Source organism: Chryseobacterium carnipullorum, assembly GCF_003815695.1.
Classification (GTDB): Bacteria; Bacteroidota; Bacteroidia; order Flavobacteriales; family Weeksellaceae; genus Chryseobacterium; species Chryseobacterium carnipullorum.
In genome coordinates this window covers 4,000,299-4,230,984 of sequence record NZ_CP033920.1, presented here as the reverse complement: position 1 = coordinate 4,230,984, position 230,686 = coordinate 4,000,299, and the positions used below count along the sequence as shown (strand labels likewise).

The 230,686-nt window shown below is 37.7% G+C and carries 221 protein-coding genes, 1 other RNA gene and 1 pseudogene (1 of these 223 running past the window's edge); 122 read left to right on the top strand and 101 right to left on the bottom strand.

Features of this window, described 5'->3' with window-relative positions:
- Positions 1-877, bottom strand: partial view of a threonine--tRNA ligase gene (gene thrS / locus EG346_RS19345; RefSeq protein ID WP_123880887.1) — the 5' end (the start) only. 1,043 nt of this gene lie to the left of the window's left edge; the window shows 877 of its 1,920 coding nt (coding positions 1-877); the start codon lies at positions 875-877; its stop codon lies off the left edge, out of view.
- 265 nt (positions 878-1,142) lie between these two features.
- Here thrS and EG346_RS19340 point away from each other — a divergent pair, with 265 nt between their 5' ends.
- On the top strand, positions 1,143-2,111 hold the full coding sequence (locus EG346_RS19340) for a dipeptidase (protein WP_123880885.1): 969 nt from the start codon (positions 1,143-1,145) through the stop codon (positions 2,109-2,111).
- Positions 2,112-2,146: 35 nt separating this feature from the next.
- Here EG346_RS19340 and EG346_RS19335 read toward each other — a convergent pair whose 3' ends face one another.
- Positions 2,147-3,691 carry a hypothetical protein gene (locus tag EG346_RS19335; protein WP_123880883.1) on the bottom strand — a complete coding sequence of 515 codons (1,545 nt, stop codon included), beginning with the start codon at positions 3,689-3,691 and terminating at the stop codon, positions 2,147-2,149.
- 146 nt (positions 3,692-3,837) lie between these two features.
- Between EG346_RS19335 and EG346_RS19330 the strand changes: the two genes are divergently transcribed.
- Genes EG346_RS19330 through leuB form a run of 4 tightly spaced genes read left to right on the top strand, consistent with a single transcriptional unit; the run spans position 3,838 to position 8,150 of the window.
- Positions 3,838-5,001: a 2-isopropylmalate synthase gene (locus EG346_RS19330; RefSeq protein WP_073330882.1), complete on the top strand. Its 1,164-nt coding sequence runs from the start codon at positions 3,838-3,840 to the stop codon at positions 4,999-5,001.
- Between the two features lie 31 nt (positions 5,002-5,032).
- Positions 5,033-6,421 carry a 3-isopropylmalate dehydratase large subunit gene (gene leuC, locus EG346_RS19325; RefSeq protein ID WP_123880881.1) on the top strand — a complete coding sequence of 463 codons (1,389 nt, stop codon included), beginning with the start codon at positions 5,033-5,035 and terminating at the stop codon, positions 6,419-6,421.
- Positions 6,422-6,439: 18 nt separating this feature from the next.
- Positions 6,440-7,045 carry a 3-isopropylmalate dehydratase small subunit gene (leuD, locus tag EG346_RS19320; RefSeq protein ID WP_123880879.1) on the top strand — a complete coding sequence of 202 codons (606 nt, stop codon included), beginning with the start codon at positions 6,440-6,442 and terminating at the stop codon, positions 7,043-7,045.
- The gene (gene leuB, locus EG346_RS19315) at positions 7,026-8,150 is read left to right on the top strand and encodes a 3-isopropylmalate dehydrogenase (RefSeq protein ID WP_123880877.1); all 1,125 of its coding nucleotides are present in this window, start codon (positions 7,026-7,028) and stop codon (positions 8,148-8,150) included. The genes leuD and leuB overlap by 20 nt, the downstream gene beginning before the upstream one ends.
- A 361-nt stretch (positions 8,151-8,511) precedes the next feature.
- On the opposite strand, the gene EG346_RS19310 is transcribed toward leuB, so the two are convergent.
- The 9 genes from EG346_RS19310 to EG346_RS19270 all read right to left on the bottom strand — a co-directional run bounded on the left by EG346_RS19310 (position 8,512) and on the right by EG346_RS19270 (position 19,074).
- Positions 8,512-8,694 carry a hypothetical protein gene (locus EG346_RS19310; RefSeq protein WP_073330873.1) on the bottom strand — a complete coding sequence of 61 codons (183 nt, stop codon included), beginning with the start codon at positions 8,692-8,694 and terminating at the stop codon, positions 8,512-8,514.
- Positions 8,695-8,706: 12 nt separating this feature from the next.
- A complete protein-coding gene (locus EG346_RS19305) occupies positions 8,707-9,312 on the bottom strand; it encodes a DUF4230 domain-containing protein (protein WP_073330871.1) in 606 nt (201 codons plus the stop codon).
- A 2-nt stretch (positions 9,313-9,314) separates the two neighbouring features.
- Positions 9,315-9,881, bottom strand: coding sequence for a TlpA family protein disulfide reductase (locus EG346_RS19300; RefSeq protein ID WP_073330868.1), 567 nt, complete (start codon positions 9,879-9,881; stop codon positions 9,315-9,317).
- A 1-nt stretch (position 9,882) separates the two neighbouring features.
- Positions 9,883-10,350, bottom strand: a complete 468-nt coding sequence (locus EG346_RS19295; protein ID WP_123880875.1) for a pyrophosphohydrolase domain-containing protein — start codon at positions 10,348-10,350, stop codon at positions 9,883-9,885.
- 210 nt (positions 10,351-10,560) lie between these two features.
- Complete coding sequence (locus tag EG346_RS19290) at positions 10,561-10,971, bottom strand: hypothetical protein (RefSeq protein ID WP_123880873.1); 411 nt, start codon at positions 10,969-10,971, stop codon at positions 10,561-10,563.
- Between the two features lie 10 nt (positions 10,972-10,981).
- The gene (locus EG346_RS19285) at positions 10,982-11,698 is read right to left on the bottom strand and encodes a glycohydrolase toxin TNT-related protein (protein WP_073330862.1); all 717 of its coding nucleotides are present in this window, start codon (positions 11,696-11,698) and stop codon (positions 10,982-10,984) included.
- A 598-nt stretch (positions 11,699-12,296) separates the two neighbouring features.
- Positions 12,297-14,534, bottom strand: coding sequence for a reprolysin-like metallopeptidase (locus tag EG346_RS19280; protein WP_123880871.1), 2,238 nt, complete (start codon positions 14,532-14,534; stop codon positions 12,297-12,299).
- 230 nt (positions 14,535-14,764) lie between these two features.
- Positions 14,765-17,695 (bottom strand): reprolysin-like metallopeptidase, encoded by a 2,931-nt coding sequence (locus tag EG346_RS19275; RefSeq protein ID WP_073330859.1) that lies wholly within the window; start codon positions 17,693-17,695, stop codon positions 14,765-14,767.
- Between the two features lie 239 nt (positions 17,696-17,934).
- Positions 17,935-19,074 (bottom strand): acyl-CoA dehydrogenase family protein, encoded by a 1,140-nt coding sequence (locus tag EG346_RS19270; RefSeq protein WP_073330856.1) that lies wholly within the window; start codon positions 19,072-19,074, stop codon positions 17,935-17,937.
- Positions 19,075-19,266: 192 nt separating this feature from the next.
- Between EG346_RS19270 and EG346_RS19265 the strand changes: the two genes are divergently transcribed.
- The 7 genes from EG346_RS19265 (at position 19,267) to EG346_RS19235 (ending at position 26,435) form a co-directional block, all read left to right on the top strand.
- Positions 19,267-21,165 (top strand): endonuclease, encoded by a 1,899-nt coding sequence (locus EG346_RS19265; RefSeq protein WP_123880869.1) that lies wholly within the window; start codon positions 19,267-19,269, stop codon positions 21,163-21,165.
- A gap of 161 nt (positions 21,166-21,326) precedes the next feature.
- Entirely contained in the window at positions 21,327-21,932 is a 606-nt protein-coding gene (locus tag EG346_RS19260; protein WP_073330850.1) for a SatD family protein, read from the top strand.
- Positions 21,933-21,934: 2 nt separating this feature from the next.
- Positions 21,935-22,630: a DUF3307 domain-containing protein gene (locus EG346_RS19255; RefSeq protein ID WP_123880867.1), complete on the top strand. Its 696-nt coding sequence runs from the start codon at positions 21,935-21,937 to the stop codon at positions 22,628-22,630.
- Between the two features lie 33 nt (positions 22,631-22,663).
- On the top strand, positions 22,664-23,383 hold the full coding sequence (gene purC / locus EG346_RS19250; protein WP_073330844.1) for a phosphoribosylaminoimidazolesuccinocarboxamide synthase: 720 nt from the start codon (positions 22,664-22,666) through the stop codon (positions 23,381-23,383).
- Between the two features lie 36 nt (positions 23,384-23,419).
- Positions 23,420-23,779, top strand: coding sequence for a four helix bundle protein (locus EG346_RS19245; RefSeq protein ID WP_123880865.1), 360 nt, complete (start codon positions 23,420-23,422; stop codon positions 23,777-23,779).
- A gap of 64 nt (positions 23,780-23,843) precedes the next feature.
- The gene (gene purF, locus EG346_RS19240; protein WP_073330841.1) at positions 23,844-25,343 is read left to right on the top strand and encodes an amidophosphoribosyltransferase; all 1,500 of its coding nucleotides are present in this window, start codon (positions 23,844-23,846) and stop codon (positions 25,341-25,343) included.
- 144 nt (positions 25,344-25,487) lie between these two features.
- The gene (locus EG346_RS19235) at positions 25,488-26,435 is read left to right on the top strand and encodes a glycerophosphodiester phosphodiesterase family protein (RefSeq protein ID WP_123880864.1); all 948 of its coding nucleotides are present in this window, start codon (positions 25,488-25,490) and stop codon (positions 26,433-26,435) included.
- 296 nt (positions 26,436-26,731) lie between these two features.
- Here EG346_RS19235 and EG346_RS19230 read toward each other — a convergent pair whose 3' ends face one another.
- The 3 genes from EG346_RS19230 to EG346_RS19220 form a co-directional block, all read right to left on the bottom strand.
- Positions 26,732-27,439: a porin family protein gene (locus tag EG346_RS19230; RefSeq protein ID WP_123880862.1), complete on the bottom strand. Its 708-nt coding sequence runs from the start codon at positions 27,437-27,439 to the stop codon at positions 26,732-26,734.
- Positions 27,440-28,319: 880 nt separating this feature from the next.
- Positions 28,320-29,012: a porin family protein gene (locus EG346_RS19225; RefSeq protein ID WP_073334625.1), complete on the bottom strand. Its 693-nt coding sequence runs from the start codon at positions 29,010-29,012 to the stop codon at positions 28,320-28,322.
- A 321-nt stretch (positions 29,013-29,333) separates the two neighbouring features.
- Entirely contained in the window at positions 29,334-29,963 is a 630-nt protein-coding gene (locus tag EG346_RS19220; RefSeq protein WP_073334624.1) for a porin family protein, read from the bottom strand.
- 594 nt (positions 29,964-30,557) lie between these two features.
- On the opposite strand from EG346_RS19220, the gene EG346_RS19215 reads away from it, so the two are divergent.
- A complete protein-coding gene (locus EG346_RS19215; protein WP_123880860.1) occupies positions 30,558-30,752 on the top strand; it encodes a hypothetical protein in 195 nt (64 codons plus the stop codon).
- A 93-nt stretch (positions 30,753-30,845) separates the two neighbouring features.
- On the opposite strand, the gene aroB is transcribed toward EG346_RS19215, so the two are convergent.
- Positions 30,846-31,889, bottom strand: a complete 1,044-nt coding sequence (aroB, locus tag EG346_RS19210) for a 3-dehydroquinate synthase (RefSeq protein WP_123880858.1) — start codon at positions 31,887-31,889, stop codon at positions 30,846-30,848.
- Between the two features lie 101 nt (positions 31,890-31,990).
- Here aroB and EG346_RS19205 point away from each other — a divergent pair, with 101 nt between their 5' ends.
- A complete protein-coding gene (locus EG346_RS19205) occupies positions 31,991-33,175 on the top strand; it encodes a pseudouridine synthase (protein WP_228426139.1) in 1,185 nt (394 codons plus the stop codon).
- 304 nt (positions 33,176-33,479) lie between these two features.
- Here the strand turns inward: EG346_RS19205 and pncA are convergent, their stop codons facing one another.
- On the bottom strand, positions 33,480-34,085 hold the full coding sequence (pncA, locus tag EG346_RS19200) for a bifunctional nicotinamidase/pyrazinamidase (RefSeq protein WP_123880856.1): 606 nt from the start codon (positions 34,083-34,085) through the stop codon (positions 33,480-33,482).
- 130 nt (positions 34,086-34,215) lie between these two features.
- On the opposite strand from pncA, the gene EG346_RS19195 reads away from it, so the two are divergent.
- The 5 genes from EG346_RS19195 to EG346_RS19175 all read left to right on the top strand — a co-directional run bounded on the left by EG346_RS19195 (position 34,216) and on the right by EG346_RS19175 (position 37,552).
- Entirely contained in the window at positions 34,216-35,358 is a 1,143-nt protein-coding gene (locus tag EG346_RS19195) for a DEAD/DEAH box helicase (RefSeq protein ID WP_073334621.1), read from the top strand.
- Positions 35,359-35,593: 235 nt separating this feature from the next.
- The gene (locus EG346_RS19190; RefSeq protein ID WP_073334620.1) at positions 35,594-36,130 is read left to right on the top strand and encodes a YfiT family bacillithiol transferase; all 537 of its coding nucleotides are present in this window, start codon (positions 35,594-35,596) and stop codon (positions 36,128-36,130) included.
- Entirely contained in the window at positions 36,124-36,585 is a 462-nt protein-coding gene (locus tag EG346_RS19185) for a DUF1569 domain-containing protein (protein WP_228426137.1), read from the top strand. Before EG346_RS19190 ends, EG346_RS19185 begins: the two co-directional genes overlap by 7 nt.
- Entirely contained in the window at positions 36,582-36,959 is a 378-nt protein-coding gene (ytxJ, locus tag EG346_RS19180; RefSeq protein ID WP_073334618.1) for a bacillithiol system redox-active protein YtxJ, read from the top strand. Before EG346_RS19185 ends, ytxJ begins: the two co-directional genes overlap by 4 nt.
- Complete coding sequence (locus tag EG346_RS19175) at positions 36,959-37,552, top strand: Crp/Fnr family transcriptional regulator (RefSeq protein WP_034730236.1); 594 nt, start codon at positions 36,959-36,961, stop codon at positions 37,550-37,552. Before ytxJ ends, EG346_RS19175 begins: the two co-directional genes overlap by 1 nt.
- 2 nt (positions 37,553-37,554) lie before the next feature.
- On the opposite strand, the gene EG346_RS19170 is transcribed toward EG346_RS19175, so the two are convergent.
- Complete coding sequence (locus EG346_RS19170) at positions 37,555-38,967, bottom strand: aminotransferase-like domain-containing protein (protein ID WP_073334617.1); 1,413 nt, start codon at positions 38,965-38,967, stop codon at positions 37,555-37,557.
- A 92-nt stretch (positions 38,968-39,059) separates the two neighbouring features.
- On the opposite strand from EG346_RS19170, the gene EG346_RS19165 reads away from it, so the two are divergent.
- From EG346_RS19165 to EG346_RS25430, 8 genes are all read left to right on the top strand, one after another.
- A complete protein-coding gene (locus EG346_RS19165; protein WP_073334616.1) occupies positions 39,060-39,944 on the top strand; it encodes a DMT family transporter in 885 nt (294 codons plus the stop codon).
- A gap of 86 nt (positions 39,945-40,030) precedes the next feature.
- On the top strand, positions 40,031-40,243 hold the full coding sequence (locus EG346_RS19160; protein ID WP_123880852.1) for a hypothetical protein: 213 nt from the start codon (positions 40,031-40,033) through the stop codon (positions 40,241-40,243).
- A 462-nt stretch (positions 40,244-40,705) separates the two neighbouring features.
- Positions 40,706-41,320, top strand: coding sequence for a Crp/Fnr family transcriptional regulator (locus EG346_RS19155; protein ID WP_228426135.1), 615 nt, complete (start codon positions 40,706-40,708; stop codon positions 41,318-41,320).
- Between the two features lie 346 nt (positions 41,321-41,666).
- The gene (locus EG346_RS19150) at positions 41,667-41,951 is read left to right on the top strand and encodes a hypothetical protein (RefSeq protein ID WP_128124856.1); all 285 of its coding nucleotides are present in this window, start codon (positions 41,667-41,669) and stop codon (positions 41,949-41,951) included.
- A gap of 14 nt (positions 41,952-41,965) precedes the next feature.
- Positions 41,966-42,352: a hypothetical protein gene (locus EG346_RS19145; RefSeq protein WP_073334613.1), complete on the top strand. Its 387-nt coding sequence runs from the start codon at positions 41,966-41,968 to the stop codon at positions 42,350-42,352.
- A gap of 58 nt (positions 42,353-42,410) precedes the next feature.
- On the top strand, positions 42,411-44,546 hold the full coding sequence (locus EG346_RS19140; protein ID WP_164466231.1) for a catalase: 2,136 nt from the start codon (positions 42,411-42,413) through the stop codon (positions 44,544-44,546).
- Positions 44,547-44,589: 43 nt separating this feature from the next.
- Positions 44,590-45,090 carry a CinA family protein gene (locus EG346_RS19135; RefSeq protein WP_073334611.1) on the top strand — a complete coding sequence of 167 codons (501 nt, stop codon included), beginning with the start codon at positions 44,590-44,592 and terminating at the stop codon, positions 45,088-45,090.
- A 63-nt stretch (positions 45,091-45,153) separates the two neighbouring features.
- A complete protein-coding gene (locus EG346_RS25430; RefSeq protein ID WP_317048632.1) occupies positions 45,154-45,327 on the top strand; it encodes a DUF6766 family protein in 174 nt (57 codons plus the stop codon).
- On the opposite strand, the gene EG346_RS19130 is transcribed toward EG346_RS25430, so the two are convergent.
- Positions 45,324-46,130, bottom strand: coding sequence for an AraC family transcriptional regulator (locus tag EG346_RS19130; protein ID WP_123880850.1), 807 nt, complete (start codon positions 46,128-46,130; stop codon positions 45,324-45,326). The two genes, EG346_RS25430 and EG346_RS19130, sit on opposite strands and share 4 nt — an antisense overlap.
- Before the next feature lie 69 nt (positions 46,131-46,199).
- Between EG346_RS19130 and EG346_RS19125 the strand changes: the two genes are divergently transcribed.
- A complete protein-coding gene (locus tag EG346_RS19125; protein WP_123880848.1) occupies positions 46,200-47,345 on the top strand; it encodes an Atu1372/SO_1960 family protein in 1,146 nt (381 codons plus the stop codon).
- Between the two features lie 199 nt (positions 47,346-47,544).
- Here EG346_RS19125 and pdxR read toward each other — a convergent pair whose 3' ends face one another.
- The gene (pdxR, locus tag EG346_RS19120) at positions 47,545-48,990 is read right to left on the bottom strand and encodes a MocR-like pyridoxine biosynthesis transcription factor PdxR (protein WP_123882796.1); all 1,446 of its coding nucleotides are present in this window, start codon (positions 48,988-48,990) and stop codon (positions 47,545-47,547) included.
- A 103-nt stretch (positions 48,991-49,093) separates the two neighbouring features.
- Between pdxR and EG346_RS19115 the strand changes: the two genes are divergently transcribed.
- The 3 genes from EG346_RS19115 to EG346_RS19105 all read left to right on the top strand — a co-directional run bounded on the left by EG346_RS19115 (position 49,094) and on the right by EG346_RS19105 (position 50,831).
- Positions 49,094-49,549, top strand: coding sequence for a cupin domain-containing protein (locus EG346_RS19115; RefSeq protein WP_123880846.1), 456 nt, complete (start codon positions 49,094-49,096; stop codon positions 49,547-49,549).
- 153 nt (positions 49,550-49,702) lie between these two features.
- Positions 49,703-50,587, top strand: coding sequence for a dihydrodipicolinate synthase family protein (locus EG346_RS19110; RefSeq protein ID WP_073334607.1), 885 nt, complete (start codon positions 49,703-49,705; stop codon positions 50,585-50,587).
- 10 nt (positions 50,588-50,597) lie between these two features.
- Positions 50,598-50,831, top strand: a complete 234-nt coding sequence (locus tag EG346_RS19105; protein WP_123880844.1) for a thioredoxin family protein — start codon at positions 50,598-50,600, stop codon at positions 50,829-50,831.
- A 103-nt stretch (positions 50,832-50,934) separates the two neighbouring features.
- Here EG346_RS19105 and EG346_RS19100 read toward each other — a convergent pair whose 3' ends face one another.
- Positions 50,935-51,441 (bottom strand): pyridoxamine 5'-phosphate oxidase family protein, encoded by a 507-nt coding sequence (locus EG346_RS19100; protein WP_073334605.1) that lies wholly within the window; start codon positions 51,439-51,441, stop codon positions 50,935-50,937.
- A gap of 202 nt (positions 51,442-51,643) precedes the next feature.
- On the opposite strand from EG346_RS19100, the gene EG346_RS19095 reads away from it, so the two are divergent.
- Complete coding sequence (locus tag EG346_RS19095) at positions 51,644-52,438, top strand: helix-turn-helix domain-containing protein (RefSeq protein WP_123880842.1); 795 nt, start codon at positions 51,644-51,646, stop codon at positions 52,436-52,438.
- 65 nt (positions 52,439-52,503) lie between these two features.
- Positions 52,504-53,460: a nitrilase family protein gene (locus EG346_RS19090; protein WP_123880840.1), complete on the top strand. Its 957-nt coding sequence runs from the start codon at positions 52,504-52,506 to the stop codon at positions 53,458-53,460.
- An 85-nt stretch (positions 53,461-53,545) separates the two neighbouring features.
- Here EG346_RS19090 and EG346_RS19085 read toward each other — a convergent pair whose 3' ends face one another.
- From EG346_RS19085 to EG346_RS19030, 12 genes are all read right to left on the bottom strand, one after another.
- Entirely contained in the window at positions 53,546-53,923 is a 378-nt protein-coding gene (locus EG346_RS19085; protein WP_123880838.1) for a rhodanese-like domain-containing protein, read from the bottom strand.
- Complete coding sequence (locus tag EG346_RS19080; protein WP_073334602.1) at positions 53,920-54,222, bottom strand: DUF3817 domain-containing protein; 303 nt, start codon at positions 54,220-54,222, stop codon at positions 53,920-53,922. Before EG346_RS19080 ends, EG346_RS19085 begins: the two co-directional genes overlap by 4 nt.
- Before the next feature lie 2 nt (positions 54,223-54,224).
- Positions 54,225-54,683 (bottom strand): hypothetical protein, encoded by a 459-nt coding sequence (locus tag EG346_RS19075; RefSeq protein ID WP_123880836.1) that lies wholly within the window; start codon positions 54,681-54,683, stop codon positions 54,225-54,227.
- A gap of 70 nt (positions 54,684-54,753) precedes the next feature.
- Complete coding sequence (locus EG346_RS19070) at positions 54,754-55,344, bottom strand: TetR/AcrR family transcriptional regulator (RefSeq protein WP_123880834.1); 591 nt, start codon at positions 55,342-55,344, stop codon at positions 54,754-54,756.
- A 273-nt stretch (positions 55,345-55,617) separates the two neighbouring features.
- A complete protein-coding gene (gene pdeM, locus EG346_RS19065) occupies positions 55,618-56,262 on the bottom strand; it encodes a ligase-associated DNA damage response endonuclease PdeM (RefSeq protein WP_123880832.1) in 645 nt (214 codons plus the stop codon).
- A 252-nt stretch (positions 56,263-56,514) separates the two neighbouring features.
- Positions 56,515-58,965, bottom strand: coding sequence for a ligase-associated DNA damage response DEXH box helicase (locus EG346_RS19060; RefSeq protein WP_123880830.1), 2,451 nt, complete (start codon positions 58,963-58,965; stop codon positions 56,515-56,517).
- Position 58,966: 1 nt separating this feature from the next.
- On the bottom strand, positions 58,967-60,547 hold the full coding sequence (locus EG346_RS19055) for an ATP-dependent DNA ligase (protein ID WP_123880828.1): 1,581 nt from the start codon (positions 60,545-60,547) through the stop codon (positions 58,967-58,969).
- The gene (locus EG346_RS19050) at positions 60,544-61,566 is read right to left on the bottom strand and encodes a ligase-associated DNA damage response exonuclease (RefSeq protein WP_123880826.1); all 1,023 of its coding nucleotides are present in this window, start codon (positions 61,564-61,566) and stop codon (positions 60,544-60,546) included. The genes EG346_RS19055 and EG346_RS19050 overlap by 4 nt, the downstream gene beginning before the upstream one ends.
- Positions 61,567-61,813: 247 nt before the next feature.
- Positions 61,814-62,890 carry an SDR family oxidoreductase gene (locus EG346_RS19045; protein WP_123880824.1) on the bottom strand — a complete coding sequence of 359 codons (1,077 nt, stop codon included), beginning with the start codon at positions 62,888-62,890 and terminating at the stop codon, positions 61,814-61,816.
- Between the two features lie 90 nt (positions 62,891-62,980).
- The gene (locus tag EG346_RS19040; protein WP_228426131.1) at positions 62,981-63,559 is read right to left on the bottom strand and encodes a Crp/Fnr family transcriptional regulator; all 579 of its coding nucleotides are present in this window, start codon (positions 63,557-63,559) and stop codon (positions 62,981-62,983) included.
- Positions 63,560-63,604: 45 nt separating this feature from the next.
- On the bottom strand, positions 63,605-64,063 hold the full coding sequence (locus EG346_RS19035; protein WP_228426129.1) for a PPC domain-containing DNA-binding protein: 459 nt from the start codon (positions 64,061-64,063) through the stop codon (positions 63,605-63,607).
- Positions 64,064-64,106: 43 nt separating this feature from the next.
- The gene (locus tag EG346_RS19030; protein ID WP_123880822.1) at positions 64,107-64,952 is read right to left on the bottom strand and encodes an NAD(P)-dependent oxidoreductase; all 846 of its coding nucleotides are present in this window, start codon (positions 64,950-64,952) and stop codon (positions 64,107-64,109) included.
- A gap of 251 nt (positions 64,953-65,203) precedes the next feature.
- Between EG346_RS19030 and EG346_RS19025 the strand changes: the two genes are divergently transcribed.
- The 5 genes from EG346_RS19025 (at position 65,204) to EG346_RS19005 (ending at position 72,042) form a co-directional block, all read left to right on the top strand.
- Positions 65,204-65,839, top strand: a complete 636-nt coding sequence (locus tag EG346_RS19025) for a chloramphenicol acetyltransferase (protein ID WP_123880820.1) — start codon at positions 65,204-65,206, stop codon at positions 65,837-65,839.
- 389 nt (positions 65,840-66,228) lie between these two features.
- Positions 66,229-67,119 (top strand): BRCT domain-containing protein, encoded by an 891-nt coding sequence (locus EG346_RS19020; protein ID WP_123880818.1) that lies wholly within the window; start codon positions 66,229-66,231, stop codon positions 67,117-67,119.
- Between the two features lie 33 nt (positions 67,120-67,152).
- The gene (locus tag EG346_RS19015) at positions 67,153-68,595 is read left to right on the top strand and encodes a tellurite resistance TerB C-terminal domain-containing protein (protein ID WP_123880816.1); all 1,443 of its coding nucleotides are present in this window, start codon (positions 67,153-67,155) and stop codon (positions 68,593-68,595) included.
- Entirely contained in the window at positions 68,588-69,904 is a 1,317-nt protein-coding gene (locus tag EG346_RS19010; RefSeq protein WP_123880814.1) for an ATP-binding protein, read from the top strand. Before EG346_RS19015 ends, EG346_RS19010 begins: the two co-directional genes overlap by 8 nt.
- Complete coding sequence (locus EG346_RS19005) at positions 69,901-72,042, top strand: DEAD/DEAH box helicase (protein ID WP_123880812.1); 2,142 nt, start codon at positions 69,901-69,903, stop codon at positions 72,040-72,042. Before EG346_RS19010 ends, EG346_RS19005 begins: the two co-directional genes overlap by 4 nt.
- A gap of 146 nt (positions 72,043-72,188) precedes the next feature.
- On the opposite strand, the gene EG346_RS19000 is transcribed toward EG346_RS19005, so the two are convergent.
- Entirely contained in the window at positions 72,189-72,782 is a 594-nt protein-coding gene (locus EG346_RS19000) for a Crp/Fnr family transcriptional regulator (RefSeq protein WP_123880810.1), read from the bottom strand.
- 644 nt (positions 72,783-73,426) lie between these two features.
- Here EG346_RS19000 and EG346_RS18995 point away from each other — a divergent pair.
- On the top strand, positions 73,427-73,768 hold the full coding sequence (locus tag EG346_RS18995) for a helix-turn-helix transcriptional regulator (RefSeq protein WP_073334586.1): 342 nt from the start codon (positions 73,427-73,429) through the stop codon (positions 73,766-73,768).
- A 17-nt stretch (positions 73,769-73,785) separates the two neighbouring features.
- Here the strand turns inward: EG346_RS18995 and EG346_RS18990 are convergent, their stop codons facing one another.
- Positions 73,786-74,517: an MBL fold metallo-hydrolase gene (locus EG346_RS18990; RefSeq protein ID WP_123880808.1), complete on the bottom strand. Its 732-nt coding sequence runs from the start codon at positions 74,515-74,517 to the stop codon at positions 73,786-73,788.
- Positions 74,518-74,594: 77 nt separating this feature from the next.
- Positions 74,595-75,347, bottom strand: a complete 753-nt coding sequence (locus tag EG346_RS18985; RefSeq protein WP_123880806.1) for an NUDIX hydrolase — start codon at positions 75,345-75,347, stop codon at positions 74,595-74,597.
- 531 nt (positions 75,348-75,878) lie between these two features.
- Between EG346_RS18985 and EG346_RS18980 the strand changes: the two genes are divergently transcribed.
- Complete coding sequence (locus tag EG346_RS18980) at positions 75,879-77,075, top strand: MFS transporter (protein WP_073334582.1); 1,197 nt, start codon at positions 75,879-75,881, stop codon at positions 77,073-77,075.
- 12 nt (positions 77,076-77,087) lie between these two features.
- Here EG346_RS18980 and EG346_RS18975 read toward each other — a convergent pair whose 3' ends face one another.
- The gene (locus EG346_RS18975) at positions 77,088-77,480 is read right to left on the bottom strand and encodes a winged helix-turn-helix transcriptional regulator (protein ID WP_123880804.1); all 393 of its coding nucleotides are present in this window, start codon (positions 77,478-77,480) and stop codon (positions 77,088-77,090) included.
- A gap of 159 nt (positions 77,481-77,639) precedes the next feature.
- Between EG346_RS18975 and EG346_RS18970 the strand changes: the two genes are divergently transcribed.
- From EG346_RS18970 to EG346_RS18940, 7 genes are all read left to right on the top strand, one after another.
- The gene (locus EG346_RS18970) at positions 77,640-78,575 is read left to right on the top strand and encodes an alpha/beta hydrolase (protein WP_123880802.1); all 936 of its coding nucleotides are present in this window, start codon (positions 77,640-77,642) and stop codon (positions 78,573-78,575) included.
- 2 nt (positions 78,576-78,577) lie between these two features.
- Positions 78,578-79,750, top strand: a complete 1,173-nt coding sequence (locus EG346_RS18965; RefSeq protein WP_123880800.1) for an MFS transporter — start codon at positions 78,578-78,580, stop codon at positions 79,748-79,750.
- Between the two features lie 85 nt (positions 79,751-79,835).
- Entirely contained in the window at positions 79,836-80,531 is a 696-nt protein-coding gene (locus EG346_RS18960) for a DsbA family oxidoreductase (protein WP_073334578.1), read from the top strand.
- Between the two features lie 358 nt (positions 80,532-80,889).
- Positions 80,890-81,468, top strand: a complete 579-nt coding sequence (locus EG346_RS18955; RefSeq protein ID WP_073334577.1) for a 5'-methylthioadenosine/S-adenosylhomocysteine nucleosidase family protein — start codon at positions 80,890-80,892, stop codon at positions 81,466-81,468.
- 11 nt (positions 81,469-81,479) lie between these two features.
- Complete coding sequence (locus EG346_RS18950; protein WP_123880798.1) at positions 81,480-82,001, top strand: GNAT family N-acetyltransferase; 522 nt, start codon at positions 81,480-81,482, stop codon at positions 81,999-82,001.
- Between the two features lie 10 nt (positions 82,002-82,011).
- Complete coding sequence (locus EG346_RS18945) at positions 82,012-82,581, top strand: Crp/Fnr family transcriptional regulator (protein WP_123880796.1); 570 nt, start codon at positions 82,012-82,014, stop codon at positions 82,579-82,581.
- A gap of 133 nt (positions 82,582-82,714) precedes the next feature.
- Positions 82,715-83,527 (top strand): alpha/beta hydrolase, encoded by an 813-nt coding sequence (locus EG346_RS18940; RefSeq protein ID WP_123880795.1) that lies wholly within the window; start codon positions 82,715-82,717, stop codon positions 83,525-83,527.
- A 304-nt stretch (positions 83,528-83,831) separates the two neighbouring features.
- Here the strand turns inward: EG346_RS18940 and EG346_RS18935 are convergent, their stop codons facing one another.
- On the bottom strand, positions 83,832-84,929 hold the full coding sequence (locus EG346_RS18935) for a Fe(II)-2OG oxygenase family protein (protein WP_123880793.1): 1,098 nt from the start codon (positions 84,927-84,929) through the stop codon (positions 83,832-83,834).
- Between the two features lie 217 nt (positions 84,930-85,146).
- Between EG346_RS18935 and EG346_RS18930 the strand changes: the two genes are divergently transcribed.
- The 9 genes from EG346_RS18930 to EG346_RS18890 are packed head-to-tail and all read left to right on the top strand — an operon-like array spanning position 85,147 to position 98,853.
- Complete coding sequence (locus EG346_RS18930; RefSeq protein WP_123880791.1) at positions 85,147-86,673, top strand: pyridoxal phosphate-dependent decarboxylase family protein; 1,527 nt, start codon at positions 85,147-85,149, stop codon at positions 86,671-86,673.
- Positions 86,645-89,071 carry a GNAT family N-acetyltransferase gene (locus tag EG346_RS18925; protein WP_123880789.1) on the top strand — a complete coding sequence of 809 codons (2,427 nt, stop codon included), beginning with the start codon at positions 86,645-86,647 and terminating at the stop codon, positions 89,069-89,071. The genes EG346_RS18930 and EG346_RS18925 overlap by 29 nt, the downstream gene beginning before the upstream one ends.
- Positions 89,064-90,380, top strand: coding sequence for a lysine N(6)-hydroxylase/L-ornithine N(5)-oxygenase family protein (locus EG346_RS18920; RefSeq protein ID WP_123880787.1), 1,317 nt, complete (start codon positions 89,064-89,066; stop codon positions 90,378-90,380). The genes EG346_RS18925 and EG346_RS18920 overlap by 8 nt, the downstream gene beginning before the upstream one ends.
- A gap of 7 nt (positions 90,381-90,387) precedes the next feature.
- The gene (locus EG346_RS18915) at positions 90,388-92,202 is read left to right on the top strand and encodes an IucA/IucC family protein (protein WP_123880785.1); all 1,815 of its coding nucleotides are present in this window, start codon (positions 90,388-90,390) and stop codon (positions 92,200-92,202) included.
- Positions 92,199-93,602 (top strand): MATE family efflux transporter, encoded by a 1,404-nt coding sequence (locus EG346_RS18910; protein WP_123880783.1) that lies wholly within the window; start codon positions 92,199-92,201, stop codon positions 93,600-93,602. Before EG346_RS18915 ends, EG346_RS18910 begins: the two co-directional genes overlap by 4 nt.
- 1 nt (position 93,603) lies before the next feature.
- Positions 93,604-93,849, top strand: coding sequence for an acyl carrier protein (locus EG346_RS18905; RefSeq protein ID WP_034730354.1), 246 nt, complete (start codon positions 93,604-93,606; stop codon positions 93,847-93,849).
- Between the two features lie 4 nt (positions 93,850-93,853).
- The gene (locus EG346_RS18900) at positions 93,854-95,242 is read left to right on the top strand and encodes an AMP-binding protein (protein ID WP_123880781.1); all 1,389 of its coding nucleotides are present in this window, start codon (positions 93,854-93,856) and stop codon (positions 95,240-95,242) included.
- Positions 95,229-97,667 carry a TonB-dependent receptor gene (locus tag EG346_RS18895; protein WP_123880779.1) on the top strand — a complete coding sequence of 813 codons (2,439 nt, stop codon included), beginning with the start codon at positions 95,229-95,231 and terminating at the stop codon, positions 97,665-97,667. The genes EG346_RS18900 and EG346_RS18895 overlap by 14 nt, the downstream gene beginning before the upstream one ends.
- Before the next feature lies 1 nt (position 97,668).
- Complete coding sequence (locus tag EG346_RS18890) at positions 97,669-98,853, top strand: PepSY-associated TM helix domain-containing protein (protein WP_123880777.1); 1,185 nt, start codon at positions 97,669-97,671, stop codon at positions 98,851-98,853.
- Positions 98,854-100,332: 1,479 nt separating this feature from the next.
- Here the strand turns inward: EG346_RS18890 and EG346_RS18885 are convergent.
- A complete protein-coding gene (locus tag EG346_RS18885; RefSeq protein ID WP_123880775.1) occupies positions 100,333-101,820 on the bottom strand; it encodes an aminotransferase-like domain-containing protein in 1,488 nt (495 codons plus the stop codon).
- 65 nt (positions 101,821-101,885) lie between these two features.
- Between EG346_RS18885 and EG346_RS18880 the strand changes: the two genes are divergently transcribed.
- From EG346_RS18880 to bioA, 5 genes are all read left to right on the top strand, one after another.
- Entirely contained in the window at positions 101,886-102,509 is a 624-nt protein-coding gene (locus tag EG346_RS18880) for a hypothetical protein (protein ID WP_073334565.1), read from the top strand.
- Positions 102,502-103,602 carry an aminotransferase class I/II-fold pyridoxal phosphate-dependent enzyme gene (locus tag EG346_RS18875; RefSeq protein WP_123880773.1) on the top strand — a complete coding sequence of 367 codons (1,101 nt, stop codon included), beginning with the start codon at positions 102,502-102,504 and terminating at the stop codon, positions 103,600-103,602. Before EG346_RS18880 ends, EG346_RS18875 begins: the two co-directional genes overlap by 8 nt.
- A gap of 49 nt (positions 103,603-103,651) precedes the next feature.
- Entirely contained in the window at positions 103,652-104,266 is a 615-nt protein-coding gene (bioD, locus tag EG346_RS18870; RefSeq protein ID WP_123880771.1) for a dethiobiotin synthase, read from the top strand.
- A gap of 2 nt (positions 104,267-104,268) precedes the next feature.
- The gene (gene bioB / locus EG346_RS18865; RefSeq protein WP_123880769.1) at positions 104,269-105,255 is read left to right on the top strand and encodes a biotin synthase BioB; all 987 of its coding nucleotides are present in this window, start codon (positions 104,269-104,271) and stop codon (positions 105,253-105,255) included.
- 86 nt (positions 105,256-105,341) lie between these two features.
- Positions 105,342-106,667 carry an adenosylmethionine--8-amino-7-oxononanoate transaminase gene (gene bioA / locus EG346_RS18860; RefSeq protein ID WP_123880767.1) on the top strand — a complete coding sequence of 442 codons (1,326 nt, stop codon included), beginning with the start codon at positions 105,342-105,344 and terminating at the stop codon, positions 106,665-106,667.
- Here the strand turns inward: bioA and EG346_RS18855 are convergent.
- Positions 106,621-106,938, bottom strand: coding sequence for a winged helix-turn-helix transcriptional regulator (locus tag EG346_RS18855; protein ID WP_073334560.1), 318 nt, complete (start codon positions 106,936-106,938; stop codon positions 106,621-106,623). The genes bioA and EG346_RS18855 overlap by 47 nt on opposite strands.
- A gap of 89 nt (positions 106,939-107,027) precedes the next feature.
- On the opposite strand from EG346_RS18855, the gene EG346_RS18850 reads away from it, so the two are divergent.
- The 3 genes from EG346_RS18850 (at position 107,028) to EG346_RS18840 (ending at position 109,524) form a co-directional block, all read left to right on the top strand.
- Positions 107,028-107,792: an MBL fold metallo-hydrolase gene (locus tag EG346_RS18850; RefSeq protein ID WP_073334559.1), complete on the top strand. Its 765-nt coding sequence runs from the start codon at positions 107,028-107,030 to the stop codon at positions 107,790-107,792.
- Positions 107,793-107,914: 122 nt separating this feature from the next.
- A complete protein-coding gene (locus tag EG346_RS18845) occupies positions 107,915-108,622 on the top strand; it encodes a DUF421 domain-containing protein (RefSeq protein WP_123880765.1) in 708 nt (235 codons plus the stop codon).
- 80 nt (positions 108,623-108,702) lie between these two features.
- Positions 108,703-109,524, top strand: coding sequence for a helix-turn-helix domain-containing protein (locus EG346_RS18840; RefSeq protein WP_123880763.1), 822 nt, complete (start codon positions 108,703-108,705; stop codon positions 109,522-109,524).
- 11 nt (positions 109,525-109,535) lie between these two features.
- Here EG346_RS18840 and EG346_RS18835 read toward each other — a convergent pair.
- A pseudogene (locus EG346_RS18835) lies at positions 109,536-109,768 on the bottom strand (winged helix-turn-helix transcriptional regulator).
- Between the two features lie 37 nt (positions 109,769-109,805).
- On the opposite strand from EG346_RS18835, the gene EG346_RS18830 reads away from it, so the two are divergent.
- The 3 genes from EG346_RS18830 to EG346_RS18820 all read left to right on the top strand — a co-directional run bounded on the left by EG346_RS18830 (position 109,806) and on the right by EG346_RS18820 (position 111,917).
- Entirely contained in the window at positions 109,806-110,111 is a 306-nt protein-coding gene (locus EG346_RS18830; RefSeq protein WP_123880761.1) for a nuclear transport factor 2 family protein, read from the top strand.
- 163 nt (positions 110,112-110,274) lie between these two features.
- Positions 110,275-110,841, top strand: a complete 567-nt coding sequence (locus EG346_RS18825) for a DapH/DapD/GlmU-related protein (protein WP_123880759.1) — start codon at positions 110,275-110,277, stop codon at positions 110,839-110,841.
- Positions 110,841-111,917 carry an alpha/beta hydrolase gene (locus EG346_RS18820; RefSeq protein ID WP_228426113.1) on the top strand — a complete coding sequence of 359 codons (1,077 nt, stop codon included), beginning with the start codon at positions 110,841-110,843 and terminating at the stop codon, positions 111,915-111,917. Before EG346_RS18825 ends, EG346_RS18820 begins: the two co-directional genes overlap by 1 nt.
- Positions 111,918-112,100: 183 nt before the next feature.
- Here EG346_RS18820 and EG346_RS18815 read toward each other — a convergent pair whose 3' ends face one another.
- Positions 112,101-112,442: a winged helix-turn-helix transcriptional regulator gene (locus EG346_RS18815; RefSeq protein WP_123880757.1), complete on the bottom strand. Its 342-nt coding sequence runs from the start codon at positions 112,440-112,442 to the stop codon at positions 112,101-112,103.
- A gap of 121 nt (positions 112,443-112,563) precedes the next feature.
- Here EG346_RS18815 and EG346_RS18810 point away from each other — a divergent pair, with 121 nt between their 5' ends.
- Positions 112,564-113,151: an isochorismatase family protein gene (locus tag EG346_RS18810; protein WP_123880755.1), complete on the top strand. Its 588-nt coding sequence runs from the start codon at positions 112,564-112,566 to the stop codon at positions 113,149-113,151.
- Positions 113,152-113,450: 299 nt separating this feature from the next.
- On the opposite strand, the gene EG346_RS18805 is transcribed toward EG346_RS18810, so the two are convergent.
- Positions 113,451-114,656, bottom strand: coding sequence for a CynX/NimT family MFS transporter (locus EG346_RS18805; protein ID WP_073334554.1), 1,206 nt, complete (start codon positions 114,654-114,656; stop codon positions 113,451-113,453).
- 72 nt (positions 114,657-114,728) lie between these two features.
- Here EG346_RS18805 and EG346_RS18800 point away from each other — a divergent pair, with 72 nt between their 5' ends.
- Positions 114,729-115,511, top strand: coding sequence for a helix-turn-helix domain-containing protein (locus EG346_RS18800; protein ID WP_123880753.1), 783 nt, complete (start codon positions 114,729-114,731; stop codon positions 115,509-115,511).
- Positions 115,512-116,077: 566 nt separating this feature from the next.
- Here EG346_RS18800 and EG346_RS18795 read toward each other — a convergent pair.
- Complete coding sequence (locus EG346_RS18795) at positions 116,078-116,689, bottom strand: Crp/Fnr family transcriptional regulator (protein WP_123880751.1); 612 nt, start codon at positions 116,687-116,689, stop codon at positions 116,078-116,080.
- Between the two features lie 409 nt (positions 116,690-117,098).
- Between EG346_RS18795 and EG346_RS18790 the strand changes: the two genes are divergently transcribed.
- The 6 genes from EG346_RS18790 to EG346_RS18765 all read left to right on the top strand — a co-directional run bounded on the left by EG346_RS18790 (position 117,099) and on the right by EG346_RS18765 (position 127,256).
- Entirely contained in the window at positions 117,099-117,707 is a 609-nt protein-coding gene (locus EG346_RS18790) for a hypothetical protein (protein ID WP_123880749.1), read from the top strand.
- Positions 117,708-118,005: 298 nt separating this feature from the next.
- The gene (locus tag EG346_RS18785) at positions 118,006-118,368 is read left to right on the top strand and encodes a hypothetical protein (protein WP_073334551.1); all 363 of its coding nucleotides are present in this window, start codon (positions 118,006-118,008) and stop codon (positions 118,366-118,368) included.
- A gap of 84 nt (positions 118,369-118,452) precedes the next feature.
- Positions 118,453-122,790 (top strand): CusA/CzcA family heavy metal efflux RND transporter, encoded by a 4,338-nt coding sequence (locus EG346_RS18780; RefSeq protein WP_123880747.1) that lies wholly within the window; start codon positions 118,453-118,455, stop codon positions 122,788-122,790.
- Between the two features lie 7 nt (positions 122,791-122,797).
- A complete protein-coding gene (locus EG346_RS18775) occupies positions 122,798-123,949 on the top strand; it encodes an efflux RND transporter periplasmic adaptor subunit (protein ID WP_123880745.1) in 1,152 nt (383 codons plus the stop codon).
- A gap of 322 nt (positions 123,950-124,271) precedes the next feature.
- Positions 124,272-126,077: an SHOCT domain-containing protein gene (locus tag EG346_RS18770; RefSeq protein WP_123880743.1), complete on the top strand. Its 1,806-nt coding sequence runs from the start codon at positions 124,272-124,274 to the stop codon at positions 126,075-126,077.
- Positions 126,078-126,311: 234 nt separating this feature from the next.
- Positions 126,312-127,256 (top strand): aldo/keto reductase, encoded by a 945-nt coding sequence (locus EG346_RS18765; protein WP_123880741.1) that lies wholly within the window; start codon positions 126,312-126,314, stop codon positions 127,254-127,256.
- 193 nt (positions 127,257-127,449) lie between these two features.
- Here EG346_RS18765 and EG346_RS18760 read toward each other — a convergent pair whose 3' ends face one another.
- Positions 127,450-129,294 carry a chloride channel protein gene (locus EG346_RS18760; protein WP_073334546.1) on the bottom strand — a complete coding sequence of 615 codons (1,845 nt, stop codon included), beginning with the start codon at positions 129,292-129,294 and terminating at the stop codon, positions 127,450-127,452.
- Between the two features lie 281 nt (positions 129,295-129,575).
- On the opposite strand from EG346_RS18760, the gene EG346_RS18755 reads away from it, so the two are divergent.
- Both EG346_RS18755 and EG346_RS18750 read left to right on the top strand, forming a co-directional pair.
- Complete coding sequence (locus tag EG346_RS18755) at positions 129,576-130,568, top strand: aldo/keto reductase (RefSeq protein ID WP_123880739.1); 993 nt, start codon at positions 129,576-129,578, stop codon at positions 130,566-130,568.
- A gap of 173 nt (positions 130,569-130,741) precedes the next feature.
- Entirely contained in the window at positions 130,742-131,095 is a 354-nt protein-coding gene (locus EG346_RS18750) for a hypothetical protein (RefSeq protein WP_123880737.1), read from the top strand.
- Between the two features lie 201 nt (positions 131,096-131,296).
- Here EG346_RS18750 and EG346_RS18745 read toward each other — a convergent pair whose 3' ends face one another.
- Positions 131,297-132,100: an SDR family oxidoreductase gene (locus EG346_RS18745; protein ID WP_123880735.1), complete on the bottom strand. Its 804-nt coding sequence runs from the start codon at positions 132,098-132,100 to the stop codon at positions 131,297-131,299.
- Positions 132,101-132,171: 71 nt separating this feature from the next.
- Positions 132,172-133,854, bottom strand: a complete 1,683-nt coding sequence (locus EG346_RS18740; RefSeq protein ID WP_123880733.1) for an FAD-binding dehydrogenase — start codon at positions 133,852-133,854, stop codon at positions 132,172-132,174.
- A gap of 149 nt (positions 133,855-134,003) precedes the next feature.
- Between EG346_RS18740 and EG346_RS18735 the strand changes: the two genes are divergently transcribed.
- Both EG346_RS18735 and EG346_RS18730 read left to right on the top strand, forming a co-directional pair.
- Positions 134,004-134,438 carry a rhodanese-like domain-containing protein gene (locus tag EG346_RS18735; RefSeq protein WP_073334542.1) on the top strand — a complete coding sequence of 145 codons (435 nt, stop codon included), beginning with the start codon at positions 134,004-134,006 and terminating at the stop codon, positions 134,436-134,438.
- Between the two features lies 1 nt (position 134,439).
- On the top strand, positions 134,440-134,946 hold the full coding sequence (locus EG346_RS18730; RefSeq protein ID WP_123880731.1) for a TlpA family protein disulfide reductase: 507 nt from the start codon (positions 134,440-134,442) through the stop codon (positions 134,944-134,946).
- Positions 134,947-135,029: 83 nt separating this feature from the next.
- Here EG346_RS18730 and EG346_RS18725 read toward each other — a convergent pair whose 3' ends face one another.
- From EG346_RS18725 to EG346_RS18715, 3 genes are all read right to left on the bottom strand, one after another.
- Entirely contained in the window at positions 135,030-135,197 is a 168-nt protein-coding gene (locus EG346_RS18725; RefSeq protein ID WP_123880729.1) for a lmo0937 family membrane protein, read from the bottom strand.
- 220 nt (positions 135,198-135,417) lie between these two features.
- Positions 135,418-135,807 (bottom strand): DoxX family protein, encoded by a 390-nt coding sequence (locus EG346_RS18720; protein WP_123880727.1) that lies wholly within the window; start codon positions 135,805-135,807, stop codon positions 135,418-135,420.
- Positions 135,808-135,876: 69 nt separating this feature from the next.
- Entirely contained in the window at positions 135,877-136,854 is a 978-nt protein-coding gene (locus EG346_RS18715; RefSeq protein WP_123880725.1) for a polysaccharide deacetylase family protein, read from the bottom strand.
- Between the two features lie 90 nt (positions 136,855-136,944).
- On the opposite strand from EG346_RS18715, the gene EG346_RS18710 reads away from it, so the two are divergent.
- Positions 136,945-137,787 carry an AraC family transcriptional regulator gene (locus EG346_RS18710; protein ID WP_123880723.1) on the top strand — a complete coding sequence of 281 codons (843 nt, stop codon included), beginning with the start codon at positions 136,945-136,947 and terminating at the stop codon, positions 137,785-137,787.
- A gap of 47 nt (positions 137,788-137,834) precedes the next feature.
- Positions 137,835-138,299: an NUDIX hydrolase gene (locus EG346_RS18705; protein ID WP_123880721.1), complete on the top strand. Its 465-nt coding sequence runs from the start codon at positions 137,835-137,837 to the stop codon at positions 138,297-138,299.
- 5 nt (positions 138,300-138,304) lie between these two features.
- Here EG346_RS18705 and EG346_RS18700 read toward each other — a convergent pair whose 3' ends face one another.
- Positions 138,305-138,832, bottom strand: coding sequence for a hypothetical protein (locus EG346_RS18700; RefSeq protein WP_128124850.1), 528 nt, complete (start codon positions 138,830-138,832; stop codon positions 138,305-138,307).
- A 158-nt stretch (positions 138,833-138,990) separates the two neighbouring features.
- Between EG346_RS18700 and EG346_RS18695 the strand changes: the two genes are divergently transcribed.
- Both EG346_RS18695 and EG346_RS18690 read left to right on the top strand, forming a co-directional pair.
- The gene (locus EG346_RS18695; protein WP_123880717.1) at positions 138,991-139,329 is read left to right on the top strand and encodes a MerC domain-containing protein; all 339 of its coding nucleotides are present in this window, start codon (positions 138,991-138,993) and stop codon (positions 139,327-139,329) included.
- 122 nt (positions 139,330-139,451) lie between these two features.
- Positions 139,452-140,849: an alkaline phosphatase gene (locus EG346_RS18690; protein ID WP_123880715.1), complete on the top strand. Its 1,398-nt coding sequence runs from the start codon at positions 139,452-139,454 to the stop codon at positions 140,847-140,849.
- A 30-nt stretch (positions 140,850-140,879) separates the two neighbouring features.
- On the opposite strand, the gene EG346_RS18685 is transcribed toward EG346_RS18690, so the two are convergent.
- From EG346_RS18685 to EG346_RS18675, 3 genes are all read right to left on the bottom strand, one after another.
- Entirely contained in the window at positions 140,880-141,548 is a 669-nt protein-coding gene (locus EG346_RS18685) for a hypothetical protein (RefSeq protein ID WP_123880713.1), read from the bottom strand.
- 11 nt (positions 141,549-141,559) lie between these two features.
- Positions 141,560-143,713 carry a patatin-like phospholipase family protein gene (locus tag EG346_RS18680; protein WP_123880711.1) on the bottom strand — a complete coding sequence of 718 codons (2,154 nt, stop codon included), beginning with the start codon at positions 143,711-143,713 and terminating at the stop codon, positions 141,560-141,562.
- 210 nt (positions 143,714-143,923) lie between these two features.
- Positions 143,924-144,526, bottom strand: coding sequence for a DNA-3-methyladenine glycosylase (locus tag EG346_RS18675; protein WP_123880709.1), 603 nt, complete (start codon positions 144,524-144,526; stop codon positions 143,924-143,926).
- Positions 144,527-144,729: 203 nt separating this feature from the next.
- Between EG346_RS18675 and EG346_RS18670 the strand changes: the two genes are divergently transcribed.
- Positions 144,730-145,074: a hypothetical protein gene (locus EG346_RS18670; protein WP_073334531.1), complete on the top strand. Its 345-nt coding sequence runs from the start codon at positions 144,730-144,732 to the stop codon at positions 145,072-145,074.
- A 28-nt stretch (positions 145,075-145,102) separates the two neighbouring features.
- The gene (locus EG346_RS18665; RefSeq protein ID WP_123880707.1) at positions 145,103-145,540 is read left to right on the top strand and encodes a hypothetical protein; all 438 of its coding nucleotides are present in this window, start codon (positions 145,103-145,105) and stop codon (positions 145,538-145,540) included.
- Between the two features lie 130 nt (positions 145,541-145,670).
- Here EG346_RS18665 and EG346_RS18660 read toward each other — a convergent pair whose 3' ends face one another.
- The 3 genes from EG346_RS18660 to EG346_RS18650 all read right to left on the bottom strand — a co-directional run bounded on the left by EG346_RS18660 (position 145,671) and on the right by EG346_RS18650 (position 146,891).
- Positions 145,671-146,237 carry a YciE/YciF ferroxidase family protein gene (locus EG346_RS18660; protein WP_073334529.1) on the bottom strand — a complete coding sequence of 189 codons (567 nt, stop codon included), beginning with the start codon at positions 146,235-146,237 and terminating at the stop codon, positions 145,671-145,673.
- Positions 146,238-146,418: 181 nt separating this feature from the next.
- Positions 146,419-146,652 (bottom strand): hypothetical protein, encoded by a 234-nt coding sequence (locus tag EG346_RS18655; RefSeq protein WP_123880705.1) that lies wholly within the window; start codon positions 146,650-146,652, stop codon positions 146,419-146,421.
- Between the two features lie 11 nt (positions 146,653-146,663).
- Positions 146,664-146,891 carry a glutathione synthase gene (locus tag EG346_RS18650; protein ID WP_073334527.1) on the bottom strand — a complete coding sequence of 76 codons (228 nt, stop codon included), beginning with the start codon at positions 146,889-146,891 and terminating at the stop codon, positions 146,664-146,666.
- Between the two features lie 208 nt (positions 146,892-147,099).
- On the opposite strand from EG346_RS18650, the gene xth reads away from it, so the two are divergent.
- The gene (gene xth, locus EG346_RS18645; protein ID WP_123880703.1) at positions 147,100-147,873 is read left to right on the top strand and encodes an exodeoxyribonuclease III; all 774 of its coding nucleotides are present in this window, start codon (positions 147,100-147,102) and stop codon (positions 147,871-147,873) included.
- A gap of 11 nt (positions 147,874-147,884) precedes the next feature.
- On the opposite strand, the gene EG346_RS18640 is transcribed toward xth, so the two are convergent.
- The gene (locus tag EG346_RS18640; RefSeq protein ID WP_123880701.1) at positions 147,885-148,496 is read right to left on the bottom strand and encodes an alpha-ketoglutarate-dependent dioxygenase AlkB family protein; all 612 of its coding nucleotides are present in this window, start codon (positions 148,494-148,496) and stop codon (positions 147,885-147,887) included.
- Between the two features lie 22 nt (positions 148,497-148,518).
- Entirely contained in the window at positions 148,519-149,301 is a 783-nt protein-coding gene (locus EG346_RS18635) for an XRE family transcriptional regulator (protein ID WP_073334524.1), read from the bottom strand.
- A 430-nt stretch (positions 149,302-149,731) separates the two neighbouring features.
- On the opposite strand from EG346_RS18635, the gene dinB reads away from it, so the two are divergent.
- Positions 149,732-150,877 (top strand): DNA polymerase IV, encoded by a 1,146-nt coding sequence (dinB, locus tag EG346_RS18630; RefSeq protein ID WP_123880699.1) that lies wholly within the window; start codon positions 149,732-149,734, stop codon positions 150,875-150,877.
- Positions 150,878-150,899: 22 nt separating this feature from the next.
- On the top strand, positions 150,900-153,953 hold the full coding sequence (locus EG346_RS18625) for a DNA polymerase III subunit alpha (protein WP_123880697.1): 3,054 nt from the start codon (positions 150,900-150,902) through the stop codon (positions 153,951-153,953).
- Between the two features lie 214 nt (positions 153,954-154,167).
- Here the strand turns inward: EG346_RS18625 and map are convergent, their stop codons facing one another.
- Complete coding sequence (map, locus tag EG346_RS18620) at positions 154,168-154,932, bottom strand: type I methionyl aminopeptidase (RefSeq protein ID WP_123880695.1); 765 nt, start codon at positions 154,930-154,932, stop codon at positions 154,168-154,170.
- A gap of 168 nt (positions 154,933-155,100) precedes the next feature.
- On the opposite strand from map, the gene EG346_RS18615 reads away from it, so the two are divergent.
- From EG346_RS18615 to EG346_RS18580, 8 genes are all read left to right on the top strand, one after another.
- Positions 155,101-155,427 (top strand): ArsR/SmtB family transcription factor, encoded by a 327-nt coding sequence (locus EG346_RS18615; RefSeq protein ID WP_073334521.1) that lies wholly within the window; start codon positions 155,101-155,103, stop codon positions 155,425-155,427.
- Positions 155,428-155,485: 58 nt separating this feature from the next.
- On the top strand, positions 155,486-155,947 hold the full coding sequence (locus EG346_RS18610) for a DUF6428 family protein (protein ID WP_123880693.1): 462 nt from the start codon (positions 155,486-155,488) through the stop codon (positions 155,945-155,947).
- Between the two features lie 24 nt (positions 155,948-155,971).
- Entirely contained in the window at positions 155,972-156,589 is a 618-nt protein-coding gene (locus EG346_RS18605) for a low molecular weight phosphatase family protein (RefSeq protein WP_123880691.1), read from the top strand.
- 15 nt (positions 156,590-156,604) lie between these two features.
- Positions 156,605-157,636 (top strand): ACR3 family arsenite efflux transporter, encoded by a 1,032-nt coding sequence (arsB, locus tag EG346_RS18600; RefSeq protein ID WP_123880689.1) that lies wholly within the window; start codon positions 156,605-156,607, stop codon positions 157,634-157,636.
- Between the two features lie 322 nt (positions 157,637-157,958).
- The gene (locus EG346_RS24905; RefSeq protein ID WP_073334517.1) at positions 157,959-158,243 is read left to right on the top strand and encodes a bacteriocin-like protein; all 285 of its coding nucleotides are present in this window, start codon (positions 157,959-157,961) and stop codon (positions 158,241-158,243) included.
- A 268-nt stretch (positions 158,244-158,511) separates the two neighbouring features.
- Positions 158,512-159,186, top strand: a complete 675-nt coding sequence (locus tag EG346_RS18590; RefSeq protein ID WP_073334516.1) for a phosphatase PAP2 family protein — start codon at positions 158,512-158,514, stop codon at positions 159,184-159,186.
- 283 nt (positions 159,187-159,469) lie between these two features.
- Positions 159,470-160,963, top strand: coding sequence for a BspA family leucine-rich repeat surface protein (locus tag EG346_RS18585; protein ID WP_123880687.1), 1,494 nt, complete (start codon positions 159,470-159,472; stop codon positions 160,961-160,963).
- A 248-nt stretch (positions 160,964-161,211) separates the two neighbouring features.
- The gene (locus tag EG346_RS18580; protein ID WP_123880685.1) at positions 161,212-162,753 is read left to right on the top strand and encodes a delta-60 repeat-containing protein; all 1,542 of its coding nucleotides are present in this window, start codon (positions 161,212-161,214) and stop codon (positions 162,751-162,753) included.
- A 286-nt stretch (positions 162,754-163,039) separates the two neighbouring features.
- Here EG346_RS18580 and EG346_RS18575 read toward each other — a convergent pair whose 3' ends face one another.
- Positions 163,040-163,633 carry a hypothetical protein gene (locus EG346_RS18575; RefSeq protein WP_123880683.1) on the bottom strand — a complete coding sequence of 198 codons (594 nt, stop codon included), beginning with the start codon at positions 163,631-163,633 and terminating at the stop codon, positions 163,040-163,042.
- Between the two features lie 38 nt (positions 163,634-163,671).
- Positions 163,672-164,190 carry a hypothetical protein gene (locus tag EG346_RS18570; protein ID WP_123880681.1) on the bottom strand — a complete coding sequence of 173 codons (519 nt, stop codon included), beginning with the start codon at positions 164,188-164,190 and terminating at the stop codon, positions 163,672-163,674.
- Positions 164,191-164,456: 266 nt separating this feature from the next.
- On the opposite strand from EG346_RS18570, the gene EG346_RS18565 reads away from it, so the two are divergent.
- Positions 164,457-165,326 (top strand): DMT family transporter, encoded by an 870-nt coding sequence (locus EG346_RS18565; protein ID WP_123880679.1) that lies wholly within the window; start codon positions 164,457-164,459, stop codon positions 165,324-165,326.
- Between the two features lie 312 nt (positions 165,327-165,638).
- Here EG346_RS18565 and EG346_RS18560 read toward each other — a convergent pair whose 3' ends face one another.
- Positions 165,639-165,863: a SymE family type I addiction module toxin gene (locus tag EG346_RS18560; protein WP_123880677.1), complete on the bottom strand. Its 225-nt coding sequence runs from the start codon at positions 165,861-165,863 to the stop codon at positions 165,639-165,641.
- A gap of 150 nt (positions 165,864-166,013) precedes the next feature.
- Between EG346_RS18560 and EG346_RS18555 the strand changes: the two genes are divergently transcribed.
- The 9 genes from EG346_RS18555 to EG346_RS18510 all read left to right on the top strand — a co-directional run bounded on the left by EG346_RS18555 (position 166,014) and on the right by EG346_RS18510 (position 173,216).
- A complete protein-coding gene (locus EG346_RS18555; protein ID WP_123880675.1) occupies positions 166,014-166,418 on the top strand; it encodes a helix-turn-helix domain-containing protein in 405 nt (134 codons plus the stop codon).
- Positions 166,419-166,530: 112 nt separating this feature from the next.
- Positions 166,531-168,393 carry an AAA family ATPase gene (locus tag EG346_RS18550; protein WP_123880673.1) on the top strand — a complete coding sequence of 621 codons (1,863 nt, stop codon included), beginning with the start codon at positions 166,531-166,533 and terminating at the stop codon, positions 168,391-168,393.
- A complete protein-coding gene (locus EG346_RS18545; protein ID WP_123880671.1) occupies positions 168,386-169,537 on the top strand; it encodes a hypothetical protein in 1,152 nt (383 codons plus the stop codon). Before EG346_RS18550 ends, EG346_RS18545 begins: the two co-directional genes overlap by 8 nt.
- Positions 169,538-169,654: 117 nt before the next feature.
- Positions 169,655-169,978, top strand: coding sequence for an ArsR/SmtB family transcription factor (locus tag EG346_RS18540; RefSeq protein WP_073334510.1), 324 nt, complete (start codon positions 169,655-169,657; stop codon positions 169,976-169,978).
- Positions 169,979-170,091: 113 nt separating this feature from the next.
- Positions 170,092-170,556 (top strand): SRPBCC domain-containing protein, encoded by a 465-nt coding sequence (locus EG346_RS18530; protein WP_123880669.1) that lies wholly within the window; start codon positions 170,092-170,094, stop codon positions 170,554-170,556.
- 200 nt (positions 170,557-170,756) lie between these two features.
- A complete protein-coding gene (locus EG346_RS18525; RefSeq protein WP_123880667.1) occupies positions 170,757-171,335 on the top strand; it encodes a YdeI/OmpD-associated family protein in 579 nt (192 codons plus the stop codon).
- A gap of 53 nt (positions 171,336-171,388) precedes the next feature.
- Positions 171,389-171,946 carry a DUF4256 domain-containing protein gene (locus tag EG346_RS18520; RefSeq protein ID WP_123880665.1) on the top strand — a complete coding sequence of 186 codons (558 nt, stop codon included), beginning with the start codon at positions 171,389-171,391 and terminating at the stop codon, positions 171,944-171,946.
- Between the two features lie 350 nt (positions 171,947-172,296).
- Positions 172,297-172,797, top strand: a complete 501-nt coding sequence (locus tag EG346_RS18515) for a hypothetical protein (protein ID WP_123880663.1) — start codon at positions 172,297-172,299, stop codon at positions 172,795-172,797.
- Between the two features lie 98 nt (positions 172,798-172,895).
- Positions 172,896-173,216: a hypothetical protein gene (locus EG346_RS18510; protein WP_123880661.1), complete on the top strand. Its 321-nt coding sequence runs from the start codon at positions 172,896-172,898 to the stop codon at positions 173,214-173,216.
- Positions 173,217-173,284: 68 nt separating this feature from the next.
- Here EG346_RS18510 and EG346_RS18505 read toward each other — a convergent pair whose 3' ends face one another.
- On the bottom strand, positions 173,285-174,319 hold the full coding sequence (locus tag EG346_RS18505; protein WP_123880659.1) for a threonine aldolase family protein: 1,035 nt from the start codon (positions 174,317-174,319) through the stop codon (positions 173,285-173,287).
- A gap of 85 nt (positions 174,320-174,404) precedes the next feature.
- Between EG346_RS18505 and EG346_RS18500 the strand changes: the two genes are divergently transcribed.
- Positions 174,405-175,058, top strand: a complete 654-nt coding sequence (locus EG346_RS18500; RefSeq protein ID WP_073334503.1) for a metal-dependent transcriptional regulator — start codon at positions 174,405-174,407, stop codon at positions 175,056-175,058.
- 77 nt (positions 175,059-175,135) lie between these two features.
- Here the strand turns inward: EG346_RS18500 and EG346_RS18495 are convergent, their stop codons facing one another.
- The 4 genes from EG346_RS18495 to EG346_RS18480 form a co-directional block, all read right to left on the bottom strand.
- On the bottom strand, positions 175,136-176,302 hold the full coding sequence (locus EG346_RS18495; protein WP_123880657.1) for an aminotransferase class V-fold PLP-dependent enzyme: 1,167 nt from the start codon (positions 176,300-176,302) through the stop codon (positions 175,136-175,138).
- A gap of 89 nt (positions 176,303-176,391) precedes the next feature.
- The gene (locus tag EG346_RS18490; protein WP_073334501.1) at positions 176,392-177,531 is read right to left on the bottom strand and encodes a hypothetical protein; all 1,140 of its coding nucleotides are present in this window, start codon (positions 177,529-177,531) and stop codon (positions 176,392-176,394) included.
- A 26-nt stretch (positions 177,532-177,557) separates the two neighbouring features.
- Positions 177,558-178,460, bottom strand: a complete 903-nt coding sequence (locus tag EG346_RS18485; protein WP_073334500.1) for a TssN family type VI secretion system protein — start codon at positions 178,458-178,460, stop codon at positions 177,558-177,560.
- 54 nt (positions 178,461-178,514) lie between these two features.
- Complete coding sequence (locus EG346_RS18480; RefSeq protein ID WP_228429348.1) at positions 178,515-179,432, bottom strand: type VI secretion system baseplate subunit TssG; 918 nt, start codon at positions 179,430-179,432, stop codon at positions 178,515-178,517.
- A gap of 400 nt (positions 179,433-179,832) precedes the next feature.
- On the opposite strand from EG346_RS18480, the gene EG346_RS18475 reads away from it, so the two are divergent.
- The 5 genes from EG346_RS18475 to EG346_RS18455 all read left to right on the top strand — a co-directional run bounded on the left by EG346_RS18475 (position 179,833) and on the right by EG346_RS18455 (position 184,566).
- Positions 179,833-180,624: a S1/P1 nuclease gene (locus EG346_RS18475; RefSeq protein WP_073334498.1), complete on the top strand. Its 792-nt coding sequence runs from the start codon at positions 179,833-179,835 to the stop codon at positions 180,622-180,624.
- A 288-nt stretch (positions 180,625-180,912) separates the two neighbouring features.
- Positions 180,913-181,779, top strand: coding sequence for a sigma-70 family RNA polymerase sigma factor (locus tag EG346_RS18470; protein ID WP_055859010.1), 867 nt, complete (start codon positions 180,913-180,915; stop codon positions 181,777-181,779).
- A 555-nt stretch (positions 181,780-182,334) separates the two neighbouring features.
- Positions 182,335-182,925: a hypothetical protein gene (locus EG346_RS18465; RefSeq protein WP_123880653.1), complete on the top strand. Its 591-nt coding sequence runs from the start codon at positions 182,335-182,337 to the stop codon at positions 182,923-182,925.
- Positions 182,926-182,930: 5 nt separating this feature from the next.
- Positions 182,931-183,428, top strand: a complete 498-nt coding sequence (locus EG346_RS18460) for a GNAT family N-acetyltransferase (RefSeq protein WP_123880651.1) — start codon at positions 182,931-182,933, stop codon at positions 183,426-183,428.
- A gap of 19 nt (positions 183,429-183,447) precedes the next feature.
- Positions 183,448-184,566: an FAD-dependent monooxygenase gene (locus tag EG346_RS18455; protein ID WP_123880649.1), complete on the top strand. Its 1,119-nt coding sequence runs from the start codon at positions 183,448-183,450 to the stop codon at positions 184,564-184,566.
- Between the two features lie 83 nt (positions 184,567-184,649).
- On the opposite strand, the gene EG346_RS18450 is transcribed toward EG346_RS18455, so the two are convergent.
- The 8 genes from EG346_RS18450 to EG346_RS18415 all read right to left on the bottom strand — a co-directional run bounded on the left by EG346_RS18450 (position 184,650) and on the right by EG346_RS18415 (position 197,745).
- The gene (locus EG346_RS18450) at positions 184,650-187,427 is read right to left on the bottom strand and encodes a multicopper oxidase domain-containing protein (protein ID WP_228426093.1); all 2,778 of its coding nucleotides are present in this window, start codon (positions 187,425-187,427) and stop codon (positions 184,650-184,652) included.
- A gap of 88 nt (positions 187,428-187,515) precedes the next feature.
- Positions 187,516-187,989: a DUF3347 domain-containing protein gene (locus tag EG346_RS18445; RefSeq protein ID WP_123880647.1), complete on the bottom strand. Its 474-nt coding sequence runs from the start codon at positions 187,987-187,989 to the stop codon at positions 187,516-187,518.
- A 113-nt stretch (positions 187,990-188,102) separates the two neighbouring features.
- Positions 188,103-188,483: an HYC_CC_PP family protein gene (locus tag EG346_RS18440; RefSeq protein WP_228426091.1), complete on the bottom strand. Its 381-nt coding sequence runs from the start codon at positions 188,481-188,483 to the stop codon at positions 188,103-188,105.
- Between the two features lie 201 nt (positions 188,484-188,684).
- Positions 188,685-190,889: a TonB-dependent receptor plug domain-containing protein gene (locus EG346_RS18435; protein ID WP_123880645.1), complete on the bottom strand. Its 2,205-nt coding sequence runs from the start codon at positions 190,887-190,889 to the stop codon at positions 188,685-188,687.
- A 44-nt stretch (positions 190,890-190,933) separates the two neighbouring features.
- Positions 190,934-191,743, bottom strand: a complete 810-nt coding sequence (gene kdsA / locus EG346_RS18430; RefSeq protein WP_073334491.1) for a 3-deoxy-8-phosphooctulonate synthase — start codon at positions 191,741-191,743, stop codon at positions 190,934-190,936.
- A gap of 289 nt (positions 191,744-192,032) precedes the next feature.
- Positions 192,033-192,566: a DUF1697 domain-containing protein gene (locus EG346_RS18425; RefSeq protein ID WP_123880643.1), complete on the bottom strand. Its 534-nt coding sequence runs from the start codon at positions 192,564-192,566 to the stop codon at positions 192,033-192,035.
- Between the two features lie 112 nt (positions 192,567-192,678).
- On the bottom strand, positions 192,679-194,169 hold the full coding sequence (locus EG346_RS18420) for a DUF8728 domain-containing protein (protein WP_228426087.1): 1,491 nt from the start codon (positions 194,167-194,169) through the stop codon (positions 192,679-192,681).
- 90 nt (positions 194,170-194,259) lie between these two features.
- Positions 194,260-197,745 (bottom strand): glycosyltransferase family 117 protein, encoded by a 3,486-nt coding sequence (locus EG346_RS18415; protein WP_123880641.1) that lies wholly within the window; start codon positions 197,743-197,745, stop codon positions 194,260-194,262.
- Positions 197,746-197,967: 222 nt separating this feature from the next.
- Between EG346_RS18415 and EG346_RS18410 the strand changes: the two genes are divergently transcribed.
- The 4 genes from EG346_RS18410 (at position 197,968) to EG346_RS18395 (ending at position 203,754) form a co-directional block, all read left to right on the top strand.
- On the top strand, positions 197,968-199,005 hold the full coding sequence (locus tag EG346_RS18410; RefSeq protein ID WP_073334487.1) for a PLP-dependent cysteine synthase family protein: 1,038 nt from the start codon (positions 197,968-197,970) through the stop codon (positions 199,003-199,005).
- A gap of 77 nt (positions 199,006-199,082) precedes the next feature.
- Complete coding sequence (locus EG346_RS18405) at positions 199,083-200,345, top strand: aminotransferase class I/II-fold pyridoxal phosphate-dependent enzyme (RefSeq protein ID WP_073334486.1); 1,263 nt, start codon at positions 199,083-199,085, stop codon at positions 200,343-200,345.
- Between the two features lie 71 nt (positions 200,346-200,416).
- On the top strand, positions 200,417-201,319 hold the full coding sequence (locus EG346_RS18400) for a DMT family transporter (protein ID WP_123880639.1): 903 nt from the start codon (positions 200,417-200,419) through the stop codon (positions 201,317-201,319).
- Positions 201,320-201,561: 242 nt separating this feature from the next.
- On the top strand, positions 201,562-203,754 hold the full coding sequence (locus EG346_RS18395) for a B12-binding domain-containing radical SAM protein (RefSeq protein ID WP_123882772.1): 2,193 nt from the start codon (positions 201,562-201,564) through the stop codon (positions 203,752-203,754).
- Positions 203,755-203,832: 78 nt separating this feature from the next.
- Here EG346_RS18395 and EG346_RS18390 read toward each other — a convergent pair whose 3' ends face one another.
- From EG346_RS18390 to atpD, 3 genes are all read right to left on the bottom strand, one after another.
- Complete coding sequence (locus tag EG346_RS18390) at positions 203,833-204,654, bottom strand: hypothetical protein (protein ID WP_123880637.1); 822 nt, start codon at positions 204,652-204,654, stop codon at positions 203,833-203,835.
- Between the two features lie 79 nt (positions 204,655-204,733).
- A complete protein-coding gene (locus EG346_RS18385; protein WP_073334482.1) occupies positions 204,734-205,015 on the bottom strand; it encodes a FoF1 ATP synthase subunit delta/epsilon in 282 nt (93 codons plus the stop codon).
- Positions 205,016-205,111: 96 nt separating this feature from the next.
- On the bottom strand, positions 205,112-206,620 hold the full coding sequence (gene atpD, locus EG346_RS18380) for a F0F1 ATP synthase subunit beta (protein WP_034745036.1): 1,509 nt from the start codon (positions 206,618-206,620) through the stop codon (positions 205,112-205,114).
- Between the two features lie 215 nt (positions 206,621-206,835).
- Here atpD and EG346_RS18375 point away from each other — a divergent pair, with 215 nt between their 5' ends.
- Positions 206,836-207,756, top strand: coding sequence for a bifunctional riboflavin kinase/FAD synthetase (locus EG346_RS18375; protein WP_073334481.1), 921 nt, complete (start codon positions 206,836-206,838; stop codon positions 207,754-207,756).
- Here EG346_RS18375 and EG346_RS18370 read toward each other — a convergent pair.
- Positions 207,753-208,106, bottom strand: coding sequence for an MmcQ/YjbR family DNA-binding protein (locus EG346_RS18370; RefSeq protein ID WP_073334480.1), 354 nt, complete (start codon positions 208,104-208,106; stop codon positions 207,753-207,755). The genes EG346_RS18375 and EG346_RS18370 overlap by 4 nt on opposite strands.
- Before the next feature lie 99 nt (positions 208,107-208,205).
- On the opposite strand from EG346_RS18370, the gene EG346_RS18365 reads away from it, so the two are divergent.
- Positions 208,206-208,862 (top strand): NAD(P)H-binding protein, encoded by a 657-nt coding sequence (locus EG346_RS18365; protein WP_123880636.1) that lies wholly within the window; start codon positions 208,206-208,208, stop codon positions 208,860-208,862.
- A gap of 201 nt (positions 208,863-209,063) precedes the next feature.
- Here the strand turns inward: EG346_RS18365 and EG346_RS18360 are convergent, their stop codons facing one another.
- The 12 genes from EG346_RS18360 to EG346_RS18305 form a co-directional block, all read right to left on the bottom strand.
- Positions 209,064-209,639: a glutathione peroxidase gene (locus EG346_RS18360; protein ID WP_073334478.1), complete on the bottom strand. Its 576-nt coding sequence runs from the start codon at positions 209,637-209,639 to the stop codon at positions 209,064-209,066.
- An 87-nt stretch (positions 209,640-209,726) separates the two neighbouring features.
- A complete protein-coding gene (locus EG346_RS18355) occupies positions 209,727-210,389 on the bottom strand; it encodes a histidine kinase (protein ID WP_073334477.1) in 663 nt (220 codons plus the stop codon).
- Positions 210,390-210,485: 96 nt separating this feature from the next.
- Positions 210,486-211,208, bottom strand: coding sequence for a 3-deoxy-manno-octulosonate cytidylyltransferase (gene kdsB / locus EG346_RS18350; protein ID WP_123880634.1), 723 nt, complete (start codon positions 211,206-211,208; stop codon positions 210,486-210,488).
- Positions 211,209-211,241: 33 nt separating this feature from the next.
- Positions 211,242-211,841, bottom strand: coding sequence for a hypothetical protein (locus EG346_RS18345; protein WP_123880632.1), 600 nt, complete (start codon positions 211,839-211,841; stop codon positions 211,242-211,244).
- A gap of 120 nt (positions 211,842-211,961) precedes the next feature.
- Positions 211,962-213,215, bottom strand: a complete 1,254-nt coding sequence (locus tag EG346_RS18340; protein WP_123880630.1) for a pyridoxal phosphate-dependent aminotransferase — start codon at positions 213,213-213,215, stop codon at positions 211,962-211,964.
- A 26-nt stretch (positions 213,216-213,241) separates the two neighbouring features.
- Entirely contained in the window at positions 213,242-213,607 is a 366-nt protein-coding gene (locus EG346_RS18335) for a hypothetical protein (protein WP_123880628.1), read from the bottom strand.
- Between the two features lie 15 nt (positions 213,608-213,622).
- Positions 213,623-214,144 (bottom strand): hypothetical protein, encoded by a 522-nt coding sequence (locus EG346_RS18330; RefSeq protein ID WP_123880626.1) that lies wholly within the window; start codon positions 214,142-214,144, stop codon positions 213,623-213,625.
- Between the two features lie 17 nt (positions 214,145-214,161).
- Positions 214,162-215,877, bottom strand: a complete 1,716-nt coding sequence (locus EG346_RS18325) for a phospho-sugar mutase (protein WP_123880624.1) — start codon at positions 215,875-215,877, stop codon at positions 214,162-214,164.
- Between the two features lie 262 nt (positions 215,878-216,139).
- On the bottom strand, positions 216,140-216,841 hold the full coding sequence (locus tag EG346_RS18320; RefSeq protein WP_123880622.1) for a GIN domain-containing protein: 702 nt from the start codon (positions 216,839-216,841) through the stop codon (positions 216,140-216,142).
- Between the two features lie 848 nt (positions 216,842-217,689).
- Positions 217,690-218,082 (bottom strand): hypothetical protein, encoded by a 393-nt coding sequence (locus tag EG346_RS18315; RefSeq protein WP_123880621.1) that lies wholly within the window; start codon positions 218,080-218,082, stop codon positions 217,690-217,692.
- Positions 218,083-218,084: 2 nt separating this feature from the next.
- Positions 218,085-219,035, bottom strand: coding sequence for a glycosyltransferase family 2 protein (locus EG346_RS18310; protein WP_123880619.1), 951 nt, complete (start codon positions 219,033-219,035; stop codon positions 218,085-218,087).
- 16 nt (positions 219,036-219,051) lie between these two features.
- Positions 219,052-219,651: a DUF4199 domain-containing protein gene (locus EG346_RS18305; RefSeq protein ID WP_123880617.1), complete on the bottom strand. Its 600-nt coding sequence runs from the start codon at positions 219,649-219,651 to the stop codon at positions 219,052-219,054.
- 130 nt (positions 219,652-219,781) lie between these two features.
- On the opposite strand from EG346_RS18305, the gene ffs reads away from it, so the two are divergent.
- Positions 219,782-219,879, top strand: an RNA gene (gene ffs / locus EG346_RS18300) — signal recognition particle sRNA small type.
- A 105-nt stretch (positions 219,880-219,984) separates the two neighbouring features.
- Here ffs and EG346_RS18295 read toward each other — a convergent pair.
- The 6 genes from EG346_RS18295 to gyrA all read right to left on the bottom strand — a co-directional run bounded on the left by EG346_RS18295 (position 219,985) and on the right by gyrA (position 227,104).
- The gene (locus tag EG346_RS18295; protein WP_073334466.1) at positions 219,985-220,671 is read right to left on the bottom strand and encodes a metal-dependent hydrolase; all 687 of its coding nucleotides are present in this window, start codon (positions 220,669-220,671) and stop codon (positions 219,985-219,987) included.
- Between the two features lie 317 nt (positions 220,672-220,988).
- On the bottom strand, positions 220,989-221,435 hold the full coding sequence (locus tag EG346_RS18290; RefSeq protein WP_123880615.1) for an SRPBCC family protein: 447 nt from the start codon (positions 221,433-221,435) through the stop codon (positions 220,989-220,991).
- Between the two features lie 11 nt (positions 221,436-221,446).
- Entirely contained in the window at positions 221,447-222,376 is a 930-nt protein-coding gene (gene menA, locus EG346_RS18285; RefSeq protein ID WP_123880613.1) for a 1,4-dihydroxy-2-naphthoate octaprenyltransferase, read from the bottom strand.
- A gap of 87 nt (positions 222,377-222,463) precedes the next feature.
- Positions 222,464-223,300, bottom strand: coding sequence for a 1,4-dihydroxy-2-naphthoyl-CoA synthase (locus EG346_RS18280; protein WP_123880612.1), 837 nt, complete (start codon positions 223,298-223,300; stop codon positions 222,464-222,466).
- A gap of 161 nt (positions 223,301-223,461) precedes the next feature.
- A complete protein-coding gene (locus tag EG346_RS18275) occupies positions 223,462-224,487 on the bottom strand; it encodes a tetratricopeptide repeat protein (protein WP_073334463.1) in 1,026 nt (341 codons plus the stop codon).
- Between the two features lie 28 nt (positions 224,488-224,515).
- Positions 224,516-227,104, bottom strand: a complete 2,589-nt coding sequence (gene gyrA / locus EG346_RS18270; protein ID WP_073334462.1) for a DNA gyrase subunit A — start codon at positions 227,102-227,104, stop codon at positions 224,516-224,518.
- 148 nt (positions 227,105-227,252) lie between these two features.
- On the opposite strand from gyrA, the gene EG346_RS18265 reads away from it, so the two are divergent.
- The gene (locus EG346_RS18265; protein WP_073334461.1) at positions 227,253-227,567 is read left to right on the top strand and encodes a DUF4286 family protein; all 315 of its coding nucleotides are present in this window, start codon (positions 227,253-227,255) and stop codon (positions 227,565-227,567) included.
- Between the two features lie 43 nt (positions 227,568-227,610).
- Here the strand turns inward: EG346_RS18265 and EG346_RS18260 are convergent, their stop codons facing one another.
- From EG346_RS18260 to EG346_RS18250, 3 genes are all read right to left on the bottom strand, one after another.
- On the bottom strand, positions 227,611-227,847 hold the full coding sequence (locus tag EG346_RS18260) for a hypothetical protein (protein WP_073336602.1): 237 nt from the start codon (positions 227,845-227,847) through the stop codon (positions 227,611-227,613).
- 148 nt (positions 227,848-227,995) lie between these two features.
- Positions 227,996-228,490, bottom strand: a complete 495-nt coding sequence (locus EG346_RS18255; RefSeq protein WP_123880610.1) for a GNAT family N-acetyltransferase — start codon at positions 228,488-228,490, stop codon at positions 227,996-227,998.
- Positions 228,491-228,495: 5 nt separating this feature from the next.
- Positions 228,496-229,008 carry a DUF421 domain-containing protein gene (locus EG346_RS18250; RefSeq protein WP_083564168.1) on the bottom strand — a complete coding sequence of 171 codons (513 nt, stop codon included), beginning with the start codon at positions 229,006-229,008 and terminating at the stop codon, positions 228,496-228,498.
- A gap of 138 nt (positions 229,009-229,146) precedes the next feature.
- Between EG346_RS18250 and EG346_RS18245 the strand changes: the two genes are divergently transcribed.
- A complete protein-coding gene (locus EG346_RS18245; RefSeq protein WP_123880608.1) occupies positions 229,147-229,698 on the top strand; it encodes a DUF3828 domain-containing protein in 552 nt (183 codons plus the stop codon).
- Positions 229,699-229,748: 50 nt separating this feature from the next.
- Here the strand turns inward: EG346_RS18245 and EG346_RS18240 are convergent, their stop codons facing one another.
- Positions 229,749-229,883, bottom strand: coding sequence for a bacteriocin-like protein (locus tag EG346_RS18240; protein ID WP_073336610.1), 135 nt, complete (start codon positions 229,881-229,883; stop codon positions 229,749-229,751).
- Between the two features lie 203 nt (positions 229,884-230,086).
- On the opposite strand from EG346_RS18240, the gene EG346_RS18235 reads away from it, so the two are divergent.
- Entirely contained in the window at positions 230,087-230,572 is a 486-nt protein-coding gene (locus EG346_RS18235; RefSeq protein WP_123880606.1) for a hypothetical protein, read from the top strand.
- Positions 230,573-230,686 lie beyond the last annotated feature (114 nt).

Here is a 230,686-nt window from a genome sequence, read left to right as displayed (position 1 = left end):
ACATGACAAATTCATACCCTCCTTTTTTCTGAGCATCAGAAAGAAAATTTTCCAGTTTTCTTCTCAAAGCAGTACCTTTTGGCAACCATAAAGGAAGACCTGCACCCACTTTTTCAGAGAAAGCGAAAATACCTAATTCTTTACCAAGTTTTCTGTGATCTCTTCTTTTGGCTTCTTCCAGTCTTTCAAGATATTCAGTAAGCTCTTTCTGTTTAGGGAAAGAAATACCGTACACTCTTGTCAACTGAGGATTTTTTTCATTTCCTCTCCAATAGGCTCCTGCTGCATTTAATATCTTAACAGCTTTTACAATATTGGTGTTTGGAATGTGTCCTCCACGGCATAAGTCTGTAAAATCATCATGCGTTACAAAAGTAATTTCGCCATCATTAAGATTGGTGATCAATTCAACTTTGTAAGGATTATCTGCATAGGCTTTTAATGCCTCTTCTTTAGAAACAGGGTACAATGAGAAGGTTGAACCTTTTTTAGCATTTTCCAATACTTTCTTTTCGATTTTCTCAAAATCCTTTTCAGATAAACTTTCGTCTCCAAAATCTACATCATAATAGAATCCGCTTTCTATCGCAGGACCGATGGTCAACTTAGCATTGGGATAAAATTCAAGGATCGCCTGCGCCAACAAGTGGGCAGAAGAATGCCAGAACGCTTTCTTTCCAAGATCATCATTCCAGGTTAACAATTGTACCTTTGAATCCGTGGTTATAGGTGTGGTCGTTTCTACTTGTTTGCCGTTTACAACTGCGGAAATGGTATTTCTAGCCAATCCCTCGCTTATAGATTTTGCCACATCTAAAGGAGTAACTTCTCCCTCAAATTCTTTGACACTATTGTCTGGAAGTGTAATTTTTATCATTGTTTACTAAGAAATTTTAAGATGCAAAAATACGCATTTTTTAGTTAATATGCTATATTTAAAGTATATTTGAAATAAGAATTACGATTGAATCTTCAAAATTGGTTTTGTGATTTAGAATGTATTCATTATTACCCTATTTTTTTCATGGAGAAATACCTTTATACTTTAGTGTCTTCCAGTAAGAAAGCTCTGAAACAGGGAAAGTTCTGCCTTCTAAAATCTGATACTGCCTCAAAAAAGAAATGATAATATGTATAATGATATGAGAAACTTTAATATCGATCTGCACTGTGATTTGTTATGCCATCTGTTAAGCCCCGGTTCAACCATTGATGATAAAGAGCTGGGGTGCTCCCTTCCTTACTTAAAAGAAGGAAATGTAAAACTCCAGGTAATGGCCATATACTCAGCGACTGGCGCTAATAGTACCGTGGATGCAGCAAAACAGAGTGAACTGTTTTCAGAGATGCTGAACAATGAAAATTTCTTTTTATTTGAAGGGGATAATTACAAAGCCTCTGAAAATGAAAACAAAGTAGGCGTCATTGCTTCCATTGAAAATGCGTCTGGTTTTTGTGGGGAAGATGAGTCTTTAGAATCAGGATTTAAAAACCTGGAAGCCATCATTGAAAAGACAAAGAAAGTTCTTTATCTTGGAATGACTCACCATACCGAAAACCGTTTTGGGGGTGGAAACAATTCTGAAGCCGGATTGAAAGACGATGGAAAAGTCCTGATTGACTATATTTCAGACAAAAGAATCCCTGTTGACCTGGCGCATACAAGCGATAAGTTGGCTTATGGTATCCTAAACTATATTGATCAGAAAAATTACAATATTCCTATTCTGGCAAGCCATTCTAATTACAGGTCCATTCATGACAAAAACAGAAATCTTCCTGATGAACTTGCTAAAGAAATTATCAGAAGGAAAGGATTGATCGGGCTTAACTTCATCCGAAACTGTGTAGATGAGACGAATCCTGAAAAACTTTATGAACACATTCAATACGGACTTGATCTGGGAGGTGAAGAGGCTATTGCCTATGGTGCCGATTTTTTCTATTGTAAAAACCATCCTGACAAATCACGTTATCCTTTTTTCTTTGCCGGATATGATGATGCAACTGCAATGAATACCATTAACAAAAGGATTGAAAGGGATTTCTCTCCTGAAATTATGGAAAAGATCAGCTATAAAAATGCTTTGAAATTTATAGAAAGTATTTAACCGTATGGTGGCTGAGGGTCCCGAAGCCACCAATTTTATTTTTTCCTTTTATACCGTACTTTCTGTTTGATGATTTCAATCACATCCACATTTCTTACTTTAGATTGTACCCATCCGTGGATATCAATATACAGCAGTGATCTCCTGTAGTATTCATTTTTAGAAAAGCCATCAAGAACTTTATCAAAAACTTCAAATGATTCCTGCTGATTGCTTAAAACCAGACTGTTAATATTTTTAAAAAACTGGATACTTTCAAAGTGGAACGCCTCAGGTTTTTTCATTTTTTTTGCAAATTTCAGCGTTGAATTGATGAATTCATCATAGTCTTCATCGTTTCCGGATTCATACTTCGCCATCAGAATCAGAATTCTGGTATGAAAAAGAAGGTCTTCCTGCACATTTCCTTTGCACTCAACCACCTTCATGGCATATTCAATGGATTTGTCAAAGTTTTTACTTCCGAAAAGCATGGCCGACATTTTCAGATAAAGAATCATAAAGTGGTGCTCGTCAATTCTTTCCCGAAGTCTGTCCATTTTAAGTTCAATCTCGGGAATAAGTTTTGTGCCGGTAAAAAATTCACCTTTTACAAAATGAATATTCATCAATGTATTGTAATGGGTAAGGAAAATTAAAGCCTGCAGATTTTCATTCTGCGCAAAATTCTCAGCGTTGACGGTGGTGTTGAAATTCTCGAAATGCTCTTCCAGAATATCGATATTTCCGTACAGAAAAAGAATCTTAAGAAGATAAGTATTCCCTTTGATATACCACACCGGATGACTAAAGATCATTTCAGGCTTTTTATGGAAAAGATCTACCCATTGATGAGCATATTTTAATGTATACTTGTAATCCTGAAGCAACTGATTCTTCCAGACGTGGGCTTTGAAATACCAGAGTTTTTCTGTGAAATTAAGTTTTTCCAGCTTTATTTTTTGGATCTGATCATTGAAAAGCTCCAATACTTTTTCCCGGTCCGCATCATTTTTTACATACCCATGCGTAAGCATTTCACTGTATAGTTTAAGCGAAAGATTGGAAAGTTCCGTGGCATAATGATTCTGTCGGCTGATTTCGGTAGACTGCTCAATAAGTTCATCAGCCCGTCCTTTTATACTTCGGGTAATAAACTGTGATTCAATTACTTTTTCAAGATCAATAATTTCGGAAGCAATACTTTTTTCATCCAGTTCTAATGCCGATTGTTTAGTCTTATCCAATATTTTTAAAGCCTGTTTATAAAGTCCTTTCTGATACAAAATATTGGCAAAATCCAGTTGTTCCCGAAGCTGTATCCTGTAGTTCTGATGACTTGGATTCATTCTAAGGCTCACCAGAATCTGTTTGTACAAATGGGCTTTCAGGTTGGAAAGCTGTTGTTTCGTAGAAATTTTTTTCTCGATGATGGGGTGTTCATCATATTCTTTCATCTTATCCAGTTCCGAGAATAGGAGCAGAAATTTAGCATCAACATTAATTCCGAGACGGTTCACGTACAACTTGAACTGACGTTTTTCAGAAGTAGTTAATGATTTAATCAGGACAAACAAAAAATCTTTCTGCAATTCTGCCATTGTAAATTTGTAAAATGTAAATTATTGATTATTAATTAAATGTGGTTATTTTATTGGCTATTGAATATTGTAATTTTCAGAAAAATTGAAAACGTAAAAATATTGTAAGCAGTAGTTTTGATCAAAATTAAGTAAAAAACTTCATTATGAATTCCGAAAAAATCGAAATTTTTGATACTACGCTGAGGGATGGGGAACAGGTTCCCGGATGTAAACTGAATACGAAACAAAAACTGATGATCGCAGAAAGACTCGATAAGCTAGGGATTGACGTAATAGAGGCTGGTTTTCCTATTTCAAGTCCCGGAGATTTTGAATCTGTTTCAGAAATTTCAAAACTGGTAAAAAATGCAAAAGTTTGCGGACTCACAAGAGCCAATAAAAAAGATATAGACGTCGCTGCTGAATCACTAAAATTGGCAAAAAGGCCACGTATTCATACCGGGATCGGAACTTCTGACTCTCATATTCAATATAAATTCAACTCAACAAGGGAAAATATTCTTGAACGTGCTGTAGAAGCCGTAAAATATGCGAAAAGTTACGTGGAAGATGTAGAATTTTATGCAGAAGATGCAGGAAGAACGGATAATGCTTATTTGGCAAAGGTTTGCGAAGAAGTCATCAAAGCAGGCGCTACAGTGCTAAATATCCCTGATACTACAGGTTACTGCCTTCCCGAAGAATATGGACAGAAAATAAAATATCTGAAGGAAAATGTAAAAGGAATTGAAAAAGCGGTTTTGTCTTGTCACTGTCATAATGATTTAGGCTTGGCGACAGCAAATTCAATTGCAGGAGCCATTAACGGAGCGCGGCAGATTGAATGTACGATCAACGGATTAGGAGAAAGAGCCGGAAATACCGCTCTGGAAGAAGTAGTTATGATTCTTAAACAGCATAAAGACTTAAACCTTTACACGAACATCGATTCCAAAATGCTGAACGAAATGAGTCTGATGGTCTCTGATCTTATGGGAATGCCGGTACAGCCTAATAAAGCCATTGTCGGAGCCAATGCTTTTGCCCATAGCTCAGGAATTCACCAGGACGGTGTCATTAAAAACAGAGAAACTTATGAAATCATAGATCCTGCAGAAGTGGGAGTTAATGCTTCATCTATCATTCTTACAGCCAGAAGTGGACGCTCTGCATTAGCGTACCGATTTAAACATATTGGTTATGATATTACCAAAGATGAACTGGATTATCTGTATCAGGAGTTTTTAAAAATCGCTGACATGAAAAAAGAGGTGAAAAATGATGATCTGTACATGATGATGGAAACCTCCAGCAGAAAAATAGGATAATAATTGATTTTAAAATCAAGGAAAATTGAATATGGATACTAATAGAAAGACACTTTTTGACAAAGTCTGGGATGCTCACGTTGTAGAAACTATTCCCGACGGACCTCAAATTATTTATATAGATAAACATCTGATTCATGAGGTGACAAGTCCTCAGGCTTTTGCAGAGCTCGAAGCAAGAAATCTCGAAGTTTTCAGACCCAAACAAATTATCGCTACAGCAGATCACAATGTCCCCACTCTCCATCAGGAACAGCCGATCAGGGATGAGTTATCAAGAAATCAGGTAGAGCAGCTTACAGAGAACTGCAAAAAAAATATGGTTGAACTGTTTGGATTAGGGCATCAATACCAGGGAATTGTTCATATCATCGCTCCTGAATTGGGAATTACGCAGCCGGGAATGAGTATTGTATGCGGAGACAGCCATACTTCTACACACGGTGCCTTCGGAGCTATAGCGTTCGGTATTGGGACCAGTCAGGTTGCTCAGGTTTTTGCCAGTCAGTGCCTGTTGTTGAATAAGCCTCAATCTATGCGGATTACAGTTAAGGGTGAACTCAATGAAAATGTTCAGGCGAAAGATGTCATTCTTTATATTATTTCCAAAATCGGAACCGATGGCGGAACGGGTTATTTCTGTGAATATGCAGGAAATGTTTTTGAAGAAATGTCGATGGAAGGGAGAATGACCGTTTGTAATATGAGCATTGAAATGGGAGCTAGAGGCGGAATGATTGCACCGGATGCTACGACATTTGATTATGTAAAAGGAAAAACATTCGCCCCGAAAGGAGAGGAGTGGAAAGAGAAATTAGCCTATTGGAAAACCCTTAAGACGGATGAAGGAGCTTCTTTTGATAAAGAATTGACTTTTGATGCTTCAGAAATATTTCCAATGATCACGTATGGAACTAATCCGGGAATGGGAATTTCAGTTCATGAAGCGATCCCAGTTCCTCAGAATGAATCTGAAGAAAAAGCGCTTCAGTATATGGGCTTAAAAGCAGGTCAGAAAGTTTCGGGAATCAAAGTACATTATGTCTTTATCGGAAGTTGCACCAATGCGAGGATAGAAGATTTCCGTTCCGCAGCACAATATATTAAAGGGAAAAATAAATCTGAAAGCGTAAAGGCTCTGATTGTTCCGGGGTCGCAGCAGGTCGTAAAACAAATTTATGAAGAAGGTCTGGATAAGATTTTCAATGATGCAGGATTTCAGATTCGTCAGCCCGGATGTTCAGCCTGTCTCGCGATGAATGATGACAAAATCCCTGAAGGAAAATATTGCGTATCAACCTCGAACAGGAATTTTGAAGGAAGACAGGGACAGGGAGCCAGAACGATTCTTGCCAGTCCGCTCACAGCAGCGAAAGCCGCTATAGAAGGAAGAATTTCAGCTTTTGAAAGCTTAAACTAAACAGATCAAACAGACAAAATGCAAAAATTAACTTATATACAATCCTGTGCAGTACCGTTACCTGCAGAAAATATAGATACGGATCAGATTATTCCTGCCAGATTCCTGAAAAGCATTGACCGAAAAGGTTTTGGAGAGAACCTGTTCAGAGACTGGAGGTTTACGATTCAGACAGGAGAACCTAATCCCGATTTTGTATTGAACAATCCTAAGTATACCGGAGAAATTCTGGTTGCCGGAAATAATTTCGGGTGTGGAAGCAGCAGAGAGCACGCAGCATGGTCTTTGACAGATTATGGATTTAAAGTCATCATATCAAGCTATTTTGCTGATATTTTTAAAGGAAATGCATTAAATAACGGACTTCTTCCGGTAAAAGTTTCTGAAGAGTTTTTGAAAGAAATTTTAAAGACTATTACTGAAAATCCTGAGGCTGAAATTGCGGTGGATGTAGAAAAGCAAACCATCAGTTTTAATGGTAAAACAGAAACTTTTGAACTTGATTCTTACAAAAAAATATGCCTCATCAATGGCTATGACGATATTGATTTTCTAATCAGCAAAAAACAGGCGATCAAAGAATTTGAACTAAAAACACAAAAGTATGAGCAACAGTTATTTTAAAATAGCGGTTCTTCCGGGAGATGGGATAGGACCTGAAGTGGTCACTGAAAGCATTAAAATACTGGATGCTGTGGCCGAAGTATTCCAATGCGCCTTTCAGTATTCTTATGGATTAATGGGCGCTGAAGCCATTTTTAAAACGGGAGATCCGCTTCCTGACGAAACATTGAAAATCTGTAAAGATTCAGATGCGGTATTGTTCGGGGCCATCGGTGATCCGGTTTTCGACAATAATCCTGAGGCAAAGGTAAGGCCTGAGCAAGGCCTTCTGAAGCTGCGTAAAGAATTAGGTTTATATGCCAACATCAGACCTTTGAAAACGTATGTTTCACTGATCGATAAAAGTCCTTTAAAAAGGGAGATTATTGAAGGAACGGATATTCAGATTTTCAGAGAATTGGTAAGTGGTATTTATTTCGGTGAAAAATTTACAGATCCTGATGGTAAATATGCCTATGACGTCTGTAAATACAGCACTGAAGAAATTATCCCAATCGCTCATATGGCTTTTAAAGAAGCAGAGAAAAGGAAAAAGAAACTTACGCTGGTTGATAAGGCTAATGTTTTGGATACTTCAAGGCTTTGGAGAAAAACCTGTCAGAAAATTGCTTCTCAGTATCCCGATGTACAGCTTGATTATCTATTTGTAGATAATGCGGCTATGCAGCTGATTCTGAATCCTAAACAGTTTGATGTTATTTTAACTGAAAATATGTTCGGGGATATCATTTCAGATGAAGCCAGTGTTATCGGAGGTTCTATCGGACTTCTTCCATCAGCGTCAATAGGTGAGGAAAATGCGCTTTTTGAACCCATCCACGGTTCTTATCCGCAAGCCAAAGGAAAGGGTATTGCCAATCCTGTAGCATCGATTTTAAGTACAGCCATGATGCTTGATTATCTTGAACTTCCAGAAGCGGCAGATAAATTAAGAAGAGCGGTGGAACATTCTATAGAAAACGGATACGTTACGGTTGATCTCAATACTGAACAGCATTATTCTACCGGTGAAGTAGGAAGTTTTATTGCAGATTATATTAAATATTCAGAAAAATCCTATTATAATTTCGAAAATATCAAGATCGGAAAGTCTACGATCGTTTAATTTCTAAAGTAGTCCATATAATAATAGATAGGAAGAAAGGTTCTGTTCATTCATTTGAGCGGAATCTTTCTGTTTCTGCCTGCTTACTATTTTACTTTTTTTAACCCACACAGATTTTCGTTTTACGCTGGTGAGTCTTAGTGATTCAAAAAATACGTGTTCTTTTTGACCACCCCGTCAAAAATTCTTTGAATTTTTGCCACCCCTCCGGAGGAGGGGAATGATGAGTCATTTTTATTAAAATGGTTTAACAGATTTACTATTACAAGAAAGAAAATCGTATATTTTCATCTTTTGCGACTTTTGGAGGTAAAAATTTTCAATAAAAAAGGTTCTACTCAATTGAGCAGAACCTTTTGGTTTATTTTTTAGTATTATCCGTTTTTCCCGATTTATTTTTAGAAGGCTTCTGAACGTCTTCTTTATCAATATCAGGCGGATTACTTTTTTCTGATGAAGCAGGAATGTTTTGAAAATCCTCATTCTGCTTTTTGGTTTCTGCATTATTCGCAGATTCTTTCTTTTTGTTATCTTCTGAATCCATAGCTTTATATTTTTAGAGTCCTAAAACGCCGAGCTTGCCGGTTTCGTCTTCTATAGTATAATTCAAAGCTTTTGCCAAAACGAAAATATTATTAAGATTTTCCATTAATTGTTTGTGTCCTTCAGTTCTCAGCTGGTTCTGATTAACAGAATTAACCGCTGTTTCTTTTGCTTTTTGAGTCACATTTTTAATGTCTTTTTCAGAGATTCTGTTGAAGAAAGAATCATCCAGCGACTGAATTTCTACGCTTGGGGTGATTCTTATATCTGCATCAGGAAGCTCGGTAATAATCAGTTTTTTATTAATGGAGTCTACTTCCATTTTCATTTTGTTCAGATCATAAGACACCTGTGCATTGGTTTTGGTATACGTGATAATGCTGTTGTTGGATACTTCTTTTCCAAACACCTCGTAGCCCATTTTTGTTTTCTGCATGCTGGAGATATCCTGTTCCATAACCACCATTTTATTCATCTTGGATATCTGGTTCGTCAGAATATAATAATCGGACTTTTCCGTCTTTCCTCCAAGATTTAAAAATGATTTTAGTCCGAAGAACAGAATCAGCATAGCGAGAATTCCCGCTGCAAATGATAGGATTACTTTATAATTTCTCAACACTATTTGTTAAAAATTTCTTTGATTACAGAACTGTCATCTTTTTTCAGAATTTGAACCAGATCTCTTTCTATATATCCGGTCGTGGGCATTTCTATGATCCTTCCGATTTCTTTTCCATATTTTTCTACAATGATAGTAGGAACCTTCTGAATATTATAACGTACCTCGTCTCCGGTAGGAGATTCTTTCTTACGATTCACCGCAATGATGGTCATTTTGTTATCAGGATACTTTAATTCTTCCAAAATTTTCATCAGTCTAGGAAAATCCCTGTGGCTGTCTTCGCACCAGGTTCCCATAAAAACGACAATAGAGTAGGTATTAAATTTGGCTTTTCTCAGTTCCCCGATAGCTTTCTGGTCAATAGCATATTCGTCATGCTCTTTCACATACCAGTCTGCATAGGGGGCTTTTAAAAACTGCTCTTTAAATTGGTTTCCCAAGAGCATTTTGCCGTCGTTCTGGGTTTCTACCTCACGGTTCATTACCACTTTTTGGGCGCTGAATTGTTGAGATGCCAGGACAAGACTTGAAACGGCAACAATATTGGTAATAAATTTTTTCATATTATTTTTCGATAATTGTTTTTAAATCAGCAGGAGAGTAGTACTTGTTTTTAAGAACTTTATGGTCTGCTTTTCTGTAGACGTTAAATTTCTCTCCGGATTTTTCATAAAAAGATTCTACTTCTTTTTCTTTATAAAATGCGACCGTTTCTTCTGCCTGTTCTTCATTATCGCACGCTTTAGACATATTGGAACGCTGTACTTCGTTGAATAGCTCTACAAATTTACTGCCAAGTCCGAATTCAAGGACTGCTCCGCTTAAAACATATTGAAGATCACATAGGGCATCAGCAATTTCTACGATATTATTATCAGCAATAGCTTGTTTTAATTCATTTAATTCTTCCTGCAAAAGCTCAACTCTAAGGTTGCATCTTTCCTGAGAAGGGATTTGTGGGGTATCTAAAATAGGGGCTTTAAAAGTGGTGTGGAATTCTGCAACTTGGTTCAGACTGTCAATTTTATCCATGAATTTTATTATTTACGCAAAGATAGAAAACGATTTTGGAAAATTTGTACTACTCAGGACAGATTGTAAAACATAAAATCATTAAAAAAATCAATGAAGTCAAATGGTTTGACTTGTATATAAAAATGAGATTTCATTTACAGTAAAGTCATGAAAAAACCACAATCTTTAGACTGTGGTTTTATGAAATTCAAAAATAAATGATTCCTGTTAATCATATTTCCAGATACCAGAAATATTCAACACCGTTAACCCCGGTTGTTTTTCGCCATAACTGAACACACAGAAGTAGGTTGAATGGCATGATGAGCAGTCGGTTCCAAAATACAGAGTCGGTAAATCATTGACCGTTAATTCTCCAAAATGCAACATCCTGTCTGAAGTTTTGGAGACCACTTTGTTTTGCAGCAATTCATTTGCGGATAATACCTGATCTTCATTGTAGATCTGAAAAATAGGGAATCCGGATTGGTAAGGCACTATTTCAATGGTGTTATGATGACCACAGTCACAACAGGTGAATTCTGTTGCTGCCGAGCGCGAAATTTCATCATTGCTGAAAAAATCCTTTGCCACATGTGCCTGTTTAAGAATATTTATTTTTTTTGATATTGAATACATGAGCGTCTTTTTATTGCTGAATAACTGTACCTGCTAAGTTATTATATTTTCCGCTAGGACTTTTTTTGATGGTGATTCTTACGTATCCTTCCTGAGCCAGTTTATTCCAGGTCTTCTGATAGCCAGTGGCAACATCAATCGGAATCTTCCACATTGTCTGTTTGCCGCCACCCTCTTGATTAAACCATGGAATAACATCGCCTACCTGAGATTTGAAAGGAAGTAAATTATTCAGAACATCTATCTCATAATAAAAATCATACTTAACTTCAGGTTGATTCAACGCTCTTTGTGAAAAAGTATAAACATATCCATTGATGATCGGGCTTGTGAAACTTCCTCCCAAAGTAGGAATTCCTGTTCCGTCATAGCTGCCGACCGCACCGCTGTATCGGTCAAATTTTTGTCCGGCCTGAAATGAAACATCGTCATAGATATTGTAACCACCGTTGGCAGGTGGCCAGCCTCCATTAAGATTATTAGTTTTAAACAGCGTTTCAAGTTCAGCCCATTTACCCAGTTTATATAAATCAAATGCCTGATTTCTGATGGTTTGGTTTACGGTTCCGCCAGTGTCATAGGTTAATGCAAATTCGTCAGCATTTTTATAGAATACATGTGTAACGACTCCTGTTGAATTGTCAATTTCATCTTCTCTGTCTGAGCTACACGCTATTGAGAAAGAAGCCATTGTAAAAAATAGAAAGTACTTAAATAAATGTTTCATGATAAATAGTTTTAATGGTTATTATTTTTTTTTTGAAGCAATTTGCTGATCATCTCTTTCTGAAAAATAATTTAGGCTGGAGGCACTTATGGATAATGGGTTGATTATCTAAAAAATACCATACAGTTATCATTAGATTTACCTGCGTTTTCATCAATGCAAAATACTGGTTGAATACATTGACAAATTCGTATCTAAGAATAAGATGAAAATAAAAGAATGTATCACCATCTACAAGAAAATTCAGTTTCAGATATCTCTTTAAATGCGCTGGTTCAGCGGTACAATACAAGCCTTATTTTGTGCGCTAAAATTAAATCAAAAAACTCAAATAATGGTGAATTTTATGAAATAAAATAATATGCATATTTAAAATATGTTAATTGATTGTTTTTCAATGATAAATAGTTGTCTTTTATTCATTATTTCACAGTAAAAATAAACAATAGTGTTGAGGGCTACTTTAGTTTTATTTTCTTTTTTCTTCTGATGATTTATCATTTACCATTAATCCCATGTTTTTATCATTTGAATAAGGAATACTCATAAAAAAGACCGCTCAAGTATTGAACGGCCTTTCAGATTATAAGTAAGTGGGTTAATTTTTTATAAATCTCTTCGTAGTCTCTCCAATTTGAATAACATAGGCTCCTTTGATAAGGCTGCTTACATTGACGCTGCCTCTTTCAAGTTTCCCTGAATTGATTAGTTTTCCAGCCATATCGAAAATCTTATAATTTTCAGACGTTGTGTTCGAAATGTTCAGAATATCTCTTACAGGATTAGGATATACTTTAATGTCTGTAATGACCTCTTTTGGGTCCTGAATTGCTTTTCCTGCGCTTGCATTTACCTTAATGTTGGCATTATTGATGTCAAAGAAGATATGATTGGAGCCTTTAACCATTATTCTCCCTGTAGTCGTCGTTACATTAGGAATTGTTACAGCCTGTGATCCGTCATTAGGGGTTCCGGCAAGAAGAGTAGTCCATGTAGTTCCGTTGTTGGCAGACCAAAGAATATCTACGTTAGCTGCATTAATACCATTGGAGGTAGTGCCTGCTACATTCCAGTTCACCGTTTGAGAACTTCCACCGGTATAAGAAACTGCTGTATTTTGGGTTGTAATATTAAAAGGTCCGGCTGTACCGCTAACTGTTATTTTAGTGTCATCCGAATTATTTCCAGCTCCACCAACTTTGTTATCCCTTACTGTGAATCTGAAATTTAATGTTCTTGCAACCGAAGATAAAGCTTCGACATTTATTTCAGTACCCGCTGTAGTGGTAGCTCCCGTCAGGATCGAAGCCATTCTGGGAAAATATCTCACCGGAGAAGTAGTAGGCGTCCATGATCTGAAGGTCGGGCCTGCTGTTTTTGTTGCGGTTGCTGCAGAATTAGCTCCTGTTTGGGAGGAAGTTCCTTTGTCCATCTGCTCCCAGATATAAGTAAGTGGATCTCCGTTTGTATCAGTTCCTGATCCGGTCAGCATAAACGGCGTGCTTTTAGGAATGGTATAATCAAGTCCTGCATTAGCTGTTGGGATGGAGTTCCCTGTACCTGTATTGGCAGAGCAGGTTTTTGATTTGATATTATTGGTGATTTGCTCAATACTTAGCGCATGAAAGAAAGCATCGGAATTGGGCTGGACATCATAACCGGTAATTCCCGCATATCCCATGATCGTAGATCCTGAACCGGGTTCAATAGGCTGAAGTCCACTTTGGGTAGTGTAAGACCATGTATGGTTTCCTCCAAACTGATGTCCCATCTCATGGGCTACATAATCAATATCAAAAGTATCTCCGGAAGGAACTCCATTCCCAGGAGAGGTATATCCACTTCCTTTATAGTTGTTAGGATATTTCACTCCGCTCTGTGTTGTATAAGATGTGTCATTGCTGCATAAACAACCAATACAGCCTGCATTACCGCCGCCGCCGTCTCTGCCGAATACGTGGCCTATATCAAAATTTGCATTCCCTATTGTTGAGTTCAAAGTCTGCATCAGTTCATAGCTCCAGTTCTCTTTTTGTGAAGATGCCGAGTAAGGATCGGTAGACGCATTGGTGTAAATGACAGCGTCATTATTGGAAATAAGTACCATTCTTGATGCAAAATCATTTTCGAAAACACCGTTTACACGGGTCATTGTATTGTTCATCGCTGCTAAGGCCTGTGCTTTTGTTCCTCCGAAATAGGAAGTATATTCTCCCGTACAGGAAAGTGCCAGCCTGAAAGTTCGCAACGTAGAATCATTGGCATTTTTAGCGGCAATAGCTGTGGAAGTTCCTTTTTGTGCCACATCAAGGACTGTACATTCAAATTTGTTTAAGTTTTCTTTTCTGTCTGACTTTTTATAAACAACATAAGTGGACAGATCTTTGGTGTAAGGTTCGATGAAAACAGCGGATTTATCTCCATAAATCTCCATGGATGAAAGGCCTAGTGGGGAAACACTGAAATATATTGTTGAGCCTGAATCCTCTAATCCTTGTCCCATGTAAGATTTAATATCAGGGTATTTTGCGGCCAGCTCGGGTTCAAAATTAGGATTTTCCGTTACTTTAAAATTTTCCATTTTTCCTTCAGAATTAGGAAAAGAAATAATGATTTCCGATTTTTGTCCTGCAATCAATCTTTTGGGAGCTGCTGAAAGTGCGTTCTTTAATCCGGTGAGGTCGAGGCTGAAAATTTTGGGATTGTTAAGGTCTGTTTTGTTGTCTTGTACTTCATCAGTTTTTCTTTGTGAAGCATGAGACCATAAGCGGTCGGTCTGTGCGAAAGTGATGCCTGTGATCATAAGCATCCCGATCATCAATAGTTGTTTTTTCATGTGAATATTTTGTTTGTCAATTCTAAATTTAGTGATTAAATTACTACGGAAACCGCTCGTTAGTAATATTTTAAGCAAGCGTAAATCAAATTTGTTTATTATATGTTAAATAATAATGTGATTTTTATTTTATCGAAAAAAATAAATGTAATAAGGCGTAAAAGGTTAAAAAAATTCAAAAAAAATACTGCCTCAAAAGAAGCAGTATTGAATAAATAGGTCTGAGGTTATTAGTTTTTAATGAATCTCTTGCCAGCTTCTCCAATTTGGATCATATAAGCTCCTTTGATAAGTCCGCTTACATTAACGCTGCCTCTGTCTAGTTTTCCTGAATTAATTAGTTTTCCACCCATATCGAAGATTTTGTACTCTTCAGATGTCGTATTTGAAATGTATAATACATCTCTTACAGGATTTGGATAGACTCTGAGATCGGTGATTAAATCTTTGATATCAGATCCTGATGCTCCTCTTCCTGAGGAAACGATATTCAATGTATAGTCCTCAACCTGACCGTACGTGTACGCTTCACAGGAAGAAGTAGGGATAGAGCTGTACTTCATCATTACTCTCATTCTTGTAGAGCCCACTGTTGCTGTTGCAGGAATGGTAATGCTTCCCGTTACAGGAGTTGTTGTAGAGCCTGCTTTGGACCATGCCAATTCTCCACTGTCTGTAAAATCGCCATCGCCGTTATAGTCAATATAGACTGCGTACGCTTCACTGTAGACTGTTGAAGTCCATGATGGAGTTACTGAGATCGTGTAAGCACTTCCTCTTGTTACATTGGTAGAAACAGATGTGAAGTTTTCGTATCCTGCAGTTCCTGTCGAAGTATTGTTAATGGTTCCGAATTTTACATTTCCGATTCTTTCATCAGCTGTATTGCTAGCTGAGGATGAACAGTAGGTCACTGTACCTCCGGAAAGGGTGGTAACACTCACCGTGTTGCTTGAAGGTGATGTATTTCCTGCTGCATCTTTAGACTTCACTGTGAAGCTGTAGGTTGTTGCAGGGGTTAAGCTTGTTACGGTATAGGTAGCAGATGCTGTATTGCCGATCAGAGATCCGTTCATATATACCTCATAGCCTGTAACGCCTACATTGTCAGTGGCTCCGCTCCAGGAAAGGTTGGTTGTGGTCGCTGTAGTTCCGGAAGCGGCAAGGGTAGGAGCTGTAGGAGCTACCGTATCTGTTCCTGAGCCTGCATTAACCGTGATGTTAGCATTATTAACATCAAAGAAGATGTGATTGGAACCTTTGACCATAATTCTTCCTGTTGTAGTGGATGAATTAGGAATGGTCACTGCTTGAGTTCCATCGTTTGGTGTTCCGGCAAGAAGGGTGGTCCATGTATTTCCGCTGTCTGTTGACCAAAGGATATCTACATTGGCAGCATTGACCCCATTGGCAGTAGTCCCTGCTACGTTCCATGTAACCGTTTGCGAGCTTCCTCCTGCGTAAGATATAGCAGAGTTCTGTGAAGACACGCTGAATGGTCCTGCGGTTCCGTTCACAGTGATCAGAGCGTCGTCAGAATTATTTCCTGAACCTCCAGCTCTGTTGTCACGAACTGTAAATCTGAAATTTAATGATCTGGCAACATTTGACAAAGCTTCTACAGTAATTTCTGAACCTGCAGTTGTAGTCGCTCCTGTTAATATAGAAGCCATTCTTGGGAAATATCTCGTTGGAGAAGTTACAGGGGTCCATGATCTGAATGTTGGGCCTGTTGCTTTTGTAGCACTTGCTGCAGAGCTGGCTCCTGTTTGAGATGATGAAGCGTTGTCCATCTGCTCCCAGATATACGTTAATGAATCTCCGTTAGCATCAGTTCCGGTTCCTGTCAGCATGAATGGAGTGCCTTTTGGAATCGTGTAATCAAGACCGGCATTGGCTGTAGGAATTGCATTTCCTGTAGAAGTGCTTACCGGACATGTTTTAGCTTTGATGTTATTGGTAATTTGCTGGATGCTTATTGCGTGGAAAAAAGCGTCAGAATGCGGTTGTATATCCTGAGCAGTAATCCCTGCATAACCCATAATAGTTGATCCTGATCCGGGTTCCATATTGGCGCCGGTTCCTTCATTACTGTGAGAGAAAGTGTGATTTCCTCCAAACTGATGTCCCATTTCGTGAGCTACATAATCGATGTCGAAGTTATCACCCGAAGGAATGGCATCTGCCGGAGAAGTATAGCCGCTGCCTTTTGAGCCATTGGTACATATACATCCTATGCACCCTGCGTTTCCGCCACCTCCTGAAGCTCCGAATAAGTGTCCGATGTCATAATTGGCTTCCCCGATTACTGAAGTAAGGGTACTTTGAAGCTGGGAATTCCAGCTGCTCATTCCCGAAGCTGCAGAATAGGGATCTGTGGAAGCATTCGTGTAAATAACTGCGTCATTATTGGCGATAAGAACCATTCTGGCTGCAAAATCTTTTTCAAAAACACCATTCACACGGGTCATAGTATTGTTGATTGCGGCCAGTGCGTTGGCTTTAGTTCCTCCAAAATAGACGGTGTATTCTCCTGTTGTTGACAATGCCAGTCTGAATGTTCTCAGTTTTGCATCATCAGCATTCGGTCTTGCGGAGATATTGGAATTGGATACTCCTTTTTGAGCGACATCAATAACGGTACATTCAAATTTGTTGAGGTTGTCTTTTTTATCAGACTTTTTATAGACCACGTAAGAAGAAAGATCTTTAGCGTAAGGTTCAATGAAAACGGCAGATTTATCACCGTAGATTTCCATAGAAGACAGTCCAAGTGAAGAAATGCTGAAATAGACTGTTGAATTGGGGTCGTTGAGGCCTTCCCCTACGTAAGATTTGATATCCGGATATTTCGCGGCAAGCTGAGGATCAAAGTTTGAATTTTCTCTTACTTTAAAATTTTCCATCTTTCCTTCAGAATTAGGAAAAGAAATAATGGTTTCTGATTTTTCTCCCGGGGCAAGTCTCTTGGGAGCTTTGGCAAGGGCATTTTTTAATCCGGTGAAATCTAAGCTGTAGATTTTCGGATTATTGATCTGAGTTTTGTTTTCAAAAATGTCTGAAGGTGCTTTTTTTGAACCTTCGCTCCAGAGACGGTCAGTCTGCGCGAAAGAAATGCCCGTTATGAGAAGCATTCCAATCATGGATAATTGTTTTTTCATATTAATTATTTGTTTTGATTGTGGAATATCAAAGCTAATAAAAATTATATTACGAAAAACAAAATTAATTAAGAAAAATTTGGAGTATGTGTTTAATATATTATGCAATACATTAAATATAGTTGAATGATGCATTGTCTCAAAAAAAGAAAATAGCATACGCAAAATACGTATGCTATTCATTTATTAATAGAATAATTCTCTATTGGATTTTATGATCAGAATTAAAAAATGATCAATTATTTTGTAATATCTCTTCCGATCACCATTCTCTGGATCTCTGAAGTTCCTTCACCGATTGTACATAATTTAGAATCTCTGTAGAATTTTTCAGCAGGGAAGTCCTTTGTGTATCCGTAACCTCCGAAGATCTGAACCGCATTATTAGAAATTCTTACACATGCTTCAGAAGCATACAATTTTGCCATTGCTCCTTCTTTGGTCATTTTTTGCTTGGCATTTTTCAATGTTGAAGCTCTTTGGATTAAAAGCTCAGCTGCATCAATTTCTGTCGCCATATCAGCCAACATAAAATTGATCGCCTGGAATTCAGCGATTGCTTTTCCAAACTGATGTCTTTCTTTGGCATATTTTAAAGCAGCTTTATAAGCGCCTCTTGCTGTCCCTAAACTTAAAGCAGCAATAGAAATTCTTCCGCCATCCAAAATTTTCATCGCTTGTTTGAATCCTTCTCCTACTTCTCCCAAACGGTGCGAATCCGGTACACGAACGCTGTCAAAAATAAGCTCAGCCGTTTCAGAAGCACGCATTCCCAGTTTGTTTTCTTTTTTCCCTGAAGTGAAACCAGGCATTCCTTTTTCCAGAACAAAAGCAGTAGAGTTGTTTTTAGCCCCTATTTCTCCTGTTCTTGTCATTACGACAGCAATATCTCCTGAAATCGCGTGAGTAATAAAGTTTTTAGCTCCGTTGATAATCCATTCATCACCATCTTTTACAGCAGTGGTAGACATTCCTCCTGAATCAGAACCTGTATTGTGCTCTGTAAGTCCCCATGCGCCGATTACCTTTCCTGAAGCTAGTTGTGGAAGCCATTTGTTTCTCTGCTCTTCATTTCCGAACTCATAGATATGATTGGTACAAAGTGAATTGTGTGCTGCCACAGAAAGACCAATAGACGGGTCTACCTGAGAGATCTCATCCAGAATGGTAACATATTCATGATAGCCAAGCCCAGAACCTCCGTACTGCTCAGGAACTACAATTCCCATAAATCCCATTTCTCCTAACTGGTGAAATAAGTCTTTTGGAAACGTCTGGCTCTCGTCCCACTCCATAATATTAGGTCTGATATTTTTCTCAGCAAATTCTCTTGCTGTTTCCGCTATCATTTTAATGTTGTCAATAGTCTCTGTATTCATATAGATAAAATAGTTAGTTCCCAAAGATAATTAAATTGACGGAAAGCCAAAAATAATTATTTAGCTCATAATATCTTATACGAATTTTTAAAATCAACATTTTTTATATTTTGTTGATTAATGATTTTTTAATAAATTTTTCAGAACTTTAAGTGTTTTAATTTACTATTTTAGCCTCCCAATTTTTAAGGAATGAAAAAACTTCTACTACCTATTATTTTAATCACGTCATTGATGTCTGCCCAGGCTCCCGCAGGATATTATGACGGAACAGCCGGGCTTACAGGTTATACGCTGAAGTCTAAATTGCATGATATTATTGCTGCGAAGAACGTAAACTGGCATTATGGTGATTTGCAGGAATATTATAAACAAACAGATTTGGATGTTTATTATGATCATAATAGCACCAATAATCCTTCCGGTGGAAATTATATATTATTGGATATTTATTCAGAAATTCCGAATGGAGCAGATGTTTATGAATATAATTCCACGCAATTGCAGGGGTCAGGTTCTATTACAGGAGAAGGACAAGCCTGGAACCGGGAGCATATGATTCCACAAAGTACATTCAGTACAGGAAGCATTAGTAATTATCCTATGTACTCTGATCTGTTTTACGTTGTACCTGTTGATGGTTGGATCAATCAAAGAAGATCCAATTACCCGTATGGTGTAGCAGGATCAACAATTTATTATAATTTTACTAATGGTTCAAAAGTTGCAAACGATGCTACTCCAGGTTTAGCTTATACAGGACGTGTTTATGAACCAATCAATGAATTTAAGGGAGATGTTGCCAGAGCATTGCTGTATTTTGCGGTAAGATATGAAGGAAAGCTGAACGGATTCAATCATAATGCAGGAACAACTCCGGCCAATGACGAATCCCAGTTCGATGGAACCGAAGAACGTGCCTTTGAACCGGCTTATATTACGATGTTAAAACAATGGAATGCTTTGGACCCTGTTTCACAAAGGGAAATCGACAGAAATAATATTGTATACAGTATTCAGAAAAATAGAAACCCATTTATTGATAACCCAGGTTGGGTTGATTTAATTTGGTCTGAAACTCCTGATACAACGGCGCCTACTGCCCCAACAAACCTTTCAGTAGTTCAGCAAAATGCCAATTTTGTTAATTTAAGCTGGACTCCGAGTACAGATACCGATATTTTAGGATACAAAATTTATATGAATGGTGCTGCAACGCCTATTGCGACTACCAAAAGCACCAGTATTTCAATTGATCGGCTGACTCCATCAACAACTTATACTTTTACTGTAAAATCATATGATAAAGGGTATCTTGAATCTCCAATCAGTAACAGTGCCACTGCAACGACCATTGCTTCAGATGGTTTTGCAAAGGATTTAATGATTACCAAATATATTGAAGGAAGTTCAAACAATAAAGCCATAGAAATCACCAATAAAACGGGACACGAAGTTAATCTGAATAATTACAATTTAAACATTCAGTTTTACAGTGGAACCAATTATTATTTCTCAGATAGTTTTCAGCTTGAAGGCAAAGTTGCCAATAACGAGACCGTTGTAATTTTGAACCCCAACGCTGCCTTTACTTGTTATGCTAATTCACAAGCAAAGTTTGTGACTGCTTCCACTCCCATGACTTATACAGGAAGTCAATATGTGGAATTGGCCTATAAAGGTTTTGGAACTGTGGATGGAGTTGGGTTGAAAGGGACAACGAATACAAACAGCAATATTTCGTTATATCGAAAAGCAAATGTAAATCAGCCTGCAGCAGCCTTTACTATTTCAGAATGGGAATCCTATCCTATCAACTACTGTCAGAATCTTGGAGTATTATCTGCCACTGATCTTATGACTTCAAGCAAAGAATTCAAAATATATCCCAATCCTGCTGATGATTATATTTCTGTAAGCGGAGAAATGCAGGATGTTAAAATGGCACAGATCATCGATCTTTCAGGAAAAATAATTTATTCTGAAAAAGATCCGTTTAAAACTAAGAAAAATATTTCTGTGCAGAATCTTTCTGCCGGGTTATATTTCTTAAAACTTGACGATAAAGTGCATCAGTTTATCAAGAAATAATAAAATACAGCGAGCTTTTATCGTCGGCTTAACGAAAAATATGGTTTAAAAACCTTTTCAACAAGACATCATTGATATAAGCAGATTCACTAATAATCAATATCTATAAGTGTTTCTGCTTATATTTTTTATTTATAAGTAATTATGCTTATATTTGCATAATGATAGCGGTCATAACCGGTGATATTATAAATTCACAGCATGCAGACACAGAAGTTTGGATCACCAGACTCAAGAATCTCCTGGAAAACTGGGGAAGTTCACCGCTCGCATGGGAAATCTACAGGGGAGATGAGTTTCAGTTCAAATGTAGTATAGATGAAGTATTCTGGCGTTTTCTAGCCATTAAGTCCCTTATAAGAAGTCAGGAAAATTTAGACGTAAGAATTGCCATAGGCATTGGCGAAGAGAATTTTTCCTCCGAAAAGATCACCGAGTCCAACGGAACTGCGTATGTGAATTCCGGACGATTGCTGAACGACCTTAAAAGCGACGGCCACACCGTTTCCATAAAAACCTCAAGCGAATCTGTAGACAGGGATTTAAACATTCTCCTGAAATGGTCTTCAAAAGATTTTGACAGCTGGACGGTAGCGACGGCAGAAATCATTCACGAAATGATCATGAACCAGGATATCACCCAGGAAGATCTCGCCAAGAAATTTGCTATTTCACAGTCCTCAGTAAGTCAGAGGCTGAAACGCGCCAACTACGAACTGATCGTAGAAACGAATCAATATTTTAGAAAGAAAATCTCAGAACTGTAAGCATGATCTTTACTAAACTCATATTGGCACATCTACTCGGAGATTTTGTTCTTCAGCCAAACTCTTGGGTTGCAGATAAAGAACGCCGTAAGCTGAAAAGCCCATATTTGTATCTTCATGTTCTGATTCATACTGTTTTAAGTTTTGTTTTTCTCTGGAACACGGATCTGTGGTGGGTTTCACTTGTTATCGGGGCTACTCATTTTATTATTGATGCTTCAAAACTTATTTTTCAAAACGTGAAAAATAAAAAAGCATGGTTTTTCATTGACCAGTTGCTGCATATTCTGGTCATCCTGGGAATCTCATTCTATTTCAAGGAATTCAATTTCGATTTTTTGAGCAATAAAGATTTCTTAAAGATACTGATGGCAGCATTGTTTCTGACGACACCTGCTTCGATTTTTATAAAAATACTATTGTCTTCATGGACGCCGGTTCCGGAAACACAAAGCAGCTTACAGACAGAATCTCTATCGAGTGCAGGAAAATATATAGGTATTTTAGAACGCCTTCTGGTGTTTACCTTTATTATGGTGAATCATTGGGAAGGAGTAGGATTTATGGTCGCTGCCAAATCTGTTTTCAGATTCAGTGATCTTGCACAGGCCAAACAGAGAAAGCTTACAGAATACGTACTGATTGGTACATTGCTGAGCTTCGGATTGGCTGTTTTAACAGGAATTTTAATTAAGTAATATAAAATAAATCTAACTAATAAGAATTTAGAAATGGAAAAGAAAGAAATGTTGTACGAAGGTAAAGCAAAACAGGTATTTGCTACCGATAATCCTAACGAAGTAGTGGTACGTTTTAAAGACGACGCTACAGCATTTAATGCTCAAAAAAGAGGGTCAGTTGATTTGAAAGGTGAAATGAACAACGCGATCACGACTCTGATTTTTGAATATTTAAATGAAAAAGGGGTTAAAACTCATTTCATTAAACAATTGAACGAAAGAGAGCAGTTGGTAAAAAAAGTATCCATCATTCCATTGGAAATGGTGGTAAGAAACTACTCCGCAGGAAGTATGGCTCAAAGATTAGGAGTGGAGGAAGGAATTAAATCTCCGGTGACCATCTTCGATATCTGCTACAAAAAAGACGAATTGGGAGATCCGCTTATCAACGATCACCATGCTGTTTTCTTAGGAGCGGCAACGTATGAGGAGCTTGCTGAAATGTATAAACTTACTGAAGGTATCAACGAAATTCTGATCGACCTTTTTGATAAAATGAACATCATCCTTGTTGATTTTAAAATTGAATTAGGAAAAACGGCAGACGGTGAGATCATCCTTGCAGACGAAATTTCTCCTGATACATGCAGACTTTGGGATAAAGATACGATGAAGAAACTGGATAAAGACAGATTCAGAAGAGATCTTGGAGAAGTTACCGAAGCTTACGTTGAGATCTACAATAGATTGAAAAATTTACTTGGTAAGTAAATTTGAGAAGTTAGAAGTTAGATATTAGAAATTAGTATGAAATCGCACCGGATAGAAGATTTAAAGTTTGGGAAAAAATCGATGACTTTGGTAAAAGAAGTTTATTTGGTTTCTGCCGGGCTGCCAAATGAGGAAAAATTTGGTTTATTATCTCAAATAAGAAGATGTGCAGTTTCAATACCTTCTAATATTGCTGAAGGAGCGGGAAGAAATAATAAAAACGAGTTCTATCAATTTCTTGGAATTGCATTTGGTTCTACCTATGAGCTGCATACCCAGTTAAAGTTATTAATAGATCTTAATTTTATTTCTGAAGTTAAAATAGTACCTTTAAAAGAACTTTTAGCTGAAATTCAGAAAATGATATACTCATTAAAAGAAAGTTTAAAATTATAATTGAAGTTAACTTAGACTAGATTCTAACATCTAATATCTAACTTCTAATTTAGAAAAAATAGAAATGAAAAGTTTAGACATTCATAAAAGTGAATATTTAAAACAGTTTGACACTCAAACCTACGGAAGAAATCTTTTCAGAACGCAGGAAGAAGAAAGACTGGACGCCCCGAATGAGGAGTGCGGTATCTTCGGAATGTATTCGGATAATGATCTTGATACGTTTTCACTTTCGCAGTTCGGGCTTTTTGCATTGCAGCACAGAGGCCAGGAAGCTTGTGGTATTTCTGTTCTTAAGGATGGAAAAATCACCAACATGAAAGATGAAGGTTTGGTTTTGGATGTTTATAAAGAGATCCAGGATCCCGAAGCTTTTATGGGAAATTCTGCAATCGGGCACACCCGTTACACGACTGCAGGAGACAAAAAGAAATATAATTTTCAGCCATTTTTCGCTAAAAACGAATATGATCAGATTATACTTTCTATTGCGCATAACGGTAATCTTACCAATGCAAGAGAATTAAAAAATGAATTGGAAGCTGAAGGCGTTGTTTTCAGGGCGACTTCCGATTCTGAGGTGATCTTAAGATTAATTCAGAAAAATCTTGATCTGGGATTACGTGGTGCCATCAAAGCAACCATGGAAAAAATTGAAGGAGCTTATTCGGTGGTTGGAATGACGAGAAATAAATTCTTTGCATTCAGAGATTTCAACGGAATCCGTCCTTTAGTTTTAGGAGCTGTTGACGAAAAAACATATGTTGTTGCTTCAGAATCTGTTGCTTTAGATGCTGTGGGAGCACAATATGTTCGGGATATTTTACCAGGTGAAATCATTTATACGAATGAAAACGAGCCCGGTAAACTGAATTCTTACATGGTCAATGAAGCAAGAGGAAAGCAAAGGATCTGTTCTTTCGAGTACATCTATTTCGCAAGACCCGACTCTACCTTAGAAAATATCAATGTATACGAAATCAGAGAAAAATCAGGAGAAAAGATCTGGGAACAGGCACCTGTAGATGCCGATATCGTTATTGGGGTTCCTGATTCAGGAGTTCCTGCTGCAATAGGGTTCTCAAAGGCTTCCGGTATCCCTTTCCGCCCGGTTCTGATCAAAAACAGATACATCGGAAGGAGTTTCATTGTTCCTACACAGGAAATGAGGGAAAGGGTAGTTAATCTTAAGCTTAATCCTATTATTTCTGAGATCAAGGATAAAAGAGTAGTCATCATCGACGATTCTATCGTAAGAGGAACTACTTCCAAGAGATTGGTGAAAATATTGAAAGACGCAGGCGTAAAAGAGATCCACTTCAGAAGTGTTTCTCCGCCGATTATTGCGCCATGTTACCTCGGAATCGATACACCTTCTAAAGACGATCTGATTTCAGCAAATATGACTACTGAAGAGCTCAGAGATTATCTGGGAGTGGACTCTTTAGAATTTCTGAGTACAGATAACCTGAAAGAGATTTTAGGATCTTCCAACCACTGTTTCGGATGCTTCACAGAAGAATATCCGGTAGGAAAAGGAGAGGAGGTAGAATTATTTAATTAATAGTCTACGATTCAAAATAAAAAAGAAGAAGCCAGGCATTGAGTCTGGCTCTTTTTGTTGTTATAAATATATCAAAAGCTTAATATTCCTTTATTATACGATGTAAGTGTAAATTCTAAATTTGTTAATTTAAAATTTCATGATATGAAAAACGTATTTTTAACGGGAGCTTTTCTGGTATTGGCCCAATGGTATTCCTCTCAGTCTTTCGATTATCAGGCGCATCGCGGAGGAAAATCCTTGTATCCCGAAAATACCATTCCGGCAATGAAGAATGCTCTGAAAATGAACGTAACGACCCTGGAAATGGACCTTGCTGTCACAAAGGACAAAAAAATAATCCTTTCCCATGATGCTTTTCTGTCCCCTGAGTTAATCACAAAACCCGATGGAACTTACATTCCGAAAGACTCCGGATTTTACTATAAAATTTATGACATGCCTTATGCAAAGATTCAGACCTTTGACGCAGGATTGAAGAAACTTGATCACTATCCCGACCAAAAGAAGATAAAGGTTCAGAAACCGCTCCTCGAAGATGTCATAGAGGCCTGTGAAACGTACTCGCGTGAACTCAAAAGACCTTTGCCGTTTTATAATATAGAAACCAAAACACGTCCTTTTTCTGACCATATATTTCATCCGGAACCTAAAGAATTTGTGGATCTGATGATGAAAATTATTGTAAAAAAAGGCATCCAGGACCGGGTCATTATTCAGTCGTTTGATCCCAGAACCCTGGAAATCATTCATAAAGAATATCCTGAAATCCTTACTGCGCTGCTCATAGAAAAAGTAGATGATAAAAAGATAGCACAGCAGCAGGCTCATTTCGAAAATATACCAGCAGTAAAATTCAGAGAATATCCGAATCATTTGAATGGGGTAGCCGGAGATATGAAATTTCTAAGTTTTACCCCAACCATTTACAGTCCTGATCACACCCTTGTCACTTCAAAACTCGTACAGGAATGCCATGCGTTGGGGATGAAAGTGATTCCATGGACTGTCAATACCAAAGAAAGACTAAAAGAATTAAAAGACATGGGAATAGACGGGGTAATTAGTGATGATCCGAGAATATTTGAATAGCGCATTAAGAGAGATGAAGTTTGAACTACAACATACGGATTTTAAGAGTTGGAGAATCGGAAAAATTTTAAGATGTCTATTATCAGAAATCTCAAATCCATATAAAAATTTACCATTCACCTGCAAAACAAAATCACCATGGACTTCCAATCTCAGTCTCATTGTCTGATGTCTCACGTCTGATATCTGATATCTGTCATCTGAAAATCTTTCTCAACATCAATAAAAACGAAAGGGTGGACTTAAAATTTTTAAGTCCACCCTTTACTATAGGTTAAATAATTGATTGTCTTCTATTAGAATTTGTAGTTCAAGCCTAATTGAAACGCTCTATGGTTCAATGGCTCAGTACCTTCAGGCTTTTGGTTTCTCATATCCGTAAGACTGTTGATGTATCTTGCGTTGATCCCTAAGTTTTGGGTAATATCATAACCAAGACCTAAACCAAGACCTAAGTTAAACTTGTTGATATTATCTTTATTGATATCTTGAGAATTCGATACAGACTGAGTGGTTGTAGTCCCTCCTGTTGTTGTTGTAATGGTACTGTCTCCAGAATTTTTACCATTGATGAAGTAACTGAATTCAGGACCAGCCTCTACATAGAATCTTTCAGTAGGTCTCATTTGTACCATTAAAGGAACTGAAATATAGTTCATTGTACTTTTGAACTCACTTTTTGTTTTAACGTTGGTAGCACCCGTTGTTACATCGGTAGATGAGATAACGCTTCTTGCTCCTAACTGGTTATATAAAACCTCTGGCTGCAAGCTGAACTTCTGAGAAAGTGGAATATTAACTAAAACCCCAGCATGGAATCCGATTTTCTGGTTGTCAAGGCTTAATTTCTGCTCACTGAAGTAAGAAGAGTTTCCTCCTGCTTTAATACCAAATCTGATAGGTTGTTTTTCTTTTTTGATTGGCTCTGGAGTTACTGTTTTTGTTTCTTGAGCAAATGTCATCATGCCAGCAGCAACTGCCAACCCTAGAAATAACTTCTTCATAATTTTATTTTTTTTAATTTTACTATTGTACTTCTTACCTGATTTTATCAATCAGACTTGAATTATTTTGCAAAATGCTTGCCAAACTTAGAAAAGTCTTATTTAAAGGGCTTTAGCAGTGGTTTTTGATGTTGTGTTTTTGATAATTTTATAGATTTTTTAAGAAAAATTATGTTATGGAAATTTGTTTTCTAAAGATGATTTTAAGTGAAATTGTCTTTATGTTGATAATTTAACATAACGTTAAAGTTGGGAAAATAAAACGTGCAGTATGGAAATTATTGAATTTTTTAAAGATTCAAAGCTTGGTTAAGCTAATAAAATAAATATTTCTACTGAACTTTTTTGGTGTTCATTTAAAAAAAAGCCGGATACTAGAGAACCCGGCATTGCTTTGAAAATAATCTATGTCTATCTGAACTGATAGGCTAAGCCAATCCGGAGTGCATTATTTCTGTCCGCATCTCCACTGTTGAGTTTGTAGACATCTGTAATTCCTGCTGTAAATCTTGCGGTAATGGCAAGATTTTGAGTGAAATCATATCTAGCTTAACGACAAGGTTTCATTACATCCATTCTGGCTGCAGGAATATCAAAAATATAGTGCTTTCTATTTTTGATCCCAGTCCGTTATACATTATCACCTACTGAATACTGAGCTTATGCTAAAACGGAATATTGTGAAAGCGCCTGCATTAAAAACAATTTTTACCTTTCGCTCATAACTGAAATAAACCTCTTCATTTCCATCGGTAAGAGGATTGATAAAAGTGATTTGCTGTAAAAAGGTCAGATTTAAATAAATAAACCTGACCTTTTTTATTTCTATTAAAAGCTGAATTCAATAAATAATCCGGCTTTGTGTTGAGTATAAAATGGATTATTTGAATTGATAAGCCACACCGATCTGGAAAGCATTATTTCTGATTGCATCTGCACTGTTATGCTTATAGATATCTGTTATCCCCGCTGTAAATCTCGCTGTCACACCGAAATTCTCTGTAAAATAATATCCCGCTCCGATACCCATTCCAAAATTGAATCTATTATAAAGATCTTTAACGATTTTTTCTGAGAACGTTGTGGTTTGAGTGGTGGTAGTATTTCCGGAGTTTTTGCTCACCGTAATGTCTCCTTTATCTTTTCCTCCTAAAAGAAAACCAAATTCTGGTCCGGCTTCTACATAAAGCTGAGGAAGGATCTTGTATTGTACCATTATGGGTAAAGTAAGATAATTAAGTGTTTTTTTGTAGTCGACGTCTCTTCTGTACCGATCAGAATTCACATAGAACTCTTCTCTTTCTTCTGTTTTTGAACCCAATTGGTTAAAAAGAAGTTCAGGTTGGATACTGAATTTGTCTGCTACCGGAATATGAACAAACACGCCTGCATTAAAACCTGGCTTCAGTTTCTGATCGTTATCATATTCGCCATTTCCATCATATTTGGAAAGCGTAGAAGCGTTGAATCCCGCTTTAACCCCGAAAGTAATCGGTGATGCAGATTTTGTTTTTTCCTGTGCATTCACCAAAAGGCTTCCGGCAAATGCTAATCCTAAAATGAGTTTTTTCATGATGATAAAGTTTTATATATTCCCCACACGGCAGCAAAATTCCCGCCAAAGGGAATAAACTGATAAAAGTCATGTTTTAAGGGCGAAAAGGTCAGGTTTAAATAAATAAACCTGACCTTTTCTATTGAAATCAATTTGTATATGAAGAAACTTTTAGGTGTCGGACATTGATGATAAAATCAAGAAGTCCATCTTATCTCATATACGCAAACTTCTTGCCAAAAATATCAAATTGACCGGTAGATTACAAAAAAACCGGATTAAATAAATAACCCGGCTTTCTATTGAATATAAAATTTGTTTTCTGAATGTTGAAGCTTATTATTTGAATTTATAAGCTAATCCTACCTGGAATGTATTATTTCTAACTGCATCACCAGAATTATCTTTGAAAATATCAGTTACCCCAGCCACGTATCTAGCTGTAATCCCTAAGTTAGGAGTAAAGTAATACCCTGCACCAAGACCGATACCAAAGTTGAATGTTTGTAATTGGTCTTTGTAATTATCAGAAGTAGTAGAGTTTCCGTTACTTTCGTTTTTGAATTTGTTTTTAGCGCTTACTAAAAATCCAAATTCTGGACCAGCTTCTACAAAAAGATTAGGGATCAGGTTGTACTGGAACATTACCGGTACTGCGATGTAATCTAATTTAGTTGAAGCAGAATACTTATTCCCTAATAATGTGTAATCTGATTTTTCACCATACTGAGAGTACAATACTTCCGGCTGAACGCTGAATGATTCTGCAATTGGAATATTAGCAAATACACCTGCGTTGAAACCGATTTTAGATTTTTGATCATCTAAACCTTCGTCTTTAGAAAGAGAAGATACGTTCATTCCACCTTTCACACCAAATGTTACCGGGTTGGAAGAAGTAGTTGGAGTCTGCTGAGCGAAAGCTAGTGAACTTGCGGTTACTGCTAATCCTAAAATTAACTTTTTCATAACTTTAATTTTTTTTAATATTTTACTATTTCTTAATTCTAAATTTTACTACCGTCAAACCTTACTACTGGGTGAGACGCAGAGTATCTTTCAAATTGCTTGCCAAAAATAATTAATATGATAAAAGTCAGTTGGAAGAGGAGGTCAAATGCATCATGTTTATATTTTAAATTATTGATTATCAATTTTATATAAAATATATTAAACGATTGTTTAGAAACAGTATAAATTAAATATTTTCTGAGAACAGTTTAAATTGTAGTAAAATGTTCAGAAAATTAAAGTCTTTAAATTCATTTAGCCTGTATAAACGGTTTACAGGTTTTACATTGAAAGCAGCATCGCAGCTAAAGAAATTGTGATTACGCAAGAGACGTATATTTATAATAAAAATTTGATTCGTTATTTTCTTACCATCAATCCATTAAAAAGTGTATTATTGTTTTAAAGCTTTTGAAGGGTTAAAACTCTTTATCCGCAAAAAAAAATTGTCCAGTTCATTATTGATGATGACCATTTTGAATTTTTTCCCATCTATGACTTTGGTGCCACGAAACGAAGTATAAATGTATTATCTATGTTTTTCGCAAAAAAATGAAGAAAGCCTATTTTGCAGATCAGCTTGCTATAGAAATGGTTAACGATAAATGGCTTGGGAACAAGATAAAAGTTTATCTAGAAGGGATCAGTTTTTATCTTCCTTATCTTTATAATGATACCCATGAATTCGAAAGAGTATATCAGAAGATTCAACAGCGTCTGCAAAAGAAAACATCAGGTAATTATTAATTATTAAATAGTTATCCCTGAATAAGTAAATGGGGTGTGAACTTATTCAGGGACAGAATTTATCAGATAATTTTTATTAAAATTTGAACATGATCAATCATTAAGTTTTCTGTAAAACTCCAGAGATTTCAGGATGTTTTCCTGGCTGCACTGATGATCATAAGTACATGAACCTATCCCTGAAAGCAGAGAGAAATTGATCTTGCTGTCTGTATTCTTTTTATCATTAAGCAAAAGTGCTGTAATACTTTCGTCCGAAAAGTCACTTATGTCAAGGTAAGGATAGTATCTCTGAAGATTCTCAACGATGGTTTCTGCATCCTGTTGGCTGATAAGATCTTCAAGATAAGCCAGATGAGCTTCACAGATCATTCCCATGGCTACCGCTTCGCCGTGAAGGATAGGATTTCCCTGGCTCAGACAAAGACTTTCTACTGAATGTCCGATCGTATGTCCAAAATTCAGGGTTTTTCTGATATTTCTCTCATGAAAATCTTTTTCTACCACATCCTGCTTAATATCCATTGAAGTCTGAATATGGGTAACGATAGCTTCTGCATCCAGTTTATGAATCTGAATAAGACTTTCCCAATGGGCTTTGTCAGCAATAAGACCATGTTTCAGCATTTCGGCAAAGCCACTTCGCAATTCTTTAAACGGAAGTGTTTCTAAAAATTTAGGATAGATAAAGATCTGTTCCGGGAAAGCAAAAGTTCCCACCATATTTTTATAATTCATTAAATCGATCCCGGTTTTCCCGCCAATAGATGCATCACACATTGATAAAAGGGTAGTAGGGATATTGATGAACTGAACTCCCCGCTTATACGTAGATGAAATAAAACCGCCCATATCGGTAATCACACCACCACCAAGATTGATGACCAATGCCTTTCTGTCTGCCTGCATTTCTGTGAGAATTTCCCAAAGCTGGTTGGCCGTCTGGATATTTTTCATTTCTTCACCCGCTTCGATCTCTAAAATTTCAAAGCCTAAGTCTGTTTCCATGTTACCTAAAAGAACCGGAAGACAATATTCATGGGTATTTTCATCAACTAAAATAAAGATCTTACTGAAAGATTTTTCGTGCAGAAAGGTATTTAATTGAGAAAAATCATCGTTTAATATTGTTATCATTATTGGGGTTTCTTTAAAATTAAAATAAAACTATTCTGCAAAGTTATGATTCTTAATTTCTAACTCGTAACTAAATTACTATCTTTGCAGAAATTTTTAGAATGAGCAGAGATAACAATAATTCAGAAAGACCAAAAAGACCAAGAATTTCAACAAGAAAAAATTCTGATGATTCTCGTGCTTCTAGATCTGGAAATTCTTCAGGATCAAAACCTTTTAAGAAACCTTTTCCTAAAGCTGGCGAAAGAAATTTCGACCATAAAGGCGGCAATTCAAAGTTTGAACCCAAACCTTTCAAAAGAAGTGAAGAAAGTTCTCACAGCAGAGATGAAGAAAGCGGTGCAAAAACGGAGAGCAGATCTTATATCACCAACTCAAGTGAAGGACGTGAAAGAAAAACTTTCGGTAAACCGGCTCCAAAAAGAGGTGGAAAGAATTTTGATACCAGAGACAAGTATGAAAGAGGTAGCCTGAAGTATAGAAGAAGACCATCCAGTGGAGATGACAAAAATGAAGACAAGGCAAGATCTTTTGTACAGAAAAGAAGGTTAAACAAAATTGAAAAAGATGTTCATAAAGACACCATCCGTCTTAATAAGTATATCGCCAACTCAGGAATCTGCAGCAGAAGAGAAGCAGACGAACTGATCACGCAGGGGCTGGTAGAAGTAAACGGAGTAGTGGTGAATGAAATGGGCTATCAGGTTCAGAAAACCGATAAAGTAGTTTTTGACGGGCAGGGTATTACTCCTGAAAAACCGGTATATGTGCTTTTAAATAAACCCAAAGGATATATTTCTACGACTAAAGATGACAAAGCCAGAAAAACCGTAATGGATCTTGTGGCCAATGCATCACCGTACCGTCTTTTCCCTGTAGGCAGACTGGACCGTTCTACAACCGGAGTTATTCTTTTAACGAATGACGGACACATGACAAAAAAACTGACGCATCCTTCTTTTGATGCTAAAAAAATCTATCATGTGACTTTGGATAAAAAGCTGAGCCAGGAAGACATGAAACTGATTGTGGAAGGGATTCGTCTTGATGAAGGAGTAGCCATCGTAGATCAGATTTCATACATTGAAGGAAAACCGAAAAATGAGATCGGAATTGAAATTCACAGTGGATGGAACCGTGTGATCAGAAGAATTTTCCAAAGACTTGGGTACGAAGTGGAAACTTTAGACAGAGTAATGTTTGCCGGATTGACAAAGAAGAATATCAAACGTGGACACTGGAGAATCCTTACAGAACTAGAAGTTAATAATCTTAAAATGCTTTAATAAAGTTGGTTGCGTGATACGGCTTCATTTTTTTGTTCAGTATCTCACAGCAACTTTCATCATTAAAGAAAATTATAAGTATTAAAAAACTGCGCAGAAATAAAATTTCTGCGCAGTTTTTGTTTGTAATAAAACTTGTCGCTCACCCAATTCCCTTTCCATGAAGGAGTTGATTTTTGCAAAGCAAAAAGACGGGTTAGTTAAAAATTAAGCAATAATATAATTAACCAAAAAAAGACGCAGAAAATACATTTCCACGTCCTTTTTATCATTTTAAAGTTGATGAGTGAAAGGATGATCAACTTTATCCTAAAATCGTCACTCCCTTCTGTAGCATATCAAAAATAGCATCTCTGCCATTATCCGGTTTCACATTTACAGCTCTTGTCCCGTTGAAATGCAGACAGGTAACATAGCCGTTGGCGACCGCATCCGTACATGTAAATTTCACACAGTAATCCAGAGCAAGTCCTACGATTTCAAGCAACTGGATGTCGTGGTATTTTAAAAAATCATCCAGCCCCGTTTTCATAAAGTGGTTGTTATCCTGAAAACCACTGTAGCTGTCGATCTCTGTGTTTTTTCCCTTTTGAATAATATGGGTGACTTTATCCCGGTTCAGATCTTTATGAAATTCTGCTCCAAAAGTTCCCTGAACACAATGATCCGGCCACATGAACTGCGGAACACCATTCAGGATTATGCTTTCTCCTACTTTTCTATTGTTATTGCTGGCAAAACTTTTGTGATCAGCAGGGTGCCAGTCTTGTGTGAGAACGATCTGATCGTATTCATTTTCCTCCATCAAAAGATTGATATAAGGGATCACTTCATTTGCTCCCGGAACTGCTAATGCGCCGCCTTCACAGAAATCATTCTGTACATCTACGATTATTAACGCTTTTTTCATATTTAGATTTCTCGAATTTTGGATAAAAATACTCAAAAAATTGTCCAAAATTGAATTATCGGACAAATCGGCAATATAAAATTTTAAACCAAATATCAATAGCTTATCTTTGCAGTAAATAAGTATTTTTATGTCATTTGAGTCGTTAGGATTATCACACAATATTATTCGTTCTGTCAACAAATTAGGGTATTTGAAGCCATTTCCTATTCAGGAGCAGGCTGTTCCTGTTATTTTGCAGGGAAAAGATTTGATGGGAATTGCCGAGACAGGTTCCGGAAAAACGGCTTGTTTCGTCATGCCTATTTTAGAAAAACTGCAAAATGCAGAAGTTAAAAAAGATCGTAATGTTCAGGTTTTAATATTGGTGCCTACCCGTGAATTAGCCATTCAGATTGATGAAGTTTTCAGAGCTTTCACAGAAAATCTGAAGCGTGAGATTCGCACAATGGCGGTTTATGGAGGGGTTTCTATCAATCCGCAAATGAAAGGAATGTTTGGGGTAGAAGTTCTTATTGCAACGCCGGGCCGTTTATTGGATTTAATTGATCACAATGCATTGAGTATTTCAGGGATTCAGCATTTGGTGATTGACGAAGCCGATAAAATGTTTCAGCTTGGTTTCGGAGAAGAAATGAATAAGCTTTTCGGTTTGATGCCTGTGGTGAAGCAAACAACTTTGTTTTCGGCGACTTTAAATGATAAAGTTTCAGAAATGAAGGAACGTTTATCCATTAATCCTACAATCATTGAAATCAAAAAGGATGAAGTAGAAATAGATCACATTGAGCAATTGGCGTATCACGTTTCTCCGGAAAACAAAGGTCCTTTTTTAAGATATTTAATCAAAGAGAAGAAGGTTGAAAAAGCATTAATCTTCGTTTCTTCTACCCGATCTGCAGATAATTTGGTAGAGAAACTTAAAAAAAATAAAATTAAAGCAGTTGCTATTCACAGTCAGAAATCGCAAGGCGCCCGTAGAAACAATCTGGAAGAATTTAAAGTCAATGGCGCTCAGATATTAGTGGCTACAGACTTAATTGGGCGTGGTATTCATATCGAATCGTTGCCTTGTGTCATCAATTATGAATTGCCGCGTTCTCCATTAGACTATATTCACCGCATTGGTAGAACAGGCCGTGCCAACGAAAAAGGAACTGCCATCAATATTCTTACGGATGATGAACTGCAGCATTTCAGAGTGATTCAGAAGAAAATGGGTAAGAAAGTAACCTTGCAGAGAACAGAAGGAATTGATCTTCATGGATATTAATGCATAGATGTAAATAATAAAGGCTTCAATTTTTACAGAATTGAAGCTTTTTTTAGCGATAACTTTTTTCTGGCAGCTGCCTTCTGATTTTATAAATGATAAAGAGCATAATTAACGCTTTTTTCATTTTAGATTCTTGAAATTTTGATAAATTTACATCCCCTGCTACTTAAAAAAATGTCCAAAAAAATAATAACCGGGCTATACTGCAGTATTAAAATTTAAAACTACTACAATGAGCAACTTAGAACAGAAAAGGTTTCCGATAGGCGAGTACCAACAGCCTGAGAACATCTGCGATATCAAACTTGATGAATATATTAAGGTGATCAAAAACTTTCCTGAAAAGCTTAAAAACTTAATAGAAGACCTTTCTGATGATCAGTTGGATACTCCTTACAGAGAAGGAGGATGGACGGTAAGGCAGCTTGTCAATCATATCGCCGATAGCCATATCAACAGTTTCATTCGTTTAAAACTGGCATTAACGGAAGACAATCCAACGATCCGACCTTATGATGAAGCAAAATGGGCAGAACTTCAGGACAGTGTCAGCATGCCTGTAAAACCTGCGATGAGAATGATCAAAGGAACACATCAGAGATGGGCAGCTTTGCTCAAAACTCTTACGAATAAACAATTTGAAAGAACCTTTCATCACCCTGAACAGAATAAGGATTATGATCTGAGAAATTATCTCGCCCTTTATGTTTGGCATTGCCATCATCATTTTGCTCATATTGAAAACCTCAAGAAAGAAAAAGGGTGGTAAAAAAGAGTCTGCATCATCCACTTCACTTTGAAGAAATTATTAGCAGAATTTCCATGCTAGACGACAATGCTCCCCGAAAATGGGGAAGAATGAATGCGTCACAGATGTTAAAACACTGTGAGCTTGTTCTTAAGGTCGCTTTAGGTAAAATTGAACTTCCCGAAATCAATATCTTGTTCAGGGCAGTGGGAGCAGCAACCAAAATAGAAATGCAGATGTTTAATAACGGAATTCCCCGAAACATGCCTACTTTTCAAAAACTAATCGTTAATTTTGAGTGTGATTTTGATGAATCAAAAACCAATCTGCTGAATTCACTGAAGGATTTCCGGAAAGTATCTGAGAACAAGGCACTTCCGGATCACCATAGATTATTCGGCACAATGACTGAAAAAGACTGGGGATTTTTAGAATACAAACATCTTGATCATCATTTAAAACAATTTAATGTATGAGTTTTTTTGATAAAATATTCGGAGGAAAAGAAGAAGCCCCTGAACGTAAATCTTTCTGGAAAAAAATAGAATCTTCCGAAGATCTGGCGAAGGCAATAGAGGCTTCGTATCACCATAAAATTGCTATTTTCAAGCATTCAACACGATGCTTCATCAGCAGTACAGTATTGAAAAACTTTGAAAGAGAAATAGATAGTTTAGATCAAAAACCTGATTTATATTATCTAGATTTGCTGGAACATAGACTGATCTCTAATAAGATTGCAGAAGATCTTGGAATCAGGCATGAAAGCCCGCAGTTGATCATCATAGAAGATGGAAAGGTGGTTGACAGTTCTTCACACGAAGATATATCCATAAGCCAGGTTGTATAATGAAGAATATTAACACGTATTTAGCTAAAGTACTCAATGTTCCTATAGAAAAGGTGAACATGTGCAGTTTACACTATGAAGTAAAGAAAATACCTAAAAATCAGTTTCTTTTACAATATGGTGAAATATGCAGGCATATATTCTTTGTGGAAAAGGGATTGTTGAAGATGTATTCCATCGACAAGAATGGAAAAGAGCACATCATACAGTTCGCCCCTGAAAGCTGGCTGATTTCTGATAGAAGCAGTCTTTATTTTAACGAGAAATCCATTTACTATATAGAAGCGGTGGAAGATACGGAAGTTCTGTTTCTGCACCCCGATTTCTTCAACAAACTGGTAGAACAGTTTCCCAACAGCATCGAAAGAAGTGATTTTTTACTGCAGAAGCATATCAGAAGTCTTCAGAACAGAATCAATTCATTACTCGGCGAGACCGCAGAAGAGCGATACATGAAGTTTATCAAAATGTATCCGGACCTTCTCCTGAGAGTTCCCCAATGGATGATTGCTTCTTATTTGGGAATCACACCTGAGAGTCTTAGCCGCGTAAGAAAAGAACTGGCCAGAAAAAACTTCGTCCCGGATAAATAATATCATAATTTTTTCGCAAGATTTCCGACCTGCTGCAGGCATAATCTGGTCTCTTCCGTCCATGGAAGCCCGATACAGAGGCGCATACAGTTTTCAAACTGATCCTGTAGGGTAAACATCCTGCCGGGAGCAATACTGATGTTCTGTTTTATTGCCAGATCATACAGTTCAGTGGTTCGGATCTTTTTGTCAAATTCTATCCACAGAGAGAGTCCACCCTGTGGGCGGCTGATTTTTGTGCCGTCTGGAAAGTAATCCGCGATCGTTTGTACATAATTCTGATAATTATTCTGAAGAGCCCTTCTCATTTGCTGGAGGTGTTTTTCGTATCTGCCGGATTTCAAAAAGTTGGCCACAGCTTCATTCACAATAGAAATAGAGGAAGTTGAATGAAGCAGTTTCAGTTTCATAATCTTTTTTTTGTATTTTCCCGGAGCAATCCATCCTACGCGATAGCCCGGAGCCAGCGTCTTTGAGATTGAACTGCAATACAGAACATTTCCGTCCTCATCAAAAGATTTACAGCATTTCGGCCGGCTGGACCCAAAGTAAAGATCTCCGTAAACATCATCTTCAATGAGTGGAATATGATGTTCAGACAGAAGTTTTACGATTTCTTTTTTATGATCGTCCGGCATGCAGCTTCCTAAGGGTGAATTGAAATTAGGAATCAGTAAACACAGGTTAATCTGTGGAATTACCTTTCGCAAAGCTTCTATTTCAATACCCGTCGTTGGGTGCGTGGGAAGTTCAAGAACATTTAAGCCCAACCCATTGGCCAGCTGAAGAATACCAGGATAGCAAGGGCTTTCGATAGCTATGGTATCACCGGGCTTACCTAAAGCCATGAGGCAGAAGGACAAGGCATTCATTCCTCCATTCGTTGTAACCAGATCATTTTCATTAAGATTTCCTCCCCATTGCAGGGAACGTACGGCAATCATTCTTCGAAGCTTTAAATTTCCCTGAAGTTCCTCATATTCCGTTCCGCCATCTTTTAATTCACGGGTGGCTTGGATGATTTCTTTTTTTAATTTGGCCTGAGGAAGAAGATCTCCGGAAGGAATTCCGATAGAGAAAAAAGTGATTCCCTTTTTACCCATATTTTCATAAACTCGGCTGATCAGTTCATCCGGTTCATCGTTATTGGCCATCAGAGAAGGGCGGCTTACTTCCGGAAGAGGCAGCTTGACAGACATCAGCCTGCTGACAAAATATCCGGACTGTGGTTTGGACTGTATTAAAGACTGGGATTCAAGTTCCAGAAATACACGCTTCGCTGTGTTCATACTCACCTGATGTTCCTGACACATCATCCTCACGGAAGGAAGCTTGTCTCCTGGCTTCAGGACACCATTTCTGATCTGGGAAGCGATTCCCTCTGCAATTTCTGTATAGATAAATTCTTTGCTCATTTTTTCTAACTGTGCTCATGCAAATATACAAAACTGAGACTGTGTTTATTCATTTCAGCTTTATAATTTTGACTCATAAAAAAAATAGTAAAATGGTAACTGATACAATATCAAAAGACGAAAGTGTAAGCGGATGGATTAACGGCTTTATAGGAGTACTGCTGTTCAGCGGATCAATGCCGGCTACAAAATTAGCTGTTATGGAAATGAGTCCAATCTTTGTAACCATTGCCAGGGCAGCTATTGCAGGAGTTCTGGCACTTTCTGTTTTATTGATCTACAAAGAGAAACGTCCTGAGAAGAAACAAATATTCCCTTTAGTATTGGTATCTATTGGCTGCGTCATTGGTTTTCCGCTTCTTTCCGCATTGGCCCTTCAGTATCTGACTTCTGCACATTCCATTGTGTTTTTGGGAATGCTTCCTTTGGCCACTGCGGTCTTTGGAGTTTTCCGTGGAGGAGAAAGGCCTCATCCCATATTTTGGTTATTTTCTATCATAGGAAGCCTTTTGGTAGTGGGATATGCATTTTCGCAGGGAATTTTGGCTTCTCCTGTCGGTGATATTCTGATGCTGCTTGCTGTGATCTTATGCGGAATGGGATATGCTGAAGGGGCAAAACTATCAAAAACATTAGGCGGCTGGCAGGTGATTTCGTGGGCTCTGGTCTTGGCATTGCCCATTATGGTTCCTCTTTTTTTTATTTATTTTCCGGATCATATCGAGACCGTTAGTTTTAAGGGTTGGTTTGGCATGGCTTATATTTCTCTTTTCAGTATGTTTATAGGATTTATATTTTGGTATAAAGGTTTGGCGCAGGGAGGGATCGCTACAGTAGGACAATTGCAGTTATTACAGCCTTTTTTCGGATTGGGTCTGGCGGCGTATTTCCTTCATGAGCAGGTAAGCATGGGAATGCTTGGAGTTACCATAGGGGTAATCTTATGTGTTGCCGGAACCAAGAAATTTGCAAAATAACCAAAGTAAATGATTATGATCGTAATCATCAATTATCATTTTGTAATTGGATTATATTTGGAAGCACATTACAAAATATAGCAGTTATGAAATTTACCATTTTACTCATGCTTTTAGGCTTAACTGTATTAAGCTGCAAAAAGGAAACTAAAGTAGAAACGATGACAAAATCAGACAGTGTCATTATTGATACAATGCCTGCAGACTCACTCGCTGCTCCTATGCCGGCTGATACGATGCATAACGCAAACACTTCACCGTCAACAAAAATGGACACAGCGAAGGTCATCAAAAAGTAATTTTTCCCGTCATAGATTTTATCAACCCGCTTTTTTGTTAGAGCGGGTTTTAATATCCTTTCGATGTTTGCAAGGACAGATTTCTTGTATATTAAATCCGAATTTATCAATGTTTTAAATTATTGACTGTTTTTATATTTAATATTTACTTTGTAATTTGATTATTGTGTATTCTGATAATTATTTTAACTTTATTTAACATTTAGTCTAATCATTAAGGTTCAGTATTTGCATAGGGTAAATTAGAAACAGGTTCAAAAAGATAAGTTTTAAAAAGAAAGATATTGATGCTTAAGATAATAGTATTGGTGTCATCAATCATAACTTAGATTGAAGAACTATGAAGCAGAACCAAAACAATACAGTAATTTCAAATTAAAGATTGAAAGATTGTATGGTAAAAAGCGGTTTCAGTAATAAAATTTCACTATTTTTTATTGAACATATTTTAAAGAGATACTTATGAAAACAATAAGCTGCATGAATATTGACGATGAGCTGTTATATTCATCCGGAGGAGACATCAAAAAATACAAGAAAGGTGAACTCGTATACAGGGAAGGAGACCATGCGCTCTATTATTTCCAGATCAGGGAAGGAAAAGTGAAGCTTAATAATTATGACGATGAAGGAAAAGAATTTATACATAATATTTTTGGAGGAAAACAAAGCTTTGGAGATTCAATGCTTTTTTTAGATAAATTTTATCCTACCAATGCAGTATGTATAGAAGCATCAGAAATTATCAGAGTTCCCAAGGACCGTTTTGTTGAGCTCATTAAAAAACATCCTCATTTGTCTTTGGAAATGAATGCCTGTCTTTCTCAAAGATTGTATTTTAAAGCGATTATGCTTCAGAGTATGGCCTCTCTAAATCCTGCTTCAAGACTTAAAGGGCTTTTGGATTATCTTAAAAGTTATCACGATGACAGCTGTGGAAGCTGTTTTAAGGTGGGACTCACACGTCAGCAGATTGCCAATCTGGTGGGTCTTCGTGTAGAAACGGTCATCAGAGCACTGAAAAAAATGGAGAAAGAAGGAAATATAAAAATAGAAAACCGAAAAATTGTCTATTGACATCAGTTCAAATATGATTCAGGTCATAAAAAAGTGAATTATTCTGACGTACATTTGAAAGATCAAAATTTCAATACATTTCTTAAGACCCTAGTACGGGCGGCATGGAAGCTTTCGGCTTTCAGGATTGGACTATCAGATTTCCACCCAGGCCGGGTTGCAATACATCACTCCATATTCATTCATAAAAAATTCAGTTGAAAATACTGGAGGTTACCGTAACCGCAATTCTGAGATATCAATATTGAAATGAGAAAAATCGTTTCCTGCCGGATGATACCAACTGATCATCCTGCCGGAAGTATATAAACCATGATTACTCAGAAATATGGATTGTCAGAAAATAGTGAAAACTCTGAAGCATAAAGACTTCATCAGAGTAGCTAATAAAGGAAACTGCTTTGAAGAAGGCGCAGCTGTTTATGCCAAAGAAATAAAGGATAATATCTTTTTATTATTTGTGATACTAAAAGACATCGAGATTGAAAATATTCAGGCCCTGATTGCTCATTTTGACAGTTTTAGCAGCATCGGATTGAAAGAACCGGAACAGGTGATGTTCTATCTCTCAATCAAAGACAAGGAAGATCTTCATTATTTTGAGAAATATTTAAAAATTTCCGATAACTAATAACCATTTTGAATATGATATTTGAAAACGACACTTTAAAATATTCCGGTCTGAATGATAAAAACAATATGATAGAGAATGAATCTTTATTTCCAAGTGTTATCAATTCATACGGAGTGACTGCTTTTCTGATCAAGTCATTGGAGAAGATAAAAAACAATGCTCAATGTGATATTCTTAAAAATGTGATGGACACGTATATCAAAGATTATATTTTAAACATCCGCGAATATCATGGCGAAAAAACAAGCTCTCCTTCTCACAGGGGTGCAGAAATAAAAATAGAAAACTCTTCTTTCACTTTATATGCTAAAACAGCGTATTACAAAGTACTGAAAGAAGAAGAATACCTCAATAAACTTTTAAACACTTTAGAAAAAGACAGAACAAATCCGGAATAATCCGTGTACAATATTGTTTGACTTTTTACCCTTTACACCACACCAAAATAAAATTGATATGAAAAACGATTCTCACAAGAATAAAAAGTTAGACCAACTGGATGACCACAGTACTTCCAATGAAAATGAAAAACTGACGACTAACCAGGGGATAAAAATTAATAATAACCAGGATTCATTAAAAGGCGGCGACCGCGGACCAACACTGCTGGAAGACTTCATTTTAAGGGAAAAAATTACCCATTTCGATCACGAAAGGATCCCCGAAAGAGTAGTCCATGCAAGAGGTTCAGGAGCGCATGGTGTTTTTAAGCTGAACAAAAGTCTTAAGGCGTACACCAAAGCAAAATTTCTAAACAAAGTAGGTGAAGAAACACCTGTTTTTGTAAGGTTTTCAACAGTTGCCGGAAGTAAAGGAAGTACTGATCTGGCCAGAGATGTAAGGGGATTTTCTATTAAATTTTATACCGAAGAAGGAAATTATGATCTTGTGGGCAATAATGTTCCCGTCTTTTTCATTCAGGACGCGATCAAATTTCCGGATTTGATTCATGCCGTGAAACCCGAACCGGACAATGAAATTCCTCAGGCTGCATCAGCACATGATACATTTTGGGATTTTATTTCACTGATGCCCGAAAGTATGCACATGATCATGTGGGTAATGAGCGACAGAGCCATTCCAAGAAGTTTGCGAATGATGGAAGGTTTTGGAGTCCATTCCTTCAAATTTATTAATGAAGAAGGTAAAGTTCACTTCGTTAAATTTCACTTTAAACCCAAATTAGGCGTTCATTCCGTGGCATGGGACGAAGCACAGAGAATCTCCGGTGTAGATCCTGATTTCCACAAAAGAGATTTGTGGGAAGCTATTGAAAACGGAGCTTTCCCTGAATGGGATTTTGGGGTGCAGCTGATTCCGGAAGAAGATGAGCACAAATTCGATTTTGATCTGCTGGATCCTACCAAACTGATTCCCGAAGAAGAAGTGCCCGTGGAACTCTTTGGAACTTTAACATTGAATAGGAATCCCGATAACTTCTTTGCAGAAACTGAACAAGTAGCATTTCATCCCGGACATCTTGTTCCCGGAATTGATTTTACCAATGACCCTTTGCTTCAGGGAAGATTGTTTTCTTATACCGACACCCAACTGTCAAGACTTGGATCACCGAATTTTCATGAAATCCCAATCAACAGATCGATCAATACCGTTCACAATAATCAGCGTGACGGACATATGAGACAGCAGATTGTAAAAGGAAAAGTAAGCTATGAACCGAATTCTATGGGAGGAGGATGTCCTTTTCAGGCAATGATGTCCGAAGGAGGATTTGTTTCTCAGGAAGAAAGAGTTTCCGGAGAAAAAGTCAGAAAAAGAAGTCAGAGTTTTGTAGACCACTATTCTCAGGCAAAATTGTTTTACAACAGTCAGTCGGTTCCTGAAAAGACCCATCTTCAGAATGCACTTATTTTCGAACTTTCCAAAGTAAATATACCGGAAATCAGAGAAAGAGTAGTAGGACAACTTGTCTTTATTGATAAAAATCTGGCTCAAAAAGTAGCTGATAAAATAGGCGTGAAAGTAAAAAAATTAAAAGAACCTAACCAAAGCATACCTGCAGATGCGAACGCAGCTGAACTTCAAAGCGCAGAAATAGAGCCTAAAACTAAGCAGTCTGATGCCCTGAGTATGAAAGACACGGTAAAAGATACCATCAAAAGCAGAAAGATAGGTTTCATCATAGCCAATGGTACAGATGGAAGTGCACTTAACGATTTAAAGTCAAAACTGGAATCGGAAGGCGCCACGGTGGAACTTATTGCACCAAGTGTAGCGCCTGTTAAAACCAAGGACGGATCAAGCCTTACTCCAAAACATTCTCTCACGAGTATTGCCAGTGTTTGTTTTGATGCATTATACATCAGTGCGGGAGAAAAATCAACCAAAGAACTTTTGGATCCTGAGAATAGACATCATGTGTTGCAGTTCATCAATGAATCGTATAGGCATTGTAAAGCAATTTATTTTGGAGCGGGAACAGAAGAATTGTATAACCGGAGTAATATAGCTGCCAAAAAACATGATGATCCGGCTGTAATTACCTGGGACAATGATAATCCTGTCAATCAGTTTATAAAAGCAGTTTCCGGACACAGAGTCTGGGATCTCGAACAGGAAAGAAATGCATAAACTTTAAGAATACACCCTTCACACTCACTAAATATTTATCATTATGGAATTCCAGAAAAATCTTTTAGAATATATAAGCCAGTCTATTTTAAGGGCTGGTGAAACGATTTCAGTAGCAGAAGGCGTTACCTCGGGATGCCTTCAGCTTGCTTTTTCGCAAATGCCCAACGCATCGCTATTTTTCAAAGGTGGGATGACGACTTACACTCTTCCCCAAAAAGTAAAATTACTGAACGTAGACAAGGCAGAAGCTGAAGAATGTGACTGTGTCTCTGAAAACATAGCACGAACTATGGCTCTCAATGTTGCCAAACTCTTTGAAACGGACTGGTCAATTGCCACCACTGGCTATTTCACTCCGATACGAAATTCAATGTATAAAATCTTTGCCTATTTTTCATTTTCGTATAAAGGGGAAATCATTTTGACCAAAAAACTGGAACTTCATCCCAAAACTCAGGCACTGAACGCTCAGATGTATTATACAGAATTCATTCTCGGATGTTTTAAAAGTGAAATCAATCAACTGTTGATCTTAAAATAAATTTTTAAGAAAATATAGAATAGAAGGATCAAAGTTCAGGAATCCAATTCCTGAACTTTACCAATAAATCCATCCTTACGGTATATATCGGATTCCAGATTCCGGTTTGAACCTTTTGAGAACTGGCAAAGTGAATTTTTAGCCGTTTTTTCAATCGCTGTATTATCCATCTGGCTCCGTGAAAAATGTTGTCCGGAATCTAAGCCTTTAGATGGGGCCCATGACGAAACTGCTTAATTGATTTTCTTCACCCTCGGTTTAGATTTCATGATCGAATAATAGGAAGAAGTAAAAGCCGATAAACTTTGATACCCTACTTTGTAAGCAATCTGGCTTAACGTCAACTGCCCACCGTCAATAAGTTCTATGCTCTTCAGGATTCTCACAAGCTGATGGTATTTCTGAAGCGTAATTCCGGTTTCACTCTTAAATATTCTTTGCAGACTGCGCACAGACATTTGTGCTTTTTCTGCCAGTTCATCTGCATTCAGACTATATTTAAAATTAGAATTGATATAAGTACAGACAGGAATAAGCCTGGCATCAGACGGAACGGGAATTTCAAGATAACTGCTTTCTCTGCAGAAATTGGGAAGACTTTTTAAAATGGCTTTAAAAAACAAGTCCTGTTCCTCATCTTCTTCTGTCAGCTGATTCCATTTGGATGCATAGAGAAGCATTTCTTTTAAAACAGAGGGAACGGCAAAAACATGCACATTTTGGTAAAAATCATCCTCAAAAACAGTTTTGAAAAGAAAAACCATTAAGTTGACAGTTTTTGCTTCTGAAGTAATTCTGTGCGCTTTTCCTGAAGGAATCCAAATGACATGGTATTGAGGAACCAGATAAATTTTCTGATCGATATGAAAATACTGGTAGCCTTCTTCTACAAAAGTAAGCTGTGCCCGTTGGTGAGCATGTTCATGATCATCATGTTTCCAGTCTTTCTCACACCAGACATACGCTTCCTTGCCAATAGTATCTACCAGGTTGCTGTTTGTTTTTTCCTTTAAACCGCATTTTACGATGTCGTTCTGCATAGAATTTTTGGCAAATTTAATAAAAACGACAATACTAATTTTGTATAGTTAATTATTTATCTATTAAAAATGAAAAAACTAAGTACGGTTTTTGTATTCATCTTATTATTAAAAATCACCACGATCATGGCACAAGACAATAAAGCTAAAATACTGGTCCTCATTCACTCAGACAATGGGGGGACTTATGAACTGGCGAAAGAATTGGCATCCGGCATTGAAAATAGTGGAAGTGCTACAGCCGTGATTAAACAGGTTAAAGACTCTCAAAATCCAAAATTGAAAAATATTCCTGTAGCATCAGTGGATGAATTGCCATCTTATGACGGAATTGCTTTCGGGTCCCCTGTGTATTTCGGAAATATGAGTACCGGAATGAGTGAGTTTTTATCTAAGACCGTTAATTTATGGATGAATCATGCGCTGGAAGGAATGCCTGCAACCGTTTTTATGTCAGCAGGAAGCGGTGCGGGAAAAGAATTGGCTTTGAATGCTTTCTGGAATACGTTATCTGTTCATGGAATGGTATTGGTTTCCAATGGAATCAGGGGTACGGAAGGTATCAACAAAACAATTCCTCAGGGAAATACAGTTTTAGGGGTAACCAGCATGGCATCGCTGAAAGATGTTGAAAGACCTACAAAAGATGAACGGGCAATGGCACAGCTTCAGGGAAGGAATTTTGCTAAAACAGCTTTGGCGTTGAAAGGAAGCTTCAGTAAAAAACTGACAACAGCTGCTGCTGTGGAAAAGTCTGATGATATCAATGCTCTTTTAAAACAAAAAAATATTACCCTTCCAAAAGTTCCTCAGCCAGCAGGAAACTATAAACCTTATGTCCGTTCCGGAAATCTGGTATTCATTAATCAGGTAGCTTTAAAAGAGGGTAAAATCTTAAATCCCGGGAAATTGGGTGTTGATGTCAATGAAGAGCAGGTAAAGGAAGCTACAAAAGCCACAATGCTTAACGTTATAGCAGTTTTAAAGGAAGCAGTAGGCGGTGACCTTAATAAAGTAAGACAATGTGTGCAGCTGACCGGAATTTTCAACACGAAAGATGACTATACAAAACATGCAGATTTGATGAATACAGCATCAGACCTGACCGTAGAAATTCTGGGAGAAAAAGGAAAACATGCCAGAGCAACTTTGGGCGCTTCGTCTATTCCTGTCAATTCTTCCGTTGAGATACAGGCTATTTTTGAAGTGGAGTAAAAATCACGTGATACAAGCCATACGAATCTGCTTTATCAGCTGAATCTTCGGGAATAATAGAATATAAAAAGTCTATTTTAATCTCCCGCGGATGTAGAAGATAGAGCAGATTTTTTAATTTCTAATTTTACTGAGATTTTAACCCGTCTTAAAAAGACACCTTTATGCCAGCAGCTTTAATCAAAACCTGAAGCGATTTTTATCTCATCTGGCTGATTTGAGATTTCAGAACATCAGCGATGATTTTTATACTATCTTCCAGTTGTTCTTCAGATAAGGAGCCATAACTAAGCCTGAATCCGTTGATTATGGTATCGTGACTGTATTGTTTTGGATGAATGATAGCAATGTTTTTCTCAAGCAATAAGGAGGTTGCGATTTTCCAGTCCAGGTTTTCTTTGGGAACGATCCAGAAAGCAAGACCTCCTTCAGGCAATGTAAAGTTGGAGATACCTTTCAAATATTTTTCCAAAAGATCGTAAACAAAATCTCTTTTGTTTTTGTAATGAGCCGTTGCCTTCTTAATGTGCTTTTTTACAATTCCATCTTTAATTAACTGTAAAACGGCCTGCTCCATGATTACATCTCCCTGAACATCAATGATCTTTCTTAAATCTCCGACTTTCCGGATCAGCTCGGGATCTTTGGATACCAGATAGCCAATGCGAAGAGCCGGAGCGACTACTTTACTCAATGTGCCTACATAAACATAATTATTCAGCTCAGTAAAACTTGAAACAGGCAGAATAGGACGGTACCCAAAGTGAAACTCATTATCATAATCATCTTCAATGATGGTGATTCCATGTTTGTTTGAAAGTTCTATTAATTCCAGCCTTCTTGCTAAACTTAAAGTAACCGTCGTAGGGTACTGTCTGTGAGGTGTTATGTATATTGCTTTTATATTTTTATTTTCTGTTAAAAGTCTTTGGATATCTTCAATGATAATCCCTTCATTATCTACTGAGGCCGGCAGAAGTTTTGCTCCTGCATACTCAAAAGCTTTCCATGCCGGTTGGTATCCCGGGTTTTCTACAATGATGCCGTCTCCGGTTTTTAACAGGCACTGAGCAGTCAGGAACATCGCCATCTGACTTCCTCTGGTGATTGAAATTTCATTTTCACGGATATGCATTCCCCGCTGATGGTTCAGCATTTGGGAAATAGCTTTCCGAAACTCTGCATCACCATGTTCATCTCCGTATCCCATCATCTGCCACCTGGCTTTCCGGTTAAAGATCTGCCTGTATGCTCTGGCAAGTTCTGTCACGGGAGCTATTTTGCTATCCGGATGTCCATCGTCAAAATTGATCAGGGATTTGCGGGAAATCATTGAGTTTTCTTCGGTGTCGGGATTTCCTTTGCCTAACCTATTCTGTAAAACCGGAAGCTTTTCCGATACAAAAATTCCCTTCCTTTCTTTAGAAATCACCCATTCTTCATTGATCAGAACCTGATAAGCTTCTACTACTGTATTCCTGTTGATCTTAAAAATCGATGCCATATTCCGGCTTCCGGGAAGCGCATCTCCTGCATGGAGTCTTCCGGACCGTATATCGGCAATAATGGTGTCCGCAATTTGCAGATACACTGCCTTTTCAAGTGTTTTATCTATTTCAAATTCTAATTTCCAAGGACGAATCATCTGGACTACCTGTTTATATAAAAACTGAATCATTTAAACAGTCCAAATATAAGATAATTTTGTCATGCAATAATGCAACCAACCAATCTAAATGTAAAACATCATGGACAAAAAAGATTTCAGTTCAAAAGATTTTCACGAAACATTTGCAAGCCCCCGGTATGTAAAGCCCAGCCATCTGATTCATAAAAATGTGGAAAATGCCGGCGAACATAACCAGTTTTCAGCAGAAAGAAAACATCCGGTTTTCTTCGTAGATCTTCCCAGTAAGAATGTCAGTATGACCATCGGTGGACTGGTTCCAGGCCAGCAAACCAACAGACACCGTCATACTTACGAAACCGTACTGTATGTCATTGAAGGAAAAGGATGGACGGAAGTAGAAGATGAAAGAGTGCATTGGGAAGCGGGAGATGCGGTTTACATTCCATCATGGGCATGGCATAAACATCAGAATCTCAGCGATACAGAACCTGCGAAATATTTAGCATGCGAAAACGCACCGCAACTGCAAAATCTGGGGGTCGCCCTTAGAGAAGAAGAAGGAAGAGATTTATAGGATGAAAGGATTAGGTTTAAAGTTTTGGCTAAATCTGTGATTTAATTAAATCATAAAATAATAAACAAACCCCATTCTCAGTATAAAACCAAAGATCTTTCCTAATCCCTAATCCCTAATCTTAGCACATCATTTAATTTTAAATCAATAAATATGAAAAATGTTCCATTCAAAGGAATCATCGCATATCCTATTACACCTTTTGACCAGAATGAAAAAGTAGATATTACCCTTTTTAAAAAGCTGGTAGAAAGATTAATCGTTTCCGGAATCCACGGAATAGCTCCGTTGGGAAGTACAGGCGTCATGCCGTATCTCTCTGACGAGGAAAAAGAAGCGATAACGGAAGCTTCCATACAGCAAACCAAAGGTAGAGTTCCCACACTGGTGGGCGTCTCAAACCTGACGACCGAAAAAACCGTTCATCATGCCCGATTCGCTGAAAAAGCAGGAGCAGATGCCGTGATGATCATTCCCATGAGCTACTGGAAGCTTACCGATGATGAGATCGTTGCTCATTATGATGCGGTAGCCCGCAAAATCTCCATTCCTATCATGGCTTACAATAATCCGGCAACCAGTGGAGTAGATATGTCGCCAGCCCTTCTGAAAAGATTGCTGGAGATTTCTAACGTGACCATGATTAAGGAAAGTACAGGAGATATCCAGAGAATGCATTACTTAAGGAAAGAACTCGGTGAGGAAACAGCCTTCTACAACGGATCCAATCCTTTGGCATTAGCCGCATTTACAGCAGGGGCGAGAGGATGGTGTACAGCCGCTCCCAATCTGATTCCGGAGCTTACTATTGAATTGTATCATGCAATTGAAGAAGGTAATCTTGAGAAAGCAAAAGATGTTTTTTACCAGCAGTTTGATCTCCTGAAATTTATAGTCAGTAAAGGGTTGCCAAGAGCAGTCAAGGCAGGCCTGAATATTTTAGGAGAAGAAGGTGGAAACTTGAGAAGTCCGTTGCAACCTCTGACTGAAAAAGACACAGAAGAACTTAAAAATATCATTAAAACCGTTTTAAATTAATTTAAATTTTATGAAAAAACCAGTTTTTTATTACGCAGGATGTTCAGTATGCGTAAGCGCGGAGCATGACATTGTTAATCTTATCGGTGCTGAAAATGTAGACCTTGTACATTTAGGAAATGACAAAAATAGAATTGCGGAAGCTGAAAATGCAGGCGTAAAGTCAGTTCCTGCCCTGGTAACGTCCAATGGAAATGTTCTGCATATCAATTTTGGAGCCTCTATGGAGGAGATCAAAAAATAAAAAAATCTGGTGGCTTCGAAAGCATTAATCACCAGATTTTAAGGTCAGTTTACTATTAATTTTACAGAAAATATGGCTGAGAGATCTCTCAGCCATATTTTATTTATACAGTAGCGTTGCCTTCTACGCCGTCTGCATTGTTAGTTTTAATGCCGGTAAGGGCTGCTGCAACAAAGCTGAAAAGGCTGACCAATTTTCCTGCTTTGGTATCCCAATAATAAGTTTCTTTTGGTTCTACACGAATGATGGTCACATCCGGATCATCTTTTCCGTCAAACCATGCTTTAGCCATCGGAGACCATTTATCTTCAATGGTAGCTTTATCTTTATAAACAGAAGCTTCTCCGTAAACCGAAAGATATTGTGAATCACTGTTATTCATAAAAAACAGCTGTACTCTGCGGTCTTCTTTAATCTCAAAATTCTTGTTGCTTGTTCCGCTGCTGATAAACCATAAATTTCCACTGTCATCTGTCTCCTGAAGGGACATCGGACGTGAATTGACAGGAACCGTTTCAAGCTCGGTGCAGAACATGCATATTCTTGCTTTTTCAGAAAGTTCCTGGATCTTTTTAATAGCTTCCAGATGAGTTAAGTTTTGTGTTGACATATTAGTATATTTTAATGATTGATTTTAAATACGAAATAAATGTTGATGGCTTCTGGAATGGAAGTTTCAATGTCATTATGAATTAAAACATTCAAATACCTGACCAAACAGCCTATTTTTGTGGTACTACTGCTTAAAGTTTTTCTTTGAAATCATAAAATATGCATATTTTATTCTACAGAATTTTGCGTAATTTTGAGGAATGCAGATTCAGCCACCCAGGCATTTATCACCATACATCCGGCATTATATCTTTTTGGAAAATGCAGGCAGTGAGCGTAAAAGCTTAAGATTATTTACAGATGGCAGCACAGGATTGATCTTGTCCGGCAGTCAGAATCTGTATGCTAACCCGGGACATCACATTCCATCTTCTTTTTTTTATGGACAGCCGGCAGGATATAAAGATTTTATGGCCGAAGGTTCATTTTCTATGCTAGCAGTGGTTTTTCAACCTTATTTTTTTAATATTCTTCTTAAAATTTCTGCAAAAGAAGCCAAAAATCAAATTATTTCTGCTGAAGATATTTTGAAGAATGAATTGCTGGTTTTTCAGGAAGACCTTTTAGCAGGAATTGATCCTGAAATGATTATTGCTCAACTGAATATTTACTTTACCCGATTTCTGTCGGGAAATATCAATTCTGATCATGGGCTGATCAAAGCTGTTCAGCAAATGATGCTTGCAAATAAAGGTTCCGTATCTTCAAAAGAGCTGGAACAGTTCACGGGATACTCTGAACGTCATCTTGAAAGGAAATTTGAAGATTATATCGGTTTATCGCCTAAGAAATATGGACGTATCATCCGGCTTCATCACTTTATTGATTTAATGAATAAAAATACAGTTGGTGAAAGTATTGCAGCGTTGTCAGATGAAGCAGGCTACACCGACCAGTCTCATTTGATTAAAGATTTTAAAAGCCATATCGGACTTACGCCGAACCAATATCTGAAGACTCAGAATAAGCTGGCGATCAATTTTATTGAGTTATAATGTAAGAATGTCGGTTTTTTACAATCCTCAATTCTGTCTGAATGATAGTTTTGCAGAAAAAAAAGATGAACAATCTCAAAATTTCAACAGCACAATTCGAAAATAAAAGCGGAGACAAAGAATACAATCTGTCAGTCATAGAGAAATTAGCCGCAAAAGCGGCCTCTAAAGGTTCGCAGGTGATTGCTTTTCACGAATGTTCCATTACAGGCTATACTTTTGCCAGAAATCTTTCAAAAGAGCAGCTTCTGGAGGTTGCAGAATTGATCCCTGACGGAAAAAGCATTCAAAGGCTACAGCAAATCGCCACTCAGTATCACATCACGATATTGGCTGGTCTTTTTGAAAAGGATGAACATGATCATATTTTCAAAGCTTATGTGTGTATAGATCAAACCGGGCTGAAAGCTAAATACAGGAAGCTTCATCCCTTCATCAATCCTCATCTTACGCCTGGAAACGAATACTGTATTTTTGATATTCAAGGCTGGAAATGTGGAATTCTGATCTGCTACGATAACAATATTGTTGAAAACGTGCGGGCAACCAGGCTTTTGGGAGCCGATATTATTTTTATGCCGCATGTCACTATGTGTACGCCTTCCACAAGGCCGGGAGCAGGATTTGTAGATCCGGAATTATGGCAGAACAGGGAAGCAGATCCTACCTCGCTTCGTCTGGAATTCGACGGAATGAAAGGAAGAGACTGGCTGATGAAATGGCTGCCGGCAAGAGCCTATGACAACGGAATTTATGTGGTTTTTTCAAATCCTGTCGGGATGGATGACGATCAGCTGAAAAACGGCTGCTCAATGATCATTGATCCTTTTGGAGATATCATTGCGGAATGCCGTTCGTTCGACGACAGTTTTGAAAGCGTTACGATTTCTCCAGAAAAACTTACCCAGGCAGGTGGAAGCAGATATGTCAAAGCAAGAAGGCCGGAATTGTACAGAGATATCATTGGTATGGAGCATCATTCTGAACAGAAAGTGGTCTGGATGAAAGACAATACTATTTAGTCGGACTTCCTGGAAAAAAGATTGATGGGGTGGAAGACATCCGTGTCATGGTTTTAAACCTTGACACGGATATTCAAGGAAACTTTCAATCATTTCTATCTTGAATTTTTTTCTCTATCAATACCTGAAGATCACTCCACGCTCCACCATTATGGACATGCTTAAAACCTTTTTCTTTCAAAATATGTTCAGCTTTTACACTGCGCAATCCGTGGGAACAAACCGTGATATAGGTTTTGTCTGGATCCAGTTCTGTGTATCTCTCTCTTATGGTTCCTAAAGAAATATTGACAGCGCCTTTGATATGTTCCATTGCATATTCTTTTTCCGTTCTTACATCCAGAATAACAGCGTCTTTTTTAATGAGTAGTTCTAAACCGTCCTCTAAGGTCTGATATCTGTAAACCCGATAAATAACATATACAGTGACTATAATTCCACATAATATCAATACATTTTTCATAATCTGCTGAGAATTTTTTTATCAATATAAAAAGTTCCGAAAGGAATAAAACATGCCAGAATGACTTTCCAGGTCGTTTCTTTAAATTTCCAATGCTGTTCAACGCCTACGCTTAAAGTATTGAAAAGGAAAAGAAGAAATAAAGTTCCATGAATAGGACCTATCATCTTAACCAGAGAAGGATTTCCCAGCCAGTACTTCAAAGGAAGGGCAATGAAAACTAAGGTTAAGAGAGAGATCCCTTCTAAAATAGCCAGAATTCTTAGGCGTCCGATTTTTGTTTTTAATAAATCTATCATCGTTATCTGAAATAAGGTCTGTTAACAAAAGGAGAAAATGGCCAGGGGATAGCTATGAAAATGACAACCAGAGCAATAGAAAACCAGATGAGCATTGTTTTAAATTTTTCCCGATCTGTATTTTTTCTTTTAGCTAAGGCAGAACCAATGGTGATGAGCACAATTGCAGTCATCATGAGCAGCATATGGATCAGCCCGAAAAAAAGCAGGTCCCACGATGTTCTGGTTTCACTGAAATTCTTCCAGAAATATTTTACAACTGGACTTTTAACATAGAGTATAATTCCAAAGATCAACTGGATATGAGCAATGGTGGCGGTCCAGTGCCTTACTGAATCGTCTGTTTTAGAAAATGATTTATGATAAAAATGTCCTCTGAAAGCTCTCCACAGAGCATACAAAAGGCTTAACAAAACGATCCACCGGAATGTGGAGTGCAAATAGGTAAGGGTCTGATACATGAGTAACTTTTTTGAACGCACCAAAGGTATAATAAAAACATACTAATTAGTATGTTTTTTGATAAAAAAATTATTCCAATGATTTAAAGTAGGTCTTAAGTCCCTTTAAATAAATAATATACACTGATTTTGAGTTTTCAAGTTTTCCTAAATTCCGCACGCCCCAATATCCGGACATCACAAAAACAGCAATTTCTTTTGCATTCACATTCTGTTTTACGGTACCCGTCTTTTTACCGTTTTCAATACAGGTGATCATTGCATTTTCCCACTGTCCGGCAAGTTCGTTCAATGCTTTTGTAAAATCAAGGTGCCAGGGAGCCATTTCCTGAGTGAAATTAGCCGTTGGGCAGCCATATTCAACTTTCAGAAGATCATTTTCCACTAAAATCCCGTACATCAGCTGATATATGCTTTCCAATGGATTTTCAGTGTTTTCCAGGGGTTCTATAAAAGTGCTTTTAAAGTTGTTTTTCAGAAGTTCATTAATGATCGCCAGCCCCATTTCATCTTTTGTTTTAAAATGATAATAGAAGGCGCCTTTGGTCACCTGCGTCGTCGCAATGATCTCATCAACGCTGGTGGTCTGATAACCTTTAGCATAGATGAGTTCAAATGCTTTCTGAAGAATATTCAGGCGGGTGGCTTCTGATTTTTTCATTAGGATAGAGTGACTTTCATGCAAAGGAACGGAATTTTTGTCCAAAAAAACAAACCATGATTATTCTGATAAAAATACAATTTAAATAATTTTTATAATACATTCATTCGGCGGAAATTTGCATCGTCAGACTCAACAAAATTATAAGACAATGAATTACCAAAAAAACATACCCATGAAAACGGATCATACGTCAAAAAGTAAAGGACTGTCCTTGGCCGGACAGTCTTTTTAGTTGAGACATCTTGTTCTTACTATCATTATCAGTTCATTTTAAATCTCGTGAATCTCAGAATCAGTGAATACAAAGAATTTTCCTCCTTTAGGAATGTTTTTGGTGTCTAATCCTGTAAATTCGCTGAAGGCAGGCAATAATAGCTGATTCTGGGTTTGAACAAAACACGCAAGCCTGATCCTTTTCACAGAAGAATTCAGCACAACGCCGGGATGAATGTGCCCTGTGATCTGAAATTCAGGTAATATTTTGTCAAAATCATGAATAAAAGTAAATCCATGGATGGTCAGGGATTCGGATTTAAAATTTAAACATAATTTTTTTTCTAATTTCGCTGACAGGCGGTCATGGTTTCCTTCAACAAGGTAAAATTGAAGATCAGGATACTGATTTCTCCAGCTGCAGAATTCGTCTACATCCGAGTTGTCTCCGGCATGAAGAAGATCGCCCACCACAATGAATTTTTCCGGCTGAAAATATTCAATCAAGACGGAAAGCCTTTCCAGATCACTTTTCATAATCTGATTGGCCAGCGCAATTCCGTTTTTGCGAAAATGAGCTGTTTTTCCAATGTGAAGATCAGATAGGATGAGTGCTTTTTCTTTTTTCCAAAATGCTGCACGCTGATTGGTCAATGTAAAAATTGTATTGTTGATTGTGATATTTTTTATGGCGATGTTCATTTTTTTTTAGATGTTAGAAGGTGGGAAAGGAGTTTGCTTAACTCTGATTTCTTTATCATTTTTAGTTGATACTGTTTTTAACTACCCCGTCTTTTTGCTTTGCAAAAATCCACCCCTTCATGGAAGGGGAATTATGATATGTGGATTTAATTTTTGTCAATTTATTTTTACCATTTCCCGATACCTGAATAGATTATTCCTTACAGCGAACTCCGAACCCAACTCATCACTTATCACTTATAATTTATAACTCTAAAACCCCTTTTTCCTCGCCTGTTCGACCATTTTTTTAATCCTCGCATCTAGGCTTTCACTGGAGAGCGTCTGTCTTAAGCTGTCTACTTTGATAGGGAAACTTAGTGGAGTAAAGGTATTGGAATGTTTTAATATGATTTTTGATTTTTCAATTCTTTTAAAGGCTTCCACGAGACGGGGTTCCTGAAGCTGCATATTGAACACTTCGGTGTAAGCCTGTCTTACAAGAAAATGATTGGGATCATAATCTTCCAGTACTTTAAAAATGAGTCCGGCCGAGCTTTGCAATGATTTGTTTGAACGTTGTTTTCCTGCATAATTCTGAATAACCATTCCTGAAATTACAGCGATATCCCTGAATTTTCTTCGGGCCATTTCTGCAGAGTTGATGCTTGCGATGACATCGTTCATCAGGTTGTCTCGGGTTAGAATTGCATCCAGATTATCTTCATGCAGAGGAATTTCTTTATCGCTGAACAGTTCAAAACCATAGTCATTCATGGCCATTGAAAAAGAAATGGGGGCAAGTTTTGAAATGCGGTAGGCAATCAAAGCAGCCATTACTTCGTGGACAAGCCGACCTTCAAAAGGATACATGAACAGGTGGTAGCCTTCGCGGTTTTTGATCAGTTCGACAAGAAACTCATCTTCTTTAGGAATATGAGATTTTTTTTCCTGATTGGTTAATAAAGGATGTAAAAATTTAAGTTCCTTCTCCGAAGCTTTTGGGTTTAAAGCATGAGAGAGTTTTTCTCTTAAAAAATGGCCTAAATTGGAACTTAACGGCAATCTTCCTCCCAAATAACTCGGGGCCCTTGCTTTCCCTTTTGCTCCACGTACATAAACGGTCATATCTTTAATCATGGCAACTTCAAGCGTTCGTCCCGCCAGAATAAATTTTTCTTCTTTTTTTAATTTTGTAATAAAATATTCTTCCACCATTCCAATATAGCCGCCGGAAATGAATTTCACTTTCAGCATGGCATCACTTACGATAACACCCATATTCATGCGGTGGAGCATGGCGATCTTCCGTGAGGTCACTTTATAGAGACCGTCTTCCATAATGACAATTTTATGGAATTCTTCATAGCTTTTCAACACACTTCCGCCAATCGTCAGAAAGTCCAGGATGCTTTTCCATTCTTCTTCAGTCATTTCCTGAAAGGCAAATACTTTTTTGATTCTCTCGAAGGTTTCTTCGGGATAAAATCCGTCACCAACGGCCAGAGTCATCAGAAACTGAACCAGAACATCGAAACACAAAACCTGGGGTTCACGTGGTTCTATAACCTTTTGTTTTACGGCTTCTTTCAAAGCGGCTACTTCGATCAGTTCAAGAGAGTGGGTAGGAACACAGTAGATTTTAGAGGTCTCAAAAGGCGAGTGACCGCTTCGTCCTGCCCGTTGCAGAAATCTGGCCACTCCTTTGGCTGAACCAATCTGAATGACGGTATCAACGGGTTTAAAATCAATTCCAAGATCTAAAGACGAAGTGGAGACCACAGCTTTCAGTTTTCCGGCACTTAAATTCTCTTCAATCCAGATCCGGAGATGCGCATCAATAGAACTGTGGTGAATGGCAATCTGACCTGCAAAATCAGGATAAGCATCCAGTAACAGCTGATACCACATTTCGCTTTGGCTCCGGGTATTGGTGAAAACGATGGTTGATTTTGAATCAAGAATGATAGGAACGATTTTATCGGCTAATTTGGCTCCCAAATGTCCTGCCCAGGGAAGAATATCAAGTTCATCCGGAATAACGGGCAGAATATCTATTTTTTTATGTTCCTTGGCTGTAATCTTTGTTTTTTTGATGTCGTATGGAATTAAAACATCCATGGCTTCATCAAGGTTTCCAATCGTTGCGGTAATTCCCCATATTTTTATTTTCGGGACATATTTTCTGAGCTGAGAAATGGCGAGTTCTACCATAACGCCGCGTTTTGAACCAAGCAATTCGTGCCATTCATCAACGGCCACGCACTTCATATCCTGAAAGAAGCGTTCATGATTTTTCTGGCCTAAAAGAAGGTGGAGACTTTCGGGGGTCACCACAAGGATTTCAGGCATATTTCTGATCTGCTGCTGTTTTACTTTCTGTTCCGTATCTCCGTTTCTCACCCCAACAGTCCAGTCGAGGCCTATTTCATCCATGGCTTCCTGCATCGCTTTAGCAATATCTTTCGACAAAGAACGAAGGGGCGTGATCCAGATCATTTTCAGCCCTTTTTTATACTGTTCGGGACGATTCATGAAATCTGAAATCAAAGCCAGAAAAACAGAAAATGTCTTTCCGAATCCGGTAGGGGCAATGACCATTCCGCTATATCCGTTTCCGAATTTCTGCCAGGTTTCGATCTGAAATTTGAAAGGGGAGATGCCCTTATCCGTCATCCATTGCTGAATGACTTTAAATCCGTCGCTATTTTCAAATGTTTTCAAATTATTGGATCAGTTTTTTTACCTCTTCAAGTTCGTCAATTTCGTTGACGGTTTTGTCTTTTCTCCATCTCAGGATTCTTGGAAATCTTAACGCAACGCCGCTTTTATGTCTGCTGCTGAATCCGATTCCTTCAAAAGCAATTTCGAAAACCAATTCTGCTTTTACGGTACGTACAGGACCAAATTTTTCAATAGCATTTTTATTCACAAATTTGCTTACTTCCATGATTTCTTTATCAGTGAGACCTGAATAGGCTTTTGCGATCGTTACTAAAGCATCTCCATTTTTTACAGCGAATGTATAATCCGTGTAATAGGCACTTCGTCGGCCGCTCCCTTTCTGGGCATAAATTAAGACCGCATCAATAGTCAGCGGACTTACTTTCCACTTCCACCAGTCACCTTTTTTCCTTCCGGCATGATACATGGAATTCTTCTGTTTCAGCATAAGACCTTCACTGTTGATCTCTCTTGATTCTTCTCTTATCGTATTCAGATCTTCCCATTTTTCAAAATCAATAACCTGAGATAGCTTTATATTTTGAGGGGATTCATTCAGTAGCAATTCTTCAAGCATAGCACGTCTGGATGCCATGGATTTTTCACGGAGGTCCGTTCCTTCGAGCTCTAAAAGATCATAAACAAAGACTTTAATCGGAATATCTGAGAGCATTTTTTTAGTTAAAGTTTTCCTGTTTAATCTTTTCTGTAATTCGTTGAAATTTAAAACATTAGAATCCTTTACCGCAAGTATTTCTCCATCTAAAACAAAGTTGCCTTTCATAGCCTGAACGGTCTCCCTGATTTCAGGAAACTGATCGGTTACGAGCTCTTCACCTCTTGACCAGATAAAAACTTCATCATTTCTTTTAATGATCTGTCCGCGGATTCCGTCCCACTTATATTCGATCTGCCAGTCTTCAGGATTTCCGAGTTCTTCCAGTTCTTTTTCAAGAGGATAAGCCAGACAAAAAGGATAAGGTTTTGAATTGTCGGGATTGATATTTTCAGCTGAGATGAGTTCCTGGAACGAAACTTCCCCCGGGATCCATTTTCCCATCAGACTGTGCATCAAAGTACTTGACTCCTGAGATGAAAATTTGGTAAGGGCATTAATCAGCGTTTTATCGGAAACCCCGATTCTGAAGCTTCCACCCAGTAATTTATTGAAAATTAAACGTTCCGTATAATCCAGTCCATTCCATGATTTTAGCACAAATTCTTTCTTTTCGGTTTCTGATTTGTCTTTTAACTGAATGATATCCAGCATCCACTCTGAAAGGGTACGGTCAATAGTTTCTGAAGGTGGAGGTAGAATAAGGGAAATGGTTTCACCCAGATCTCCTACTGAAGAATAGCTTTCCTGAAACAGCCAGAACGGCAGCTGAGTGATCTCCAGCGCCCATTCTTTCATGTAATTGGTATTCACATTTCTTTTGGGCCTTTTTCCGGTAAACAAAGCAATGAACCATACTTTATCTTCATCCGGAGCACGCTCCAGATAATCGATGATAGCGTCTATTTTAGCATTGGTTTTATTGGTGGTTTCCAAGGCGTTGATCAAGTCTGCGAAATGTTTCATGGCTCCGGATTTTCTATGGTTTCTTTTTCTGACTCTTCTTCATCTTCACCGAACAGGGTTTCCACAACATCAGATTTGATGCCTATTTCATTTAAATACTTTGAGAAAATTTCAGTCTGCCCGTGCGTAACGTGTACAATTTCAGCTTCTGTAGCTTTTACGGCTTGCAGAAGTCCTTTCCAGTCGGCATGGTCGCTCATGGCAAATCCTGCGTCAGCACTGCGCCATCTTCTGGCTCCGCGTACCTGCATCCATCCGGAACAGATCGCTGTTGCAGCATCCGGTATTTTTTTGATGATATTGCTGTCGAGTAAAGCTGGAGGAACAATTACGATTCCGTGTTGTACTTCTTTTGGGTTTTCTTTAAAATCAGCGATTTTGTAATCGGGAAGGGTAATGCCTACTGATTCAAAGGCTTCATTCAGTCTTCCGATAGAATTGTGGACATATATTTTTCCTAAACCTTCTACCGCTTTCATGATACGCTGAGCTTTTCCCAGTGAGTATCCTATGAATACTGAGGTTTTTGAATTTTCCTGGTTTTTAAGAACCCAGCTTTGAAGCTTTTTATTGAGTTCAGGAACTTCCAGCCAGTTATAAATAGGCAATCCGAAGGTGCTTTCCGTGACAAACTCATTGCATTTTACCAACTCAAAAGGGGTACTCAGTCCATCTTCCTGGACTTTGTAATCTCCTGATATAACGGTAACATAGCCTTTGTATTCTAATCTTATCTGGGCTGACCCAATAATGTGTCCGGCAGGATGCATTGATAATTTTACACCGTTTAAGGTAATGGTTTCACCATATTCAACACTTTGGCATTCGATATCAACCCCAATTCTTTGATAAAGGATGGGCTTGGTGTAATGATGGCAAAGGTATTTTTTCATTCCCCACCGCGCATGATCAGCGTGTCCGTGAGTGATGACTGCGAGGTCTACCGGTCTCCAGGGATCAATATAAAATTTCCCCTGCGGACAGTAAATTCCTTTTTTTGTGAATGTTATTAATTTCAATGGTGCGATCGGTTTATATTTTACATTCAAAAATCCCACCAAATTAGCATCATCTTTCAATTTTGTGGTAAACTATGGTAGGTAAAAAAAACTACATTTAAAATACATGATCTTATCCGGAACTTTCTATAGATACAATATTAAGGGGGTTCAAGCACAATAAACGTTTTTTTTATTGGCATATAAGCTGCTTATGTTGTTTAAATTAAAAAGCAAACGGAGCAGTATTCAGCCGCTCCGTTTGTTTTTAAGGGATTAATCTTTCCGCTCTCAGTTTTTGAAATAGTTCAGTGAAAGAATCTTCTGTATTCTGATATGCTGTAAAACCAAGCTTTCTGCTGTTAGACATATCACACATCACTTCCAGAGGTCTTCCGAGATCGAGATCTGTATGCCACGCAGACGCCAGGCGATCGAGATGATCTTCTTTTAAACCGTATTTCTCTGTTATTTTCTTCCAGGTGGCAGCATCTTTACTTAATTCATGGTCAAGCGGTCTTACCGTCCCGTCGAAATCTTCTGCTTCAATGCCAAACCAGTCTGCCAGTCTTTTCCAAAGCCACTTCCAGCGGAAAACATCTCCATTCACAATATTAAAAGCCTGGTTTTTTGCAGATTCTGTGGTAGAAGCCCAAACCAATTGTTTTGCTAAAATCCGGGCATCCGTCACATCAGAAACACCGTTCCATTGTTCAGCAGATCCCGGCCAGACGAATTTTCGCCCTGTTTCCTTGCAGATACTTGCATACACCGCAAGAGTAGTTCCCATATTCATCAGATTGCCCACGGCGTAACCGATGACCGTATGAGGTCGGTGAATGCTCCACGTAAATCCATCTCTCTCGGAAGCTTTATACACTTCATCTTCTTGGGCATAGTAAAAATTGGGAAGGGGAAGTCTCGGATGTTCTTCTCTGACAGGGGTTTCCGGAAGCTTTCCTGCTTTCACATAGGCTTCAAAAGGTCCTAAATAGTGTTTCAATCCTGTAACCAAAGCGACATGCTGTACTGATTGTTTATGAGCCAATACGTCTAACAAGTTTCTTACCAGAGCACTGTTCACACGGATGTTTTCTTCCTCTGTGTCGTTTCGCATCCAGGTAGTGAAATAAACATGAGTAGGAGAAATTCCTTCCAGTGCTGTGTTTAAGCTATCAATATTCAGAAGGTCAGCCTTTACAGGAATGAGTTCCGGGATATTGCTATTGGTATTTCTGGAAAGTCCGTAAACGGTCCATCCCTGGGAAATAAGTTCCTGAGCAAGATTACTCCCTGTAATTCCTGTCGCACCAACGACCAGCGCGATGTTTTTTGCATTGTCCATATTTGTAAAATTTCTATTACAAAAATAGGGACAGAAGAAGGCTGAAACACTTGATCTGCATCATGTGTTTTTGTTGATCCAGATCAAGTATTAATGGAGATTTTTTTTTCGTATTCTGCTTACTGTCTCGGGAGCAAGTCCCAGATAGGAGGCAATAAGATTGTGCGGAACCCTTTTGATGATTTCCGGGCTTCGCTGCGTCAGTTGCCTATATTTTTCTTCTGCCGTAAAACTGTTGGAGACCATCAGCCGGTAATCTTTAGTGACCAGACTGTTTTGGTAAAGAATTCTGAAATACCGGTCCATGACAGGGATTTCCAGCATCATTCTTTCATAATCCTCAAGAGTAATCATGAGCACTTCGGTTTCTTCTACAGCATTGATATTCAAAACTGCTTTTTCCTGATTGATAAAGCTGTTGAAATCAGAAATCCACCAACCTTCGAAGGCAAACATATTGATCCTTTCACTTCCTTTTTCGTCTAAAACATAAGATTTAAGCAAACCTTTACTAACAAATGACAGGCATTTGCAAATATCACCTTCCTGCAGCAAATATTGTTTTTTACGTAATTTCTTATGCGTAAAAAAGGATACGATCTGATGTTTCTGTTTTCCAGGCAGGTCTACTTTGTTTTGTATATGGGAAAGAAGGAGATCAAACATCATGAAAATATTTTATCAAAAATACAACTTTCAAAGAAGTCTGTCATTTCATCTTTCAAAATCATAGAAATTGATTCCCACCTCTTCATTCTTAATTTTTACCACTCTGGTGTTCAGAGGATAAAAAATAAATTCTCCTGCGCCCCGGATCTTAGCATCCAGAAGATGTCCTGCCAGAGCGGTATAGTCTTCTCTTCCTAAAGTAATATGCAGATGAAGTATAGGTTTTCCTTCTATCTCAGACACGTTTCCCGAAATATTGGTTATTTCCATCTGTTCTTTGAATGTTTTATCAACGTAGTTTTTGTTGGATGGCTTGAAAAAGCGGAGGGTAGCTTCCTCTACAGCTCCAATACCTGTAACTTCGCCTGCCTGTATCTTCTGGTTGATAACGAAATCTGTCAACGCTTCAACGATACCTGACTGGTCTTTAATACTCACGATATAAACAGAGTCCACTTTTCTTGCCGACCAGTTATTTCCTTTAAAATTTTGTGTATCCATCATATGTACTGTTGAGAATTGAGTGTTTTGATATTCTTGTCAACTCTTATTTTTTAAGATAATTGATGATTCCCATCACGTCATCTTTACCAAAACCTTCATCATGAGCAGACTGATATGTTTCTATCAATGCTTTGGAAAGAGGAAAATCGGCCCCTGCATTTTTAGCAAGGAGAATATCTTTAAGCATCAGATCCAAAGCAAAGGCCGGATCAAAGGTATTATTGATCAGCATAGGGGTTTTTACTTTCGTCGCACCGCTTCCGCTGGCACTTTCATTGATGATTTCCAACATATCGGTACGCTGAATGCCCAATTGATCAGAAAACAGAACCGTCTCTGCCAGTCCCTGATAAATGGCAGAGAGGAAGTAATTCACAGACAGTTTTCCGGCAATTCCTTTTCCATTTTCGCCCAGATGCTTAACTGCTTTTCCAAGCTTCTCAAAATAAGGCATGGCGCGCTGAAGGTCTCTTTCTTCGCCGCCAGCGATGATGATGAGTGTACCTTCTGCTGCCGGCATGGTACTTCCTGCTACGGGAGCATCAATGAAATATGCTTCTTTTATTTTGACAGCATCTGCCATTTTTTTACTTGTTTCAGGAGAAATCGTACTCATGTCGATGAATAATTTCCCGTGAATATTCAAAACCAAAAGCTCTTCATAAACGGCTTTTATGGCCTCATCGTTGGTCAGCATGGTGAAAATAATGTCGCTGTTTTTCACCAGGTCCGTCACGGTAGAATAGACGGTGGATTTCTTTTTAAAATCCTCAGCTTTTTCGATGGTTCTATTGTAAACGGAAAGCGGAAATCCTGCCTTCTCCAAATTTTTTGCCATAGGATGGCCCATATTTCCTAATCCGATGAATCCTATTTTTTCTGTCTCCATATATTATTTTCCTATTATAATTAAGTATCAGCTCCGTAGTATATCAAGACTCAAAAATGCGAGTTAAATATTGACAAATACAAGTAAGCCCAGATATTGTAAACCTTTTCTATTTGTATCAAAAAACTAACCAAAACCAACCTTCTACATTAAGATTTCATTATATTTTGAATGATTTGTTTCAGTAATATTTTTCCAGATAAACTTTTAAAACCGGGAAAACTTGCTGAAATTTGCAGCAAATAAAATCAATGAAGATCATAGACCTCGAAAACTGGAACCGAAAAGAGCATTTTGAGTTTTTTTCAAAGATGGAAAGTCCCTATTTTGGCTTTACTACTGAAGTTGACTGCACGAAAGCTTATAATCATGCTAAGGAAAACGGTGATTCTTTTTTCGCTACTTATCTTCACCGATCGATGATTGCAGTGAATACTGTGGATGAACTGAAATTACGGATCATTGACGGTGAGGTTATTTTGTATGATACCATTCATGCAGGAAGTACGATTGGCAGGGCAGACGGGACTTTTGGTTTTGCATTTATTCCTTTTTCTCCAGATTTTCGAGTATTTAATGCTACAATGCAAAAGGAAATTGAGGCGGTCCAACAGTCTTCCGGATTAAGATTGAACAATGGCGATCTGGGTAAAGATCTGATCAGGCATACAACAATTCCATGGAATTCTTTCAGTGCGCTTCTTCATCCTACCAGTTTTAACAATTCAGAATCTGTACCTAAAATCACTTTCGGAAAGTTCAGTATCCGTGATGGGAAAAAGTATCTTCCCGTTTCTGTGGAGGCTCATCATGGACTTGCGGACGGGCTGCACCTTGCCAGGTATCTGGAGGAGTTTCAGAAACAGCTTGATGGAGAGCTTTTGTAAGTTATAAGTTAGGAATGATGAGTAATGAGTTTGTTTCGGGGCGCGAAATTCGGGTTCAGGTTCATGATTACTACTATTAATATATTTTGTGTAAGGAGTAATTGATAATGATAGCCAATTGGTCTCAACTCCAATTCCCCTTCGCTGAAGGGGTGGATTTTTGCGTAGCAAAAAGACGGGGTGGTTAAAAATAAGATGTGCCATCCTACAGAAATTTCTATGCTTGTCCTCTAACGTCTAATCTCTAAAATCTAACTTCTTTTTTTACGGAAAACCGTAAGGTATTTTTTTTAGTTTTGAATATTTTTGAATGTATAATATTGCTATATTAGAAGTTGATTTTACCATCAATAGAAACTAATACAACCCATACACTCAATTTATTTAAGATGACCCATTTTGACAATCCGGACTTACAGGTATTTACAACCAAATCCAGAGCAGATAAAGCAATGAATTCACTAAAAGGCCTTCTTTTGGGAATCATTTCTGATGATATCATTTCTGCCAGAGAGATGGAAGAGCTCAGATTATGGGCCAAAGACCATTATGATCTGGTGAATAGAAATCCGTTCCGTGAATTCATGCTTTTGATCGAAAATACAGCCTCCAACGGAATCCCCGCCAAAGAAGCGGTGGAAGACCTGTATTGGCTGTGTCAGAAATACGAGCACGACAGCATTTATTATAACGGAATTACGTCTGATCTTCAGCTTTTACAGGGAATATTCCATGGAATTCTGGCAGACGGAATTTTAAATGATGACGAAATCTTTAAACTTCATGAATGGCTTTCAGACAATGAGCACCTCAATTCCTATTATCCGTATGATGAGATCCGAAGCCTGGTATTGTCTATTGTGGCAGATAAAATCATTGACGAAGAGGAACGAGCTGTTCTGACGGCATTCATAAAGCAATTCGTTGAACTTAAAAATTCAGATACAGCAGCTCAGATAGAAAGAGATACAGCCGACATCAATATTTCCGGAATTTGTGCGGTAGACCCTGAAATTGTTTTTGAAAACAAAACGTTCTGCATCACCGGAATCCTAAGCAGAGGTAATCGCAGTGAATTACAACGGGCGATACAGGATAAAGGTGGCATTCCGGTCAATACGATTTCTAAAAAGACTGATTATCTGATTATTGGTGACACCCATAATGCCTGCTGGAGCTACTCCTGCTATGGAAGAAAAGTAGAAAAGTCACTGGATCTCAGAAAATCCGGTCATACGATCGTGATGGTTCATGAGTTTGATATTTTTGATGCTATTTGAAGAGAAACTTTAACCGACAATCTTATTGATGAAATGATGCAGAATGAACACGATGACTCTATAATTGATGTTTCCGGAAATACTGATATTCCGATCAATTTTGGATCTGATCTCCACAGAGAAGAATCTGTCCCTGAACCTGTTCCAAAGCCACAATATGATCCTGATGGCTGGAAAATAGGAAAAAAATACATCAGAAAACTCAGTCTGAATGATGATCAATCCGCAATACTGGACCGATTATGGTTTGCTGATAATGTTTTTAATGAAATTGAATACTGCCGTGTACAGATTTTAAAACAGTTTTTAAGAGCGACAGACTATCTCCGGACGCACTGCATTCCCGTGAATAAATCGTATGCAACGGTAATTGAGGAGCTTTCGGAAATCATTGTGTGTCTTCAGTACAATTACAGAAAAGAAAGCCTGAACTACCGCTATACGTATGATGCAGTACAGACAGAAATTTTCAATCATATCTTAAAATTATGTGAAAATAATGTGAGGGAAGTCTATGGAATAAAAAGAAAAATCAATACGGATTTTAATTATACCCATCCTGATATTCTGCACCAGTACAACAGGAAAATAGTTTCCAGGCTTGCTGTTTTTCTGCCTGAAAACCAATCCCAGATATTGGAGGCGGATCACAGAACGAATATCATTCTGAACGAAAATAATACCGGAAGGTGGAAAACGAAATTTGAAACCATTAAAGAAGATTATTCCAATACTATAGCTTTTGAAAGAGAAATTTTCAGGCTGGCGGAGGTGAATGTCAGAAACCCGTCTCAGGATACTATATTTCTTGAAGCTTCTAAATTTGTTGCAAAACATGACAAAATCTCTGCATTAAGGCTTTATCTGCATTATTTTGATAAAGACCTGAACAATACAACATTTGAACGGAAACAGCTTACCAGGAATATCCAGAAGAGTCTGTTCACCACAAGCGAACAGCTTAGTGATTTTGAGCAGATCATAAACGAATTCATAGCAACGAGGAACCTTCAGGCAGCCATTGAAAAAGCGTCTCGGCTGTACCTTCCGAAAAGAAAAAAAATTGTTATCGACAGAGATGCCGTTGAAAATGTACAGAGGCAGCATTCCGGAACTGTGGCCCTGCTGGAAGAATATCTTAAGGATGAAGGCGAAGAGGAAACGAGTGGAGAAGATGAACTGACGATTCATATTACCCATCACCCTACAGAAACCAGGATTCATAAATATCTTGAAGAGCTTAATTTGTCAGAAGTTCAGCAGGAAATTTTAGAGGCATTTGAAAAGCAGAGTTTTAATATTCCTCAAAGTGAAATGGCCACTTATTTACAGTCGAAAAACCTGTTTATGGGATCTACCATAGATTCTATCAACGATCTGTGTTTTGAAACCCTTGACGATGTCCTTATTGAGGAAGAGGATGAATATTTTACGATTAATACTGATTATTATAAAAAACTTTTAAACAATGATTGACAATATTAAACCCAAAGAAGCAACTTCTATTATCAACTCCCTGGTGAGCGGAGTGGTGCCCAAAATAGGAGTGCAGCACATTACTGTAGGAAGATCGGAGGAGATCAATGCTTTCATAAGCTCTTTGGAAGATGTGAAAAACGGCCACAGCATGGCGAAATTCTGGATCGGAGATTTTGGAAGTGGTAAATCTTTTATGCTTCACTTATTGAATACGGTGGCTTTAAAGCAGAAATTTGTAGTTTCCAATGCAGATTTCACACCGGACAACAGGCTGTATTCCAATGACGGAAAAAGTGTGATTTTATATTCTGCAATCATGGACAATATTGCAATCCAGACTAAACCCGAAGGCGGAGCATTACAGACTTTGCTTGAAAAATGGATTGAGCAGGTGATTACGAAAACAGCTGAAGACAACCGTATTTCCCTTGCTGAGATCAGAAATGACCAGTTTTTAGGCCTTATCCAGAATTCTATTATGAAAACAGTGAATGAAATCACAGAAGTGGGTGGTTTCGATTTCGGTTCTGTGATCGTTAAGTACTATGAAGGATATATCAAAGGCGATGAACTGTTACGCAGAAATGCCCTGAAATGGCTGAAAGGTGAATATAAAACGAAAACGGAGGCCAGACAAGATCTTGGGGTAAGAGAGATCATTAATGATTCCAATTTTTACGATATGCTTAAAAATTTCTGTAAGTTCTTTGTAAGCATGGGATACAGCGGTTTTATGATCAATCTGGACGAAGCGATCAACTTGTATAAAATTTCTACTTCAGCCGCGCGTGAAAAAAACTACGAGAAAATTTTATCTATTTATAACGATTGTTTTCAGGGGAAAATTTCAAATTTGCTGATCAATTTTGCAGGAACGAAAGAATTTCTGGAAAATGAAAGGAGAGGATTGTTCAGCTACCAGGCTTTAAAGTCAAGGTTAGAAACCAATAAATTTGAAACCCGTGAAATTAGAGATTTTGCGCAGCCTGTCATTAAACTCACTCCATTAGATCATAATGAAATCTTTGTTCTGTTAAAAAAACTGAAACTGATTTTTGATTTTAACTATAAAACAGAACTGAATATCAGCGACGAAGAAATTTTTGCTTTTATGGAAGAAATGTTCAATAAACCGGGAGCTTCAGAATTTCTCACACCGAGAGAAGTGATCAGAGATTTTCTCAATATTCTGAACATTATCAGACAGAATCCGGCCGTGGATAAAAAACAGCTTTTCGGAGACATCGAAATTTCAGATGAGAGGCCTGATGATTTGGTTCTCTTAGATAGTATTGAAGAAATATGAGCGCATTCAACCTGCTCTCAGAGCCGATCAGAAAGTACATCCGCGACCAGAAATGGGAAAGCCTGAGACCTATTCAGGAGGCTGCCATTCAGAAGATTATCGCAACAGACAATAATTATGTTTTAATTTCCAGGACAGCTTCAGGGAAAACGGAGGCTGCCTTTTTGCCGATCTTATCTAAAATGAATTGTAAGGAAAAAGGCGTAAAAGTGCTTTATATTTCACCGCTGATTGCCTTGATCAATGATCAGTTCATGAGGGTTGAAAAGCTGTGCGAATATCTGGATGTTCCGGTCACAAAATGGCATGGAGAAGCTTCCAAAGGAGCCAAAGACCGGCTGATAAAAGCTCCGGAAGGAATTGTACTTATTACTCCGGAATCTCTGGAGGCGATGTTTGTAAACAAACCTTATCAGATCCACCACCTTTTTTCAACACTGGATTATGTGGTTATCGATGAGATTCATTCGTTTTTAGGATCAGACAGAGGGATTCACCTGCAGTCTCTGTTGCAGCGTCTTCAGAAAGTCAATACCGGTAAATTCAGTACTGTTGCTCTCTCTGCTACAGTAAGCGATCAGAATAATTATGCTGAACTGAAAGATTTTCTGGGAGATCCTGAACATACAAAAGTAATCAGAGATACGACACCCAAGCCTATTAACGCTGTTTTTAAGTATTTTGAAGGGCAGACAAAAGAACTTCCACTGGATCTCCTCAAAGATCTGTATATCAGAACGAGGGACAGCAAAGTGCTGGTGTTTCCCAATGCTAGAGGAAAAGTAGAAGAGGTAGCGGTGAGACTGAAAAAACTTTCGGAAAGGGTGGGCGGACATGCGAATTACTTTTCCCATCACTCTTCTGTAGATAAAGAAGTACGTGAATATGTAGAGTTTTTTGCCAAAAAAAGCACGCATGAAAATTTCTGTATATCCTGTACATCAACCCTGGAACTGGGGATCGATATAGGAAACGTGGATGAAGTTGCCCAGATTGATGCCACCCATAGCATTGCTTCCCTGATCCAGAGAGTGGGAAGGAGCGGAAGAAGGGAAGGAAAGGCCAGCAACCTGTTTTTATATGCTACTGAACGTTGGAGTCTTCTCCAGTCACTGGCGTGCTGGTTGCTTTTTAAAGAGCAGTATATTGAGCCTATTGCTATGAGCCAAAAACCTTATGATGTGCTGGTTCATCAGCTTTTGTCGGTGGTAAAAGGTTCTTCGGGAATCACACTTGATAAACTTACTGAAGATTTGACCGGTAATGCTGCTTTTAAGAATATTTCGGCTGAAGAAGTTACGGAGATTATTGACCATCTTACCGCCATTGACTTTCTGGAAAAACTAGGACCTGAATATATTATTGGGATTGAAGGTGAAAAGGTAGTCAATACCAGAGATTTTTATACCCTCTTTCATACTCCTGTATTTTTCAGGGTGGTGAGTCAGGGCGTGAAAATCGGTGAGTTACCGCTGTCTGCACAGACCAGACCTGATGAAAATATATATCTTTCAGCCAGAATATGGAAAATAAAGGACATTGATTACGAGGCTAAAAAAATAGAGGTAGCTCCAGCAAAAGACGGAAAAAAACCGCTCTTTTTTGGAGATGCGGCAGATACAGCCTCTAAAATCAGGGAAAAAATGCTTGAAATTCTGATTTCCGACCAAAAATATGATTTTCTGGATGAGCCTGGTGATGAAATGATCCGGCAGATGCGTAAAGATTTTTCAATCTATGGGATCAGGTCTCATCAAACGGACAGACCCCTTTTTTCAGGGAATGATAAACTTAAGTTTTATTCATTTACAGGATCTAAGATCAACAGAACTTTAAGCTTTATACTGAACAGAGTAGGGATTGAAAATCAATTACATGAAAGCGAAAGTAAGTTTGAAATCGATTTTTCAAAGAAATCTGAATTCATTTCGGTGCTTAAAGATGTGAATTTAAATACGATCAATTTTGACGAAGCACTGACAGAATTACTAGACAACTTTCCGGATGTTTTGAACTTTTCAAAATGGGGAGAATTTTTACCCATAAAATATCAGATAGAACTACTGAAACACCGATATTTCGATTTTGAAGGCTGTAATGAATTTCTTCAGAATTTAAATTTTATAGAAAATAAATAGTAACTAATATAGGATACCGAAAGAGCGTAGATTTTAAAGTGATAAGGTAAATAAAAAATATTTTAATTCAACTTAATATTAATTATAATAATGATAATGAGTGGTTTACGGATGATTTTGATCTTCGCTCTTCCAGACAATAGAAACTAATACATAATCTTCCTCTTCTCTATTTTTAAAATCTTATCTTTTTCCATACTTTTTACGGCTCTTATGACCGTTTCCACGCGCAGTCCCGTGAGAGAAGCAAGTTGTTGTCTTGTCAGAGGAATCTGAAAAGAGTACTGTGTTTTGTCTTCACAGTAGCTTTTGAAATAATCCATCAGCTGTTTCAGTTTCAGCATGGGATTCTGGAAAGAGAGGTTGTAGAGCATCATATATTTATAATACATTCTTTCTGCCATACACTGATAAACATTCAGGGAGACTTCCTGGTTTTCCCTGATCAGATTTAAAAAATTGGATTTTGGAAGTCTTAAAATATACGAATCTTTTATAGCTGTAGCGTTCATCGGATAAGGACGATCTACAAAGAGAAGAGATTCTCCAAAGCTGTGTCCGTTTGAGAATATATTCTGAATAAATTCTTTACCGTCTTCCGTGTAATTATTCAGTTTGATCTGTCCTTCCTTAATCTGGTAATAAAACGTAGAAAACTCACCTTCCCGAAAAATAATTTCTCCTGCTTTATATTCTTTAATTTCTGCTCCAAATGAAACAAGTGCCTCTTCAATAATCATGGGATGATAAAGTTTTTAATTAAAATTTTAAATAAATGTTTAATCATTGGTGCCTTTCATTATTTAATAAACAGGGAAGCACAAAATTTCAATAATGTAAAGAACGATCAATTTTCATCACCTCTCTCTGTAAGGCATACCACATACATACCATAAGGCTTTGGAGACGCTTTTTCCCAATCTCTCTGTATACACCACGGCCAGGGAATAAAATCATCAAAAACATTGATTGAGATCATAAAAAATAAGATCCCCAATCTGCTACATTTGTCTAAAATAAATTACAGGAACGAATTAATTTTCAAACTCACTTCAAAATAGGAATAAATACACTGTAGATAGGCATGGCGTGGTATCTATGTGGTATTTTAATTCTGTAAAATTTTAATCATTTTTTCTTTCTTTGTTTCATTTAAAAATAACCGAAAGAATGAGCTTCAGATGAAAGATTTTTAAGATTAAAATATCAGGGATTCGTACAATAGATGTAAGGTTCTTTAGAATCAGCAATTATGAAATTTAGATAGACCTGTAAAACCTCAACATCAAAACAGCTATTTGTATAATAGCCGAATAAGAAGGGTTTGTACTGATACAAAAGCATTTAAACGTATCAGAAATAAAGTAGCGATGAGAAAAATATTATGAAAAACGAAAAACCGCAATCCAGTTTAGAAGATTTAAATCAAAAGATTTTAGTGCAGGACGAAATCATGGCATTAGCCAAAGAAAATTCGCCACGTTTGCTGAACAAATTCAGACTTGTATACCCTGATTTTTTTGATAAAATCGCGAAGGTACATCCCAGTCTCAAAAATTCTGAACTTATTTTCTGCATTTACCTGAAACTCAACTTTACCACCAAGGAAATTGCGACTTACACTTTTGTGACGCCAAAAGCGATCCAAAACAGAAAAAACAGAATCCGGAAAAAGCTTCACATTCCTTCTGATTTGGATATCTACAAGTGGTTTAATGATCTTTAAACCACTTTTACGTTAGATTATATCTGGATTACTGCTTTGTCCAGATCATGATAAAGCAGTATTTTCCATTGTTCTTCAGCCGCTTTTTTTTGCCACTCCAGTCTTAGTTCCATTGCTTTTCTTCCATCAAAATCGCTTTTATAAGCCAGATGATATTTCAGATAAGACTCCTGAGGAAGATCATCCGCACCATAAAAAATAATTTCGTCATACTCTCTGATCCAGAAGACCTGCATAAAAGGCGTGTGTCCGCCTACTACTTCAAAAGAAACCTCCGCATTTATATTTCCGCGATCTTCATCCATCCAAACAATATTTGGCAGGCTGATCAGTTGTTCAAGAATATCAAAATCAAAAGAAGGGTTGCCCTTATTTTCCATAGCGAAAGCAAGCTCACGCCTCTGAATATAAATTTCTGCATTCGGAAATGAAGGTTCAAAACCAGTATCTGTTTTGTGAATACTTCCGTTAATATGATCTTTATGGAGGTGTGAAAGCAAAAGCCTGGTAATTTGTTCGGGTCTGATATTTTCCTTTTCCAATAGTTCAGAAATAACCGTTTTACCCTCCCTGTTTTGCCATCCCATACCGGCATCGAGGAGTATATAATCATGTTCTGTAATAATGAGAAACGGTTGTACAGACATTTTGATCCCTTTGACGGTGTCAAAATTTTCATCGGTCAATAACGTGAAGTCTTTCGTTCTGCTGGCTGAGAAATTGCCTTCTTTGAGCGCAATAATTTTCATTGTGCAAATTTCCCTAATATTTATAAGACCTCAAAACCTTTTTTTCGATACCATTAATTGGTAAAAACAATGGACGTCTACCAGGCGTTAAGACCGTTTTTCAATGCTTGGGCATATTTTTCCTCATCAAAAGAATACAGATCAGGAGACTTATGGGCGCCGCCACGTCTTTGCTCCTCAAGTTTATTCAGAATTCCTAAATTTTTAATTTTTCTGTAAAAGTTTCCACGGTTGAGCTCCTTTCCTAAAATGGCTTCATACAGTTTCTGAAGTTCAGAAAGGGTAAATTTTTCAGGAAGAAGATTGTAACCGATGGGCTTTATGGAAATTTTTTCACGTAAGGTAAGAAGCGCTTTTTCAATAATTTCTCTGTGATCCATGGCCAGTTCGATCTCCGACAATTGACTCATATAAATCCATTCACCGCTTTCGCTTAACTCATCAGGAACAAGATTAAATCTTGAAGGATTGTACAGTGCGTAATATCCGATAGAAATGAATCGCTGCTTATGAAAAAGAGTATCATCAAAATCTTCAAAGTAAAGTTCACTTCTGTTTCTTTTGCCGAAAACACCAAACTCATCAAGATATACATCGGTGGTTATTCCCACTCTGTCTTTCAGGATTCTTACCACAGCTTCATCCAGATCTTCATTTTTTCCTACGTAGCCACCCGGCAATAGCCACAACTTTCGATAATTCATTTTGATCAGAAGTACCTTAAGTTCTTTCTTATCAAAACCAAATATAACAGGATCCGCAGAAAGGTGAGGGAGAAAAATTTCTTTTGCCTCAATTGATCTTTGTAATATCTGTTCTTTAGAATTCATATAATGTATTAAGTGTATTAAGAAATTGGTGATCTTACAAATTTAGGAATAAAAATTTTGGAACTGCTTTAAAAAAGCCTTCCCGGATAACATTTTGGGAGGAAAAACATACGATTTCTACCATTTTTTTATTGAATCAATGAAAAAAAACTTTATTGTAAAATATTTAATTTAAAATCAATTCTACATAAAGGAAGCAAAGAAATAGTAGTCTTACATGAAATAAGCCATCTCTGATAAGATCGGATTTCATTATTATGAATAGATAAGTGATTCGTTGACTTCATTCCGGTAAAATCCAGGATTTCTGTCGGCGTATCTTTTTTGGATGTCAAACAAACCATAGAATTATTGAAAAGGGACTGCTTTTGGCATTCTCTTTTTTTATGAAATTGATTACCTTTGCCCTTCTTAAAAAAGATAGTATTTCCGATTGAATACATGAATATGATCATTCATGATTAACAATTTGAAATACAGCTTTATTCATTAATTCCATTCCTACATTTGGAGTCAAATTTTAATTCAACTATGCAGACGAGCACGACGAACGGTATTTCAAGAACAGTTATCTGGCTGATGGCTATTATTTCAGGACTTGTAGTCGCCAATAATTATTATAACCAGCCTTTATTAGGGCTCATTTCGAAAGATTTAAATGTTTCTGAAAGTGCGGCAAGCAAAATTTCTGTCCTTACCCAGATAGGATATGCTTTAGGATTGTTATTAATTGTTCCTTTGGGAGATAAATTCTTCCGTAAGAAATTAATTCTGATCGACCTGTTTTTAGTTTTTGGTTCATTATTATGGATGACTTTTGCCACTCAGCTATGGATGCTCTATGCTGCCAGTTTACTGATCGGGGTAACTTCAGTAATTCCTCAGTTATTTATACCTATCGCCGCTGAATTGTCCTCCGATAAAGAAAAATCTTCCAATATCGGGACCGTGATGTCCGGATTATTGTTAGGGATTCTTTTATCCAGATTTATAGGTGGAATAGTAGGTGATGTATGGGGCTGGAGAGCCATGTTTGGAATCGCTGCAGGGTTGATGATTCTGGTATGGCTGGCGGTTTATAAAATGCTTCCCGAAATGCAGCCTAATTTCAAGGGAACCTATAAAGAATTAATGCGATCTGTGGCTCATTTGGCGAAAACACAGCCTATATTACAGCTGGCTTCATTCCGTGGGGCGATGGCATTCGGATCCATGTGTGCATTATTTACAACATTGGTCTTTCACATGGAAAAACCGCCTTTCAATGCTGGTTCATCGGTGGTTGGAAGCTTTGGATTAGCTGGCGCTGTAGGAGCGTTAGCAGCAGCAAAAGTGGGAAAACTTCAGAAATATCTTGATATCAACCGCATCATATTATATTCGCTTCTGATTGTAGTCGGGAGCTGGGCATTTACCTATTTTGCAGGCGAAACCTATTGGGGGCTCATCGTTGGTGTTATCCTTGTTGATCTTGGAGTACAGTCGAGCCATATCATGAACCAGACCAATTATTTCTTGATTAAATCCAATGCCGTGAACCGATTGAATACCGTGTATATGGTTTCCTATTTCATCGGGGGATCACTCGGAACATGGCTTGCGTCTATGGCATGGCAGTATGCACAATGGTCTGGTGTATGCTTTGTAGGGGCATCCTTTGGCTTACTGGCGATTATCGCTCATGTATTGTTCTGCAACAAAGTGAATGCATCTCAGTCCCAGATTTAATTTTATCCTGGTCTAAATCTTAGCCTCAGTTTCATCCTCAACACTATTGGCCAGGACTAAATCCCTGTGCTTATTTCCCCATTTTTCAAGCTCTTCCCAGATCGGGATCAGTTCTCTCGCTATGTCCGTCAACTCATAATCCACTCTTGGCGGAACTTGGGCATGAACTGTTCTTTTGACCAATCCTTCTTTTTCAAGCTCTCTCAGCTGAAGGGTAAGCATTCTTTCCGTGATTCCACAGATGCGGTCACGGACTTCACTGAATCGTAATTTACCATCCTTTAATCTGTTTAGAATCAAAAGTTTCCATCTTCCGCCGATTTTACAGACTGCATAAGACAGATCGCATTCCTGGATGTACTTTTTATTAATGTTATTCGTCGAATTTTCCTTTATTTTCCCCATAGCTTACAAATTTATTAGTACCATACAATTAGCAGTATACTGTGCAAATGTAAGGTTTGAAAAGTAATTTTGTCTTCTTAAACTGAAAATTAAAACAGTTAGGGAATAATAGCGCTCAGATTCCTTTTTGAAATATTATTAATACAAAACAAACTTATAATGCAACTAACGTCACCAATAACCCAAATTATCAATCATTTAGGAAAAATACAGTCATTCAATGCACAAGATCCATTAGATGAAACCAGGAAATATCTTGACGCCATGGCGCTTCAGCTCAGCGGTAAAAAAGAGCCCGTTGCGATGATAGAAGAACTGAAGGTACCGGTGGAAGACCACCAGATCCCGGTCCGAATCTACCGCCCAAAAGGAAAAACCACTCAAAAATCATCAGCTATTATTTATATTCATGGCGGATGGTTCATTGCGGGAGGTTTTGAAACCCATGATGCTGTAGTCCGGAAATTAGCTAACCAAACAAGTTCAGTCATGATCTTTGTAGATTACCGTCTGGCTCCTGAACATCCTTTTCCGGCAGGATTAAATGACTGTATCGACATCGTTAAATGGGTAACTGATCACGCTGAAGATCTGGGAATTGATGAAAGTAAAATCGGAATTATAGGCGACAGTGCCGGAGGAGCCCTCGCAACCTCTGTTTCAACACAGGTAGGGGAACTGCTGAAATTTCAGGTACTGATCTATCCGGCAGCGGATCATCAACTCAATACAAAATCATGGGAAACCTATGAAACAGGTCCTGTTCTAAACAAAGAAGGCGGCATCCAGGCCTGGAAATGGTATCATCCTGAAGCCGAAAGCAATCCTGATCCGTTAGCGGTTCCGATCTTGATAAAAGACTTTAAAAACACACCCCCAACATTGGTTCTTATAGCAGAACATGATGCCTTAAGAGATGAAGGAGAAGAATTGGTACAGCATATGAAAAACGCAGGAATTTCTGTGCAAACCAGTTTTTACAGAGACATGGTGCATGGCTTTATGCACATGGGAGAAGTACTGAATGAGGTAGAAAAAGCTACCTTTGAAATGGCGGCATTTGCTCATCAATATCTTCGAACCACTGAAAAATAAGGATGAAAAAATACGCATACATTGGGTGTCTGGGATTTATGGCCGTCATCACCACCGAATTTGGAGTGATCGGAATTCTCCCGCAGATTGCTGAACATTATCAGATAGGAATTGACAAGGCCGGATGGCTGCTGAGCGCATTTGCATTAATCATTGCTTTGACGGGGCCTTTCATGACTTTACTGATGTCAGGATTTGACCGTAAAAAAGTGATGTTGACCGCTATTGCCATTTTCCTTTTTACAGCTGTTATTTCTGCCATGTCACCACCGTTCTGGCTTCTGATGCTGGTAAGGATACTTCCTGCATTTCTGCAGCCGGTCTATATTGCTACAGCTTTATCTGTGGCTGTCTCAGGAGCAGATCAAAAACAGGCGAATAAGCTTATGGGAATTGTTTTTATGGGAGTTGCTCTGGCAATGGTAACGACGGTTCCTTTTGCGACCTGGCTGGCCAGTTTATGGATATGGGAATCTTCTTTCATCGTTCAGGGCGCAGTCAGCACAGTTGCTTTGGTTGTTATCTATTGTATGCTTCCTGAAATGCCCGTAAAAGAGAAAAAATCGTACAAAAGTCAAGTCAAAATTTTATCACAGCCCACCTTTATCATCAGTACGGCAATGAATTTTTTCATGATAACGGCCTGGTTTTCTACCTACAGCTATTTTGCAGATTATCTGAATAAAGCGAAAGGGATGGACGGTACGATGGTAAGTTATATGCTTTTTCTTTTTGGAATCATTGGGGTTGCTGCCAACTGGATTGCAGGAAAAATGCTAAGCTGGAATGTCGCTAAAACAACAGCCTTATTTCTTTCCGGTACTGTTATGATGCCTTTTTTACTGTATTTTTCAGGGGATAATCTGCCAGCCAATATCATCAGCATAGCTATCTGGGGCTTTCTGTATTCTCCAAGTTTCCAGAATGCATCTACGTATATGATTTCTTCTGTCCCGGATTCTCTTGAATTTGCCAATAGCTTAGCCACTTCTTTTGGAAATCTGGGGGTAACTTTAGGAACAACCTTGGGTGGATGGATGATTGTTGCCAAAGGAGCTTCATACAATCCATGGATAGGCTTTGTATTTGGGATTTTAGCTTTTTTAATGATCATTCTGAGAAGTATTCTGGAGAAAAGAACTGAAAAGCAGAAGATCATTTTTCCGTGCCAGTAATATATTGTAATAAATTTTGTTACAATTGCAAAAAGCAGTAATTTTGATGGATTAATAATTTCATCAAGAATTAAAACAATAAAAAATGAAAATAGAAATATGGTCGGATGTTATGTGTCCGTTCTGCTATATCGGAAAAAATAATTTTGAACAGGCTCTTGAAAAACTGCCGTTTAAAAACGAAGTAGAAGTAGAGTGGAAGAGTTTCCAGCTAGATCCTACTTTAGATCCTTTGCAGCCTCAAAATACCATCGAATATTTTAAAGAGAAAAAAGGACTTCCCGCAGATCAGACATCTCAGATGATTGGTCAGGTTGCTCAGATGGGAAAAGGGGCAGGCATCGATTTTAATTTTGAAAAAGCATTGATCATCAATACTTTTTCGGCGCACAAACTTCTTCATCTGGCTAAAAAACACGGTAAGGCCAATGAGATGGAGGAAGCTCTGTTTATCGCTCATTTTATTGACGGGAAAAATGTAGGAGATCTTGAAGAATTGATTTCCCTTGCTGAAAAGTCCGGGATTGATCGGGAGGAGGCAAGACAGGCTTTGACATCAGATCAGTTTGATAACGAAGTCAATCAGGATATTCAGGACGCTAAAAACAATGGTATTTCCGGGGTCCCTTTCTTTATTTTGAATGGAAAATATGCCGTATCGGGTGCACAGCCGATAGAAGTTTTTGCAGATGCCCTTCAGCAGACGTACAAAGAAACGGTAAGCGCGTTTAAAGATCTTTCGAAAGAAGGAGGTGCAGCTTGTGATATTAATGGATGCTAGGATCAGAAAGATGGTTTAATTTTAGAGTTCAAAGTTGTAAACGGTGAATTTGTCGCGACGTGTAGGTTTCGGGTGTTATCCCAATGTACGGGAATCATCCATTGATCCCGACCTCAATTCCCCTTCTTTGAAGGGGTGGATTTTTGCAAAGCAAAAAGACGGGGTAGTCAAAACAGCATTATTATATCATTGTATAAGAGTAGTGACATTAGTGTTTTTAATATAAACGTAAATTAGCTTTTTTAGCATAAAACACCTCAATTTGAGGTGTTTTTATTAATTATGAGATTCAATAAAAACAGAAAAGAAATTCTGTTTTATCTACTCATTTCTTATTTTTGTTTAAATTTTATACTCAATGATAAAAATCAATGCCGACTCTCATTATCCGGTTTCAGAAACCTTGTTCGTCTTTGCTTTGGATTCAGAAGCAGGACAAGCGTTTGAGGGAAAAAATAAACTGGTGACAGGAATAGGAAAAGTAAATGCTGCTATTGAACTGACCAGAGAAATTCACTTCAGAAAACCTAAACTGATCGTTAATCTGGGATCTGCGGGCAGTAAAAGCTTCGGAAAAGGGGAAGTTGTTTGCTGCACAAAATTCATCCAGAGAGACATGGATGTGAGAGGTCTTGGTTTTAGTCTTTACGAAACCCCTTTATCCGGAATTCCGCCTGTTCTGGAATACGGTCTTCAGATGAACGGCCTGGAAGAAGGGATTTGTGGCAGTGGTGATAGTTTTGAGATGAATCATTCTGAAACGGACTATAATATTGTAGATATGGAAGCCTATCCACTTGCCCTCATTGCTAAGAAAGAAAACATCCCTTTCCTGTGCCTGAAATATATTTCTGATGATGCGGGAAGTGATGCCGCAGACGACTGGGCCGTTCAGGTACATCTGGCTTCTGAAGCGTTTAAAAAAATATTATTTTAATACAAAAGAAAATGGCATCGATTATCATTAACAAAGCTTTAGCCGAAGATCTGGAAACCATACAGGCTTTGGGAAGGCAGACTTTTTATGAAACCTTTGCAGAAAGCAATTCAGAAGAGGTGATGAAAAACTATCTGGAAGAAAGTTTCAGTACCGAGAAAGTAAAATCAGAATTCAATAATCCTGATTCTCATTTCTTTATAGCCTGGGAAGAAGACATTCCTGTCGGTTATTTGAAATTAAACTCCGGCGCCGCGCAAACCGAATTGCAGGATGAAACTTCTCTGGAAATAGAACGTATCTATGTCAAAAAAAGCCATCACGGACAGAAAGTGGGTCAGCTGCTTTATGATCAGGCTCTGGAAACTGCTCAAAACCTGAAAAAAAGTTATCTGTGGCTGGGAGTTTGGGAAGAAAATCTGAGAGCGCTTCAATTTTACAGGAAAAATGGTTTTGAGCAATTCGGGACTCATACCTTCAGGCTGGGAGGCGACGATCAAACCGACCTTATGATGAAGAAAGTTTTAGATTAAATTATAAGCTTTGAAAGAACTTTTAGAACAGATCAATACTTATTATCCGCTTTCACAAGAAACGGTTCAAGCCCTGCTGAATATCTGTACGGAAGAAACCTATCACAAAAATGAACTTCTTCAGGAAGCCGGAACTGCAGCCAGATATTATTATTTTATACAATCAGGATTGGTGGGATATTACACGGTAGACCAGCAGGGAGATTCTGTGTATAAGATTTTCTTTGAAGAAAAGAGTTTTGTGGCTTCTACTGCAGCCATTATCAAGGATAAACCCAGCGACTTCAATATCATCGCTTTGGAAGACTGTTCGGTTATAAAATATCCGGCAAAAGCTTTCAGAGAACTGATCAACCGATACCATGATCTGGCATTGTTTCAAATCCATTATCTGGAAAAAAACTGGGTGGTAAAAAAAGAGCCACTGGAGATTTCCCTAAAGCATGAAACGGCCAAACAACGGTATTTACAGCTTCTGGAAAATAAACCGCTCCATGACCGTCTGAAACAGCATCATATTGCTTCTTATCTGGGGATCACGCCTACTCAGCTGAGCCGCATAAAAAAAGAAATAAACTGACAAAAGCTTCAACATATGTTGAGGTTTTTTTATTTTATCGGCCGCATATTTGTACCATAATCGGGAACAGTTGTATGGGAGACAGCAGTCTTATCAGATTCCCAGGTTAATAACAAAATTAAAATTATATCCTATGAAAAATTTAGTAAGTATTATCTGTTTATTGACGGTATCTGCACAGCTTTCCGCACAGAAAATCATTCATAAAGAAGTATTCAGTGCCATAATGAATAAGAACATTAAAACCATTATCATCACACCGGATGTACAACAGGGCGAAACCTATCCGTCGGTTTATATTCTTCACGGGTATAGTGGAAATCCCGACAGAACAATCAAGCAGGATATTCCTGATCTGGTTCAGAAAGCACAAGAGGATAAGATAATCTATGTTTTACCGGACGGAAATTTCAATTCATGGTATTTAGATAGTCCGTTGGTTAAGGATTCCCAGTATCAGACTTTTATCGGGCAGGAACTTGTAGAATATGTTAATAAAAATTATACGGTGAAAAATGATAAAAAATTCCGCGGTATTCTGGGTTGGAGCATGGGAGGCTATGGTGCAGTGAACATTGGTACGACGTACAATAAGACGTTTGGCATCGTTGGAAGCTCTTGTGGAGCGCTGGATCTGGCTTCCTTTGGAGAAGGCTATATGAAATATCAGGTAGATAAAGTGGCAGGTCCTGTGATCTCGTTAAATCCTAAATTTCTTACAGACAGTAAGATTAAAACAATGGCATCAGCAGATCAGCAGTATATCTTTGACTGTGGTACGGAAGACACCCAGATGATCGCTATGAACAGAAACTTTCATAAAAAACTAACGGACCAAAAGATTCCGCATCTTTATATGGAGTCTTTAGGAATCCATGATTCTAAATACTGGAGCAGATCTTTATCTGAGCAACTGACTTTGTTTGATCGATTTTTTAAGCCGTAAATTTGCTTTTTTTTAATTACATATATACTTTTATATTAATTGTTTATATAGTTTTATTTAAAGCTGAATTGAATGCATCCTAACCATGTCAAGGTTCAAAACCTTGACATGGTTTACAGGGCTCAAATTTTTAAACCTTTAAAAGCGAAGCTCACCTTAATCATCTTAAAAACTTAAATGCCCTTAATGGTTTAAAGATTTTATACAGGTTTAAAAAAAGTATTCAGCTAAAAAAATCCTTTTATGCACAAGGCTTAAAAGGATCCATCATCATTATTATCAAATAAATATCTAATAGAACATTTTAAATGTTTTCAAAATTTTTCCCCAAATGCTCTTCAATAACAAAGAACGGGTCTTCTGTAAGCGTGTGGGCTCTCATTTCCATGAGACTCACTTTACTCATCATGCGGAGCATAATTCTCCTTTGACATTCGTGTTCCACGCCGTCGATATTTCTTACCCCGGCACGGAAAGCTGATCTTCCGTGAGCACATAAATGGTTGTTCACCAATATGACATCTCCGGCCTGAGGCGTAAACCCTGAATAGATAAGATCTCTGGCCTCTTCCCAGAATTCTGTCAGATGGCTGTGGGCATGATCAGTCTGCTTAATGCTTGGGTTGAATAGCTGTTCAGCAGCATCAAACCTCATAAAAGGCAATTCGTAATTACCATACAGAACGGCATCCAATGCTTCTTCTTCGTCCATACCGGTTTCCAGATTGGCATCTTTCGGAATTTTATACATACGCTCAAAAAGAGGCCTGAAATTGTCTCCGATAGATCCGTGAGAACGGATAGAATAGAGGGTAGAAGGTACCTGCTCTTCATTACGGATGTACATAAAACTTAAAAAGTCAGCCTGATGCTTCAGGAAGGCATCTTCGGTATGCACATAAAGGTCTGTTGCAGATCCCGATCCCGTCTGAGTTTCTCTCATTTTTTCGTCAGGAATAATCGCATGCATCAGCCCACCGCCTTTACGCTGGGAATAATATTGTACAGGTTTCGATGGAAGTGCTCCATGAATCAAAGCACACGCAAAACCATAGATATTGAATTTAGAGTAATCCGCAGACTGCCAGTTTGGAGGTGTATTCCCGATACTTTCCTGATCAATGTCCATTAATCCTTTGAATACCAGTGCTCCATACTGATCTATTGAAAAATCGCTGGCAAAATCAGCGGCTATATGTAGAATTCTTTCCGGCAAGAAATAAGATGCCATCTGGTGAACGTGGGTAATGAAGTCTCTATTTTCATAGCTGCCATATTTTCTCTGAAGATGCACCGCTGCATCTTGTATCATTCTTCTTTCCTGAGAGGTGATCTCAATGACTCTCGGAAGCAGTTTTACCGCAGTAATACTGTCGTTATCTAAAATTTCTAGCGAATTCATTAAAAAAATCTTTGGTGTGTGAATTTAATTTTTATATTTGTTTTTAATTATTCTAAATAACAATAGCTCGGTCAAATTTATGAATAATTTATCAATCACCAAAAAAAAACTTGAAGAAATGCAAAAAATAAAAAGTTGACAATCAAGTATATACATCTATATACTATACACACTTCACACTACTTACTGATTTAGAAAATCACCTTACAAATACCATATGAACAACAATCAAATGCCCGCCGGAGAGATCCTGGGCGCTTCCTTACCTCACATTTCGGGGAATTTTGGAAATATTTTTCATTCTGACAATTATGATCATTATCGTTCCGCTGTCGAAGAAACTTTAGACCTTGTAGGAACTTTTCTTCACAGAAATGACAAACCCTTCAGCGGAATCGAAGCCAAAGAAATGAAAGGCATGGTACAGCAGATAGACCTTAATCAAAAACTATCTTCGTATCAGGAGCTACTTGAAGAGGTAGATACTATATATGTAAAGCATGCGACTGCTTTTCACCTTCCACAATACGTAGCACACCTTAACTGTCCTATCGTTATTCCTGCACTGGCAGGAGAGATTCTTGTAAGTGCCATCAATTCTTCACAGGATACCTACGACCAAAGCGCCGGAGGAACCTTCATGGAAAGAAAGCTGATCGACTGGACTGCAGAGCAGTTAGGATACAATGCAGAAACAAGCGACGGAGTTTTCACAGCAGGCGGATCACAGAGCAATCTGATGGGCCTTGTGATGATGCGCGACTGCTTTTCCCAGAAGAGATACAACCATAATATTAAGCTGGACGGTCTTCCACAGGAAGCAAGTCGGTTTAGGATATTTGTTTCTGATAAATCCCATTTCAGCAACTTAAAGAATGCCTCTATCATGGGATTGGGCGAAAAATGTATCGTGAAAGTTCCTACAGACGAAAGATTCTGCATGGATATCACTTTGCTGAAAAAATACATTAAGAGAGAAGAACAGATGGGAAATATTCCTATCGGAATTGTAGCGACGGCCGGAACCACAGACTTCGGAAATGTAGACCCACTGGAAGACATCGCCAATGTTGCCGAGCAATACAATATCTGGATGCATGTAGACGCGGCTTACGGATGTGCTTTATTATTAAGCGAAAAATACCGTCATCTTCTGAACGGTATCGAAAGAGCGGATTCGGTGACGATAGATTATCATAAATCTTTCTTCCAGCCAATCAGCAGCAGTGCATTCATCGTTAAAAACAAAAGGGAATTAAGAATCCTGAAACACCATGCAGATTATCTGAATCCTGTCGAAATGGATGAAGAGGAAATTCCTGCACAGATCAACAAATCCATTATCCAGAGTACCCGTAGATTCGATGCGCTGAAACTATGGTTTACTTTAAGAATGATGGGCAAAGAACAGCTCGCAGAATATACAGATACGGTGATAGACCTTACCAAAGATGTAGCGTCTATGATCACTGAAAATCTTCACTTCGAACTGCTTTCCGATACAGATCTGAGCGTTCTGGTTTTCCGTTATATCAGACCTGATATTGAGGACCTGAATGCTTTGAACCAGCATATCAAAATGAAGCTTTTCTACAGCGGGGAAATTCTGGTGGCAAGTACCAAAGTAGATGGAAATTTCTACCTGAAATTTACTTTCCTGAACCCGATCACCACAACAGAAGATGTTCACCAAATTTTAAATACAATCAAATCGCATGGAGAAGACTTTGATACAGCAAACTAAGTTTACGGAAAAAGCACAGGAAATCACGATTAGAATCCTGCTGAACGGAATGCTTCGTGAGCTTGGAAACGGAAAGTTCTATCAGGGAGTTCCGAAATATGATGCCCTTACGGCTCAGGCACTGGAAAACAGCACCTATCCGCTTCATATAAGATTTGAATTAAAGAAAAGCGACATCTTTTTATTCGCTCCGGTTTCTTACCGTTCTGAAAGTGCTTTCCACAATTACGGATCGCCTTTGTGGGTGGTTGATCATCAAAACCAAAAGGTTTATGAACCGGATGTTGATCAGCTTACCGAATTCGTATACCGAGAACTTTCTGAGGAGTTCAGTGAAAAAGGCCTTGAATTATTTACAAAAAGAATTCACAGCAGCTTAAGAAATCTGGAAATGATCATGGAAGAAGTGTTACAGGATCAGGATGCTTTGACGTATTCTTTCCTGGAATCTGAACAACAGCTTCCTGTAGGACACAATCTCCATCCGTTTACAAAAGCGAGAATGGGATTCTCCAGAGAAGAGCAGCTTCTTTACGGACCTGAATTCAATAAAGGCATTCAGCTGGAGTATTTCCTGGTGCACAAAAACTGTGTTCAGGAGCAGTCGGTTTTGGAACAGCCTTACAACGAATTTCTGAAGAGTATGGTTTCATTACCTGAGGATCTTGAAGCGAAATACATTAATGAAGGTGAAAAACTTTCTGATTTTTATACGGTTCCGTGCCATCCGTGGGAAGCTACTTATCTTTTATCAATCAAAGAAGGGGCAGAAATGATCAAAGACCGTACTCTAATCCATATCGGAGCTTTTGGGGAAGAATTTCATTCAACCTCTTCCATCAGAAGTATGTACAGTCCTCAAATTCCGTGGATGCCTAAGTTTTCTTTAAATGTTCTTTTAACAGGATCGATAAGGATCAACACGGAGAAGGATCTGAAAAGAGGCTATGCATCGGCTTTATGGAGAAAACACGCAGGAGCAGCATTTGAAAAGGATTTCAACCAGTTCAAACTGCTTTTGGAACCTGTAACATTAGGCGTTTATCATCAGCATAAAAATATTGAAAGCCTTAATCTGCTGATCCGCGAAAATCCTTTCCAGCCGGAAGATAAAATACTTCTTTTAGCAAGATTATGTCAGGACGAACCTGAAGACGGACAAAATTTTATTCAAAAATTCTTTACGGATGTTTCTGAGAAATTAGGAACCAGTCCGGAAGAATCGGTGACCATTTGGTTTGCAAAATATATTCACCTGCTGATTGCTCCTTTAAACCATTTATACAGCCAATACGGCATGGCTCCTGAAGCACACCAGCAGAATCTTTTAATTCAACTGGATGATCAGTTGCTTCCGAAGACTCTTTTTGTAAGAGATGCACAGGGCTATTTATTAAGAGAAAGCGCAAGAGAACAATATACGGAGCTTTCCAAAGCGTATCCTGAGATTGAAGATCTTTTCATCAGGGATGAACGTCTTTTAGATATTATCTCTTACCATGTTTTAGTGAGTAATCTTTCAGCACTTATCGCTTCATTAGGAAAGACAGGATGGGTGAAAGAGAGAACTCTGATCAATATTCTGCATAACGAATTTGAACAGGTTCATCAGGAAATGCCTTCAGATTTTACCCGTTATGCACTTGAAAACCGTCATTGGGGAACAAAAACCAATTTTAAGGCGGTTGCTAATGAAATTGACGGAATTACAAGCGCTGCAGCTATTTCTTACGCTAAAGTTCCGAATCTTCTTCACTATCATTACTTCTCAGATCAGCTGATCCATCCGAAAGGAAAAGAAGCTTTCTTCAAGCGTTATTTCCAGAAAGATGATGTCACGGTTACGATGAGACCTGTTGATCTCGATGAAGATCTTGAAATGCTTCATGAGTGGTTTAATCGTGAACACGCCATCAAAATCTGGCAGATGAACTGGCCGATTGACGAGCTGGAAACCTATTACCGTTTAATGCTTCCGGGTGATGAAGCACACAGCTACATCGTCATGAGCAATGGTGAGCCTACCTGTAATATTGAGGTTTACTGGCCATGCAGAGATATTGTGGGCGATTATTATGATGTACTGCCTACCGATTACGGAACCCACCAATTTATCGCACCTACCGATCCGAAGAAGAAATACGTTTCTCCTTCCACACAGTCTATGGTAGATTATGTATTTGCCCAGCCTGAGGTTGGAAAAATGGTAGGGGAAGGTTCAGTAGATTCTCTCGCTTCTATGATGAATAAAGCCCATGTAGGGTTCAAAGTAGATAAAGTCATTGAAATGCCTCATAAAAAAGCCAATCTGAACTTCTGCTACAGAGAATGGTATTGGGAAAAATTCCCTCAGAACAAAAATGTAGAATTCACCGTAAAAATCACTGAACATGAATAACGACACTGTATATAACGTGATCGGAATAGGTATTGGTCCTTTCAATCTGGGACTTGCCGCCTTATCAAATCCGATTTCTGAATTAAAAACCCTTTTCCTTGACCAGAGAGACGGTTTCGACTGGCATCCGGGATTGATGATCGATCATGTAACATTGCAGACGCCTTTTCTGTGCGACTGTGTATCCATGGCTGATCCTACGAATCCTTTAAGCCTTCTGAACTATCTGAAAGAAACGAACAGGCTGTACAAATTCTTTATCAGGGAAGATTTTTTTATTCCGCGTAAAGAATATAACCGTTACTGCCAATGGGTGGTGAGCCAGCTTCCACAGTGCTGTTTTTCAACGCAGGTGGTTGATATCGTGTATGAAGACGGATTGTATTTAATCACAACTATTCATACCAAAACTAAGGAAACAGAGGTTTTCAGAACAGAAAGACTGATCCTGGGAACAGGGACACAGCCTCACATTCCTTCGTTTATTCCGAAAGAGGATCCTCGCATTCTTCATACAAGCTCTTATCTGTACCGTAAGGAAGAACTTTTAGCTCAGGGTAAAAAAATTGCCGTGATTGGTTCAGGACAAAGTGCTGCAGAGGTTTTCTATGATTTATTGCAAAGCCGTGATGAAAATACCCAATTGGGCTGGTATTCACGTCCGGACCGTTTCTTTCCAATGGAATATTCAAAGCTGACGCTGGAGTTGACTTCTCCTGATTATGTAGATTATTTTTACAGCAGGGATGAAGCGGCAAGAAAATCAATATTAAGTAAGCAACAGGCTCAGTTTAAAGGAATCAATTACGACCTCATCAACCAGATCTATGATTTCATCTACGACCTGAATATTGATAATGCTGATCCTAAGCTTACGATCATACCAAATAGTCAGTTGGAGAGAGTAAATAACAGCAATCCGGATAATCTAACTCTTGAATTCACACAATTAGAACAAGAGGTCCCTTACGAACAGGAAGCTGATTATCTGGTGGTAGGAACAGGATACCGTTATCATGAACCAGCTTTCCTGAAAAATATTCAGTCCAGGATTAAAAGAGATTCCACAGGTTTATTTGCGGTCAACAGGAATTATTCCATAGATCATAACGGCGGTGAAATCTATGTGCTTCACGCAGAAGTACACACCCACAGCTATATTTCTACCGATCTTGGGATGGCGGCCTACCGTAATTCCTATATCATCAATGACATTTTGGGAAGAGAACATTATAAAATCGAAAAGAAAATCGCTTTCCAGGATTTTGATGTAGAGAAACACGCTGCTGTATCAACTGTCAAAATATAACAGAACAATGAACACCCATTTAAAAAATAATACCATCAGCCAGGAAATCTGGCTACAGGCCAACAGAGACCTTATGGCCAAGACGATTGCAGAATTAATGCATGAAGAACGGTTAAAACCTGTTTCCGTTTCACAGGATGAAGCTGGATTTACAGTCTTCAAACTGGAGACCGGGATTGAAACTATAGCATACAGTTTCCGCGGACAGGAAAGAATGATGGATTACTGGCACATTGATACGGAAAGTATTGTGAAAATAGAGAATGGAGTACCCACCTCAGCGCTGAATATTCCCCAGTTTTTCCTTGAAATGCAGACCGTATTCGATTTAGATGCCAATACGCTGGCTAGATATACAGAAGAATTGCTTCATACGTTATATTGTGATGCACTGATCTTATCCAGAGGCGTTATGTCTTCAAAAGAACTGGCATCCAGTAATTACCAAACGGTAGAACATCAGATGACTGGTCATCCGTGGGTCATCGTTAACAAAAGCAGATTAGGATTTTCTCCTACCGATCTTGAAACGTTTGCTCCGGAAGCGGCAGAGCATTTAAAAGTCTTATGGCTGGCTGCTCATAAGGACAGATCAGCGTTCCAGTCGCTGGAGCCTATAGATCAGGAAGGATTTTACCGTTCTGAAATAGGAGACGAATTGTATCAGTCATTTCAACAAACGTTGATTGATTCAGGAAAGTCTGCTGAGGATTATAATTTAATTCCCGTGCATCCGTGGCAGTGGGAACATAAACTAAAAATTCACTTTGCAGGCGATATTGCATCCGGTATTTTAATTCTTTTAGGGGAAGGAAATGATATGTACAGCCCGCAACAGAGCATCAGGACTTTGTTTAATACAGATCATCCTGAAAAAAGATACCTGAAAACCGCTGTTTCTATTTTAAGTACAGGAAACATCAGAGGACTGTCGCCAAAGCAGATGAAAATTGCCCCTTCCATTACAGATTGGGTGAAAGGATTAATCAAAGGTGACGCTTACCTTGAAACAAAAGGAACCATATTTTTAGGAGAAGAAGCTTCTATTGCTTACCTTCATCCTCAATACAGTGCTATCGCCGGTGTTCCTTATCAATACAATGAATTTCTTGGGGCTTTATGGCGCGAAAGTGCTTCCAATTATTTACAGGAAGATGAAGAAATGTTTACCATGGCTTCCCTGCTTTTTGTAGATCAAAATGGAGTTCCTTTGGTACAGGCTTTTGCAGAACAGGCCGGAATCAGCATCCAGCAGTGGATCACAGATTATCTGGATGCTTATCTTACACCGTTGCTTCACATTTATTACACCCATTCTCTTTGTGTAACGCCGCATGGAGAAAACATCATGGTCGTGTTGAAAAACGCAGTGCCGCAGAGAATTGTCATTAAAGATTTTGTAGATGATATTGTCCTGACGACAGAAGCACGAGAAAAACTTCCTGACCATCTGGCAGACGGACTGATTCAATCTTCCAACAAGGAAAATGTTCCGTTGTCTATTCTTTTGGGTGTTTTTGATGCATTCTTCAGATATTTATCCAATGTTCTGCATACCCATTCCAATTTTCATGAAGAGACCTTCTGGACGCTTGTTCACGAGTGTATAGAGAACTACAAAAACCATAATCCTCATCTGAATGAGCGGTATGAAAAATATGATCTGTATGTTCCTACCTTCAAAAGGTTCTACATCAACAGTCTTCGTTTGAAAAACAATGGCTACAGTGAAAATAAAGCATTTTCTATTCCAAAGAAAGACGGCGCACTGCCGAATCCTTTGTACCAGATTGCCAATAAAAACTCTGTAGCGACGGTATGAGAAAGTTTCTGCATCTTGTAAAAGAAGGCTCTTTATTTGCGTACGGAGCTTTAGCGGGAAAAAAAGTAGAACTTACCTCAGGGAGTATCAACCGTTCTATCTTCAGCCTTGCCATTCCGATGGTGATGGAGCTCGTGATGGAATCTGTTTTTGTCAGTATCAATCTTTTAATCATTGCAAGATTGGGAGATAAGGTCCTTGGGCTCGTGGGAATTGCAGATAACTATATCAATTTTGCCAATGCGATTGCCATTGGCTTGGGGATCGCTGCTGCAACACTGACGGCAAGGAGAGCAGGAGAAAAAGATCAGGAAGGGATGAGCCGGACGGCCCATTATATCATATTGCTGGCTGCTGCTTTTGCATTACTGATTGGCGGTCTGTCATTCCTTTTTGCGGGCGAGATCATTAGTTTCCTTGGATTCAATACAGGGATTGTAGAGAACGGACTTCCTTTTTCCAAGCTGGTCTTTCTGAGTATCGGTCTGGTGATTCTGCGTCTGTCTATCAATGGTCTTTTCAGAGGAGCAGGGGATGCAGATCTGGCGATGAAGTCGCTTTGGCTTTGTCATATCTCCAGTATGGTCTTTGCGGTAATTCTTGTTTTCGGATTGGGTTTTATTCCGGCTTACGGATTAATGGGATTGGCGTATGCCACCATATTATCCCGTTTATTAGCAGTTTTATATCAGTTCTTTATTCTTATTACACGCAAAACCAGTGTGAATATTCTGGTCAGGTTTCATCTTGACCTGCCTTTAATTAAGAAAATCCTGAAAATTACTTTTGGCGGGTTGGTTCAGTATATTATTCCTGCTTCAAGCTGGCTGATCATGGTTAAAATCATCGCCACCTTCGGGACTACAGCTCTTGCAGGATATATTATTGCGCAGAGAATTGCTTCTGTGGCGACGATGCCTGCATGGGGAATAGGAAATGCCGCAGGAGTTCTTACAGGACAGAATTTAGGAGCCGGAAACCCGGATCGCGCAGAGAAAACGGTATGGAGAGCAGGAGGGATCAACATGACCTATCTGATAGCTGTTGCTATATTCTGGCAGTTTGCTGCAGAATATGTGGTGACGTTCTTCACCAAAGAAGCCGAGGTAGCCAGATACGCCGTACAGTACATCCATGTGGTGTCTATGGCTTATCTCTTATTAGGCTTTACAATGGTGATCAGCCGTGCCCTTAATGCGGCCGGTAATATTATGCAGGTGACCCTGCTGTACATGATCATGTTCTATGTGATTCAGCTTCCTTTGGCTTACCTGCTTGGCGTAAGGCTTCAATGGGAACTGAAAGGAATATTTACGGCTATTGTTTCCTCGGAAATCGTACTGGCTGTCTTATTCCTCATGATATTCAAAAATGGTAAATGGAAAACTATAAAAATTTAAAATGCACACAACAGACGAATTTTATGAAATTATCGCATCAGCAATCGCTGTGAAAAAAGAAATAGTAGATGAAAACCTTACCTATCAGGAGATTCCTGAGTGGGACTCTATGTCGCATCTGCTTATTGTAGAAGCTTTGGAACAGTTCTACCGTGTCAAGTTTGACTTTAACGACATCCTTGAAATGGGAACCGTCGGAAAGATCCGCGAAAAAATGAAAAAATACGATGTACTCGTAGAAAACTAAGTATATGAAAATTTTAGAAAATGTAATTGCCAACAAGAACTTGTTGTTTACAGATGCTTCCACCGGTGCTTCCACGCCGGTTGGAACCCTGTACCGTTCTTTAGGCCTCAATCCTGTAGAAAAAGGATTGATCTTTTTGTACAATGACAATCAGGTACCCAGCATTGAGGTGCTCCTCAATTTCTATGGAACGGCACATGCCATTGCTGTTTTGGGACAGAAACTGCATCCGGAATTTAAAGAACGTCTGGAAGCGGAATACCGTCCCAAATATATCTTTGATCCTTCAAGAGATGAGGTTCAGGGATATTCGTTAAAGGAGTTTTCGGAAACAGTGAAAATCTTTGCTAAGGAAGATTACCAGGCGGAAGTGACGATTCATCCTGACATCAAGATCCTTTTAAGTACTTCCGGAACCACCGGAGTTCCGAAGCTGGTGAAGCTTTCAGATGAAAACCTTTATCAGAATGCCGTGAGCATCCTTCAATACATGCCGATCCTGGAATCTGATGTAGTTCCGCTCAACGTACCGATTAATTTCGTGTACGGTTTTTCTATTTTTACCACCAACTGTATGCGTGCGGGAAGAATCTTTTGTACAGACAAAGACATTATGCAGAAAGCATTCTGGGATGAAATGGAAGAGTATGGCTACAGTACGCTGGGAGGCGTCCCTTATCTGTACGAAAACCTGAACAGAATCGGATTCTTCAGAAAAGACAGTACCAGTCTGAGATACATGACCCATACGGGAGGGGTGATCAATGCTGAATTGAGGAAAACTATCTTCAATTACTGCCTTGAATTTGAAAAACAGTTTTTCGCTCAGTACGGACAAACCGAAGCAGGCGGAAGAATGGCTTATCTTACCACAGATGGTCTTCTTGAAGAGGAAACGTCTATTGGCACTCCTGTACACGGAGGAAGCTTCCAGATCGATTCTGAAACGGATGAACTGCTCTTTTTACATTCAAGCATCAGTGGAGGGTATGCCAACAAACTTGAAGATCTTTCTACCTATGAACAGCCGAAGCTTCTTCATACAGGAGATACAGGCAGAAGAGGGCAGAACGGACTGTATTATATCACAGGAAGAATCAAGAGGATCATGAAGCTTTTCGGGATCCGTCTTAACCTGGATGAGGTAGAGTTTATCCTTAAGAATGAACTGGAAGGCAATACAGTAGTCTGTCTGAACAGCAATGATAAAAAAATCATTGTTCTGTATGACAACATCGAAGTTGATCCTCAAACTATTAAAGAAACTATTAAAAATAAGTTGCGCATTAATCCGCAGTATGTACACACCGAGCACATAGAATCATTTCCATTATCACAAAACGGCAAAATCAACTATCCCCTGTTACAAAACTTACAGCATGAAAATATTTAAAACCCCTATATTACTTTTATTTCTTGTCGGTCTTCCGTTATTTGTTTCTGCCCAGCAGAATGAACGCGTCAACGGAAAGATCATGTTGTCTGAAAAAGTGCCCGTGAAGAATGCACTTTTAAGATTAGTCAATACGCCGTATCAGGCTAAGACCAACAGTTTGGGAGAATACTATTTTGATAATGTGCCACCGGGAGAATATACGCTTCAGGTGGTTTTAAATGATATTGAATTAATGCGTGAGCAGATCCGTATTGAAAAAGATGTCTTTGAAATTCCGGTAATTTATCCTGAGACAGAAAACAATGTGATCGAAGGCATTACCGTATATGCGTTCAGCAGAAATAAATTTCTGGACAGAGACAGTACTTCGATCTCTAAAATGCCTTTGAAAAACATTGAAAATCCCCAAATGTACACAAGCATCAACCAGCAGATTCTGAAAGAGCAGTTGGTGTATGATATGTCAGATGCTTTAAAAAACGTTCCTGGTATTGTAAAAATGCAGGGAAGTGCGGGTAGAGCGGGAGACGGAAGTTTCTACTATAATTTAAGAGGTTTTCCTACGAGAGTTTCTATGGTAGATGGTGTTCCTGCAACCACCAACTCTGAAATTGATCCGGCGGATGTTGAGCGTATCGACGTGATCAAGGGACCTTCCGGAACGCTTTACGGAGGTGCGGTTAATTCTTTTGGAGGATTGATTAATGTCGTAACGAAAAAGCCTAAAGATTATTTCGGTGGAGAAGCTTCTTATCTTTTGGGAAGTTATAACCTGAACCGTGTAACCGCTGATGTTTACGGGCCAATCACGGATTCAAGGAAGACTTTATTCCGTTTGAATGCTGCCTATCAGTACCAGAACGGATTCAGAGATTCCGAGTTCAGAAAATCCATGTTTGTAGCGCCTACATTCAGCTATCAGGTGGATGACCGGTTAAAGTTTAATTTGGGAGCTCAGATTTACACTTATGAAGGAACAAACACTCCGATCATCTTTTTGCCGAGAACCAGACCATTCATTGCAACCACGCCAGATGAGCTTGGATATAACTGGAAGAGGTCTTATTCCAATAATGATATGACCTTAAAAGCACCTTCCATCAATGTAAAAGCTGAGATTAATTATAAAATTTCAGATCAGTGGAGTTCTCAGACTCTGATCTCAAGAAATTACAGAAAAACGGAAGGACTCTATCAGTATCAGTTCATGAGAGGAAAAACGGATAATCTTTTAGAACGTAATGTCCAGTGGCAGAATGGTGAAGGAGCGTCTACCAGTATTCAGCAGAACTTTAACGGAGAATTTAAAATAGGAAAAATCAGAAATAAAGTTCTTGTAGGATTAGATTATTTAAACCAGTCTTTGAACAATAACCTTTCTCCAATTGTTGTATATGATTACATTGATCCTACAAATCCTACAGCGCCAGTGGAACTGCCAATAACAGGAACATATGGTAATATAACTAAAGATTTAGCGTTACAAAAAATTCAAACTTCTACAGCACCTTTAGTACGAAATACGGCATCAAGCAATATTTATGGCGCTTATATTTCCGATGCGGTATATATTACAGACCGTTTGGTTGCTTTGCTAAGTTTACGTTTTGACCATTATGAAAGCAAAGGACAGCTTGATCTTATTAAGAATACGAATACGGGGACATTCAACCAGAATGCGTTGTCTCCAAAACTTGGTTTATCCTATCAGATCTTCAAAGACCGTCTGTCTGCCTATGCTAACTATATGAATGGTTTCAGTAATGTAGCTCCGGTTGCTCAGCCGCTTGCAGACTTTAATGGAGATTTCAAACCGCAGAGATCTAATCAGTGGGAAGTGGGATTCAAAGGAAATCTTTGGAGAAACAGAGTGAATTTTACAGTAGGATATTATGATATTCTGGTCGACAATATGTTAAGAGCAGATGTTGTGACCCGCGGCGGAACAAGCTATAATGTGACCATCCAGGACGGAGAACAGAGAAGTAAAGGGATCGAAATTGAAACCATCCTGAACCCGATTCAGGGTCTGAACATTATGGCGGGATATTCTTACAACGACAGTAAGTTTGTAAAAGCTGCTGCCAATGTAGATGGACGTCGTCCATCATCTTCAGGTCCGGCTAATGTATTCAATTCATGGGTAAGCTATATATTACCGATCCAGGGACTTTCAGGTCTTGGATTAGGTTTTGGTGTGAACCGTGTGGGTGAGCAGATTAGTGTAGACAACGTGACTACCGGACAGTTTATATTCCCGGCTTATACTTTAGTGAACGCTTCCATATCTCTTGAAAAAGAAAGATACAGACTAGGATTTAAAATGAATAATTTAGGAAATGCACAGTATTTCGCAGGACAGGGTGTTATAGTTGCCCAAATGCCTCGTAACTTTGTGGCGGAGGTTACTCTTAAGTTTTAATATGAATTCTATACTAAGAAAGACAGCCTATCAATTACATCTATGGCTCGGACTAACGTCCGGGCTTATCGTTGTCATAATGGCGGTTACAGGATGTATTCTCGCTTTTGAAAAAGAACTGAAGCATACCATACACCCGGAGAAATATTTCGTCAAAACCATAAAAAAAGAGAAACTGCCGTTTTCTGACCTGAAGTTAAAAGCTGAGCAGGCACTTCCGGACAGTTTAAAGGTAAGCAGAGTAGAAATATCCTCAGATCCATCCAGAAGCTATGCTTTCCGTTCTTTGAAAATGGATAAAGAGGCCTTGACGTATTGGGGTTCTTATATTCATTATTACAGGGTTTATGTGGATCCTTACACCGGAAAAGTTCTTGAGGTTGAAAATGCCAAAAATGATTTTTTTGAGATCGTGATGGATCTTCACCGCAGGCTTTTATTGGGTGAAAAAATCGGTAAAACCATTACCGGATATTCTACACTGATATTAGCGATTATGCTTTTTTCAGGACTGGTGATCTGGTTTCCCCGCAAAATGAATAAGAAAGCCTTGAAAGGAATGTTTACGATCAAGACATCAGCCAAATGGAAAAGGGTTAATTATGATATGCACAATGTCCTGGGATTTTATGCCGTTATTCCTTTATGCCTTATTTCATACGCTGCCTTGATATGGAATTTTGAAGACGTTGACCAATGGGTCAAAAAAACACTGAACGGAAAGGCGAAAACTGAAAAGAAAGCAAAAAGCACAATTCCCTCTGAAGAACCTTCAGACAAGAAAAAGATCTTGAATATTGTAGGAAACAGAGTAGAAAAGAGCTTGGCAGATAAGAAATCTGCACTCATCAGCTTCCCTAAAACAGAAGAAGGAACTTATTATGCTGAGGTGACTTATGGGAATAAGCAATACCAGAATGAACAATTTACTTTTGATCAATACTCAGGAAAAATCTTAAAACATCAATCCTACAAAGACAAAAACATTGGCAATGGAACTGCGTTAAGAGAAAGAAATTATGACCTTCATACAGGAAGCATCTTTGGAATGACAGGCCGGATTTTATACCTTTTTGCGGGCATCATTGCAACTTCACTACCCATCACAGGATTCATTATTTATCTGAACAGAAAAAAGAAGAAACCCAAGAAAAAGAAAGTGAAGGCTTTAGTGCCTACAAATTAACAAAAACAAAAATTTAGATAAGTGTAACCTAACCGTTGCACTTTTTTTATTCCCAGGATCTTCAAGACTTCACAAATTCACAAATTTATAAACCCTTAAAACGTAAACATCGGTGAAAATCCATTACATCCCTGGTTAATTTTATCCTGCTTTTTAAAACATTAAGATAAATGAAGAGAGTAAGGTGAGTTAAGAAAAATCAAAGATTTTTTTTAAGTTGTACGCCTTAAAGCGAAGCTAAAACTTAATATTCTTAAAAGCTTAATAATGCTTAATGGTTTAAAATATTATTCTCACAGATTAAAAAGATCAGGCAGATTTTCCTGTTATGGTAAAGAAAATCATAGATTTTACAAAAACTTAAGTGTATTTTTTTACGATAAGCTTTTAAACTTTAAATAAACTTAAGTGTTTCAGGAAAACTTTTGTGACTTTTATAGTTGATATTTTTTGCTTACACACAGCTTCATAAAAACGCAATTATCCTTGAAAATCTATGCCATCCGTGGTTAATTTTATCCTGCTTTTTAAAACATTAAGATAAATGAAGAGAGTAAGGTGAGTTAAGAAAAATCAAAGATTTTTTTTAAGTTGTACGCCTTAAAGCGAAGCTAAAACTTAATATTCTTAAAAGCTTAATAATGCTTAATGGTTTAAAATATTATTCTCACAGATTAAAAAGATCAGGCAGATTTTCCTGTTATGGTAAAGAAAATCATAGATTTTACAAAAACTTAAGTGTACTTTTTTACGATAAGCTTTTAAACTTTAAATAAACTTAAGTGTTTCAAGAAAACTTTGGTGACTTTTGTGGTTGATATTTTTTGCTTACATACAGCTTCATAAAAACGCAATTATCCTTGAAAATCTATGCCATCCGTGGTTTATTTTATACTGCTTTTAAAACATTAAGATAAATGAAGAGAGTAAGGTGAGTTAAGAAAAATCAAAGATTTTTTTAAGTTGTAGATCTTAAAGCGAAGCTAAAACTTAATATTCTTAAAAGCTTAATAATGCTTAATGGTTTAAAATATTATTCTCACAGATTAAAAAGATCAGGCAGATTTTCCTGTTATGGTAAAGAAAATCATAGATTTTACAAAAACTTAAGTGTATTTTTTTACGATAAGCTTTTAAACTTTAAATAAACTTAAGTGTTTCAGGAAACTTTTGTGACTTTTGTGGTTGATATTTTTTGCTTACATACAGCTTCATAAAAACGTAATCATCTGCGTGATCCGTGTGATCTGCAGGAAATTTCATATCAATTATTTGTAATGACTCTTTTATGCAAATCTTCTCGCTTCATCAGATCAACTTTTTCAATACTTAAAATGAAAAGTGTCAAACATAAAACTTTGCGTAGTAAATTACAGTAAGTATATTTTTTATCCCACAGATCCTACAGATTTCACAGATTCATAAAAAACAATTATCTGCGTGATCCGTGGGATCTGTGGGAAATTTATAACAATTATATTATAGCAGCTTTCTAGTATGATCAGAAAGAATTTCAATACTCTTCTCCATTTCCTCAAAGTTGAGATTTCCAAACCCCAGCCTCATCGCTGTAAGATCTTTCGTCTGGTAGAGTAATGTTTTAGGAATAAACAAATTATTCTGCGCACAGTTCCGGCTCAGTTGCATCAGATTGACCGGAACATTCCATTCCAGCCAGAAAGCAAGACCTCCCGATGGCTTTTGGAACTTTATCAATCCGTCTAAATTTTCTTCAAGCAGTTCTGCAAAATAATCCCGTCTTTCCTGATAAACCTTTAAAGATTTTTTCAGATACCGATGTATTTCACCTTCCTCAATCATTTCACCCAAAGCTCTTTCCATTAAAATGTCTCCCTGACGGTCTATGATTCCGAGATATTTTCTCATCTCAACCATCAGATTTTCCGGAGCGACAATAAATCCGGTTCTGAACCCCGGAGCCAGCGATTTCCCAAAAGATCCGATATAAATAACCATCCCATTCGTATCCGCACTTGCTAAGGGTAGAATAGGGCTTTTATCATAATGAAATTCATAATCATAGTCATCTTCAAGAATGATAAAACCATACTCATGGGCAAGATCCAGCAGTTCAAGCCTTCGTTGTACACTTAAAGCAACAGTAGTAGGATAGTGGTGATGCGGCGTGAGATAAAGCATTCTGATCTGCTGCTTTTTACAGGCTTCCCGAACATTTTCTACGATAATTCCTTCTTCATCTATCGGCAGAGATACAATATTGACACCCGCTTTCTGGAAGATCATATTCACAGAAAAATAACTCAAAGCACCTACCAATACCGTATCTCCTGCGGAAAGGAGAATTTCAGATACAATATAAATACTCATTTCCGTGCTTCGGGTGATGAGAAGATTATTCTTTGAAATAGGCAGTCCGCGGGATAGGTTAAGGTAGTGTGACAAGTGTTCCTTAAAAAATTCACTTCCGTCGTGATTGTAATGTCCAAGCATTTTCTGGTTGGATTTTCGTTTCAGAATAGAACTGTAAAACCTTGAATGTTGCCCGATCTGAGTCAACCTGATATCCGGTACCCCGTCGTTGAAAACATATTCACAATCTGAGTGTTCAAAAGGATTGTCTAAAATATTCGAAGTTTTAAATGAAAAACCTGTGGTTTCAGGATAATTCTGAAGACTGTTTTTTTCAAAGTCTTTAACTTTTACAGGCTTTTCCTGATTTTCCCCGATGATGAAAGTTCCTTTGTTCGGAAGACTTTCTACCCAACCCTGTGCGGACAATTCATCATAAACCGCCACGGCAGTATTCCTGTGAATTTCCAGAACTTCACTGAATGTCCGGGTTCCCGGCAGCTTGGTGCCATAAGGTAAAAAGCCCCTTTGAATAGCATTAATCAGCTGATTGGCAATCTGCATATAGATCGAAGTCTCTGAATTTCTGTCAATTTCTATAAAACTTTGATAAGGAATCTTAACCGGACTATCCATAATATTAAAACTGGCACCTGTTAGTGGTCCGGCAATATACTAATTTTGATTCAAAATAAAAATCTATGGAATTTCAACCATTGCTTGAAAGAATTGTACAGGATGGCGTAATCCATGCCAAATGGCTGAACACGCTTTCGTTCATGGAAAATGCTGGAGCCAGAAAGATCTCTAAGTGTGAGCATCCGGTTTCCGTTACGCTGATCCAGCTGAAACATGCTGCTGAAGAACACCGTCACGCTTATTATCTGAAAAAACAGATAGGAAAAATAGATCCCGAATGGTGTAAAACCTATGAAGCAGATGAACTTCTTGCTCCAATTGCGACCCGACAATATCTTCATTCATTGGATGTAAAGGCTTGCAGGTATCTTCAAACTGTATTTACTCTGAATAAGGAAGAGTTGAAATATGCAGCTTACCTTTTTGTGACCTATGCTATTGAAGTCCGTGCAGATGAATTATATCCAGTGTATCAGGATATTCTGACCAAAGCATCTTCGAGGATTATGGTGAAATCCATTATTCTGGAAGAAGAGGGACATCTTGAAGAAATGATCAATCAGCTCAATGAATTTTCTCCGGATTGGAACCAGCATGCAGAAAATATCCTGACGATAGAAAAAGAACTGCATGATCAGTGGATCAATGCTATAGCTGAAGAAGTTTCCCAATTAGACTATGCTTAAAAAATTTCAGGAAGCCCTCGATAAAAGAAAGGAAGTAGGAATATTAAGAATGTTAAAGCCAAAACTTAATGGTATTGATTTTTATTCCAACGATTATCTTGGCCTGGCAGGAAATGAAGAACTTCAGGCACAACTGCTTCTGAAAGTTCAGGAAAATCCTACACTTCTTTCCGGGAGCTCCGGTTCAAGACTGATCAGCGGAAACAGCAATATCGTTGATGAAACGGAGAAGTATATTGCTGAACAGCATCAATATCCTGCAGCTCTTCTTTTTTCTTCCGGCTACAATGCGAATCTGGCTTTGTTTTCTACATTGCCGGACCGTCATGATACGATTATTGTGGATGAGCAGATCCACCGTTCTGTACAGGATGCCTGCAGGATGTCTCATGCAAAGAAATTAAAATTCCGTCACAATGATCCGGAAGATCTGGAAAGTATACTGAAAAAGCAGACCGGACCTTGTTATGTTGCTATAGAAAGTCTGTATTCAATGGATGGGGATCTTGCTCCTCTTCAGGAGATTGCAGCTTTAGCCAAAAAATACAATGCAGCACTGATTGTAGATGAAGCCCATGCTTTCGGAGTTTTCGGATATGGATTGATTGAGAAATACGATTTACATCATGATGTTTTTGCTGCAGTAATAACTTATGGAAAGGCTTTGGGAGCCCATGGCGCAGCCATTCTTTGTGATGAAACAGTGAAATCCTATTTGGTTAATTTTGCATCTCCTTTTATCTATACCACAGCAGCACAGGATTTTCTATGGATGGCTATCCAAACAGGTTATGAATTTTTAAAACAAAAACCTGAGCTGTCAGAAAAGCTTAATCAAAACATTAGCATTTTCAGAAATCAAAATATAGACACCCCATCTTCAGAATTGAGCCCGATACAAGCTGTATTGATTCCCGATAATCAGAAATTAAAAAACTTACAGAAAACATTATCGGATCATGACTTTTTAACCTATGCCGTCTACAGTCCCACCGTAAAAACAGGAACTGAAAGACTCAGAATATGTCTCCACAGCTTCAATACAGAAGAGGACATTGTAGAACTAACGAGAATTATTAAAGAATTTATTTAAAACAAGTCAATAAACACCAAACCCGCAACTCCGCAACTTGTAATCTCAAATGAATCAACTATTTATCACCGGAATTGGCACCGAAGTAGGAAAAACAATATGCTCTGCCGTTTTAACACAATATTTTAAAGCAGATTACTGGAAACCTGTGCAGTCAGGAGACCTTGATAATACGGACAGCCATAAAATAGAGTCATGGACAGAGGGTACCGTCTGTCATCCGGAAACCTACCGTCTTCAACTGGCTGCATCTCCGCATCAGTCTGCCAGGGAAGAAAATATAGAAATCAATTTAAATAAGTTTCAGCTTCCCAAAACAGGTAATAAACTAATCGTGGAAGGAGCAGGAGGGCTTATGGTCCCGCTTACGGATGAGATTTTTATGATAGATCTTATAGAACGGTTTAATCTTCCTGTAGCGTTAGTAGTCAGGAATTATTTAGGATGTATTAACCACAGTTTACTTTCCATCATGGCCTTAAAACAAAGAAAACTCAAGCTGGAATACCTGATTTTCAACGGAGCTTTTCCTCCAGATACTGAAAGAGTGATCTGTAATTTTATTAAAAGAGAAACCAGAATCATCTACATTCCTGAAATCGACCAGCCAACCAAAGTCAGCATTAAAGCTGCCGCAGAACAATTAACAAAAACAAATTTATGATAATGGACAAAAAAACAAGCATCAGAAACAACTGGACCAAAGAAGAAATAGAAGAAATTTACCATCAGCCTCTGCTGGAACTGATTTATAAAGCATCCACCATCCACCGTGAATGGCATGATCCGACTGAAGTACAGATCTCCACCTTACTATCCATTAAAACAGGAGGATGTCCTGAAGACTGCTCGTACTGCGGCCAGGCAGCCAGATATCACACCAACATCAAGGTACAGGCATTGCTTCCGACAGAAACCGTTATTGCTCACGCTCAAAAAGCAAAAGACAGCGGATCGTCCCGTTTCTGTATGGCTGCAGCATGGCGTGAAGTCCGCAACAACCGTGATTTTGACCGTGTAATCGATATGGTAAAAGGAGTGAATGAACTTGGGCTTGAGGTATGCTGTACGTTAGGAATGCTCACCGAAGAGCAGGCTATTCGTCTTCAGGAAGCAGGTTTATATGCTTACAATCACAATCTGGATACTTCCGAACAATATTATGAAGAAATTATCTCCACCAGAACTTTTGATAATAGAATCAATACCATTAATAACGTCAGAAATGCTGGAATAACGGTGTGTTCAGGAGGAATTATAGGTCTTGGCGAAACACATAGAGACAGAATTTCAATGCTTTTAACTCTTGCCACCATGCCAAAGCATCCAGAATCTATTCCTATAAATGCTTTAGCCAGAGTGGCAGGAACTCCGCTCGAGGATAACGAAAAAGTAGACAGCTGGGAAATGGTACGAATGATTGCCACGGCAAGAATTGTCATGCCTTCTTCAATGGTCAGATTAAGTGCCGGACGTATTGAAATGAACGAAACAGAACAAGCCTGGTGCTTTATGGCCGGAGCCAATTCCATCTTCACAGGAGAAAGAGAAACCTTATTGGTAACTCCTAATCCGGGCGTTTCCGAAGATATGCAGATGCTGGAAAAACTGGGACTTAAACCGATGAAAATGAAGGAGAGTAGCTGTTGCTAATCTTGTTTCTCGATACGAGGCTCGGGCCACGATTTGGCTTGCAGGGCCTCCTTCTTCTAATCTCTAATTTCTAACTTCTAAAAAAGATGAATACATTAATACAGTCCCTCCTTGCGGAAAGAGACAAAAACGTCAACTGGCATCCTTATACCCAAATGAAAACGGCCGGAGATGCCATTCCTATTGTAAGAGGTAAGGGCGTTTATTTGTTTGACGACGAAGGTAAAAAGTATATCGATGCGGTTTCGTCGTGGTGGGTGACTTTGCACGGTCATGCCCATCCTTACATTGCCGAGCGGGTATATCAGCAGCTGACTACTTTGGAACAGGTTATTTTTGCAGGATTTACGCATGAACCGGCTGTTCAGTTGTCAGAAAATTTATTGAACCTGCTTCCGAAAAATCAGAAAAAGGTTTTTTATTCGGATAATGGCTCGACGGCAGTGGAAGCGGCCCTGAAGATGTGTATTCAGTATGCCTATAATTCAGGAAAAGAAAAAACCAAGATTCTTGCTTTTAAAAATGCTTACCATGGTGATACGTTCGGGGCGATGTCCGTAAGCGGAAGAAGTGTCTGGACAAAACCTTTCGGAAGTATGCTGTTTGAGGTGGTTTTTATCGATACGCCCAACGCAGAAAATCTGGAAAGCTTAAAAATTCAGATCAGTGAAATTGCAGAGGAAACGGCCTGTTTTATCTATGAGCCTCTGGTACAGGGTGCAGCAGGCATGCTGATGTATGAGGCTGAACATCTGGATGAGCTGATGAAGTTTTGCAGAAGCAAAGAAATCCTGATGATCCAGGATGAAGTATTCACAGGTTTCGGAAGAACAGGGAAACTTTTTGCCGCCAATCATCTTGCAGAAATACCGGATATTATGTGCTTTTCAAAAGGCCTCACCGGAGGAACGATGCCAATGGGAATTACCACTTGCTCACAGGAGATTTTCAATGCATTTTTATCCGATGACAAATACAAAACACTGTTTCACGGACATTCTTTTACCGCCAATCCATTAGCCTGTACTGCGGCCTTGGCCAGCATGGAACTTTTATTACAGGAAGAAACATTAGCGGCCATTGATCGTATCAGCAGACAGCATTCTGACTTTACGGACATTCTTGAACAGCATCCGAATGTTGAAAATGTACGCCAGACCGGAACAATTCTGGCTTTTGAGCTTAAAACAGATCAGCATACATCTTATTTTAACGAGGTGGGAAAAGTTCTGTACGATGAATTTTTACAGCGTGGAATCATTATGCGTCCTCTGGGAAATGTAATGTATCTGGTTCCCCCTTATTGCATTACTGCAGAAGAACTGGACTTTACTTACCGGAATATTCTGGAGGTGCTGGACACTTTTAAGAATCAAGTTCATTTCCCCATTCATGCAGCTGGTCAAGAATAGGACCTAATTTACGGGCTCTGTCAGTAAGCTTATAATACACTTCCGGAGGAAAATTATAGACTTCAATCCGTTGAATCATCTGATTTTCCTCCATCTGTTTAAGTTGCTCTGAAAGCACTTTCTTTGAAACTCTGGGCATTTTTCGCCACAATTCTACAAATCGTACCTGCTCTTCCTCAAAAAGATTCTGAAGAATCAGGGGTTTCCATTTTCCGGAAAGAATATCCAGGCTACGTCTGAGTCCGCAGTTTTTAAATTCTTCAAAATTCATTATCAAATATTTTTATGGTTAACCTTTTGGTAACCGTCTATTATTGAGCCTTGATTTAGCCATAGTTTTGCAGGACAAAATTAAGCAAAATGAAACTGAAATTATGGCGCAATGCCACATTAGTAATCCAAATCGGAGACAAAAATATTTTAATCGACCCGATGCTTGGAGCAAAAGGTTCTCTGGGGAAATTTCCAATGACGGATAATGAACTGCTCAATCCTTTGGTTGATCTTCCATTCAGTGAAGAGGAATTAAAAGATCAACTTTCAGGAATAGATGCCGTGGCTGTCACTCATCTTCATCCCGATCACTGGGATCCCAAAGCAGTTGAACTTTTGGATAAAAATATTCCTCTGATCTGCCCTGAAGTCATTTCGGAACAGATCGCTCAATCTGGTTTTAAGAATATAATTTCCGTTAAAGATCATATCATCTGGGAAAATATCAGCATCTCCATTACAGAAGGACAGCACGGAACCGGAGAAATAGGAGAGAAGATGGGAGAAGTCAATGGCTTTGTTTTTAAAACGGAAGAAAAAACGCTTTATATCGTGGGTGACAGCATCTGGTACGAAAGAATTGCAGAAGAAATTGATAAGTACAGGCCACAGCATATTGTGGTTGCAGGGGGAGCCGCAACTTTTGCAGTTGGAGATCCTATCATTATGACCAGTCAGGATATCATTAAGGTTTGTGAGTATGCACCGGAGGCCACCGTTTTGGTCACTCATCTGGAAGCTGTAAGCCATTGCAAAGAAGACCGGAAGTTTATTCAGGAGGAAATTATTAAAAACGGACTTCAGGAAAGGTGTTTTGTTGTACAGGATGGTGAAGAATATCCTTTAGATTAAATTCTGAAGACCTCAAAATTATTCGGCAATTTTTAGTTTTCCCTGGTGGATTAAGTTCCCGAAGCCAACAGCAGAAACAGGCGATGGCGCATTTTTTGAATGCTCCTCCTAAATTAATTTCTATGCTTACCTTATTTCTCTTGGAACTTAACTGGAAAGAATTGCTGATGGGACATGAAGAATGGTCCTTTCTGCTGGAGATCATTCTCCGTACTTCCATTATGTTTCTTGCCATTATCATCGGATTGAGAATTTTAGGCAAAAGGGGAGTGAAGCAGCTTTCCGTTTTTGAACTGGTCGTTATCATCGGTTTGGGTTCTGCAGCAGGCGATCCAATGTTTAACAAAGATGTCGGCATTGTTTCTTCAATCCTTGTTTTTGTTGTCATTATTCTTTTATACAGGATCATTACTTTTTTTATCGGAAGAAGCAAAGAGTTTGAAAAAATGGTGGAAGGAGCTTCCATATGTCTGATCCGGGATGGAGAATTTGCCATTGATAATTTTAAAAAAGAAAACCTTGGCAGCGATGAGTTTTTTGCAGAACTGAGATTAAGAGGCGTTTCCCAATTGGGACAGATAGAAACAGCTATTGTAGAAAGTTCCGGGCAAATAAGTGTTTTTTATTACGAGGACAAAGAGGTGAAACACGGACTTCCGATTATGCCCGAGTCCTTAAAATATGCATTAAAAAATATAAGCAAAGAAGGTCAGTATTCCTGTACATTTTGTGGACATACCGAAATGAAACAACAAGGAAAAGCCGGAAACTGTCCTAAATGCACGAAAGATGAATGGGTGGAGGCAAGCAGTAAAAGAAGAGTGACATAAGTTAAGACTTGAGCCTCTCAACAAATCTTTACCGCTACATTATCACTAAATTTGTAAAATTAAATAATATTGTACGAAGCATGGAACAGACAGACACATTGAGAACTTTGAACTACTCAGGTATCTTTCTTTCCTGCTTTTCAGAGTACAGCGAAAAATGCATTCATGCAACTCCTGAACATGTTCTGCTGTATCTGTATTCCGGAGAGCAGATCATAGAAGACAGAGGCGAAAAAATTGTGATCAAAGCAGGAGAGTGTGCCTTTATCCGACGCGATCATCGGCTCATCATGTATAAAAATAGTGTAGGAAAAGATTTATACAAAGGGATCTCACTGACTTTTGGAAGATCTGTTCTTCGAGAGTTTTACAGCAAAATGAACAGGTCTGAAATACCAAAGAAACCCTCAGTTTCAGAAAAAAATATATTTAAACTTGAAATCCGTCCCGATATTACCAGCTTGTTTCAGTCTTTAACGCCTTATTTTGATGGCCATACAAAACCTACCGAAGGTGTTGCTCATCTGAAACTCCTTGAAGGGATTTATGCCATTCTCAATAGTTCTGAAGATTTATATCCTGTACTATTCGATTTTACAGAACCCTGGAAAGTAGATATTCTGGGATTTCTTAACGAAAATTACAGGGATGATCTTACCATGGAACAGATTGCCTCCTATACGGGCAGAAGTCTCGCCACATTTAAACGGGATTTTAAGAAAATAAGCCATCTCACCCCTCAGAAATGGCTGATAAAAAAACGCCTCGAAGCCGCTTATTTTAAGCTGAAAGAAGAAAATAAAAAAGTGCAGGACGTTTATATGGAAGTGGGATTTAAAAATCCGTCTCATTTTTCCACAGCTTTTAAAAGAGAATATGGTTTTTCACCATCCGATCTATAATTACCACACTTTTATTTTTTACCGGAAGATTTTCCTCCGGAAGCCATCTCGCTTTTAATTTTCTGTCTGTGCTGCATTCCCCATCTGGTCATTGCTCCAACCAATTCTTCCAGGGTATGACTGTAGGGAAGCAATTCATATTCAATACTTACAGGATAACCAACAGAAACTTTTTTATGATAAATCCGTTCAGTTCCAATTCTTTAAGTTCGCTGGAAAGTACCCTTGCAGATATTCCGTTCACCTGTCTTTGAATCTCTGATATTACCTATAAAGCCTATATGGGAGATTTTCTGACAGGAGACACGGTAGGCAGAGAAAAACTCGAAAATGAATTTAATAGCCATGCTTCACAGGTTAAAACCTATTTCACTCTGAACGGACAGAATACGGTGGAAATCGATGGAGATACTGCTACCGGAACTTCTTTTTCTCAGATCAAAATGATCCGGGAGATAGAAGGCAAGGATATCCTGACCGATTATAGCGTTAAATATGATGACAAATATGTACGTCAGAATGGGAAATGGCTTATAAAGGATCGTATCGGTTATTTCATCATTGTTGAGACCAGAGCAGTTTTGTAGTAGTCGGTGACTGATTAAGGGACGTCAATACCAGAGAGCTTAGTTGCATCTGAATAATGAATGTTTTCCCTTTTTTGAGCTTCTCAGAAAGGTTAATTGAGCCTCACAAAGACATCTTTGTGGGGTTTTTATTTTAATTTCGTTTTATATTAAAAAGATGAAAATGCAAAATAAAAGCATATTGGAAAGGCTGAAAAGTGGTGAAGCTATTCATCCCGATGATCCCGAATATGATAGGATTAATGAAATTGTAAACAGAACGATTGCGCTATCTCAGAAGCTTAATAATGCCACGGATATCCGCCAGGTACGTGATTGTATTGGTGAAATTACGGACGTTACCATCGATGAAAGCACAACGATATTTCCGCCGTTCTACACCAATTTCGGAAACTTCATTACTCTTGGGGAAAATATTTTTATCAATCATGCCTGTTCCTTTCTGGATATGGGCGGAATTACGGTAGAAGACGACGTTTTGATTGGTCCCAAAGTAAGCCTGATTACAGAAAATCATCCGCTGGATCCCAAAAACAGGAGAGCACTCATTACCCAACCTATTCTCATAAAAAAAGGAGCATGGATTGGTGCCGGATCTACCATCCTTCCCGGAGTTACTATTGGGGAAAATGCTGTAGTTGCGGCCGGGGCAGTCGTTTCAAAAGATGTTCCTGATGGTATGGTCGTAGGGGGAGTTCCGGCTAAAATAATTAAATCAATTGATCAATAATGAAAAAATCAATATGGGCAGTAGCTCTATGTCTTCTGTTTTCAGAGAAAGTAGCATCACAGAACGTAAAAAAGAATCATCCGGATTCAGAAAAAAATAAAATGGAAAAAATCAACGCCCACCAATACACTACTTTTAAAGTGGACAGGAATATTACTGTGTATAAAGTTACCTTTAAAAATCAATACAATATGGAGGTTGCGGGACATCTCTTTATGTCAGAAAATTTTAACCAAAATGAAAAATATCCAGCCATTATTGTAGGACATCCGATGGGTGCGGTAAAGGAGCAGAGTGCTGATTTGTACGCATCCAAAATGGCCGGGAAAGGTTTTGTAACCTTAGCGATTGATCTTTCCTTTTGGGGAGAAAGTGCCGGAGAACCGAGAAATGCTGTGGCTCCCGATATCTATGCAGAAGATTTCAGTGCCGCCGTTGATTTTCTCGGAACAAGATCATTCATTGATAAGAACAGAATTGGCATTATCGGTATTTGCGGGAGCGGAAGTTTTGTGATCAGTGCAGCGAAAATTGACCCCAGAATGAAAGCGATAGCAACCGTGAGTATGTATGATATGGGGGCGGCCAACCGAAATGCACTGAATCATTCTCAAAGTCTCGAACAGCGAAAGAAAATCATTGAGGAAGCTGCAGAACAGCGTTACGTAGAATTTACAGGCGGAAAAAGGAGATATACAAGCGGAACTGTTCACCAACTGGACAAAAATACACCTCCTATACAACGCGAATTTTATGATTTTTACAGGACTTCGAGGGGAGAATATACTCCGAAAGGAAGTTCGCCGGAGTTGACTACCCATCCCACATTGAGCAGTAATACCAAATTCATGAATTTCTATCCTCTTAATGACATAGAAAGCATTTCTCCCAGACCCATGCTGTTCATTACAGGAGATCAGGCGCACTCAAAAGAATTCAGTGAAGCGGCTTATCAACTTGCCGCCGAACCGAAAGAACTGTATTATGTTCCGAACGCGGGACATGTAGATCTGTATGATAAAACCCAATTGATTCCTTTTGAAAAACTGGAAACATTTTTTCATAGAAATCTTTAAAGGCATATATTACTTTTGCTCTGCATAAAAAAGGTCTCTTGATGAGACTTTTTTTGTTTTTAATCTTCAAGGCTATGATTTTTTTGGCCCTCAGATAAGCTTAAAATATGTGAATTTTTCTATGGTGTTTCACAGAGAAAAATAAAAGTTAAAAAATGATCATCCTATTTTTGATGATCAATACTATTTACCTACAACTTCATTTCGGAAATGAATGCCCCAGTTTAATAGCTCATCTAACAATTTAGTTGTTGACAAGCCCAATGGAGTTAAAGAATATTCTACTGTTAAAGGCTTAGTATCAAATAATGTTCTTGTAATGATTTTATTCGTTTCCAATGATTTCAATTCCTGCGACAACATTTTATGAGAAATATCAGCGATATCCCGATGAATTTCACCAAATCTTTTTTTTCCATAGGTAAGCGAAATAATAATTGGAATACGCCATTTACCCTGAATAACTTCCAAAGCATCTCTGGATGCCATTAACTTAAACTGACAAAGTGGCTCTTTATTTTCCATATGTGTATGATTTTCAGTTCACTTACTTGAACGTAACTACTTACCTGTAGGTAACAACGGTAGTATAGAAAGTAAATGTAATTATTTTTGCATCATTATTAACAGCAAAAGATTAAAAAAAATGGAACAATTTACCCCACAAAATTCGGCAATCCTATTAGTTGACCATCAAACATCTACAATGGATTGGATTTACAGTCAGGATAAAAAAAATGTAGAAAATAATTTACGTATGCTTGCGAGAGTCGGAGCAGAAGTAAATGTCCCTTTACTGATTACCACTACTATGGAAGAGCAAATTGGTCTGACTTGGGATGGCATTCAGAAAACAGCCCCAAAACAATTTGATAACAGAATTAAAAGAGGGGGAACATTGAACTGCTTTATCGACCCTGATTTTAAAACTGCTGTAAAAAATCTTAACAGAAAAAACCTGGTTATTTGTGGTCTTACAACAGATATATGCCTTTTGCATACTGTTACGTCTGCCATTGAATTAGGTTATAATGTAATTGTAGTAGCCGACGCAAGCGGAAGTATGAGCCAACTGGCTGATGAAACTTCATTCGATTATTTCAGACAAATCGGCGCAAAGGTTTTATCAGCAAATGCAACGGTTACAGAATTATTCCAAGATTTTAGCACATCAGATGGACAAAAGGTAATGCAAATCAACTTAGAGGAAGTCGTTTCTAAATTAGGAAAATAAAAGATACCAGTCCTTAATTTCAAAACAGTCTTGCTAATAAAGCAAGACTGTTTTGATGTAAAAATTAAAATGATTCAAATAAAAAGATCACAATACTTAATACCACCATTTTTAATGGCAGATTTATAGTGAAAAATCTACTGCATACGTATGTTTAAATGCAGTAGCAAATTATTTACATTGATTTTATTTGAATTAAAATGTCGCATCTGAAGATCGTAAAGTTAGTTTGGACCTACACGAAAGATTTGAAATAATGATCTTTATTTCAGCTGTTATAAAATTCTTGAATACCTCTGTCAATCTTCAACATATTGATTTCTTGCGGCCTTCATTCCGAAATAAAACATCACAAGGACAGCAAAACTTAAAAAATAGAAAGAACTCTTCCATGAAATATCCCAGTCATGAAGTTTTCCAAATACCGGAGGTCCAAATGCTGCAATCAGGTAGCCTACAGATTGGGCCATTCCCGATATTTTTACTGCATTGGCGCTGTTTTTTGTCTTTGTTGAAAAGAACAGAATCGATAAACTGAAAGACAGGCCATTGGAGATCCCGATAATCATAGCATTAGCATAGATCCATTGAGACTGCAGCCATGCAAACATCATTGTGCTTACAAACATTAGCGTACAGATAAAAACAATCAGAATCCGCTGGTTTTTCATTTTTCCGGCAATAATAGGTGCACAAAAAGTAACAGGAATCATGGTAATCTGAATCACGAACAGTACCCATCCCGTACTTTCACCCTGCATTTTATAATCCGTCAGGAACGAAGGAAGCCAGGCCATAATGCAATAATAAAACAGCGACTGTAAGCCCATAAAAATACTGATGTTCCATGCCTGAGCAGATTTAAACATATTAAAATCAGAACGGCTTACTGTCGCCTTTGCCTGATCCGGATTTCTTTTATTGAAAATTAATTCAAGAATCAAAACGAATAATCCCAGAGCAGCAATCACAAGCCAGATTCCCAGTGAACCACGCCATCCGAAACCCGTCCATTCGCCTATTTTTACACTGAAACCTGATGCCAGTGCCGCAGTAAGATTCATGGAAACGGCAAAAATCCCGGTCATCAGACCAATCTGTTTTGGGAAATTATTCTTGATATAGCCCGGAGTCACCACATTTCCTATACAAATACCCAGTCCTATGAACACAGACCCCGCAAAAAGCATCCATAGAGATCCTGTAATTCGTAAAAACAGACCAAAACTCAAAATTATAAGAGAATACATCAGAAATCTGCTGATACTGAATTGATGTGAAAATCTGCTGACCAAAACCGAACAGGTGGCAAACATAAAGAGGGGAATAGAAGTAAGCAGGCTCACCTGAAAACTATCCAGTTTCAGAGCATTCCGTATATCTGTCAAAACAGGAGATACAGAAATAATAGGAGATCTGAGATTACTGGAAACCAGGATTACAACCAGTACATTAATCAGCATCAGAACGTAAGAAGCATTTTTTCTTGTTTCATTCTTCGTCATACAATAAACATTTATTGCAAAATTAATTCAGTTGATTTGTTTAATTTTGCCATAGTTTTAACCTAAAACGACATGAATCCACACAATACAATAGCCATTGAAGAATTGGGTAAACCTTATTTTGTATGGTTTGAAGAAAACTGGCGACATGATGATATCCTTCATACCCATGAAAAAGGTCAATTGGTATATGTAGAAAGCGGATTCCAGTACATCACCGTGGATGGGAAGATTTATCTGCTTCCACAAAACCATGCAGCCTGGATTCCTCCCGGATCTCTGCATAAAACCAATTCACATTCTGAGAAGATCAAACTGATGATCATGTTTGCTGATGTAGAAAAAAACAGTGTTTTTCATCATGAGATCAATATTTTTTCAGTTCCTCCTGTTTTAAAAGAAATGATAAAATATTCAGAGAGATGGTCAAAAAGCACAGTAAATGATCCGGATGAGATGATATTTTTACAGGCCCTTTTTAATGAGCTGCCACGTTTTGTGGAACATTCACTGAAATTGCACATCAGCCTTCCGGAAGATAAACGATTGTCGAAACCAATTGAATACCTTCACAAATATTACCAGGAAGATATCAGGATAGAAGATATCAGTGAAATCTCCCTGCTTTCCCTGCGAACACTGGAACGTATCTTTAAAAAAGAAACCGGAATGACATTGAGTAAGTATCAGCAGATTCTGAGAATTATCAAAAGTCTTGAATTGTTGAGCTCGGGCGACCTTACAATTTCGGAAACTGCGTACAAAGTAGGGTACAGGAGTGTGCAGGCTTTTACAAGAAGTTTCCAGTCTGTGATGCAGTCTAAGCCTACAGATTTTGTGAAAACAACACAGTAAGATGATTAGTGTAATTTTTAATATTCTGGAATTTAAATAAGCATTTGCATTCATTTTATTTTAAACCATTGTTGACCACGCTCCTGTCAATATATCTCCGTAAGAAGCTTCTATTGCAGGATATACTTCTTTTGCTTTAAAAAGTGGACCTTCAACGATGTTGATTTTGAATTTTGACATGGTAACTCGTACCCTGCAACTGTAATTTTACTTACCCATGAAATAAACATTTACGCCTGCACATAATAAAAAAGGTCCCCTGAATCAGGAGACCTTAAAAAAACACAAATGATGAAAAAAAATTATTTCGAAGCACAAATATAAACAAAATTTCCATTATGAAAACCACAATAATGGCATAAATATTAAAAAATTATGAATTTCATTTAAAAATAAGGACTGCTGCTAATGCTCTTTTTCTTTTAGTTTTTTGCAATCCTTTTTGCACTGGATAAAAAAGATCCAGTCTAATAAAGGAGCTTACCCAATAAGTGTTACTGATACCCTAGATCAGAGGAATGATAGGCAGGGTTGGAATGTAGAAAATAACCTTTCTAAAATAATGATCAATAAAATATTTTACCGTTTTGTATCCTCACTGTTTTTTCCTTCTCCATTTTTTTGACCACCCGGATCACCGTTTCTACACATAAACCGGTAAGAGAGGCCAGCTGTTGCCGCGTAAACGGAAATTGGTAAGAATATTTGCTGGTGTATTGATTATAGGATTTCAGACTTTCCATTACCCGTTTTACTTTGGTTCCTGGGTCCGGTGCTGAAATATTATTCATCATCACATGCCTGTAATACATTCTTTCTGCCGTATATCTGTAGAGTTTTGCCATAAGATCGGGGGAACTGCCTATAAGCGACAGAAATTTACTTTTTTCCAGCCTGATGATCTCACAGCCAGTCATAGCCACGGCATTCACTGGGTAGGCTTTATCAATAAACAGAGCACTCTCCACAAGGCAATGCCCGTCAAAAGGAACACTGTGAATGATTTCCCGTCCATCTTCATGGTAGTTGTTGATCTTGACGGTTCCCGTTTTGATCTGAAAATAATATTTGGGCATATCTCCCTCTTTAAAAACAACATCATTGACCGCATAATTCATCAGGTCGGCTCCTGAGGAAAGTAAAAGTTCTTCATCGATTATCATAGCAATATCTGGCATACAGAGTCTGGAATTGGATTTTTAAAATCAATTTCACTTTACAGTTTGTAATTTTATCATCCAAAAATAAATATTAGTTCATATAAATTCAATATAATATTTAAAATTTAACATATTGATAACAAAATTACCACAACATGACTCCAGTCATAAAATACATCATCCCTTATTTTTTACTTTTGATGACGAACATTAAGCACTCCATATATCTCAATACATTACATTTTAACATCAGGCCTCTCTATTGAGAGGTTTTTTTATTTAAGAAACTTTTTTAAACGCTAAGATTTTATTGCATTAGTTTGCGAAAATATTTGTTTTTAGAAGTAAGCAGATAAAAATTTTATGTTGTGATTCTGCTCATCAATAAATCCTAATCGTTTTCATACCTTAGTCCAAATTCAAGATAATGAAACCAAAGCAGATCAAAGGAGTGCCGGAACAGCAGTCCGGTGGATTTCACGATACAGAAAGTCAAAAGCAGTTTGACCCTGCACTTATTGCGCTAAAATTTGAACTCCTGAAAGACAGGTTTTTCGATGTTAACAGATGGGAAAGCTACTGTGGGAAAGGATTTGCCGCATTTAAGCTTTATGATTCTTCAGGGAATGAGGCCCAAAGAATGCCGCAGATAGGCGATTGTATGAGGATTGATATTCCCGGTCCGGGAGAAAAAGAAGCAAGAGGTTATGATTGGGTAGAAATTACGGATATGTGCTTTGAGGAGGACAACAGCACAGAAAGTATTGTCATGACCTGCCGTCCTTTAAGAGACCCTAAAAACTCTAAAAAAGACCATATTGCTCATTTTTACAGCAGTAAATCAACATCTACGTTTATCATTTCCAGAACACCCACTCATTTAAAAGCAGCAGTTTACGGAAGAAATGAATGTCCAAATTTCAATGCTGGATTTGCAGATATTGTCAGAAACCTTATGGTAGCTACGGGCGGAATCATGGGGATTTCCAAGATCCAGTGGAAAAGACTTTCAGACGGCTTTCTGGATTTTGAATAAAGAATAAACCTGCCTTTTTTCAGACTTTTCTTTACCATACGATGTTATTATTCCAGTAAAAACCAGAGAAAATAAGAAGGTGTAAAGAAAAATTTCCGTAGAAACACTTTAAATGTGATAGCTTATATTCTGGGAACTGATGAAATAAGGTCACTGATCTCTAATTATTTACACGATATTTCCTTTTTTAGAATGAATACTATGAATGGGAAAGACTTCTGATACAGGGAAAATTTCTTATAAAATTAATATGAAGATTCATTTTTAGGAAAAATTTAAGCCCTATATTTGCACCGCAATGTTAAAATGGCTTTCCATAGTATGTTCGATGATGTATGTGCTTGCTACCACCAATACGGCGGAAGTGCTAAAAGTGCCCTTATTTGTGGAACATCTTATGGAATATGAAGGAAACTTCGCAGAGTTTGTGATGGAACACTATGACAACCATAAAGAAGACTCAGATTGGGCTACAGACCAGAAACTTCCGTTCATTAATCCACCCATTGTGCTGATGGTCACTGCCCAGCTTCCTGAAATCACTTTCCATATAGAAAAACCTGAAGAATTCAGGATACCTCAGAAAAACAGTACTTATCAGGAAAAAAACTTTCCAAGTCTTTATCTTTCCCGTATTTTCCAGCCCCCTCGATTCTCATAATTGATTTTAAATTGAAAATTAATGCTTTAGGTTTTTTCCTTGAAGCAGTCAATTTCTTGTTACTTATCAATTAATAATTTTTCCATGTTAAATAAAATTATTGAGTTTTCTGTAAAGAATAAACTCATCATTGCCCTTTTTACTCTGGGGCTCATCCTTCTTGGTATCTATGAAACCACCAAACTTCCTATTGATGCCCAGCCGGATATTACCAACAATCAGGTTCAGATCATTACTACTGCGCCTTCCTATGGAGCCGCAGATATCGAGCGTCTTGTTACTTTTCCGATAGAACAGGCCACAAGCAACATCAGCGGAATTACTGAACTCCGTAGTTTTTCACGTTTTGGATTATCACTGGTAACCGTCGTTTTCGACGATAAAACAGATGTCTACTGGGCTCGTCAGCAGGTTCAGGAACGTCTTCAGCTGGTTCAGGAGAATATTCCTGACGGAATTGGAACACCGGAACTGGGACCGATTTCCTCAGGACTCGGAGAGATCTTTCAATATGTTGTAAGAGCTAAAAAAGGCTACGAAAATGTCTATGACGAAACCGAACTCAGAACTATTCAGGACTGGGTGATCAGACGTCAGCTTTTGGGAACAAAAGGCGTAGCAGATGTCAGCAGTTTCGGTGGTAAGCTGAAACAATACGAAATTGCCATTAATCCCAATAAATTAAAGGCTTTTAACATTAATATCAACGATGTTTTTGCCGCATTGGAAAAGAACAACCAGAATACCGGCGGTGCCTATATTGAGAAAAAAGAAACCGTTCTTTTTATCCGTAGTGAAGGCCTTTTAGGAAGTGCCGAAGACATCGGGAATATTCAGGTGGCGGATACCAGAGACGGAATTCCTGTTCTTATCAAAGATGTAGCTTCTGTAAAAATAGGCTTTGCTACACGATACGGAGCTATGACCTATAACGACACCGGAGAAGTATCAGGCGCTATCGTTTTGATGCTAAAAGGTGAAAATGCCAATGAGGTCATCGGCAATATTAAGCAAAGGCTTGAAAAGATCCAGGAATCCTTACCCGAAGGTGTTGTGGTGGAACCTTTCCTGGATCGTGCTAAGATGGTTAATAATACGATCAGTACAGTGAAAACCAACCTTATGGAAGGAGCTCTGATAGTTGTTTTCATTCTTGTTCTATTTTTGGGAAATTTCAGAGCAGGATTATTAGTGGCGTCAGTTATTCCTTTAGCCATGCTTTTTGCCATCATCATGATGAACATTTTTGGAGTGGGTGGAAATTTAATGAGTTTAGGAGCATTGGATTTCGGATTGATTGTAGACGGAGCCGTCATTATCGTTGAAGCTGTTCTCCATCAGCTGGCGCATAAAAAACATTTCGGAAAAGACAATATGCTCACCCAAAAAGAAATGGACGAGCAGGTTTCCGGTTCTGCATCAAAAATGGTGAACAGTGCCGTGTTCGGACAGATCATTATCCTTATTGTTTACCTTCCTATTTTTACGCTGCAGGGCATTGAAGGGAAAATGTTTAAGCCAATGGCACAAACCGTTGCTTTTGCTTTGGTAGGAGCATTTTTACTTTCACTGACTTATATCCCCATGATGAGCTCGCTTGTTTTAAGCAGAAAGAAAAAAGAAAAAGACAATATTTCAGACAGAGTGATGGCTAAAGTGGAAACTGGTCATCAGAAACTCCTGATGAAAGCTCTTAAATTCAGAAAAACGATCCTTCTTATCGTGATGGCCCTTTTTTCAGGAGCACTGGTGATTCTTTCAAGAATGGGCGGAGAGTTTATTCCATCTCTGGAAGAAGGTGATTTCGCTGTTGAAATGCGTATTCTGCAGGGAAGTAATATCAACGAGACCAAAAAGGTAACCAGCCAGGCTGCAGGAATTCTTCTGAAACAATTTCCGGAAGTAGAAAAAGTGGTGACGAAGATCGGAAGTGCAGAAATTCCAACAGAGCCTATGCCAATGGATGCCGGAGATATGATCATTGTTTTAAAACCTAAAAAAGAGTGGACATCCGCCACCTCATTCCCGGAACTTTCAGCAAAAATGAGCGAATCACTTAAGGTAATTCCGGGATTGACCACCGGATTCCAGTTTCCTGTACAAATGCGTTTTAATGAGCTGATGACAGGAGCCAGACAGGATGTCGTCTGTAAAATTTACGGTGAAAATCTGGACAGTCTTGCCTTATATGCAAAAAAACTCGGCGGGATCATCAATACGGTGAAAGGAGCTCAGGATTTATACCTGGAACCTGTTGTAGGAGCTCCTCAGGTTGTTATCGGTTATAACCGTGCAGAACTTTCACGCCATCGTATTTCTGTTGCAGAAATCAACAGGGTGATCAATATGGCTTTTGCAGGACAGACTGCAGGCGCCTTGTATGAAGGTGAGAGGAAGTTTGATATTGTGGTCCGGATGGATAACGAGCATAAAAAAGATATGACCAGTATCCAAAACCTGCTCGTTCCTACAACTTCAGGAGAGCAGATCCCATTATCTCAATTAGCCAGAGTAGAATTGAAAGACAGCCCGAATCAGATTCAAAGGGAAGATACCAAAAGAAGAATTGTCGTGGGATTCAACGTACGGGGAAGAGATGTGCAGAGTATTGTGGAAGAGCTTCAGAAGAAAGCAGACAAAGAACTGAAACTGTCTTCTGGTTACACCATTTCTTATGGCGGTGCTTTTGAAAACTTAAACGAAGCCAAAGCCAGACTGGGAATTGCCGTTCCGATTTCATTGGTGATGATTTTCTTACTGCTGTTTTTTGCCTTCGGTTCTGTAAAACACAGTCTGATCATTTATACAGCGATTCCTTTATCGGCTATTGGTGGCGTGTATTTTATGGCTTTAAGAGGAATGCCTTTCAGCATCAGTGCAGGGGTTGGATTTATTGCCCTTTTCGGAGTTGCGGTACTTAACGGAATTGTTCTGATATCCGAGTTTAACCGATTAAAAAAGAACGGAATCACCAATACCAGCAGAATTGTACTGATGGGAACCAGAATCAGACTTCGCCCTGTTTTAATGACGGCTTTTGTGGCCTCTTTAGGTTTCCTTCCGATGGCACTGAGCAGCGGTGCAGGAGCGGAGGTACAACGGCCTTTGGCGACCGTCGTGATCGGAGGATTGATGCTGGCAACATTGCTTACCCTATTTGTCCTTCCTATTCTTTATGTCTTATTTGAACGTATTAATAAAAAGAAAATGAAATTCTCTAAAAGAAACAATTATAAAAAACTGTCTGTGTTAGCATTATTGCTTTCGGTAGCAGGAGTCAGCGCACAGGAAAACATTACCTATGAACAGGCTTTGGAAAAGGCGTATCAGCAAAACGGAACACTTAAAAATTCAAAGCTGATCTCAGATTATCAGGAAAAACTTAAAGGAAGCTATCTGGATATTCCACAACTGGAAGTAGCAGGTGCTATCGGACAGATTCAGGGACAGGAAACCGACAATTCGTTTTCCGTATCCCAAAGGTTCAGTTTTCCAACGGTGTATTCAAAAAGAAAACAGATGCTGGATGCTTCATGGACAGCAAGTGTGATCAATCAAAATCTGACCAAAGCTCAGCTTAGAAAGGAAGTTTCAGATGTTTTTTACAGGATATTAATCCTTCAGGAAAAGAAAAAAGTGCTGGAATACATCAGCCGCCTGTACCGGAATTTTGCAGACAAAGCCAGTTTAAGATTAAAGAAAGGGGAAGCCAATATCTTAGAGGAATCTACCGGGTCCATCCAAAAAGAGCAGGCAGATCTGCAGCTTAATACCCTTGAAAATGATCTGAACGTGGCGAAATTGCAGCTTCAGTTATTGCTTCAGTCTGAAAAGCCGTACCAGCCTGTGGCTGATCAGTCGATCATGAATATCAGCCTTCAGCTCTCTGAAGAATTGATCAATCAGCATCCTGAACTTCAATATCTGCAGCAACAGATCAAAATAAATGAGGCCGAAGTACAGCTCGAAAAAAGTAAACTTCTTCCGGAACTTCTTGTGGGCTACACGAATCAAAGCATGAAGAACATTAATAATAACCGTTTTAATTCTGTTCAGGTCGGTGTAGGAATTCCATTGTTTACCAAAGGCCAGCGGGCATTGGCCAAAGCTGCACAGGCTAAAATTGCCGTTTCCGAAAACGAATATCAACGCAAAGAAATTGAGCTTAAAAACAGAATAGCACAGCAGGTAAGTAATTACATGAATCAAAAGAAGATCATTGAAAATTATGAACAGAAGCAGCTTCCTAAGTCAGAAACCATCTTAGCCGCTGCACAAAAGCAGATGGACGCCGGAGAAATCGATTATATGACCTGGGTTTTACTGGTCAATCAGGCTGTAAAAACAAAAGCCGATTACATTGATCACCTGGAAAAACTTAATCAGATTGCAGCAGAATTCAATTACTTAATTTCAAAATAACAGCGGAATGTCATTCAAAAAAATATCTATATACAGCCTCAGTTTAGCCATTGTCCTTTCTTCTTGTTCAGGAAAAAAAGAAGAGGAAAAAACAGTTTACGAGAACAAAAAATTCGTAAAAAATAAAGAAAATACCGTCCGGCTTTCAGAAAAGCAAGTGCAAACCGTAGGAGTGACCACGACCATTATTCAAAGCAGAACGATGGAAAAACTGGTACGACTGAACGGAAAGGCAGAGATTGCACCCTCTCATATAAGCTCTGTTTCCAGTATTATGGGCGGACATATCAAGTCCATTAATGTCATTAGCGGAAGCCATTTCAAAAAAGGACAGATTCTTGCTGTGGTGGAAGATCCGCAGTTTATACAGCTTCAGCAGGATTATCTGGTGACAAAGGCACAACTCGAATCTGCCAGACTGAATCTTAACCGTCAGAAAGACCTTAATATCAGCAAAGCAAGCAGTGATAAGACTTTGCAGACCGCTCAGGCTGATTATTCAACGCTTCATGCCACTTTAAAAGGTTTGGAGGAGAAACTGAGAATCATAGGGATCAATGCAAAAGGACTGAGCTCAGGAAACATCAGAAGCAGGATCAATATTGTTGCGCCATTCAGTGGATTTGTAAGTAAGATCATGGTTAATAGTGGTCAATATATCAATCCCTCAGATACGGTATTTGAACTGATCGATCCTGCCGGATTGTTGCTTGAACTGAAAGTATTTGAAAACGATATCAATGATATCAAAACAGGACAGGGTATTATGGTGTACAGTAATGAAAACCCTGATCTTAAATTGAATGCAAAAATCGTGAGTGTAGTTCCCAGCATTGAAAACGGAGGTGCTGCTATGGCAGTGGCCAAACTGTCTTCGCCACATTCTGAATTTGTGAAAGGAATGTACATCAATGCAGAAGTAAGCATCAGCGGAAGAAATACATTGGGGCTTCCGAATGAATCCGTCGTTTCTTTTGAAAATAAAAACTATGTTTTTGAAGACCTTGGAAAAGCCAGTTATAAAATGATCCCTGTCAATGTGGGAATTTCAGATGATCAGTTTACGGAAATCCTTAAAGCCGAGTTTCTTAAGGATAAAAAAATCGTACAAAAAGGGGCGTACAGTCTGTTGATGATGCTTAAAAATAAAGCGGAATAAATATTCCAACCTGCAAAATAATCTGCGCTATCTCTTTAATCTGTGGAACTTAAAATAAATTCGGGATTGTTTTCCTGAAAAACGCCCACAGGTTAAACAGATGGCGCATATTGTATAAAAACATTCATTTCATCAGATAAGAATCCGAAAAGAATGATATTTAGCATATTTCCGATATTATAAGTGTTATTTTATGCATAGCTAATATTAAAATGATAAATTTAGGTAATTAAAGTTTCGGACTGAAGTACTCGTTTCAATGGAAATAGAGTATTCCGGGAGGTTAATTCATTCTTACCGAAAGAATTTTTATCAAAATAAAATGACACATAAACCGTTACACAATTTCCATATTCCGGTAATGGGTCTGGCCTATACTATAGACAGTCCGATCCGTGTTGCCCAATATGGAATCTCTTCCGTTATTTCCATTATTGATGATGAGATCCTGGAAAAAATGAAAGGCTTTTATAACAAGAAATTCAATCTTGATTATTTTGGGATTTCAACAAAAACAGAAGATTACAGGGCGAAAAGAATTACGGCTTACCTGGATATGGTAGATGATATCGTGAATGAAAAATTTGAATCTTTCAAACAGGAAATCACCAAAAACAAGGAGGCACTTAAGAACTTTATCGCCATTCTGCCCAATACTTCAGATCTGAAAACAGGGCTTCAAAATCTTGTCAGTCAAAAAGACAATCTGGGCTCTGGCATTAAGAACTTTATTGAATCTAATCTAAAGCCGGGAAGTATTGATGTCAACATCATGACGAAAGTTGACAAAGACAATTATAAAAAAGGCGAACAGCTTCCTGTCATGTTCAATGATGCTCACGCTTCACTTCGTGGTTTTGCACAAAGTAAATTATCTTCTTCAATGGTACTTTCTGCCGGGATGAATCCCCGTTTGTACAGCTATATTGAAGAGTTTGATGATTTCTTTCCCGATCAGAACGGTATTCTGAAAAAGAAAATTATTCTTAAGGTAAGTGATTTCCGCTCAGCAATGATTCAGGGAAATTTTCTTGCCAAAAAAGGACTATGGATCTCAGAATACAGAATTGAATCCGGACTGAACTGCGGAGGCCATGCATTTGCTACGGAAGGCATGTTGCTGGGACCTATCATGGAAGAATTTAAGCAGAAAAAAAATGATCTGATCCAGTCTGCGCACTCCCTAATGATTGCCGCACTGGAGCAGAAAGGCAAACACAGGGTTTCTGCACCTCTTGAAATGAAAATTACTGTTCAGGGCGGGGTAGGAACCTCTGAAGAACATGAATTCCTGCTCGAAAACTATCATGTAGACAGTGTTGGATGGGGTTCTCCGTTTTTATTGGTTCCTGAAGCGACTTCTGTAGATACGGAAACAAGAAACCTGCTTTTAAAATCAGGAGAAAAAGATTTCTATCTCAGCAATATTTCGCCTTTGGGAGTTCCTTTCAACACGGTAAGAGGGACCTCCAATGAAGTATTGAAAGAGCGTAAAGAAGCCGCAGGAAAATATGGAAGTTCTTGTCCCAAAAAACTGCTGGCATTAAGCAAAGAATTTTCACCGCAGGGAACCTGTACTGCATCTAAGAAGTATCAGGATATTAAATTAAAAGAACTTAAAGCTGATCAGGAATTAACACCTGAAGAGTTTAACAGAAAAAAAACAGAAATTACAGACAAAGCCTGTCTGTGTGTAGGATTGGTGAATGCCGCTTACATGGAGCAAAATCTGGAAATAAAAGGTGAAAAGCAAGGCGTAGTGATATGTCCGGGACCTAATCTGGCTTTCTTTGATAAAGAAGTCTCGCTTTCAGAGATGGTGAAACATATTTACGGAAACGCCAATATCCTTCCTGATAACCAGCGTCCGAATATGTTCATCAATGAATTGAAAATGTACATAGACTATCTTAAAAAAGAAATTGCCGGTTCATCAGCACAGATCACTCATTCCCAAACCAAAAAGTGGAATACCTTCAAAAAAAATATGCTCGAAGGGATTGACTATTATCATCACCTGTTTAATACATCAACTTTCTTTAAAAGCGGATTGAAAACCATTGACCTGCAATTGCAGGAATACCAACTGATGCTGACAGCCATTGAAATTCCTCAGGTTGACAAGTAACCGTATTTTTTTAAATTGATAGAGTCAACAGCTTCCATCGTGGAGGCTGTTTTTTATTTGATTTTTGATCATGCTCTACCGGTCTGATTCTTTGAATAGGAATCAAAAAACCGAGGCAGAATAAGCTTTTCCATTTATAATAACTATAAGGGGTATGTTTATTTTGAATCTGGAATCCCTCTTATATTTCTTACCTTAGATCCTTCTTAATATTTTAATGACAATTCTATTTTTATGGAAAAAAGAAAGATAAAAAACACCGATCTCTCGGTGGCACCAATTAATTTTGGAGGGAATGTTTTTGGATGGACGCTTGACGAAAAGCAGTCTTTTGATATATTAGACCGGTTTACCGATGCAGGATTCAATTTCATAGATACCGCAGACACGTACTCATGGTGGGTGAACGGAAAAGGAGGACAGTCTGAGGCGATCATCGGAAAATGGATGAAAAGCCGCTCTAACCGCCAGAATATTGTGCTGGCTACCAAAGTAGGATCCGAAACTAAAGAACATGGTTTCGATATCAGCAAAAAACATATTCTAAAGTCTGTGGACGAATCTTTACAAAGATTGCAGACCGATCATATTGATCTTTACTATACTCATTTTGATGATCATACAACACCGGTGGAAGAAACACTTTCGGCCTACGATGAGATCATAAAAGCCGGGAAAGTGCGTTATATTGCCGCTTCCAATCTGTCTCCGGAGCGTTTGAAAGCCTCCTTTGAAGCTGCAGAAAAAAATAATCTTCCCCAATATGTCGCATTGCAGCCTCATTACAATTTAATGGAAAGAGAAGGTTTTGAAAAAAATTATGCTCCGCTGGTAGAACAGTTTGATCTCAGTGTATTTTCTTACTGGTCATTAGCTGCGGGATTTCTTACCGGAAAATACCGTACAGAAGAAGATCTGGGGAAAAGTCAGAGAGGTGAAGGGGTAAGAAAATACCTTAACGACCAAGGGCTTGAAGTTTTGAAAGCGCTGGATCAGGTCAGCGAAAAACACCAGACGACACAGGGAACAACTGCATTGGCATGGCTTCTGGCTAATCCATTGATTACAGCACCCATTGTGAGTGCCACAAGTGCATCTCAGCTGGATACTTTATTCAAAGCTCCACAACTTATTTTAGATCAGGAAGATATTGAATTGCTTAATCAGGCAAGTAAATAAATTCAGGAATAAGACATTCATTTTAAATTAATTATAAAGATCCGTTCGGTTATATTGAACGGATCTTTTAGTAAGAAAGAATATCATGACAAAAGCGGCCTCAAAAGACCGCTTTTTTCTATTATAAATCATTGATTTTATCTTTAAATACCGCAGATCTTGCAGATTATACAGATTTTTTTAAGTTTAAAGATTAATCAGAATATTCTTTTAAAAGCTGTCTGTAGCTCATCAGGATAGAAGATTTTGAGATAAATCCTACAAAATCATTATATTCATTGGTTACAGGAAGATTCCATACGCCCGTATCATCAAAAATCTGGAGGATTTCCAAAGGTTGATTTTCAGGATAAATTACCGCGGGTGGGGCTTTCATAATCTGAGCCACAGTTTGCAGATGATCCATTTCTTTGTTAAAAAGATAAGGGCGGATATCATCCAGAGTAAGAATACCTTTCAGTTTTCCGGCTTCATCAACCGCTGCAAAAATATTTTTATTTCCATTTTTTACCAGTTCGAATAATTCTGTCACCGAAGCATTTTCATTGATCGTTTCAGAATATTGGTCGATAAAATCTTCCGTTCTTAAAGCAAAAAGAAGGTTTTTATCATGTTTGTTCGTGAATATTTTTCCCTGATCAGCCAGAGATTTAAGTTCCGGAGAGATCGGAGAGAACCATTTGGCAATAAGATAAGAAATAATGGAAACAATCATCAATGGAATAAAAAGATCATATCCAAAACTGGACTCAGCGATCAGGAATATAGCGGTAAGCGGTGCATAAAGCACACCGCTCATTGCTCCTGCCATTCCGACCAGAACAAGATTCGTCACCGGAACATCTGTAAACCCGATATGCTGGCAAACCAATGCAAACAAATAACCTACGGTACCGCCCGCAAAAAGAGACGGGGCAAAGTTTCCGCCATTACCTCCGCTGAAGATGGTAAAAGACGTCGCAAAAGCTTTTAAAAGGCATACCAGCACCAAAAATATAATGATGGTCCAGTCGCCAATCTCAAAATATCTGAAAAAGCTGTTTCTGATAATAGAGTGGGTACTTCCATTGGTAAATGCTTTTACCGTTTCATATCCTTCCCCGAACAACGGAGGAAAAAGAACGCATAACAGCGAAAGTACCAAACCTCCAAACATCGCTTTACGCATTCTGGACAATTTTAGTCCCTTGATAAAATGCTCTACTTTTTGGGAAATAACGACAAAATAACGGGCGTACAATCCGGTTACAATCCCCAGAATAAGGTAATAGGGTACATTTTTATAATTAAAAGGCTCTCTGGTATAAAACCTGAAAAGAATATCTTCCTGAAGCAAAATTCTGGATAAAAGACTGCCACAGACCGCTGCCACTACAAGAGGAATAAAATCTGTAAATACCACACCCGTTAAAAGGATTTCAAAAGCAAACATGATCCCGGCAATCGGAGCATTGAATGCTGAAGCGATTCCGGCTGTAGCACCTGCCGCCAGTAAAAGCGTGCGTTCTTTATAACTAAGCCTGTAAGTTTGTGCATAATTGGAACCAATTGCGGCTCCCGTAACGGCTATCGGACTTTCCAGCCCTGCAGAACCCCCAAGGCCAACCGTCACGGCACTCTGAATAACCTGAGAATACATTTTTACCGAAGCTACGATACTTGAATTCTGGGCAATTTCATACAGGATCGCACCAATTCCTTTTCTATCCTGCCCTTTAAACAAAGTAATTACAATCCCTGTTGTCAATACAATCCCTAAAAAAGGAAAAACAATATAAAACAGAATCTGATACTCAAAATGAATATGCGTAATAAAATTATGAATGGTATGGACAAGTGTTTTCAGGATTACTCCGGCAAGACCGGCAGTACATCCCACAAGGATTCCCGAGAGCACCAGAAACTGATTCCTGCTGAGTCTGTTATTCAGCCAGTGAAGGATAAGCTCATAGCTGCGTGCCTTTTCCAGTCCGTACTCCTGAAAGTCTCTTTTAAATTTCAGAAAGCTTAAATACTTTTTTTTATTGTGAATTTTCACCTGGGAACCAATTTAAAACCGTAATGGTTTCGTAAATTTATGAAATATCTTTATAAAAATTTCGTCCCGGGAAGCAAGAAAACGACATAAAAGTTAAATATTAAACTGGAAGTCAGTGTTTTTGGTAACTTTTAAATATTTCTTATAAATTTTTATGGGTTATATTTTCTATGATTAAACAGTGCTTTTAATCTGATCCAAGGTCTTCGCAAATGATGTATTGAATACGGGTCTGCACGATGTTTGCATCTTGCTTATGACCAATACTTAAATAGAATCATATGAAAACAGACGTTTTAACAGAAAAGCACAGATTAGGATTAGGCGGGGTGGCCATAGGAACTGCCTTTGAAAATATAAGTGATGAAAAATCTCATCAGATACTTCAGGAGGCCTGGGAGATGGGAATCCGGTACTTCGATACCTCGCCGTGGTATGGACTTACAAAAAGTGAGCGTAGATTCGGAAATTTTCTCAGAGATAAAGACAGAAACGATTTTATATTTTCAACGAAGGTAGGAAGACTTTTTCATGAAGTTCCGGAATCCGAAGTGCCACCCACCATGTGGAAAAAACCATTGAATTATGATTTTAAACATGATTATACCGCTGATGCAATCAAGCGATCTGTTGCGGACAGTCTGCAGAGAACAGGGCTCAGTCATATTGATATTGTTTATGTTCATGACCTTTCTGAAGATCAGGTAGGAGACCGTTATCCTTATTTTCTGAAACAGGCCAGAGAAGGAGCGTTCAAAGTTCTTTCCGAACTGCGTGATCAGGGAATCATCAAAGCATGGGGAATGGGTGTAAATAAAATTGAACCCATTTTAGACTGTATTGAATCCGCAGATCCAGACATCTGTCTTTCAGCAACACAATATTCAATCTTAGAACATGAAGATGCAGTTGACAGGCTTCTTCCGGCAGTTAAAAAAGCAGGCGTAAAACTGGTCTCCGGTGCAGGATATAATTCAGGGTATATTGCCGGAAAAGAAAGATATAATTACAAAGACGTTATTCCAAAAGGAATGGCAGAAAAACGGGCAAGAATATCCGAAGTCGCTAAAAAATACAATACCGATATTGTACATGCCGCACTGCATTTTGTATTAGCTTCTGATGAATTTGCTTCCATAATTCCCGGAGCCAGTAAAACGGAACAGGTCAAAGATAATATAGACGGACTCAGGGCGATCATTCCTGCAGATTTTTGGAATGAACTGAAGTTTGAAGGATTAATCTACGACAAAGCGCAGGTTCCCAGTCGTTAACAAGGCTACTTCATTACCTTAATTGATTTTTTAAATTGATTCCTGTGGTCTGTAAAATATCTTTGAAGATCTTACTGATTATTTCAGTGTTTACCGTTCTTTATTCCTGCAATAATAAAAATGCGTAAAATTTTCAATCATTTCTGGATAAAAAAGAATCCCAGACATCTGCCATGCTAATCGGTAAAAAAGGATTTGAGTCTGTTAAACTGAACGATCTGATTGCCCATGATTATACAAAAGCGCTGTATATTATTGACAAGGAGGAAGCAGAATTCAATACGATCATTGAAGACATTGAAAAAGCGAATACCGACGGTATTCAGAAAGGAAAGGAAGTACAACAAGCGGCTGTTAATTATTACAGTGTCATGAAAGACCTTTTTATGTTTTCCAGACAGGAAATAGAACAGGAGAAACTGATGCGATACAGTAAATCAGAAAAAGAAATCCGTTCTGCACAGGAAAAAATGCTTGAATTGGGACGCGAAAAAAAATATATATCAGAACGTTTTCAAAGCAGATGAAAAACTCTCTACCATAGGGAGGCTGTTTGAATCTGAAAATCAATTAAAATAATAGGTTGGTCAGGGGTTAAACTTTGACCAGCCTATTTTATTTCTTTCAGACTATACAAAAAGTGTTTTGTTCGAGGGAAAATTAATAAAACTAAGCTGTAATTATTCTCTTAAACATTGCTTTCTTCTGCCAGCTTCAACTTCCAGACATCACACCACTTTGGCCTTACGGACAATTTTGGCCAGAAGCGCAGGAAAGAACCTTTTAAGATAGGTTCCCATCACTTCCTGTCCACCAATAGAAGCCTGATTTTTCTTTTTTCCGATCGCCGCAAGCATTTTTCCGGCAAAAATATCGGCAGGCATTCCTTTCTCCGTAGCATCATCCATCGTTCCCTGTAGCGAGCCGTTACCAATCACCGCATTGATCGAAATATTGGTCTGTACAAAGCCCGGGCAGATCATGGTCACGATGATATTCTTTGTATATAATTCAGCACGCAACGAATCAAAAAAACCATGAAGGGCATGTTTTGCAGCGGCATAACTGCTGCGCATCGGAGCTCCGAAAACGCCCATCAGACTGGAAACGACTGCAATATGTCCGCCGCCATTCCTGATCATATAAGGAAGAATCGCCTTCGTAAGGGCGACAGTACCAATAAAATCGATATCCATTAAACGTTTATCAACTTCTATATCCGTATCCATAGCCAAAGATCGCTGGGAGAGCCCGGCATTATTGATCAGGATATCAATTTTTCCAAATTGTTCTATTGCTTCAGCTGCAATATCAGGCATTTTTTTATAATCTTCCAGATCCAGAGGAAGTACAGAGAAACGGTTGGCATTTAATCCTGCCTTTTCCGCAACAGCATACAAAAGATCTTTATTTCTTGAGGAAAGAATGATTTTCGCACTGCTCTTTGCCGCCAGCTCATTAACGAGAGCTTCTCCGATCCCTGATGAAGCTCCGGTGATCCAAACCACCTTATTATCGAAGTATGTGTTCATTTTTTTCATCTTAATGTTTCAATACGGACTTTCAAAAAATTCATCATTTGCTTACAAAGTAAAATGGTCCTTTAACTTTTAAGAATCATATTTTTTTTCAGCCCGGCAATATATTGTCCGGCTTTCATTCCGGAAAAGAGACAACCACCAAGAAATGTTCCCTCCAGAGCCCGGTAGCCATGCATTCCTCCTCCTCCAAAACCAGCGGCTTCTCCTGCTGCGTACAAACCTTCAATTACCGTGTCATCTTCTCTTAAAACCTGGCCGTTAAGATTGGTTTTTATTCCGCCCAGTGTTTTTCGGGTCAGAATATTGAGGCGCACAGCGATCAGGGGACCATTCTTAGGGTCTAATATTTTATGCGGAGCAGCCACACGACCGAGTTGATCTCCTATATAATTTCTTGTATTACGGATATAATTCACCTGAGTATCTTTCGAAAATTTATGGTCCAGTTCCCGATCTCTGGCTTCGATCTGTTCTTTAATTTTTTCATAATTCAAAAGATGATCACCCGACAGCTCATTCATCCTTTTGACAAGATCCTGCAGATCATCCGAAACAATAAAATCCTTTCCATGGTCCTTGAAAGCTTCTACAGGTCCCGGCGCTTTTTTTCCAAAGATCCTTTTCAGAAAAAGAGCATAGTCTTTATTGGTGATATCCGGGTTCTGTTCCGATCCTGAAAGAGCAAATTCTTTTTTAATAATTTTCTGGGTCAAAATAAACCAGGAATAAGAAAATCCTGTATTCTGTATATGTTTAAGAGTTCCCAATGTATCAAATCCAGGCAGGAAAGGAGCGGGAAAACGGTTTCCTTTAGCATCGAACCACAGGGAAGAAGGACCAGGCAGTATTCTGATGCCGTGTTTCGGCCATATCGGATTCCAGTTCTGTATCCCTTCCGTATAATGCCACATTCTGTCTGGATTGATAATATGTGCTCCGGAATTTTCTGTAATCCCAATCATTTTCCCGTCTACATAGGCAGGAACACCACATAGCATATTTTCGGGAGCTTTTCCTAATCTTTCCGGCCAGTTTTTCCGCACCAATTCATGGTTGGCCCCTATTCCTCCGGAGGCAACAATGGTATGGGCGGCGCGATATTCAAATGTTGAAAGGATGTTTCTATTGGTGGCTGCCCCTCGTTCTTTATCATCATTTTCAAGGATCTCGCCCTTAACCCCTTTGATTTTATCATTTTCCAGAATAAGTTCAGTCACTCTATGCCTGAATTTCATTTGCAAGAGCCCTTTTTCTTGAGCTTCATACGCTTTATCTACAAAAGGTTTCACAACACCGGTTCCGGTTCCCCAGCTGACATGAAAACGGGGTACAGAATTTCCATGACCCGTTGCTGATCCGTCTCCTCGTTCTGCCCATCCTACCATAAACATCAGTTTGATTCCCAGTTTAGAAATGTAGCTGTACTTTTCATAGGCAGCAAATTTAAGGTAGGCTTCAGCCCATTTCCTTGGCCAGTAATCCTCTTTACGGTCAAAGCCAGCTGTTCCTTTCCAGTCCTGAAGGGCAAGCTCATAAGAATCCTTAATTCCTAATCTGCGTTGCTGCGGAGAATTGACCAGAAAAAGCCCTCCAAAAGACCAGAATGCCTGTCCGCCGATATTCTGTTCTGTTTCCTGGTCCAGAAGAAGTACTTTTTTCCCGATATTGGTAATTTCCATAGCAGCCGTGAGCCCGGCTAATCCGGTGCCCACAATGATAACATCAGGGTGGAATTTTTCTTCCATTGTATTGATTTGCTTTTGTTGGTACGTACTCTGTATTCTAGAATAAATATATAAAATATTTGGACTCAGAACGCTTAAAAAGCGTCAAACATCATTATGCTCATCATAAAGCTCACCGCTAAATTCATATCTTTGTTAAAATTAGAAAAATGAAATATTTGTTTATGATGGCTTTTCTGGTATGCTCTATGTTCAGCCAGTTTTCTGCCCAGCAAAAACAGGATCCCTGGAATGAAAGTCAGCTTATGGATCCGGCGCTTCTGGCAGCAAGAATTACCGAAAATAAAACAAAAGATGTGGTGATCATTTCCGTTGGTCCGGAAGCCATTATCAAAGGTTCAGTGGATATTGGTCCTACCCATGAACCTGAAAATCTTGAAAAATTAAGAAACTATCTTAAAAATATTCCTAAAGGAAAGGAAGTGGTTATTTATTGCGGATGCTGTCCCTTTGTAAAATGTCCGAACATTCGTCCTGCCTTTAAATTGTTACAGGAAATGGGATTCAAAAATGCCAAACTTCTGAACCTTCCAAAAAACATCAAAGCGGATTGGCTTGATAAAGATTATCCTACAAACGATTAATATGAGAGCTTTTATAACCCTATTTTCTATATTGATTTTTACGGGCTATTTCACCGCACAACAATCTAAAATAGAAATCGGACAACAGGCTCCGGAAATTACTCTGTCCAGAACGGATGGCAGTTCTTTTTCCCTTTCATCATTAAAAGGAAAAGTGGTACTGATCGACTTTTGGGCTACCTGGTGCGCTCCGTGTGTCGGGGAGCAGCCTGAACTTAAAGCGTTATATGAAACTTTCTCTGAGCAGGTAAAAGGGCAGAAGTTTGAAATTCTGGGTGTTTCTTTAGATAAAAATAAAGAGAGCTGGCAAAAAGCGATAGACCGCTTCGGTATCAAATGGATTCAGGTGAGTGATCTGAAATTCTGGAAAAGCCCGGTGGCAAAAGCTTACGAAATTGAGGAACTTCCTTTTAATGTTGTCATCAATGGAGAAGGGATAATTATTGCTAAAAATCTTCATGGTAAGGAGCTGGAAGAATTGATCTACAACTATTTTACTTCAAAATAAAGTATAGAAAACATAAAAAACGGTCAGAAAAGTATTTTCTGACCGTCTTTCTATTGGATACTCAGTAAAAGTTTCAATTATAATTAAAGTGGTTTTTTACCCGTAATGATATTGTAAAGAACTACAATAATGGCAATCACCAATAAAACATGCACTAAATAACCGGTACTGATTCCCGGCACAATGCCCAACATTCCCAGAAGCCAAACTACGATACAGATGACCGCTACTAACCATAATAAATTTCTCATGACTTTAAATTTTAATGTTATTTGCCTTAAATAATACACATTCTATGCCTTTATGATTGTAAATTTGAAAATGTGGTACCTATACTGTTTTATTAATAGAAATAAATCAAGAAAATCAGGTGATTTTAAAAATCATTAAAACACTTATAGATAAAGTCTTACAAGATAAAATCTAAAAAAATAGAGGGACAGATTTTAATTTCTGTCCCTTTTCAAAAAATTATATTTTAGGATCCACACAATAGCAGTTATCTTCTAATCTGCTGATCAGAATGTAAAAGAATACTGCATAAATCATCTGTATACCCATGGCTTCCCAGTTTTCAACCGTACTGCTTCCAAAAAGCAGCATGATGATGAGTCCTGCTCCTGCAAAATTTGCGAAACGGGTTTTAAAACCAAGAATAAGCATCAGGCCAATACCAAACTCAAGAAAGGGTAGTGTTGTACTGAATATCTGTACCCATGGCTGAGGAAGCCAGCTTTTTTCAAAACCTTTCGTCATTCCGTCTGCAAAAACAGAAAGTTTAGGAATTCTGGCAAGACCATGGCCCAAAAGATTCACCCCCATGGACATCCGTAAAAGAAAATAAGCGATATTTTTATTCATCGTATTGATTTTTAAATTGATTTTTTGGAAAGGAAGATTTCAGTTCATTCAAACAAAATCGTACGGATACTAATTATTATACTTTTCCTCACTAGTATCGATGGGAGTTGCGGGATCGTTTACCACCATTTTGGCGATATCATCTTTACGCATAAAAACAACACCCTGTTTTTCCTGAGTATATTTAATAAATTCTTCCATCGCATGAACCATTGCCGGGGTACCTCCAATTCTGTCATGAAAACTGATGCTCATCATCCTTCTTTTTGAAGCTCCTTCCTCATACAAACGGTCAAACTCGAATTTTAACTGCGCCAGAAACTGATCAGGACTCCAGTTTTTCCCTTCTATATTCACAATATCATTATTCCGAAGGGTATACGGCATGACCACAAAGTTTTTCCCGTTCACTTTGGTGATAAACGGCTCATCATGGCTCAGATCATCGATGTGATAAAGAAACCCTGCTTCCTGAAGGACTTTTAAGGTATTCGGGCTTCTTCTGAGCCAGTTGCAGTTATAACCTACTGCTTTTTGTCCGGTGATTTTTTCTACTGTTTCTACTCCGTCTTTTACAAATTTTAATTCATCTGCATAGTTTTTGTTCCACTGATTATCCCAGATCATACCATGGGCAGCAATTTCATGTCCTCCTGCTGCGATGGCTTTTGCAATCTCCGGATATCTTTCAGCAGCAGACCCTACTACGTGAGAAGTTACTTTAATATCGTATTTTTTCCAAAGATCAAGCATGCGGTAGATGCCTTCATTGGCTCCGTAGCGATACCAGCTTTCCGCAGCCAGATCTGGTTGTCCTTTAGGAAGAGGAGTTCCACTGAACGGGCTTTCTGCGCCTTCAGGTTGTCCACCTGTTTCAAACTGCATGGATACTGAAATAACCAGTTGGGCGCCGTTGGGCCAGTGCTTTTTGGATGATTTTTCTGTTTCTACAGATTGGCCGGTTTTTTCTTTCCCGTTCTTATCCATGCATGAAACGAATACTATTGCAGATGCAATCAGGAATGCTGAATGTTTTAAATATTTCATTTTTAAATGGTTTTATTTTGCAAAATTGCCCAATAAACAGTTGCTGTTTGTTGTAAAAATTTATACTAAATTTGTAAAAATCCATTCTGTATGAAGCGTATTGTGAATTTCAGTTCTTTCAATGTATTCAGTATTGAAAAAGAGGTTTGGGATATTGAATACCACAATCATAATTTCTATGAACTGATTGTGGTTGAAAGCGGGAAGGGGACCCATCACCTGAACGGACTCACCTTTATGTATAAAAAAGGGGACGTTTTTCTGCTCAGACCCAGTGATGCGCACGAGTTTTCCATTAAAAACAAAACAAAATTCATTTACATCAAATTTACAGAACAACAGCTGTGGGAAAAGTTGCAGACCGATAAAAAAAGCGAATTAAGCAATGTGATTCAGCTTCTGATGGAAGATCGTTCTTTTGTTTATGAATCGGCAATCAGGAATAAAGCAGATCAAGAACATCTGCTCCAGCTGGCAAAGATTCTTCTTCATGAATTCAGCAATAAAAGTTATTACAGCAGGGAAACTTCTGCCGATCTTTTTTCAGCAATCATGACCATTGTGATCAGAAATGCGATGAATAATGGCGGTATGGAAAGGATATCACAAGGGCTGAACCAGACGGAAAAAATTTTATATTACATCAATGTTCATGCAATGGATCCAGACAAAATGAAGCTGGAATATCTTGCCAGAGAGTTTATGCTTTCCCCAAATTACATCAGTATTTATATTAAAAAGCAGACAGGATTTTCTGTCCAGCAACATGTGATGCAGCAGAAAATGAAAGCTGCGGAAAGACTTTTGAAGCAGAGTAACTATAACATCAATGAAATTGCAGATCAGCTTGGCTTCAATGATGCCAGTCATTTTAATAAAATTTTCAGGGCTCATAAAAGTAAGTCGCCCTCAGCATTTAGAAAAGAGGATTAGTCAGCATGATCATGGGTTGTTCTTTTAAAATAATGTATCTTAAAACGATGAAAACAAGTGCAGGCATTTTATTGTTTAAAAGAGAAGAAAATAATTGGTATTATTTTCTGGTTCATCCGGGCGGGCCGTTTTGGAAGAATAAAGAGGCAGGAGCATGGTCGATTCCAAAAGGAGAGGTTTCACCTGGTGAAGACCTGCTGGAACGTGCTCTGATTGAGTTTAAAGAAGAAACCGGACAAACCGCAGAAGGAGAATTTATGGCATTACAGCCTGTTAAGCAGAAGGGTGGTAAAACGGTTTATGCATGGGCATTAGAGGGTGATATTGAAACGTCGGGACTTTACAGCAATACCGTGCAGATAGAATGGCCTCCCAGATCTTCCAGAATGATTGAAATTCCCGAAGTAGACCAATGGGAATGGTTCAGTTCAGCAGAGGCCAAAATGAAAATAAACACGGCACAGGCTGCCTTTATAGAAGAATTGGAAAGAAAGCTGTCTGAAGTGGAATAAGCTTATTATTTTTTTATTCCAATAGCTTTTAAAGCATGAGTAGTTAAGTATATGGTGTCAAAAACTGTAAGGGATTCAACATCTGCAAATGCGGCTGACATGAGATCCGTTTTATTAAAAGAGAGCTCTACAGACTCATCATAAGAAGCGACAATTCTTACCACGGAATACCCGTTGTAGCCTATCGTAAAACCATCGAACAGGCAGTTCTGTTCTGCCTTCTGGTATTGTACATATTCCTCAAATCCTTCAGCTTTTTTTCTTTTTCCATGATTATGTTCAAGAGATTTCCATTCCAGATAATTTTTAGGCTCTTTCAGGACATTTCCTTTCTGATCTACAGGAACAAACATTTCCAGTGTTAAAGGTTTTCTTAGAAAATTGGCATAGTTTTTCATCAGACTTAAGGTCTGAAGATCGGCGTATCCTTCGTTAGAGTAATACTCAATAACAAAATCTGTCATCGGAATCAGCTTATGGGAAGCTTCAGTCGGCATAGTAAGTGTTTTCTTTTCAAAAAATAAAAATAACACTTTTATTTACTTTACCCAACTTTAATCTTATTTAAAATATCAGCTTTGGTTTATTCATCAGAAATCAATTTATTTTATCGCAACATAGTTGCGTTATTTGATATTTTATCTTTACTTTTGCAACAAGGTTACTATAAGAAATTTAATCCCTTTATTTTATGAAATCAAAAATTCTTGATGCAGTAGGTATTTCTGCTGCGGTTTTGTGTCTTATTCACTGTATTGCTTTTCCTTTGTTAATGATTATTCCTTTGGGGATATCGCACAACCCTTATATAGATATGGCCTTTCTTGTAATAGGTGCTGTAGTGGTGTACAGAGTAACAAAGCATATGACAAACCGATGGCTGAAACTTTTGTTTTGGACTTCCGTTATCCTTATTGCGATTTCCGTTACGGTGGATTTTATCTTTGAGATCCATATTCCTTTAATGTATGCCGGGGCAGCAGGGTTGATTGCAGGTCATCTCATTAACTTTAGGAATCACAAACATTAATTTGAAGTTAAAGTAAAGAATAGAAACGATTTAATATTTGGCTAAAATTCATAATAAATTAATGCAACATTATTTCATTAGTTAAAATTACCCTTTAACTTGCATTCCGAAATTTTATCAAAATGGACAGACGTAAATTTTTAAAAGGTTCAGCATTATTGTCAGGCCTGCTCACTTTAAATCCGGTTGATTTTTTTGCCAGCAACGGAAAAAACATTCCCGATCCTAAGAAAAAGGCAAAGAATATTATTTTCATGATCAGTGACGGAATGAGTTCCGGTACTTTGGCCATGGCTAATTTATATTCTCAGAATATTTTGGGCAAAAACGGTAACTGGATGAATCTGTACCAAGAGCATAAAGTGTCCAGGGCTTTGATGGATACAGCTTCTTCAAGTTCTATCGTTACGGACTCTGCGGCGGCAAGCTCATCTTTCGGAGGAGGATTTCGGGTAAAAAACGGAGTCCTGAATGTTGGCGCCAATGGGGAAAAGCATGTTCCAATATGGCAAAAGTTTAAAAAAGCAGGAAAAAAGACGGGGTGTGTAACGACGGTAACAATTACCCACGCGACACCAGCCGGTTTCTGTGTGAATTCAGACAGCCGGAATGCAGAAAATGAAATTGCAGAAATGTATGCTGAGATAGGTTTTGATGTGATGATGGGTGGTGGTGACGAATTCTTTAATCCTCTGAAAAGAGAAGATAAAAAAGATGTGTACAGCCTGTACAGACAAAAAGGATATCAGATCCTTAAAAATAAGAACGATCTTAAAAATATAGAAAAAGGGAAAAAAATAGTAGGGGTTTTCAATTCCGGAGCTTTGCCTTATGCTATTGACAGGGCGCATATTCCTGAACTGCAAAGTACTCCCTCTCTGGCGGAAATGGTGCAAACAGCCATTGATCAGATGAAAGACCATAAAGAAGGCTTTGTTTTACAAGTGGAAGGCGGGAAAGTAGACTGGGCAGCTCATGCCAATGATATCGCGGCTTTAATTCATGATCAGCTGGCCTTTGATGAAGCGGTAAAAACAGTAACAGATTTTGCGGAAAAAGAAGGGAATACACTGGTGATCATTACCACAGATCATGGAAACGCGAATCCCGGAACGATCTACGGACCGGATGCCACCAAAAATTTTAACAGTATCTCCGGGTATCGGTACACCAACGAGTATATTCTGAACGCTATTCATCCTGATTTCAATCTTCAGAAGATGAAAGACTGGATCTATGAGACGAATAAAATTAGCCTTGCAGATGATGAAGCCCAACACTTACTCAGTTTTTATTCAGGGCTCGAAAAGCAGGAAGCCGGACTTTACAATTATAAGAAACTGCCATTTAAAGCGTATTCTGATATTCAGAAAAAGCATAATTCTGTAGGGTGGATCAGTATGGATCATTCCGGAGATTATGTTGAAGTTGCGGTGTATGGCCCGGGAAGAGAGCTTTTACCAGCTTTTATCAAGAATACAGATTTGCATTATCTGATGTTGAAAGCGGCACAGGTGTAGACTATTCACCGGGTTCAGGTTCAGATTTTCTCATACAAGAAGAATGCATAATGCGGTCAGTATAATGCCAATACTTAAAATAGCAGTCAGCCATTTCAGGCCTGAGGCAATGAGTATTTTGATCCTGAATCTTGAAATTAACTGACTCTTATCACTTTCATTTAATTTTCTGTCCTCATAATTGGTGGTTTTTTCCTGTTTAAGAATCTCCAGTTTTTTTAGAAGCGAGGCGGTAAAATTATTTTCAAAGATATCCATGACATAAGCAATCAAAGGGAAATACCAGCAGTTCAGCAACATTGAAAGAATGACCGGATGAGGATCAGGCTGACTGGTAAATCTCAACCAGAAATAAAAGAATAGCAAAAGCAAACTTCCGTAAGCAAAAGGCATAAATAGCACATCTGCTTTTAACGCCTTGTGAATGATGCTGTTCGTTTTGGAACTCATACCCAATAGAAGCTTTTTAAAGTGAGATTTGCTGAACGGAAACTGAAGATCAGTTAAAGAAAATCTTTTGAACCCATTTTTATGCTCATAGGTTTTCACCGTATAAAGAAAACCTTTCGAAAAGGAAGCCAGATAAGCACCGGTTGTGATGGTTCCGATAGAGGTTAAAATGACCAGCCACAAAACCAGCTGATCAAAATTGTGAATGCAAACCGGCAAATCCAGATGATAGTTTAAGATCGTTATCATGATTAAAAATTTTAGTGGGTGAAACTTGATTTTTCCTTCATTTTGGGACTCAGGTTTTTATAGATTTCAGCGATTCCTCTTTCTTTTTTGTAGCTTTCCCAATTAAAGAAAATATCAGGATAGATGAAATCCTCCGTTCTAAAGTCTGTAATACCAAAGTCTTTATGGGCTTTCTGCATCAGTTTGTTTTTTTCCTCAAAAGTCAGATTTTTCCCGGACAGAAAAATCGCTGCAGCCAGGGCACCTCTGTAGAATAATTCTATCTTTTCACTGTCAGAAGGATTAAAGTTCAGCCAGCTGATACTTCCCGTATCTACACTGCGGACTGTTTTTTTGAAATTGCTGTTTCTGATCAGAAAATCGCGGTCATAGAAATACCTCATCGTTGAAATCATGGAGAGTGCTAGTTTTGCCTCGTTATCAATCAGTTTATACAGATCATCATTGTCATATTCCAGTTTAATTCCGAAAGTAGGGCGGGTAGGAATAGAGTGGGTATTGCTGTAAAATACATTGATGGGAAAGTTGGACAATGCACCTCCATCTACAAAGAGTACTTCATTATTGCTCTGAATAAAATTTTTGTAGGCACCCAGTTTCACTTTCCATGTATTATTGATATTGATCAGCTGTGTATTAGACATCGTTACCTTGTAGGGCTTGAAAAAGAAAGGGATCGACATGGATGCTCTTACGTATTCTGCAGGAGAAATAGACTCATCATTTCCCCAGTAAAATTCATGCATTCCAGGAAATTCTACTTTAATCTGATTGGTAATATCGGCTGCAACCACCACGAGCTGCTGAGGAAATCGATGTCCTTCAGCATTCACAATCGCATAGGTGTTTTTAAATAATTCTCCAATAATCCGTTCGATCAGTTTTTCATTAGCATTAATAGGAATAAGATTTTTATCAATAAGCTGATCATTGATGGTTTTCAGATCCTGCCAGCTAACCTGATTGAAATATTTGATATCAATGATAATCTGGTCCAGCAGAGCGTCTACAAAATCCTGTTCTTCGGTGTAGAAATTCTTTACTTTCAGATAACTATCGATCGTCTTTTTGATATCTTCGTCAATCAAAAACATTTTTAAATTTTCCCAATTGATAAGGTCTTCGTTTTTCTGTCTGGCACTTTCCACCACTTCTTCCTCTGGAGATCCTGACGCCATTTTGAGTTTCGAATCATTAATGTCTTTGGTAATATTTAAAAGCTTTTCGTTGCCTTCGTTTTTTTCCCCTGATGAACTTAAAGAAATATCAAAGTCCTGATTCTGTTTGGGATATTCACATCGGTAAAGATCATTTTCCCTTAGCATTTTATTTTTAAGGTCAGCCACACTTATTATCTTATTTTCTTCCATGAGGGTTTTTATCCATTCTTTAAAATTATCACCAGGATTAATACCCATTTTTTCACTATGAAAATAAAGCAGCCTAAGAACCATGAGATTTTTAATAATCAGATACAGAGAGATCACGAATCCAATTACTGAAATGATGAGTAAACGGTGAATCCATATCTGCCACCGGGCGATCTCACCCGAGAGAATTCCTACTCCTATGGCAGCGACAATCATGGTAATCAGAAAAAAAGCAAAAGAATACGCAGAAATTTTAGCCTTCCATTGTATTTTGTCTAAAATGGGTTTTCTTTCCCGTTTAGAAAATATTCTCAAAATGAGAGATCTCCATGAAGGATGTCCGTCAACAAGTTCTGTTAGGTCTTTTTTTGAAAGGTACTCAAGAATTTTTTCAGATCTTGTTTCGTAATAGCGGTCTATAAATTCCTGGTTTTCGCCCATCATAATGGCATCCCGCTGTGAGTAGACACAATTGAGCATCATTGTATTGATGGCTCCTGCACTTGTTCCTGCACTGTTTAAAAATGATATACCCATTTTCTCCAGTATATAGGTATATCCGGCCAGTGCAATTCCGTGTACTCCGCCACCTTCCTGGATAAGGTCTACATACTGACGCGGTTCTTTACTGATATTGTATTTTTCAAGAAGTTTTTCTTTTGCCGGATCATTCCAGTCAATATCGTCTATTACATCAGAAACCTTTAGGGGTTTGTGTTTGTAAAGTGTTTTAAGATGAGCTACGAGATGGGCAACAGCACCTGTAAATTGCTCCACTTTTAATTCTTCTTCCATGATCATTGTATTTAGGATTATTGTAATTCCTGGAATAATACTGTAAATGTCCTGTGAGAGGCAACATCCGGAAATATTTTACAGCTATCAATTCTATACTAAAATTACTAAGACCATCTGCACGAAGCTATTACACAAAAGGGTACTTTTTGATAGCCATACAATCCATGTATTGAAAATGGGGAAATGGGAAAAGAGCGTTTGGAATCGCTACGATCTGGGCTTGCTTACATATGGATTTCCTTTAACGTAAAAACGCCATGGCAGCAAAGCATCTTCCTGAGCATAAGCAACTCCAATACGGGGGCCTGCAACAATCTCATCAGGAGCATATCGGATCCCATGATCTTCAATCCATATTTCATTTTCAGTCAGGTCTTTTTTATTAAAGGAACGGTTGATGCCTAAAGCCTTCGCTGCAGAGCCGGGTCCGGATGAAACAGCAGGCTTATCAGCAGATATATTCCGTCTGAGTTCCATGATTTCTTTACCGGCTAGAGGTTCTACAGCCCGTATCAGTACTGCGTGGGGTTCACCTTCAATAGAGGTTACTATATTAAAAAGATGATGAATTCCATAGCACAAGTAAACATAAGAAATACCACCCTGACTGTATAAGGTTTCCGTACGCTCCGTACGACGGCCGCCATAAGCATGAGACGCTTTATCCACCACCCCGAAATAGGCTTCAGTTTCTACAATGATACCTGCTGTGATGTCACCGTTGACCTCCGTGAAAAGAACTTTACCCAAAAGATCTTTGGCCAGAAACAGGACATCCTGATTCAGATAATAAGAAAGAGAGAGTTTCAATTTTTTTTATTTGCCGTTTAAGATCAACAAATGTAAACATCTGACATTGATTCTCAAAATATTCAAGACTCCAGAAATCATCCAGATCTTTTTAAATGGAATAGGTAAAAAAAACAGAATTGACTAAAAAAAATGTCTAAAATGATTGATTTAAAACCTGAATGGTTTACTTTAGATAGAATATTGACATTAAAATAATATTGATGAACAGCTATCATTTTTCAGGTGAATCGGAGCCGGATACAACAGCATTTGGCTATGAGCTCGCCAATCTTGTTGCAGATCAATTGCTGAAAGGGAATGTTCTGGGCTACGGCCACCGTGATTATTGCGGGATGGGTATGAAAATAAATGAGGATCATCACTTTTTATACGGAGAATTATATGACGGTGATTTTCATGCGCCAACCGTTTTTAAAACGCGGGATGTATTCGTCGCTTGGCTGTCTGTACAATCTACAGAGTCACTGGCACGTTTGGATGACGAGGAATTCTATCAAAGAAATCAGGTCATTACAAGAAAACGTTTGCTGGACTTTATAAGCTGATCCAGTGATCATGATATAAATTTCTATTATGGAAACATCAAACATCCTAGTGGTAAAGAGCCATGCAAGAAAACGGCAACCTATCGGGCTGTCAATAGTAGGAATGTTTTTAATGCTTACGGCCTGTCAACCCGACGCATCAAAAAAGGCAGTACACTCCGCAGAATCTCTTTGCTGGAAAGATATCAGGATTGGTGAACTTCCACCTCAAGGAGCCTATGACGGTATTGACAGTCTGGTGAAAAAATGGAATTTATGCTATGAAAGGATAGAAACCGGCTGTGAAGTAACCGACAGCATTACCCAATTACAAAAGGAATATGAACGCTCCAATGCTATGTATTTTAAAAGTCTTGAAAAAAAATTGGGGAAGAACTGGAAAAAGCAATTTGATCAGGAACTTCATCGGTCAGACAGTATCCACTGGATAAAGATCAACAGGGAAATAGATCGTCTGAACCATTAATAGGAGTTTAAAAATAAGAATTTTTGTAAAAAAATAGAAGAAGGTACAGGAAGCTGGAGGTTACGGTTCGGCTTGTTTGCCTTTATGACATACTATCTTCGCACCTCCAGCCTCCAGCTTCTTTACCTTATTATTTTGCTTTGCTGTTAAGAGCGGTATCTGCTATTTTTGTCAGCAAGGCATCGCATTTTTTTTCTTCGGCAAGAGTGGCCAAAAGGTTATTAAGACAGTCTTTTTCTTTCAGAACTTTAGCATAAGCAGCCAGCGATCCGTAAGTGGCAATTTCATAATGTTCTACTTTCTGAGAAGCAGCAATGATCCCTGCATCTCTTACTGCGCCCGGTTCAGTTTCCTCCATAATGCTTTTTCCTTCATCCAGTAATCCCTGCATCGCATCACATTTTTTAGCCTGAGCCTTTTTGCCAAGGGAAGCAAAACATTCTTCCAGTCTTTTTACATGAACCTGAGTTTCGTTAAAATGTTTTTCAATAGCTGCTTTTAGTTTTTTATCCGTAGCATTTTTATGCATTTTAGGAAGCGCTTTTACAAGAGCTTTCTCTGCCCAGTAAATGTCTTTGAGTGAATCTTCAAACAAATCTTTCAGCTGTTTGGCAGCATCTTTTTTAGCCGGAGTTTTACCTGTTTTTTTCGCCACAGTTTTCGACGCTGTTTTTCCTGCTGTTTTTTTCTTTTCCATAATAATTATAGTTTAGTGATTAATATTTGATGATTGATAGCTGCAATTATAAGACCAGCTTCCATTTCCGGGTACTGATGTGGTAGGTGATATGACTGATTCCACAGGTCCGGAATATTATTTTGCTGATCAGAAGCAGACTCTGATTTCATAATATCCGGGAAGAAAGTACTAGATTTTATTATTCTTCTTCCGCTTCTTTCCTGAAGCTTACGACTTCATATTCGTCGTTGGAAGAGTATTTTTTACAGCTGTTGTCCTTAAATTCATCAGGTTTTTTTGAAAAATCTTCAATGTATTTTGCACTTTCAGCGGTATCAGCAGGTGTTATAATGATATGGTAACTTTGCCGTACGGATTCATCCGCTTTTTCCAAAGCTTCTTTCTTATATTGTAAGGCTTCACTGTATTTCATAAGATATTTTTTTAGTTTTCAAAAATAAGTCTGCCGTCAAAAGGCTCACTCCATTGGATAAAAACGCGATCATTCAGTCGGGTAATCATCGCCTGAACGGTTTCAAATGCTCCATCTTCTTTTTTCCTTTCAATGGTTAAATTAGATCCCTGGCCGATTTCTTCAATGCTATATTCAAGCTGATACTGATTATCATTATTCAGTACGAATTGTGTTTTTGTGAAATTTTTACTAGACATGGGGAAGGTTTTATTTTTTAAGCTAATGAATAAACTATGCCAATATCAGTCAACTTATTATTTAACCTGAATAGGAGTAAAAAAAAATCAAGATTAAGTGTGCCGGAGTTATGATTGAACTTATCTTCTTCAGGAGTTATAATCAATTATTATTCAACAGGCTGGAATAATTATTGCACCTGTAAAAATAATTTACAGCCTTTTGCCTATGAAAATAGCAACCTATAATGTAAACGGAATCAACGGTCGTTTGCCCGTATTATTGCAGTGGCTGAAAGAAGCTCAGCCGGATATTGTCTGCCTTCAGGAATTGAAAGCTCCCCAGAAACGGTTTCCTGTAAAAGAAATCAATGCTGCAGGTTATCAGGCGATTTGGAAAGGACAGAAAAGCTGGAATGGGGTAGCAATCCTTGCAAAAGACCTTGAAATCACAGAAGTTCAGAATACTTTACCCGGAGATTCAGAAGATCTGCAAAGCCGTTATATTGAAGCTATTATCGATCAAATGGTGATATGCTGTCTGTATCTTCCCAACGGAAATCCTTGTCCGGGACCTAAATTTGACTATAAATTAGACTGGATCAAGCGGTTAAAAAAACGAACTCATCAGCTGATCACAATGGAACTTCCCGCCATCATTATAGGTGATTTTAATATAATTCCGGGACCTGAAGATGTTTACAAACCTGAGCGCTGGGAAAATGATGCCTTATACAGAACAGAAGTAAGAAAAGCATATAATGAATTATTGAATAAAGGCTGGCTGGATTCTATACGCACGCTCTATCCTGATGAAAAAGTTTACACCTTCTGGGATTATCTTTACAAAGCCTACGACCGTAATGCAGGCATCAGACTGGATCACATTCTGTTGAGTCCTTATTTGCATTCAAGCTTACAATCCGGTGGAGTAGACCGCCATGTCCGTGGCTGGACAAAAAGCAGTGATCATGCCCCTGTCTGGATCGAATTGGATAAATAAAATACCCATCCCTAAACTTCGTTCACCAACCTGAACGTAAGATTGATCCGCGGCTTCATAGTCTTGGCTGATTTTGCAATCCGGTGTTCCCAATTCAAATGTAAATCGCCTTTCATGATCAGCAGTGATCCATGCTGAAGAGGTAAGCTGTATTTATTCCGGTGGTCATCTGCTTTACGGAAATCAAAATTTCTGACCTGCCCGAGGCTTACAGAAGCAATGACTGGGCGGTTTCCCAATTCGCTTTCTTTATCACGGTGCCATGCCACAGAATCATTACCGTCGCGGTATAAATTCAGCAGAACAGAATTAAACTGATATCCGGAGGATTCTTCTATCTTCTGTTTTAAAGCTAATAATTCCGGTAACCAGGGATTGACATTAAAATCATTTCCACCCAGCTTGTAGGTTCTGCTTTCATCTCCATACCAGGCTGTCAGTCGTGGAGTGAGAACCATTTTATCATACATTTTCTGGGTTCTCTGCTTCCACGGAGCCACACGAATCAGAAGCTCCTCCAGCTGAGAAGCTTCATACTCCGGCAGAAAATGGTCAGTATATTCCAGCAGTTCTTTCGGAAACCGGAAGTATTCTTCTGAATCAAATAAACTTAACTGGTCCATTACACTCCATGCATTAGCGTTATTAAGATTTCCGGCGCCCCGAAACTTTTTTGTCCAGATCTTTGATATCCTGCTTCAGTTCGCGGAACATTTCTTTGAAATTATAGCTTTCGTAATCACCCGGTTCAAAATCTTCCGGAAAAATCCCTGAAGCATACTGCCAGATTTCTACCACTTCGTTAAACGGAATGTCATACGGTTCGTAGAATGAGTTATCGGCACTTACAGACACTGCATTTCCTTTTATTTCTTTAAAACGTTTGTAGGTAATCCCGTCATTTAAGGTAATGAAAACATAAGTTTTTCCCGGTTTAAGATCATTGATACCTTCTACATATTTTCCTACGATATAAGACCCGTTTCTGAATGGCGGCATAGAATCCCCGTCTGCCGGAAAAGCTCTGTATTTGCCATTAGTAAGGAAGGGAAGGGCAATTCTTTGCAGGCTCTCGATATAACCGATATCGCTGTATCCTTCAAGATATCCCATGGATGCTTTCTGCGGAATGATCTCAATGGTATCATTTCCAAGATGGTCTACAGCTACCGGAAGGACAATTCTGTTGTCCGGCAGTTTCAGCATTTCTTCCATCGGGTATTTACGGATGTCTACCGATACCAGAAGATCGATGCTTACATGAAAATATTTGGATATTTTGACAAGCAATTCAATAGGTGGTTCAGAGACCCCGTTTTCATATTTGGAGTACCGTACGCGTGATATAACCAGTTCAGTGGCTACAGATTGCTGAGAGAGGTTTCTTTTTCCTCTTAAAAAACGAATATTATTTGAAAAAATTGACATTGATACGAAATATATCAACAAAAATACAAATTATGATTCAAAACACCCATTCATTTTAGGCAAATAAAATGGGGTAGTTGCCGATTAATTCTAAATATTAAACGTTTTGAGGATTTTTACCCTGAAAAAAAATTTCAACAGACTCAGATGATGATTGATGCCAATGTTTTACTTGGATCTTTTTTGATTTGCTACAGATTCCACCGATCAAGCAGATGTTTGCATTGAATTGTAAATAATTGGATCATTCAAAATAGAATCGGTGTAATCCGTGTGACCTGTGGGAAATATTTTTGCTATTTATTACCCATTTTATCTCATCCTGTTTTCATAGAGGAAAACCCTTATCATTTCTCAAAAAACAAACATTGATACGAAATATATCAAATAAAATGCAAAGTTTGATTCAAAACATATCTAATTTTGCATCATGGAACGTGCGATTGTACATATGGACCTGGATACATTTTTTGTATCCTGTGAGCGTCTTGTCAATTCTAAATTTGACGGAATCCCTTTGATCATAGGAGGTGGGGACAGAGGCGTTGTGGCCTCATGTTCCTATGAAGCACGCCATTTCGGGGTACGCTCTGCTATGCCGATCAGGATGGCGCTCAGACTCTGTCCGGATGCTAAAGTTGTGCGCGGGGATCATGAAATGTACTCAAGACTGTCTCATACAGTCACCGATATTATCCGGGAAAAGGTACCCCTGATGGAAAAAGCCAGTATTGATGAATTCTATCTGGATCTCTCCGGGATGGATAAATTTTTCGGATGTTATCAATGGACCGACGAAATTGCTTCGGCCGTAACCAAAGAAACAGGACTTCCCATAAGTTTTGCACTATCCACCAATAAAACAGTTTCCAAAATCGGAACAGGAGAAGCCAAACCCGGAAAAATGGAAATCAAACTTCAGGAAGTCCAGCCTTTTCTGAATCCGCTGTCTATTAAAAAAATTCCGATGGTAGGAGACAACACCTTTCAGCTGCTTTCACGGGTAGGAATCCGTACCATCCAGACCTTATCTGAAATGCCGGTGCTGGTTCTTCAGCAAATGATCGGGCAGAACGGCAGTGAACTGTGGAAGAAAGCCAACGGAATCGATGAAAATCCTGTCATTCCTTATTCTGAAAGAAAATCAATATCCACGGAACGAACTTTCACTTCCGATACGATGGATATCCCGGAATTAAAAAGATTAATATCCGGAATGGCTGAACAGCTGGCGTATCAGCTGAGAAAAGAAAAGTGGCTGACTTCCACTGTGGCTGTAAAGATCCGCTATGCCAATTTTGATACCGAAACCAAACAGTCCAGAGTAGCCTATACATCTGCAGACCATACTTTGGCAAGGGTTGCTTTGGATCTGTTTAATAAAGCATATACCAGAAGAATGAGACTTCGTCTGGTGGGACTTCGTTTTACAGGACTCGTTCATGGCAGTCACCAGATGAATCTTTTTGAAGATACAGAAGAGCAAATGAGTCTTTATCAGGCTATGGATGACCTCAAAAACCGCTTTGGCTCCGATGCGGTAGGCAGAGCTTCCGGCTTTGACTTCGGCAAATAACCCTCAAAAAAATCTGCAGATTATGTTTCTCAACTGTCATTCCTATCACAGCCTCCGTTACGGAACTTTATCGGTAAAAGAACTGGTTGCTCAGGCACATGCACTGGGCATCAGGGAACTGGTGCTTACGGATATCAATACAGTTACCGCCATTTATGAATTTAAAAAAGAATGTGAGAACAAGGGAATCAAACCCATTGCGGGCGTAGAGATCAGAAAAGACGGCAGACTTCTTTATATTACGGTGGCTAAAGAATTCAGTGGTATCGGAGAGGTCAATAAGATGATCACAGACTATCATTGCAATGGGAAAGACTTATGTGAAATGGCTACTGAATTTGATAAGGTATTGGTAATTTATCCTCTGGAAAATATCCCTGAAGTCCTTAAAGACAATGAATTCATTGGAATCCGGGAAGAGGAACTTACGCTTCTTATCCGCCCTGAATTTCAGAGGTTAATCTCCAGAATGGTCATTCTCCAGCCGGTCACCTTCAGTACTAAAGAAGAATACCATCTTCACCGCATCCTTAGAGCCATCGATCACAACACATTGCTTAGTAAGCTTGAAGAAACCGAAATATGCCGGAAATCTGAATATCTGAGGGCTGAAAAAAGCATTCTGGAAGCATTTCAGAGATATCCGGAGATCATTCAGAATACAAAAAATATATTCAGCAGCTGCAGTTTTGAATTTGATTTTAAAAAGGTCAGAAATCAACTGAATTTTACAAAATCGAGAGAAAGTGATCTGAAATTCCTGACCAGACTTGCTTATTTAGGCCTGAAAAAGCGCTATGGGTTAGATCATGAAGAGGCCAGAAAAAGGATAGAAAAAGAACTGAAAGTCATCCATGAGCTTAAATTCTGCTCTTACTTTCTGATTACCTGGGACATCATCCGTTACAGCAACAGGATGGGATTTATGCATGTGGGACGGGGGAGCGGTGCAAATTCAATAGTCAGTTACTGTTTAGGAATTACCGACATCTGCCCACTGGAACTTGATCTTTATTTTGAACGCTTTCTGAATCTTAACCGAAATACACCTCCTGATTTTGATATCGACTGGAGCTGGCAGGAGAGAGACCCGATGTTGCAGTATATTTTTGACCGGTATGGAAAAGAGCATGTTGCGTTCTGCGGAACTAATGTAGAATTCAAATACAAATCGATATTCCGTGAGGTTGGAAAAGTTTTTGGACTGCCTAAAGAAGAACTGGACAGCCTTACCACCCAATCTGTGGAAGCCCATGACCGGAATAAGGTCGTAGATAGGGTGGCTAAATATGGCAAGCTGCTGGAAAAATTTCCCAACCAAAGAAGTATGCATGCCTGCGGGATTCTGATCTCTGAAGAACCGATCACCAACTTTACGGCACTGGAAATGCCGCCAAAAGGATTTCCTATTGTTCAGTTTGACATGTACACCGCAGAAGATATAGGACTGGAAAAATTTGATATTCTTTCCCAGAGAGGCTTGGGAACGATCAATGATACCGTGAAATTAATCAAAGAAACCAGAGGCATTACGGTGGATATCCGGGATACTACTATTTCTAAAAATGAAGCACTGGCCAATGAACATCTGGCTCAGGGAAAAACCATCGGATGCTTTTATATTGAATCTCCTGCGATGCGGGGACTTTTAAGAAGACTAAAATGCGGAGATTACAGAACACTCGTTGCGGCTTCTTCGATTATCAGACCGGGAGTTGCCCAAAGTGGGATGATGAGAGAATATATTTTCAGGCATAATCATCCCGATCAATTTGAATATTTTCATTCGGTGTTTGAAGATCATTTGAAGGAAACCTACGGCATCATGGTGTATCAGGAAGATGTGATTAAAATCGCCCAGTATTTTGGAGGATTGTCTTTAGCGGACGGAGATATTCTCCGCAGAGCGATGAGTGGAAAAGGCCGTTCGCTGGAAAAGCTACAGGAGGTAAAGGCTAATTTCTTTGCTTCCTGTAAAGGCAAAGGACATTCCGAGCAGCTGACTGCTGAAGCCTATCGTCAGATTGAATCTTTTGCGGGCTATTCTTTCTGTAAAGCACATTCGGCTTCCTATGCGGTAGAAAGCTATCAGAGCCTTTATCTGAAAGTGTATTATCCGCTGGAATTCATGGTTTCGGTCATTAATAATCAGGGGGGATTTTACAGAACGGAGGTGTATATTCATGAGGCTAAAATGTCCGGAGCCTCTGTTCAGACGCCCTGTGTCAACACCAGTGAATATCAGACGGTATTAAGAGGAAAAGAGATCTATCTTGGATTTATGCTTCTTCAGGGACTTGAAAGCAGATTAGCCCATGGAATTGCCGAGGAACGTCATAAAAACGGAAATTTTCAGTCACTGGAAGATTTTATCCGCCGCATTCCAATCGGTATTGAAACCATTCAAACGCTTATTTTTATCGGCGCATTCCGTTTTACAGGGCAACCGAAGAATGAGCTTCTGGTAGAAGCCCGTCTGCTTTTAATTAATTTTAAACCTGAAAACAGAGGCCTTTTGCTGATAGAGGAACCGGTTCAGGAATACAAACTTCCTCAACTGAAGCGGGAAAATTTTGAAGATGCCTTTGATGAAATTGAGATCATCGGATTTCCGGTTTCCTGTATTCCGTTTGATCTGCTGAAGACTACATACAGAGGCTCTGTAATGGTAAAAGACTTAGTACTGCATCATAAAAAGCAGGTAAAAATGATGGCTTATCTGATCTCCAGAAAACATGTGCCGACCAAAAAAGGAACGATGTATTTCGGAACCTGGATCGATGTGAACGGAGATTATTTTGATACGGCCCATTTTCCGGACAGCCTGAATGAATATCCATTTCAGGGTGGAGGCTGCTATCTGCTGCTGGGAACTGTAGAAGTGGATTATCATTTTCCAACGATCACCATTCATAAAATGGCGAAAATGCCTATGATTCCGGACCCAAGATATGCTTATGACAAAGATAAGCAGTATGATATTCACCGGCAGATCAGAGAAGATGTGAGCATGACCTCCAGAAAACCTTATCCTCAGGCACATGAGATTGGATTGCCAAGGCAGAAATTCCAGTAAAATTATTCTTTTTTATCTGGAAAAGTAAGCCATTTGTTAAAATGAAATAGTAGTAGCCATTCATTTTGCGGGATTCCTACTATTATTTTAAAGCAATTCAGAAAAGCATCACAGTATAACGGTAGTCAGTTCAGTAAAAAGTCGCGAACTGATAAAATCCGGGATCTCTTTGTGTAAATCTAAATGTCATTTTTACTTCGGAGGCAAGGATCATCTAGTTCAATATCTCATTCATTTCAGTTAAAATGATGGGTTTTCCGTCGGTAACTACAATGGTGTGTTCGTGTTGTGCCATATATCCGCCTTTGTTGCCTACCATCGTCCATCCATCGTTAAGCTCTACGGCAATATTGGAGGTTGTAGAGATAAATGTTTCAATTGCTACCACAGAGTTTTTCCTGAATCTTCTTGAATCGTACCGGTTTCTGTAATTCATGAGTTCATCGGGCTGTTCATGCAGGCTTTTTCCGATACCGTGTCCGGCAAGATTTCTAATGACTTTAAAACCTCTTTTTTTCGCCTCGGTTTCCATCAGAAATCCAATATCAGCTATTTTTACACCTCCTTTTATATGGTTGATTGCTTTTTGCAAAATGTCTTTGGAAGCATCTACCAAGGCCTGGTGCTGATGGATATCTTTTCCAATCACAAAGGAACCTCCGTTGTCTGACCAGTACCCGTTGAGTTCCGCGGAAACATCAATATTGATGAGATCTCCTTCTTTCAATATCCTTTTATCGGTAGGAATACCGTGGCAAAATTCATGATCTACACTGATGCAGGTCCATCCCGGAAATCCATAGGTAAGATGCGGCGCTGATTTTGCACCGAAGCCGGAGAGGATCTTCGCTCCATACTCATCAAGATCTTTGGTGGTCATACCAGGCTGAGCGTACTGAATCATTTCTTTTAAAGTATAGGCAACAGCTTCGCTTGCTTTTTGCATTCCTGCTAATTCCTGTTCGTTGGTTATAGACATACTTCTGTTATTTCCGGTTAATAATAGTGTTGGGAAATGCAAAGTTAACAAAATCTTCAGGATCTCTGATCGATTCTACTCGCAAGAACTTAGTGTAAATCAATAAAAAGCACAAAATAATTTTGTACTCTAAAATTTAATCGTAATATTGCGATATAATAATTTATCATGGGAGCCACCAAAACGGACCACTTTACCGATCATCAAAACAAGATTGCCGTTATATGCAAAGCGCTTGGCCATCCTGCAAGAGTGGCTATTATCGAGTATTTACTTAAAGTAGATACCTGTATCTGCGGGGATATTGTCAATGAACTTCCTCTGGCTCAGGCTACCGTATCCCAGCATTTGAAAGAATTGAAGAATGCAGGTCTGATCAAAGGGAATATTGAAGGAACGGCTATCTGCTATTGTATTGATAAAGATACATTTGGAATTTTGAAAAATTATTTCTCAAACATTGTACTCTCTGTTAAAGATCAGAAATGCTGTTAAGCATTTTTTTAATCTAATATATCGTAATATTGCAATTAACCAATATAATAAATAAAAAATGAAACTATCTGAGATCAAAGAAATTTTACCAACGTTAGATACTGTTGAATTTCAATTGGAAAACGGAACTTTTGTACCGGAACATTTCCACGTTACAGAAGTAGGAAGGGTGACAAAGCATTTTATCGACTGCGGAGGCGTTATCCGAAATGAAAAAACAGTGAATTTTCAGCTATGGAACGCAGATGATTTTGAACACAGACTAAAACCTGCAAAGCTTCTCAATATCATAAAATTATCGGAAGAAAAATTAGGGATTGAAGATGACGAAATTGAAGTGGAATACCAAAATACAACCATCGGAAAATACGACCTGGAGTTTAATGGAAAAAACTTCATCCTTAAAAACAAAACAACCGCTTGTCTGGCTCAGGAAGCTTGCGGGATTCCTGCAGAAAAAGGATCAGAACTTTCTTCTGATATGACTTCTTGTTGTACTCCAAACTCAGGATGCTGTTAAAATCCACTTTAAATTAAATCAGAGATGTATCCTAGACTACTCGAAACAATAGCGCTGTTCAAAAACCAGGAAATCAGGGAAGAACGAAAAGTCGTATTACAGCCATTGATAGACTTTATCCAAAAAAGAACAGAAGACGAAAGAAGGACAGATATTAATTTTATCTGCACCCACAATTCCCGGAGAAGCCATCTGGCGCAAGTCTGGGCACAAATGGCCAGTATTTATTTTAATATTCCTAACGTACTCTGCTATTCAGGGGGAACGGAAGAAACGGCTATGTTTCCTAAAATCGCAGAAACATTGCAGGAACAGGGATGTCAAATCTTTAAAATATCTGATACTGAAAATCCTGTATATGCCATAAAATATGATGGAAACAGACATCCGGTTATTGGTTTTTCTAAAAAATACGACAGCCCTTTTAATCCGGATTCCGGTTTTGCAGCTGTGATGACCTGTTCGCAGGCAGACGGGGAGTGTCCTTTTATCGCAGGAGCAGAAAAACGTATTTCTATACCCTTTGAAGATCCTAAAATGTCCGACGGTACGAATGAGCAAACAAGGGTGTATCATGAGAAAAGCCTGCAAATAGGTGCTGAAATGTTCTACGTATTTTCACAGATAAAACAACAGCAATAGATTAAAAACAAAAGTATGCAACCCAAATTAAAATTTCTTGACCGATTTCTTACGCTCTGGATATTCCTGGCGATGTTTTCAGGAATTGGGCTCGGCTATTTCTTTCCCGCTATTTCGGATATGATCCATTCTTTATCGGTGGGAACAACCAATATTCCTTTAGCCATTGGATTAATCATTATGATGTATCCCCCTTTGGCCAAGGTAGACTATTCCCTTTTACCCAAAGCATTGGGAGATAAAAAAGTCATAGGCATTTCTTTACTGCTGAATTGGGTAATAGGTCCGGTTTTAATGTTCGTACTGGCGATGGTCTTTCTGAGGAATGAACCTGATTATATGATCGGCTTAGTCCTTATTGGTCTGGCAAGATGTATTGCCATGGTCCTTGTATGGAATGACCTGGCTAAAGGGAATCGTGAATATGGAGCATTGCTGGTTGCTTTAAACAGTCTGTTCCAGATCTTCAGTTATAGCTTTATGGTTTGGCTTTTTATCAATGTTTTACCCGGAAAACTAGGTCTGGCTACTTTCAATGTGAGCGTATCCATGAAGGAGGTAACGGAAAGCGTTCTGATGTATTTAGGAATTCCCTTTGTGGCAGGTTTTTTCAGCCGTTATATTCTTACCAGAACAAAAGGAGTGGAGTGGTACAATAGAAAGTTTATTCCCATGATCTCTCCATTGACTTTATATGCTTTATTATTTACCATTGTCTTAATGTTCAGTCTCAAGGGAGAGAAAATTCTGGAACTGCCTTTAGATGTTTTAAAAGTAGCTTTACCGCTCACAGTATATTTTATCCTGATGTTTTTTGTAAGCTTCTTTATCAACAGATCACTGAAGGTGCCTTATGATAAAAATGCGTCCATATCTTTCACAGCAACCGGAAATAATTTTGAACTGGCCATTGCTGTAGCCATTGCCTTATTCGGGATTCATTCCCCACAGGCATTTGTAGGGGTCATAGGGCCTTTGGTAGAAGTCCCTGTTTTAATCGTGCTTGTCCGGATAAGTTTATGGCTAAAGAAAAAATACTACCGCTAAACAGACTTTCGAAATCTATTTTTCCGTGCGACAGCTTTGCTTTTTGAATGAATTATTTTGATACCAGAAACTGAATTCTGAAATGCAAATTTTAGCCGGCAATCGATAGGATCTTCAATCCAATTTAACAAAAATGAGGGTAAATTATTCATTTTCACAAAAATAAGAAAGATAAGTCAAATAATGATATATTCATTAAATACCGTTTATATTAATGAAATATTAAGTTATAAACATTTTTAATTATTTTTTTCAAAAAAAATACTGTGGTATTGTAATTATTCTTACCTTAGTGATGTAATAATCATACAAATTTTATATCATGAAAAATTTTAAAAAATTAAACAGAAACGAATTGAAAACTATTTCAGGTAACGGAATATTCGATAACATCGGAGGGGTTATCGGTGGCCTTGGTGGAGTAGTTGGTGGAGTAGTAGGTGGAGTAGGCACTATCGTAGGTGGTGTTGTAGGTGGTGTAACGAATACAGTAGGAGGTGCTGTAAGCGGTGTAGGGACTCTTGTAGGAACTACATTATGCCAGGTACAGTGCGTTGTTAACGGTGTTGTACACATCCAGGTTCTTTCATGTGGATCTACCTGCTAAGACACCCCAGCAATTAAAAAAGTATACCGCTCCGAAAAGAGCGGTTTTTTTTATGAATTATAAGCATTGCTGCATCAGTACAGGTGAAAAGCTTTAATTGAGATTTCTACATTTTTGCATTTAATAACAACAGAAGTCTGAGCCGAGTCCTTCCTGGAACTGACCCTAAAATTTAAAACAAAAAAGGTATATTCACCTTCTAAATATTGATTATTCCAAATAAATTCAAAATTAGAATGCTATCTTGTAGGACTAATTTTTTTGACATATGAAATTGATCACTTTTCTGCAAACCAACAAATCAGTTTTATTCCGTTCGGTACTGATCACTCTTTTTATTGCCTTTATCCTGCTTAGCTGTCTGGTATTCTTTACCCCAACCAAATATCTGGATATTCATATTTCCAGAGAAATTCAGGAAAAACATACGCCAGGTCTCAACACATTGATGATCTGGATCAGCTGGTTGGGAAGAACTCCGGTGTCCGTTGTAATGGTCATCATAAGTTCACTTTGCTTTCTGTTGATGAGCTATAAAAAAGAATCACTATTGATTTTATCCACCCTTTTATCGGGAGTGATAGGATTGGGGATGAAAATGCTGATCAACAGGCCAAGACCATCTAAAGACCTTGTGATTCTTCTGGAAGAAACCAAATATCAGAGTTTCCCCAGCGGTCATGTACTATTTTATACAGTGTTTTTTGGAGCCCTGATATTAATTATTCTGCGTTTGAAAAAGATAAAATATACGCTTAAAATATTTCTTATCACGATTTGTCTTTCTATGATATTTTTAGGGGCCTTCTCAAGGATTTATCTTGGAGCCCACTGGTTTACGGACGTTGTAGGTGGATTTATTTTAGGGACTTTATGTGTATTGCTGATGGGATATTTCTATGTTGGGAATTCCAGGAATATTTCAGAAAACGAACCTCTTTAATTCTAAAGTACAGTCCACGATCCCCTTTAAAGATAAGTTCAATACCTACTGCCAAAGCATTTTTTGACTCTCAATTTTTTTAAATTAATTTCTTAATCAATTTTATTACGACATGTTCTGTCGCTGTGCGTCTATATCTTTGTAGTAGAGATAAGATAAAGAATGCCGGGAAGTTATTGTAATGATAAAAAACAGTCAATCAAATAAAATAATTCATTTTAAATTCACCCTTTTTCTTTATTTTTCTTAAAATAACGCTTATTTTTGTGAAATTTTTTAAATTATGTATAAAAAAAAACTAGTAATTATTTTTCTTTTTCTATCTTTCTGTTGTTATGCACAGACTGAATTCATCACATTATGGAAGCCTAATGTAAATGGTACCATCGATAATGCTATATCTTTTGGGGGTTCCGGAACCAGCTACACCATTAACTGGGAAGAAGTAGGATATCCTCAACATAATGGAGTTCTTAATTCTGTCACATCAAGCAGCAGCAGTCCTGCTATCATTTCTTTTGGTACCTCTTTAAATACAAATCCAGTTCAGGCAACCTACAAAGTGAAGGTATCCAATGGCAGTGGATTGTTTTATGGATTTAAGGCTAATATCAACGTTATTACTGAAAATCCGGAACTCACCGAAGTCAGTCAGTGGGGAGGAATCGTCTGGCTTGAGCAATTCAGCAGGGGATTTGCGAGATGTCCAAACCTTGACGTAACTGCTACAGATGCCCCAAATCTGACGCAAATCAGTAATTTATCTGAAATGTTCGCTTATTGTCCCTCTTTGATTGGCAATAATTCATTTTCCACTTGGAATACAAGCAGTATTACTAATATGAGTGGAATGTTTAGCAGAGCCACATTATTTAATCAAAATATTGGAACCTGGAATACGGCGGGAGTAACCAATTTTAGTGATATGTTTTCGCTGGCATCTTCTTTTAATCAAAATATTTCCAGCTGGAATACGGTGTCCGGAACCAATTTCTCTTCGATGTTTACGTTTGCAGTAGCTTTCAACCAGCCGTTAAATTCATGGAATACCTCTAATGCTACTAATTTTCGCTATGTATTCTCTAATGCTACCTCCTTCAATCAACCACTTAATAACTGGAATACAGGTAATGTAAAAGATTTTGAGCAAATGTTTACGAATGCTAAAGCTTTTAATCAACCTATTGGAAACTGGGATGTTAGTAAAGTTAATGTTTCTATTGGGTTTAATATGTTTAATGGTGCTTTAAATTTTAATCAGGATATTTCTACCTGGAACATTAAGCTTCAAAACTTTCTTGATAATTCAATATATTTCGGATTAAAAAATACCGGTTTATCATGTATCAATTATAATAAATTTCTAATTGCTCTCATTAATAATCCTACATGGGCCAGCTCAGGAATAACATCCGGAACCATAGATGCAACAGGGCTAACTTATTCTACGCCACAAGCCATTATGGCAAGAGCCCAATTGGTTAACAAGGGTTTTAACATTATTGGAGATACATATAATGCTACTTGCAATGGAAGTTTATCAACAGTAGAAACTTCTGCAAAATTAAAAATTCCGGCTTATCCTAATCCAACAACAGGAGTGATCACTGTAGAGTCTTCTGAAAACGGAGATGCTTATTTATATGACAGCACAGGTAAAGCCATTAAAAACATCACTTTAAGCAAAGGAAAAAACCAGATCGACCTTACCGGATATCCATCAGGGAACTACCTGTTAAAAGGCAATAACAACTTGACTAAAATCGTGAAGAAATAGATTGTTGTAAAATTCACAGATAAGCCTGTCCAATGGCTATTGACATCAAATAAGCTCCAAAGTCTAATGACTTTGGAGCTTATCTGTTATAACAGATATGACTTTTATTGTTAGCAACATCAGCTAGGGTAGGTCGTGTAATCTTCAGAAGATCATCAGTTTTAACAGTCATTTATTCATATTCATTAAAATCTGGTCAAATTTCATAAAGAATATTCAAAATGTTTATTTTTGGCAAAAATTAAACCATGATTAAAAACTATCTCGTATCAGCTTCACTCTTAATAAGTTCTCTATTTTCCGCACAGGGTGTAGGTCTGGATCTTAATTTTGCTCAAAATGGCGTTACGCCTAGTGAGTCTACAGATCGTTTCGAAGACATAGAAGTCTCTTACAATGGAAAAATACTTATTGCGGGAGAACAACTTCAATCTACTCCTTATTACAACGGAATGGTCAAAAGATATCTGCCCAATGGTTCTGTAGATCTCAATTTCGGAACCAGCGGCGTTGCTTCTATCGATGGAGGATTCTCCCAAGGGGATATTTTTCATGCACTCAAAGAGCTTCCTGACCATAAAATTTTAGCTGTTGGAAAAACAGATACTGCAGCAGGAATGTTCAATTACAATTACAACCTGTTTATGGTAAGGCTAAATGAAGATGGAACATTGGACACTACATTTGGCAACAATGGCAAAGTTGTAATGAATCTTGGAACAAACTACGATAACGGGGAAAAAATATTTACAGATAGTGCCGGAAGAATCGTGATTTTTGCAGACAAGGATGCTGTAAGTGAAGCTTATCAGTATACGAGGGGAGTTGTGATGAGATTTTTACCTAATGGTATCTTAGACACTACTTTTGCACAAAGTGGAATTCTTGAAATCAATCCTACGTATTATTCCAAACTCAATGATCTTGTTTTTTTAAATGACGGATCGATGCTTATCGGTGGTTCTTACGGATACGATTCCAATGATACGTATAACAGAGATATGTTTATTTATAAGGTTGATGAAAATGGAAATTTCGTCAATTCATTCGGAACCAATGGCGTCAAAATACTGGATATGGAAAATTCCGGAGACTTTCTTTCCAAAATAGATGTACTTCCGGACGGTAAGATACAATTGATTTCAGCGGCATTGAGTTTCGGACCGAAATCAACCTATATATCCAGACTTAATCCAGATGGAAGCTACGATACGACTTATAAAAATAGCGGAAAATATGTACCCAATACCAATATTCCTAACCATAATAAGTTGTGGGGAGGAAATGTACTGATTTTACCTGATGGAAATTATCTTCTTTGCAGCTCTTCGCAATGGACGGTTGTACAAAACGGAAATTATGATTTTGTGATGGTTGGATTATTACAAAACGGTGAAAGAAACAATGCCTTTAATAATACAGGAAGCTATGCAAGAGAAATATCAAATGCGCATGAATATCTTTACAGCCAACACCTTGCGCCTGATGGTGGGGTTTATTTTATAGATCAATACAGACTTTATAAATTTACCAATACCTATACATTAAGACTTTCTGAGGCTGTTTCTAATAAAAATTTAACCATTTATCCTAATCCGGCCCAAAACGTCATTCATTTGAATACAAATGAAAGAGTCCTGGAAATTCAGATTATCAACATCAACGGACAAACCATAAGAACAGTAAAAGACAGCAAGCAATTGGAGGTCAGGGATTTACCTTCAGGAAATTACTTTCTGAAAATATCTCTCGAAAAAGAAATTGTTACTTTAAAATTCATAAAACAATAAAGAACAGAAGGTTGGATATAGATTATCCAACCTTTATATTTTAATGACACAGATCAACATCTTCAAATGACAGATCAAGCGTTAGTAAACTATTGGTGCCTTTGCCGGAATATAATTTCAAAAGAAAGAACTTTTGATGCTTAATAGATATAGTGTATTCCAAAGGAAATTTCCAGGCCGCGCTACAACATCAGCACAACTCGAACAATATTCAATTTAACATAATATAAATTATAGGACTTTTATAAAACTATTGGGATAGAGCATAATACTGCTCCAGAATCCGTTATTTCCCAAATTTTCTTTCCAGATATTCTTTAACGACTTCTGAGAACTCTTCTTTAGTCATATACCTGTCCAGAAATTTTTCCAGCTTTCCTTCGTTCTCTATTTCGCCAAAATAGTTTTCATGATCCGTACTGTAGACTGTTGGATTATTTGGGTCAGCATCTGTAAGGCATACAAAATAATGATCCGGATATCCATAAGAATAAAATATACAAATGAATTCCATTTCTGCGCCCTGTACAGTTTCCCTGATTTCAGATTCCTCTACACATCCTTCAAGCTCGCCAAAATCTTCTGAATCCTTTTTAAACGGTGTAAAAAGCCAGTCCTTATAAAAATCCTGTCCGTAGAAATGTTCATGGTTTGAAAAATAATGCTCCAGAAGATTATTGTAAAAAGTATCTTTGCTGCTGCCGTACAGTTCCTTGTTATTCTCGTAGAACTGATCTATTCCATAAACATCCCATTCCTTATCATATAAATGATGTCTGAACTGTATGCTCTGCCAGTTTTCGGCAAAGCTTTTATCTGAGCTTACCCCATCTGTATTTCCCCCTAAAATGTTCAGTTTTTTTAATACCTTCGCATACATTATGTTAAATTGAATAGTTTAAATTGTTTAAAACCAGATTAATAACTCCCATTGTTCCACAGTCTTTCTGTTGTTTCTTCCTTGCTGTACTCAAAATAATTTCCATCTTTATCTTTATTTCTCTGAAATAATTTGAGATTATAATTTTTAAAATTCAGCTTTAAAAACTGATGATAATATCCATTTCCAAAGCATAAATGACTGTAAAACTGAGCTTTGAAGCTTCTTTCTTCCGGTAATTCAAACGTTTTCAGCCGTGTTACGATCTCAAATAATTCATTTTTGGTTATATTGTCTACGATGACAGGATCCGGCAAGGCAATATTAAAGGCTAAATTCTCCGCTCCGTCGGCCTCCCACCATTCCCAGAGGTTAAATCGGGACATCTCCTTCCCTGTCATCTCATGCAGTTTGTCCTCAAGCTTTTGATAGGCTGATTGATCTTCATCTCCCTTTTCATCGCAATAGTCCGTATAGGCTAAAATAAGTTGCAGAACTTCCGGATACCGTTTTTCTGCAGTATCAAAATCCGGTTCAATGTCTTTTCTTAATTCCATATAATATGATCTGGACTATAAAAATCCTTTGCCTGCACTAAATTACATATTTTTAATGCAGCCCGTCCTTCATTTCAAAGGTTTTACTTATATTTGATTTCAATACTATAGATATGAACCACGCGAGCTGTTTGCCTCCTCCAGGATTCTAATATTTTCAAATTCATTTGAAGTATCCTCATGCCGTTAAGCTTTTATTGGCCGGACCATTGGTGCTTCAAATTCTGACAAAAAATATTAATTCAAATCTTTACAGTTCATTCTCAATGAAAAAATCATATGTATTATTGCATCTGGCCGTTATCCTGGCCGGATTTACAGGCGTGTTCGGAAAACTCATCTCACTCAATGAAGGATTACTGGTCTGGTACAGACTATTATTTTCCGCGGTCATTTTATTCGTTATTTTAAAACTGCTGAGAATCCCGTATAAAATTTCTTTACAGGAAAAAGTACGTATAATGAAAGCTGGGCTGCTTATCACCATGCACTGGCTTTTCTTCTATGCCAGCATCAAATACGCTAATATTTCAATTGGTGTGGTCTGCTACTGTCTGACCAGTTTCTTTACCGCTGTATTCAAACCTTTGATCGATAAAGAGAAATTCAAAATCTCTGAACTGATTCTCAGTACCTTTACCCTGTTGGGAATCAGCCTGATCTTTCATTTTGATATTTCTTATCAGCTTGGAATTATTTTGGGCGTTATTTCTTCCGCTTTTGGAGCATTGTATACTATTTACAACAATCGGTTGGTCAGGCACTTTGATACCAAAGTTATCAACTTTTACCAAATGATAGCCGGAACTTTGGCTCTTGGAGCGTTTTTGCCCGTATATCTCCTCATTTCCCCGGCAGATAGCATAGTACCTGACTTGAAAAACACCGCTTATTTGGGCATTTTAGCTCTTTTTTGTACGGTAGTGTTATATGTGGCTTTTGCAGAGGTTTTAAAGAAAATTCCGGCATTCACCGTGAATTTAACTTTTAATCTGGAGCCTGTTTATGCCATTGTGATGGCATTTTTATTTTTCGGCGAAAGCAAAGAAGTGGGTCTGCCATTTTATATAGGAATTTCTTTGATCATTGCTTCAGTTGTTTTACAGACGCTGATTTCAGTCTGGAAAAAAGAATAATTTTATCCATTGAAACGAAGCGTGGAGACTATATAAAATCTCCGCGCTTTTTATTTAGACAAAATATAAATCACTTACTCGTGATATTGATAAAGCATTATCTATCCCGATTTCTTTGTAAATAGACAAGGCTCGGCCACCGCAGGTGGCCAGCTCAACGTCTGCTTCATCAGAAAAGAATCTCCCACAGATCACACAGATTACTTTAAATTACTCTCAAGCCCATTAAAATCAAACCCAAACATCTGAACAATCTGTGAAATCTGCGGGAGATAAAAAAACAAGCTTCCAAGTTTCAAGCCAAATAATCACCTAATCCACCTCCATTTTCTTTAAAATAATCTGATTTCTGCATACCGTCACCAATACCTTGTCACCCGCTTCAAAACCGCATTCCTGAACCCATTTTCCGGCAATCCTTATTTCCGGAAAAAAGACATGCCCACTGTAAGATCTTTTAAAGCACTTATGGGAAACCGTAAGGTTGCGGTTGCGGAACAGTTTATATTTGTTCTGTAAATTGATCTTCTTTTTCATTATTTGTTGTTTTCTGCAAACCAAATAATATCAGGCGGTATATTCCAATTTCAGGAAGGATATTTTATACGGAATGAAAGATATTTTAGAATTTCATTTATTTTAAAAAGGAGCTTTATTTTTATGTCTTAAAACTTTATATTTGTTATTATGATTGACACAGATATGCAAAATAAGAAAATACATCAAGGTAGAAACATTAAGCGTTTCCGTGAAATGCTGGGCATCAAACAGGAAGCTTTAGCTTTCGAACTGGGCGATGACTGGAACCAAAAAAAAGTTTCTCTTTTAGAGCAAAAAGAAATGGTAGAATCTGATATTCTGGCCCAGGTAGCGAAGATTTTGAAAGTTCCTGCGGAAGCTATTGAAAATTTTGATGAGGAGCAGGCAGTGAATATTATTTCTAATACTTTCAATGACCAGTCAAACGGTTATAACTACTATCCTACTTTTACTTTTAACCCTCTTGATAAAATGGTTGAGCTTTATGAGCGTATGCTTGAGCAGCAGAGGGAAATGATTGAGAAGTTGGAGAAGTTGATTGAAAGGAAATAGATAAACTATCCAAAAGCATATTATCTTCTGCTTGGATAATAATTGACACTTGACCACTAATTAAGTGCAGATTAATAAAATATATTTGTAAAAAAATATTAGACTAATAACTATGGAAATTTTATATTTTTATATTAAACAATATAAAGCTATACATAATATCGGAATCAACTTAAGTAATGAGTTTAAGTTTCAATTTAATGAAAAGGAAAACAATTTAATAATCTTAAATTCTGAACATTATATACCATCTTTTTTCGGGAAAAATATTAGTAATCTTACTGCAATTATTGGTGAAAACGGAGCTGGAAAAACAACAGCACTAAGCTATATGGTAGAATATCTATCAGGAGGAATCCATAATCACCAAGATGATAATAGTATTGTTGTTTTCAGAAAAGCGAATCAAATATTCTATTTTAGTGCCCATGAAATTAATATCATTTCCGAAGCCAATACTTATACTCTAAAAAGAGTATTGGATACCGAAAATATTAGATCTTCAGCAGTTACTATTTTCTTATCTAATGTCTTTGATCCAACGTCTTACTACACACACAATTATCTTAATGGGCAATTAGGAGAAACTAAAAATTTATCAACACAATACTTACTTTATAATGACTATCAAAACAGAACAGGACAAGATGCACACAGAAAAATACTAACATATGAACAACGTTTTTCTGCATTTGCGGCAGAGGAAATGATAAGAATAGCCAGACTTTTAAGATGGATAGGACAGAAAGAAGCAAAAGGAATACCATTTCCAGTGAATCCACCATCATACTTGAATATATCATTAGTGCTTAATGAGAACGAGGAATATCAAGATACAATAAAAAAACTTCAACAAGCTTCAGAAAAATACTTTGATATAAGAAAAAGTGAAAGAAACAAATTTCTGATTAACGCATTTATAGCTTCAATTGCATATATCTTAAATGAAATTAAATTTATAGTTGGAGCAGATATGTTTAGGAATGCACATGAGAATGTACCTAAAAGGGTATTAGACTATTTGAATAATAATAAGTCCAAAAATACCACAAATGAAAAAAATTCTATTGTACCGGAAATACGTGATATTTTTCACTTTATTTTAGAAACAGATAAACATGGAATTTTAAATCAAAAAATATATAGTATACAAAGATTTTTAGAAGCATTAGATAAATTTGTTCATGGAAGAAATATTAATGTATTTAAAGAAAATAATTTAATTTCGGTAGAAATAACAAAAGCAAATAAAGGAAACTTAGAAAATCTAATAGAAGATTATTATGAAACAAAAGGTATTTCTAGTTATGTAGATTTCTTTTTTAGTCATTCGCCAGGGACGGATTCGTCTCTAAGTTCTGGTGAATATGCATTATTATTAATTTTCTCAAGATTAAATAGTATTAGTTTAGATTCTAAAAAACCGTTAATCATTTTAATTGATGAAGCGGAGTTAGCACTACATCCACAATGGCAGAAACAATTTATCTATCATTTCGTTGATTTTATTGAGACTAGGTTTAAAAATCATAGAGTACAAATTATACTCACTGCACATTCTCCTTTTATCCTTTCTGATCTTCCCTCAAATTGCGTAGTTTTATTAAAGAAGGAAAAAGATAGAACAACAATACATTCTAGTCTTAAATCTATTAAAGAAACTTTTGGTGCTAATATTCATGAATTATTTACAGATGCATTTTTTCTTCAAGATGGATTAATAGGTGAATTTGCGAGAATAAAAATTCGTGATCTAATTCACGAAATTCTTGAACAAGATAAAATTAGCTTAGAAGAGTTTGAAAATAAATATAAAAATAGAATTGAGATTATTGGGGAACAATTTTTAAAAGCAAAAATTTTAGAACTCATTGCTGAGAAATCAGATGTTCAACTTATTGATAAAATTATTGATAGAAGAAGTATTGAGATAGAAGTATTACGTCAAATCAGAAATGGTAAAAAAAATGATTAAAATTGTACACTCTAATCTTGATAATATTGCTGAAAAATATTTTAAAAATATAAAAATTAAATGTAACGAGAGAACAGAATATTTAAAGAAAAATCTAGAGGTTATTTTTAATGGAGGTTTCCATGAAGAGTTAAAAAAGTATCCCTTAAATGGTCACTCGAAAAAGTCAGTTTCAAATTTGCTTTTATTACCTGATAATAAATTACAAGATCAAGATAATTATAATAAGTTGGTACTTGCAAATTGTCATGCATGGATAGCTACCTATAGAGTAGCACTTGAAAGAGTCACAAATTATTTAACTAATGAAGATAACCTGAAAGCATTAATCTTGTGTTCCCCAGAAAATGCTATAGATACTGAAAATGGTTTTAAAAATTATATTAATGTTGACGATGCCGGCTATAAACTCATTTTACCCATTATAAATAAAATTATAGATTATTCATTATTCGATAATTTTGCTTATGATATTTCAAGTGAGCTAGGTTATAATACATGTCCTTATTGTAATCGTATATATATACATACTGTAATTGATAAAAATAAAAAAGAAATAATTCGTCCTACTTTTGATCATTTTTTTTCACAAACTGATCATCCTTTATTAGCATTAAGTTTTTATAATTTAGTTCCAAGTTGTTATTATTGTAATTCAAACCTTAAAGGAAAAAAAGAAATGACACTCAATACACACTTGCATCCCTATTTAGAAGGTTTTGAAAATGATATAAGGTTCCATATTCAAATTCAAGATATTAATCCGGATAAAAGTCATCCTGATAATTATCATTTGTTTTTAAAAACAGAATTAGATGATTCCCATCCAAAATTTCATAAAACTTTTTTCCAGAGATATTCTAAACCAAAAGAATATAAAGGAAACATTAATCTTTTTAAGTTGAATGAAATTTATAATGCTCACAAAGATACTGTTGGAGAGCTAATTGTAAAGTGTGATAGTTTAAGTATGGGCTATGCCGATTCTTTGACCGGATTTTTCCCTTTGCTCAAAACAAATAAAGCAGAATTTTATAGATTCTATTTTGGAAATTATTTCAACGAAAAAGATTTTCATAAAAGACCACTAGCTAAAATGTCAAAAGATATTATAAGCAAGACATTGCCATATTTTTTGGATTAATTATAATACTATTTTTTTATAAAACATAATAAATTTTATACAAGGCTTTTATTATTCTCACAAAAAATTTGCGTAGTCAAATAACTTCATTTAGATTTGTAGTCAAATAACTACACAATGAATTTAAGAAGAGATGTATTCCAGGCGATCGCAGACCCTACCAGAAGATCGATCCTGATGCTGGTGGCCGCACAATCGATGACGGCCGGAGCCATAGCTTCCAATTTCGATACTGCAAGACCTACCGTCTCTAAACACCTTCAGATCCTTACAGAATGTGAACTGCTACGATCTGAGCAGAACGGCCGTGAAATTATCTATCACCTCAATCCCAATAAAATGAAAGAAATTGCTGATTTTATAGAACCCTTCCGCCAAATGTGGGACGACCGGTTCAATAAGCTGGAAAGTGTTATGAAAGCCTATCAAAAGGGCAATTAGATTTCAGATAACATATATCAGATGCCACACGATTACAGTCCCAATAGAACTTACACCCCGCAACTATAATACACTCAGATTCTCATACTTCCAACCCCAAACACCCTCAAAATATGGAACTTAAAACAAGAATCCACGCTGAAGACGGCAAGCAGGAAATATTCATTACCAGGGAATTTGATCTTCCGGTTGCATTGCTTTTCAAAGCCTATACAGAACCTGAATTGGTAGAGCAATGGATGAACACCAAAGTCCTGAAACTGGAAAACCAACCGCATGGTAGCTACCAGTTTGAAACATCCAATCCTCACGGTGACGTCGTTTTCCGGGCCAACGGAACGATTCATGAATTTGTTCCCGAACAGAAAATTACACGAACTTTTCAAATGGAAAATACGCCTTTTCCTGTTCAGATCGAGTTTTTGGAATTTGACAAACTGACCGATACCACCAGTAAAACCACCATCCACACCGTTTACAAATCTGTTCATTTCAGAGATCAAATGCTGAAATTACCTTTTGCACAGGGACTTAATATGGCGCATAACCGTTTGGAGGAGCTGTTTAAGATGAGATAATAGATAATAGACGGAGAGATAATAGACGGAGAGATAATAGATGAAGAGACAATGGAGGCGAAGGTTCAAATTGTGAATTTTGCTTTGCAAATGAATCTTCAATGATTATTGAAAGGATAAAAACCTTGAACTTTAAACTTTAAACCTTGAAAGTTATTACTCTCCCACTCTAATACACTCCAACACTAAAACTTAAAAACATGAATCCAAAAGTTGATTTTTTCTTTGATAAAGCCAATCAATGGCAGAAAGAATTTGAAAAGTTAAGAACTATAGCTTTAAGCACCGAGCTTGTAGAAGAGTTAAAATGGGGATGTCCCTGTTATACCTATCAGGGGAAAAATATTTTCTTAATCCACGGATTTAAAGAATATTGTGCAGTTCTTTTCTTTAAAGGTGCCCTGATGAAAGATCCTGATCAGATTTTGATTCAGCAATCTGAAAATGTACAGGCTGCAAGACAGATTCGTTTTACTGATGTACAGCAAATCAATGATCTGGAGGAAGCTCTTCGATCTTATATGTTTCAAGCCATTGAAATTGAAGAATCAGGTGCTAAAGTTGAAATGAAGAAAACAAAAGCGTTTGAAATGGTTGAAGAGTTTCAAAATAAACTGGATGAAAATCCTGAATTAAAAGAAGCTTTTGAAGCCCTCACTCCGGGAAGGCAAAGAGCTTACCTGCTCCACTTTTCTTCTGCAAAACAATCCAAAACCAGAGAAACAAGAATTGAAAAATGTATTCCTCAGATCCTTACAGGAAAAGGTCTCAACGATTAACTTAATAAAATAACTCATAGAAACACGAAACCAATCCAAAAACAGAATCTACTATGAACAATAAAATCTTAACTCCCGAACAAAGCGAAAATTTTTTAAAAGTACTCAAAGCCCGCTTTGAAAAAAATATGAGCCGCCACAAAGGTCTGAGCTGGGAAAAGATCCAGCCAAAACTGGAAGCAGCTCCCGAAAAACTCTGGTCACTGAACAAAATGGAGGAAACGGAAGGTGAACCCGATGTGATAAACTATGACAAAAAAACAGACGAATACATCTTCTTCGACTGTTCCCCCGAAAGTCCTAAACGCAGAAGTCTCTGCTACGATCATCAGGCCTGGGAATCCCGAAAAGCCAACAAACCTGAAAGTAACGCCATTGATAAAGCATCTGAAATGGGCATCGAACTCTTAACAGAGGAACAGTACCGCCAACTTCAGGAATTGGAGAAATTTGATTTAAAAACATCAAGCTGGATAAAAACACCTGCCAACATCCGCGAATTAGGCGGAGCTATCTTCTGTGACCGCCGTTATAATACCGTGTTTATGTACCATAATGGAGCAGATTCTTATTACGCAGCAAGAGGTTTTAGAGGAAGTTTGAGGGTTTGAGAGTATTAAAGTTAAAAATCAAAGATTTTCAAAGAACTTAAGTGTACTTTATATACGTAAAGTTGGAAACTTAAAAAAAAACTTAAGTGTTTCAAGAAAACTTTTGTGACTTAAGACATTCTATTATTTGTAACACTTTAGTCCACTTTAGATAGTATAAAATTATAGTCCATAAAAAAGATCACTTAAGGTGCCCAAATTTTACTGAGTCCTTAAATATTGTTAAAAAAATGATCAATCTTATTCGTTTAAGAAAAATCCCGGATTATTTATATCTAATATTCTTTCATATTTAAATACTATTACTAATTTAGTACATTGAAATTTGAATTAATATAACAACATTGGGTATGAAAAAATTAATCTTATTGGGTTCAGTATCGGTTTTTCTTGTAAACTGTAATAAAAAAACAGAAACGCCGGCTCCAAAAGCTGAAACCGACACTGCTGCGATAGTAGAACCTGTAGTAGATACACTCGGACCAAAATCATTCTGCTATATGGGCGTTACCGGAAAAGACAGCATTTTTGCATCAATTGATGACAATCTAGGGACCATTACAGGAAAATTAACATATAAAAACAGTGAAAAAGACATTTCAAAGGGAGATATAAGCGGCTTTAAATCAGGAGATACGCTGAAATTGACTTATGAATTCCAATCTGAAGGAACAAAAAGCAAAAGAGATATTTTCTTTATTCAAAAGGACAATATCTTAACGGAAGGAATTGGGGATCACAAAGAAGAAGACGGACAGTCTAAGTATGCCGATGAAAAAAAGATCAGCTATAAAGACGGACAAAAACTACAGGCAGCCGACTGTAAATTGGTTACCAAAGCTTTAAAATAATCTAAAAACCAGATTATTCTCTTTTATTTGAAATATTCTGCATGGTATTTGCTATTTTAGAGTTTCTCACTCATAATAACAAAAAATCATCAATAAACATGCAGCATTTACAGGTAAGACCTTTTTCAAAAACGGAACTTATTGAAGGACTCAGGAAGATATTTCCTAAATACAAAATCCAGACAAGCTTTGGAGCATTGCAGGTTCGGACCAGCGGTTTTACTTTAACAGGAAATGTGAAAATAGACACGCATCCGGAAACTGGAAAAATAGCTACCCAGACGCAGCTGGATTCCACTTTTTTTCTCATCATGTTTTTCCCGATCGGGCTTTATGTAATGATGAAAAAAGAGAAAATAAGAAGACTTGAAAATGAAGTGATTAAGGGAATTAAGAAAATTCTTTCTGAGGACCAGTAATTATTTCAATCGATATAAAAAAAATGAAAAGGTGGCTTGAACGGCTTCAGCCACCTTTTTTATATCGTTTATTGAAGTTCTTTTTTGATGATCTCTATAAAACGTTCTACCGCTTTATCGCTCGTATTCCATGAGGTAATAAGACGGATAGCGGAAGATTGGTCATCAATCTTTTTCCACACAAAAAATTCAAAATGTTCCAACAGTATTTCGATAAGTTCATTGCTGATAATCGGGAAAATCTGGTTGGTATACGTATCGGACAGAAACTGTACTCCCCTTTCTTTCATCGCATTTTTGATTTTCATAGCCTGAACATTCGCATGTTTGGCAAGATCAAAATACAAATCATCTTTCATCAGCTCCATAAACTGGATACCAAGAAGTCTTCCTTTGGCCAGTAATGCCCCCTTTTGTTTGATATTAAATGCAAAATCAGGCTGTAGCTCTTTATTATTAATCACAATAGCCTCTCCTATCAATGCCCCGTTTTTAGTTCCCCCAAGATAAAAAATATCTGTCAGTTCCGCTACTCTTTCCAGCGTAAGATCGTTGATTTCACAAGTCAGTCCATGTCCCAATCTGGCACCATCCATAAACAGATAAAGGCCTTTTTGACGACAAAATTCGGAAAGCTCTTCCAGTTCATGAGCCAGATAAACCGTTCCCAGCTCTGTAGAATTTGAAATATACACCAGCTTCGGCATTACCTGATGCGGAATATTTCCATGACTTTCCAAAACCGGAATAATATCAGAAGGTCTCAGTTTCCCGTCTTGTGTATCAATACTCAAAACTTTATGTCCTGTAGCCTCAATCGCTCCTGTTTCATTATTTAAAATATGTCCCGGCGCTGCTGATATGACGCATTGATAAGGCCTCAGAATCGCGGAGATCACAATCAGATTGGCCTGCGTTCCTCCTGAAACCAAATAAATTTCAGAATCCTGGTTTTTAATTTTCTCTTTAATCAGTTTTTTGGCCTGCAGAGAATATTCATCTTCTCCATATCCGGCTTGTTGTTCAAAATTAGATTGTACAAGTGCTTGTAGAATATTCGGGTGGCATCCCTCAGAATAGTCGTTTTTAAATGAAAATTTCATAGAGTAAAATTAAAAAAAGTTAAAATAACAAGCCCTAATTTTATATAATATTTTGTTAGATTTGTACTGAAAATCATCTAACATTTTGAAAGCGACATTAACAGAAGAAAATTATCTGAAAGCTTTGTTTCATTTAGTTGACAATGAAGGGAAAGTAACCATCAATGAACTTAGCAAATTTCTAGGCGTTAAAATGCCGAGTGTCAATAATATGATGAAGAAGTTTGCCGACAAAAAATGGGTGATCTACGAAACCTATAAGCCATTGGTCGTGACAGACAGCGGAAAGCGTGAAGCAGCACTGGTCGTTCGTAAGCATAGACTTACTGAGATGTTTCTGGTAAAAAAAATGAACTTCGGCTGGGAAAATGTCCACGAAATTGCAGAACAACTGGAACATGTTCATTCAAAGGTCTTCTTCGATAAAATGGATGAAATCCTGGATTATCCTAAATTTGATCCGCACGGAGAACCTATTCCTGACAAAGACGGAAATATTATTGCCCAGGACCTTCAGAAACTGAGTGCCTGTAAGGTTGGGGAAACCGTGACCTTTGCTTCTGTTACCATCTCAGACGATGGGTTTCTAAGCTATCTAAATGAAAGAAAGCTTCTTCTGAATACCCGGATCAAGGTAGTTAAAATTGAAGACTTTGATAAATCAATGACAATAGAAATTGGCAACAACAAAGAAGTGATCAGCAGAAAGGCTACGGAAATTATATTGGTGAAGAAGTAAAAGATAAGTTACGTTAACTTCATCATTAGAATCTGGTGGCCGGGAGTCCCGAAGCCACCAGATCCCGATACCTTTCACTATCCTGCCAACATCCTGACTACCTGATCAATTTCCTCCTGAGTATTAAAATAGTGAGGTGACAGCCGGATAGCTCTGTCCAGATTTTTTAAGGTAAAATCAATCAGAGCATTACTTTTATTGCTTACTGAAAAATAGACGTTGTTCTCTTTCAATATTTTATAAATCTTTTCAGTACTGTGATCAGCAGCACAGAACGTAACAATGCTGCATAAGTTATTTCCCTGATCCAAAACTCTTAAGCCATTATTCCGAAGGCCATTTCGCAAACTTTCTGACAGTTTTTTATTATACGTTTCAATAGTATGCAAACCTATTTTACTAGCATATTTTGCAGCTTCTGTAAACCCTAAAATTGAACTGATGGAAGTTTCCCAATGTTCGAATCGTTTCGCCGTTTTAAGCAGTTTATAATCATCGAAAGCGCTCCATTCTGCCCCGCTCATATCCAAAAATAAGGGAGCCATGTCTCTTTCTAAAACTCTGTCGGATACATATAAAAACCCTGTTCCTCTTGGCCCACGCATAAATTTCCTACCCGTTACCGTCAGAAAATCACACCCTATTTTTTCTACATCTACAACCATCTGCCCTATTGACTGACAGGCATCCACAAGATACAAGATATCATACCGGCGGCAAATTTCTCCGGCTCCTTCCACGTTCTGAATCAGTCCGGAACTGGTAGGAACATGCGTTACAGCCACAAGTTTTGGATTGTATTTTTTAACAAGATTTTCCAAATCTTCCAGATCCAGTTCATGATCCGCAAGATTTTTGGTTCTGATTACTTTAACGCCTAAGTTTTTCTGCAGGGATATAAAAGCGATCTGATTTGAGATATAATCATCATTCGTTGTTATAATAACATCGTCATTTTCAAACCTGATGCTTGATAGAGCTTTAGCATAAGCATCGGTAGAGCTCACCGTAAAGGCCATATTATGAGGTTGAGCATTAATCAACCTGGCAGCTTGTTCATAGAATTGATTGATGTGTTCAGCATTCCTGTCAGCCGCCTCATATCCTCCATATTGCTGTTCTGAATGAATATGACTGATCATTGTTTTCGCTACAGTTTCCGGCATCAGTGATCCTCCCGCACTGTTAAAAAATAGCTTATCGGAACAGCCGGGAGTATCTCTTCTAATAATATTGAGGTCCATGTTTTATTGATTCTGATGATTTAATTTATTTTTTCACATAAAAAATCCCGAAAGTTGAAATCCGGGATTGGTATAGTTACTTATTTTGATTAGTCTAAAACACTCCAACCTCTCTTCGGATTGGTATTGGAAGAAACTTCCTGTTCGTTGACAATAATATTTTCTTTTCTCTGACCGATGTAGTCTAGTTCGCTTAATTTAGAGAAGATGATTTCCAAGCTGCGAAGCATCTGCTGAATATACAGCAACGGTTCTCCGCAATTGTGGTGGTCATAGTTGGTTTCTGCCACAATAGAAAGTTGGTTCAGTAAGGTATGCGGGGCAATCTCACTCCATTCCAAGCTGTAATTCAGCATTTCTTCCAGTTCGGCAGGGACAAGAAGCTGAGTAGAATTATAAAGATGGAGAGCCAGTTTTGCGAATGCCTCAATCAAAAATACAGGCGGTTGCCAAGGAATAATATTTCTAAATTGGAAATACATATCTCCAAATGTATTCACCATCGTAGTACACAAATACTTAACGTTTTGTGCCAGTGCGGTATTTTGATTTTTATGAGATGTTTTTTGAATGATTTTAAAGGCATACTGCTGAAGGTTCCCTATTGATTTTGCATAGCTTCCGTAATAATCGAGCAAAACGGGATGACTCTGAATAGACGTACACGGCGGAATAAAATTAGAATCTACCTGAGCGATATTGGCTTTTAAATCTACCTTTCCGATAATCAGATAATTTCCTCCAGAATAACTGCTGTTCAGCGAAGTTACGGGAAGCAATTCGATGTGGTGATTCGGTTGTGCATTGGGATGACGGGGTGGAATTTCCTCCGGGTCAATATCACCAAAAGGTACTTTATCAAAAGGATTAACCGAGATCAGGATATAATAATCTCCGTCTGCCTGTTCTTCGTTCATTGATCTTGCCAGAGATTTTACACTTACTCTTCTGTCCGTTAAATCAATACGATAACCCGCCATTGTGATCGCGCTGCATCTTTTGATCACAAGCTGAACATCATTGGTCGCGGTATTATGGACATCAAAAATTGTTTTATCAGTAAATTCATTGGAAATGGGCAAAAGACCGTAATTATATGTGTTGATACCCAGCGAACTGGAATCTCTGATCGTGTCAATTAAAAAATTATCCTGATCATTAAGGTGTCTCTGGGAAACTTTCATCCCATCTACCCAATTGATCGCAAAATGTTTAATAGGCTGTATCATATGTAATACTTTTAGATTTTCTGTGATTATGATTTTTTCAATACTCCTTCTTCCTCATGCTGGATCACTCTTTTGCAGATCACGACTTCATTTTCGGAGATGCTGTTGGTAGAAATGTCCTGGTCGAAATCAATATATTTTCTAAAACTGAAAAATGATTTTTTGGTGTAAAAAATCCAGTAATAAGGTTCTTTTTCTATATCGGAAAGATGAATGATTGAATTGGGATTTTTATGGTTATAATCATCCACTACCCTATAAAACCAGTCTCCGAAAGTTACACCCGTAGGCAACGTTTTGGCTTTGATTCTAAATCGGTTGGTGTCTTCCAGATTTTTGCTCAATTCAACATTCAATACCATCAATCTGTCAAAATCCACCCCATCAAAATCAGGAAGTTTCTGATCCGGTGAATATCGCCATGTTTTGTAGATATCAAAAGGAATGCTGATAAACTGAACATAACAGTAATAAAATACCATGGGAACAATGAAGATCACCATGCTTGTGGCAGCCATGACAGCATAACCGGTTCCTTTACTTATCCAGTTAAAGATCAGAGTAAATAAAAATCCTCCAAAAGCAATACATGTCAATGAAAGTATTGATTCAAACAAAATACTCATGCCCACTGAATCAATATGCTTTCTGAAATATCTGTGCAGTAAATTAACATGAATAATCCCGAAAATAAGATAGAAAACCTGGGCTATAAGATACCAGTATGGATTAAAAAGATTTCCTGCAAAACCGAAAATTCCAGGCAGAGCCAGACATAAACTGCATAGAAGAACATAGATAATAATTACTTTAATCTTGATCGCAGGTTTATTTCTTCTGAGGAACCCCAGAATAAACATCATAATAACCGCGATTAAAGGCATTAAAATATACCTTAAAAAAATACCTTTTACTGAAGAAATTTCCATTAGCTTCTTTTCAAATTTATACTTGGTTGGTTGTTGTAAATATAATAAATTATTTTAGAGGAATGTAGAGTATCCAAGACGGCTGGCATTTCTTTCATCATCTTCAAGACTGAACGAATATTCTTCTTTCTCTGTAATAAAATTTTCCACTACGTCTACCGTTACGGGCAGAAAATAATCATATAAAGCCTGAAGTACATTTCTGAACGGATTTCCGGCAATATACTTTTTCATTTCTGTATAAGGAATAGGCCCAATATTGACCACCCAGTTCCTCTGGCCATCCATATGCTTTCCGCTGGGAATATAGGTAACTCCCAGTTTTGAATTGCCCAATAACATAGAATCATCATTTCTTTCTATCCGATCTATAATATTGGGGGCAAAAGTAACTTCCACCGGTACCTGCAGAAAAGCCGTCATGCATCTTTCAAACCATTTCTTGTCTCCTCTGATCTGATGAAAAAACGGCAAAATATAGATGAAAATATAAGCATTCTGTTCGTCAAGCATTTTGATAAGTGGCCACAGCTCGCTCACGGTTTCCAAAAGCGTATCTGTACTGCTTGAAATATCAAACTCGTATTCTTTAAGCAGAGAACTGATTTCTGTAAAAAAAACTTCAAGCTCAAAAGGGCGGAAAAATTTCCGGGCGTCCTCTTCTATTTTCTTTTGTTTACGGATTTCACGAACTACCGTATCCACATTCTTTCGGGAAGCCCCCAAAGACGGTGGATGAAAAACCCCTTCAGGAAGATAGTCATAAATCCCCTCTCTATAGGTTTCTATTGTGAAGACTTCTTCATCAAATCCTAAATAACTGCTGGAAATACTTTTGATATCCTTCAGGTAAGCACGGTCGTTGATCCCGATCCGCTCTATAAATATATTGCTTACCGCACGCTGATATTTCAAAAGATTCACCGCCACGGCTTCAGCTTTGAAGTCGGTCTGCAGTTTATTGTAATACATGTCTACAATATTATTCTCATACATAGTGTTTCCTGTGATTATGACTTGTAAAGATAATATATCTCATAAGTTTGAAAAAATAAATTACCAACAATTTTATTTTAAAAGTACTAATTTATTAACATTAGTGGGAATAATATATGACAAATTCCGTGAAAATACGGTAATACCACGTTTTTCCAAGTTTTAAGGCCTATTTTTTAAATTGACAGCTTCTCTCTGGCACCCATCGGTTTACAATACAAAACCCATTTAATTTTGCAATTTCAGAGAATTTTATACTTTATTCCTTTTATTTAGATTAAGTTTTATTAACATTCATGGGATAAGAAATTGCTCATCATTGATGGAGATTCGGAAACCGGGCCGTATCTTTGCAGCTTGTAAAATGTTATTTATAATGAAAAGTATTTATTCTAAAATTCTGATTTTAGCATTCATTTCATCTTCACTTTATTCTTACGCATGGGGATTAACGGGACACCGGGTGATCGCAGAGATCGCAGAAAACCATCTTTCAGGGAAGGCAAGAAGAGAAATCAAAAAAATAATGGGTAAAGAACGTCTGGCGTATTGGGCGAACTGGCCGGACTTTATCAAGTCGGATACCACAGGTGCCTGGAAACAAGCTTCAGCATGGCATTACGTGAACATTGATCCACAGACAGATTTTAAAACTTTTGACCAGAAACTGAAAATGCAGGCAGGTCCGAGTCTTTACACTCAGGTAAACACCTTGTCCAGCCAGATCAAAGACGAAAAAACCTCTGAAAAAGACAGAAAAATTGCATTAATCTTCCTTATTCATATTATGGGAGACCTTGCGCAGCCCCTTCACGTAGGAAGAGCTGAAGATCTTGGTGGAAACAAGATCAATGTTACCTATTTCGGAGAAAAAACCAATCTTCACTCTGTATGGGACGGAAAACTGGTAGACTCTCAGAAATACAGCTACACAGAGTATGCCCGACTTTTAGATATCAAATCAAAGGATGAAGTGGCACAGATTCAGACCGGAACTGTAGAAGACTGGCTGTATGATTCTCACAAAATCGCCAATAAGATCTATGCACAGACTCCCAACGATTCAAAATTAGCGTACGACTATCAATACAAATTCAATGATACTCTTGAAAGACAGCTTTTGTACGGAGGTCTTAGACTGGCAAAATTATTGAACGATTTGTTTTAATAATGACTGGTAAACATTAAAATCATAAAAGAATTTTTAATTTCTAATTATTCATTCTTCACTTTGCAAGCGGAACTTCGGTTTCGCTTTTTTTGTTGGAATGGAAGGTTAAGATAAAAAGTAAAAATTCAGATTTGAACTTCATAGTCTATTTGATGTCTCAAATCTACTAATCTCACGTCTTTACTCTTTTCCTTCCTTAATTTAAAAAATAATTAAAACCCGTGTAACCTTTTTACCCCTTCGTACGTATAATATATAGTAACTCTTTTTTGAGGATAAAAATAGATGAGACAATTAAAAATCACTAAGCAGGTAACCAACAGGGAAACTGCTTCATTAGACAAGTATTTGCAGGAAATTGGTAAAGTGGAACTGATCACTGCGGACGAAGAAGTAGATTTGGCACAAAAAATACGTGCGGGCGACAGAGCTGCACTGGAGAAATTAATCAAGGCCAACCTTCGTTTCGTAGTTTCTGTATCCAAGCAATACCAAAATCAAGGTCTTTCTTTACCCGATTTAATTAATGAAGGTAATTTAGGATTGATGAAAGCGGCAAAAAGGTACGATGAAACTAGAGGTTTCAAATTTATCTCTTATGCGGTTTGGTGGATTCGCCAGTCAATTTTACAGGCTCTAGCTGAGCAGTCAAGAATTGTAAGGCTTCCGTTGAATAAAATCGGCTCCATCAACAAAATTAATAAGGCATACGCTCACCTTGAACAGGAAAATGAAAGACCTCCTTCTCCGGAAGAATTGGCTGAAGTTCTTGACATGAGCGAGGAAGATATTAAAGAATCTATGAAAAACTCCGGAAGACACCTGTCCATGGATGCACCTTTAGTAGAAGGTGAAGATTCTAATCTTTATGATGTATTGCGTTCAGGAGAATCTCCAAGTCCGGATAAAGATTTGATGCTTGAATCTCTTCAGATTGAGATTGAAAGAGCGTTGAATACTTTGACTCCAAGAGAGGCTGATTTGGTAAGATTATACTTCGGATTGAACGGAAAACACCCGATGACTTTAGAAGAAATCGGCGAAACTTTCGATCTTACAAGAGAGAGAGTACGTCAGATCAAGGAAAAAGCAATTAAGAGATTGAAGCACAATACCAGAAGTAAGATTTTGAAGTCTTATTTAGGTAAATAAATTTTAGCGCAAAACAATGTATGCGGAGTCTGTTTTCAGGCTCCGTTTTTTTATTTTTGTATCTATGAACACGGATATATCTTTTTTTATCGGAGGAACCGTTTTATTTGCTGTTTTAATTAACGTTCTCCTCTATTTTTATCACAAATATAGGCGGATTATTTTTTTTCGATATCTAGATGGCAGACATTATACCATTATAGAAAATGTTGAAACCAATATAGAAAGCTATTCAAAGTTTGGTTCAAAACTTACTTACCTTAAGGCTCAGATTCTATTCTTAGAAGATGAAATATTTATTATTCATTTCAACAGGCCTATTTTACAGTTAAGCAGCAGTTCAGAAATTTTCCCATCCGTTTCTCCCAGGTTTAAAATTTCTTTTAAAGAAATACACAATGATATTCTTAAAATTAAAGGGGATACGAGCCTAGGAAATTTTAAAATCTCTTTAAATTTTAAAAATAAAAATTTCGATTTGCATTCTGTTGTATAATGGATGTAACAATTTTTAGACTATCTTCAACTAATAAGGAAAATCCAATCAAAAAAATTATGAAAAAAATACTTTTTGCTTCTGCACTGGCTTTATCCATACTTTCATGTACAGAAAGCAAGTCCGAAAATGCTCCGGCTATGGAAAATGCCGTTGATAATGCTGATTCCAAACTATCCTCAACAAGGTATAGTAAAGGCCAAAATATGCTTGATGCAATTTATTATGAGCAAATTAAAAATGATGAAAGTCTAAAAAGGCTGGACAAAAAAATTATTCTATTACAGGAAGATAGCCGTAAAGTCAAAGACTTATATAACGATATACTCCGTAAAAACGATGAATATTATTCTGACGCTGAATATGGAGCAAAAAGTATTAATGATTCTGTTTTAAGAAAACAAATCATCAATTTAGTAAAAGAAAGTTCGGATAAATATTATTTAAAAACGCAAAAACTAAAAAAACTCACCATACAAATCAATCGTAATAGCCAAACTATTTACAGCTACTATGTTGCTTTTAAAATCAGAAAAACGCTTCCTGAGATCGAAAAATACCAGAATGCACATCCTCTGAAAACAGACAGTCTGGAAAATTTCATCAAAAAACAAAATGAATTACTGAACGAATTGAAAAAATTGAAATAAAAACAATGCATTACACTACAAAATGGCTTTCCGATACCGCACGAACTGAAGAATTGGTTAATTTTTTTATCACCCACAAAACGGATTCCTATATTTCGCATGGCGAGATTATATCAGGAAGAGCTTTGGATGCAAACCATTGGAATCCTGATTTAAAAGACATATTAACCGCTCAGTTTCACTCTGGATTTACTGCGGATCAGAATTCAAAATTAAATATTCTGATTGCTGAAAATGAAGAAGGAAAAATCATAGGAATGCTCGTTTTCAATATTATTAACGGCTACAAAAATTATGCGGTATTAGAAGATATGCTTTTGGATCATTCTCTCAGAGGACAATCGCTGGGAAGTACTTTGTTGGAGAAGGCTGTGGAAGAGTCTAAAAAATGGAATATCAGTTTTGTAATGCTTGAAAGTGGGCTCAATAATACAGGAGCTCATCACTTCTTCAATAAATACGGATTTAAGAAAGTATCTGAAAATTATATTTTAACACTTTAAAAGATCAAAACCGACTCTGATGAATACCATTTCAATTATAGGCGCCGGAATCGGCGGACTGACGCTGGGAAATATTCTGAAACAACATCAGCTTGACTTTAAAGTGTATGAATCTGCACCGGAAATCAAATCTGTTGGAGCCGGCATCATGATGGCTGTGAATGCCATGCAGATTTTCGACAGGTTGGGTCTAAAAGAAAAAATTGAAAATGCAGGAAATAAAGTTCATGGAATTTCCATCACCGATGAGTCATTAAAACCTATCACAAAAACCAGTATTCCTGCTCTTGAAAAAAAATACAACTCCTGTAATGTCGCCATTCACAGGGCTGAACTACAGAAAATACTGGCAGCAAACATCGGATATGAACATATTCAGCTTAATCACTCTTTAAATAAGATTGAAAAGAAAGACAATTACTCCTTACATTTTGAACATGGAGTTCAGGCAGAAAGTAAAATAGTTTTTGGCGCAGACGGGATAAAATCTAAGATCAGAGATCAGATTCTACAAACGGGAAGAATCCGTAATGCAGGGCAAAAGTGCTGGCGTGGACTGGCAGAATTTGATTTACCTGAAGAGTTTAAACAGGAAGCCATTGAAATGTGGGGAAAAGGAAAGCGCTTCGGATTTGTGAAGATTTCAGACACCAAGTTGTATTGGTATGCTTTGGTTAATGAAAAAATGTACAAACGTGATCTGAATATTTCTAATTATTTTGAAGATTTTCATCCTCTTGTTTTGGACATTCTGGAGGCGACTTTAGAAGACAATACTATACTCAATGATATTATCGACCTGTCTCCTATTCCTCTTTGGTATTCTGAAAACCTATGCCTGATCGGTGATGCTGCTCATGCTACGACTCCCAATATGGGTCAAGGCGCCTGTCAGGCTATTGAAGACGCCTACATCATTGGCCGATTGCTTGAAACCCATCAGGATTTTAATGTTGTTTTTGAAAAATTTCAAAAAATAAGAAGGGACAAAGTAAATTATATCGTCAGTACAAGCTGGAAAATAGGAAAGATTTCCCAGTGGGAAAAGGGAAATGCAATGCGTAACTTTTTGATGCGATTAATCCCGGAAAGCACCAATCAAAAGCTTGCTGAAAAGATTATTAAACTGGAGATGTAAAACTTTGTTTTTTATTGTATTTAAATACAAAATTACTACTCATCCTTTTAAAATAAAAAGACTGCCTGTTTGGCAGTCTCTGTTTAGTAGGTTAAAGTAAGTCCGGCTCCCCATCCCATTTCATTATCATAATTTCCGGAGACTGACACCCATTTCTGTACAATATATCTCAGTCCTGTTGAAAATTCTCCGTCAGAATTGAGACTGAAATTTCCTCTGATCCTTCTGGAAATCGGAATATCTTCTCTGCTTAATTCCAACAGCACTTTTCCATTCTGATCCACACTTGCATCTGCCGTCACCAGCATCGGTAACATATACTGTACTCCGACCATGAATGCATATTGGTCTTTTGAAGCTTTTTGCTGTCCGAACCAGGTCTTTTTACCACGGAATTTCATTCCCATATCTTCGGCCATCTGTCTCTCCATAATCTCATGGTTTTTCTGAATTCTTAAACCTGCGTATGGAAGCGCCCACTGGAATTTCCCCAGGAATCTTCCTACTTTCACATTGCCTTCAAAGTGATCAAAATCCCAGTTAGAGTGAAACTGATTCAGGTTGGCCCATCTTGGTCCGAACATCGTCATGCTTTCAGCATGTACTTTGTTACTTGCTATATCCAGCATGGCCATGGAGCTGATCATTTTATTATCCTTCAGGAAGTTTTTCCAGGCCAGCTTTCTGTCCGGCAGCTGTGGATTTGGTTTTGAATTTTCATAGCTGAATATTCTTCCCATTCCGGCCATCATATGGTATAAAATATGACAGTGGAAAAACCAATCCCCGTCCTGATTGGCTGCAAACTCAATCGTATTGGTCTCCATAGGCATAATATCGACTACATTTTTCAGCGGGGAATATTCTCCTTTTGAATTGATCAGTCTGAAATCATGGCCGTGAAGGTGCATCGGATGGCGCATCATGGAATTGTTGTACATTGTAATTCTCAGGATTTCGCCTTTTTTAACCAGGATTTTATCTGTTTCTGTAACCGTTTTATTATCCAGCGTCCAGAGATATTGATTCATATTTCCTTCCAGTGTAAACTTCAGTACTCTAACATTATCATCCGGCAGAATGGTCTTTTCAGGAGATTTTAAAAGATTGTATGACAGCCTTTTAATCGGATTTTCTTCTTTCATATCCATCCCTGAATGTTGGGAATGATCTTCCTGCTTTCCTCCGGAGTCTTTGGTTTTAACACCCATCATTTCATTCATGTGCTTCATCGTCATTTTTCTCTGACTTTCGGAAAGTTCCGGATACATCACTTCATTCATGTCCATCATCTGATTTCCCATCGTCATATTCATAGGCTTCATATTCCCGCTCATTTCCATCATGCCATTCATCATTTTCATTCCTTCAAACAACAGCAGTCTCGGCAGATTCGGAGCTTCCACTTTTTCTCCGGCACCAAGCCATAACGAAGCATGTCCTACCCTGTCTTCCGATGTAGAACGGAATTCAAAACTTTTATTTTCAGGGATCGTGACTTCAATATCATACGTTTCGGAAACCCCGACGATAAGACGGTCTACTTCTACCGGAACGACATCATTTCCATCGTTTCCCACTACTTTTATTTTTCCACCTCCGTAATTCAGCCAGAAATAGGTGGATGATCCGCCATTGGCTACTCTGAGTCTTACTTTATCACCTGCTTTCAGGTTAGAATAATCAGAGCTTGGAAGACCGTTGATGAGAAATTTATCGTAATAGACATCACTTACATCCATGGCTTCCATCCTCTTCCATTCATTTAATGCTTTTGTTCCGAAATTTCCGGATTTAATGGCTTCCCAATAACTCTGGACTGCATTTTTTTTAATGGCATACCAGTCTGTATTGGCCATATGAAGCCTTCTCGCGATCTGCATCGGGTCTTCATCGCTCCAGTCTCCGAGTAATACCGGAATTTCTTTTGTATAGGAAGGTTTAGGCTCACCTTCTCTTTTATTGAATACTAAAATCCCGTTCATCCCAATCTGCTCCTGAAGGGCTTCGTGGGAGTGGTACCAATAGGTTCCGTTTTGAGATACTCTAAACTTATACAAATGGGTTTCTCCAGGGGTTACAGGCTTTGTGGTAAGGTAGGGAACCCCATCCTGTTCATTGGGAAGAATTACGCCATGCCAATGCAGTCCGGTATTTTCCTTCAGCATATTATGAAGATAAATTTCTGCGGTATCTCCCTCTGTAAAATATAAAGTGGGAGCCTGCAGTTTTCCGTTGATCGCAATAGCTCTTCGTTTTTTTCCTGTAAAATTGACGATCGTATCTTTTACATAGAGATCATATCTTACTGTTTTCCCTCCGAAAGTCACTCTTCCGTTTTCAGAATTTCTTTTGAAGACGGATGGATTTTCTTTTGGCTCCTCTACTGCAATGTGCTGATGACTCTCTTTTTTTACCATTTCCATTCCGCATTTTGGGCATTTCCCGGGTTTGTCTGAAGTCACTTCAGGATGCATCGGACAGCTGTAGAGTGATTTTATTTTAGGCTGAGATTGAGAAGACTTAAGTTGAGACTGCTGCACAGATTGTGAAGGCTTAGACTTTGTATCAGTCTTATTTCTTCCGGCCTCTTTCATCTTTGGCTTTGCATCAGTTTTCACTTTAACCTTATTATTTTTAATTTCTGCAGGCTTTTGTATTGCTTTCTGCTCTGGCTTCGCCACAACTTTAGGTTTTACTGCAACGGTTTTCCTGACCAGCGTCATTTTGCATTTGGGGCAATCTCCGGGTTTAGAAGACACTACCTCAGGATGCATCGGACAGGTATAATACGTTTTCGTGGTTTGCGCGAAAGTAAAAACAGAGAACAAAAGCACCAGAAATATTATTATTTTTTTCATAATATTCCGAACTTTTTAACATTACATAGCCTAAAGTCAATTTTAATTTAAGCTATGTAATCTATTGTTTTAAAATTAAATAGGATAATTAATTGATTTCTGACTTTACATTTCCGCAAGAAAGCATAGATTTTCCGTAGTAAGGATTCGCGATCTGTTTTTCATCGCTTAACCAGTTTGAATCAGCCATTGGACAATACTGAACATAAACCGGCTTTTCAGAAAGTTTAAATTCTTTGGTCAAGGCGATCATATTCTCAGAAAGATTGGAAAAAGTTTCTCTTTGCGCTGTAATATTTCGGGCATCAGAGATCACTGTGGCGTCTTTTCTTAGAATGTTAAGGTTTCCTTCCGAAACTAATTTATAGTCAACGGTTGAGGCTGTTTTGATGAATTCAGCGGCTGCTTTTGAGGTTTTGTCTGCGTCATCTGAAGCTAAAGCTGTTTTAATGGCAATATAGTTCTGATACAGTTTGGAAACCTGAGCGTCTTTTTTAGACTGAGCAGAAAGTGAAATAATAGAAAACAGAGATAGAACTGTTGTAATGATATACTTTTTCATTGTTTTAAATTTTAGAATTAATTTTAATAAAGAATAATGGAAACGCATCATGCGTTGAACCGCGTTGTCCACGAAGGAATGCTCATCTGAACACTACAGACAACAGACAGATCTTAAATTCTAAAATGACAATGATTGATATAGATGGGAACCGGCCTGTACGCTGGCGGCCCGTTGATTCTTATTCTGGTAAATTTTGATGCTGAAAAAGATTGATCTGTAAAGAAATACTGATGCTGTGTAAATGCCGGAGCGATTTGCCCTAAAAAATCAATCATCAGCAGATCGGATTTCTGGGAATCGTCTACTTTTACTACTTTTACCTCAGTTTTACAACATCCTTTTTTTTCCTTAACGCCACATTTGCCACAGATATCAGTGGTTTTCTGACTTACGGAAACAAACTCTTCCATACAGAAATGTACGCTGAAAGCTGCTCCGGAAGAAAATCCAAAGTAGAAAACAGAGAAAAATATGGCGAGAATCTTTTTCATTGGTTGTACAAAGGTAAAAATATCCCAGAAACGACTGTTATAAAATTATGTATACTTGTTATAAAATTCAGTCATCATAAAAAAGCTTCTGAATAGTTCAGAAGCCTTCTTTATTTTGTACTCTCGCTGATTTTGCAGATTGAGCAGATTTCATGGGTCGGCGAAATTCTAATTTCTACAATCTGACTTCTAACCTCTATCTTACAATTTAAATTCAAGTTTTACATTGAAGAAACGGCCTGTAAGACGTACCGGAACCGGATACATTACATTGGTATTATAATCTGTAATCCACTGGTTGGCCACTGTATTGTTAATATTAAACGCATTGAACACCTGAACACCCAACGTCAACTCTTCAAAATTCCCCCAGAAACCGGAACGATTTTTCTTGTCTTTGGAATCGATGAATACTTTTGAAAGTCCTAAATCCACTCTTTTATATGAAGGAAGTGTTCTCTGATATTGATAAGGATCGGTGAAAACCGGTGCTCCGTTCGGAAGTCCCATGGCGTATACCAAAGTAAGATTGACACGCATGGATGGGAATTTCGGCATATAATCCTGATAGAACATCGCAAATCTGAATCTCTGATCTGTAGGCCTTGGAATATCGCCTCTTCCGTCTATATTTTCATATACTCTGGCATAACTTGCAGACAACCATGAATCGACTCCGGGAACGAATTCCCCGAATAGTCTGGTATCAATTCCATAAGCATACCCTGAAGCATTATTTTTACCGGAATAGCGGATTCTCACGTTATCCATATAATAAGGAATCAGATCATCCATTTTCTTATAGTACGCCTCTGTAGTCAGCTTAAACGGTCTGTCATACATATAAAACTCGTAATCGTTGGCAAGAATTAACTGCATCGAACGCTGAGATTTTATATTGGAATTGAAGTTTCCGTCAAGATCCTTGATCTCTTTATAGAAAGGCGCCTGATAGTAAACACCTCCGGAAAGTTTGAAAAGCATGTCGGTATCCCAGTCAGGTTTTATTGCAAACTGGAATCTTGGCGAAAAGATGGTTTCCTTATTGAAGCTCCAGTTGGACACTCTGGCTCCTGCATTAACAAATACTTTGCTGGCTCCCCAGTAAAATTTCTGTGAATACTGTGCATAGGCAGAAAGTCTGGAAGGTTCTATCGTATTTTTCCCGGCGATATGGTAGAAAAGATTAAGATCTCCTGTTCCTCCGGTTCTTGGATCATCTATCGGACGTGGAATGCTGTACCCGACATTATCAACCAGTTTCCATTCATTGGTATTATCATTCAGGTTTTCTTTTTCATATTTAAAGCCTACCTCGATATCGGTATTGATATTGGGAGAAAACTTGGCTCTGAACTGGGTTCCGTATGTTCTCACGAACAGATCATTTCTCGCATGCTCAATCTGTCCTCCTCCGTCAAAAGAAGGGTTTGGAGACTGCGTTACAGGATCAAAAGTCTGGATCTCATACCCTGAAGAGATGGAATAATATTCTTTTTCTCTATTCTGATAAGCAAAACTGTCCAAGGTAAGCTTCCACTTATCAGACGGCTTATAGTTCATGGAGAAAGTTCCCATCATATTTTTGTACATATCCTGCTCTTGTCCCCTGTAGCCTATATTCACTGTAATAGGCTGATTAAGGCTTCCGAAAGTGACACTCTTCGCCTTAGGAACCATTTCATAATCATTCTTGGAATAATATCCGATAAATGACATGGAGAATTTATCGTTGAAATGATAATTGATATACGATTGGAAGTCCCAATAGGTAGGGTTAAAATCTGTATCCTCGTTCAATGTATTCAGAACAAGATTCGTATTCCTGTATCTGCCAGAAAATAAAGCAGTCAGTTTTTTATTTTTTGAAGCCAGTCCGGCTGTCAATCTTCCCCCTATTAAACTAGCCTCTCCTGAAAGTTCTAATTTTTCAGGTTCACGGTAGTAAATATTCAATGCTGAAGACATTTTATCTCCATATTTTGGTTCAAACCCTCCCGCTGAGAAATTGACTGCAGAAACCATATCAGGATTGATGATACTCATTCCTTCCTGTTGTGAATTTCTGATCAGAAAAGGTCTGTAGATCTCAATATCATTGATATAGATAAGGTTTTCGTCATAGTTTCCACCACGTACCATGTATTGGGAAGACAGCTCGGTGTTGGAGTTGACGGAAGGAAGTGTTTTAAGAAGTCCTTCAATTCCACCACTTATGGAGGCTACACTTTGGGCATCTTTTGCTGAAATCCTGACATTGGTGATGTCGTTCGTCCTTCCGACCACTTTTTTCTGGAAAACGACCGCCTCAATATCGGTTACTTTTTCTGCTGTATCTCTTTTTCTGTTTTGAGAGAAAATAAGCATAGGAACCACAAGGCTCAATGGTAAAACTAGTTTTTTCAAAAGAAATGTTTTAAGAATTTCTAAAAATAGGGATTTTTTAACAATTACAAAATTGATTCTCTGATTCTTGTTAATTTTTGTAACAAATCTTCCAATAAATCTAATCTTAACATGTTGGCTCCGTCTGATAAAGCGGTTTCCGGGGTAGGATGTGTTTCAATAAATATTCCGTCTGCTCCTACTGCGATTCCTGCTTTAGCCACTGTTTCTATAAGATCCGGTCTTCCACCCGTTACTCCGGAACTCTGATTAGGCTGCTGCAATGAATGGGTTACATCCAGAATAACAGGCGCATATTCTCTCATGGTTGGAATACCTCGGTAATCTACAACCAGGTCTGTATATCCGAAAGAATTTCCTCTTTCGATGATCGCTACTTTCTGGTTATGGGAATCTGTTACTTTCTGAACAGCAAATTTCATGGATTCGGGAGAAAGAAATTGTCCTTTTTTCAAAGTAACACATTTTCCTGTTTCTGCCGCCGCAATCAAAAGGTCGGTCTGACGTACCAAAAATGCTGGAATCTGTAACACATCAACGTACTGTGCTGCCAATGCGGCATGACCGTTTTCGTGGATATCTGTTGTTGTAGGAATATTAAAGGTTTCTCCTACTTTTCTAAGAATTTCTAAAGATTTTTCTTCACCGATGGTTGTAAAAGAATCTACACGGCTTCTGTTGGCTTTTTTAAAGCTTCCTTTGAAAATATAAGGAATATTATATTTATCGGTTATCTGGATCACTTTTTCTGCGATTCTCAAGGCCATGTCTTCACCTTCAATGATGCATGGACCGGCAATAAGGAAAAAGTTTTTTGAATCTTTGTGATGAATATTATCTAAATACTGGATCATTTTTATTTGAATTAAAAAGTTCAGTAAAAATACTTATAAAGTTTCAGAATCGGAAATTATTTGAGGGGTTTGATTGGGATTCGGGTTTTAGGGTTTTAGAGGGAAATAATGAGAATAGCATTTGAACCCAACCCTTTTTAGAATTATTTTTTTAAAAAACACAGGACGTTCTTCTAAATTCGTGTATATGTACTTAATAATTTTATTATCCCACAGATGTAACAGATGACACAGATTTTATCTTTTATTATTACGAAAAATCTATCTATCTATCTATCTATCTATCTATCTATCTAGAACTCATTTTCTTCAGGACTTTTTCAAAAGTATTGATATTCCGGCTGGTGAACTGATCTTTAAGATTTTTCTTTCCCAGAACTTTCCCGAATGAAGAATCCAGAGTATTTCCTTTGGGAACCTGCCAGTAAAATAGGTTGTCAATGATCTCCGCTTTTTCATTTTCTGTTTTAGAAGCTTTTGTGAACTCTTCCATCAAAACATTTTCCACTCCGGGATTCCCTACAAAAGCATAAATGTGCAGATCATCACTTTTCTCAAAAGGATTACTGTTCCTGAAAATCTCCGTCTCTTCCTGAGATTTTATGAATAAAAAAGCTTCATAAGAGAAATGGTCAGACACCGCTTTCTCTAAAGTTGTTTTTAAATCTTCAGCATTTTGATCAGAAGAAAACACAATATTTCCTGAAGCCAATACAGAACCTACATCCTGCATTCCGGCCTTTTTAAAGACCTGGCATACATCAGCCATTTTCATGTTGGTTCCTTTGACATTAACGCCGCGGAGAAAAGCACAGTATTTCATTTTTTAAGGGATTAAGTGATAAGAATTAGGTTACAAGGTTTACTATGGTACAAGAACGTTTATTTCTTCCCTCTTTCGCATCAATATTTAAATATTTAAATTATTCACTCTTTCAATCAATCTTCACATACAAATTATAATCTGTCCCGGATGGTTTAAGATGATAGATCTTTTCCAGAATAGGGTTATCGCTTTTCAGGTTATCCTTTATTCTGAATTCTTTCATCAGTTTGTAATGCGTCTGATAATACAGCGCATCATGGCCTTGGAATAAATTTTTATAGGAAAGAAGATATTTTGGTTTCCTGTTCTTTACGGTATTGATCCAATAATGGGCTTTATCTTTTTTCACTTCGGTCTGGATCTGCTTATCCACCAATCCTACTTCATCAATGGTTTTTAATCCTGAAAAATAGGGAATGTATCCGGCTGGCTCCAAAAGAATCCACTGACTTTTATCTTTTTCAAATGTATCTAAAAACAGTCCGATTCCTCTGCGGTAATTCCACTCTCCGTGTCCTGTTGCAATGGCATGTACCGTTTGGAAAGCCAGCATTGGAACGATGTAAAATACAACCAACAGGGACAGCCATAGGTTTCTTCTCTCTTTCTGCTCCAGTACAAAAATAAGAACAGGAACAAAAAGCAGAAGCTGCGGAACCCAGTAATACCAGTCGAATAAACTTTTTTGAGAGAGAAAAATAATCTGCTTTATCCAGCCGAAAAGAAAGATCATCCATAAAAAATAATTCCTTCTTTCTCTCTGTCTTACCAGATAAATAAAACACAGCAATTCAAAGATCAGCACAATTACAGTTACCGGATTAAAGTTTCCGGGAATTTTCAGCATTCCCCAGAAATTACCGAAGCTTACCAGAAAATAGTTGAGATTTTGCTCAAAAGTAAAGTTGTGCTCGTACAGAAGTTTCTTGGCCACTATGGTATTATTTACCAGCTCTCCAAAGTAAAGCCAGTTAAAAGACAGAACAGATATCATACCCAGAAGTCCTCCGAAAACATATTTCCATCTGATCTTTTTGTTCCAGAACACATCAACCAAAAATACAATTCCCAGGAAAATTACGGTGTCAATTCTTGTAAACATGATCAGAACCGGCAGGAAAATGAGTGCCCATTTTTTGCCTTTGCTAAAACCATAGTACAAAAGTGCCATTTCCAGGAAGAAAAGTATCCCGTACTCCATTCCTAAAATAGAGATCTTCACCGCTGGGGGCAGAATGCCTATCAGAAATATAAAAATAGCTTTATGCCATGGATTTTTAAGCGTCAGATTTGCTAAAAACAATGTTCCTATGGTAAAAAGGATCGAATTGAAAATCAATAGCGGCTCAATAAAATATGCTTTGCCAAAGATCAGATTGAACAGATAGGATACAAAGACATAAAGATGAGTCGTAGAAGCTGAGATTTTGGTTTCCCCATTGAAGCCTATCACTCCATAGTCCAGTAAATTCTGGGCTACCCTCCAGGTAATGAACGCATCTTCCTGAATATAATGGGTTAATAAAAAGAGAAGTTTAAAAACTACCGTAAAAATTACAGCGTAGATCGGGAGTCTGTTATTTTTAGTTTCAGTCATCATGTATTTTTAATATCACAAATATAATCTTAAAATTCATGAATCCCAATAACAAAAAAAAACGGAACCGAAGTTCCGTTTTTATGACTGATTTTATTGCGTTACTTTAATAATTGCTGTGGTGATCTGTTCTTCTTTTTCTTTTGAATAAGTAGAATCAAAAGGTTCCATCACATCAAATAAATATTGGTAGAAAGGAGTAATCTTTTGTACGTTCTCTGATTCCTTCATCGCCTTTTCTTTACCCATCAGCTGAAGCTCCTTGATGAAAGTATTGAACTTCTTGTCGATCGGTTCTAAAGATTTTACCAGATATTCATACGCTTTATCATCTTGTCCCAGTTTCTTGTAAGCATCTGTAACCGCAGCAACAACAAGAGAATATTCCATCGGTTTTGTTCTCATCTGTCTTCTTGCAAAGTTCTGATCCGCCGGAGCAAGACTTAAATAATAATCATACTCTTCAAAGATTCCTTTTTTAAGGATTTCTGCCAGCTGCAATCCTTTTTTCTCCTGTCCTGCAATAATATATCCTGTTACCATCGCACTTAATGAACGTGGATCATTAAATTTCTCTGCTGGAATTTCTTTTGAGGCAAGATCCAATAATTCCACTGCTTTAGCTTTCTGTCCGCTTAATGCCAATGCAGAAGCTGCTCTGCTCGCTGACATTCTATAGCTCATAATATTGGAAGTAGCTGTTTCATCAAAGTGAGTATTTAAGTTCTTGAAATTACCCCATCTGAAATTTTTCACAACATTATATAAGGAATTGGTGTCTACTCTTCCCATATCTCCGTCTGCGTTTGTAGGGGTATGGATAGGAACCAGTCTGTAACTGAATCCGTCAAACTGAAGATATTCGTTCAGATAGAATATATTTTCACTGTCGTAGATCCCTCCTGATGAGAAGTTAATCGGACGTTTCCAATCAAAGTTCGCCAGCATATCAAGCATGATCAGGTTGTTTTTATAAAGTGTGTTTCCTTTATAAGTAATCATGATCTGGTTAACAACATTGGGAAGATCTGCCTGGGTGATGATTCCTGCTTTTAACGCATTTTCTTTATTTACAGGAAGAATAAATTTGTTCACAGGAAGAATATTGTATTTCTCAAATTTTTCTTCTCCGAAATACATTTTAAGAAGTTCGTCTTTTTCAGGAGACTTGAACTTGATGAAATTAACAGCCTCTTTCAAGGTCAGTGAATCCTGTGTAAGGTATTTTCTGAAAGCTCCGAATTGAGTATCAGGAACTCCCTGTTCTTTTAACATAGAGAATACACCTTCCCAGTCTTCCTTCTTCATCATATAGATCTGGTCATTCACCCCATCTCTGTAATCTTCATGAGTCAATTCACTAGGAATTCCTGCTGCATTATAAGTCTTTCTCTTGATCTGGTCAAGGTTCCAAGGCGTTGAAGCCAGTGTGAAATTCACCACTTTTACATCATCTCTGAATCTTTCAGTTTCCTGAATAGCCCATACAGGATACGTATCATTATCTCCGTAAACGAATAAAATATCGTTCTTTGGCAATGATTTCAGTACTGAATACGCATAATCATAGGCTGTATATCTGTTGCTTCTATCGTGTACATTATAATTCTGGAAGCCCATCATAAAAGGAACTCCTAATAAAACTACGCCTAAAGCGATATTCGCTCCATTAGATTTTACTTTCGACTGTAAGAACCATAAAATAGCGCCGGCTCCCATTCCTATCCAGATCGCAAAGGCGTAGAAAGAGCCTACCATTGCATAATCTCTTTCTCTCGGTTCAAAAGGTTTCACTCCGGTGTAGAAGATGATTCCTACACTTGTTAGTACAAATAATGAAAGTAATGCGTAAAACCTTCCGAAATCTCTGTTCAACTGGAAGAAAAAACCAATCAATCCTAAAATTAAAGGTAAAAAGAAGAACTTCACGGTACTTTCATTCTGGAATTTAGCAGGCATTTTATCCTGATTTCCCAGTAAAGCGTTATCGATAAAAGAAATTCCGGAGATCCAGTTTCCTTTTGTATTTTCCATGTTTCCTTCAAGATCGTTCTGTCTTCCTACGAAGTTCCACATCAGATATCTTACGAAGTAATACCCATTCTGAAAGGTGATAAAGTAATCCATATTCTGAGCCAGTGAAGGCTTCTGAACATTGATCAGGTTGTATGGTTTCACTTTCAGGTAATCGGCTGCGGTAATTGATTTATCTTCGTATTTCCCTCTTAGTTCGTCAAAGATTTGTTTGGCCTGAGGATTATCTGCTACATCTTCATTCGCATAGTTGAAAGTGAAATCCGGAGCTCCGTACATGGAAATGTAATTAGCCATTACGTCTTTATCTTCATTAAACATTCTTGGCATCAGACTCACCTGAGACTTGCTGAAGGTATAATTAAACCGGTCTCCTGTTTTTCTGTACGTTCCTGTTTTCTCATCTTTTTCGTAGATCTCACCGGTTTTTTTAGTCTTGAAACTTCCGTCTTCATTTTTCTCAATTCCGTTCGCATCAAGGAAAGCGGTGTAGTTTTGCCCGTAAATGGTTGGCCAGTCTCCGTACTGCTCTCTGTTGTAGTAATCCAGCATACCAATCGCGGTATCAGGATCATTAAGGTTCATCGGAGGATTCGCATTCGCTCTGATAGGAATCACCATCCAACATGAGAAACCAATGATCATAAAAACGATGGATAGCGCAGCCGTCTGATATATATTTTTCTTTGCTCTTCTCGCATATTTAATAATAAAGAAACAGGCTGCAGTCATTAAAATAAATGCGACAATTGTTCCGGAGTGGAAAGGAAGTCCAAGTCCGTTCACAAAGAATATTTCAAGTCTTCCGAACATCGTCATGATCAGTGGGAATATAATTTTGAAAACAATGATCAAAATTCCCAGGGTGATCGCATTAGCCCAGATAAAGTTTTTCCAGGTAAATTTGTAATTTCTGGCGTAATAAACCAGACAAACGGCCGGAACCGCCAACATCCCCATCATGTGTACTCCTACAGAAAGTCCTAATACAAAGAAAATAAGGATGATCCATCTTTCACTGTCTTTCGCCAGATATTCATTTTCCCATTTTGTGATGAGCCAAACCAATAGTGCGATAAACATAGAAGCCATAGAATATACTTCTCCTTCTACGGCAGAGAACCAAAAGGTATCTGAGAAGGTGAAACACAGTGCACCTACTGCTCCGGCAAAAAGAATAGAGATTTCCTGGTGTCTTGTTACTTCTTCAAAATCCTTGTTTAGAAGTCTTCTTACGAAATGCGTAATCGTCCAGAATAAAAATAAAATCGTAAGCGCGCTGAACAAAGCAGACATCGCATTGATTACGATCGAATAGTTTTCTCCTTTTCCTAAAGCAAAAATAGCTGCCACGGCACCTATGATCTGAAACAAAGCCGCTCCCGGAGCGTGCGTTACTTCAAGTTTTACCGCTGAGGAAATGTACTCGCCGCAGTCCCAGAAACTGAAATTGGGTTCTATGGTCGACAAGTACGTGAAAAATGCAATGACAAAAATCACCCATCCTAAAACGGTGTTCCATTGCTTAAAAGTCCAATTTTTCATAGTATTAAATCAATTACGCGAAAATAAGGCTTTTATAGCATTCTATGGTGTTTTTAACAAAATTTAAAAAATTTGGCGTAGTATTTGTGATGGTACTTCGCGGAAGATTGCAAATCAGAAAATAAATTTTGCTGAATCGCTGGCTTGAAATCAAACAAAAGTTTAGTAATTATTTATTTTTTTGTATTTTTGCGGTCAGATTTTTATTGAAAATAACAAATAATGAGTAATGTTTACGATAATATTCTTGGCCTAATAGGACATACTCCTATGGTGAAGCTTAATACTGTTACGAAAGATATTCCTGCAACCGTTTATGCCAAGTTAGAATCATATAATCCTGGACATTCCACAAAAGATAGAATAGCACTTCATATAATAGAAAACGCTGAACAAAAAGGTTTATTAAAGGAAGATTCTGTAGTTGTAGAAACTACTTCCGGAAATACCGGTTTTTCTATTGCGATGGTCTGTATTATTAAAGGATATAAATGCATTCTGGCGGTAAGCGATAAAACGAAGCCTGAGAAAATTGCTTATTTAAAAGCATTAGGGGCCACGGTATATATTTGTCCCGCCAATGTTGCAGCGGATGATCCAAGATCATATTATGAAGTAGCTAAGAGAATAGCTTCAGAGACGCCCAATTCAGTTTACATCAATCAATATTTTAATGAGTTGAATATTGATGCACACTACAAGACTACCGGTCCTGAAATTTGGGAGCAGACAGAAGGTAAGGTAACGCACCTTTTTGCATGTACTGGAACAGGTGGAACATTGTCCGGTTCGGGTAAATTTTTAAAAGAAAAAAATCCCGATATCAAAATCATCGGTGTGGATGCTGACGGCTCTATCCTGAAGAGTTTCCACGAAACCGGAGAAATTCATAAAGAGGACGTTCATCCTTATCAGATTGAGGGAATGGGAAAAAATTTAATTCCGGCTGCCCTTCTTTTTGACAAGGTCGATGAATTTGTACGGGTCAATGACGAGATGTCCGCGTACAGAACCCGTGAAATAGCTCTTAAAGAAGCGATCATGGGAGGATATACTACAGGAGCAGTCACCCAGGCACTGATCCAGTATGCACAGTCTCACGAACTGACAAAGGATGATATTATTGTCCTGATATTCCCAGATCACGGATCGAGGTATATTACTAAGGTATACAGCGATAAATGGATGGCTGAACAAGGTTTTGTGAACAATTGCGTACATAATTACGATGAAGTTTTCAAAACGGAATTCATCAAATAGAAATAAATAAACCACGATACCTATAAAGTCTTTTGTGTTGTACAGAAAAGACTTTTCACTTAAAATTACGATACACAATGTTAGATATTTTTGAACGTATTAAACAAAATCCAGGTCCATTAGGACAATTTGCTGATTATGCTGAAGGGTATTTTGTTTTCCCGAAACTGGAAGGTCCGATTGGTCCAAGAATGAAATTTCAAGGTAAAGATGTAATTTTCTGGAGTGCAAACGATTATTTAGGACTTTGTAATCATCCGGAAGTTTTAGAAGCTGATGCCAAGGCAGCTGCAGAATTCGGAATGTTTTATCCGATGGGCGCAAGAGCGATGTCAGGCGAAACTCAGCAACATCAGCAGTTGGAAAAAGAATTGGCAGAATTTACTCAGAAAGAAGCTGCTTATTTATTGAATTTCGGTTATCAGGGAATGGTTTCAGCCATTGATGCATTGGTGACAAGACATGACGTTATTGTATATGATGCTGACTCTCATGCTTGTATCGTAGACGGAGTACGTCTTCATATGGGAAAAAGCTTTACGTTCAAACATAATGATATTGCAAGTTTAGAGAAAAACTTAGCAAGAGCTACCAAGGTAGCAGAAGAAAACGGAGGCGGAATTTTAGTGATCACTGAAGGCGTTTTCGGAATGAGAGGAATGCAGGGGAAACTGAAAGAAATCTGTGATCTGAAATCAAAATTCAATTTCAGACTTTTGGTAGACGATGCGCATGGTTTCGGAACTTTGGGTGAAACCGGAGCCGGAGCAGGTGAAGAGCAAGGCTGCCAGGATCAGATTGATGTATACTTCTCTACTTTTGCCAAATCTATGGCAGGTTTTGGAGCTTTTCTTTCAGGAGATGAAACCATCATCCGATTTTTAAAGTACAATCTTCGTTCTCAGATTTTTGCTAAATCTTTAACAATGCCAATGGTTATCGGAGGTTTAAAAAGATTGGAGCTTTTGAGAACCCGTCCGGAAATTAAAGCGAAATTGTGGGAAAACGTTAAAAAGCTTCAAGACGGTCTGAAGGAAAGAGGGTACAATCTTGGAAATACCAATACTTGTGTTACTCCTGTTTTCATAGAAGGAACTACGATTGAAGCAACTCTTCTAGCGAAAGATCTTAGAGAGAATTATGGTGTTTTCACTTCAGTTGTAGTATATCCGGTAATTCCTAAGGGAATGATTTTATTAAGATTAATTCCTACGGCTTCTCATACAGATTCAGAAATTAATGAAACACTGGCTGCTTTTGACGGTATCCGTGAGAAATTAACTTCAGGACATTACAGAGAAATGGAAAAACAGATGAATATCGAATACAAGCAAATGTAATACGATATCATCATATTAAATAATAAAAACCACTGATTTATTTTCAGTGGTTTTTTATAAAATATATGTGAATGAAATTAAAAGGTTATGCATTAGGCATTCTGTCATCGGTTTCATTTGGGCTGATCCCGATCTTCATCCTTCCGCTGAAGAAGGCGAGTTTTTCAATGGACATTACTTTATTCTATAGATTCTTGTTTTCAGCCTTAATGGTTGGAGGATACCTTTTATATTCCAAAGAGAGTTTCAGAATCAATAAAAAAGAAGCTTTAATTCTTTCCGTGTTGGGAGTCTGCTATGCCCTATCCTCAGAATTTCTGTTCATCGGCTATGATTTCCTTACGCCAGGCATTGCTTCTACTGTACTGTTTATTTATCCCGTCATAGTCGCTTTGATTATGTTTTTCTTTTATAAAGAAAAACTTACAAAATTGTCTGTAGCTTCATTGTTGATGGCTTTTGCCGGAGTTATTGTTTTATGTTTAAAGGAAAACGGTATGGAGATCAATTTTGCAGGTCTTGGGATTGTGATGCTGAGCTCACTATTTTACGCCCTCTATATGGTGATTGTGAATAAATCGAATATGAAAGTTTCGGGATTCAAACTTTCGTTTTACTCTATGCTTTTCACTTCAGCATTTTTTATGATCAAAGCTTTTACTGAAGGTGAATCTTTTGAAATTCCTTCCGTATCAATCTTTTTAAATTTTATTGTTTTCGCTTTTCTTACCACCGTTATTTCAAGCCTTTGTTTAGTGTATGCTATACAATATATCGGATCCACTCCTACTGCTATTTTAGGAGCTTTGGAACCTGTTGTTGCGGTGATGGTCAGTGTTTTTATGTTCCATGAAAAGTTGACTACCAATTTACTCATTGGAATTGTACTTATTCTTCTGGGAGTTATTCTTAATGTCCTTTCTGACAAAAGAAAATCCAGACGTGATCAACATAAAGATTTACAAAATGCCTGACGTTGGTCAGGCCTTTTTTTATATCATACTAAAATACTACCCGCACTGCTATGAAGATTTTTATCCCTGCAGTTTTAATTTCGCCTCATAATCAAAATCGCTCTTGCAGCATACCCTACAAATTGTCTATCTTTGTGGCCGCAATCTGAGGAAAGGTTTTTGACCCTGACATAATCAATAAAATACTGTTATACAATTTCTTATCTTCCGGTTGAATGTAAATAAATTTGAAAAACTTCCTGTTGAAAGATCTGCTTCTCATCACTCCGCCTTTTACCCAGCTTAATACTCCTTATCCGGCAACAGCTTATATAAAAGGCTTTCTGAATACCAAAAATATTTCCAGTTATCAGATCGATCTGGGACTTGACGTCATTTTGGCGTTATTTTCCAAAAACGGAATCCGGAAAATATTTGAGACAGAAGTTAATCTTCAGGAAATATCAGAGAATTCACAGAGAATTTATGCCCTACGAGAAGAATATTTAAAAACGATCGATCAGGTTATTCCTTTTCTGCAGGGAAAAACACCAACACTGGCGAGACAGATCTGCAGCATGAATTTCCTTCCCGAGGCTTCCCGTTTTAACCAGTTGGATGATATGGATTTTGCGTTTGGAAATATGGGACTTCAGGACAAAGCCAAGCATCTGGCCACTCTCTATTTAGAAGATATTTCTGATTATATTATTGAAAATATTGATGCTGATTTTGGGTTCAGCAGGTATGCAGAACGACTGGGAAAAAGTGCGAATTCTTTTGACGAATTGTATTCTAAACTATCAGGTGATCAGACGTTTATTGATCATTTTACCCTGCAAATACTACAGGAAAAATTAGAGCTTATTCAGCCCAAGCTGGTTTGTTTTTCTGTCCCATTTCCGGGAAATCTGTATGCAGGTTTCAGATGCGCCCAATTCATTAAAGAACATTACCCTCACATCAAAACTGCGATGGGCGGAGGCTTTCCGAATACAGAATTAAGGGAAGTTAAAGACAAGAGAGTGTTTGAGTTTTTTGACTTTATCACCCTTGATGACGGTGAGGTACCCCTCGAACTTCTTTGCAAAAATGTATTAAATCCTTCAGAAGATGAAGCGGAATTCAAGAGAACGTTTTTAATTGAAAACCAAGAGGTTACTTATAAAAATAATTCTAAAAAACACGATTACAAACAGGCAGATATCGGGACTCCGGATTATACGGATTTAAAGCTGGATCAGTATATTTCAGTGATTGAAATTGCCAACCCTATGCATAGTCTGTGGAGTGACGGAAGATGGAACAAGCTGACGATGGCCCACGGATGCTACTGGGGAAAATGCACTTTTTGTGATATTTCCCTGGATTATATAAGAATTTACGAACCCATTTCTGCGAAGATATTGGTAGACAGAATGGAGGAACTGATCCAAACGACAGGAGAAACAGGATTTCATTTTGTAGATGAAGCAGCGCCGCCGGCATTGATGCGGGAAGTCGCTTTGGAAATTCTCAGAAGAAATCTTGTGGTTACCTGGTGGACGAATATCAGATTTGAGAAAAGTTTCACCCGGGATTTATGTTACCTCCTGAAACTATCAGGATGCGTTGCCGTTTCCGGAGGGCTTGAAGTAGCCAGCGATCGGTTGCTGCAATTAATTGATAAAGGAGTTTCGGTGGAACAGGTTGCCAGAGTGACAAGAAATTTCACTGAAGCCGGAATCATGGTTCATGCCTATCTGATGTATGGCTACCCAACGCAGACTGTTCAGGAAACGGTGGACTCATTAGAAATGGTAAGACAGATGTTTGAAATGGGAATTCTTCAAAGTGGATTCTGGCATCAGTTTGCGATGACAGCCCATTCGCCTGTAGGAATAAATCCCGAAAAATTTGGAGTGACTCCTGTGACGGAAGAAATTCTGTTTGCCAACAATGATATTGATTTTAAAGATAAAACAGGGATCGATCACAGCAAATTCAGTTTCGGCTTGAAAAAATCGCTTTTCAATTATATGCACGGAATCAATTTTGAATTTCCGCTTCAACAGTGGTTTGATTTTAAAATTCCGAGAACGACCGTTCATCCTGACTATATTCACGACTGTCTTCTGGATGATGCTCAGTTCACTTTTAAAGGAAACTCAAAACTAGTCTTTTTAACCAAAAACGTAATCGCTGAGAATCGCGTAAAAAATAAAAAGAAATACTCCGGTGCATATACGCTTCTTACATTCCACCTGAAAACCAATATTGTCAAGATTGATCTGGAGCAGGATAAGGCAGAATGGCTCATGGGAGTGCTGGAGGAAAATTCTATAGAAAATCCTAAAAAACTTACAGCTCAGCAACTTAAGAATCAATTTGAAGAAAATTTTGAAGATTTTGAATTATTCTGGTTTTCAAAACCGATGCAACAGCTTAAAGATAATGGAGTCATTTTAAGTCTCTGATTTTTTGAAAAAATTCATAAAAAATTCCCGAAAATGAATCTTCGGGAATTTTTTTGTCTTTAAAAATCACTATTCTATTTATTTTTCAGCATTGCCTTTTACAACATCACCCACAATTACTTTTTCCTGAACTTTAATAAAATTAGGATCCATAATCGCCATTCTTTCTGCAATCGCTTTATAGGTAGGAAATTTCAATAATGCAGCTCTTCCGGAAATTTCCCTGTAAATGGTAAAAATCTTTCCGTTGGCTGTTTTAATTTGTTTTGTAGTGGTAATATATTTTCCAATGTACTTACTTTTAGCATCATACACTTCTATATCGATGAAAGTTTTATCCGTAATGGTATCTTCTGAACCAAAACTCACCGGAAGATTGGTAAAATAGCCCACCGGAACGCCATTGCTGATGATTTCTCCTACTTTATTGACCTCAATATTCAGCTTATCAATTTTATTTCTTGTTGTATAAGCATCTTTTGTCTTGCTGTCTAACTTTCTTTTCGGAACATTTTTGAAAATTTCATCCAGATTTTTGACATTGATTCCTTTGTTATCAATGACTTTTAAACCTTTTATCGACGTATAAACCGCTGATTTTTCTTCACCAGAAAATGCTGACGGGGAAATATAGTCCATCTCTATGGTTTTGTCTCTGTTGTAAACCCTGTTCAGTTTAATGTAACTGTCTCGGACAGAATCTACTATACTTTTATCAATAAATTCCATGGTATACATCGGCGTCTCACTCAGATCCATAAACGTATAGATATTGGATTTGTTTGATATTTTAGCGACATGCACTCCATCGAGACTTACAATACCTCTTTTGGTTTTGAAATTCTGAGCATTACATAAGATTCCCAGAACGGTAAAGAATATGATTGTACTTTTCTTCATAAAATCAGACTTTTACACAACATAAAAAAGTGTAACCAAAGTTACACTTTCTTGAAAATATATTTAGCTTTTCATTTAATTATTCACAAAGGATAATTCCTTTATCATGATTAAATTCTACAACACCGCTTTTGATAGGATAAGAAAAAACAGAGTCTTTCTCAGATTCTTTAGTGAAATTTTTAGCGTAAGCTTCTCCAATTGAACTTGTAAAAAGCTTTACCTTACCTCCGACTAAAGAAGAAACGATTCCTGCGTGGTTTTTCATGATGTGGAATTCCCCATCTTTTCCAGGCAATAATACAGAGTCTACCTCTCCTTCAAAAACTACGTATTCTGGTGTTAAAATTTTTATATTCATTTTAATTTAGATTAAAAGATTAAAAGATTGAAGATTAAAAGATTTTTGACAAATAATGTCTCTCATCTCAGGTCTAAAAATCTTAGGTCTAATTTATTACGCGTTTTCAGCTAACATTTTTTGTCCTGCTTCAATAGCTTCTTCGATGGTTCCCTTCAAGTTGAAAGCAGCTTCTGGTAAGTGATCTAATTCACCATCCATAATCATGGTAAATCCTTTGATGGTATCTTTGATATCTACCAATGATCCCGGAATACCTGTAAACTGTTCAGCTACGTGGAAAGGCTGAGATAAGAATCTCTGAACTTTTCTAGCACGGTAAACGACTGATTTATCTTCTTCAGAAAGTTCTTCCATACCAAGGATCGCGATGATATCCTGAAGCGCTTTGTATCTCTGAAGAATTTCTTTTACTCTCTGAGCACAGTTGTAATGTTCTTCACCAATAATTTCCGGAGCAAGGATTCTTGACGTTGAAGCCAATGGATCTACTGCCGGGTAAATACCTAATGAAGCAATTTTTCTATCCAGTACTGTAGTTGCATCAAGGTGAGCAAATGTAGTTGCAGGAGCCGGGTCAGTTAAGTCATCCGCAGGCACGTAAACCGCCTGTACTGAAGTAATTGAACCATTTTTAGTTGAAGTAATTCTTTCCTGCATCGCTCCCATCTCAGAAGCAAGCGTTGGTTGGTAACCTACCGCAGAAGGCATACGACCAAGAAGTGCAGATACCTCAGAACCAGCCTGTGTAAAACGGAAGATGTTGTCTACGAAGAAAAGTACGTCTCTACCTTGTCCGCTTTCACCACCATCTCTGTAGTACTCAGCCAATGTAAGACCAGAAAGTGCTACTCTAGCTCTTGCTCCTGGCGGCTCGTTCATCTGTCCGAAAACGAATGCAGCTTTAGATTCTTTCATAGCTTCCAAGTCTACTTTAGAAAGATCCCAACCTCCGTTTTCCATAGAGTGCATGAAATCATCACCATATTTGATAATTCCTGATTCAAGCATCTCTCTCAAAAGGTCATTTCCTTCTCTCGTTCTTTCACCTACACCGGCAAAAACTGAAAGACCTCCGTGTCCTTTTGCAATATTGTTAATCAACTCCTGGATCAATACTGTTTTACCTACACCGGCACCACCGAACAATCCAATCTTACCTCCTTTTGCATAAGGCTCGATAAGGTCGATTACTTTAATCCCTGTAAATAAAACTTCTGCAGAAGTTGAAAGTTGATCAAATTTTGGAGCTGGTCTGTGAATAGGAAGACCACCTTCTTTAGAAATATTTTGAAGTCCGTCGATAGCATCCCCAACAACGTTGAAAAGTCTTCCGTTTACAGCGTCACCGATTGGCATTGTAATAGGATTTCCGTATCCGATTACTTCCTGCCCTCTTTGAAGACCATCTGTAGCATCCATTGCGATACATCTTACTGTATCTTCACCTATATGTTGCTCTACTTCTAAGACTACCTTTTCACCGTTGCCTTTTGTAATTTCTAACGCATCATAAATACTTGGAATTGCTTCCACATCTGTGAAGACAACGTCGATTACCGGACCAATAATTTGAGAAATTTTACCTTTAATTTGGTTTGCCATTGCTAAATTTTTTCTTGGTGCAAATATAATGATTCTTCATAAACCTACAATTGGTAAAAAAAAGATTTTTATCATACTTTTTTAAAAAATGTGTCAATATCATCATATATTAATTTACCAATAATAACTCAGTAAAATAAGCGATTTTATTGTTATATGATTACATTGTTATATTGTTACATTATTTCTATATTTGCATTCAAATTTTTTCCGTTTTGAAAGTTTTCAAGAATTTTAAAGATTATTCCTCTCAAAAGCCTTTAGCATTGTCTTTAGGAATGTTTGACGGAGTACATCTCGGGCACAAAAGTATCATCGATGAACTGATAAAAGTAGGGACAAAGAATAATCTGGAGACAGCGATCCTTACTTTCTGGCCCCATCCAAGGTTTGTTTTTAATCCAAATGAAGATCTGAAACTTCTCAACACGGTAGATGAAAAACAGGTACTGATTGAAAGATATAACATTGATCATCTGTTTCTTAAAGAATTTGATGAAGAATTCAGAAATCTTACGGGAGAAGAATTTGTACGTCAGATCCTGATTGACAAACTGAACGTGAAATACCTTATTATAGGCTATGATCATTCATTCGGAAAAAATAAAAGCGGAAATTTTGAGCTTCTTCAAAAGCTTTCCAAAGAACTTGATTTCGATGTAGAGCAGATGGAAGCGATTAATATTCACGAAAATAACATCAGTTCAACCAAAGTCCGCAATGCTCTTCTGACCGGAAATATTAAAGATGCCAACGAAATGCTTGGCTACGCCTACTCGGTCTCCGGAACAGTGGTTCACGGAAAAAAGATTGGAAGAACAATTGGCTATCCCACCGCTAATATTGATACCGAATCTATAAAACTCCTCCCCAAAAAAGGGGCATATATTGTAGAAACCGAAGTGAAAGGCCAGCAATATAAGGGAATGTTGAGCATCGGTACCAATCCTACTGTGAATGGTGAAAAATTAACCGTTGAAGTCTATATCCTTGATTTTGATGGTGATATTTATGATGAAAAGATCACGGTAAGGTTCAGGGACTTTCTTCATGACGAAATTAAGTTTGAAGGTCTTGAAAAACTCATTGAAAGATTGGATGAGGATAAAAGACTTACTCAGGAATTTCAATTCTAACTATTGACAATTTCCTCCTTCGCTTTTTTCGTTAATGAATTAAAAACCAATTCGTAGGAGTGATCGATTAATTTAAGGATCAGATCTCTTTTTATACCTTCCAAACGTACTGAATTCCAATGGGTTTTGTTCATATGAAATGCACCTGTGATCTGCGGATGCTGTTCACGAAGCTCTGCACTCCACTCAGGATCGGTCTTTACGTTGATGCCTAATGGCTGTCTTTCAAGTCCCATGAGCAAAAACATTTTTGTTCCTACTTTCATAACAAGAGTTTCATTATCAAAAGGAAAAGTTTCTGTAACTCCTTTTTTGGCAAGGCAATAGTCTAAAATTTCGTTAGCATCCATGAATTTTTATAAATGATAAGTGATTAATGTTCATTGATATTAATTTCAAATGTAGTAAATTTAAGAAAGAAAATAGAATTTATACAAATCACAACTATTATGAAAGCTTTAGTAATCGGCGCTACGGGCGCTACAGGAAAAGATCTGGTTAAGCAACTGCTTAATGATAATGACTTTGATGAAGTAAATATCTTCGTGAGAAAGCCTGTGGATGTTCAGAACGATAAACTGAAAGTTCATGTAGTTAATTTTGAAAAACCCGAAGAATGGAAAGATAAAGTGCAGGGAGATGTTGCATTTTCATGTTTAGGAACAACTTTAAAAGATGCAGGAAGTAAAGAAGCCCAAAGAAAAGTGGATTTCGATTATCAGTATGAATTCGCCAAAGCAGCTAAAGAAAATGAGGTGGACGATTATATTCTGGTTTCTTCTTATGGAGCAGATCCGACATCGAAAATTTTCTATTCTAAAATGAAAGGAGAGCTGGAAGAAGCTGTAAAACAACTGCATTTTACCAAGATCACCATTTTTAAACCAGGAATGCTCGAAAGAAAGGATTCAGAGAGAACCGGAGAAGTTTTAGGCAGCAGAATTATAAAATTTGCCAATAAACTGGGATTGCTGGAAAGCCAGAAACCTTTGCCTACCGATATTTTAGCCAAAGCGATGATTAATTCTTCCAAAATAAAGAGTAATGGTTATTCCAGTATTAAATTGGGGAATATTTTTTGTTTTGCGGAGAAAAGTAATGCGTAACTGATTGTAACTTTAGTTAATTATTTATTTTTATCCTTTAATCTGTATTGGATTTTCAGGAATACTTATTCAAATAATTGAAGAATCTTAGTAATTATTGATCAGCAATAAATACTTCGACTCCGCTCAGTATGACAATTCTCATCCTATTTTGAGCTGTCGCACTGAGCGGAGTTGAAATGTTATTTTATACTTTTTATCTTATTTCAGATATTTAGTAATAGCCTCGTCAGTAGGTTTTGTTGTGCTTACAAAAGTATCTACCAGTTTTCCGTTCTCATCGATCAGGAATTTAGTGAAGTTCCAAAGAATGGTTGTATTCTTTACTCCATTTAATTCTTTCTCAGTCAGATATTTGAAAATAGGCGCAGTATCATCTCCTTTTACGGATACTTTTGCGGCTAACGGGAATGTTACCCCGTAGTTTTTCTGGCAGAAAGCCCCGATCTCTGTATTCGTTCCCGGTTCCTGTCCTCCGAAATTATTGGCAGGAAAACCTACAATGACCAACTTGTCTTTGTATTCTTCGTATACTTTCTCCAGATCTGCATACTGCGGTGTAAATCCGCATTCAGATGCTGTGTTGACAATAAGGATCTTTTTTCCTTTAAAATCAGCAAAGTTGATCTCTTTGCCATCAAGGCTTTCAACTTTGAAGTCATATATTGTTTTTCCCATAAGTTCGTTGGTTTTAGTTTGAGAAACTTCACTTTTCTGGTTGGTACAGCTTTGTAAAAATGCTACAAAAGAAAGCAGCAGTAAGAAAATATTTTTCATTTTTATCTCTTTTAGTTGGCTATTTTGCCGAAGTTATGTTTGGTCTAATATAACGAAACCGTTTCATTAAGTCTCTTTCGTGTTGAATTAAAACTTAAAAATATTAGGAGGAAATACTTTATTCACATCAATTTTATTAAGAATCATCACATAGTCCCCATCTTTTTTGGTGCTTGAGGATTCTATTCTAAAAGACATTACGAGATTTCCCACCTTTCTGTAATCAGAGTAGATGAGTGTATCATCTTTTTTCACTTCTTTTAAAAGCATATACGTTTTTACGTCGAAATAATAAATGTTCTTATTGACATTCTTAGTAAGTTCCACCTTGTGGCAGTAGATCTCTCCTACTTTTTCTTTTCCAAGATATTTTGCGTCAAATCCTTTATTCTCCCAGTCGATGAAGTCGTTATCAAAGCTTTCGGAAACATATTCCTTATATTCCTGAAGTTTGTTGGTGGCATAGTTCATCGCATAGCCTTTAGTTCCGTCAAAGCCTTCAATGGCCGTTTCTTTTCCATTAATACTGATGACGGTTTTGGTAAGATTGGGACGCTGCTGGTAAATTTTTATCGGATACTCATCTTTGATCCCCAGGATGACCTTTCCCTGCAGTAAAACTGAATTCAGAAGCTTCCAATTCGTTAATCCTCCGGACAGTTCAATATTTTTATCTATAATTTCCTTTGCGGTTTGGGCAAAAGACCACTGCGAGAGTATCAGTACGAATACTAAAAGTAATTTCTTCATTAATCTTATTTATAAATTCAAATATAAGGGGAATTGGTCACAAAAGCAAAGAAAGCGGTGATCACAAACTGTCTTATTTGCCTATTTGTACCCTTTTTAAATTAATTTTCTTGCTTTTTCAAGATCTTCAGGCGTATCGATTCCTACCCCGATGAAATTGGTTTCAATCAATTTGATCTTCATCCCATATTCAAGATAACGGATACATTCTATCTTTTCTGATATTTCTAACGGTTTCATTTCCAGTTTGGAGAACTGAAGTAAAGCATGTTTTCTGAACGCATAGACTCCGATATGTTTAAAATAGCTAACATCATACGAAACCTCTCTGTGGAAAGGAATAACGGAGCGGCTGAAATAAAGGGCAAATCCGTTGTTGTCTGTGATCACTTTTACATTATTCGGGTTTTCAACTTCTTCTTTCTCTGTCAGTTCTATTTTTAATGAAGCCAGAGAAATCTCCTGATTTTCATCTTCTTTGAAAACATCGATGAGCTGTTTTAAAGGTTCTAATTTAAGAAAAGGCTCATCTCCCTGTACATTGATGACAATATCACAGTCGATGTTTTGGACGGCCTCTGCAATGCGGTCGCTTCCTGTTTCATGCTGTCCAGTCATAACCGCTTTTCCACCATTTTTCACGATTTCATCAAAAATAATTTCTGAATCCGTTGCAACAAATACTTCATCGAACAGTCCTGTTTCTACCACATTCTGATAGGTCGTCGTGATGACTGTTTTTTCGCCCAGCATCTGCATCAGCTTCGCGGGAAAGCGGCTTGCTTCGTAACGCGCCGGAATAACAGCTATGATTTTCATTGATTACTTATTATTAAAATTATAAATTAAAAGTTATGAATTATGAGTTAAATAATTCGCCAAAAAGATAATTCCGTAGATCCAGGAGATGTACAAAAAAGAGTAAAACAGTCCGAAAGTAAGACTTTTCAGTAAATTTCCTTTACATTTTCCTGAATTTTTAAATACCAGACGTAAAGCACGGAAAAAAATCCAGTACAGAATAGCAGCCAACAGCAAAATGGCAGCCCAGAAGAAAACGCCTAAAATATATAATAGAAATGTAATAATGACTGAAAATAAGAACCAGAAAACAATAGACAATATAATTCCACCTATTCCTTCAGCAATATCAAGAGGTTCAAATTCAAAACCGTCAATTAATGGAACTTTATCTGAAATCTTTTTTATCCGTTCATGATTTAAAATTTTTCCGACATTATCTTTTAGTTTTAAACCATAATACAATCCCAAACTGATAAACAGAAAAAAAGCAGTAGCTAAAATTGAAGCTGATAAAACAGAGTTCTGAAATAAAGATCTGTGAGAACTTTCTCCTGAAAGCCAGACACTCAGAATAACTAAAATGATAATTCCTAATGTTGAATAACTCAACACCCTGGTTTCCAGAAACAGTCTTTTAGGAAGTTTCATTAATATGACCCTATTATATTTTATTTTTAATGTAACAATGTATCAATCTAACAGTTTACCAATATTATAAATACCGGAATTGTTACATTGATACATTGTTATACTGTTACATTAAAAAACCTATTTAAGATTATTTAAAGCATTTTCAAGCTTTGGAAGCATTACTTTGATCTCATCAACCGCTAAACCTCCTACAGAAGCACGGAACCAAGGTTCAGATTTTGCTTCTCCGAAAGCAGAGAATGGTACCAATGCGACACCAGCATCATTAATCAGATAGAAAACCAAATCAGAAGAATTTTCAATGACAGATCCGTCCGGTTTTGTTTTTCCGATATAATCCAATCTGATGGTAAGATACAAGGCTCCCATCGGCTCAATGCTTTCTACAGATAAACCTTTTCCTTTCAGATCCTGAATTCCTCCGTGAAGGACTTTTAAGCTTTCTTCTAATTTTCCTTTAAAGTCTTCTACGAAAACGTTTACATTTTCAGGGTTTTCATAGAACTTTGCCGTAGCTTCCTGTTCAGGTTTTGGTGCCCATGCTCCAACGTGCGTCAGAAGAGCTTTCATTTTATCCAGAATATGAGCAGGACCGAATCCCCATCCTACCCGTACTCCTGTTGCAGCAAGGCATTTAGAGATTCCGTCGATATAAATGGTATATTCTTTCAATTCAGGGAAAAGAGAAACCGGATCTACGTGTTCTGCCCCGAAAGTAAGGTTAGAATAGATCTGATCATACATCAGGTACAATGGTTTTTCGTCTTCTCCTCTTTTTTTGTTTTCTTCAAGTACCAGTTCGCAAATATCAGAAAGCTGCTCTTTTGTAAACATTGTTCCGGTTGGGTTCAATGGTGAACATAATGCAAGCAAAACTGCACCTCCTAAATGAGGTCTTAGATCATCTGCTGTTGGAAGAAAGTTATTTTCAGGAGTTGTTTTAACTTCGACTGCGTCTGCAGAAGTAAGGTAAGCATAATGATTGTTGTTCCAAGATGGTGTAGGATATACTACTTTATCTCCTTCGTCAACGATCGTTTTATAAACCGCGTAGATCAATGGTCTGGATCCGGCAGTAATTAAAATATCGTTCGGTGAATACTCCAGATTCCATCTGTTTTTCAGGTCTTTGGAAACTTCTTTTCTTAAAGATAAAAGTCCGTTGGCTGGCGGATAATTCGTCAGATTATTCTGATATGCTTTCTGAATCTCTTCCTTCAGCAATGCCGGAATAGGATATAGATTAGAATTCAGGTCACCAATAGTAAGATTGGCTATCTCCGCTCCTTTTGCTTTTAAATCATTTACTTCATTACCAATTTTTACGATTTCGGAACCAATCAGGTTCGCCGCTAATTTTGAAACTTTCACTTTATTTTTATTTAAATTTACTAATATTATCTTCTCAAATTAATCCTGTCTTCTATTTGATCCATCGGTATATGTGCGTCAAAAGCTGCTATAAGTTCTTTTGCTTTTTTTGCGGTCCGCGAATTCGGATATTTTCTTATGATCCTGCTGTATTCTTCTTTGGTGTCATCCATCAATTTCCCTTCTGTTCTGTTATAAGTCGGTGAACTGTCCATTCCAAGAATATAATCTAACAAATAATCATCATATGCTCTTTTCGCTTTCTTTATCAACGGGCTTTTAGGAAATTTATTCATAAAATTCTCCCAAGCGATCAGTCTCTCCCCTAATTCTTCCCAAGTAATCATCAGACCTCCGTTTATAGCATAATTTTCTTTGCTGTAATTTTCCAACTGCAGAATATAGCTTTAATAATCAGGAGTCACTTTATTTTTAAATACAGCATAATCATATCCGTACACTGAATGAATTTCCGTCAGTCCCTCTCCCATAACCCGAAATTCAAGACCTACCTTACTCAGTTCGCCAGCAATTTTTTTTACGTTGTCCGGCAAATGATAACTATCCTGTTCATGGGTACGATAATCAGTATATTGATCTAATATATCCTGATGCAAACCATTCAAACAGTTTGTATACTTTGTTCTTATTTTGACATAATCTTCGTATAATCTGTCGTTCTTTTCCGGACTGTTTACGGCAATTTCCTTCTCATTTTTAGCTTTATACCATTGAAGAGCAGCAATATAATCCTCAGTTTTGTTAGCTGTTGAACAAGCAGTATCGATCGGCTTAAACGACGCTTCTTTTACCTCTGTTTTAGCCATTGAATCATTGACTGTTTCTGTATCCGATACTTTCTGTACTTCTCTTTTGCAGGAAAAAACAAGTACAGAGAGTATACAGACGGCTAAAGTCTTTTTTATCATCTTCTACAGATCTGCAATTACTCTAATTTCAAATCTTTTCTTACGTCCTCAATTTTAGCTTCTAATGATTTCAGTTTATCTTTAAAATCTGCTTCAGAAGTAACAGTATCTTTTACAGAGATATAAAATTTAATTTTTGGTTCCGTTCCCGAAGGTCTTACACAAACTTTGGTTCCGTCCTGAGTATAATAAATCAATACATTCGATTTTGGAATGTCGTTCATTACTTTTGTTTCGTTCTTTGAAACGATGAAACTGGTTTGTTCTTTGAAGTCCTTCACTTCTTCCACTAATGATCCTGCCAGTTCTTTAGGTGGATTCTCGCGGAAGTTTTTCATCATATTCTGAATTTTTTCAGCGCCTTCTTTTCCTTTTCTGACGATATTGACCAGGCCTTCATAGTACATCCCAAGATCTTCATAGATTTCAATCATGTACTGGTACATTGTTCTTCCGTTGGCCTTACACCATGCCGCAATTTCACATGCAACAAGAATACTTCCACATGAATCTTTATCACGCACAAAATCCCCGGTCATAAAGCCGAAGCTTTCTTCACCACCACACACAAATTTTTGTGTTCCTTCTGCTTCACGGATCATCTTTCCGATCCATTTGAATCCTGTTAATCCAGATTTGCATTCCACACCGAATTTCTGAGCAATATCAAAGAAAATATCTGAAGTGACAATCGTAGAACCGATGAACTCTTTTCCTGTGATTTTCCCCTGCTTTCTCCATTCATTTAAAATGTAGTAAGTCAGGATGGTATTGGTCTGATTACCATTCAGAAGCTGCATTTCACCATCAAGGTTTCTTACGGCAATTCCCAATCGGTCACCATCAGGATCTGTTCCGATCACGATGTCTGCGTTGGTAATTCTTGCCAGATCCATGGCCATTTCTAATGCTGCAGGTTCTTCCGGATTTGGAGATTCTACTGTTGTAAAATTACCGCTTGGAATCATCTGTTCTTTCACAAGATCCACTTTTTTGAATCCTGCTTTTTCTAAAGCCTTGGGGATCGTTGTATAGGTTGTTCCGTGGATAGAGGTAAAAACAATATTCAAATTCTCTTTTCCTACATTCTGGTAAGTTGAGTTTTCAATACAGGCATCGATATAAACATCATCCTGCTCTTCTCCGATCCATTCGATCAGATCATCATTTCCATTGAATTTGATTTCTTCAAATTTCACAGAATATACTTCATTGATAATCGCTTCATCATGTGGCGGAACAATTTGTGCACCGTCATTCCAGTATACTTTATAACCGTTGTATTCAGGTGGATTGTGCGATGCAGTCAATACAATTCCTCCGTTACATTTTTTGTCTCTTACGGTGAATGACAATTCCGGAGTCGGTCTGTGGTCTTTGAAAAGCAATACTTTAATTCCGTTGGCTGTTAAAACATCAGCTACGAGTTTTCCGAATTCTTTTGAATTATGACGTACATCATAAGCAATGGCCACTTTGATTTCTTCTCCTTTGAACTGCTGGAGCATATAATTGGCCAATCCCTGGGTAGCCTGTCCTAATGTATATTTATTTAAGCGATTGGTTCCTACTCCCATGACCCCTCTCATTCCTCCTGTTCCGAATTCAAGTTCTCTGTAAAAAGAATCTTCCAGATCCGGGGAATTGCTGTCGATCAAAGTTTGTACGGCATCTCTTGTTTCTTTATCGAATGTATCACTTAACCAAAGTTTCGCTTTTTCTAATGTTGTCATATGTGTATTTAAGTTTGGAAGCGGAAAGTTTGAAAATGGAAAAAATTCTGGGTCCGAATTCTTATTTCCTGCTTTTGTTTGATTATTCTTTTAATTATTCTGTTTCGAGTATAGAGGCTTTGAAGATGGTGGAAATTTGTGACAACTTAAAAATTGCATGTCCAAAATCCATAGATTTTTGCCCGATAATCAATTTCTCAATTTGAAACGCATTCATTTCTTTTTTGCCTATGATAACTTCGCTCCTCCATGTTCCTTCTAACTATTCCAATTTTTTATTCTCAACACGAGCCTGCTTATCAATTTTAAAGGCACGAATCGGGTTGTCATAATAGATAAATTTGGCCGTATTCTGAATATGTCCTTTTAAAGAATCTTTTACATTCACTTCTGCGTAGTTTCCGTTTTTAGAATCGATATTCAGGTTTTCTATTTTCCAGTAAGGAGCGATCAGACTGGCTGTGTCTGAGATCTTTATCACTGCATTTTTGGTCAGTCCCAAAAAGTTGGCGCGACTTTTATTCTGCATGTCTACTTCTGCCCTTCTTGTGTTCACTGAACCCATAAAAGTAGCGTGATTTTTTAAATTAAGCCTAAAATTGTCAGTCTTAATTTCACTTGAAATATTCATTTCTACAGAGTCTGCAACAGCCACTTTTTCAAGATTATATTTAGAATAAATCGTCACATTATAAAAATCTACTCCTTTCGTTCCTCGTTTTTCTTTGATAAAAAGGGTCTTGTCTTTTACATCTACATCCAAATTGCTTGCTACATTGGGATATGTTTCAATTTCCACAAAATTCTTATCGCCTCTGGCATAAAATACACGGAATTTTCCTTCCAGATCCAGATTCACAAATTCTGAAACATCCACGTCCTTTCTTTCAATATTTCCTTTCGGAGAAACTTTTCCGCAGGAAACCACCGCCAGCAGCAGGGATGTGTACCATATTTTTTTCATATTCAATTTAAAATATTCTATATAAAATCGTAATTATGGCAAGACTTTCTACTCCCATCAGAACATAAAGTACCTATACTCTCCAAAGCAGACCGAGTTTTGAGTATGAATTTTTAAATGCACTCCAATACGTAACTGCCGGAAAGAGAATGAAAAGAATGAACAAAGCCTTGTCTAAAATATTGAAAATCTCCGCTGCAGGTTTCCACAGACTGATAAGACTTACCATATCATTAAACAAAAATAGGATTAAAATTCCTAACAGGCTTACTGTTCCAATGATAAAATGCTCGGCAATATTCAATTTTATTTAACAACAGTATCAGGATTATCGCTGTATTTCATTTTTAACTTATGATCGACCCTTCTCTATTTGCCCTTATCTCGTGGCGAAATAAAGGAGTTATCTCTATCAAATACCAGCATTCCTTTTCCGTATCGGGAATTATTCTTCTTCGTCTTCAGCGTATCAATTGCAGTTAGTTTCCCATCATACCCATCTATAAACTCCCAGGATTCTAAAAGAGCTGACGATTTACAGGAGGACAATAAAGCCAGGAAAAAACACATAAAATAAAGGGTGAAAATTTATTATTATTTGTTATCAATCTTATCAATCACAAGGCAAATATAAGTAAAAAACACCGCTAAAAACAGGTTATTATTATGTTTTTTGCCAGTTTATCACCCTTTTGTTGTTCTTTATATTTGCTGAATTGTTTTAAAATATAATCCGTTGATATTAATTTTTCAAAAAATTCAGAATAAAAAATGCCCCAAAAAGTTTAGAACTCCTTAGGGCATTTTATGATAGATCAGGATTTTACGGTATTGAGCAAAAACCTATTTTAGTAATTTTCAATTGATGCAGAATAGATCATCAGTGCAACAAGAATAACAACGATAACTGCGCCAATGATGAGCGGTTTCCATAGTGCTTTCTTTGGATATTGCTCTTCATTCGGAAAATATTTCGGAACAAAATAATAAGAAAGAAAACTTCCTCCTGCCATACCACATAGATAAGACAGTGAGCTTTTCGGATTCTCCGGTATATTAACGATAAAAATAGTCAGTATTGTAATTAGAACAGAAATTCCAAGTACAATATAGGCCTCTTTCTTTTTATTGACATCCAGCAGATTCTGAAATAATAAAACACCGCCAAAAAGGGTAGAAAGAAAAATTGAAAATCCTAAAATTGCTTTTTTTGAGTATATTTTGGGTAGCTTCTCCTCCATAATTATATTATTTCATCAATATTATAATTCTTATGTTCTCTATTGGTTCTGATGATCATTTCACCTAAGAATCCGGCTATAAAGAGCAGTGTTCCCATAATCATCATCGTGAGAGCAATAAAAAACCAAGGATTATTGGTGATCAGATGTCCATAAATTCCTCTTGCGACATCAATCAGTTTTGAAACTCCTAACCCAAGTGCAGAAAGAAAACCAACGATAAACATGACTGTTCCTACGGCACCGAAGAAATGCATTGGCCTTCCTCCGAACCGGCTTACAAACCAAAGCGTTACAAGATCCAGAAATCCTCTGATAAATCTTTCGGTTCCGAATTTTGAAGTTCCGTAAGGTCTTGCCTGATGTTGCACTTCTTTTTCAGTAATTCTTCTGAATCCCGCATTGGCTGCCAATACCGGAATATAGCGGTGCATATCTCCATAGACATCGATTGATTTTACCACCTGTTTTTTATAGGCTTTCAAACCGCAGTTGAAATCATGAAGATACACTCCTGATACTTTTCTTGCTGCTGCATTGAATAGTTTTGACGGAACATTTTTGGTCATTACGTTGTCAAAACGTTTCTTTTTCCAGCCTGAAACAATATCATAGTTATCTTCAATAACCATCTTATAAAGCTCAGGAATTTCTTCCGGAAAATCCTGTAAATCAGCATCCATGGTAATAACCACATCTCCGTTTGCTCTTTCAAAAGCAGCATGAAGGGCTTGCGATTTTCCATAATTTCTGGAAAATTTTATGGCGTGGATCTGAGGGTGCTGAACCTTCATATTTTCAATAATACTCCACGACAGATCTGTACTTCCGTCATCTACAAACCAGATTTCATAGGACAATCTGTTTGAATAACAAACATTATCAATCCTTGAAAAAAGCTCTTCCAAAGAGTCCTCTTCGTTTAATAACGGAATAACTATAGATAAATTCATTTAATTTTAATAAAAATTATTCTTGATTTTCTGTTTCCTGGTAAACTGATCTCGTTCTGAAAAACGCTCCAAAAAACACTGACAAAACTACGTAAAATATAAGGATTGCCGCAAAATATCCTGAAAAATGACTTGCTGTAAGCATATCTTTTCCTTTAATGGCTTCCGGAGAAAAGCTTGGAAGCCTTTCTTTGTATTTTTGGTCTAATTCGTCGATATCTTTCTGATGTTTCATGATCTTTCTTGCAGACTGATACTCAGAATCTAATTCGGTTTTTTGTCTCTGCACATACTGGTAGTTCAGTAGTTTTTTTGCCTCCGGATCTACAAAGTTCAGGAAAGCATAGATGCTGAAGATAGATAGAATTCCTCCGATAAACATCGGAACAAACGCTCTCGAAAACGCATCTTTAAAACGGACTACTCTATTTTTGTTCCAGAAAGTTTTCACGGACCAGAAAGCGCCTCCCGCATAAACAATCGGGAGAACAAAAGCATTGATTTTCAGCGAAGTATCAAAATAGCTGATTCCCGAGAAAAAGTAATAGGCTACAAAAAAAATGATCATTGTAGCGATAAAAAGTATAATTCCTAATGTTGATGGACTTTTCGTCATGTTAGATTTTTTAAAAAAAGTTGAAAAATTATTGCTCTAAATTCCAGCTATTTAGCTTAAATACTGCATTTTTTCGACTAATTTTCTTTAATAATATTTTGAAGTTTATAAATTATTCCTACCTTTGCAACGGCAAGTCCTAAACAACCAGCTCCTGAGAATCCTCCAGGGTGGGAACGCAGCAAAGGTAATTGGTCGTAGCGGTGTGATTTAGGTAGCTTGCCATTTTTTTTTATTTTAAGTTGAAGTAAGGTAATTGGAAGATTATCTTTTTTTGTTTCTATACTTTTCAACATACTCATTTTCATTTTCAAATTACCCTTCATTCTTTATTTAAAATTCAAACTCCTCTCCTAGTTTAGGCAGAACAAGTTCTACATTTTTATCAGCAAAATGCTTCAATGCACTTTCATGATTAATTTCAATGGCAGGAAAAGTATCAAAATGACATCCGATCACTTTCGGGGTCTTCAATAATTCTGCTGCTGCAAAAGCGGCTTTTCTAGGGCACATGGTATAGTGGCTTCCAACAGGAAGGATAGACAGGTCAATATTCCCGAAAAGCCTTGGAAACAGCTCCATATCCGCCATTACTCCGGTATCTCCGGCCATATAGATGTTCTTCCCTTCAGGAAGTCTGAAAATATATCCTACAGGAACACCTCCGTAGCTCCCATCAGGGAATGAACTCGTATGATGAGCCGGTACCATGGAAATTTTAAGATCGTCGATTTTTGCCGATCCTCCTAAGTTCACATCATCTTTGTTCTTTGCTGTTTTAAAGTACGCACAGATTTCCGGAACTGCAATAATGGTAGCTTCCGGGTGAAACTGTAATACTTCTTCCACATCAGCGATATGATCGCCATGCGCGTGAGTCAACAAGATGTAGTCGATCTTCTGAGCGGCTATATCAAAGCCTGATTCCGCTTTTTTGTAATTGTAAAAAGGATCACTTAAAATTGTTTTGTTTTTGTATGTAAACAAAAAACAGTTTTGTCCTAAAAATTGTATTTTCATTTTTAATTGATTTTTTTTATTAAGTACATGAAACTGTTGAGTTGAATAAAATCTGATACAACAGTAAGCACGTAGGTATTATGACAAAGATCTGAAGGATTAATAAATGTTTTTGAGGCTTAATTTTTCCTATTAATAGCAAAAAAGCCAGCACTCCATTGGCAACGACTATTAAAGAGGTTAAAAACGGAAGAAAATTGATATCAGAAACCGACATCCCTTCGCGTAATTCTCTAATCAAATCGTATATAAGAATTAAAGTAAGAATAACAGATAAACAAGAAGTTGCCTTATATACTACATTTTTCATTTATCGTTTATTTCTGTGGAAATTTATCCCCGATCAGATTCAATCTGATTCCATATTCCAGATACGCCTTACAACCGTCGAGGACTGTTGTAAACCCACCTGTATTGTCATTCATCACTTTGAGAAGGTCCTGGCCTGTCTGGGCAAAACCATAGCTTTTAATAACAACGAGAGTGCCTTGCTCCATTTTTTTGAATTCATAGTCTACGTTTACAGCAGGATCTCCCCACTCTGTTTTGATCAACTGATTGGGAATAATCTTAAAAACATTTACCTTGGATTTTGCACCATACATTTCCCATTCCCAGGTTACTGTTTTATTTTCTTCCAGTTTTCCGGTAGATTTTGTAAACCAGAACTGAGTGGTTATTTCAGGATTGATGAATGCTTCAAAAACCTCTTCCACTGGTTTTCTGATAAGCATCTGAGCTTCAACGTAGACATTTGCACTCATCAGGATATTATTTAGTTAAAAAAATTAAGTCCAAAGGCTGTAAGAACTGCCATTACAAAGGTCATGATACCCACTTGTTTCAAGTACTGATCTAATTCCTTAGGTTCTTTTACCGTCATTATTTTTCTTCTCAACTTCATTAGTGGTAAAAGAAGGATCATCACAATAAAAACGTAATAATTCTGCGCCTGTATGAAACCGTTCATTCCTAAAAACATAAGGATGAAGATCAACGGAAGCTGCAGTAAAATCATTTCGTAGATCATGGCATTTTTAAAACCTATTCTCAGTGCTAGACTTTTCTTACCGGATAATCTGTCACTTTCAATATCCCTCATATTGTTAAGGTTTAAAACTGCCATACTCATCATTCCGATAGCTGTTCCGGGAAGTAGCATATCCCAGCTGAAAGTTTTTGTAAACAGGAAATAGCTCCCGCACACGGAAACCAGTCCGAAAAATACAAACACAAAAAGATCTCCCAATCCCATGTATCCGTAAGGCTTTTTTCCTACGGTATATCCTATTGCGGCCAAAATACAAGCAACACCCAATCCGATGAAAGTATAAAATTCTTTCATAAAATCAGGAAAAAATGCTACATATAGAAGTCCAACGGTAGCTATAAATGACAGTACAGAGAAAAGAATGACTGCATTTTTCATCTGCTTAGCTGTAATCTTTCCTGAAGCTACTGCCCTTGACTCTGCTTCATTGATTCTTTTGGCGTCGGTTCCTTTGACACCGTCTCCGTAGTCATTGGCATAGTTTGATAAAATCTGATATAAAAGCGTCACTAAAAGTGCCAGAGCAAAAATTCTCCAGTCCCACGTTCCACCCTCGCGGTACAGCCTCCATTTTGCGATGAAAGCCCCCATAATAATTCCGCTTAATGAAAGCGGTAAAGTTCTTAGCCTTGCGGCCTTTATCCAATCAGTCATAATTTGTATAATGTAAAATGTACGATGTACAATGTAAAAGTGTAATGCATATTATTAATACATTTTACTTTGTACTTTAATACAGTCTTAAGAGATCCACTGATTTTCTCCGAAGTCCGGTTTTCTTTTTTCAAGGAATGCATTTCTTCCTTCCTGCGCTTCTTCTGTCATGTAAGCCAAGCGCGTTGCCTCTCCTGCAAATACCTGCTGCCCTACCATTCCATCGTCGGTAAGATTCATGGCAAATTTCAGCATTCTGATAGATAATGGAGATTTGGCTAAAATTTCCTGAGCCCATTCATACGCTGTATCTTCTAATTCTGCATGTGGAATCACCGCATTGACCATTCCCATATCCAAAGCTTCCTGAGCAGAATAATTTCTACCTAAAAAGAATATTTCACGGGCTTTTTTCTGCCCTACCATTTTAGCAAGGTAAGCAGAACCGTACCCCCCGTCAAAACTTGTAACATCTGCATCAGTCTGCTTGAAAATGGCGTGTTCCTTACTTGCTAACGTAAGATCGCAAACTACGTGAAGTGAATGTCCGCCACCAACAGCCCATCCCGGAACCACCGCGATAACAACTTTTGGCATGAAACGGATTAAACGCTGAACTTCCAGAATATTTAAACGATGTCTTCCATCTTCTCCCACATATCCCTGATGTCCTCTCGCTTTCTGATCTCCTCCGCTGCAAAAAGCCCAACCTCCGTCCTTGGGACTTGGCCCTTCTCCGGTAAGCAAAACAACCCCTATTGAAGAGTCTTCAGAGGCGTCATAAAAAGCATCGTATAATTCGGAAGTTGTTTTTGGACGAAAAGCATTTCTAAGCTCAGGTCTGTTGAAAGCAATTCTTGCTACACCATTACATTTTTTATAGGTAATATCTTCGTATTCTTTGACGGTTTTCCACTCTATCATCTTGTAAAAAATTTTTCTCAAAGATACGGAATTGCTTAGAATTTTTACAGTGAAATTTAACTATAATCGCTGTAGAGGAGCGTATTGTATTTTAGATTAAAAAAACAAAAAACCGGAACATTTCTGCTCCGGTTTTCATTTATTATTCAATTAAAGAAATACTATTTCGCTTTTGCTTTAAGCTCAGCTTCTTTAGCTTTTAAATCTTTAATTTTATCCATATTTTTTGTGACAATATAGATTTCTTTTAGTGCAGTAAGCGCATCAAGATTTTCTGGTGCCGCTTTGTACCAACCTTCAGCATATGGAAGTGCTTTACTAAATCTTTCTCTTCTTGCATCGATCAGTTTAGTAGCTTCATCCGGCTTATCTTTTCTTGAAGCATTAATCTGAGCTACTATTTTAGAATCATCCCCAACCACTGCATACACAAGGTTCTGGTAAGCATTATCGAAATCTGGTTTAATCTCGATTGCTTTTTTGAATGAAGCAATGGCATCTTCTACTGTAGCAGGGTTTTTAGACTGCATAACTCCAAGATTATACCAGTTGGTAGCATCATTAGGATTTTTAGCCAACTGCTCTTTCAATGCTCCAATGAATTTTTCTGTGTTTCCAGAATCATAGTAAGCGGTAGCCTGAGCTTCTTTAAGTTTAGCATTATTCGGATATTTTGCCAATCCTTTTTCAATGATCACTAATGCTTCATTAGATTTCTTTGCATTAAGAAGCAATGTCGTTAACGTTTCATATAGATCCGGTTCAACACTTGCTGTCTGTTCAGTTTTGAAATCTGAATAATCAGCATTCTTCTTCATCAACTCCCAGGTAGCTTTATCCAAAGGTACTACTTGTCCGGTTTTCTTCTCTTTTGCAGTATAATTTGTCTGAACACCTGTAAAACCGGAATTAATAAGATCTGTATATATTTTGATGGATTCTTCGGTGTTATTGGCCAAAGCATAACTTAATCCTGCATAATACATGTATATCTTATCATCCTGTCCGCTTGTTTTCAGTAAGTTATAAACTTCTAAAAACTTAGGCGCGGCAACAGTGTAGTTTTTTGCATTATACGCATCCATTGCTGCTTTGTTCGTTTCCTGCAATTTGGCATTCACATCACCCTTCTGTCCGAAAACGAAAGCAGAAGCCACGATTGCTATACCTAAAATGAGTTTCTTCATAATAACTATATTATATTAATTGTACATTTTATTCTTCAGAATCAGAACCCTCATTTTCCTCTGCCTGAGTATCCTGTTCAGCCTGAGGTGTTATATTGTCTTCCTGGTTATCAGTTGCAATCACCGTTCCTTCTTCATTTTCTTCAGAATCTTCCTCTACCACATCTTTATCCATTTCTACTTTTGCAATGGCTGCAATTTCGTCATTTTTCTTAAGATTGATCATTTTTACTCCCTGGGTATTTCTTCCCATTACTCTCATTTCATCCATATTCATTCTGATGGCAACACCGGACTTATTGATGATCATCAATCCGTCTTCGTCTGTCACATTCTGAATAGCAATCAGATTTCCTGTTTTTTCGGTAATGTTTAGCGTAATAACTCCTTTTCCTCCTCTGTTGGTAATTCTGTAATCTTCTACGGCCGTTCTTTTTCCGTATCCTTTTTCAGAAACGACAAGAACTGTTTCTTTGTCCACATCATTCACAACAATCATACCAATTGCCTCATCATTCTCATCCATCGTGATCCCACGTACCCCAATAGATCCTCTCCCTACCTCTCTTACTTTTTCTTCAGGGAAACGGATACATTTACCATTTTTAGTAGCAATCATGATCTGAGACGTTCCGTTGGTTAAGTAAGCTCCTAACAACTGGTCATTATCTCGGATTTCAATAGCGTTCACCCCATTCACTCTTGGTCTTGAATACGCTTCAAGAGACGTTTTCTTGATGGTTCCATTCTTGGTTACCATTACTACGCTCATCTGATTGACATACTCAGCATCCTTCAGGTTATTGGTTCTGATATACGCTTTGATCTTATCATCCTGTTCGATATTGATCAGGTTTTGTACTGCTCTTCCTTTTGAAGTCTTAGATCCTTCAGGAATTTCAAATACTCTTAACCAATAACATCTTCCTTTTTCTGTGAAGAACAACATGTACTGGTGGTTGGTCGCAGATACGATATATTCAAGGAAATCTTCATCCCTTGTTGTCGCTGCTCTGTTTCCTACTCCACCTCTGCTCTGAATTTTGTATTCAGAAAGGGAAGTTCTCTTAACATATCCTGCGTGTGAAATCGTAAGAACCACTGCTTCATTCGGGATAATATCTTCAATAGACATTTCTCCTCCTGAATAGTCAATGGCAGTTCTTCTTTCATCACCATATTTTTCTTTAATTTCAGCCAGTTCTTCTTTGATGATTTCGAATCTTCTAGGTTCATTAGCCAAGATATCTTCCAAGTTCATGATCTCTTTCATGATCGCGTCATATTCATCACGGATCTTGTCAAGTTCCATTCCCGTAAGACGTGCTAACCTTAAATCAAGGATAGCCTGAGCCTGAATTTCAGAAAGATCAAATGCCTCGATCAATCCTTCTTTTGCACCCTGAGGGTTTGCACTGTGACGGATGATGGAGATTGCCCTGTCTAATGAATCCTGAGCTCCGATCACTTTCATGAAGCCTTCTAAGATATGTGCTCTTTCTTTTGCTTTCTTAAGCTCAAAATGAGTTCTTCTTACAATAACTTCGTGTCTGTGCTCTACAAAATGATGAATGATATCTTTTAAATTCAGCTGTTCAGGTCTTCCTTTTACCAAAGCAATGTTGTTAACACTGAAAGAAGTCTGAAGTGCTGTATATTTATATAACAGGTTCAGGACAACATTAGGAATTGCATCATTTTTAAGTTCATAAACGACACGCAGACCATTTCTGTCCGATTCGTCTCTGATCTCGTGAATACCTACAATTTTATCATCCTTAACAAGTTCAGCTGTTCTGGCAATCATGTCAGCCTTATTTACCTGGAAAGGAACTTCAGTAACGATAATCGCATTTCTGTTTCCAATTTCTTCGAAATTGACTTTTGCTCTTAACACCACTCTTCCTCTTCCCGTATGGAAAGCATCTCTTACTCCGTCATAGCCATAGATTATCCCTCCTGTAGGGAAATCCGGAGCTGTAATATGCTGCATTAATTCATCGATGGTAATATCTTTATTATCGATATACGCCGAAATAGCATCTACAGATTCTGATAAGTTGTGAGGTGCCATATTGGTTGCCATCCCCACAGCGATCCCAGATGTTCCGTTGACCAGAAGATTTGGAATTTTAGTAGGCATAACGGTAGGTTCCGTCAAACTGTCGTCAAAGTTATTTTGAAAATCAACAGTTTCCTTATCTAAATCGGCAAGAATATCATCCGATATTTTTTTCAGTCTTGCTTCTGTATAACGCATTGCTGCAGGCGGGTCTCCGTCCATTGAACCGAAGTTACCCTGTCCGTCTACCTGAGGATAACGTAAGCTCCAAGGCTGAGCCATTCTTACCATTGCATCATAAACAGAAGAGTCTCCATGCGGGTGGTATTTACCTAAAACATCCCCAACAATTCTGGCCGATTTCAAATATTTTCTATTAGAAAAAACCCCTAATCCATACATACCATAAAGTACTCTTCTATGAACGGGCTTCAGGCCGTCTCTTACATCCGGCAACGCTCTTGAAACGATAACCGACATCGAATAATCGATATAAGACGATTTCATTTCATCAACAATGTTGATAGGAATCAGTCTTTCTCCTTCTTTTTGCATAAACAAATTTTATTATAATGACAGTCAGACCCTTAGCTGTGCGTCTGAAAATTATTTATTTCCAATTTTTATTAACGGGCTAATTTACGAAATTTTTACCGATTTTTGTGCTAGAATTTATCCAGAAAATCTTAAAAATTCATAAAATATGAGCTTATTGAGTATAACTTTCCATTGTACTAAAAACAATATTGAAGAATGGGAAAATTATATTGACGAAACACTGATCCAGATGGCTGAAAACCTGATGGATGTCAATAAATATATTCTTTCTGACGTGCACACTGATTATATTGATGAGGGTAAGAATTACAATCTTCTTCTGATTTTTGATAATGAAGAACTCAGAGAGGATTTCATCAAAAGTGAGATGCTGAATATCGCAGAAAGGGTTGAGAAAAAATTCGGAACGGAAGTCATGATCTTCAATACATTCCTGAATCCTAAGAAATCCAGATTTTAAGTACAAATTAAAAGCCCTGAAAAATCAGGGCTTTTTTATTTTTTCAATCTCTGTGATGTTTTCTGCCTTTGTGTTTATGATGGTGGCGGTCTCTGTGATCATTATCATCATAATACACTCTTTTTTTGACCTGTCCCGGTGCATAATACCTCGCGCTTCCTCCATACATTCTTTTGGCGTGTCCCGGCGGAACTCTTCTTACATGCTGATCATGTACAACACATGATGACATCATGAACAAGACCGTAACGACTCCTGCCATTTTAATTAAACCTTTCATTATTCTACTTTTTCAAATTTCGGTAGTGAAATAACAAGGTTGATGCCAAAATTTAAAAAAGAGGTTAGAGGTTAGAAATTAGAAGTTAGTTTAGTGATCTCTTTCAAAGTTTCACACTAATATCTAATTTGTAACTTCTAACTTTTCATTAATTTATTATTTCGCTTCTTTTTTCCATCATGATAATGTCTTTCCACTGTCCGTTCAATTTTCCGATTTTCTTTCGGACCCCTACGGTTCTGAAGCCGTTTTTCTGATGAAATCTTATGGACGCTTCATTTTCAGGAAAAATACCGGCCTGAAGAGTCCAGAATCCATGGCTCTCGCTGTCAAGGATCATTTTTTTCAGCAGGACCGAACCCAAACCTTTCCCCTGATACTTATTATCGAAATAAATACTTACTTCAGCGACTCCTTTAAAACATTCTCTCTTACTCACCGGCTTCAAGGCACACCATCCTACTATTTCATTACTTTCATTTTCCAGCACCCAGCGACAATCGTTAAAATATTCCATATTCCATGCTTCAGCAGTAGGAATTTCTGTTTCAAAAGTGGCTATACCACCCTCTACTCCCTGCCTGAAAATTTCCAATACCCTTTTTTCGTCACTGGGAAGCATTTCTCTTAATTCGTAATTCATTTTATTTAATGGTATTTTCTTTTATTCTTTCTTTTTATTCTTGAATAGTGTGTTTGCTTTCCTGTTTGATCCTGCGAAACCACACTGATATTTCCATCTACCTCAAGGATGGAAAGCTTTACATCTTTTATTTTTTCTACCCCGTGTTCTCTGATGGCCTCTTCCAGCTCATCTTTAGTGATCTTGACTCTGTTTAAAGCAGTCTGATCTATAATCCCGTCCCTGATCAGAACTACGGGATCTTCTTCCATGAATGTTTCGAATTTCCGGTTGGAAAACATGAGTCTTTTTAAAATAAAATTAGCCGCAAAGAGAACAAGTGCAGCAATAAGACCGCCCTGCAAGGAAGTATCGGGTCCTACCATTGCATTCTGGACCGCATTGGAGATCAGCAGCAATAAGACCACATCACCGGCATTGAGCTGCGAAAGCTGATTTTTACCAAAAAGACGGATAGCGATTACCATAAAAAGATAAACGCATAAAGAGCGTACTACGACATCAAGTATAGGGTTCACAGATCTGGATTTATAATCAAATGTATACATTTTTATGATTAGCTGATCAATTTATTTTAACCTTAAAAAATAAAACAGGATGGTAAAAGAGTGGCATATGGTTTGACAACTTGATTGCAAAATAAGTCTCTACAAATAATGATGAAACAAACCATTTTATTTCTAAGTGCTTTTCTTTTTCTCATATCCTGTAAAAAAGAAAAAATCAAAGAATCTCTACCTCCACAAACTGAGATCAGCAAAAAAGTTGATGAACTATACAAATTGTATGGGAATTCTAATGATGCGCTCTACAACCAGCCGTTTTCCGACCGTTTGTTTTCTCCAGAACTGAAAAAAGCTTTGGAAGCAGCTGTCAATGCATCAAAAGCTGATATGGAAAAGGTCAAGAAAAGCGATCATCCTGATGAAAAACCCCTGTTGTTTGAAGGTTCGGTTTTTTCAAGTTTATATGAAGGTTTTAGCGGATATAAAATAAAATCGGTTAAGGTCAATCCTTCCGGTACCTCAGCAGATGCGTTTGTTGAATTGGAATACACAATGAGTCCACCCACAATTAAGTGGACTGACACGGTGCATGTAATTAATTCCGGTCAGGGATGGAAAATAGACAACATCAGTTTTGATAGTATCGGAAATTCAAAAGATCTTAAATCAAGTCTGAAGGACTTCACTCAGAATGCTCAATAATTGTTAAAACCTCATCATAAAAAAAGCTGCTTTGAGAGCAGCTTTACTTTTTAAGGGCATTGAGCGATCGGAACCTCGCTGCATACTACTTTATTTAATCTTTCACAATAGACACAGTATTTCTTTGGCTCTCCGCCATAGACAGACTTTAATTCGGTTTTTGTCAGTTTTTTTAAATTCTTCATATTGTTTTAATTTGTGATTGGTCAATTTATAACGGAATTTTCAATCATTTATTACCACTTATTTTTAACCCTTTTATTATGTATTGCAGTCCAAATGAGTAGAAATCTTCTTGAAAGACCTCTATTCAGTGGGGAAATCTTGTTTTATAATTTATTCCGTATCTTGCAGTATACCAAAAACATCACATCAAAATAAATAAAATATGGAAATTATTACAGCAAAAGGAGCGCATGCAGGACAAATGGATCCCATAAAAAAAACACTGATTTCAAACAGTCTTCTTTCGGGCCATGATGACATGGGTAATTACAACAAAGGAATATGTCACGATGTGGTAGCTTATGCATTATATATGAGAGGGGCTGCTATATCTCCAAGTGAGCTTGTGCAGTTTCATGCGCAGGGATGGCTCAATAAGTTTGATTATTCTTCAGGAGAAAAATGGGATGGATACTCAATCATTCCCAAAGGAAAGGCAATAGGATTTTACAGAGTCCGAGATAAAACATGGTTTCATTCTGCTATCACTACGGGAAGCGGTACGGAAATCAGATCTGTGAACGGGTTTTCGCTGGGAACCGCTTGGTCAGTTCCTGTAGATATGAAATGGGTCTTAGGAAAACGTAATTCTGATGGAACATTTAATTATGACGGCACTAAAATAGAAGTTTATATATCTTCTTTATAAAAGATTCTGATTCTCAATTTTTAAGAATCAGATCCTATAAATTTTAATAAAAAGAGCGAAACCTATCCGGATCGCTCTTTTTTATTTTTTGTGAATACAAAATATCAGAAATAA

Bases quoted from the DNA above. Each gene is read 5' to 3' on its own strand.
- EG346_RS18480 (WP_228429348.1), bottom strand. From the start codon at position 179,432: ATGTATTACAATAAACTGCAGACCGACTTCAAAGCTGAAGCCGTGGCG.
- EG346_RS18845 (WP_123880765.1), top strand. From the start codon at position 107,915: ATGCTTACCTTATTTCTCTTGGAACTTAACTGGAAAGAATTGCTGATG.
- EG346_RS19255 (WP_123880867.1), top strand. From the start codon at position 21,935: ATGATCTTTACTAAACTCATATTGGCACATCTACTCGGAGATTTTGTT.
- EG346_RS18370 (WP_073334480.1), bottom strand. From the start codon at position 208,106: ATGGATGCTAACGAAATTTTAGACTATTGCCTTGCCAAAAAAGGAGTT.
- EG346_RS18635 (WP_073334524.1), bottom strand. From the start codon at position 149,301: ATGTCAATTTTTTCAAATAATATTCGTTTTTTAAGAGGAAAAAGAAAC.
- EG346_RS19300 (WP_073330868.1), bottom strand. From the start codon at position 9,881: ATGAAAAAATTTATTACCAATATTGTTGCCGTTTCAAGTCTTGTCCTG.
- kdsA (WP_073334491.1), bottom strand. From the start codon at position 191,743: ATGATCCAGTATTTAGATAATATTCATCACAAAGATTCAAAAAACTTT.
- EG346_RS18875 (WP_123880773.1), top strand. From the start codon at position 102,502: ATGCTTAAAAAATTTCAGGAAGCCCTCGATAAAAGAAAGGAAGTAGGA.
- arsB (WP_123880689.1), top strand. From the start codon at position 156,605: ATGCAACCCAAATTAAAATTTCTTGACCGATTTCTTACGCTCTGGATA.
- EG346_RS19175 (WP_034730236.1), top strand. From the start codon at position 36,959: ATGAAGAATATTAACACGTATTTAGCTAAAGTACTCAATGTTCCTATA.
- EG346_RS18905 (WP_034730354.1), top strand. From the start codon at position 93,604: ATGCACACAACAGACGAATTTTATGAAATTATCGCATCAGCAATCGCT.
- bioD (WP_123880771.1), top strand. From the start codon at position 103,652: ATGAATCAACTATTTATCACCGGAATTGGCACCGAAGTAGGAAAAACA.
- EG346_RS19215 (WP_123880860.1), top strand. From the start codon at position 30,558: ATGAAGAAAGCCTATTTTGCAGATCAGCTTGCTATAGAAATGGTTAAC.
- EG346_RS18935 (WP_123880793.1), bottom strand. From the start codon at position 84,929: ATGAATTCGCTAGAAATTTTAGATAACGACAGTATTACTGCGGTAAAA.
- EG346_RS18570 (WP_123880681.1), bottom strand. From the start codon at position 164,190: ATGGAATTAAGAAAAGACATTGAACCGGATTTTGATACTGCAGAAAAA.
- EG346_RS18910 (WP_123880783.1), top strand. From the start codon at position 92,199: ATGAGAAAGTTTCTGCATCTTGTAAAAGAAGGCTCTTTATTTGCGTAC.
- EG346_RS18980 (WP_073334582.1), top strand. From the start codon at position 75,879: ATGCAGACGAGCACGACGAACGGTATTTCAAGAACAGTTATCTGGCTG.
- EG346_RS19265 (WP_123880869.1), top strand. From the start codon at position 19,267: ATGAAAAAACTTCTACTACCTATTATTTTAATCACGTCATTGATGTCT.
- EG346_RS18705 (WP_123880721.1), top strand. From the start codon at position 137,835: ATGAAAACAAGTGCAGGCATTTTATTGTTTAAAAGAGAAGAAAATAAT.
- bioB (WP_123880769.1), top strand. From the start codon at position 104,269: ATGGACAAAAAAACAAGCATCAGAAACAACTGGACCAAAGAAGAAATA.
- EG346_RS19155 (WP_228426135.1), top strand. From the start codon at position 40,706: ATGAAAACAATAAGCTGCATGAATATTGACGATGAGCTGTTATATTCA.
- xth (WP_123880703.1), top strand. From the start codon at position 147,100: ATGAAAATAGCAACCTATAATGTAAACGGAATCAACGGTCGTTTGCCC.
- EG346_RS18820 (WP_228426113.1), top strand. From the start codon at position 110,841: ATGAAAAAATCAATATGGGCAGTAGCTCTATGTCTTCTGTTTTCAGAG.
- EG346_RS18400 (WP_123880639.1), top strand. From the start codon at position 200,417: ATGAAATTAAAAGGTTATGCATTAGGCATTCTGTCATCGGTTTCATTT.
- EG346_RS18625 (WP_123880697.1), top strand. From the start codon at position 150,900: ATGTTTCTCAACTGTCATTCCTATCACAGCCTCCGTTACGGAACTTTA.
- EG346_RS19055 (WP_123880828.1), bottom strand. From the start codon at position 60,547: ATGAAACATTTCGCAGACTTGATCAACGCCTTGGAAACCACCAATAAA.
- EG346_RS18775 (WP_123880745.1), top strand. From the start codon at position 122,798: ATGTCATTCAAAAAAATATCTATATACAGCCTCAGTTTAGCCATTGTC.
- EG346_RS18755 (WP_123880739.1), top strand. From the start codon at position 129,576: ATGAAAACAGACGTTTTAACAGAAAAGCACAGATTAGGATTAGGCGGG.
- EG346_RS19025 (WP_123880820.1), top strand. From the start codon at position 65,204: ATGAAGATCATAGACCTCGAAAACTGGAACCGAAAAGAGCATTTTGAG.
- EG346_RS18825 (WP_123880759.1), top strand. From the start codon at position 110,275: ATGCAAAATAAAAGCATATTGGAAAGGCTGAAAAGTGGTGAAGCTATT.
- EG346_RS18730 (WP_123880731.1), top strand. From the start codon at position 134,440: ATGAGAGCTTTTATAACCCTATTTTCTATATTGATTTTTACGGGCTAT.
- EG346_RS18265 (WP_073334461.1), top strand. From the start codon at position 227,253: ATGAGCTTATTGAGTATAACTTTCCATTGTACTAAAAACAATATTGAA.
- EG346_RS18465 (WP_123880653.1), top strand. From the start codon at position 182,335: ATGAAAAAAATACTTTTTGCTTCTGCACTGGCTTTATCCATACTTTCA.
- EG346_RS18580 (WP_123880685.1), top strand. From the start codon at position 161,212: ATGATTAAAAACTATCTCGTATCAGCTTCACTCTTAATAAGTTCTCTA.
- leuB (WP_123880877.1), top strand. From the start codon at position 7,026: ATGAGCAACAGTTATTTTAAAATAGCGGTTCTTCCGGGAGATGGGATA.
- EG346_RS18985 (WP_123880806.1), bottom strand. From the start codon at position 75,347: ATGAATTCTAAAGAACAGATATTACAAAGATCAATTGAGGCAAAAGAA.
- EG346_RS18515 (WP_123880663.1), top strand. From the start codon at position 172,297: ATGAAAAAATTAATCTTATTGGGTTCAGTATCGGTTTTTCTTGTAAAC.
- EG346_RS18540 (WP_073334510.1), top strand. From the start codon at position 169,655: ATGAATTTAAGAAGAGATGTATTCCAGGCGATCGCAGACCCTACCAGA.
- EG346_RS18655 (WP_123880705.1), bottom strand. From the start codon at position 146,652: ATGAAATACAGTGAAGCCTTACAATATAAGAAAGAAGCTTTGGAAAAA.
- EG346_RS19125 (WP_123880848.1), top strand. From the start codon at position 46,200: ATGAAAAAACTAAGTACGGTTTTTGTATTCATCTTATTATTAAAAATC.
- EG346_RS18605 (WP_123880691.1), top strand. From the start codon at position 155,972: ATGTATCCTAGACTACTCGAAACAATAGCGCTGTTCAAAAACCAGGAA.
- EG346_RS18585 (WP_123880687.1), top strand. From the start codon at position 159,470: ATGTATAAAAAAAAACTAGTAATTATTTTTCTTTTTCTATCTTTCTGT.
- EG346_RS18575 (WP_123880683.1), bottom strand. From the start codon at position 163,633: ATGTATGCGAAGGTATTAAAAAAACTGAACATTTTAGGGGGAAATACA.
- EG346_RS18550 (WP_123880673.1), top strand. From the start codon at position 166,531: ATGGAAATTTTATATTTTTATATTAAACAATATAAAGCTATACATAAT.
- EG346_RS19100 (WP_073334605.1), bottom strand. From the start codon at position 51,441: ATGTCAACACAAAACTTAACTCATCTGGAAGCTATTAAAAAGATCCAG.
- EG346_RS18950 (WP_123880798.1), top strand. From the start codon at position 81,480: ATGGCATCGATTATCATTAACAAAGCTTTAGCCGAAGATCTGGAAACC.
- EG346_RS18445 (WP_123880647.1), bottom strand. From the start codon at position 187,989: ATGAAAAAGTATATCATTACAACAGTTCTATCTCTGTTTTCTATTATT.
- EG346_RS18510 (WP_123880661.1), top strand. From the start codon at position 172,896: ATGCAGCATTTACAGGTAAGACCTTTTTCAAAAACGGAACTTATTGAA.
- EG346_RS19295 (WP_123880875.1), bottom strand. From the start codon at position 10,350: ATGGATAAAATTGACAGTCTGAACCAAGTTGCAGAATTCCACACCACT.
- EG346_RS18955 (WP_073334577.1), top strand. From the start codon at position 80,890: ATGATAAAAATCAATGCCGACTCTCATTATCCGGTTTCAGAAACCTTG.
- EG346_RS18490 (WP_073334501.1), bottom strand. From the start codon at position 177,531: ATGATACAGCCTATTAAACATTTTGCGATCAATTGGGTAGATGGGATG.
- EG346_RS19115 (WP_123880846.1), top strand. From the start codon at position 49,094: ATGGACAAAAAAGATTTCAGTTCAAAAGATTTTCACGAAACATTTGCA.
- EG346_RS18355 (WP_073334477.1), bottom strand. From the start codon at position 210,389: ATGAAGAAATTACTTTTAGTATTCGTACTGATACTCTCGCAGTGGTCT.
- EG346_RS18485 (WP_073334500.1), bottom strand. From the start codon at position 178,460: ATGGAAATTTCTTCAGTAAAAGGTATTTTTTTAAGGTATATTTTAATG.
- EG346_RS19260 (WP_073330850.1), top strand. From the start codon at position 21,327: ATGATAGCGGTCATAACCGGTGATATTATAAATTCACAGCATGCAGAC.
- EG346_RS18690 (WP_123880715.1), top strand. From the start codon at position 139,452: ATGGACAGACGTAAATTTTTAAAAGGTTCAGCATTATTGTCAGGCCTG.
- EG346_RS18900 (WP_123880781.1), top strand. From the start codon at position 93,854: ATGAAAATTTTAGAAAATGTAATTGCCAACAAGAACTTGTTGTTTACA.
- EG346_RS18810 (WP_123880755.1), top strand. From the start codon at position 112,564: ATGGAACAATTTACCCCACAAAATTCGGCAATCCTATTAGTTGACCAT.
- EG346_RS19010 (WP_123880814.1), top strand. From the start codon at position 68,588: ATGATTGACAATATTAAACCCAAAGAAGCAACTTCTATTATCAACTCC.
- EG346_RS18240 (WP_073336610.1), bottom strand. From the start codon at position 229,883: ATGAAGAATTTAAAAAAACTGACAAAAACCGAATTAAAGTCTGTCTAT.
- EG346_RS18320 (WP_123880622.1), bottom strand. From the start codon at position 216,841: ATGAAAAAAATATGGTACACATCCCTGCTGCTGGCGGTGGTTTCCTGC.
- EG346_RS18505 (WP_123880659.1), bottom strand. From the start codon at position 174,319: ATGAAATTTTCATTTAAAAACGACTATTCTGAGGGATGCCACCCGAAT.
- EG346_RS19165 (WP_073334616.1), top strand. From the start codon at position 39,060: ATGGTAACTGATACAATATCAAAAGACGAAAGTGTAAGCGGATGGATT.
- EG346_RS18815 (WP_123880757.1), bottom strand. From the start codon at position 112,442: ATGGAAAATAAAGAGCCACTTTGTCAGTTTAAGTTAATGGCATCCAGA.
- ytxJ (WP_073334618.1), top strand. From the start codon at position 36,582: ATGAGTTTTTTTGATAAAATATTCGGAGGAAAAGAAGAAGCCCCTGAA.
- EG346_RS18290 (WP_123880615.1), bottom strand. From the start codon at position 221,435: ATGAGTGCAAATGTCTACGTTGAAGCTCAGATGCTTATCAGAAAACCA.
- EG346_RS18965 (WP_123880800.1), top strand. From the start codon at position 78,578: ATGAAAAAATACGCATACATTGGGTGTCTGGGATTTATGGCCGTCATC.
- EG346_RS18720 (WP_123880727.1), bottom strand. From the start codon at position 135,807: ATGAATAAAAATATCGCTTATTTTCTTTTACGGATGTCCATGGGGGTG.
- EG346_RS19195 (WP_073334621.1), top strand. From the start codon at position 34,216: ATGTCATTTGAGTCGTTAGGATTATCACACAATATTATTCGTTCTGTC.
- menA (WP_123880613.1), bottom strand. From the start codon at position 222,376: ATGACTGATTGGATAAAGGCCGCAAGGCTAAGAACTTTACCGCTTTCA.
- EG346_RS18495 (WP_123880657.1), bottom strand. From the start codon at position 176,302: ATGGACCTCAATATTATTAGAAGAGATACTCCCGGCTGTTCCGATAAG.
- EG346_RS18450 (WP_228426093.1), bottom strand. From the start codon at position 187,427: ATGAAAAAAATAATAATATTTCTGGTGCTTTTGTTCTCTGTTTTTACT.
- EG346_RS19245 (WP_123880865.1), top strand. From the start codon at position 23,420: ATGAAATCGCACCGGATAGAAGATTTAAAGTTTGGGAAAAAATCGATG.
- purF (WP_073330841.1), top strand. From the start codon at position 23,844: ATGAAAAGTTTAGACATTCATAAAAGTGAATATTTAAAACAGTTTGAC.
- EG346_RS19225 (WP_073334625.1), bottom strand. From the start codon at position 29,012: ATGAAAAAACTCATTTTAGGATTAGCATTTGCCGGAAGCCTTTTGGTG.
- EG346_RS18695 (WP_123880717.1), top strand. From the start codon at position 138,991: ATGAAATCAAAAATTCTTGATGCAGTAGGTATTTCTGCTGCGGTTTTG.
- EG346_RS18805 (WP_073334554.1), bottom strand. From the start codon at position 114,656: ATGACGAAGAATGAAACAAGAAAAAATGCTTCTTACGTTCTGATGCTG.
- EG346_RS18385 (WP_073334482.1), bottom strand. From the start codon at position 205,015: ATGAATATAAAAATTTTAACACCAGAATACGTAGTTTTTGAAGGAGAG.
- EG346_RS19230 (WP_123880862.1), bottom strand. From the start codon at position 27,439: ATGAAGAAGTTATTTCTAGGGTTGGCAGTTGCTGCTGGCATGATGACA.
- EG346_RS19330 (WP_073330882.1), top strand. From the start codon at position 3,838: ATGAATTCCGAAAAAATCGAAATTTTTGATACTACGCTGAGGGATGGG.
- EG346_RS19205 (WP_228426139.1), top strand. From the start codon at position 31,991: ATGAGCAGAGATAACAATAATTCAGAAAGACCAAAAAGACCAAGAATT.
- EG346_RS19110 (WP_073334607.1), top strand. From the start codon at position 49,703: ATGAAAAATGTTCCATTCAAAGGAATCATCGCATATCCTATTACACCT.
- EG346_RS18740 (WP_123880733.1), bottom strand. From the start codon at position 133,854: ATGGAAGAAAAATTCCACCCTGATGTTATCATTGTGGGCACCGGATTA.
- EG346_RS19280 (WP_123880871.1), bottom strand. From the start codon at position 14,534: ATGAAAAAACAACTATTGATGATCGGGATGCTTATGATCACAGGCATC.
- EG346_RS18325 (WP_123880624.1), bottom strand. From the start codon at position 215,877: ATGACAACATTAGAAAAAGCGAAACTTTGGTTAAGTGATACATTCGAT.
- EG346_RS19075 (WP_123880836.1), bottom strand. From the start codon at position 54,683: ATGTATCAGACCCTTACCTATTTGCACTCCACATTCCGGTGGATCGTT.
- EG346_RS19030 (WP_123880822.1), bottom strand. From the start codon at position 64,952: ATGGAGACAGAAAAAATAGGATTCATCGGATTAGGAAATATGGGCCAT.
- EG346_RS18715 (WP_123880725.1), bottom strand. From the start codon at position 136,854: ATGAAATATTTAAAACATTCAGCATTCCTGATTGCATCTGCAATAGTA.
- EG346_RS18650 (WP_073334527.1), bottom strand. From the start codon at position 146,891: ATGTCTAGTAAAAATTTCACAAAAACACAATTCGTACTGAATAATGAT.
- EG346_RS18260 (WP_073336602.1), bottom strand. From the start codon at position 227,847: ATGAAAGGTTTAATTAAAATGGCAGGAGTCGTTACGGTCTTGTTCATG.
- EG346_RS18330 (WP_123880626.1), bottom strand. From the start codon at position 214,144: ATGATAAAAAAGACTTTAGCCGTCTGTATACTCTCTGTACTTGTTTTT.
- EG346_RS19040 (WP_228426131.1), bottom strand. From the start codon at position 63,559: ATGATGTTTGATCTCCTTCTTTCCCATATACAAAACAAAGTAGACCTG.
- EG346_RS19170 (WP_073334617.1), bottom strand. From the start codon at position 38,967: ATGAGCAAAGAATTTATCTATACAGAAATTGCAGAGGGAATCGCTTCC.
- EG346_RS18915 (WP_123880785.1), top strand. From the start codon at position 90,388: ATGAACACCCATTTAAAAAATAATACCATCAGCCAGGAAATCTGGCTA.
- gyrA (WP_073334462.1), bottom strand. From the start codon at position 227,104: ATGCAAAAAGAAGGAGAAAGACTGATTCCTATCAACATTGTTGATGAA.
- EG346_RS18840 (WP_123880763.1), top strand. From the start codon at position 108,703: ATGGAACAGACAGACACATTGAGAACTTTGAACTACTCAGGTATCTTT.
- EG346_RS18365 (WP_123880636.1), top strand. From the start codon at position 208,206: ATGAAAGCTTTAGTAATCGGCGCTACGGGCGCTACAGGAAAAGATCTG.
- EG346_RS18640 (WP_123880701.1), bottom strand. From the start codon at position 148,496: ATGGACCAGTTAAGTTTATTTGATTCAGAAGAATACTTCCGGTTTCCG.
- leuD (WP_123880879.1), top strand. From the start codon at position 6,440: ATGCAAAAATTAACTTATATACAATCCTGTGCAGTACCGTTACCTGCA.
- bioA (WP_123880767.1), top strand. From the start codon at position 105,342: ATGAATACATTAATACAGTCCCTCCTTGCGGAAAGAGACAAAAACGTC.
- EG346_RS18800 (WP_123880753.1), top strand. From the start codon at position 114,729: ATGAATCCACACAATACAATAGCCATTGAAGAATTGGGTAAACCTTAT.
- EG346_RS18795 (WP_123880751.1), bottom strand. From the start codon at position 116,689: ATGCCAGATATTGCTATGATAATCGATGAAGAACTTTTACTTTCCTCA.
- EG346_RS18975 (WP_123880804.1), bottom strand. From the start codon at position 77,480: ATGGGGAAAATAAAGGAAAATTCGACGAATAACATTAATAAAAAGTAC.
- EG346_RS18990 (WP_123880808.1), bottom strand. From the start codon at position 74,517: ATGAAAATTATTGCGCTCAAAGAAGGCAATTTCTCAGCCAGCAGAACG.
- EG346_RS18440 (WP_228426091.1), bottom strand. From the start codon at position 188,483: ATGAAAAAGATTCTCGCCATATTTTTCTCTGTTTTCTACTTTGGATTT.
- EG346_RS19275 (WP_073330859.1), bottom strand. From the start codon at position 17,695: ATGAAAAAACAATTATCCATGATTGGAATGCTTCTCATAACGGGCATT.
- EG346_RS18660 (WP_073334529.1), bottom strand. From the start codon at position 146,237: ATGGAAAAGAAAAAAACAGCAGGAAAAACAGCGTCGAAAACTGTGGCG.
- EG346_RS18415 (WP_123880641.1), bottom strand. From the start codon at position 197,745: ATGAAAAATTGGACTTTTAAGCAATGGAACACCGTTTTAGGATGGGTG.
- EG346_RS18995 (WP_073334586.1), top strand. From the start codon at position 73,427: ATGAAAAACGAAAAACCGCAATCCAGTTTAGAAGATTTAAATCAAAAG.
- pncA (WP_123880856.1), bottom strand. From the start codon at position 34,085: ATGAAAAAAGCGTTAATAATCGTAGATGTACAGAATGATTTCTGTGAA.
- kdsB (WP_123880634.1), bottom strand. From the start codon at position 211,208: ATGAAAATCATAGCTGTTATTCCGGCGCGTTACGAAGCAAGCCGCTTT.
- EG346_RS19235 (WP_123880864.1), top strand. From the start codon at position 25,488: ATGAAAAACGTATTTTTAACGGGAGCTTTTCTGGTATTGGCCCAATGG.
- EG346_RS19070 (WP_123880834.1), bottom strand. From the start codon at position 55,344: ATGAAAAAATCAGAAGCCACCCGCCTGAATATTCTTCAGAAAGCATTT.
- EG346_RS18530 (WP_123880669.1), top strand. From the start codon at position 170,092: ATGGAACTTAAAACAAGAATCCACGCTGAAGACGGCAAGCAGGAAATA.
- EG346_RS18275 (WP_073334463.1), bottom strand. From the start codon at position 224,487: ATGAAGAAACTCATTTTAGGTATAGCAATCGTGGCTTCTGCTTTCGTT.
- EG346_RS18405 (WP_073334486.1), top strand. From the start codon at position 199,083: ATGTTAGATATTTTTGAACGTATTAAACAAAATCCAGGTCCATTAGGA.
- EG346_RS18725 (WP_123880729.1), bottom strand. From the start codon at position 135,197: ATGAGAAATTTATTATGGTTAGTAGCGGTCATCTGTATCGTAGTTTGG.
- EG346_RS18680 (WP_123880711.1), bottom strand. From the start codon at position 143,713: ATGGAAGAAGAATTAAAAGTGGAGCAATTTACAGGTGCTGTTGCCCAT.
- EG346_RS19085 (WP_123880838.1), bottom strand. From the start codon at position 53,923: ATGAAAAATGTATTGATATTATGTGGAATTATAGTCACTGTATATGTT.
- EG346_RS19285 (WP_073330862.1), bottom strand. From the start codon at position 11,698: ATGAAACATTTATTTAAGTACTTTCTATTTTTTACAATGGCTTCTTTC.
- EG346_RS18555 (WP_123880675.1), top strand. From the start codon at position 166,014: ATGATTGACACAGATATGCAAAATAAGAAAATACATCAAGGTAGAAAC.
- EG346_RS19080 (WP_073334602.1), bottom strand. From the start codon at position 54,222: ATGATAGATTTATTAAAAACAAAAATCGGACGCCTAAGAATTCTGGCT.
- EG346_RS18940 (WP_123880795.1), top strand. From the start codon at position 82,715: ATGAAAAATTTAGTAAGTATTATCTGTTTATTGACGGTATCTGCACAG.
- EG346_RS19145 (WP_073334613.1), top strand. From the start codon at position 41,966: ATGATATTTGAAAACGACACTTTAAAATATTCCGGTCTGAATGATAAA.
- EG346_RS18310 (WP_123880619.1), bottom strand. From the start codon at position 219,035: ATGAATTTATCTATAGTTATTCCGTTATTAAACGAAGAGGACTCTTTG.
- EG346_RS19290 (WP_123880873.1), bottom strand. From the start codon at position 10,971: ATGTATTCAATATCAAAAAAAATAAATATTCTTAAACAGGCACATGTG.
- EG346_RS18855 (WP_073334560.1), bottom strand. From the start codon at position 106,938: ATGAATTTTGAAGAATTTAAAAACTGCGGACTCAGACGTAGCCTGGAT.
- EG346_RS18830 (WP_123880761.1), top strand. From the start codon at position 109,806: ATGGGAGATTTTCTGACAGGAGACACGGTAGGCAGAGAAAAACTCGAA.
- EG346_RS18615 (WP_073334521.1), top strand. From the start codon at position 155,101: ATGGGAGCCACCAAAACGGACCACTTTACCGATCATCAAAACAAGATT.
- EG346_RS18770 (WP_123880743.1), top strand. From the start codon at position 124,272: ATGACACATAAACCGTTACACAATTTCCATATTCCGGTAATGGGTCTG.
- EG346_RS18685 (WP_123880713.1), bottom strand. From the start codon at position 141,548: ATGATAACGATCTTAAACTATCATCTGGATTTGCCGGTTTGCATTCAC.
- EG346_RS19005 (WP_123880812.1), top strand. From the start codon at position 69,901: ATGAGCGCATTCAACCTGCTCTCAGAGCCGATCAGAAAGTACATCCGC.
- EG346_RS19160 (WP_123880852.1), top strand. From the start codon at position 40,031: ATGAAATTTACCATTTTACTCATGCTTTTAGGCTTAACTGTATTAAGC.
- EG346_RS18345 (WP_123880632.1), bottom strand. From the start codon at position 211,841: ATGAAACTTCCTAAAAGACTGTTTCTGGAAACCAGGGTGTTGAGTTAT.
- EG346_RS19105 (WP_123880844.1), top strand. From the start codon at position 50,598: ATGAAAAAACCAGTTTTTTATTACGCAGGATGTTCAGTATGCGTAAGC.
- EG346_RS18880 (WP_073334565.1), top strand. From the start codon at position 101,886: ATGGAATTTCAACCATTGCTTGAAAGAATTGTACAGGATGGCGTAATC.
- EG346_RS18460 (WP_123880651.1), top strand. From the start codon at position 182,931: ATGCATTACACTACAAAATGGCTTTCCGATACCGCACGAACTGAAGAA.
- EG346_RS19130 (WP_123880850.1), bottom strand. From the start codon at position 46,130: ATGCAGAACGACATCGTAAAATGCGGTTTAAAGGAAAAAACAAACAGC.
- EG346_RS18850 (WP_073334559.1), top strand. From the start codon at position 107,028: ATGAAACTGAAATTATGGCGCAATGCCACATTAGTAATCCAAATCGGA.
- EG346_RS18525 (WP_123880667.1), top strand. From the start codon at position 170,757: ATGAATCCAAAAGTTGATTTTTTCTTTGATAAAGCCAATCAATGGCAG.
- EG346_RS18665 (WP_123880707.1), top strand. From the start codon at position 145,103: ATGGAAACATCAAACATCCTAGTGGTAAAGAGCCATGCAAGAAAACGG.
- EG346_RS18560 (WP_123880677.1), bottom strand. From the start codon at position 165,863: ATGAAAAAGAAGATCAATTTACAGAACAAATATAAACTGTTCCGCAAC.
- EG346_RS18765 (WP_123880741.1), top strand. From the start codon at position 126,312: ATGGAAAAAAGAAAGATAAAAAACACCGATCTCTCGGTGGCACCAATT.
- EG346_RS18925 (WP_123880789.1), top strand. From the start codon at position 86,645: ATGGAGAAGACTTTGATACAGCAAACTAAGTTTACGGAAAAAGCACAG.
- EG346_RS18790 (WP_123880749.1), top strand. From the start codon at position 117,099: ATGAAACCAAAGCAGATCAAAGGAGTGCCGGAACAGCAGTCCGGTGGA.
- EG346_RS19045 (WP_123880824.1), bottom strand. From the start codon at position 62,890: ATGGACAATGCAAAAAACATCGCGCTGGTCGTTGGTGCGACAGGAATT.
- EG346_RS18520 (WP_123880665.1), top strand. From the start codon at position 171,389: ATGAACAATAAAATCTTAACTCCCGAACAAAGCGAAAATTTTTTAAAA.
- EG346_RS18785 (WP_073334551.1), top strand. From the start codon at position 118,006: ATGTTAAAATGGCTTTCCATAGTATGTTCGATGATGTATGTGCTTGCT.
- EG346_RS18470 (WP_055859010.1), top strand. From the start codon at position 180,913: ATGAGACAATTAAAAATCACTAAGCAGGTAACCAACAGGGAAACTGCT.
- EG346_RS19035 (WP_228426129.1), bottom strand. From the start codon at position 64,063: ATGATGGATACACAAAATTTTAAAGGAAATAACTGGTCGGCAAGAAAA.
- EG346_RS18960 (WP_073334578.1), top strand. From the start codon at position 79,836: ATGAAAATAGAAATATGGTCGGATGTTATGTGTCCGTTCTGCTATATC.
- EG346_RS18780 (WP_123880747.1), top strand. From the start codon at position 118,453: ATGTTAAATAAAATTATTGAGTTTTCTGTAAAGAATAAACTCATCATT.
- EG346_RS18280 (WP_123880612.1), bottom strand. From the start codon at position 223,300: ATGATAGAGTGGAAAACCGTCAAAGAATACGAAGATATTACCTATAAA.
- EG346_RS18565 (WP_123880679.1), top strand. From the start codon at position 164,457: ATGAAAAAATCATATGTATTATTGCATCTGGCCGTTATCCTGGCCGGA.
- EG346_RS18890 (WP_123880777.1), top strand. From the start codon at position 97,669: ATGAATTCTATACTAAGAAAGACAGCCTATCAATTACATCTATGGCTC.
- pdeM (WP_123880832.1), bottom strand. From the start codon at position 56,262: ATGAACATCGCCATAAAAAATATCACAATCAACAATACAATTTTTACA.
- EG346_RS18750 (WP_123880737.1), top strand. From the start codon at position 130,742: ATGCTAATCGGTAAAAAAGGATTTGAGTCTGTTAAACTGAACGATCTG.
- EG346_RS19335 (WP_123880883.1), bottom strand. From the start codon at position 3,691: ATGGCAGAATTGCAGAAAGATTTTTTGTTTGTCCTGATTAAATCATTA.
- EG346_RS18710 (WP_123880723.1), top strand. From the start codon at position 136,945: ATGAAGCGTATTGTGAATTTCAGTTCTTTCAATGTATTCAGTATTGAA.
- EG346_RS18360 (WP_073334478.1), bottom strand. From the start codon at position 209,639: ATGAAAAATATTTTCTTACTGCTGCTTTCTTTTGTAGCATTTTTACAA.
- leuC (WP_123880881.1), top strand. From the start codon at position 5,033: ATGGATACTAATAGAAAGACACTTTTTGACAAAGTCTGGGATGCTCAC.
- EG346_RS18425 (WP_123880643.1), bottom strand. From the start codon at position 192,566: ATGAAATACTGTGCTTTTCTCCGCGGCGTTAATGTCAAAGGAACCAAC.
- EG346_RS18735 (WP_073334542.1), top strand. From the start codon at position 134,004: ATGAAATATTTGTTTATGATGGCTTTTCTGGTATGCTCTATGTTCAGC.
- EG346_RS19015 (WP_123880816.1), top strand. From the start codon at position 67,153: ATGATGCAGAATGAACACGATGACTCTATAATTGATGTTTCCGGAAAT.
- purC (WP_073330844.1), top strand. From the start codon at position 22,664: ATGGAAAAGAAAGAAATGTTGTACGAAGGTAAAGCAAAACAGGTATTT.
- EG346_RS18315 (WP_123880621.1), bottom strand. From the start codon at position 218,082: ATGGAGGAGAAGCTACCCAAAATATACTCAAAAAAAGCAATTTTAGGA.
- EG346_RS18305 (WP_123880617.1), bottom strand. From the start codon at position 219,651: ATGACGAAAAGTCCATCAACATTAGGAATTATACTTTTTATCGCTACA.
- EG346_RS18590 (WP_073334516.1), top strand. From the start codon at position 158,512: ATGAAATTGATCACTTTTCTGCAAACCAACAAATCAGTTTTATTCCGT.
- EG346_RS18475 (WP_073334498.1), top strand. From the start codon at position 179,833: ATGAAAAGTATTTATTCTAAAATTCTGATTTTAGCATTCATTTCATCT.
- EG346_RS19220 (WP_073334624.1), bottom strand. From the start codon at position 29,963: ATGAAAAAGTTAATTTTAGGATTAGCAGTAACCGCAAGTTCACTAGCT.
- EG346_RS18895 (WP_123880779.1), top strand. From the start codon at position 95,229: ATGAAAATATTTAAAACCCCTATATTACTTTTATTTCTTGTCGGTCTT.
- EG346_RS18670 (WP_073334531.1), top strand. From the start codon at position 144,730: ATGAACAGCTATCATTTTTCAGGTGAATCGGAGCCGGATACAACAGCA.
- EG346_RS19310 (WP_073330873.1), bottom strand. From the start codon at position 8,694: ATGGATTCAGAAGATAACAAAAAGAAAGAATCTGCGAATAATGCAGAA.
- EG346_RS18420 (WP_228426087.1), bottom strand. From the start codon at position 194,169: ATGATGACTGAAACTAAAAATAACAGACTCCCGATCTACGCTGTAATT.
- EG346_RS18410 (WP_073334487.1), top strand. From the start codon at position 197,968: ATGAGTAATGTTTACGATAATATTCTTGGCCTAATAGGACATACTCCT.
- EG346_RS19090 (WP_123880840.1), top strand. From the start codon at position 52,504: ATGAACAATCTCAAAATTTCAACAGCACAATTCGAAAATAAAAGCGGA.
- EG346_RS19340 (WP_123880885.1), top strand. From the start codon at position 1,143: ATGAGAAACTTTAATATCGATCTGCACTGTGATTTGTTATGCCATCTG.
- aroB (WP_123880858.1), bottom strand. From the start codon at position 31,889: ATGATAACAATATTAAACGATGATTTTTCTCAATTAAATACCTTTCTG.
- EG346_RS18390 (WP_123880637.1), bottom strand. From the start codon at position 204,654: ATGAAGAAAAGTACAATCATATTCTTTACCGTTCTGGGAATCTTATGT.
- EG346_RS18930 (WP_123880791.1), top strand. From the start codon at position 85,147: ATGAACAACAATCAAATGCCCGCCGGAGAGATCCTGGGCGCTTCCTTA.
- EG346_RS19095 (WP_123880842.1), top strand. From the start codon at position 51,644: ATGCAGATTCAGCCACCCAGGCATTTATCACCATACATCCGGCATTAT.
- atpD (WP_034745036.1), bottom strand. From the start codon at position 206,620: ATGGCAAACCAAATTAAAGGTAAAATTTCTCAAATTATTGGTCCGGTA.
- EG346_RS18970 (WP_123880802.1), top strand. From the start codon at position 77,640: ATGCAACTAACGTCACCAATAACCCAAATTATCAATCATTTAGGAAAA.
- map (WP_123880695.1), bottom strand. From the start codon at position 154,932: ATGTCTATAACCAACGAACAGGAATTAGCAGGAATGCAAAAAGCAAGC.
- EG346_RS19135 (WP_073334611.1), top strand. From the start codon at position 44,590: ATGGAATTCCAGAAAAATCTTTTAGAATATATAAGCCAGTCTATTTTA.
- EG346_RS18545 (WP_123880671.1), top strand. From the start codon at position 168,386: ATGATTAAAATTGTACACTCTAATCTTGATAATATTGCTGAAAAATAT.
- EG346_RS19190 (WP_073334620.1), top strand. From the start codon at position 35,594: ATGAGCAACTTAGAACAGAAAAGGTTTCCGATAGGCGAGTACCAACAG.
- EG346_RS19140 (WP_164466231.1), top strand. From the start codon at position 42,411: ATGAAAAACGATTCTCACAAGAATAAAAAGTTAGACCAACTGGATGAC.
- EG346_RS18245 (WP_123880608.1), top strand. From the start codon at position 229,147: ATGATGAAACAAACCATTTTATTTCTAAGTGCTTTTCTTTTTCTCATA.
- EG346_RS18920 (WP_123880787.1), top strand. From the start codon at position 89,064: ATGAATAACGACACTGTATATAACGTGATCGGAATAGGTATTGGTCCT.
- EG346_RS18295 (WP_073334466.1), bottom strand. From the start codon at position 220,671: ATGAAAATACAATTTTTAGGACAAAACTGTTTTTTGTTTACATACAAA.
- EG346_RS18235 (WP_123880606.1), top strand. From the start codon at position 230,087: ATGGAAATTATTACAGCAAAAGGAGCGCATGCAGGACAAATGGATCCC.
- EG346_RS18885 (WP_123880775.1), bottom strand. From the start codon at position 101,820: ATGGATAGTCCGGTTAAGATTCCTTATCAAAGTTTTATAGAAATTGAC.
- EG346_RS18610 (WP_123880693.1), top strand. From the start codon at position 155,486: ATGAAACTATCTGAGATCAAAGAAATTTTACCAACGTTAGATACTGTT.
- EG346_RS19270 (WP_073330856.1), bottom strand. From the start codon at position 19,074: ATGAATACAGAGACTATTGACAACATTAAAATGATAGCGGAAACAGCA.
- EG346_RS19020 (WP_123880818.1), top strand. From the start codon at position 66,229: ATGACCCATTTTGACAATCCGGACTTACAGGTATTTACAACCAAATCC.
- dinB (WP_123880699.1), top strand. From the start codon at position 149,732: ATGGAACGTGCGATTGTACATATGGACCTGGATACATTTTTTGTATCC.
- EG346_RS18745 (WP_123880735.1), bottom strand. From the start codon at position 132,100: ATGAACACATACTTCGATAATAAGGTGGTTTGGATCACCGGAGCTTCA.
- EG346_RS18255 (WP_123880610.1), bottom strand. From the start codon at position 228,490: ATGAATTACGAATTAAGAGAAATGCTTCCCAGTGACGAAAAAAGGGTA.
- EG346_RS19000 (WP_123880810.1), bottom strand. From the start codon at position 72,782: ATGATTATTGAAGAGGCACTTGTTTCATTTGGAGCAGAAATTAAAGAA.
- EG346_RS24905 (WP_073334517.1), top strand. From the start codon at position 157,959: ATGAAAAATTTTAAAAAATTAAACAGAAACGAATTGAAAACTATTTCA.
- pdxR (WP_123882796.1), bottom strand. From the start codon at position 48,990: ATGATTCGTCCTTGGAAATTAGAATTTGAAATAGATAAAACACTTGAA.
- EG346_RS18455 (WP_123880649.1), top strand. From the start codon at position 183,448: ATGAATACCATTTCAATTATAGGCGCCGGAATCGGCGGACTGACGCTG.